Genomic DNA, 230686 nt, shown 5'->3' with positions numbered 1-230686 from the left:
GATGGGAGGTCACAAAACGGATACGCATATTCGGAGCTTCCAGCGCTACCCGCTCCAGTAACATCGGGAATGTTACAGTTTCACCATCTTTTTCAAAAGCATATGAGTTGACATTCTGCCCCAGCAAGGTGGCTTCTTTAAAACCTTTATCGCGCATATCCCGGATCTCATTCAGGATACTTTCCACATCCCGGCTACGTTCCCGGCCACGGGTATAGGGCACGATGCAATAGGTACAGAAATTATTACATCCGCGCATGATCGACACAAAACCGGAGATATGCACGCCACCCAGCTTCAGCGGCATTACATCTTTGTAGGTCTCCTGTGTGGAAAGTTCCACATTGATCGCCTTTTCTCCATGTTCGACAGCCCCGACCAGATTCGGCAAATCCATATAAGAATCCGGCCCGACCACGAGGTCTGCATGATGCACATTGATCAACTCTTCTTTCACCCGTTCGGCCATACATCCCAGTACGCCGACGATCAGCGATTTCTTTTTGCGTTTCAACGACTGGAAATACTGTAGTCGCCCATAAACCTTCTGTTCCGCATTATCACGCACAGAACAGGTATTTACGAAGACAGCATCAGCATCTTCAATCTTGTCAGTCAGGGTGTATCCGTCCATTTTCATAATGGAGGCGACCACCTCACTGTCCGCTACATTCATCTGGCACCCGTAGGTCTCGATGAACAACTTTTTTTCCTCATTTGCGGCTGTAGATTTTAAGTCTACGCCATTTTCCTGATTCGTCATTTCGTTCTCGTTAATAAAATTTAAAATCTTGTATTCTATAAAAATAAACCTCCAAAGGTTTGCACAGTTCAATTCCGAGCACTATATTTGCATACGAAAAACGTAAATTTTTTCATAGTTAAGGTTTTGGTTAAATCGAATAAGGGTGGCTGTGAAGTTACCCTTATTTACTTTTATACCCTTTATAATTCTTACCTCTTTCACTATTCAATAATTCTTCGTACATTTGGAGTGCAAAAATAATCAAAGTTATGGATAACGTAGGCGATTGGATCTATATTGTTTTTCTGATAATTGCAGCAATAAGCGGTTTATTCAGTTCAAAAAACAAAAAAAAGCGCCCGACACAAGTCCTCGGACAGCCCGGACACGATACATACCCGGAGGAAAATACCTCTTCGGGAAAAGGTTTTTGGGAGATTCTGGAAGAAGCTACTACCCCTCAAAAGCCGGAAGCACCCACTGCACCGATCCATAAAAAGAAAAAAAAGACACCTGCCTCAAAACCATTTTTATCCACCGAGCAGGAAATCCAAAAGTCAAAAGTCAGTTCATCCCAACCTATGAACTTCCCTGCCGAAGAGGAACACTCCATGCTGGAAGATATAGAGTTCAATAACGCCGAAGAGTTAAGAAAAGCTGTTATTTATTCAGAAATACTCAACCGCAAGTACTGATCTACATTCTTTTTTAATACCTTTGCAGCCGTTTAGCTGACTAACAAGTATTTATCTAATATAAAAACAGTATAATATCATGGCTTTAAAATTCATTACAGCTGAAGAAGCTGCTTCGTTCGTACATCACAACGATAACGTAGGATTCAGTGGTTTTACCCCTGCCGGATGTCCGAAAGTTGTTCCGGGAGCCATTGCTAAAAAAGCGATGGAGGAACATGAAAAAGGCAATCCTTTCCAGATCGGTATGTTTACCGGTGCTTCTACCGGAGACAAGCTGGACGGTGAACTGGCTCGTGCCAATGCAATCAAATTCCGTACTCCATACCAGTCAAATAAGGATCTGCGCGCTTTACTGAATTCTCACGGGGCACAATATTTCGATATGCACCTGTCTGAACTTGCACAAGACCTGCGTTACGGTTTCCTGGGAAAAATCGACGTTGCCATCGTTGAAGCTGCTGATGTAACCGAAGACGGTGAAATCGTTCCGACGAGCGGTGTCGGTATCCTTCCGACTATCTGCCGGATGGCTGACCGCATCATCATTGAATTGAACAGCCGCCACCCGAAAGAAATACGCGGTATGCATGATATTTATGAACCGGCTGATCCTCCTTACCGTCGTGAAATTCCTGTTTATACTCCTTCCGACCGTATCGGTACTCCTTATGTGAAGGTTGATCCGGCTAAGATCGTCGGTATCGTTAAGACAGAAGAGCCAAACGAAGGTGGTAAATTCTCTCCGCTGGACGATGTCACAATGGCAATCGGTAAAAATGTTGCCGACTTCCTGGTAAGTGAAATCGAAGCCGGCCGTCTGCCGAAAGAATTCGTTCCGTTACAGAGTGGTGTAGGTAATGTTGCCAACGCTGTTTTGGGCTGTATGGGAGCCAACAAGAATATTCCTGCGTTCAATGTATATACTGAAGTTATCCAGGATGCGGTAATCAGTCTGATGAAAGAAGGCCGCGTTAAATTTGCCAGCGGTTGCTCATTATCTGTAAGTAATGAAGTAATTCGCGAAATCTATGCAAATCTTGATTTCTTCAAGGACAAGATCCTTCTTCGTCCGCAGGAAATTTCCAACAATCCGGAAGTAGCCCGCCGCTTAGGCCTGATCGCTATCAACACAGCATTGGAAGCTGACATCTTCGGAAATATCAACTCTACTCATGTATCAGGTACAAGAATGATGAACGGTATTGGTGGTTCGGGCGACTTTACCCGTTCAGCGATGTTGTCTATCTTCACTACTCCTTCTACAGCGAAAGAGGGAAAGATCAGCGCTTTCGTTCCGATGGTATCTCACCTGGATCACAGCGAACACTCAGTGAAGATCATCATCACCGAATACGGTGTAGCCGACCTGCGCGGTAAATCTCCGATCGAACGTGCCAACTGTATCATCGACAATTGCGTTCACCCGGATTACAAACCTCTGTTAAGAGAATATCTGGCAATGGGCGTAAAGGGCCATACCCCGCAAAACCTGAAATGTTGCTTCGCATTCCACGAAGAACTGGCTGCTAGCGGCGATATGCACAATGTAGACTGGAGCAAGTATAATAAGTAATTGCGACTTTTTATATCATATGAAGTCCCGAAGTGTTTTGGCACTTCGGGACTTTTTTGTTCAAATCGATGAGAGACTCAAATCTCGTTTTAAACGAGTTTTTAAGGATTGTAACTGCAATATATTACATACGTCTCAGCCACAAAGAGAAGAAACGGTCATAAACCATATAAAAAGCCCCTTCTTTGGTTACAAAATCCTTTTCCAACAAACCTTTTAAAGCAGATTGAACCGAACTGCTCGATGGTAAACTGTATTTATGGATAAATTTCCCGGAAGTTAATGCGGTCGCTTTTCCCTCCTTACAGATTGCAATCAGTAATTCTTTTTGCTTTTCCGGTAACTGATAGAGCAATTCCGAATAGGTAAACGAATAAGAATCCAGGATAAAATGTATGGCTTGCTCAATCATCTCTTTATTACAAACCTCACCGGGGGGAGTTACAGCAAAAAGGATATTCAATATTTTCTGAAGATACCAGGTAATTCCTTCAAAACGATCATACAAAGAAGCTACAACCTCCTCATCTATATCCTTTTGAGCCATTCTGAAATGATGCCGGGCAAATTCGATATATTTTTGCCTATCAATAGCTGCCAAATGAAGAATCGACACACTCTGATAAAAAGGACGGGCCGGGCTGATAAACATCTCTCCCATCAGATGACGCTGAGAACCGGCAAACACAAAGCGGGCATTAGGACAATGCTGAATATAGGTACGGAGCAATGCTTCCGTATTTTTTTCCGGATATTGAGCGACTTGCTGAAACTCATCAATTGCAACAATACAAGGTTTGTCTGATAAGGAAAGATAATGAAATATCTCATCCAGCGTCGTCTCCGGTGATTTGACATCTCCCAACTCTATATTCCATTGAGGCATACCAGACATATCAAAGGTGAATCCAGCCTTCAACGATGTCAGACTATTAATGAACAATTCCCACGTCTTCCGTCCCTTAGGTTTTAAAGCAGTAAGAATAGCTTTTCCCAATTGAAAAACAAACTCGCGGAGTGTCTTCGTTGCATAGATGTCAATAAGAAAAGTATAATAATGATCTTTCACCTCTGCCAATTGAAAACAATGCTGAATCAATCCGGTCTTTCCCATACGGCGGGTAGAAATGATAGCCACATTATTCTCGTTCAACAGCCAGCGAAGCAACTCTTCCGTTTCCTTTTCACGGTCACAGAAATATTCGGGAGCAATATAGCCGCTTGTTACAAATGGATTATTTATCAGAAGCATACAATTATCTTTTTACGCAAAGATAATTATTATCTTATAATAATCATACTTACGTAATCAGTAATTCTTTTTACTCCATCTGAGAGAAAATAAAATTCCTTCCGAAAGAAAACCGAATTTCTCTCGGAAGGAATCTTTTATATCAGTAAGACAAACGAGTCTTTATCCGGTATTTATCAGGGTTGTTTTCCGATATAAGCCAGGATACCGCCGTCTACATATAATACATGTCCGTTTACGAAATCGGAAGCATCGGAAGCCAGGAACACAGCCGGTCCCATCAGATCCTCCGGAGTTCCCCAACGGGCTGCCGGAGTCTTCGCGATAATGAAAGAATCGAACGGATGACGTGAGCCGTCCGGCTGAGTTTCACGAAGCGGGGCCGTTTGCGGAGTTGCGATATAACCCGGACCGATACCGTTACACTGGATGTTATATTGACCGTATTCGGATGCGATATTACGTGTCAGCATCTTCAAACCGCCTTTTGCAGCCGCATAAGCAGAAACTGTTTCACGTCCCAGTTCGCTCATCATCGAACAGATGTTGATGATTTTTCCGTGACCTTTCTTTATCATAGAAGGGATAACGGCTTTAGAAACGATAAACGGAGCGTTCAGGTCCACATCGATTACCTGACGGAATTCGGCAGCACTCATTTCGTGCATCGGAATACGTTTGATGATACCGGCATTGTTTACCAGGATGTCGATAACGCCTACTTCTTTTTCGATCTGGGCAACCATTGCATTTACCTGCTCTTCGCTAGTCACGTCGCAAACATACCCTTTTGCTTCGATTCCTTCCGCCTTGTAAGCAGCTATACCTTTATCCACCAGTTCCTGTTTGATATCGTTGAAAACGATCTTTGCACCAGCCTGAGCAAAAGCAGTAGCCAACGCAAAACCAATTCCGTAAGAAGCACCTGTTACAAGGGCTACTTTACCTTCTAATGAAAAATTTACCATAATAAATAATGTGTTAATGTGCCAATATGCCAATGTGCCAATAAACGCACAAGCAGTTAACACTGATTTTTTTATTTATAGCAACGGGGAATTGGCACATTGGCACATTTTCCCCATTGGCATATTATTTTAAGTCCGTAATTTTAGAGAAATCCTGATCGCCATAGTCCAGATTTTCGCCGCCCATACCCCAGATAAAAGTATAGTTGTGCGTAGCTGCTGCACTGTGGATAGACCATTCGGGAGACAAAACAGCCTGGTCGCCCTTCATCCAGATATGGCGGGTTTCATCCACCTCACCCATAAAATGGCAAATGGCCTGGTCTTCCGGAATATCGAAATAGAAATATGCTTCCATACGACGGCTGTGAACATGAGCCGGCATCGTATTCCACACGCTACCCGGTTTCAGTTCGGTCATACCCATCTGCAACTGGCAGGTAGGCAATACCTGATTCACGATCATCTTATTGATGTTACGGTCGTTCGACATTTCCAGTGAACCCATAGCTGCAACAACGGCATCCGCTTTCGTCACTTTCTTATCCGGATAATTACGATGAGCCGTAGTCGAGTTGAAATAGAACTTAGCCGGATTCTTTGCATCCTTGCTTTCAAAAGTCACTTCACGATCTCCCGAACCCAGGTAAAGAGCTTCCTTAAAATCGAGCTCGAAAGTGGCATCGCCGGCTTTTACAATACCGGGACCACCCACGTTGAAAATACCCATTTCACGGCGTGTCAGGAAATAAGGAGCTTTCAACGGATCAATCGCTTCCAGTTGCAACACTTCGCCGGCAGGCATGGCGCCGCCAACAATCATACGGTCGTACATGGAATAAACCATGTTCACTTCATTCGGCGCGAAAACAGTTTCGATCAGGAAATCCCGACGAATACGTTTCGTATCATATTGCCTGGCATCTTCCGGATGCGCAGCATAACGCAATTCATAATTTGTTTTCATATTCTTATCTGTATTTAATTCTCAATTTTCAATTCTTCATTTTCAATTACTTAAGCGCATGATCTGCCTTTACATCGCTTTCGCCCTTCCAGGCACGCAAATTCGTCCATTCGGTGTAAGGGGCCGACCAATATTCGTCGGTAGCCGGCAATCCTAAAGACAGCAAACCTACGGCACACAGATAAACACTCCCTGTGTTAATATAAGACTCTGACATATCGATTTGTTCACCGGTGAAACCAACACGCAGCCAACCGTTTGCATCAAAGTTCTTCGGCGATTTCATCTGGTTACGGATAACAGCCGTCATAGCACAGCGTACCTGGGCCGGTTTCACCCTTTCCGGAAGCACGTGCATCAAACTGGCTTGTGCCAATGCATGAAACGCGCCAAAACGATACACGATAGAACGGCCTACTACCGGGAAGGTTCCTTCCGGCGAGATAAAACGTTCCAACTGTTCGGCATAACGGGTTAAACGCGGCAATTGCACATCGAGAAAATCCGCCCCTTCCAGGTTATGCTTTTTCATCGTCAGCAAAACATCTGTCAGCATCGGATGGATAACAAAACTGTTATAATAATCCATGTGGAAAGCAGGACCGTCACCATACAGCGCATCTCCTTTATACCATTCGTCACGGAACTTCTTGACACCATACGTCAGGCGGTCCATATCGCATTCGCCGGTAAATTCCAGCAAAGCGGCCTCGACCATAGAAGCAAACAACAGCCAGTTGTTTTCCCAAGGCTTGATGGCACGACTACGTTTAAATTCCGTAATCATCCACTCCTTAGCCTGCGGGTCCAGGTTATCCCACAGCTGGGTTCTGGCACGCAACAATCCCTGAGCCAGGAAAGCGGCATCCACCAACGGCTGATACGGTTTTCCAAAGACCAGATAATCGGGAGAATCCGGGTTTACGGCATTCTTCAGGCCTTTCACTGTCAGTTTGATATATTTATCACGCAGTTGTCCTTCGGGCGTATTGTCCGGTCCCAGTTCCAACCAGGGGGCAATACCGCATACCAGACGGCCTACCGCTTCCAGATGCGAGAAGTCACTTCTGTCTTTCGATAAAGACTCGTAAGGCATATTCTTTTTCAACGTATTGTTGCTCAGGTTTGTCAATACCGGGTCAGCGATACGTGTCAATGTTTCTACCCAGAAGGCACGGTCCTGGGTACCGTTTTGCTGCGCTTTTCCTGCGAAAGAGATGCAGAGGCAGCAAACCAAAATAGCGGTTGTTTTCAGAAGATTTGTCATAATAGCATTATTTTTCAGTCAGTTTCTTTAAACGCATCAATGCTTCCACATAATAATAGTCAGCATAACTCAACGGAACATCCACTTCGCTGTTTCCGGGGAAATGGCCGGTGGAATGCATCAAAGCAAAATTACAGTTCGTTCCTTTCGCAGCCAGATATTCGGGGGTTGTCAGAGAACGAACCTGCTGTTCTGCAAAATCGAGGTAGCTTTTTGCATCTTCGCTCTTATCCAGTTGGCTCAGTTCAATCAGTGCAGAAGCCATAATAGCCGCGGCAGATGCATCTCTCGGCACATTCGGGATACCCGGAGCATCAAAATCCCAATACGGAACCTTGTCTGCCGGCATATTCGAATTGTTCATGATAAATGCCGCAATATGTTTAGCCTGATTCAGATATTCAGGTTTGCCGGTTTCGCGATACATCATGGTGAAGCCATACAACGCCCAGGCCTGTCCACGGGCCCATGCTGATTCGTCGGCAGCTCCCTGGTGGGTTTGTTTCTTATGAGGAACACCGGTTATCGTATCGTATGAAATCACATGATAACAGCTATAATCGTCACGGAAATGATTATTCATTGTTTTGTCGGCATGAGAAACAGCCATTTTATAAAAACGGTCGTCGCCGGATGCTTTGGAAGCCCAACTGAAAAACTCCAGATTCATCATATTATCAATAATAACCGGGAACTGCCAGATTTTTTTATTGAAGTCCCAGGAACGGATAGCTCCCACCCGCTCGTCAAAACGGGTCGCCAGCGAATTGGCACCGGTCAGCATCACCTCTTTATATTCCGGTTTGCCAGTCAGGCGATAACCGTTTCCATAACTGCAATATAGCATGAAACCGACATCGTGGCTGTAAGTGATATTCTTCACTTCTTCCACACGGTCTGTAAACATTTCGGCATATTTCTTTAATTCCGGAGTCGGATTGTTTTCGTACAGATACCATAATTCGCCGGGGAAGAAACCGCTGCACCACCAACTATAGTCGCTTGTTTCCAGTTTTCCGTCCTTTCCGATTGCTTTGGGAAGACGGCCTTCCTGGCCTTCCAGGTCTTTAGCCATCAAAAGGGCCTGTTCGGTCGATGCTTTCAAACCACGGTCAATCACATCAGCAAGGGGTTCTTGTTTGGGTTGCGAATCACACGAAGACAATAGCACTGTGAACGCAAACACACCATACGAAAGAAATTTGTTCATGATAAAAATAGGTTATTAAGTTTTTAAGTTTGTGGCAAATATACATGTTTATATTCTAAAAAACGACAACATCCATCGAAAAAGCATCTACTTACCGAACTGTTCCCTCTCTACTTACTAACCGGATGCCTTCTTTACTTACTAAGTAAGCCTTCGTCTACTCGATAAGTAGAGTACCCCACTGCTTAGTAAGTAGCCGAATGTCTACTTATTAAGCAGGTCTTGTAATACTTTCGAAACATCAATGTAATATTTACTTCAAAGCGTCTTAACCCATTTTTAATACATGTTACCTTACTTTGCACTCAGAACAAAGAGGTTAATGACGTGAGAAAGTTTTTTGAAAAAATTGTAGAAGGAGGATTATTAATCAGCGGAGGTGTAACCAGTTTCACGATTCTGCTGATTGTCTTTTTTCTTTTTAAAGAAGCATCCGGCCTTTTCAACAGCCCGGTAGTCGAAGAGGGATACGTGCTTGTCGTAAATAAGAGCAACGATGTGAGTCATCTGTCACCGGAAACAATCATGGATATTTTCGATGCCAAAATAACCAACTGGAAAGAGGTTAACGGCAAGGATGAAGAAATCCTGGTCTTTCGTTTTTCCGACCTGACGCAATATTACAGTGAAGAAGAGTTGGGAGATGAATTTCAGTACGTTCCCGACAAAATCAGCGAACTCGTCAGCAAAGAGCCGGGAATCATCGCATTCTTTCCTCAGCAATATCTGGCGAAAGACTTCAGGGGAACCGTTCTTCCCGAAGAGAAAATATCGCTTTCCGACTTCTTCGCCGGCACCAAATGGTATCCGACCTCTGCACCTGCTCCAATCTTCGGATTGATCCCCCTGTTGCTCGGAACATTGCTGGTCAGTATCGGCGCCATTGTTCTTTCGCTCCCTTTCGGTATTGCCGTTGCCATCTACCTGGCAGAAATTGCAAATAAACGGACCCGGGAGATACTGAAGCCGGTTATTGAGTTACTGGCAGGGATTCCTTCGGTCGTATACGGTTTCTTCGGATTGGTTGTAATCGTTCCGCTCATACAGAAGGGGCTGAACCTTCCGGTTGGAGAAACAGCCTTTGCCGGCAGTGTCGTTCTAGCCATCATGGCGTTGCCGACCATTATCACGGTTGCCGAAGATGCCATGCGCACCACGCCGCGTGCCATGAAAGAAGCGAGTCTGGCCTTGGGAGCAACCCAATGGCAAACAATCTATAAGGTAATCATCCCCTATTCCATATCCGGTATCACATCGGCAATCGTCCTGGGCATCGGGCGGGCAATCGGAGAAACAATGGCTGTTCTGATGGTAACAGGAAACGCGGCCGTTATCCCGACCTCCTTCTTTGAACCCGTACGGACCATTCCGGCAACCATCGCGGCAGAACTGGGAGAAGCACCCGCCGGAGGAGCTCATTACCAGGCATTGTTCCTGTTAGGGGCAGTATTATTTATCATTACACTACTGTTAAGCATTACGGTAGAATACATTTCATCCAAAAGAAAAATGTGATTAAGCTATGACACCTGTTCAAAAGTTAGGCAATGTTGACACAAAGAAACGGACTTCACAGAAAGTTGCGTTCGGTATATTCACACTTCTCAGTTATCTGGTTGTTGTCATTCTTTTCCTTATTCTCGGTTTTATCATTATCCAGGGAGGAAAAGTAATCAGTTGGGATTTCCTGACGGAAGCACCGACCGACGGGATGACTGCCGGAGGTATTTTCCCGGCGATTGTCGGAACACTTTATCTGGTATTGGGCAGCAGCCTGATTAGTTTCCCTATCGGAATCATGAGCGGTATCTATATGAATGAATATGCGACAAACGGAAAAGTCATCCGTTTTATCCGGATTATGACCAATAACCTGAGCGGTGTACCGTCGGTTGTATTCGGACTATTCGGAATGTCCCTGTTCGTCGTTACCCTGGGTTGGGGAGACTCCATCATCGCCGGTTCGTTTACCCTGGCACTGATGTCTTTACCACTGATTATCCGTACAACGGAAGAAGCCCTCAAAAGCATCGACGATTCTTTCCGACACGGCAGTCTGGCACTGGGAGCAACCAAGTTACAGACCATTCGCAGGGTTGTATTACCGATGGCTTTTCCAAATATCATTACCGGATTAATCCTGTCTATCGGACGTGTATCCGGCGAGACGGCTCCTATCCTGTTTACCGTTGCCGCTTACTTCCTGCCCCAACTGCCGGGAAGCATCTTCGACCAGTGTATGGCCCTGCCCTATCATCTGTATGTCATTTCCACCAGCGGAACAGACATCGAAGCCTCACGTGGCATGGCCTACGGAACGGCTCTGGTACTGATTGCAATCGTATTAATCGTAAACTTACTGGCTAATGCGCTGAGAGGCTATTTCGCCAGGAAAGTAAAAATGAACTAAATAATAGGCCAATAGGGAAATGTGCCAATATGCCAATAAAAGAAAAGCTTACATTTCGCCCCCTATTGATACATTTTTCATCGGCATATTGGCACGTTTGTATATTTCCCTATTGGCACATTGGCATATTAGCATATTGACAAATTATTTATATTATGATAAAGATTGATGCTCAGAATGTAGATTTCTATTACGGCGATTTTCATGCCTTAAAGAATATATCTATGCAAATTGAAGCAAACACGTCGGTCGCCTTTATCGGACCGTCCGGTTGTGGTAAATCCACCTTCCTGCGCTTATTCAACCGGATGAACGACCTGATACCCGACACGCACATGGACGGAAAAATCCTGATTGACGGAAGAGATATTTACGGAAAAGGAGAAAAGGTCGACCTGCTCCGGAAAAATGTAGGCATGGTATTCCAGAAACCGAATCCTTTCCCGAAAACAATCTTTGAAAACGTTGCCTACGGGCTCCGGGTAAACGGGATAAAGGACAATGCTTATATCGAAGAGACTGTCGTCAAAACCCTCAAACAGGTTGTTCTTTGGGATGAAGTAAAGGATAAACTGAAAGAATCGGCTTTCGCCCTGTCCGGCGGCCAGCAACAACGTCTGTGTATCGCCCGTGCATTGGCCATATCGCCTTCCATTCTTTTAATGGACGAACCGACTTCGGCATTGGACCCGATCTCTACCGGTAAGATAGAAGACCTGATACATGAACTAAAAAGCGAATATACTATCGTAATCGTTACCCACAATATGCAACAGGCTGCCCGTGTCAGCGACAAGACCGGGTACTTTTATCTGGGGGAACTGATAGAGTTCGATAATACGCGTAAGATATTTACCAATCCGGAGAAGGAATCGACTCAGAATTATATTACGGGACGGTTCGGGTAATTGAAAATTAAGAATTAAAAATTGAACGATTATATATGAAAGTCATAGATCAGGAGATTGCCTCCTTAAAAAATAGCATCAGCGAGATGTGGGCATTGGTCCACCAACAGTTATATAATGCCGGCGAAGCCATGCTAACCGGAGACAAGGAACTGGCCTACAAAGTAATCAGCCGCGAACGCCGGGTAAATGCGTTCGAGTTGAAAATAGACAGCGACTGCGAAGATATCATTGCTTTATATGCTCCCGTTGCCGTCGACCTGCGCTTCGTTCTTGCCATGTACAAAATCAACACGAACCTGGAACGCTTGGGAGACTTTGCCGAAAGCATCGCCCGCTTTGCCGGAAACCTGCCGGAAAGTGTTCCCGTCGACCCACAACTGATAAAGGATACCCGGGTGGAAGAAATGTTGCAGGAGTTACTAAGTATGCTTATGCTCAGCCAGGAAGCATTCGAAAAGGAAAGTTCTGAAATTGCATCACGTATCTTCCTGAAAGATAACCTGATCGACGAGATCAACCATAACTCGACCAGGATCATTGCCGATTACATAGAAAAGCATCCGGGAAGTGCCCTGGTCGGCCTTTACATGGCCGGAGTCATCCGCAAAATGGAACGCTTCGGCGACCACTGTACCAACATCGCCGAAGAACTGATATTCTATCTGGATGCCAAGGTAATGAAGCATATCGGAAAGACAGAAAATTAAATACAGAAAAACAGACAAGTATTGCATATCACTACTGTCTTCTTTTCATATCACAGTTGGATTCCGTTTGTTTCACATATGGATTTCTTTTGTATCACAGCTGTGATATGAATAGAAGATCAAGGGAAAATCACTCTACCCCGGAACAAAGTCATTGTATGTCCCAGGCAGCCGGCTAGACCCCAAGGGTAATTTTACTTTCCGGCCTTGTTCTTTTGAATAAATGCAGTAGGAATCATTCCGAACTCATTCTTGAAGATACGGGTGAAGTATGACTGGCTCTCGATAATCCCGATCAGGCGACTGATAAAAGACAAATGAGCAAAAACTCTCTTATTGCCATATTACCCGTTTATATATATCTTTGCACCCCAAATCAACAAACAGAAAAAATTCATGAAACGACTGACTGTATTTTGCCTGTCGGCCTTGCTGACGGGAACTACTTTTACCGCTACTTCGCAGAAGACGTTAATTCCTAACAATACGGAAGTATTCAAACTGTCGCTCGAAACTCATGGTTCTTATAACGAAGCGCTTTCCGGGGAAACCGAACGCGACCGTTTTCTGTTGAATGATTTCAAGGTGGAAGCGACCGGCACCGTCCTCCCCTGGCTTTCCTATGCCTACCGCCAGGTGCTCTGTTACCGGAATGAATGGGTGCGTGCCAACGGATTCGGTTCTTATATCGAGAATGCGTGGGTGAACTTCCAACTCTCCGAAAAATTCTCCGTCACTGCCGGAAAGCAGGATGCTGCCTGGGGTGGTTTCGAATACGACGAATATCCTTACCGGATTTACGATTACAGTGATATGAATGACTGGATGGAATGCTATTTTACAGGAGTCGCCGTCAGCTATGAACCTACCGGAACACAGGAGATCTGTGTACAAGTGACGAACGGCAACGATAACCGCAGCAAATCTCCTTCTTTCTATAACCTGGGATGGAACAGCAGCTATCTGGATGAGATGTTATCTCTTCGTTATTCCGTTACAGCCGGACAACAGGCCAAAGGGAACTGGATGTGGATGGTATGGGGCGGACAGCAGGTGGAAGCCGGAAAATTCCTGGGATATTTCGATGTGATGTACACCCGGGGCAAGATGGACCCGATGGGATTGCTGGCCGAGCAGTTCGAACCCGAAGACGAAGAGAACGAGGCTTCAATAGGAAATACGAGTTATCTATCGCTGGTCGCCCGTTTGAATTATCAGATCCATCCGAAGTGGAACCTGTTTGTAAAAGGGATGTACGAAACTGCATCCGTATACAAGGCTAACGGCCCTTACGAGTCGGGTAAATACCGTACCGCCTGGGGATATCAGGGAGGGGTCGAGTTCTACCCGATGGGAGACGACAACCTGCATCTTTTCATGACAGGTACCGGACGGGCTTACAACCTGACAGAAAAAGCAAAGGCGTTCGATGTCTTTGCAGAGAACACCGGACGCCTTTCCGTAGGGTTTGTTTATAAGATTCCTTTATTTTAAAACTGTAGCAACAACGAATCTCCTGCCTCCATCTCTACTGTCAACATACCGTCGATAACCGGTAAGGAGGCTGGTTTCTGATTCATTTTAATACTCATATTAGAAGATTCGGCAGGCAGTTTGATGCGGAATGTTCCCGGAACAACGGCTTTAAGTCCGGCTTCCGTCATTTTTCCTTCTGCCCATTTAGCTGATACTTCGCCACCACCCTGAACTTTGAGTCCTTTGAAACTACCGGTCTTCCAGGCTGTAGGCAGGGCCGGGAGCAACTCGATATTTCCGGTCTGGCTCTGTACAAGCATTTCGGCAATACCGGCACAACCTCCATAATTGCCATCGATCTGGAACGGCGGATGCGCACAGAACAGATTCGGATAAGAACCGCCTCCATTCACCATATTCGTCATTTTTTCCACACAGGGACGCAGCAGGTCGACCAACAGTTTATAAGCATGGTCGCCATCATGCAAACGTGCCCAGAAATTGATCTTCCAGGCCATCGACCAACCGGTACTCTTATCACCGCGTGCTTCGAGTGTCTTACGGGCAGCTTCCGCCAGTTCGGGGGTATGCTCCATAGAGATTTCATTTCCCGGATAAAGTCCATACAGGTGGGAAACATGACGATGATGCGGTTCGACTTCTTCATAGGGTTCAAGCCATTCCAGGATACGGCCATCCTTACCGATCGTGGTTGGCATCAGACGGGAACGCTTATCCGCCAGTTCCTGACAAAAAGCAGAATCAATTCCGAGGATATTGGCTGCCGCAATCGTATTGGTAAACAGCTCACGGACAATCTGATTATCCATAGTCGAACCGGCACAGATATGTACGACTTTGCCGTTCAGCATACGGTAAGCATTTTCTGGAGAAGTGGTAGGAGCCGTTACCAAATAATTATTTCGCGGGTCACGAACCAACATATCCGTAAAAAATAAAGCAGCACCTTTCATCACCGGATAGACCTCTTTCAGATATTCTTTATCCAGTGTATATTGATAGTGGGTAAACAGATGTTCGCATAACCAGGCGGCAGACGTATTGGTCGCTCCCCAGGAAGGATGTTCGCCCGGAGCAGTAAATTCCCATACATTACCCAGGATATGTGTCACCCAGCCACGTGCATTATAAAAGACTTTGGCTGTACGTTCTCCACTTTCTACCTGCTGTTTCGTCCACTCGATCATCGGGAGATGCAATTCGGAAAGGTTCGTTACTTCTGCGGGCCAGTGATTCATCTGGAAATTGATATTCAAATGATAGTCGCCGTTCCAGGGAGTATTGATCGTATTACACCATAATCCCTGAAGATTAGGAGGCAATGAACCGGTACGGGTTGACGAGATCAGCAGATAACGCCCGAACTGGAAATAAAGGGCCCCCAGCGACGGATCGTTCTGATCCTCCTGGAAAGCATGCAAACGTTCATTGATCGACATCTCATCCCTTGCGGAACGACCCAGGTCCAGATCGACCCGGTCGAACAGGGAACGATAGGCATTGATATGCTCCTTTCTCAAAGTGGAATAATCTTTTCTTTCAGACTCGGCCAGCAAAGAGAACAGTTGGTCTTCAAATCCTTCGTTCTTATAATTAGTCGCCATGCTCACCAGCAGGATGGCTTCGGAGGCATTCTGAACGGTCAATGAACTGTCCCCGGGGATCAGAGAACCGCCTTTAGGCAGGAGAACCCGTACACGGGCGCCATATTTAACACCTTTCATTTCCAGCGTATCCACACCGTCCGGCAATTGTCCTTTCATCAGCAAGTCTTTTCCGTCAACCGATAAAGCATAATGTTCGGGACGGTTCATCCCCACCGTAAAGTTAAGCGCCTTATCGGCATCTGCCATCAAATGAACCACACCCAGATCACCGGAGAAAGAGGTAAACGACTCACGGCTGTAATTCACTTTTCCCTTGCGGAAAGAAGTAGAGGCTATCGCATCGTTCAGATTCAACTCACGACGGTAAGCGGCTACGGAATCGGAACTGTCTACATATACATAATCCAGCACCAGATTTCCCAGCAACTGGTAACTACCATAGGGAACATTGGCACCCTGTCCTTGACCGCTACCAGCCCCTTTACAAACAAAGGTGCGATACATCAGGTCCTGTGCTTCGTCGTTTTTCCCTTCAAAAAGCAGACGGCGTATATTTGCCAACGACCAGACGGCCTGCGGGTTATCCGTATCCTGTTTGCTTCCGGACCACATGGAAATTTCATTCAACAGGATGTTTTCCTTATTGATTCCACCGTCAGGCATCATTCCCAGCCGGCCATTTCCCAATGGCAGAGTTTCCTCCCAGATGCGGGCAGGTTCATCAAAGTGATAAGCGATCTTATTGGCTGTTTTTACTTCTGCCATATCACAGGAAGCCAGCAATACCAATAAAGCAACAATAGAAGGACGAATTATTTTCCGTCCTATTTCCTTTAATCGAATCGAGTTCATAGTATTATTAATAAAATTATAATTCAAGCGGTATCAGAAACTTTGCATGTCACACAGCCTCTTATAATAGCCTTTCAAATCCAGCAGTTCTTCATGACGGCCACGTTCAACGATCTCGCCTTCATGCATCACACAGATCTCGTCTGCATTACGGATCGTGGAAAGACGGTGGGCAATAACGATCGTAGTACGGTTACGCATCAGGTTTTCCAATGCTTCCTGCACCAGGCGTTCCGACTCCGTATCCAATGCGGAGGTTGCCTCGTCGAGGATCAGGATCGGCGGGTTTTTCAGGATAGCGCGGGCGATACTGATACGCTGACGCTGTCCGCCGGAAAGTTTGCCGCCCCGGTCACCGATATTGGTATTATAACCGTCTTCGCTCGCCATGATAAACTCATGCGCATTTGCGATACGCGCGGCTTCCTTCACCTGTTCCAATGTCGCTCCTTCCACTCCGAAAGAGATATTATTGAAGAAGGTATCATTGAAAAGGATCGCTTCCTGATTCACATTCCCCATCAGGCCGCGCAAATCGTAGAGGGAGGCATCGCGGATATCCGTTCCGTCAATAGTTATGCTCCCCTTATCCACATCATAAAAACGGGGCAGCAGATCCACCAGCGTACTTTTACCGGAACCGGACTGGCCAACCAATGCGACGGTCTTTCCCTTAGGGATTACCAGGTCTACACCTTTCAACACCCAGTCATGCTGGTATTTAAACCAAATATTGTTATATCGTATTTCCTTATTCAATTCTATCTTCTTAGGATCAGCCGGATCATTGATATTACTTTCAGCTTTCAAGATCTTATCGATACGATCCATAGAAGCCAGCCCTTTCTGGATGGCATAAACAGACTTACTTAAATCTTTCGCCGGATTAATAATACTGTAAAAGATAACCAGGTAATAAATAAATGTGGAGGCATCGATCGTGCTATGGTTACTCAGGATAAGCGTACCTCCATACCAAAGAACGATGGCGATAGTAGCCGTTCCCAGAAACTCACTCATCGGATGCGCCATCTGCTGGCGGCGATAGATACGGATGGTGGTCCGACGGAACCGGTCATTACTGCTCTCGAAACGAGCCTGTATTTTCTTCTCGGCATTGAATGCTTTGATAATGCGCAAGCCGCCTAAAGTCTCTTCGATCTGGCTCATCAAGCCGCCCCATTGCTGCTGGCCTTCCAGCGATTTACGTTTCAGTTTCTTCCCTACCTGTCCCATCACATAGCCCGCCAAAGGCAACAGTACAAGGACGAAAACAGTCAGCTGCCAACTGATAACGATCATACCGATCAGATAGATAATGATCAGGATCGGATTCTTGAACAACATATCCAGGGAACTCATGATGGAGGTCTCCACTTCATTCACATCGCCGGAGACACGGGCAATGATGTCCCCCTTGCGCTCTTCCGAGAAAAATCCCAGGGGCAGTTCGGTTATTTTCCTGTTGATCTGGTTACGGATATCACGTACAACCCCTGTACGGATAGGGATCATCGTGAAAAAAGCCATGTACATTGTGCCCACTTTCAGAAATGTAGAGATAATAAGGAAAGCACCTAAAACGATCAGTGTAAATGAGCCTCCCTCTTTTTCAATCAGGTCGCTGACAAACCAGAAGAAATTGTTCTTTATCAGTTCGGGAGTACCTTTCCAGCTTTCCCAGGTCCAGGGATCAAACACCCAGGCTTTATAAAAATAAACATCATCATTCAGTTTGAACAATATATTCAATATCGGAATAATCAGGGCAAAAGAGAACAGATTCAGTATGGCGGATAAAATATTGAACACAATGTTCGACACCATATATTTCTTATAAGGAGGCACAAAACGCCGTAATATGCGTATGAAATCTTTCATGTTTATTTAGTTCGATTGGATTTGGCGCGCAAGTTACTCATAAAAAACAGGCGGTGCAACGTTTCGACTTATGTTTGCATCAATTAGATATGGATGTAAATACAATTAAAACCATATGAATATGAACAGAACAAACCATTTCTTCCTGACCTTTACAAATAAAATATTGGCAGGATTATTAAGCCTGTTAGGCTTTTCACTGGCAGCATGCGACAAAATAGGTGCAGACGAATACGGATGTCCCTATGCCGATTATGAAATCAAAGGGAAAGTAGTCGATGAGAACGGGAAAGCCATCAACGGCATACAAGTTATTATTCCCGACCCTTTTGGTAATGAAGAATATACGCATCGGGATACGCTGATCACGAATAGTGCCGGAGAGTTCGTCGCACGACCGGTTGTCACCACTTTTGGCACGGATATCACTTTCAAAATCACAACAAAAGATATCGATGGCACCGATAACGGAGGAGCATTTGAAGAAACAATCACGGAAGTAGCTTTCAAAAAAGAAGACCTGACAGGAGGAAACGGCGAATGGAATTATGGTAATGCACAAAAGAACGTAACTATCAAAATGAAGCAGGCTGTGGAAAACAAAGAATAAGTAAAAACAAATATCCAGACTTATACAACCGCCGATGCAGTATTTTTCGTACTTTTGTATTTAATCATATGTAATCTATCAGTTAATAACGAAACAACGCAAGTTATATGAAAAGGTTCTATCCTCATTTTTTGAACAGTATGAACTGGGTATTAGCCGGTTTACTCACCTTACTAGGTTTCTCTTGTTCCGATTCGGATGATGATGGGGGAGGTCAGGTAGAAGATACGGCTGCCCACATGCTAATTACGAGATCAAAGGGAAAGTGGTAAACAGACAGAACAACCCGATCCCCAATATACAAATCGCCATCAGCGATTCGGTTCCCGACCGTCAAATGCCCAGCGATACCATCTACACCGACGCAAAGGGAGAATTCCTTTGGGAAACCGGAGAATTCCCCGGGGCAACATTCAAACTTATCACGACAGATATTGACAAAGATAAAAACGGCGGTCAGTTTGCAGCCGATACCTCTTTTGTTTCCTTTAAAAACGCCGTCTATGAAAATGGCAGCGGTTGGTACGAGGGAAAAGCCAAACAAGAGGTTACAATCACTATGAACGAACAGATTAACACGGAAGAATAATGGATAAACGCCCCGGATTTCGTAAACGCATCGCCCTGGAACTCTTCCGCAGTATCCGAAGAAACAGGGCCAAGCTACACGAACTACGCACACTCTTTTGGGAATGTACGCTTCGTTGCAATGCATCCTGCCGTCATTGCGGCAGCGACTGCCATGTATCGGCTGGCATGAAGGATATGCCGGTGGAAGATTTTCTGAAAGTTATAGACGATATTACTCCCCATGTCAATCCTAATAAAGTATTGGTAATTTTTACCGGAGGAGAGGCTTTGGTGCGCAAAGACATCGAAACCTGCGGAATGGAACTTTACCGCCGGGGATATCCCTGGGGAATCGTTTCCAACGGATTGCTGATGACACGCGAACGGCTGGACGCGCTGCTGGCCTCCGGCATGCATTCGGCAACCATCAGTCTCGACGGCTTCGAAGAAGCACACAACTGGTTGCGCCGTCATCCGAAAAGTTTCGAGAATGCAGTCAACGCCATCTGCATGCTGGCGGAAGAGAAAGAGATTGTCTGGGATGTGGTGACTTGCGTAAACCAGAAGAATTTCAAAGACCTGAAACTCTTCAAGGAATTCCTGACGGAAATGGGAGTAAAACGGTGGCGTCTGTTCACCATCTTCCCCGTCGGACGGGCCGCCGAAGAAGCCGACCTGCAACTGACCAACGAACAGTTCACCTGGATGCTCAACTTCATCCGCTACTGCCGGCAGGAAGGAAAGATACACACCAGCTACGGTTGCGAAGGGTTCCTCGGAAACTACGAAGCCGAAGTGCGCGATTCCATTTTCCAGTGTAATGCCGGAATCAGTACGGCTTCGGTGCTGGCAGACGGTTCCATTTCCGGTTGTCCGAGCATTCGTGCCAATTTCCATCAGGGGAATATCTACAAAGATAAATTCATCGACATCTGGAACAACGAATTCAAACCGTACCGCAACCGTGAATGGACACGCAAAGGGCAATGTGCCGACTGTAAAATGTTCCGCTATTGCGAAGGCAACGGCATGCATCTGTACGACGATAACGGCAATCTGTTGTTCTGTCATTATAATCGGATAAAGTAATTGCGTACAATATCCCATCTTTTTCCTATCTTTATCCCCCGAATAAACTTCTAAAAGAATTTATACATGAAAAACTCTCTTATTCTCTGTGCCCTGCTAACGCTAGGCCCGGTTTGTTACGCACAGCAATCGAACATCACCGATTACACCGAACTGACCGACACCAAGCCACACGATAGTGAGGCTGTATGGAATAAAATAACAACGCCTACCCAACTCAGCTGGGCGAGCACGGACGTTCGTTATCCGAAACTCAGTATCCCAACCGTTACAAAAACCTCCCGCTGGCAGACGAAAGCCTGGAAAGGAGAACGCGTAAACGCCCAGGCCGTACTGTGGACAACCAACGACCTATCGGACGCAACCATTACCGTCAGCGAATTGAAAAACGGTTCATCCGTTATCCCGGCATCCAACGTCACCACCAATTTCGTGCGTTACGTAATGACCGACGAATTGAACAAAGAACGTACAGGCGGTTGCGGTGTACGTGAAAATAAGGCGGAATGGGATTCTTCCGTTGTTGCCGACGTGTTGGATATCGTAAAGATGCGCGACGTCGCCGCTCGTACGACACAACCTATCTGGATGAATGTATGGGTACCGTCCGACGCACGTCCCGGAAAATATAAAGGAACACTGACCGTTTCAGGCGAAAACTTCCAACCGATGAAGTTACAGGTGGAGATAGACGTACTGAACCGTACCTTGCCGGAACCGAAAGACTGGAAATTCCATCTGGATTTGTGGCAGAACCCGTATTCCGTGGCCCGTTACTACGACGTGCCTCTCTGGAGCAAAGAGCATTTCGATGCCATGCGCCCGATCATGAAGATGCTGGCCAACGCCGGACAGCGTGCCATCACCACCAGCATCATGCACAAACCCTGGGCGGGACAGACCGAAGATCATTTCGACAGCATGGTTTTCCGCATGAAGAAACTCGACGGCAGTTGGGAATATGACTACACTGTTTTCGACAAATGGGTAGATTTCATGATGAACGATATTGGCATCAACGACCTGATCAGCTGCTACACCATGATCCCGTGGGCATTGAGTTTCGACTATTACGACCAGGCCACCAACCGCATCCAGTTCATCGAAGCCAAACCGGGCGATGCAGCTTATGCCGACTACTGGGGCAGTTTCCTGAAAGATTTCTCCCGCCACCTGCGTGAAAAAGGTTGGTTCGAAAAGACTGCTATCTCTATGGACGAACGTCCGTTGGAAGCCATGCAAGAGGCTATCAAGGTAATCAAGCAGGCTGACCCGGAATTTAAGATCACGCTGGCCGGTAACTATCATAAAGAGATACAAGGCGACCTGTATTACCTGAGTATTCCGTACGGCCACAAATTTCCGGAAGATGTGAAAGCCGAACGCGACCGCAAAGGCCAGATCAGCACGGTTTATACCTGTTGTTCGGAAGCATTCCCGAACACCTTCACCTTCTCCAACCCGGCAGAAGCCCCCTGGACGATCCTCCACGCCGTTGCCGGAGGTTACGACGGTTACCTGCGTTGGGCAGTCAACAGCTGGACAAAAGATCCGTTGCGCGACTCCCGTTTCCGCACCTGGGCAGCCGGCGATACATACAGTATCTATCCGGGTCCCCGCAGCAGTATCCGTTTCGAACGTCTGGTAGAAGGCCTCCAGGACGCTGAAAAAATCCGCATCCTCCGCGAAGAACTGAAGGGCAGCAAACTGGATAAGCTGAATAAGACTGTCGCCATGTTTACTCCGGAAGGACTGGCCGAGACACAGAAGTCGGCTACGGAGATGGTGAATGAATTGAATAAAGTGCTGAATTCGTTCTGATAAAGTCTAAAATATAGTAACCCCAAAAGGTCTGTCAAAAGTGTTGGTAATTTTTGACAGACCTTTTTTATTTTTCTAAATTATATTGTTACACTCCTATCAAACTTTTTAAAGCTTGTATAAAAGCAACAGCTTGCGGATAAAGTTCCTTTACCTTTTCCTCCGTCATCATAATAAAATCGTCATAACGCAACTCCTTCTCTCATTACATTTTCAGAAAAAGGTGTCGTCAGCTTTTCCCATATCTTTTTACTGAATACACGGGGACTGATGATCACTCCCGTCTCGAACTCTATGTCATAAAGCGGATAAGCGATCTCCTGTTCCTCTTTCAGGGAAATATCATCTTTGTCAAGCAAGATAAGCAGATCGATATCGCTGTCAGGACGGGCATCGCCACGGGCTTCGCTCCCGTACAGAATCGTCTGTGCGCCGGGAGCAACACGACGGATAACTTCCCGTATACGGTTTACTATTTCAGGACGTCTCATAAGATACTCCTTTCTTCTTTAATTTCTATTTTCACAAAGGTAGCTATAAATCTCAAAATCACAAGAAAGAGAACTTTTTCTTCAGAATATATGAAACCCAACCTGCAACAGGTGAAAGTGAACGATCATCCGTTTTATCAATCTCCTCCTCCCCGTTTCATTCTCTTTTTCATTTCCACTCCCACATCGAAAAGGCTTTTAGGCTGTTCCTCTTTCTTCATTTTATCCACATAGTCGCTCATCCTATTCTGAAAGTCAATAATATCATCCCAGTTATCCATCAGTTTATTCATGAGATCTCTATCCTCTTTGTTCAAATCAGTTTTCGATAAAAATTTCGACAGATATTTTTTTGCTTTGGAGGGATCGGCATACATCTTCTTATATAAGACCTGCCACAGCTTTGCATCCTTTTGGGCCTCCCCAAATTTTCGATAATCTTTCAAGTAAGATTCTTCCTCATACACCTGTGATTTATACCGGCTCAGATTCTCCTGGTCAAGAAAAGTAATGTAAACCACCATTTTGTCAATAAATTTCACCACCGACAGTCCCTGCGCCGAGATAAGGATCGTTTTCTCCTTCAGTTCTTCCTCCGTCCAGTTCGTAGGGCGATAGTAAACCTCTGTGCGGTCTCCATTCTTAAGCATATAATAAAGTGCAGGATGCATGCCTAGCAGATTAATCCGGTTACAATCGAGGTAACGCTCTTTGTATCGTTGCAGGAAATGGCTGGAAATCCTTTGAAGATAGAAATCGGGCAGAATAGTCATAAAAAGAAAATCGACATGCTCGCCGCGGTGGAGCGGAAGATAGACGAAATAATTAACAAAAATATCCCCGTCCATTTTCGGGCAATATCCGTCATTTATAAAACAGACGTTCCATATATTTCTTGCCTTGGTACGGATCGTTTTCGTTTCCATCAGCGAATGGATCGCTCTGCGCTGCCCGGAATGGAGTTTCAGGTTATGGGTGAACTGTTCGAGTGCGATCCTTACTCTCATTCGTATCTCCAGAAAGTCCTGGTAAGCAGCAGCCCGCAGTTCTTCGTCGGTCATGGAAGGTGTGATCATGGTGATATAAGTTTAATATTAATGGGGGTAAATGTACAAATATAAATTGAGAGAAAAATGAACGGAAACCCTCATATCCTGAATATCTTTTGAAACAATTTTCTAAAGACAAAAAAGGCTCCGACAAGTGAAAGTAACCTTCCGGAAATCCGGGAAGCATTTTTAAGCGGTGCAAAACGGTTTCCGGAAACCCGGAAATGAACTTTCACCATTCAAAAGGCATTTCCGGAAACCCGGAAAGTCACTTTCAACAGTCGAAAATCGTTTCCGGAAATCCGGAAGGCATTTTTTAACGTTTAAACGAGGTTTCCGGACTTCCGGGAACTTTTTTTTAATATAATCACAGAAAACCTCTTTTTACCGGAATTATTTGTCTACATTGCCGAATGTTTAATTCACTATAAATCTTATATATCATGGGCAGTTACACAAAAATTAAGCACATAACGCTTTATGATCTCAACAACGCCGAATACCTGGCCTTCCTCAACTCCGTGCTGAACCTCGTGCCCACTCCGACCGGCGGCGGCGACCGTCCCGAAATCGAGTCGCTCGATGCCGACGTGCGGACAAACGGCTCGCCCGATATCGGACTGTCAGCACAGTTTGTGCAAAAAATGGAAAACGACGTCATGCTCCTGGCCGACACGGTCGACGAAAGCCGCATCGCACAGGAAACGGAACAAGCCGCCATTCACGAAGCCAACCGCGACAACCTGGTCATCTACATCACTACCCGCATTTCGCGCGCCGGCACCCTGCCACTCGAAGCCGAACGTGATGCCGGAAAGTTTCTCTATAAGGTTATCAAACCGTACATCGGCATCGCCCGCCTGCCGGTAGCACAGGAAACAGCCAAAATACAAGGCCTGCTGATCGACCTACGGAAGGCGGAGAACGTGACCTACGTCACCACCCTCGGATTGGAAGCCTACCTGGCCGAACTCGAAAAGGAAAACAACGCTTACAGCGCACTCACCTCGGCGAGGACACAAAGCCGCGCCGCCAATAAAAAGGACAACAGTGCAACAATACGTCAGCGTCTCGACAGCCAGTACGACGACTTGGTGATGCTGGCACAGTCGTTCAGCGTAGCCCAGCCGTCGGCCACAGCAACGACATTTGTCAGCAACCTGAACCAGCTGATCTCAGAAACCGTCACCGCTTTCAACCAACGAAAGAAAGGCTCCGGCCCGGCAGGTGAAGGCGGAGGCGGAAGTAGCGACCGCCCGGAAATCGAATAGGTTGATCGGAGAAAAACGAAAAAGGGAGGTGATTACTTCCCTTTTTTCATTTGATCCCGAGATACCGCTCTTTGTAACATGTCAGGAAATGGGCCGAAACTGTTCGAAAGCGATCTTCACTTTCATGCGTATCTCCAAAAGTCGCGGTAGGCAACGGCCTGGAGCCTTTACAAAATGTAAAATTGCCGTTCCTGCGTATTCTTACATTTGGTCATGATAGCGATATGCTTCGACCAACTAATTTCTCCAACTAATGGTTGGAGAATTGCATCTGACTGATATTCTTTATAAAACCTTGCCATATCCCAAAGATTGGAAGTCCCGAAACCTTTAACTCTCGGAAACTCCTTCTGGATATCCTTGGAAAGATTCTCAACTACCGATCTCCCCCACCCCAACAGGTTTTGTTGTTCATAAATACGCTTACCTAATTCCCAATAAAGAGCAATCATCTCCTTATTGACAGCTTTCATTGCCTCATATTGGGCTGAACGGATACGGGATTTAATCTCACTGAGGAAACGGGAATATTCCTGTGTTTCTGAAACGTTTGTGTTGTTATTCATAGTTACTGTTTTTTGTTGTTGGCAAAGGTAGACATAAAAAAAGAGATGCTGTAACGGTATCTCTTTTTTTTATCTTATTTCTCGCGAATAAATACATTAATCGGTGTCCCTGTGAAATCCCAGTTCTCCCGGATCTTATTTTCCAGGAAGCGTTTGTAAGGATCTTTGATCCACTGCGGCAGGTTGGCAAAGAAAACGAAGGAAGGAACAGAGCCTGCGGGCAGCTGGGTGATGTATTTGATCTTGATATACTTTCCTTTCCATGCAGGAGGCGGATAGTTCTCGATGATCGGCAACATGATCTCGTTCAGCTTGGCTGTCGGGATGCGTTTCTTACGGTTGTCGTATACTTCTTTGGCTGTTTCGAGCACTTTCAGGATACGCTGCTTGGTCAATGCCGAAATGAACAGGATAGGGAAATCTGTAAACGGCGCCAGACGTTCGCGGATCGCATTCGTATAGCTGTCGATCACCTTCTGGCCTTTATCTTCTACCAAATCCCATTTGTTCACACAAACGACCAGCCCCTTCTTATTCTTCTGCACCAAAGAGAAAATATTCAAATCCTGGCTTTCGATACCGCGGGTAGCATCTACCATCAGTACACAGACATCGGAATTCTCAATTGCACGAATCGAACGGATCACCGAATAATATTCCAGGTCTTCGTTCACCTTTCCCTTCTTACGGATACCGGCTGTATCCACCAGATAGAAATTCAGGCCGAATTTATTGTATTTGGTATAGATAGAATCGCGGGTAGTTCCGGCAATATCCGTTACGATATGACGGTCTTCACCGATAAACGCATTGATCAAAGACGATTTTCCGGCATTCGGACGACCGATAACGGCAATACGGGGCAACTCTTCTTCCAATTCTTCATTTTTTTCTTCCGGAAGGATCTCGATGATCTTATCCAGCAAGTCGCCGGAATTGGAACCGTTGATAGCCGACACACAGAAAGGATCGCCCAAACCGAACGAATAGAATTCGGCAGCCTCGGCATGCATCTCAAAGTTATCCGCTTTGTTTGCCACCACGATAACCGGCTTTTTATTACGGCGCAGTATCTTGGCCACTTCGATGTCCAGGTCCGTGATACCATTCAATACATCCACCACAAACAAGATCACGTCTGCTTCATCCAAAGCGACCTGTACCTGCTTATTTATCTCTTCTTCGAAAACATCATCCGAATTAATTACCCATCCGCCGGTGTCGACCAGCGAAAACTCTTTACCGGTCCAGTCCACTTTACCGTACTGACGGTCGCGGGTAGTCCCTGCTTCCTCGTTCACGATGGCCTGACGCGATTGGGTCAGACGGTTGAACAGGGTGGACTTTCCTACGTTGGGCCTACCAACAATTGCTACAATATTTCCCATAAATTTCTTTTCTGTGCGCTGTTTTTAATCCAGCTGATAACCAAAATTCTTCAACAGGTTATCCCGGTTACGCCAGTCTTTTTCAACCTTGACGAACATTTCCAGGAATACCTTCTTCTCAAAGAAGCGTTCAATATCCTTACGGGCCATAGCACCGACTTTCTTCAGTGCCTGTCCCTTATGCCCGATGATAATCCCTTTCTGGGAATCCCGTTCCACAATAATGAGCGCCTTGATGTGAATCATTTCTTCTTCTTCCTTAAACAGCTCAACAACGACTTCCACCGCATACGGTATCTCCTTCTGATAATACAGGAGTATCTTCTCGCGAATAATCTCCGTAACGAAGAAGCGGGCCGGCTTATCGGTAAGCGCGTCTTTTTCAAAATAAGGGGGAGACTCGGGCATCAAATCCTCCACCCTATGCTTCACATAATCAATATTAAAGTTCGAAAGTGCGGAAATCGGAATGATCTCAGCCTTCGGAAGAACCTCTTTCCAATGGGCTACCATCTTTTCCAGTTCGGCCTGGTTGCTCGTATCGATCTTGTTGATCAGCAGCAGGACCGGACATTCCACCGATTGGACCCGTTGGAGGAATTCTTCATTTTTATCGATTGTCTCAACGACATCGGTCACATAGAGTAACACGTCGGCATCACCTAATGCCGACTCCGAAAAATTCAGCATAGACTCCTGCAACTTGTAATTCGGATGCAGGACTCCCGGCGTGTCTGAATACACGATCTGCATATCGTCGGTATTCACAATCCCCATGATACGATGACGGGTAGTCTGCGCTTTCGACGTGATGATGGAGATACGTTCCCCCACCAGACGGTTCATCAGCGTGGACTTCCCCACATTAGGATTACCGACAATATTAACAAAGCCGGACTTATGCTTGTTTTCCATTATAACCCCATTTAAGATAAATTGCACCCCAGGTAAAGCCTGCACCGAATGCTGCCAGAATCAGGTTATCCCCTTTCTTCAGCTTGTCTTCCCACTCCCAAAGGCAGATAGGAATAGTACCGGCACTGGTATTACCATATTTCTGGATATTGATCATTACCTTCTCCATATCCACACCCAAACGTTTAGCCGTCGCATCGATAATACGCAGATTGGCCTGGTGAGGCACGATCCATGTAATATCGTCGTGGGTCAGTTTATTTCGTTCCGCTATTTCGGCAGCCACATCGGCCATATACGAAACAGCATACTTAAAGACATATTTGCCATCCTGCAAAACAAAATGTTCCCGTTTATCCACAGTCTCATGACTGGAAGGATAAGCCGAACCACCAGACTTCATAATCAGATGAGAATAGCCTACACCGTCAGTACGTAGAATCGTGTCGAGAACGCCGACTTCTTCCGTAGTCGGTTCCAGTAAAACCGCACCGCAGGCATCCCCGAACAGAGGACAGGTAGAACGATCCTGATAATCGGTAATCGAGGTCATCTTATCACCGGCAACAACAATCACTTTCTTATAGCGTCCCGAACGAATATAATTCGCACCTGTTTCCAACCCATATAAGAATCCGGCACAAGCTCCCTGCAAATCGAAAGTCATTGCATTCTTACAGCCGGTATGATAGGCGATGATTGAAGACATGGTTGGAAAGTGATGGTCTGCCGTTGTTGTAGCTGACAGAATCACTTCGATCTCTTCCGGATTTACTTGTGTTTTTTCGAGTAACTGCTTCACAGCACGTATACCCATGTAAGAGGTACCAACCCCTTCACCTTTCAAAATTCTGCGTTCTTTGATGCCAACACGTGTCATGATCCATTCGTCAGTCGTATCGACCAATTTGGAGATGTCCTCATTTGTCAACACGTCTTCCGGAACGTATCCGCCTACACCTGTTATAACCGCATTTAATTTATCCATACTTAAAAAAATAAAGAGACTCTATATCCCAATTAAAAAATTAGCCCTAAAAATATTTTTAGGGCTATTTCTTTCGTTTATCAGACTCAATATGATCGTGACAAACTTACACAGCTGCTTCTTTTACGATAGCTAATTTACCTCTGTAGTAGCCGCATTCGCCGCATACAGTGTGATAAATATGCCATGCGCCGCAGTTCGGGCAAATAGCCATTGTTGGAGCGACAGCCTTGTCATGAGTTCTTCTCTTGGCTGTTCTTGTCTTACCTTGTCTTCTTTTAGGATGTGCCATGTTTTAATTTATTTAATTGTTATCATTCTCTATTAAACCTTTCAGGGCATCCCAGCGAGGATCAGAATTACCGCTTACGTCATCATCCATGGATATATCTTCCACTTCGTCTTCTTCGTAATCATCATCTCCGTCATCTGTACTTTTAGCAGTGTGCTTCTTCAGCTTCGTCGACATCGCTTTATTACATTTTCCCGGAGCATGTACATGCTTCATCGGTACTGCCAATGCAATAAACTCATAAAGGAACCATGCCAAATTAATCGCACCTTCCTCTTCTGGTATTACTACCACCTCGTCGCTCTCTTCGGCATATTCTTTACCGAATTTCACTACCAAGCGATTATGTGTATCAACCGGAATCTCCATATCGTCCAGACATCTGTCGCACGGAACGATCGCTACACCTTCAATCTGAAAGTTCATTTCAAAAGCCACTGACGTACGCTTCACTGTCAGGTGAACCTTGACTTTGCCCTTCTGGACTTCGTCTCCGTCAATGTCCACAAAAAACTTGTTCTCCAGTAAATACTCGAATTCGTGCACTCCTGGAGCGAGATTTTTCAAATCTACGTTATATAATTTAAATTTTCCCAAAGCCTTTTAGTGTAAAAACCTTGCAAAGGTACGAAAAAACTAAACACAAATGCAATACCTATGCAGTTATTTTTTATTATTGAATTATTTAGCCTCTATATTTACGAAGCTCTATACGAAATGTCGTGCCTTTTCCGACCTCCGAGTTCTTTACGAATATCTTGCCGCCATGGTAGGACTCTATGATACGTTTGACCAGAGATAGCCCGAGTCCCCATCCGCGCTTCTTAGTCGTATAGCCGGGATTGAAGACAGTCTTATATTTTGATTTGGGAATCCCCTTTCCTGAATCCGTAATATCTATCCGCACAGTCTTGTCACGTTCTTCCACCTGGAACGTTATTTCACCCTGGCCTTCCATAGCATCCACAGCATTTTTTGTCAGGTTTTCAATAACCCAGGCAAACAGTGAATCATTCATTAAAACCAATACGGGATTATCCGGAAGATGAGTATATATCTTCACCTTGGCAGAAATGCGTGTTTCCATATAATTTAAGGCCGTACGAATCGAATTGCTGATATTTACCGGTGTCGGATCGGGATTTGATCCAATCTTCGAGAAACGTTCTGCAATCATCTCCAAACGCTTCACATCTTTTTCCATTTCACCCAGGAGGGACGGATCGATTTCTTTTGTACGAAGATATTCCACCCAGGCGATTAAGGAAGAGATAGGAGTTCCTAGCTGATGGGCTGTCTCCTTCGATAATCCGACCCATACTTTATTCTGTTCTGCCTTCTTCGTACTGGCAAGAGCCAGGAAGGCGATCAGAATAAATATGAAAACGACTGTCAACTGGGCATAAGGATAGATAAGCAGCCTTTTCAGGATAATAGAATCGTCGTAGTATAAATACTGAAAGGTTCCATCCTGCATATCGATCAGTATAGGAGGGTTCTTGCTTTTTAATTCCCGTACTTTATTTTTCAGAAACAGGTCTGAGTCCTTTTCCGGAAGGTCGATATTCTTCTCTGCAATTACACTATCCTTCTCATTACACCATAAAACAGGTATCGTGGTGTTACTCTCCAGAATCTTCAGAATAAGAGCCATATTTGAACCATTGGTTTCGGTAGCAATCATACGTTGCGCTTCCGCCCAGATCTCGACCTTCTGGCGTTCTTCCTGCGCTAAACTCTTTACAAGCTTATCAGAGACAAACACAGAAACGATCGCAATCAATGTGGCTATTAAAATGAAAAGATATTTCAGCCGTTGCCGGGAATCATATATACTGCTCATAATCTAAAATTCATACTCAATGTATATTAGAACGGAAAAGAAGATACATTATTATAAGAGAGATGTTAAATCAGGAAGAATAAAAACGAAAAGAAGCTATAAACGCAAAAAGGAGTCCACTCTATCGAATGAACTCCTTTTATCTAAAACGGCGGCTATCTACTCTCCCACTTTTACGCAGTACCATCGACGTGGTTGGGCTTAACTTCTCTGTTCGGAATGGGAAGAGGTGGATCCCCAACGCTATAACCACCTTAATACCTTTTAAGATGTTTGACCTGGACAACGCTACTCTTTCAGTAACCTTCGCTTTGTCAGTATCTCTACTAACCCTGCTGATATATCAATCCTTCCTTCCGGAAATAGAAAGTCTCGGGCTATTAGTACTACTCGGCTTCGACATTACTGCCCTTACACCTGTAGCCTATCAACGTCGTAGTCTACAACGACCCTCAGGGAGATCTTATCTTGAGGCTGGCTTCGTACTTAGATGCTTTCAGCACTTATCCAATCCAGACTTAGATACCCGGCGGTGCACCTGGCGGTACAACCGGTAAACCAGAGGTCTGTCCAACACGGTCCTCTCGTACTAGTGTCAGAGCCACTCAAATCTCCTACGCCCACGATAGATAGAGACCGAACTGTCTCACGACGTTCTGAACCCAGCTCGCGTGCCACTTTAATGGGCGAACAGCCCAACCCTTGGGACCTTCTCCAGCCCCAGGATGTGACGAGCCGACATCGAGGTGCCAAACCGCTCCGTCGATATGAGCTCTTGGGAGCGATCAGCCTGTTATCCCCGGAGTACCTTTTATCCTTTGAGCGATGGCCCTTCCATGCGGAACCACCGGATCACTATGCTCTAGTTTCCTACCTGATCGAGTTGTCTCTCTCCCAGTCAAGCACCCTTATGCCATTACACTCTACGACCGGTTACCAATCGGTCTGAGGGTACCTTTAGAAGCCTCCGTTACTCTTTTGGAGGCGACCACCCCAGTCAAACTACCCACCATACAGTGTCCTTGCTTTAGCAAGTTAGAACTCAAACAACCAAAGGGCCGTATTTCAACGGCGACTCCACCGACACTGGCGTGCCTGCTTCGCAGTCTCCGGCCTATCCTACACATTAGTTGCCCAAATTCAATGTAAAGCTATAGTAAAGGTTCACGGGGTCTTTTCGTCCCATCGCGGGTAATCGGCATCTTCACCGATACTACAATTTCACCGAGCTCACGGTTGAGACAGTGTCCAGATCATTACACCATTCGTGCAGGTCGGAACTTACCCGACAAGGAATTTCGCTACCTTAGGACCGTTATAGTTACGGCCGCCGTTTACTGGGGCTTCAATTCAAACCTTCTCTTGCGATGAGCTCTCCTCTTAACCTTCCAGCACCGGGCAGGTGTCAGGCTGTATACTTCATATTTCTATTTCGCACAGCCATGTGTTTTTGTTAAACAGTTGCCTGGACCTATTCTCTGCGCCCCGCCATCGCTGACAGGGACCCTTTATCCCGAAGTTACAGGGTCAATTTGCCTAGTTCCTTAACCGTGAATCACTCGAGCGCCTCAGTATTCTCAACCCAACTACGTGTGTCCGTTTACGGTACGGGTACTCTATAGATATGCTTAGCGGATTTTCTAGGGAACCTGTTTACATCCATATTGCCTTGTACAAGTACTCGGCATACTCTCAGGTTCGACTCTCACGGCGGATTTGCCTACCGCGATCAACGTCTACACCCTTTAACCAACTATTCCGTCAGTTGGCAGGACTGTCACTTCTCCGTCTCCACATCGCTCTATAAAGTAGTATGGGAATATTAAACCATTCTTCCATCGGAATCGCCGTTCGGCTTATCCTTAGGTCCCGACTTACCCTGATCCGATTAACGTTGATCAGGAAACCTTAGTCTTTCGGCGAGGAAGTTTCTCACTTCCTTTATCGTTACTTATACCTACATTTGCTTTTCCAGCTACTCCAGCAAGGGTTATCCCTCACCTTCAACGCCACTGGAATGCTCCCCTACCATCCATTACTGGATCCATAGCTTCGGTAAACAGTTTATGCCCGAGTATTATCCACGCCAAACTCCTCGACTAGTGAGCTGTTACGCACTCTTTAAATGAATGGCTGCTTCCAAGCCAACATCCTAGCTGTCTCTGCAGTCTGACTTCGTTAGTTCAACTTAACTGTTATTTGGGGACCTTAGCTGATGGTCTGGATTCTTCTCCTCTCGGACGCGGACCTTAGCACCCGCGCCCTCACTCCAGGGCAATATATAGTACGCATTCGGAGTTTATCTGGACTTGATAGGCGGTGAAGCCCTCGCATCCAATCAGTCGCTCTACCTCATACTATACTAACCCTAGGCTGCACCTAAATGCATTTCGGGGAGTACGAGCTATCTCCAAGTTTGATTAGCCTTTCACCCCTACCCACAGTTCATCCGAAAGCTTTTCAACGCTTACCGGTTCGGTCCTCCAGTTAGTGTTACCTAACCTTCAACCTGACCATGGGTAGATCACTTGGTTTCGCGTCTACTCCCTCCGACTAATTCGCCCTGTTCAGACTCGCTTTCGCTTCGGCTCCGTATCTGAAATACTTAACCTTGCCGGAGAAAGTAACTCGTAGGTTCATTATGCAAAAGGCACGCCGTCACAACTTACGTTGCTCCGACCGCTTGTAGGCAGACGGGTTCAGGGTCTATTTCACTCCTCTGTTCGAGGTTCTTTTCACCTTTCCCTCACGGTACTGGTTCGCTATCGGTCTCTCGGGAGTATTTAGCCTTACGGGATGGGCCCCGCTAATTCACACAGAATTTCTCGTGCTCCGCGCTACTCAGGATACCACTAGGCTTCGTTAGAAAGTCGTGTACGGGATTTTCACCCTCTACGATCACTTTTTCCAAAGTGTTCCACTTTCCTAAGTTCTTGCCACAACGTGGTCCTACAACCCCGGTATTGCCTAAACAATACCGGTTTGGGCTCTTCCGCGTTCGCTCGCCACTACTTGCGGAATCATTCTTATTTTCTCCTCCTATGGGTACTTAGATGTTTCAGTTCCCCACGTTCGCCTCCCATTACGGGATGACAGGCCTTCAACCTGCCGGGTTGCCCCATTCGGAAATCTGAGGATCAAAGATTATTTGCATCTCCCCCCAGCTTATCGCAGCTTATCACGTCCTTCGTCGCCTCCGAGAGCCAAGGCATCCACCGTCTGCCCTTGCTTACTTTCTTATTTCCGGTTACCACAGGGGTAAATTGGATTGATATATCTTCAGCTTGCTCTTGTTACTTTATTTTACGTTGTCCATCATGTCAAAGATCTTGTCGTTACTCTACGTTTCCTATGTCTCGGTAACTTTTTGTGGAGAATAACGGATTCGAACCGTTGACCCTCTGCGTGCAAGGCAGATGCTCTAGCCAGCTGAGCTAATCCCCCAAAATTCTCTCTCAGAGATTCTGTAGTCCCAGGCAGAGTTGAACTGCCGACCTCTACATTATCAGTGTAGCGCTCTAACCAACTGAGCTATAGGACTGTCAACTTTGCCTTGGTTTCCCTCAGCATCATTTTTCTCTCTTGCCGACACTTTATTGCCGGTAGATCTATATTTTATACATATTCAACCGTAGTACAAGTTAACTAATACCTTTTGTCAACTTGATAACGAACTCTTCGCTCCAGAAAGGAGGTGTTCCAGCCGCACCTTCCGGTACGGCTACCTTGTTACGACTTAGCCCCAGTCATCGGTTTTACCCTAGGCCGATCCTTGCGGTTACGGACTTTAGGTACCCCCAACTCCCATGGCTTGACGGGCGGTGTGTACAAGGCCCGGGAACGTATTCACCGCGCCATGGCTGATGCGCGATTACTAGCGAATCCAGCTTCACGAAGTCGGGTTGCAGACTTCGATCCGAACTGAGATGGGGTTTGGAGATTAGCATCCGCTCACACGGTAGCTGCCCTTTGTCCCCACCATTGTAACACGTGTGTCGCCCCGGATGTAAGGGCCGTGCTGATTTGACGTCATCCCCACCTTCCTCACAGCTTACGCTGGCAGTCTCACTAGAGTCCTCAGCATGACCTGTTAGTAACTAGTGATAAGGGTTGCGCTCGTTATGGCACTTAAGCCGACACCTCACGGCACGAGCTGACGACAACCATGCAGCACCTCGCAAACGGCTATTGCTAGAAGAAGTGTTTCCACTCCGGTCCGAATGCGTTCAAACCCGGGTAAGGTTCCTCGCGTATCATCGAATTAAACCACATGTTCCTCCGCTTGTGCGGGCCCCCGTCAATTCCTTTGAGTTTCACCGTTGCCGGCGTACTCCCCAGGTGGATTACTTAACGCTTTCGCTGTGCCGCTTACTGTGTATCGCAAACAGCTAGTAATCATCGTTTACTGCGTGGACTACCAGGGTATCTAATCCTGTTTGATCCCCACGCTTTCGTGCTTCAGTGTCAGTTATAGTTTAGTAAGCTGCCTTCGCAATCGGAGTTCTGCGTGATATCTATGCATTTCACCGCTACACCACGCATTCCGCCTACCTCAAATATACTCAAGTCAACCAGTTTCAACGGCAATTTTATGGTTGAGCCACAAACTTTCACCGCTGACTTAATTAACCACCTACGCACCCTTTAAACCCAATAAATCCGGATAACGCTCGCATCCTCCGTATTACCGCGGCTGCTGGCACGGAGTTAGCCGATGCTTATTCATATGGTACATACAAAAAGGAACACGTTCCTCACTTTATTCCCATATAAAAGAAGTTTACAAACCATAGATCCTTCATCCTTCACGCGACTTGGCTGGTTCAGGCTCTCGCCCATTGACCAATATTCCTCACTGCTGCCTCCCGTAGGAGTCTGGTCCGTGTCTCAGTACCAGTGTGGGGGACCTTCCTCTCAGAACCCCTATCCATCGTGGACTTGGTGAGCCGTTACCTCACCAACTATCTAATGGAACGCATGCCCATCTATCAGCGATAATTCTTTAACAAATATTTCCATGTGGAACCCCTGTTTTATGCGGTATTAGTCCGACTTTCGCCGGGTTATTCCCCTCTGATAGGTAGGTTGCATACGCGTTACTCACCCGTGCGCCGGTCGCCACCAATGTATTGCTACATCGTGCTGCCCCTCGACTTGCATGTGTTAAGCCTGTCGCTAGCGTTCATCCTGAGCCAGGATCAAACTCTTCGTTGTTTAAATTGTTATATCTCTATGCTCAGAATTCGTATTTATTTCAAGTTTTTGACGGTATTAATTTTTAATACTTGTACTACTTGTTGATATGTAAATCTTTCAAAGAACTTTCGCTTTCTTTTCGATTGCGGCTGCAAAGGTAAGGACTTTTTTTTAACTACCAAATTTTTTTAGAAGAAAATTTGAAAAGTTTTTTTTCAAGTCGCTGTGGCGGTTGGAATTTTGCTTAGAACCTCTAACCTCATCCCCATTCCTCAGGTTACCTCTTTCATCATGTTGGTGCGCCGTTCTCTCTCGAATGCGGGTGCAAAAGTAGTAGATTACTACATACGTTCCAAACTTTTTACCGATTATTTTTCATTTATTTTTTCACGGCAGACACTGTAATATAATGTACGCACAAAGAAGACTGAAAAAATATTCCTCACTTACCGGTACTACCCGCATCTTTCGATTCGACCATACGGTTACTTTAGGTTTTTGTCTACTTATTTCAGGACACGACTTCCCTTTCTTTTATTCGTTCAATATATATCGAATGAATAATACACTATTATCAAATGAATAAAGCATATATGTCTTCTTTGCGTTTGATATATATCAAACGAATCACTTATACTGTAACCGGGCTGAGTTATATACAAGTCTTAATGATTTTGAATCAGAAGTTTTTTATCTTAGCCAGCATAACCACAGGATTATCCTCTTCCCCTAAATGAGCTGCTATTTCTTTTAACTGACCTTTCAATTTACCTTTCCCTTCAATAAGTGACAAAGCATCCAAAGATACGGCGAAAGCAACCTCTTCGTTTAAAGCACATACCGACAAATCCTCCTCACGATTATCAAAGTCTGCATTATGAACTATAGAATGATAAATCTTTTTTTCCTGCCTGTCATATATTAAATCAACAGTTGGCATTTTGTCATTCTTTTCGAAATCGCATTCCTTTTTCACCGTTTGCATAAAATAATAACGATCCGTGAAGACTCCCGGAAAAAGAAAGACTTCCGGCGTCATTGTCTGTACAGAAGGAGTCCTGACCATAAACGGACGAAGATCTCCGTTCGGCCGATGGGCATAGATAGTATCGGCTGAAGGTTCACTCAAAATCCAATCGCCCTGATAAGAAGATATAAAACTATTACCGGGAACACTTGCGTAAATCCCATCCGCTGCACGCTTTACGATTACCGGAGAGATTCTCTTCCCGTATGGAAGCTCAATATCCGTCCAGCTTCCATCTTGTGTAGACAAAAGAAAGAACGTAGACGAAGAAGACTCGTTCTCATGCGAATAAACATTCTGAGAAAGAAAATGATTTTCATCATAATCGTACAAGTTCGTGACAAGTGCACCCTGTTTATAAGGGATTGTCCTTTTATAATTTCCATCCAAATCATATACCTGGATTTTACTTGAAGGACCGTCATTCACAAACATCTCATCCTCTTCTTTATTCAAATGAACATTAAAAGGCAATATATACTCTTCCGGACCTTGACCTCTACGATTAATCTTCTTCAATCCTTTGCCAGTCGACCGGTCAAATATCAAAATTTCTCCCTGACGAACATTCGTCAATACCAAGATATCTTTACCGACATCCGTGATCTTGCCTTTGACAACAAATTCATCCGTCGTCTCCAACGGAATATATTCCACATCCATAAAATCCTGCAAAACCAGTTCTTTCTTTGGATAATTTGCCGTAACATCTACTGTGACAAGACTGTCTGATTTATCAACTCCGCATCCCATTAATATGAATAGAATAGCTCCCAACATAAGATTTCTACTTTTCATGTTTTCAGTTATATTAGTTATTAAACATAGACTATTTTATTTGGATTCGTAAAAGTAGAAACCACCCCAAAGACCACCAAGGATTTGATGTCACAAAAATGTCACATTTTTAAGCATCTAATAAACAACATCATAGAGGGGATAAAAGCGTCAAAAGGTTTTGATGAACTTATCGAAATCCTGTGCGGATCCCTTCTCTTGAGTCAATTTTTCATACAAACGCTTACGTTTATTGGATATCGCCTGACTATTCACTGACAATAAAACAGCAATACGCCCTACCGGAATCTCCAATTTTACCAAATAACACACATTCAAATCCAACTCAGATATACGGGGATACAACATTCTTATCTTACCTGTAAAATCTTTATACAATATATGATCTATCATTTTAATGACCTCCGCCCATTGTACTTCATCCAGTTTTTTCCATTCTGCGTACACTCCCCGATATAATTCGGATATAAAAAACGGATGCGATGAATTTATCTTCTCCTGAACAGACGTTGTAAACCGGGAAGATTGTTCGGATAATTGGGCCACAACCGCTTCATACTGTTGTTCCAACTGCGCCATAACTGCATTTCGCTCTTCTAAATATTGCTGACTGTTCAAGTATTGCTGTTCCTTACGACGCAAAGACTGGTTAAGCTGCTCCTCCTTCTTTTTCCTTTCTTTCCACAGATAAAAAATGATACAGACGACGAACAGCAGACAGCCAACGCCCCCCAAAGAGAGTTTATACAACTTGCCTGTCTTACGATCCGACTCTTGCCGATAATATTCCTTTTTCTTTTCAATCTCACGATAGTCATACAGTCGTTGCAACCTGGCAAGGGTCTCCATTTTGGTCAGGTTATCAATCGAATCACGAAATACGTTATATTGCTCCTGATAAAAAGCATAAGTCGGCCAATTATGCCGGGACTTTTCGAATTGCGCCAAATATAGATAGAGATCTTTTAAGGTATACGGATCTGTACTTTGACGACAGAAAGACAGATAATGATATGCCGAATCTTTCTTTCCCATTCTTAAATAAAGACTCCCCAACGCCAGGCTGACTAAACAGGAATCTTCAACAGTCTCTGCCCGATCATAAGCCATATGAGCGCAAGACACCCCTTTTTCATAATCTCCCATCCGTGCATACGCACCAGTCAATTCATTAAACATACAAAATTTATGTACATCCGAAGTATACTTCAATGCTTTTGTATAATTAACGACCGCACTATCCAAACGATGCTCATTCAGATGAATCCGAGCCATATCCCTGAACACCAGTGATAAACGAACCATATCCCGGTTTTTCTCAAAATAGCTGACAGCTTTTTGCTGGAAATGCGAAGCCTGGCTATACAATTCCTGATAAGTATACAATGTACCTAAATTAGCGCATATACGTCCTAAGAACACGTATCTTTCCAATTCAATTCCTAATTTATAAGCTCTCAAATAGTAATCCTGTGCCTGAATTACATCGTTTAAATCTTGAAGAACAATTCCATAATAATAATATGCCTGCATCTTACGCTCGGGCAAATCATTCTTCTCATAATAACTCACTGCAATCTGTATCAAGGAATCTGAAGTATGTTTTATCTGCTTTCTATCTAGCACCGATGTATACAGCAGACACCAAAGAGCTTGTTGCTGCTCTGATAATTTTTCCACCTGTTGAATACTATCCAACAATATCAACGTCTTGTCCGGTTCTTTCTCAATAGATTTTTCCGCCACTCTCAACAAGGCAGTCACTTCACCTTTTTTGCTACCAAAAAACACAAAGCCGAGCAGAACCAATAGAAGGGAAAAATGTAGTATCCACTTATCCATAGGTATGATTTAAGGCATGCAAGATAAAACTTTATTTTCAGAAAGACAGTTACCCTCTTCGTGTATTTTTGCAGAATCTTTTAAATAACTTTTTTATCTTTGCAATTTATCATTATCATTAATTTAAACTTAATCTAAAATGGAATCAGTAGTGAAAAGAGTAACAGCCACAAGTTTATTGGCCTCTTGTGCAGTATCATTGGCCTTGTTTACCTCTTGTGCAGGTGTTGAGCAAAACACGCTTACTCCCGAAGAAGTCGCTGACGGATGGCAACTTCTTTTCGACGGAAAAACACTCAACGGGTGGAAAGACTATAACGGAACCACCCTGACACAACCCTGGCACGTAGTAGACGGATGTATCCAGGCAAAAGGTGACGGCAGCGATGCCAGCGGTTATATCGTTACCGACAAACAGTATGAAAATTTCGAATTGTCATGGGACTGGAAACTGTCTAAAGGCGGCAACAGCGGTATGCTTTATCATGTTGTTGAACGTCCGCAATTTGCCGTACCTTATGTAACAGGTCCTGAATATCAGTTGATCGACGAGCCTAACTTCCCGGAACCTCTGGAAGAATGGCAGAAACTAGGTGTCGATTATGCCATGCATTTGCCTGACAAATCCAAAATGAAGGTTAATCCACAAGGCGAATGGAACAATTCCAAGATTGTATTCGACAATGGCCATGTAGAACATTGGTTAAATGGACAAAAGATTGTGGAATTCGAAGCTTGGACAGACGATTGGTATGAAAAGAAAAACAGCGGAAAATGGGCAAACGCTCCTGAATACGGTTTAGCTAAAAAAGGTGTCCTCTGTTTACAGGATCATGGTTATCCAGCTTCTTTCCGTAACATAAAGATCAAAGAACTTCCCCGTAAGTCCAAAGAAGTCAACCTCTTCAACGGTGTTGACCTGAAAGGCTGGGAAGCATATGGTACAGAATTATGGTATGTAAAAGACGGTTTACTGATTTGCGAAAGCGGTCCGGACAAAAAATATGGTTATCTGGCAACACGTGATTACTATGATGATTTCGACCTGACAGTAGAATTCAAACAGGAAGCCGACGGTAACTCTGGCGTATTTATCCGTTCTTTCATTGAAGAAGACGTAAAAGTAAACGGATGGCAGGTTGAAGTTGCTCCTAAAGGACACGATACCGGCGGTATCTACGAATCATACGGACGCGGATGGTTGATCCAGATCCCGGATGAAAAAGAAACAATCCTGAAAGAAGGCGACTGGAACACCATGCGTATCAAAGTGCAGGGTGATAATGTACAGACCTGGTTGAATGGCGAAGAAATGGTTAACATCAATGATGAAAAAATCGGTGCCGGTCAGGGCCGCATCGCTTTACAGATCCACGACGGTGGTGGCATCAAAGTATTATGGCGTAACCTGAAACTGAAAACGTTATAATCAACTAATTACAAATAAAAAAATCCCCGGCGGAATGCTCTGCCGGGGATTTTTTATTTCTATCATCTGCGTCCATGTCCTTTTTTACGAGGAGCCTTTTTTTGTTTTTCCTGATACAGTTTGTATTGTTCGTCCGTCAGAATCTTTTTAATTTGAGCCTCTTTTTCAGTATACATGGCTGTCATTTTTTCCCGCATCTTTTCGCGGTCATCTTTTACAGCCTCACGTTCCTTATTCATTTGTTCCCGGAAATCAGCCTCAACCTTACGAAACTCCGCAGCTTGCTTATCATCGAGTTTCAATTCCTCGATCATTTTTTCACTACGTTGAGAGGGATCTCCCTTCTTTCCCTGACGATTACCACTTTGTGCAAAAACTGTTGCCGAACTAATCAGGATAACCAAAAACAATCCTATTACCTTCTTCATAAACTAATACTTATTACTAAATTAATATTTTCCTGTTTGTGAAGCGCTTCGATATAATAGACTTAGTTACATGGAAATAGTTTAATCGTTCTGCAAAAAAAATATTTTTTATTCAGTCGGTCCTATCACTATTCCTTCAGCAGCCCATTTATTTTTAAAGTAATCAAGAGATTTCAGGAAACGATTGTAATCTTTTTTATCCGAACCGCTCCATCCTGTTTCTGCATAAGCAGCAATACGCGGATAAGTCAACCGGTTCATGCTTTCAACCGTAGGAATAAATTCACCCCACATCTGACAACCGAGTCCTAATACTCTGCTTTGTTCTTCAGGAGACAACCCTTCAGGAACCGGATTAAAAGCATAAGCCTTGGATAAAGGTATCGATTCATAATTGTAATCCACATAAGTATACTCATGGTAAGAATTTACCACATCATATCCTTTATCGATCGTTTTCTTGATAAGAGCCGGATCACCCTTCCAAAAATGAACGATCGTACCTTTTGCCAACTGCTGTTCTGTTTCTTTTGTATCCTCTTCCGACTGATATTCATGTAGTTTGTCACCGGTAATCTCGTTCCAACCCATCATTCGTTTTCCTTTTGCGGCCAGCATATTGGAGATTTCATTTGTGAAATAGATCTGAAGTTCAGCCGGAGTCTTCAACCCTTTCTTTGCCATATAACTACGTATTGCCGGAGATGCTTTCCACTGATCGTATTTCACTTCATCCCCTCCGATATGGAATACCGGGCTTGGGAATAACGCTATTACTTCATTGGTTACATCATCCAGAAATTGCAACACTTTAGGATCGGAAACATTCAGCACTTCATAATGTACTCCGAATTTTCCGGGAACCTTGATCTGTTTTCCGCTTGTACCCAACCAGGGATAAGAAGCGATAGCCGCACTGGCATGTCCCGGCATACTTACTTCCGGAACAATGGTAATATGGCGTTTAGAGGCATAATCAACAATTTCTTTTATATCTTCCTGTGTATAAAATCCTCCATGCCGTTTCCCGTCATACACGTCACTACCAAAATGGTTGATTTCCGAAGAATCGCGGAAAGCGCCGGTTTCAGTCAGTTTCGGATATTTTTTAATTTCAATCCTCCAACCCTGGTCATTGGTAAGATGCCAATGGAACGTGTTCATTTTCAATTGGGACATTTCATCCAAAAGTTTCAGGACAACATCTTTTCCTTTAAAGTAACGTCCTTCATCCAGCATAAAGGCACGCCAGGAAAAAGCCGGATAGTCAGAAACAGAAGCTCTCTGTATCATATATTTTCCATCTTTCTCCTTGATGATCTGCCGCAACGTCTGCACACCATTCAAAATACCGGCAGGAGTTCCGGCTTTTATCTCCACTTTTCCGGAAGATACTTCCAGTTGATATCCTTCCGGCTTATCCGGTAAAACTGCCGGATCAAGTATCAGGTTAATATCACCTTTACCTGTATCCTTTACAGTAGCACTAAGTGAAAAATCAGAAGAAAGAGCCTTTTGCAACAACCCTGCCTCATTATTCAAATCCCCGGAATAAGAAATAACCGGATGATTCCCCATTTTGAAAAACCCAGGTGTATAGGTAATTTCCTGAGGCTGCGGGATGATTGCATACTCTTCGACCGGTGGAGCCTGGCAGGCACAAAGGAAGAGAAAACACAAAAAAGTCAGAATGTTTGTTTTCATGTACTTTAGATTTATTAGATATAAGATATTGTAAAAAAACACTCTACAAAGTAATAAGATAAAAACAGAATACACAAACTTAAACTAAAAAAACAACAAAAATGAAATTAACCGGACTCAAGAATTGTATCCCGAGTCCGGTTTCCAATAAAAATAAATTCTAACCTAGATAATTATAGATCCCCCTTTTCTCAACTCGTTCCTAACTTCGTTACTTGAAACATCCCTAATTCTTTTTTGCTGTTGTAGTGCCAGATATGAAGTAACACCGGCAGCCTCACCAACCTGATTCATATTTACCATAACCCTTATGCCGGAATAAGCAATAATCGCAGCATCCAGCATTCTTCCGGCAACCATCAGATTATCATGTTTTTCTGGTATGATCGAACGAAGCGGTATTTGATAGAAAGTTGGATCTACATCCATTTCTTTTCTCCACCGCCCTTTCTGATCGGCAAAACCCGGCCTTACATATACCTCAGAACCATCAAGATATCTAAAAGTCAAACCGGGTTTATCCTGATGATGAATATCTAAACGATAGCTTCCATTCGCTATCGCATCATCAAAATGTTTTCCATACATTGCGTCTTCATCACTAATCTGATAAAGACATTTTATATGCCTTGTTTCCCGTATTCCAATGTATGACGGCAAAGCAACCAGACCGGGGAGATTTTCCTTCTTCCCATATTTCCTCAACATATCCATAATTGCACGAATTTGTCTTCTGCCTTCTATTTCCGCTCTCGTTAAATCATCTGCAACAGCGCAGTCCGCTTTATAAACCCGTGTTCCTGCAAGCATATAAACATTCGTCTCAGGCAGCGTTGCTCCCCAAACAAATCCATCCGGAATATTAAATTCTGCTCCATGCTTTTTTAATAGTTCGTCGAATTCTCCGGAATTCCAACCTTCAAAATGTGCACAAGTCGTGGGAGGTTGCAGTAATTCAAAAGCATAAGATTTTAGACCTAAACGATAACAAAGGTCTCCATCCCCCGTAGCATCTATAAAGTATTTTGCTTTTATGATGCCTCTGCCTGATTTATTATCTACAATTACACCCATCAGTTTACCATCTTCCCCCAAATATGGCTCAGAAAACAATGTATGTAAATAAGGATGAATACCTGCTTCCAATACAAGTTCGTCCAATTCTATTTTAAGTTCCTGAGAATTAAAAGTGTATGCCGAACTTGGATTAGAACTGACATTTACTGCATCACGAACTGCCAGCCTGTCTATCACTTCTTTTGTCAGGCCCGCTATTATTTGCTGCTTTCCTTCCGTATCATACAAAGAATGCCAAATATTCACCAAAGAACTTGTTGCGACTCCTCCAAATGCATTTTGTTTTTCTACAACAGCAACGGAAGCGCCCAAACGAGCAGCACGTACCCCGGCAAACACACCGGTACAACTTCCACCTAATATACATATATCAACCTCATCAATTATCGGTAAATTAACAGATGACGCTTTTGTATTCGTTCCATACTCCACGCAAGAAGAGATAGATCCCAGCATCCCGAGACCGACACTTCCTACACAAATATTATTTAGAAATCTTCTTCTGGAATGTAGTTTCATATCAACATATTATTTATTATTTTTCTATTCATATCCATAAGCTATTACCGGACATTTTCATATTCGTCAGAGTCAATAACCGCTGTTCTGAGTCAGATTTTTATTTACATCCCGCTCTGCTTGAGGAATTGGCCATAAATAATCGACATTTTCTCTAAAAAAAGTTTCCTCACAAAAATAATAGCCATCTGCATTGACTGGAACTTTCGTATATCCCGGAGCTTTCTCTTTAGAACAAATCTTCATGCCATGAAAACGCCCTTTAAGTAATATATGAGCTGTACGCCACCGAAACAAATCAAACAATCTTAAACCTTCCCAAGCCAATTCCACACGCCTTTCACGTCTCAGAATAGTAGTCAACTTATCCGGATTTGTTTCCGTAACAGGAGGCATCTTTATTTCTTCGCGACCTCTGACACGGTTTATTGTCTCATCCAGTAAATTCTGCGTTATAGGAGTTCCGGACTCTATATTCGCTTCCAGATAGCTCAACAAGACCTCTGCATAACGAATCATTGGAAAATCGCATCCATATACATTCAGATTTCCATTGTAATCTTCATCGCAGAATTTACGAACCATATAACCACTCCATTGACGTCTTGTCAATTGATCCTGATAAACTGTCGGAGACGAATCCGGATGGGCGATATATAATATATTCTTAAAGACGGATATATTATCTACAAATATTGTTTTCAGCAATCTCGGATCACGATTTTCATAAGGTTTCTCCGGATCGAACAATGGAGATTCTTTAACAGGCAGACCATCTATACATTCAAAATCTTCCACTAATTCATTATATGGACTGTAATGATGATATCCTCCCCAGGTAAATCCAAGGCAACTCAACAAAATGGAATTTCCATATATATCGGGCATTCTTTTACTTACCAACAAGAATTCTTTGCTGTTCTCACCTTTTTCAATAAAAAGATCACTAAAACGTGCATCTATATTATAGACACCCAGATCCATAATCTGTTTATAAACATTTTTCGCATCTTCCCATCTTTTTTCTGCCAAAAAGACTCTTCCCAAAATAGCTAAAGCCGCCCCTTTCGTTATTCTACCATAATCTTTATCCGGGCGCGTTACCGGTAAATTAGGAATTGCCGCCTGCAACTCCTCTATTACAAATTTGATCACATTTTCACGGCTATCACGAAACACACTATTAGCTTCATCCACCGTCAATACTTTAGTAACCAAAGGAACATCACTCCATAAAAACGCCAGCCAGAAATAATCGTAAGCTCTTATTGTTTTGACTTCAGCTTTCATTTCTTCCAGCTTACTTACATCCATTTCAACATTATCAATATTTTCAAGAAAATTGTTACACTTCGTTATTTTGATATAAGTTGTTGTCCACAAATCCATTACTGGCTGATAAGAGGCAGCTAAGTCACCATTATTAAAATCAGTTACGCCATTGTCCTTTTCGAAACCATTATCAGTGGTAGCCTCAAACAATCTTAAATAAGCATCCTGATTCCATAAATCAAACGATTGTTTTGCATTGGTTCCTGTCAGTTTATTTTGTTGATATACTCCTGTTAAGGCCAATAAGGCATCTCCCTCTGTTTGCCAAAAAGTACTATTAGACAAACTATCCAGCGGATATTTATTTAATAAACTATCACACCCTGTTAGTACAACAATAGAAATGCTTAAAAAAGCTCCTACAAATATATATTTACTTACACAACTCTTTTTCATATTGCTTCAAATTAGAATGTTACACTAATACCTGCCATAAAATCCCTAACAGCCGGATACATAGAAGTTCTTTCCGGATCCCATCCTTCCAAAAAATTATGGAAAGTGGCCAGATTTTTTACACTTGCATAAACTCTCAGATTTGACATACCTAAAGATTGAATCATTGCAGAAGGGAATGTATATCCGATTTGTATATCATTAATCCTAAAGAAAGACGCATTAATAACTCTGTATGTAGATTTATAAAATTGTTGTTCTCCTCCTCCAACAACCAATAACCTAGGATAAGTCGCATCATGATTATCTTCAGTCCATCGTCCTTTTATCATCCATTCCTGCGGATTTGAGCCTCGGTAAAAAGCATTTCCCTGATAACTTTCTTCTCCTCCGACAAAACGGTCCATTCCTCCTACTCCATTCATATTAAGTAAGAAATCGACATTTTTATACTGAGCATTGATATTAAAACCGAAATTAAACTTTGGAAACTGGGTTCCTATTATCTGCCGGTCATAATCAGCATTAACAATACCATCCGGTACACCGTCAGGACCGCTTATATCGACTAACTTTAAGTCCCCGGGTTTAGCAGTTCTGGGTTGTTTGGCATAACTATCAATCTCTTCCTGGCTATTGAAAAAACCATCAACAACATAGCCATAAATCGAATTTAAAGAATGACCGACAAAAAGTCCTCCGGCAATATCCTTTTCCACATTAGCCAGTTTATCCACACGATTTTTTACATAAGACACATTTGCTGCAACTCCATAAGAAAAATCTCCTATAACATTTCTATGCTGAACTGAAAAATCGATACCTTTATTGATTACAGTTCCTGCGTTCTGCACAGACGGAGTCATTCCTAATACTTTTGAAGCTGTTACATTATATAAAATATCAGACGTTTCTTTTACATAGTAATCTGCAGTAAATGTCAATTTATTACTAAACAAGCCGATATCGAGTCCGACATTCATTACCTCTGTGGACTCCCAAGTGATATCCGTACTTGGAACATCTACAGCAGCAGCCCCGGGCCATAATTCTTCCGAGACACCAAACGGAGCATTAATACCCAAAGCAATTACTTGTTGATAAGGATAATCCCCAATATTCTGGTTACCTAATTTACCCCAGGAAGCTCTCAGTTTCAAATTGTTTATAACCGGTACATTGAAGAAATTTTCCTGTGATATAATCCACCCGCCGGAAACTGACGGGAAAAAGCCCCATCTGTTCTTTTTGGGGAACCTTGAAGATGCATCATACCTGGCACTTACTTCCAAAAGGTATCTATCCAGAAATGAATAATTCAATCTTCCAAAAAAAGAGGCCAAAGCCCACTCTGATGCAGAACCGGCATTTTGCTGGTTAGAAGCCGAACCGGCATTCAGTTCATACAAAGTATTACTGGGGAAATTATCACGAAAGGCTTCAACCCAATCGTTTTTATTACTTTCCTGAGAATATCCTAAAAGAGCATGGAATAAATGAGAATTTACAGACCAGTCATAATCCAGATATGCCTGCAACGTTAAAAGAGTATTCCGAGCTTTACGTATCCGGAGATCGGAAGGTGATGCAGTCAGATATTGATCTATTACCAACGTCGGCCTGAATCTTTTGTAGTCAGAAGCTGAATAATCATATCCTGCTACTCCTGTCAGTTTTAAATCCTTCAATATATTCCATTCAAAATTGGCACTGGCAATAACGTCCACATCATCATTCTTAATGAAAGACTCGCTGTCCATCCAACCTTCAATTGTAAATCCCGTCTGATTACCATAATAACCATCCGAACGTTTGCCGGCTATTGTATTCGGAACTTTTATTGCATAGCTTATTAAACCTTCTACTCCTTCAGGAGCACTGCTGTCAACAGCTGTTGACTGATTACTATCCCCTTTTTGTCCGGAAAATTTCACATTTACTTTAAAATTATCTCTTAGCTTGCTGCTTGCATTAAACATTACATTATAACGTTGATAGTTTGTTTCCGCAACAATACCTTTTTGATTAAGATAACTCAGAGAAAACATATAAGAATTCTTTTCTGTACCTCCTGTCAAACCTAAATAATGATTGGTCTGAAAACCACTTCCGGAATTTATCAGGTCATCATAATGCCTTTTATTAGGATAATTATCCGGATCTTCCCCTGATTTAAATTTAGCAATTTCATCTGCCGTATATTGCGGACTTCCTCCTCCATTTATCAATGCTTCATTATACATTTCTGCATAGACCCAGGAGTCCACTATTTTAGGAGTCTCTGACGGACGGGAAAAACCAAAGTTACCCTGATAAGTAATTCGTGCTTTTCCTTCTTTTCCCTTTTTCGTTTCAATCAATATGACACCATTTGCAGCCCTGGTTCCGTATATAGAAGCTGATGCTGCATCTTTTAAAACAGAAATACTCTCTATATCATTCGCATTCACATTATCCAACGAAGAAGACAATCCGTCAACCAATACTAATGGAGAGTTTCCCGCACTACTGAAAGTTCCCAATCCACGAATCGTTACAGAAGACTGATCTGCCCCTGGTTGTCCGGAACCTTGTGTAACATTGATACCGCTAACCATTCCCGATAACAATTGAGAGGTTTGTGTCACTTTCAATTTCCCAATATCTTTCGTGCTTAATGCCGATACAGATCCTGTCAAATTGACTTTTTTCTGCGTACCGAATCCCACAACTACAACTTCATCCAAACTAGTCGAATCTTCCTGTAAATCAACATCGATCACTTCTTTATTACTTACTGTAATTTCTTGTGACATATAGCCGATATAAGAAACAGACAATATATCAGACGATGAAACCTCCAGAGAGAACCTGCCATCTATATCAGTAATCGTTCCGTTTGTTGAGCCTTTCACTAAGACATTCACTCCGATAACAGGTTCACCTGTACTTTTATCTTTAACTACCCCTGTTATCCTTCGCCTATCCTGTAAAATTCCAGATGCTTCATTTGCCGAAAGAATAATATCCTTATCTACGACCTTATAAGCAACATTTGAATTTTTAAATATTTGATCCAGGATTGTAAAAACAGATTTATCTTTTACGTTTACCGATACTGTTCTATGGATATCGATAATCTTGCTGTTATAAAAGAAATGAAAATCAGTTCGCGTTTCAATCTCTTCCAATACATCAAAAACCGTCCGATTAGTCATGTTCATCGAAAGTATAGCCTTTTGTGCATATGAATTCGATGCCCAAGCTAATCCGATTGACAAAAAAAGCAATAGACTGGTTAACTTCATGATTCTTGTGATTTTAGATTGTAATATAAAGGCACTAATATTCCCTTTATATTGGAAATAATAAATCTTTACCATACTTTTGCAGTGATTTAAGATTAAAAAAATGTTTGATTTGTCTCCAAAGACCTTTCGAATTTTCATACGGGAATATGTTACCAGCATATTTCCGTATGTTTTCAATAAGGCTTACAATAATCCTGTATTACTTCATAGGCATATATTTTAAGTTAAACATTCAGATTTAACACTATCTCATTTTCTTCAGAGTGACAGTCTCATTTTGAATCCCCGAACTATCATCCGATGTCATTTGCTTAATTGCATAATCTATTTGCGAAGAAATTTTCAAGTAGTCCAAGATTTGCGACAATTGTTTATTTTCAAATGTTCCGGTAAAACGATAAGTATTGATCACAGAATCCTTTACATCAAACCTTACATTATAAAAATAAGACAACTTCTTCAAAACCTGTGGTATCGGCATGTCTTTAAACATTAAACGCCCCTCTTTCCAGGCCGTATCGTACTCCGTATTTACAGTAGCTATAGAAACAGAACCGGAAGAAATATCATAGACAGCCCTTTCCGAAGGCTTAAGTTTAATATTAGACACTATATCATCATTTTTTACAGCTTCTATATGTACAGCCCCACTAACCAATGTCGTTTGTACTATACTTTCATTGTTATAAGACTGCAAGTTAAATTCCGTCCCCAACACTTTAACACGCATCCGGTCATTAGCCACACTAACTATAAACGGTTGTTCCGGATTATGCGTAACTTTAAAATAAGCCTCACCTGTAAGCGTTACCCGCCTTTCCTTTTTATCATAATGCAACGGATATGAAAGTACACTTCCTGAATTCAAATAAGCGACGGTCCCATCCGGCAGGTTAAAATGCGTACGCATACCCGCATTAGCCTGAACTGTTACTATCTGTGCCTCATCCCCTGTTTCTTTTTGCATCCAATAAGATATTGCAGTGGATAAGATCAAGACACCCAAAAAGCAGGCTACTGCCAGATAAGTGCGATTTATCCAGTTTTTTCTCTGTAAACGTTTAATACGCCTTTCCACTTTACAAAAAGCCTCCAGTGAATTACGGGATGCTATTCTCTTTTTCGTGCGAAAGGCATGATCTATTGTAGCCAACTGCAATAAAACGTTCTCCCTGGCTTCATCATCCCTTAACCAACCGTCAACCCTGATTCTTTCCTCTTCCGAAGCGGTTTCCGATATATATCTCAAAAGGACAGCTTCATCCGGTTCATTACTGATAATATGTCTATTTTCTTTTTCCATTCTATATATACGACAAAACTACAGGTACACTACCCTAAACTCATATTCTACTTTTTTCAAAAAAAGTAATTAGTAAATCGTATAAAATATTTTGTATGTATAAAGAAACAATTTACATTTGCTTATAGATTCGAGATACCACAACAGACAAACAATACAACTCCATGAATGATGATCAGATTCTGAATTTGTTACAAAATAACGATAAGAACGCTTACAAACAGCTCTTTCTAAAATACTATTCCCCACTATGTGAATATGCCTCCCAGTATATTTCCGACGAAGATTCTGAAGAGTTAGTGCAGGATCTGATGCTGTTCATTTGGGAAACAAGGAAAAGCCTTATAATAGGAACCTCCCTGAAATCCTATCTTTTCATCTCAACCAAACACCGTTGCCTGAATGCTATTAATAAACAACTATATCACGAACGAATACACAACCATATATATGACAAACTTAAAGATCAGTTTGAAGATCCTGATTACTATTTTATAAACGAACTGACTGAACACATTAACAAAGCTATTAAAGAACTTCCCGATACCTACCGCGACACCTTCGCTTTAAGCCGTTTCGGGGAACTCACGAATACTCAGATAGCTACTAAACTCGGCGTATCCGTCAAAACCGTTGAATACAGAATCAGCCAAGCGTTGAAAATACTTCGTGTCAGACTAAAGGATTATCTGCCACTGCTTTCTTTTTTATTCGGATTCCCTTCCTGAAAAAAGAGAAAAGAGATTTGACAAAAGAAGTCAAAACACAACCATATTGCGTCAATATGTTACACTAATAGATTTTATCATAACACGTGAATTCTTCAAATCTTATCTTCTACAAGATTTGTTTTTACAATAATTAACAACAATCATTCTTACCATCCAGCTCTCAGTTCATTTTAAAGAAATTTCCATCTCGTTTAAAACGAGATTTTTTTCATTTTAAACGAAATGAAGATTTATTATAGGCAAAAAACAATGCAAATAGATGTTAATTAACAATCTCAAAAGGACTTTTCAAGCCCCGAATTGTATGTTTACGAACAGTTTTTTTCTCCAGAACGATTCAAAAACAGTGCGCAGTTAAAATATCGTTATATCAGACAATCATCATTTATTTCAGAAAAAGGATTCATATATCCTTTTTAAATCCCTATTATGGCAGAATTACTCCACCATCAAGAACATTATAACATTTTCAAACCTTTCGAGGTTTGTATAAAAAGCAGCATCTCCTCCATCAGTCTTATACAGTTCCTTCTCCAGCCACTTGATATAGCATTTTGATATTCCGGCAGTTCGGGATTTTCATCTGTCAATTAGCTGACAAATGTTTTCGTTAATAAATCAAAATCATCACATATATTTTTAAACTTAATAACCTTCGTCGTGTCTATCTTCTCGTACCCGGAAACCAGTCCGGGAAAATGTTTGTTAGATACAGATAATACATTAGTTATGAAATTGGGAAGGTACTTATTATGGTTATTTTTTATCCTCTTTTCTTTGCCGGCATTTGCGCAGCAGGGTGGAGTTGACATCACCGGAACGGTGGTAGAAGATGGAAGCAATGAGCCAATCGAACAGGCGACAGTACGCTTGTTGAATGTAAAAGACAGCACGATGGTTGGCGGTGTAGCCAGTTCGCGTAATGGTAATTTTACACTGAAAGGTATTAAAGCCGGCAGTTATTTATTGCATGTCAGCTTTGTGGGATTCGATCCTTTATACCAACCCATTCGTATCACCGGAAAAACAAATCCTGTCAAATTAGGTAAATTAGCATTAAGCGACGGAGCTATCCAGCTGGGTGAAGCCGTCGTGATCGGCAAGGCTCCGGAAGTGGTCGTTCGCAACGACACGGTTGAATATAACGCCGACTCTTACAAGACAACTGAAGGGGCCGTCCTGGAAGACCTGCTGAAAAAGATGCCCGGCGTGGAAGTTGACAGCGAAGGAAAGATTACCGTCAATGGAAAAGAAGTCAAGAAAGTATTGATAGATGGAAAAGAATTCTTCTCCGACGACCCGAAAGTAGCTTCCAAAAACCTGCCTTCTAAAATGGTGGAAAAAGTACAGGTGCTGGACCGCCTGAGCGATATGGCACGGATGACCGGATTCGATGACGGGGATGAAGAAACCGTGATCAACCTGACTGTCAAGCCGGGAATGAAGCAGGGATGGTTCGGTAATGCCTTTGCTGGCTATGGAAGTGAGGATCGGTATGAAGGTAATTTCATGGTGAACCGGTTTATCAACAACGACCAGTTCACACTTATGGGAGGTATCAATAACACGAACAATATGGGATTCTCCGATATTGCCTCCAACATGTTCTCCGGTATGGGAGGACGACGGGGTGGACGGTCGGGAGGAGCCGGCAACGGTATCACCACCTCCGGAAACGTAGGTCTGAACTTCAGCAAAGAGTTCAGCCAAAAACTGACATTGGGAGGAAACGTTCGTTATTCACATTCCGATAACGATGCGAACAGTAAAACAAAGCGAACAAATATCCTGCCGAATGACAGTTCGAGCATCTATAATGAAATAAACAATAACAATACGAAAAGCGATAACGTCGGTGCCGATTTTCGTATGGAATGGAAGCCAGACTCGGCAACCCAGATCATTTTCCAGCCAAGTTTCAGTTATAGCAACAGCCACAACCGGGAGTTCGGTTCGTTCAACACACTGACCAACCGTGGTGATACGGTCAACCTTGGAGAATCTGATTATATTTCCGATGGTGAAGGATACAATGTTAATGCGCGATTGGAGTTCAGCCGTAAGCTGAATGACGAAGGGCGTGTCTTCAGTGGTTCTTTAACCGGAGGACTCAGCGATTCCTACAACAAAGGACTGAATTATTCGAACACAGAATATTTCATGGGAAATAACCAGGATGAACTGATCGACCAGCAATTCAGATATGACAACAAAGGGTTTAACTACCGCGTTTATTTATCATGGGTCGAGCCGATCGGGCATAACAACTTCATCCAGGCAACCTACAGTATCAGTCAGAATAAACAGGAATCCTTGAAAAATTCTTACATAAGAGGAGAAGACAGCGAAGATTATAATGTACTGGACACTGCATACAGCAAAAGTTACCGCAATAACTTCATCAACCAACAGGCAAGCCTGGCCTTTAAGGCTGTCCGGGAAAAATATGATTATACCATCGGTATGAACCTGGAGCCTTCGCACAGTGTAAGTGAGAATTTTGTAGGCGATACGACCCTTTCAAAGCTGACACGCAACGTTGTCAACCTGTCGCCGATGGTCCGATTCAACTATCGGTTCGATAAGCGAACCAATCTCCGAATCAACTACCGCGGTCGTACCAGCCAGCCATCAATGACCCAACTGCAACCTGTAGCCGACATTTCCGACCCGCTGAACACAATCACTGGTAATCCGGATTTGAAACCGACTTATTCAAATAACTTCTCTGCCCGTTACCAGAAATTTGTTCCGGAAAAGCAGACAGCTCTCATGTTGATGTTGAATGCCAACTATGTTGTCAACGACATTGTTACCAAGTCAATTTATGTTGGGGAATCGGGAAAGAAAATGACGACTTATGATAATGTCAACGGAAACTATAACGGTAATTTCCGCGTCATGTTTAACACGCCGCTGAAGAACAGAAAGTTCTCCGTTAACTCGATGACAATGGCTTCATTCGCCAATTCTAACGGTTTCATTAACGAAAAGAAAAACACGAACAAGAATTATTCGGCCATGGAACGTGCCGGAATCGATTTTCGTTCGGATTATATCGACCTGGGGATAAACGGGAACTTCCGTTATAATGGAACAAAGAACTCTTTGCAAAACCAGAACGACCAGAATATTTACAATTATGGCGTGGGAGGAACTACTACCATTTATCTTCCACTCGATTTCAAGATTGAAAGCGACATAACCTGGTCTGCCAATTCCGGTTACGCAGCCGGATACCAACAGAAGGAAGTTTTATGGAATGCATCGGCATCCAAATCTTTCCTGAAAGGAAAACAGGCGACACTACGTTTCAAAATTTATGACATTCTGCAACAACGCAGTAACATATCTCAAACAGCCAACTCCAGTTATACCCAGTATTCGGAATACAATACGTTGAGTAGTTACTTCATGGTTCACTTCATTTACCGGTTCAGCATCTTTAAAGGGGGAGCATCTGCAAGCGATATGCGCGGACCGGGTGGCAGAGGCCATGGCGGACCGGGCGGCCCTCCTCCACGGTTCTAAACAAGGGCTGAATAAAAGAGATAACGGCGGTAAAAGTCTTCATAAACTTTTATCGCCGCTACCGTTTCTCCTATACATTATTATATATAGCTACACTTTCAGGCTATACGGTTCGCGTATCGGATTTCCTCTCCGTCTGTTGGCTTCGTCGTCAAAGAAAAATTCTTCTTTTTCCGGATTCCACACCAGTTTGCGGTCAAACTCGTAACAAAGATTTACGATATGGCAAAGCGAAGCCGTACGATGTCCGATCTCAACGGTACTAAGCGGCTGTTTGCGAGTCTTCATTGCTGTGAGGAAATCATTGTAATGATCGTCGCTCTTATACAATTTGATCTTGTCATCACCGATCACTTCATCCTGTAATTTGGCTGGTATCGTATCCAGGAAACTACGGCTGATATCGATCACACCGTCCGAACCGATAAAGCGGACTGCATTTCCATCCGCCTTACGGAAAGGCTCATGTGTCATTACAGTACCGTTGGCATAACGCATGCTAAGCGGTTTCAGTTCTCCTTCCTCAGGAGGAGTAAACTCAATCGGACCGGAATCGTCCATGCCCAAAGCCCATTGGGCTATGTCAAACATGTGGGCACCCCAGTCACAGATCATACCACCACCGTATTCCCGGTAATTACGCCAGTTCGGGAACATATTCCGTTCCATAGGCGGAGCCAGTTCCTCATTATATACATTCATGGGAGCCGGCCCGATCCACATTTCCCAATCCAGCGTCTTGGGAACCGGTTGCGCCGGAAGATCATATTTAACAGGAGGAAGTCCAATGGAAACTTTTACTTCTTTTATCTCACCGATATACCCATTACGGACCAGTTCACAGGCATGGCGGAAGTTTCGCCATGAACGTTGCATGTTGCCGACCTGCAATACCCGGTTATATTTCTTAACGGCATCGGCCATGGCACGTCCTTCCTCGATACTGTGCGACATGGGTTTCTCCACATATACATCTTTTCCGGCACGGCAGGCTTCAATAGTCTGTACCGCATGCCAGTGATCCGGTGTGGCAATAATCACACCGTCGATATCGCTCCGGTTCAACAATTCATGATAGTCGGCATACAATTTAAAACCTTTATAGGCCTGTCCTTTTGCCTTTTCGGTTTCTTTTTCGACAATTGCCTGCATAGCATTCAACTGGCGGGATTCACAGTCGGATGCTGCGATCAGATTCGCACGGCGGGCAAACTCGGGAGCTAACGTCCAGCGTCCCTGTGCCCCGCAACCGATAATCCCGAGATTTATCTGATCGCTGGGAGCGACAAAATTCGTTCCACCTAAAATGTGACGGGGTAAAATAGTGAAGCCGGCAAGAGCCAGTGCCCCACTCCTGATGAAGTTTCTTCTTTTCATTATGTCTGCTTTATGGTATTAGAGAAATTGAGATATTTCCACAAATCTATAAATAATACCTTAAAATACAAACACTTGAACAGTATTATATACTAAAAATCTTCCGTTTAAAAGTGAGACAGGAAGGCTTTTATCAATGAAGGATTAAGTAAAGCCGGGAACAGAAAACCATATACCGCCCCGTAAAAATGGGCATTGTGGTTGATATTGTCTCCCGCACGTTTAGCCATATATTGACAATAAGCCAGGTAAACTACTCCAAAGATAATTCCCGGTACAGGAATGATCGCAAACAGTAATATTTTACTCCAGGGGTCGAACAATATATAGGAAAACAGAATCGCCGATACGGCTCCCGATGCTCCAATGGAGACATAATAAGGATCATTATGATGTTTCACCAAGTCATAAATGGAAGCAAAGATCATCCCTCCGAAATAAAGTCCCAGAAATCCCCAGGTTCCGAAACCCAAGTAACCAAAAACCTTTTCTATATAGGTTCCGAACGACCAGAACGTAAACATATTGACTAACAGGTGCGTCATATCCGCATGAACGAAGCCATGCGTTATCAATCGGTACCATTCATTATTCTTTACCGTGCGGTAAGGGATTAACGCCAGCTTACGGAACAATTCCGCATTATTGAAACAGAGATAAGACACTAAAACGGTTATACCTATAATAATATATGTAATCATCTTCTTTTATTTGATATATCCGGCAAATGTAGTAAAGATTTGTTATTTACAAATTACCTTACTACCTTTATCAACCTGTAACAAAGTATAAAAAGAATGCTGGCAGCCATACACATACAATGGGTCGTTGGGGTAATATTCATTATATTATACTCCGTCACCATCCTGGGACTGGTTCTGGTTATTATAGCGGAAAACAGAAATCCGTTAAAAACCATTCCCTGGGTCATCGTATTATTGCTGGCTCCGGGTATCGGCCTGTTGTTCTATTTCTTCTTCGGACAGGACAACCGAAAACAGCGTATCATCTCCCGAAGAACCTACAAACGTATTATGAAGCGACCGCAGGAAGGCAAACTTCCGCAGGACGCCTGTACTGTCCCCGGTCCGTACCAACCGTTAGTCACATTGCTGAGTAACAACAATCAGTCTTCCCTGCTCTATGGCAGCGAGATTAAAATATATACGAACGGAGCTGACAAATTCAAGGATTTACTGGACGATATACAAAAGGCAAAACATCATATCCACTTTCAATATTATATCTTTTGTGACGATGAAGTCGGGACACGGTTCAAAGACGCCCTGATTGCAAAGGCAAAAGAAGGGGTCCAGGTGCGGGTTTTATACGATGACGTAGGCTGCTGGAACGTAAAAAACAGTTTCTTCGACGAAATGCAGGAAGCCGGAATTGAGGTATATGCCTTCCTGAAAGTAGCATTCCCGGTCTTCACCAGCAAAGTGAACTACCGGAATCACCGGAAGATTGTCGTTATAGACGGGCAGATCGGCTATATGGGCGGTATGAATATTGCCGATCGCTATGAGAAAGGTACGGAATGGGGTATCTGGCGCGATACTCATTTCAGGATAATAGGAAAAGGAGTACACGGCCTCCAGTCCGCTTTCATGATCGACTGGTATGTCATCAGTAAGAAATTACTGAACGACAAAATATATTATCCGCTGACTCCGATATACCATGACGACAATATCATGCAGATAGCAACCAGTGGTCCGGTCGGGCAATGGCGCACACTGTTGCAGGCCTATATCTTTGCCATCGCTAATGCCAAAAAGTACATTTATATACAAACCCCTTATTTCCTTCCGACCGAAGGATTGAACCAGGCACTGCTGATCGCAGCATTGGGAGGTATCGATGTACGCCTTATGTTACCCAAACGCTCGGATACCCGCAGCGCCAATATGGCGACGCACTCTTTTATCGATGAGATGGTGAAGGCTGGTGTGAAAGTATATTTCTATGAGCCGGGATTCCTCCATTCCAAACTGATGATAATCGACGATGCGCTTGCCTGCATCGGATCGGCCAATATGGACTTCCGGAGCTTCGAACACAATTTCGAGATAAATGCATTCGTCTATCAACCGTCTTTCGCCATACAGATGAAGCGGGTGTTCATGCACGATATGCACAGCTGCGAACGGCTGATTCCTTCACGCTGGCTAAAACGGCCAATCAAACAGCGCCTCGCCGAATCGTTCATGCGCCTGTTCTCGCCGCTCCTTTAAGCCTTTTCTTCTTTTATGAAAATACTGAAATTCACCGAACCGTATACACGTTGCTGGTCAAAATACGGCAGGTGGGAGAAATCATTCGTTTTCGGATGCTCCATCACGAAGATACCGCCGTCACGCAATAAGTCACGCTCAAAAACCAAGGCAGGGACCTCCGGCAGTTCCTTCAGCGCATAAGGAGGATCGGCAAAGATAAAATCAAAGCCCTGTTTCGGCGCCGAATGAAGATAACGGAACACATCGCCACGGATCAGATGAAGCGAATCTGTCTTTAACTCTTTCGCTACCTTTGCAATGAAAGAGGCATGTGCATTGTTCTTCTCGACAGCCGTCACACTTTTGCATTCTCTCGACAGCAATTCGAAAGAGATACTCCCCGTTCCGGCAAACAGGTCCAGCGCATCGGCCCCTTCCAGGTCGGTCAGGTTGTTGATCACATTAAAGAGATTCTCTTTCGCAAAGTCAGTAGTCGGCCGTGCACTGAAAGATGACGGTACGTCAAAACGCCTCCGGCCATATATTCCGCTTATAATTCGCATACAGATAAAGCTATTAAATCCAACGGGGCCTGAACAACCTCGGCCCCCAACAAATAAGCATCCGACGGTATCTCGGCCGGACTGATATATTGTATATAATTACGTAACGTAGTTGTTATGCTGTTACGCAGGGAGACACCTCCATAGATATGAAGCTGGTCCCTCTCCTGATCCATGCCGACCTGTTTCCATACATATAATATATAGTACAGGATATCATCCGGCTTATCATACTCAAACGTATTGACAAAAAGTAGTTTCCCCTGTGCAAAACAAACCACGTCCATCATCTTCCGATGCAGCACTACATACAATTGCCGGGGGATCAACATACGGCTCTGCTGTTTCCATAAAGCCAGCTGGGGAGTCATATGATGGATAAACGACGGATTGATCAGCGAGCGGGAACAAAACTCATACACCTCTTCATCCATGCCGAACACGACCTCCGCCGCCTCACGTGTCAGCAAATTATGCAGACATTTATTCTCCGGGGCAGAAAACGTAAACGACAGCAGATCCGTTTTCTGCTTGTCCGTAAAGACTTCTTCCGGCACCACCGTATACTGCGGCGTGACACAAACCAGGTTCGTCCGCCTATACGAATAAGTCATAAACTCGTGCTCAAAGAAAAACTCTTTCAGGGAAGAGACATAAGGCTTCGTCCGGTCGAACTCCACGTTTCTGTAAAAGAAAGTCTCGCTCTCCGAAGGGCTGTATCCTGAAAAAGAAAGTCCATCCGACCTAAGCCGGATGGACATTATGTATTTTCCAGAATTATCAGCAGTCAACGTATCAGGAATACTGATAGTCATAAGCAATTGATTATTCCCAGTTACCTGCGTTGTTATTAATTTCAGTCAGTGAACCAACACGTAAACCCGGATATTTTTCCAGCTTTTCAGCCTTGTCTTTCAGGTTTACAACCAACTGTTTGTCCAGGTCACCCAGATAATCGTCATACTTAACGCCTGCTTCAAATACTTTTACAGTATAACCGGAACCGGAAGTCAGTGTAGCTGTATCCATAGAGAACTTAACGCTTGTTCCCGGAACATTGGCCAGATCGTCAGCATTGTAGCTGGCACCGAACAAGGTATCTTTTGCCAGGACCCAGATAGTATCACGTCGGATCAAACCTTTCTTCACAGCTTCTTTCTCTGTCATACCTTTTTCCAGCTGCTCGTCAGTCAAAACACCTTCCTTGATCAAGAACGGAAGCTTATCTTCCTTCAGGAACTTAACCAAGTCATTGAAACTACCAGCATGAGTCTTATACACATTCTTGTACTCGATCTGAGCTTTACGAATATCGATCAGACGAGCTTTAATAAGACTTTCACGCGCATCTTTTTCTTCATTGAATTCGATCGGCGTCATGATGCTTCTGTAGCAAATGTAAACTAGCAGGAGAACTGCAGCAGCTAATAAAATCTTTAATGTAACTTTCATGGTTTGTATTGTTTTTTTGAATTTATTTCGTTCGGCAAATTTAAAAAAGAATATTTAATACACTACCTTTATCACCAAAATTATTGCAATCAAAATGATAAATAGTTATTTAAGCCGCCAAATTACGCAAAATTTCCCACATAATCCGACAGAAGACCAGTTTTCTGCATTAAAAACGCTCACGGATTTTCTGCTTTCGGTGGAATCGGACACACTCCTGTTGCTGAAAGGATACGCAGGAACCGGAAAAACGTCGTTGGTCGGTGCCCTGGTTAAGACTCTGAACGAACTGCAACAAAAAACATTTCTGTTGGCTCCAACCGGCAGGGCTGCTAAGGTTTTTTCGAACTATTCGGGGCAAAAGGCTTATACGATCCATAAAAAGATTTACCGCCAGAAAGCGTTCTCCAACGAGCCGACCGGGTTCATGCCTGCTGATAATTTACATAAAGATACGTTATTTATTGTTGATGAAGCATCCATGATTTCCAATGACGGAATCGACTCGATTTCTTTCGGGACGGGACGGCTGCTCGACGACCTGATACAATACGTCTATTCGGGGGAGAACTGCCGCCTGATCCTGATGGGTGACGTGGCCCAGTTGCCGCCTGTCATGCAGACCGAAAGCCCGGCACTCAACCCGGAAATACTCAGAGGATACAACCTGCAAGTACAGGAAATCACTCTGACACAGGTCGTCAGGCAAAGCGGCAATTCGGGCATTCTGCTCAATGCAACCCGTTTGCGGGATGCGCTGCGGAATAACACCGTAGAAATCTATCCTAAACTTCAGTTGAAAGGTTTCGCCGACTTCAGAAAGGTCAACGGGGATGAACTGATCGAGGAAATATCATCGGCCTACAGCCATGACGGGATCGAAGAAACAATGATCATCACACGCTCCAACAAACGAGCCACCATCTACAATAACGGCATCCGCAACCGGATACTGTACCGGGAAGAGGAATTATCGGCCGGCGACCGCTTAATGGTTGCCAAAAACAATTATTACTGGACCAGCGACTGCAAGGAAATGGACTTCATCGCCAACGGCGAAATCGTACAGATACTCCGTGTCAGACGGACAACCGAGCTTTACGGCTTCCGTTTTGCCGATGTGACCGTCCGCTTTCAGGATTACGACCTGGAACTGGATATAAAGATACTGCTCGACACCCTACAGACCGATACCCCTGCCCTGCCGAAAGAGCTAAACGACAAGCTGTTCTTCACCATTCTGGAAGATTATGACGATGTCCCCACCAAGGCCGGAAAGATGAAGAAAATGAAAGCCGATCCGCATTACAATGTAGTACAGGTAAAATATGCCTATGCCATCACCTGCCATAAGGCACAGGGCGGACAATGGATGAATGTCTTCCTCGACATCGGATATATGACGGAAGAAATGCTGGGAGAAGATTTCTACCGGTGGCTGTATACCGCTTTCACCCGTGCCACCCATCGGCTGTATCTGGTTAATTTACCGGATGAATTTGTTGAGTGACAGCACACTTTTTCACATATTAAGTACGTTACATAAATAGAAATAGTTATTTTTGCTGCAATATAAGACAGAGAGGTCGCAAATAGTGCCTTTTGGGACACAACGCCTCTTGCAAATTAAAATAAAGGAATGGCAAATAAAGAAAAAATAGATTATCTGTTACTTGATATCAAGGAACTGGAGACGTTGATAGCCGGTATGCGCGACGCAGAAGTATATCCGGTATCCTTCTTTAGCCAGACATTCAATCTGACACATAAAATACTGAATGACCTTCATTCGCTGGAGACTGCACAGATTGAAATGTTACGTAAACAAATGGAAGCCCATCAGGCATTGATACAGTCACTTCCGAACCCGGTTGCCACCGCGGCACCCGCTCCCGAAGAATACAAACCGGAAGTAAAAGAAGAGCCGGTCGCAGAACCCGTGATCGTCCCGGAGCCAAAGATGGAACCTGTGCAGGAAGTTATCATCGAAAAGACGGAAATCGTCACCGAGCAGTCCGAACCTCCCCATAAATCCGTCACATCGGAAAAGCAAAGTGTTTTCCTGAGTGACATTTTGGAGAAGAAAAACCTGTCCGACTTCCGCAAGGCATTCAGCCTGAACGACCGCTTCCGTTTCCGTCGCGAACTGTTCGGTGGCAATGAAGAGAAAATGAACAAGGCGATTACCGACCTCAACGATATCCATTCGTATGAAGAATCGGTAACCTACCTGAATAACGAACTGAAATGGAACATAGAAGATGAAGCCGTAGCCGACTTCATCAAGCTATTGGAAAAACGATTCCTCTGAAGAATTGAAAATTATGGCAAAGTTAACAGTTGTACCGACTCCCGTAGGAAACCTGGAAGACATGACCTTCCGGGCCATCCGTGTGCTGAAGGAAGCCGACCTGATCCTGGCCGAAGACACCCGCACGACCGGTATTCTGCTGAAACATTTTGAGATACAGAACAAGATGCAGTCGCACCACAAGTTCAACGAACATAAGACTGTGGAGCAGATCGCTTCCCGCATCAAAGGCGGCGAAAACATCGCACTCGTATCCGACGCCGGGACACCGGCCATCTCCGACCCGGGCTTTATGCTCGTCAGGGAATGTGTGCGGCAGGGTGTCGACGTGGAATGTCTGCCGGGAGCAACCGCATTTGTTCCGGCCCTCGTGGCCTCCGGGCTACCGAACGAAAAGTTTTGTTTCGAAGGATTCCTTCCCCAGAAGAAAGGTCGTCAGACCCGCCTGAAGGAGTTGGCCGTCGAATACAGGACGATCATTTTTTACGAATCACCTTTCCGACTGGTAAAGACGCTAACCCAACTAGCCGAATTCTTCGGAACCGACCGACAAGTATCCGTGTCGCGCGAAATATCCAAGCTGCACGAAGAGACCGTCCGCGGAACCCTGGAAGAGGTTATAGCACATTTTACCGTGAACGATCCGAGAGGTGAGATTGTTATTGTATTAGCAGGCTTAAAAGATAAAAAGGAAAAAGAGACAGAAAAAGATGTTTAACTCAAAAAACAAAAAGAACATGAAGAAGTTATTATTAGCTTGTACCTGCGCGACATTGCTGGTTTCCTGCGGACAGAACTCAGCCGAATACAAAAAGCTGAAAGCCGAAAACGATTCTCTGAAAATCGAGAATACGAAAGCGACCAGCGAAATGAATGAGATCCTTTCTACATTAAATGATGTAGAGGCAGACATACAGTCTATCCGCGATGCGGAAAACTATCTGAACCTTCAGCAGCAGACTGGCGGTGAATTCAGCAAAAGCAACCGCGAACAGATCAAGCAGAACATGCAACTGATCAGCGAAACACTGAAAAAGAACAAGGAAACGATCAGCCAGCTGGAAGACAAGCTGAAAAAGAGCGGCATCCAATCGGCTGCCCTGCGGAAGACAATCAGCCGCCTTTCTTCCGAACTGGACCAGAAGGCTACGATGATCGTCGCTTTGCAGGAAGACCTGGCAAAGAAAAATGTACGTATCCAGGAACTGGACGAAATGGTGTCTTCGTTGAACGAAGATGTGGAAAACCTGGCTACAACTGCTGCCGTCCAATCTGAAAAACTAAACGAACAGGACAAGGCGCTCAACACGGCTTACTACTGCTTCGGCACGGCTAAAGAACTGAAAGACCAGAAAATCCTTTCCGGCGGCGGTCTTTTCTCCAAATCAAAAGTATTGCAGAGCGGTTTCAACAAGGACTACTTCATCTCTGTCGACGTTCGTGAAGTAAAGGAAATCCCTTTGTTTGCTGCAAAGGCAAAACTGAAATCCAACCATCCGGAAGGTTCTTACGAATTCGTGAAAGACGAAGACGGCAACCTGACACTGAATATCACAGACCCGAAAACATTCTGGAGCCTGGGCAAATACCTGGTGATCGAAGTAGGATGATGAAATACAAAAACCTCTTTATAGATCTGGACGATACCCTTTGGGATACGTACCATAATAATAAAGAATGCCTCGAAGAGCTTTATACCGATCACCACTTTGACCGGTATTATGCCTCCTTCGAGGCTTTCTTTGCTATCTATTGGCCTCACAACGAGCTGCTTTGGAAACAATACCGTGCGGGAGAGATCGACAGGCAGACGCTTATCATCGACCGCTTCCGTTATATGCTGCGCCCGATGGGCATCGAAGATACCAAGGCGGTACTGGCCGTCAACAATGATTTCCTCAGGCGCACGACCACCAAGACACGGCTGGTTCCCGGCGCGATCGAACTGCTGGAATATCTTCGCCCTTCCTACCGCCTGTATATCCTGTCGAACGGCTTCCGCGAAGTACAGGACAAGAAACTGCGCAACTCCGGCCTGGCGCCTTATTTCAAGCGGATGATCCTGTCGGAAGATGCAGGTATCCAGAAACCGCACAAGGGCATCTTTGACTTTGCCCTGATCAATACCAACTCCCGCCGCAACGAGACGCTGATGATCGGCGACTGCTTCGAGGCCGACATATTCGGTGCCCGTCAATCGCGGATCGACCAGCTCTGGTTCAACCCGCAGGGACTGCCACCCCAGGAGTTTACCCCAACCTATACGGTCAGCAGACTGGAAGAGATAAAAACACTTTTGTAAATAGAATACCTAAAGGGGAGGAAGAGCAGATAATCTAATTGTATTATCAAAATGAACTATCATACTATCATATTATCTTTTAACGCACATGCAATCAACACATTACACCATGACAGTTAGCATTTTCAACTATCATTTAACTGTCATAAACCGTCATAACCTTGTCTTGAAACCTGATACATAACAGTCTTTTTCTGCTAAGTATATTGCTTATTTTCAACAGTATAGTTATTTATGTTGCCTGACACCCGGGTCTCGATAACCTTTACACCCGGGTCTGAGCATCGTCGACATCCGGGTGTAAAACAGGTCGAAACGGGCGTCTTAAAAACAAAAAGCAAGTATTCCCGGAAAATTAGTCTATTGTTTTTGAGAAATTATTAAGCAGGGAAGAGCAATATGAGATGCAGAATACTCTTCTTTACAGTGATTTTTCGGGAGGTAAAAGAGCGATGATTTTGTTAAATATGTATCATATGCCTGGATAAAATGAGGGTATGATAGATGATATGATAGTTGTGGCTTTCAACCATCACACACTAATAGATTAATAATAAGCACATTACATCCATTTATGACAGTATGATAGTTGATTCGCTGAAAAACCTTATTGAAAAAGGTTCAAATATAGAAATAATTGAACCTACTTTTCCCTTGATGGAAAAGTAGGCAAAAGATCAAGGCTACACCTGCTTCGCTACTTCGCATCCTCCGTTCGCTGTCGTCTGTGAACTCGCTGCGCTCAAACAGCACAGCCTCCGGGCGCTCTCTACGGATGCTTCGTTTAACGCTCATCAGCTGAGGCCTTTCATAGAACGCTTTGCGTTCTCTTGGGATTGCTGATACTACCTGTTAAATCCGAAAGTTTTTGTTTTATAAGTATCGGTGTCGACCATCCTAAGAGGAAGCATAGCTTCCTTGGAAAGGCCTAAGCGGGTGAACGTCCGCGTAGGTGAAAGACGGAACGGTTAAGAAAATCCGTTGTTTGAGCGTAGCGAGTTTCGGATTTTCGAGTGGAGTCTTTCACCGGAGCAGTGAAGCCGGTTGAGCCTTGAACTTTTGGTTACTTTTCTTTCAAGAGAAAAGTAACATTCAAAACTGATAAATTTTGAATGAATCCCAATCCCCCAATTTATGATGGAAAGCGGCAAAACCGGACACGTTCCTTATCAGAATTCCGACGTAAAATGGAACCTGATATCCGGGAAATCCTGCTGTGCCATGGTCAGCACATAGCCGGAATCGGCCAGATAGACGTCGCGCCCTTCTTTGTCGAGCGCCATATACTGGGATTTACGTTTCTTGAAATTCTCTAAAGCAACAGGATTGTCACTCTCGATCCAACAGGCTTTGTACAGGCTGATCGGTTCCCATTTACATTGTGCGCCGTATTCATGCAGCAGGCGGTACTGGATAACCTCAAACTGCAACTGCCCTACCGTACCGATAATCTTGCGGCCGTTGAACTGATTGGTGAAAAGCTGTGCCACACCTTCGTCCATCAACTGCTCGATACCTTTGTTCAATTGCTTGGCCTTCATCGGGTCGGCATTTTCAATATATTTGAACATTTCCGGAGAGAAGCTGGGCAATCCCTTGAAATGAAGCTCCTCGCCCGAAGTCAGCGTATCGCCGATCTTGAAATTCCCGGTATCCGGCAAACCGATAATATCGCCGGCAAAAGCCTCGTCCACCGTCTCCTTCTTCTGCGCCATAAAAGCAGTCGGGCTACTGAAACGCAATTGTTTGCCGAAACGGACATGTTTATAAGGAGCGTTACGTTCGAAACGACCGGAACAGATCTTTACGAAAGCGATACAACTACGATGGTTCGGGTCCATATTGGCATGTATCTTAAAGATAAAGCCGGTGAAGCTATCCTCTTCCGGTTCAACCACACGTTCCACCGCCTGAATAGGACGGGGAGACGGGGCAATCTTGATAAAGCAATCCAGCAACTCCTTCACACCGAAGTTGTTCAGGGCAGAGCCGAAAAAGACAGGGGCGATATCCCCTTTCAGATACGTATCCACATCGAACTCCGGATAAACGCCTTCGATCAACTCGATGTCTGCACGCAACTTTTCAGCCAGCGTATCGCCGATATGGTTTTCCAGCTCCGGACTGTTGATATCGTTGAACTCGATCTTTTCCGTCACATACTGTTTGCTCGGCGTATAGAGGTCGAGTTTCTGTTCATATATATTATATACCCCTTTGAAACGCTGTCCCATATCGATCGGCCAGCTCAGAGGGCGTACCTTTATCTGCAATTCTTCTTCTATCTCATCCAGAAGGTCGAAAGGATCTTTACCGTCACGGTCCATCTTGTTGACAAACACGATCACCGGTGTCTTGCGCATACGGCAGACTTCCATCAACTTACGGGTCTGGGCTTCCACACCTTTGGCAATGTCGATTACAATAATTACACTGTCTACGGCTGTTAACGTACGGAAAGTATCTTCGGCAAAGTCCTGGTGACCCGGGGTATCGAGGATATTTACTTTATGATCGTCATAGTCGAAAGCCATCACAGAGGTTGCAACGGAGATTCCACGTTGTTTTTCTATTTCCATCCAGTCGGAGGTCGCCGTCTTCTTGATCTTGTTGGACTTAACAGCTCCTGCCACATGGATCGCGCCACCGAACAACAGCAGTTTTTCCGTCAATGTGGTCTTACCGGCATCCGGGTGGCTGACAATAGCAAACGTTCTTCTTCTTTTAATCTCTTCTGAATACTGACTCATTTTTATATCGTTTATTTTATTTCAAACAGGGTTATGAACAGGGTTTTCAACATACTTATCAACATATCAACAGGGTTATCAACAACCTACAGTTTCTCCATGCAAACGCGGAGACTCTCTTCCCAATGCGGGATGACGATGCCGTATGTTTCTTTTATCTTCTTCTTATTCAATACACTATAAGGAGGACGGACCGCCTTTGTCGGGTAATCTTTCGTTTCGATCGGACGGACGCGGCATTCTATTCCGGCCACCTCAAGGATTTTCACCGTAAAATCATACCAGCTGCAAACACCTTCGTCGGAAAAATGGTAAATCCCCGGCACAAAGGCATCCCGCTCGCCAGAGTCAACCACCGTGAGAATGGCTGCTGCCAGGTCGCCTGCATAAGTCGGTGTCCCGATCTGGTCGAATACGAAACCGAGCTCATCCCGTTCTTTTCCCAGACGGAGCACCGTCTTCACGAAATTATTCCCGAACTCCGAATATAACCAGGCGGTACGGATAATCACCGCATCGGGACAAACTTCCTGTAAAATCTCTTCACCGGCCAATTTAGTCCGGCCGTAAGCCGAAACAGGCCGGGTGGCATCGGTCTCCACATAAGGACGACAGTTTGTTCCACTAAATACATAATCGGTAGAGACGTGAATCATCTTAGCTCCCGCCTCATATGCCGCTTTACCCAGTACACCGACAGCAAAAGTATTGATGCGGCGGCACAGGGCCTCGTCGTCTTCCGCCTTATCGACGGCCGTATAGGCGGCACAGTTCAATATATAGTTCACTCCGTTGTCCTTTACCACCGCCCGCACAGCAGCAGGATCGGTAATGTCCAACGTGTCGACATCCGTAAACAGGAAATTATATCCGGAATATTTGCCGGCTAACAAACGAATCGAATTACCCAGTTGCCCATTGGCACCGGTTACCAGAATTGTTTTCATGTCATTAATCTTCTAATTTCAATTCTCCGTTCATATCTTCACGATACTTTTCGGCAAGGAGGGCCAGAAAAGAACTGATCTGTTTGATCGCTTCCTGCGTTTCCGGACTGACGGTTTTTCCCTGCATACGGAGAAGCAGATAGCCATAGATTGCATTAAAACAGGTCTCCAGTTCAGGTAAGTCCTCTCCCCCGGATTTTGCGCGGAGTTGCACTATATAAGGGAGCGTTTTATAGTAGGCCGCCCCGTAAACCATTTCTTTCGTAGATTTAAGCAGCCGCAGATGCAGGTCGGTCAAGGCAATGATGACATTCTTGTTCAACTGGATATGTCCTTTTTCCTTGACACCTTCGCTACGCATCATCTCAATCAGTTCCTCATACCATCCGGCTATTTCTTCTTTCACATCGTCCGGCTGGTCGTATTGGGCGATCACCGTACGGCGGATCGAATCGATGTCAAACTGGTTGGCACGTATCAGGTCTTCCACCTGCCACATGTATAACAGATACTCGGCTATATTTTCTTTTCTTTTTTGCTTCGCTACAATCATGGTTGCAAAGATACACTATATTCGGATATCGCCCGATAGAAATCAGCATCTTTAACACCTAACTGACGGCAAGCCAGACGTGCAGCATTGAGGTTTGTCAGGAAATAACTGTCCGGGACATGTATCGGGAAATCCCCGTAACGGGTCTGGAGGAACGTCGCCCCGTCTTTCTCGATCACAGGATGTTCGCCGTAAGAGATAGCTGTAATATCCTCGCGCACTTCCTCAGCCAGCTGCTTCACAGCCGGGTCGCCTTCAAAATAGATCAGTTTGCCTTCACGTTCGATCAGGGTCGTGAAGTTCCTGAACGTATCATAATAAGCATCCGGAGTGGGATGGTCGGTATCCGGCGTCCATGACAGATTGGTCAATATCGCGATATGGGGACGGAAAAACTCCAGCTGGAAACGTTTCTCCAAAGCAGACGTAACATGTTCATCACCTTCGATCAGGGCGATGCGTGCTTCATAACTCATATGTACACGATTCGGCAACAAAGGAATCTCGCTGGTCAATGCATAGTCGAAAGCCAGCTTCTGACGTTGAAGGGCACGGATGATCATCGAGATAATTGTTTTCTTTCCGCGGCTTCCCGCAACAACTACCCGTGTCTTCTCTTTGGTCCGCTGAAATATAAATTCAGGTATAGAGAGAATTAATAACCCTAATTCCTTAGCTCTTATCAGTTCCGGATTATCCTGTTTGACAGTGGCACCCAGAACGACAAAATTATTATCCTTTGTTAATCTCTCCGGAAACCAACCGTTCCCATGGCAAGTACAACCGGCAGCGTGCAGCTTTGCTATCACATCTTCTGTTATACCATTGCCGGAAACACTCACATCATATCCCTTCTCATGAATAGCCAAAGCCAGGTCAAGCACAAGAGGTTCGGTTACGGAGATTAAATGAACTTTTCGCATCACTTTGAATTTGTCGCAAATGTACACATTTTCATCAAGCATCAACATATAAGGAATAGAAAAAACATGCTTATCTTTGACACAAAAAAAGTGAAATGGATATACAGATAATCGATACGGGCTACTTTTATGCAGACGGCGGCGCCATGTTCGGAGCGATTCCGAAAACTGCCTGGAGCCGGCGTTACCCCAGCAACGAAACCAACGGCTGCGTCCTGGCAATGAGGAGCCTGCTTGTATCAAACGTTCCTGAAAAAGTGATCCTTATCGACAACGGAGCAGGCACGAAACATCTCCGGCAACTGAGCTATTATAATTTCTTCGACCTGGTCGATCTGGGGGAAGAATTACATAAGCGCGGCATCTCACCCGGACAAGTGACGGACGTCGTCCTCACCCACCTGCATTTTGACCATTGCGGTTATTCAACCTTAAAAAATGAAGAGACGGGAGAAATCTATCCGGCCTTTCCCAACGCAACATACTGGGTCAGCCGCAAGCAATGGGATAATTTCCTACATCCGAACGCACTGGAAAAAGATTCTTACTTCATAGAAAACATGAAGGCGATAGCCGACAACGGGCAACTGCGCCTCATCGATACCGACACGGAACTTTGTCCGGACATCGACCTGCGTCTCTTCGATGGACATACGCCGGGACAGATCGTACCATATATCCATACTCCCGAACAAACTTTCGTCTTTGCCGGAGATGTGATTCCCCTGGCAGCCAGTGTTTCACCGGAGTGGATTTCGGCTTACGATACCTTCCCGGTCACTTCTTATCAGGAAAAAGTCCGCATGCTGGAAAAAGCCGCCAGGGAAGGTCAAGTCCTTATTTACTGTCATGATGCTTATACCAGATGCAGTACGGTAAAGAAAGTCAACGACTTTTTCAAGAAAGATAAAACGATAGAAATATAGTAAGTTTACCGATTACCATCCGGATTCATTTCAGAAATAAAATAAATCACTATCTTTGGAAACAATCTGTTACAGATCATAAGATATATGAAAAAGACATTATCATTTATAACTTTTAATAACGCATGAATAAACTAAGCAAACTAACGCTGTTGTGTGCAGCTTTTGCCGGAATGATGGCATGTTCCGATGGTAAAATCGCGAAAGGCGATTACGGCATCATCCCTCTTCCGCAGGAAGTTTCCATGGTCAATGGAAGCTCTTTTGTGTTAACGCCTTCTACTTCCATCATTTACCCGGAAGGGAATGACTTACTGAAACAGGCTGGCGAGTTCCTGGCTTCTTATATTAAGGAAGCAACCGGCTATGCTCCGAAAGTAGGGACCGACAAGAGTTCCAAGCCGATCCATCTGTCGGTCGATAAAAGCATCTCCAACCCCGAGGGTTACCGGCTGACCGTTACTCCGGAAGGAATCGAGATTGCTGGTGCGAGCGAAGCCGGCGTATTCTACGGCGTACAGACTTTACGCAAATCGATTCCCGCAGTGGCCGAAGGGATGAATATCGAACTCCCGGCCGTAACGATCAACGACTATCCCCGTTTCGCTTATCGCGGAATGCATCTGGATGTGTCGCGCCACTTCTTCCCGGCTGATTCTATTAAGAAATACATCGACATATTGGCATTGCACAATATGAACACGTTACATTGGCATCTGACAGACGACCAGGGATGGCGTATCGAGATCAAGAAATATCCGGAACTGACGACAATCGGTTCCCAACGCAAAGAAACAGTGATCGGACGTAACTCCGGCGAATATGACGGCAAGCCTTACGGCGGTTTCTATACTCAGGACGAAATCCGCGACGTCATTGCCTACGCCAAAGAACGTTTCGTCACAATCATCCCCGAGATCGACCTGCCCGGACACCAGCAAGCTGCGTTGGCGGCTTATCCGGACCTGGGTTGTACAGGCGGCCCGTATGAAGTATGGACACAATGGGGCATTTCCGACGATGTGATCTGTGCCGGCAACGACAAGGCAATGCAGTTCCTGGAAGATGTGTTGTCAGAGGTGATCGACCTGTTCCCGTCCGAATATATCCATATCGGAGGCGATGAATGTCCGAAAGTACGCTGGAAAACCTGTCCGAAATGCCAGGCACGCATCAAAGCGGAAGGCATCAAGGGAGACCAGAAACACAGCGCCGAAGAATATCTGCAAAGCTACGTGATCTCACGCATGGAAAAATTTGTGGAAAGCAAAGGACGCCATATCATCGGCTGGGATGAAATCCTGGAAGGCGGACTGGCTCCGAATGCGACGGTAATGAGCTGGCGTGGTGTAGACGGCGGTATCGAGGCAGCCAAACAACATCACAATGTGATCATGACACCGAACACGTACCTTTATTTCGACTATTACCAATCTACCGACACAGGAAACGAACCGCTGGCTATCGGTGGTTACCTGCCGCTGGAACGGGTTTATTCACTGGAACCGACTGCCGGTATTCCTGACGAATATAAGAAATATGTAATCGGCGTACAAGCTAACCTTTGGACAGAATATATCCCGACATTCTCACAGGTTGAATACATGGTTATGCCGCGTATGGCAGCCCTTGCCGAAGTGCAGTGGACCGACCCGAGCAAGAAAGAATACCAGAGTTTCCTACCCCGCCTGGTCCGTATGACAAAACTGTATGACCGCCTGGGTTACAACTATGCCAAGAATATCTTTGACATTCACGCAGAATTCACCACCGATACGGAGAACAGCGAAGTCGTCGTAACTCTCTCTACCCTGGGTGACGGTGATATCTACTACACACTCGACGGCAGTGAACCGACAAGCGCAAGCAATAAATATGAAGCTCCCGTAAAGATCAAGGAAAACGCAACCATAAAAGCCGTTGTCGTTCGTCCGACAGGCAACAGCCGCGTATTCTCTGAAAAAATCAATTTCAGCAAATCGACGGCAAAACCCGTTACTTTGCGTGTAGCTCCGAGTAAAGGATACGATTTCAAAGGTGGTCCTGAAATGACGGACGGCCTGACCGGTGATACAAATTACAAAACCGGCCGTTGGCTGGGCTTCCAGGGAAAAGACCTGGATGCGGCGATCGACCTGAAACAGCCGGTCGAAATCAGCAAGGTGGCTTTCAATACCAATGTGGTTAAAGGCGACTGGATCATGGGGGCTGCCGGAGTTACCGTAAAGGTATCCGAAGACGGTAAGAACTTCAGGGAAGTGGTATCCAAAACAATCCCGTCCCTGAAACAAACCGATAAGGATGGCATCTATCCGCAGGAAATTACCTTTGATCCGGTAAAAGCCCGTTACGTGGAAGTGATCATCAAAAGTGACAAACTGCCGGCATGGCATGGCGGCGCAGGTAATCCGGCCTATCTGTTCGTAGACGAAATTATTATTCAATAGGGTAAAACATCAACACAAAAGCCGTCTAAAAGACTTACCTCTTTCCGACAGTAAGTCTTTCAGACGGCTTTTTTACTTCAAATTATACAGGCTTTATGCGAAAAGCAATCATCATGCTAAGCCTTTTCCTCTGCCATTTCACACTAGTATACGGTAATAATCAAGGCAAGCAGGAATACATTCTTGTTCTGAACTCCGTTAATTACGACGAAGTCTGGACGAACGGAGTCTATCAATCTATCTACAACACCTTTAATGGCTCGCAATATGCAATCCGCACAGAAGAACTGATGGTTCCTACCATCGCGAACGCGGATGAAGCCGAAGCCAAAAGAAACTCCTTACTGGAAAAATATCCCATACGCCCCAAAGTAGTTGTCTTTATAGGCGATCCCGGATGGATAGTATACCGTTCCTTATTCGACAGTGAATGGAAAGAGGTCCCTGTCTTAATCTGCTATTCACGCAAAACCATGCCAGGTTGCATCGAAAATCTTCTTTCCCGGAATATATCGGACAAAGAACTTGTCCCTGCCAGCCAGATGTTGAAAGGCTATAATATAACAACCTTATATCAACCTTTCTATATGAAAGAGACGATTGAACTCATGCAACGTATTCAACCGGAGATAAAAAATATTGCTTTCATATCCGATAATCGCTATATCAGCCTGTGTGCACAAAAAGAAGTGGAACAAGCAATGGCTGACTATTATCCGTCACTGAAGTTAGATATTCTCACTACAACCCGGCTTTCAACCGAACAGTTGCTGGACACAATATCACGTTACAATAAAGAAACCGGAATATTGTATTACTCCTGGTTCTCTAAACAGGTTCAAGAAAATAATTACCTGAATGACAACATACAACGAATCGTTTACGGCTTTGCCCATAATCCGGTATTTACCGTTGCCGACCTACAAGCGGAAAACGGGAACTTTGCTGGAGGTCATTATATCTCGCTACCCGACTTTAGCGAGGAGGTTATTCATACTTTACAGCAAATAGTAGACGGCACTCCGGCTCGTGATATCCAGCCGCACAACGGAGGTGAACCACAAACCTACCTGAACTACCGGCATTTGAAACTACATAATACCGACAGCAATCTCTATCCTCGCAATGCGGTCTATTATCAGCGTCCTCCGAGTTTCTATGAACAGAACAAACTGGCTATTATCTGTATCATCGCACTTGCTTGTGCCATAGTCATAATCCTGGTGATGAGACTCCGGTTTTACTGGCAAGTACAACAGGAGATACGCGAACGCGAAAAAGCCGAAGAAGCCAACCGCCTCAAATCGGCCTTCCTGGCAAACATGAGCCATGAGATACGTACCCCGCTGAATGCGATCGTCGGCTTCTCCACCCTGTTAGCCAATGAAGAAAATCTGGAAGAAAGGCAAGAATTCATCAAGATCATCGAGAACAACAATGAGTTATTGCTCCAACTGATCAACGACATACTGGACCTCTCCAAAATTGAGGCAGGAACCCTGGAGTTCATCTACTCGGACGTAGACGTGAATTCTTTACTGACGGAGATAGAACAAAGCAGCCGCATCCGTAACCGGCATCCGGAAATCCAAATCTCTTTCGAAGAACGTCTGCCACAATGCATCATCCATACGGAACGAAATCGTCTGACCCAGGTCATAAACAACCTGCTGACCAACTCAATGAAGTTTACAATCCGGGGAAGTATCCGCTTCGGTTATCGACAGGAAGGCAACAGGCTGCGTTTCTATGTAAAAGACACCGGATGCGGCATCCCTGCGGATAAGATAGATTCAGTCTTCGGACGTTTCGTCAAACTGAACAACTTCCAGCAAGGGACCGGCCTCGGCCTCTCCATCTGCAAAACCATCGTAGAAAAGCTCGGCGGAGAGATAGGTGTCGAGTCGAAAGAAGGGGTAGGGACTTTATTCTGGTTCACTATTAAGGTTGAATAAAGTTCTTCTTTCATTTCTTACAATACATTTCAGGATTTCAAAAGCATAGGTCTCCCTGTCAAAAAAATAAATACCTTTGCAGGAAACATCAAATTTTATTCGCCATGAAAAGAAACCTATTGCTTCTGGCAGCTATCTGTTCCTGCTATCATCTCTTCGCTGAGGAGGTCATAGTCAAGCAATTCAGATATGCCGGCCCGTATGAAGTGAAAAAGCCGTTCCTGAAAGACAGCCTCGACGTAAACAGTAAGAAATTCACCGAAAAAGAATTATTGAAAACAGCCGTTCCGTTTAGCAATGTACGTCAAAGTACACAATTGCTGGAAGCAAATGCCGACGGAGAAAGTACACTTCCGGCCGGCAACCAGTCTTCTTATATCGGACTGGCCTCTTTCTATCTGAACAGCGACCGGTATGTAAAAGGGACTTTGCAGGTTAAAGGCCCGGAAACATACGAGGTCTATGTAAATAACGAAAAACAAACAGCCCCCGACGGAAAGGTTTCCCTGTCACTGGAACCTCATCGTTACGAAATCGTTATCAAATATTTAGCCGAAAGCGATAAAGCCGGCACCCTGAAAGTTTCGTTCGATACGGAAAAAGAGGCTGTTATCACGGCTACCACCGATCCGGAAAAAAGATATACGATCAGCGACGTGTTCGACGGAACACGTTTCCGCTCCGTCAGCCTCTCCCCCAACGGAAAATATCTGCTTACCTCCTATCAGACTACTTATCCCGGCGGACAGACCGCATATTTTCAGCAGATTACCGATAAAACCAACGGACAGGTACTGATGGAAAGCAGTACGAACAATTTCAGCTGGATGCCCCAAAGCAACCGTCTTTATTATACCCGTAAAGGATTACAGGGAAAAGAACTGGTGACCGTCGATCCGGTAACAAAAGCCGAAACAATCCTCTCCCAGAATTTGCCCGATGGCTGGTTCAGTATTGCCCCGACAGAAGATTTTCTGATCTTCACGATCTCCGAGAAAGGGCCGGAAAAAGACAAAGACATGGAAGAAATACTCGTGCCCGACGACCGTCAGCCGGGATGGCGCAACCGTTCCTTCCTACACAAATATGACCTGGCAACGGGTGTTCTCGAACGCCTCACTTACGGCCACAATTCCACTTCGCTTAACGACATTTCGAAAGATGGCCGTTATCTGCTGTTCACCAGCAGCCGGCGCGAACTGACGAAGCGTCCGTTCAGCACAAAAATCCTTTACCGGATGGATTTGCAGAACAGGCAGGTTGATACACTCCTGGAAGATCCGTTCATCAACTATGCCAGTTTTTCACCGGACGGAAAGCAACTGGCTGTTTCCGGTTCGGGAGAAGCATTTAACAAGATTGGCTTGAATATTGCTCCGGGACAAACATCCAACCTGGCTGACGGACAGTTGTTCATCTACGACCTCTCCAATAAGCAGGCGACAGCCGTAAGCAAGGATTTTAATCCGTCTATCCAATCATTTACATGGAATACCGGAGATAAACAAATCTACCTGCAAGGAGAAGACAAAGACTGTGTCCGCCTGTATACGCTCAACCCAGCAAACGGAAAGATCAGTCCGGTTCCACTGAAAGAAGATATATTATCGGATTTCACAATTGCTGAAAATACCCCCGAACTTGTTTATTTCGGCGAAAGTGCCTCCAACTCACAACGACTCTACTCCATGAATCTGAAAAAGAAAGAGAAAGAGTCTGTCTGCCTGAAAGACTTGTCCAAAGACATTCTGAAAGATATTACCCTGGGCGAAGTACACGACTGGAATTTCCAGGCGGCTGCCGGAGATACAATCTACGGACGTTACTATCTGCCGCCGCATTTCGACCCAAGCAAGAAATATCCGCTGATCGTTAATTATTACGGCGGGACAAGTCCGACGGAACGCTCACTCGAAAACCGTTATCCGTCGCATACCTATGCTGCACTGGGATATGTGGTTTATATCATACAACCCAGCGGTGCCACCGGTTTCGGACAGGAATTTTCCGCACGCCACGTCAATGCCTGGGGAAAACGTACGGGAGACGAGATCATCGAAGGAACAAAAAAGTTTTGTGAAGAACACAGTTTCGTGGATGCCAAAAAGATCGGCTGCATCGGCGCCTCTTACGGCGGCTTTATGACACAGTACCTGCAAACTAAAACCGATATCTTCGCCGCCGCCATCTCACATGCCGGTATCAGCGATATTACCAGTTATTGGGGAGAAGGTTACTGGGGATATTCTTACAGTGCACTGGCTACCGCCAACAGTTACCCCTGGAATGCACGGGATATCTATGTAGAACAAAGCCCCTTGTTCCATGCCAACAAGATCAACACGCCGATCCTGTTCCTGCACGGCTCCGTCGATACAAACGTACCTGTAGGAGAAAGTATCCAGATGTTCACTGCCCTGAAACTACTCGGCAAGCCGACAGCCTTCATACAGGTAAACGGACAAAATCATCAGATACTGGATTATAAGAAACGGGCGGAATGGAACAAAACCATCTATGCCTGGTTCGCCAAATATCTGAAAGAGCAGCCGGAATGGTGGGAAGCTCTCTATCCGCCAAAAAGTCTGTAAAAGAATTGCGTCGGGATGCGACGCAACGTTACATCGACATGCAGTGCAACGTTACATCGACAGCTGATGTAACGTTACATTGACAGCTGATGCAACGTTACATCGAACCCCGATGCAAATAACACATATTTCATCAGCACTAACGATTTCAGAATCCATACTTTTTTATCAGCTCATCACAAAAAGAGAAGGCCTGTTGCCATGCATAGGCATGTTCGGATTTTTCAATAAGCAATAAACTGAGTATTTCCCGGGATTTGCGAAGATCAGAACCGTTCAATGCTTTATGAGCCATCAGTTCCTTTTTCCCAGGAAAACTATCGGGTATAGACATTTCCAGCATCCGATAATAGACTACCACTAACACAGCACGTTGCGATTGCCCCAGTAGTTCTTTCGATTTTTGACCACACTCATCGAGTGCCTTAAAATATACGGCATTCAAATACTCAACCGATTCGGCATATTCACCCTGTAAAGCAAGGATTCTGAAAATACCCAGTCGGGCACACTGCACATTATCAGATGATACCGACAAGTCTGCTACACGTTCAAAACCTTCTTTTGCCTCTTCCTGAGAGAGAACACTTTCTATAATCGGGATTTTTATTCCTTGTATTTTCACCCATTCATAGTAAGACATGCCAACCAAACAACGATGGAAAAGCCGGTTAAGTTCCGGTCCTTCTTCCATAGCGGACGCATAGCGATCGGCCTCAACAAACTTTCTCTTCAAAATAGAATCGTGGACCATCGATTTGCAAAACTCCAGGGATAAATCCCCTGTATTGTTCTTGTTCTTCCATTCATTATACGGAGCGCTCCAACCGGAGAGAAAAGGCATTTCTTCTTCTTCAAAGTCATCCAACTCCTTGCCAATCTCATCAGTCGCAAGTACTTCAAATGATTCGGGAACAGCCAGCATTTCAAGTAACGCCCGGATTCGCTCCGGTTCCGGCGCATCCTCCTCGTCCATCCCCGCCATCTGACAGAATAAGGGGAAAAAGGCATACCAAAATCCCAGCGTATCAGCGGCATTAGCATAATTATCATCTTCTTTATCTCCCCCGGCGAGCACCTTTGAAGCCAGTGGGATGATAAGTTCGGCCAGTTCCAAAGGATCGAGTTCACGAAGTTCGGTCTTTGCCGATTCCGGAAGGATGCCAAGATCGATCAGTTTCGTCCACAGCAACGATCCTGCGGTGACACAGCAACGACCCGAACGGTGGTCGAAATAAGTTCCGTCACTCAAAAAACCACCTTCTCCGTTGAGTTTCAGGGCTGCACTACGTTCCGGCTCGGGTAATTGCTCCGGAGGCAGAAGGAAGAGATAACCGAGTTTTTCCAGTTCTTCCCGTACCCGCAGGACAGTATATCCACAATCCAGTTGATTCTGGAGCTGGTAAAGATTGAAACAAATGTTTCGGGCTAAAGGAGGGATAGGAGAAGCGGTGGCAACTGTTATCACAGAACTTTCCACCAGACTTTCAATTTCATGCATCGACATAATTGTATAGATTAGAATGAATCTTGCAAAGATAGCAATACCCGGATATAAACCGACATAGAAACGCTTCTGAATCGATTTATACCCGGGTATTATTTTTTATGCCTTCCGGAAAGTTCTGCGGCTTATAACATTCCCCGCATCCGGTCTTCGAAAGCTGTCAGGGCTGCTTTGGCCCCTTCGCCCATCGAAATAATGATCTGTTTATAAGGGACAGTCGATACGTCGCCGGCCGCATAGATACCCGGAACGCTTGTACGACAATGGCTATCGATCACGATCTCACCCTGACGATTCGTATCTACCACCTCACGGAACGGACCGCTGTTGGCTGCCAGGCCGATCTGGACAAAGATGCCATCCAGTTCGATGTTGCGGACTTCCTCTGTCTTACGGTCCTTTATACGGATACCGGTCACTTTTTCACCGTTACCCAGTACCTCCATCGTCTGGGAATGCATAAAGATCTCCACGTTCGGAAGGCTTCTTGCCTTATCCTGCAAGACCTGATCCGCTTTCAACTCATCGGCAAATTCGAGAAGCGTCACTTTTGAACAGATACCAGCCAGGTCGATAGCCGCTTCAACGCCTGAATTTCCGCCGCCTACAACAGCCACATGCTTGCCTTTATAGAACGGACCGTCGCAATGCGGACAGAAAGCGACACCGCGTCCGATATATTCGGATTCTCCGGGGACATTCAACCTACGCCAGCTAGCTCCGGTTGCTACGATAACGGCCGGGGCTATCAGTTTTTCGCCGGTAGAGGTTGTCAAGAGCTTTTCGCGTCCTTCGACTTCCACCTTCTCGATACGGCGGTGTTCAAGGATATCGATCGGATAATCTTTCATATGCGACATCAGGTCGAGAGCCAGCTGCTGCCCCGTCGTCTGCGAAACAGAAATCATATTCTCGATACCGACAGTTTCCTTCACCTGTCCGCCGATACGGTCGGCCACAACAGCCACCGCCAAACCTTTACGGGCAGTATAGATAGCTGCCGCACTTCCGGCAGGACCTCCGCCGACGATGATAACATCGTAGTTCTTTTCTACCACCGGCAGGTTCTCCTCTTTCACGCCATACTGCGCTTCGAGTTTGCCAAGCAGTTCGCCAAAGTCTCCACGCCCTACATGGATCAGTTTGCCATCGGCAAATACGGAAGGAACTCCCTGCACTTTCATGGCAGCAACCTCTTCCTGGTTGATCGCACCGTCCACCATTTCGTGAGAGATTTCCGGGTTCAGCGTAGCCATGGCATTCAAAGCCTGTACAACGTCAGGACAGTTGGTACAGGTCAAAGAAACATATGTAGTCAGTTTGACCGGGCCATTCAGGGCCTTCACACGGTTACAAATACTTTCGTCGGGAATATTTTTGCCTTTGCCGTCGCTGTTCAGGATAGCCAGCAGCAACGAAGTAAATTCGTGTCCGTTGGGAACGCCCCGGAATTTAATACCGGTTTTTTCCCCGTTTTTCAGCAGAGAGAACTCCAGGCCTTCGCCGTCTGCCACCTGTACGGTGATCTTATCGGAACAGGAAGCCACATCGTTCAGCAATTCCAATAATTCCTTCCTGCTTTCATGTTCAGGAGAAACTTGTATATCAAATATATATTCGTTCGTCAATCCGCTAAAGATACCGGACAACTGATTTCTCATTGATGAATCTAACATAGTTGAATCCTTTATTTTAATTATGAATAGAACAACTGATATTTGTTTAGATAAAAAAGGCCGACAATATGTTGCCGGCCTCCAGTTTTACTATTAGATCTTACCGACCAGATCGATGCTCGGTTTCAATGTTTCGCCACCTTTTTTCCATTTGGCGGGGCAAACTTCGCTCGGATGTTCGGCGATGAACTGAGCTGCTTCTACTTTACGAAGCAGTTCGTCGGCGTTACGGCCGATACCGTTATCGTTGATTTCTGCCAGTTTAATCTTTCCTTCCGGATTTACCAGGAATGTACCGCGGTAAGCCATACCGTCTTCTTCAATCATTACACCGAATGCACGGCTCAATACGCCTGTCGGGTCTGCCAACATCGGGTATTTGATCTTACGAATCGTTTCAGAAGCATCGTGCCATGCTTTGTGTACGAAGTGTGAATCTGTACTTACAGAATAAACTTCTACACCCATTGCCTGAAACTGGTCATATTTGTCAGCCATATCTACCAACTCGGTCGGACAAACAAATGTAAAGTCAGCCGGGTAGAAAAAGAAAATCGCCCATTTGCCTTTGATGTCGTCGCTGCTTACAGTTTTGAAACTACCGTTGTGGTATGCCTGAACTTTAAACTCGGGTGCTTGTGAATTGATAATAGGTTCCATAGAATTTTTATTTTAATCGTTATTACTATTTTGTTTTTGTTACTGGTGCAAAGATAAGTTGCCGATTCGAGGTAAGAACAAAAAATCCAATCGAAAGGTTTTATGCAGTCATAGACAAAATCTTTGAGTATCAGTAAATCAGGTTTATAATATACTTGTTTCAGTCTGAGCAACAGCGCCCATCGCACTTGAATCCCGACGTTTCAAATTCGAGCGTAGCATGCTGGATTCCCACATGCTGAAGGTCGTGTTTTATCTCCTGTTTGATACGTTCCATTTCTGAAATATCCGCAACGGAAACATGGGCGGTAAGTGCCGTTTCGGTCGTACTGATCGCCCAGATATGGAGATGATGGACGCCTTCAACGCCTTCGACCGAATGTATCGTCTTTTCCACCTTATCGATGTCCGTTCCCGCCGGCACACCGTCCAGAGAGAGACGGATACTGTCGCGCAGCAGTCCCCAGGTAGAAACAATGATAACGATCGCAATCAACAGGCCGATAATCGGGTCGATGATATACCATCCGGTATGGGCAATAACAATTCCGGAGACAACCACGCCGACCGATACCAGTGCATCGGCAGCCATATGTAAGTAAGCACCTTTCACATTCAAGTCTTTATCCTTATCCTTCATAAAAAGCCATGCCGTAAGTGCATTTATAACGACTCCGATACCTGCCACCCAAGCGATCGCATCACCCTCGACCGGACGCGGATGCAGCAGTTTTCCTATACTTTCAGCAATAATAATCCCGACGGCCACCAAGAGGATGACCGCATTCAGAAGGGATACGAGTACAGTGCTTTTCTTATATCCATAGGTATAGCTGCAAGTCGGGTGCACCTTAGCCAGCCGGAAAGCCAGCATAGCCAGTACCAGGCTGGCCACATCTCCCAGGTTATGCCCTGCGTCCGACAGAAGTCCTAATGAATTATACCAGAAGCCAGCCGTAAATTCGGCTACGACAAAAGCCAGGTTCAGGGAGATACCTATAATGAAAGCCTTGTTCAAAGAGGTTATTTCGTGGTGGTGATGATCGTGATGATGTTGTTCCATATTCATTCCTACTTTTATTTGAGTAACAATATGGGACAAAACTATGTTTTTTAGAGCAATAAAAATATACCTGATTATAGGTAAATTATCAGATGGTTATACCGTGCTTCTTAAATATTTCTTTGGCATTTGCCAGACGTTCGGCCGATAAAGGTTCTACCTCTTTCAGTTTGTAGTCGAGACCTTGTGCCTCGTATTTATAAGCGCCCATCGTGTGATAAGGCAAGAGTTCCGCCTTCTGTACAACCGTATAGTGGCTGATGTATTCGGCCAGTTTATCCAAGGCTTCGTCATTATCCGTCAGTCCGGGCACAATGACATGGCGTATCCAAACCGGGACACCGCGTTTTTCCAGTTCGTCCAGGAAACGTAACGTATTATCCAGTTTCACGGCCGTTAGACGGGGATGCAGGTCGGGATCGATGGTTTTTATATCCAATAAGACCAGGTCGGCATATTCCAGAACCGCCAGGGCTTTCGGTGTGCAGATATAGCCGGATGTATCGAGCGCCGTATGAATACCGGCTTCCCGGCAAAGACGGAAAAACTCCCTGAGAAATTCAGCTTGCAATAAGGGTTCTCCCCCGGTGACAGTCACGCCACCCTTGGCGATAAAGTTCTTATATCGTAAAACCTCAGCCAATAATTCTTCAGGCGTCATCTGATATTTGGCAAGACCTTTGCTATCCCAGGTATCCGGATTGTGGCAATACAGGCAACGGAGCGGACACCCCTGCATAAAGACAACAAAACGAATTCCGGGACCATCAACGGTCCCGAAACTCTCTAGTGAATGTATGTTTCCTTTAATTTCCAACTTTCAATTACAAAGAATGATTGATTGTTCTTGAAATCACATCCAGCTGCTGTTCGCGTGTCAGCTTCACAAAGTTTACTGCATAACCCGATACGCGGATTGTCAACTGCGGATAGTTTTCCGGATGCTCCATAGCATCGAGCAACAGCTCCTTGTCGAATACGTTCACATTCAGATGCTGTCCGCCGTCAGGAGTAAAGTAACCGTCCAGCAGGCCGACCATATTGGCGATCTGGATATCACGTTCTTTCCCTAACGTTGCAGGAGAAACAGCGAATGTATAAGAGATACCGTCGTGTGCATGCTGGAACGGCAGCTTAGCGACAGAAGCCAGTGCAGCAACAGCGCCTTTGGTATCACGTCCGTTCATCGGGTTCGCACCCGGAGCAAACGGCGTACCGCCTTCGCGACCGTCGGGAGTTGCACCTGTCTTCTTTCCATACACCACATTGGATGTGATAGTCAGGATAGACTGTGTCGGAGTGGCGTTGCGGTATGTCTGGTGCTGACGCAGATATTCCATGAACTTTTCAGTGATGTCGACAGCAATACTATCTGTACGATCGTCATTGTTACCGAAAGGAACATAATCTCCTTCACGTTCGAAACCGACAGCCAGGCCACGTTCGTCGCGGATCACTTTTACTTTCGTATCGCGGATAGCAGCCAATGAGTCGGCAACGATAGAAAGGCCGGCAATACCTGTTGCGCGGATACGTTCTACCGAACCGTCATGCAAAGCCATCTCGAATGCTTCATACGCATATTTATCGTGCATGTAATGGATGATCTTCAGTGCGTTCACATAAACTTTAGCCAGCCAGCGCATCATCTGTTCGTATTTCTCCATCACTTCATTGTAATCCAGGTATTCGCTGGTGATCGGTTCAAACCTCGGAGCCACCTGTACACCTGATCTTTCGTCGCGCCCGCCGTTGATGGCATACAGCAAACATTTAGCCAGGTTGGCACGTGCGCCGAAATACTGCATCTGCTTACCGATCTTCATCGGAGACACGCAGCAGGCAATACCATAATCATCTCCATAATCCGGACGCATCAGATCGTCGTTCTCATACTGGATAGCGGAAGTATCGATAGAAACCTTCGCACAGAAACGTTTCCAGTTTTCAGGAGCGTTGTTGAACCACAGTACCGTTAAGTTGGGTTCCGGTGCCGGGCCGAGGTTATATAATGTATGCAGATAACGGTAAGACGTCTTCGTCACCAATGAACGGCCGTCGACACCCTGTCCGCCCAAAGACTCGGTTACCCAAACAGGGTCACCGGAGAACAGGTCGTTATATTCCGGAGTACGAAGGAAACGGACGATACGCAGTTTGATAATAAACTGATCGATCAGCTCCTGAGCTTCTTCTTCCGTCAGCTTGCCTTCACGGATATCTTTTTCAATATAAATATCGAGGAAAGTAGAAGTACGTCCCAACGACATGGCAGCCCCATCCTGGTCCTTCACCGCAGCCAGATAACCCAGATAGACAAACTGAACCGCTTCGCGTGCATCCTTTGCAGGCTTGGTCACGTCGAAACCATAACCGGCACACATCTTTTCGAAAGCCTTCAGCGCCTTGATCTGTTCGGATATTTCCTCACGGCTCTGGATGATCTCTTCGGTCAGTTCCTGAATATCGAGTCTTTTCAGATAATGTTTCTTTTCAGCGATCAGGATTTCAGTACCGTAAAGTGCTACACGGCGGTAGTCACCGATAATACGTCCGCGTCCGTAAGCATCCGGCAGGCCGGTGATGATAGCGGAACGGCGTGCTGCAAGCATTTCATCTGTATAAGCGGAGAATACGCCTTCGTTATGCGTCTTTCTGTATTTCGTGAAGATTTCTTTTGTCATCGGGTCCAGTTTGTAGCCATATGCTTCCAGACTGTTTTCCACCATGCGGGTACCACATTTCGGGTAAATACCGCGTTTCAGGGGGGCATCGGTTTGCAGGCCGACAATTACTTCGTTTTCTTTGTCAATATAACCTGGTCCGTAAGTATCTATACCTTGAGGATATTTTGTTTCAGCGTCGTAAACACCCTTCTCCCTTTCAACCTTAAACATTTCGGTCAATTTATCCCAAACTTTCTTCGTCTTATCTGAGGAGTCTTTCAAGAAAGAGTCGTCCCCTTCGTAAGGTTTGTAGTTGTTCTGGATAAAATCCCTTACGTTAATCTCTCTTTTCCAAATTTCGCCTTTGAACTGCGCCCAGTTCTCGTTTTCAAACTTCATACCTTATTTTGTTTTCTTCGGTTTTAATTTCGGTGCAAAGGTACGTTATTTATATGGCATGCGAAACAATCAACAAAAACATCATGTATTCCCAACGGCCAAAATCCCTACAAATAGTTACTAAAACGGTAGATATAGTGCAGCGTATCGCCTGATATAGGTATCAAACAGGAAGGATTATAAATAATATCAAAAAAATAAAAAAGGAACCATCCTTCGCAGGAGAGTCCCTTTTTTATGCCGGAAACAACCAATAAAAAATTTCCGACACACGTTTAATCATCTTATATGCTTACATAATTAGCAAAAGGTTTTGATATAGCGATTATACTAATAGTGTTACTTTTTTCTATGTTGCAAAGATAGAGCCGTCAAGGGGAGTACACAATACCTATTATATAGTAAAAAAAGAGCTTCCTACTACCTATTCTGTGTTATAATCGGGAAAATTGATCATTGGAATAAACAATATTTGCAAAAATTGCTTTCTTTGATAAATAAAAAAGAGCCATTCTTCACAGGATGGCTCCCTTTTATATATGAAAGGGACAACCAATAAAAAAACTCCCTTCCATGGGTATTTACCTTAAATAATAGGTGTACATAAAAATCAACAAATCGGATTTTGGTCAGGACGATTTATACTAATAGTAAAACTTAATTGATACGGCAAAGGTAAAACCACGGAAAGGCACAGGCAATACCTATATATATGTAAAACGAGCTCATTTCTAACCATAAATAGGGATTACAGGGAAAATATTACCTATATAATTATTCTACCTTCAGATTTTCCCCCGCAACATATACCACAGACCTGCCCGCCCCGCGACGGCGAAGAAGCCCCTGGCTGATAAAATCGTTCAGTTCATTCATCGCCTCGTAAGGTGTCAATCCGACCAGTCCTATATATTCCTTTCGGGTAATACAAATGTTTATTTTGAGGAAAGAGACCATTTTTTTCATCCGCTCTTTCACGGTAGAATTGACAATTTTTTGTCTCCGCGTAAGGGAATGCACGCGTTGAAACTTCATCTCATGTTTGATTCTTTTTCGGAATTCACTGCTGATTCTCAGATGTACATTTTGAAAAGCGATCGATTTCGGTTTGATTTCATCCTCATCGTCATCCGTATCCTTCAGGCACTTCAATGAAGTAGAAAAAAATCCAAGATCACCTAATTCCACAATGTTTCCATCGGCAAGCAGATAACAAAGATCGTCGACAATGGCAGCAAGTGCCCCGCCAATCTGATTCTTCGGCAGATGTTCAAAGGCTGCCACATGTTCTACAAACTCTTGACTGGTGTAAGTCTTTTTCGGACAAACACGGGCATGCAGCGATTTTTTACCGTCTTCCCCTTTGGGTGAAGGTGTTTCATACAGGTCGTATTGTGTGATCATAGGTTATATTGATATTAATTGTTCAAATATAACTTGTTTCTCCCTGATAAATCGAAATACTTCTAAAAATAAATTTCGCTTCTAGAAAAAAAATCATTCGACAATCATTCTTTATTCGTTCGACAATTGTCGAATGATTATTCGATAGCTGTCAAATGCATAAAGAATGATTGTCGAACGATTTTTTATTTTAAACGAACAAATATAGAAATAAGAATTGAATAGTACGCCCTCAAATAAACCTAACAAATACCTACAACTAGGTAAGCTCAACCACTTTTTACCTACTATATGCGATTGCGCAGGCTTCCCACACAAGCTAATTTTGCCAAAAATTTTAAAAAGGCATGAAAAGATTAGTGAATTTCCTAACGTTAGCGATATGTGTTTGCTGCCCGGTTTTAGCTCAAGAAAGCGAGATGAACTCTACCGTTAAAGCAAAAGAGGTCTACGATGATTATCAAAAGTTTCGTTTCGGAGGTTATGGGGAGATGGCTGCCAGTTACTTAGATTACGATTGGAATTGGACAACAGCCAACGGAACAGCAAAAAGAAACAGAGGAGAAATATCCATACCTCGTTTTATTTTAGCGTTTGACTACAAGTTTTCCTCCAAATGGGTGTTAAGTTCCGAAATCGAATTTGAATACGGAGGCACCGGAGCTGCCCGGGAAATCGAATGGAAAGAAGAAAATGGGGAATATGAAACAGAAATTGAAAAGGGCGGTGAAGTAGCTCTCGAACAATTTCATATTTCTTATTTAATGAATAAACATTTAAATTTCCGCTTCGGTCACATGATCGTTCCTGTCGGATTAACGAATGCGCATCATGAACCTTTGAATTTCTTCGGGGTATATCGTCCCGAGGGTGAAACGACCATCCTGCCTTCCACCTGGCATGAAACAGGAGTTGCCCTGTTTGGTGACTTAGGTAATTTCGACTATGAATTACAATTGGTTTCCGGTCTTGACCCGCAGGCTTTCCGCACAGAAAACTGGGCAGGAAAAGCGACTCAGGGCGCTTTCGAAATCAGCAATTTCACAAGCCCGGCATTTGTAGCACGCGTCAACTATAATGGAGTAAAGGCATTCCAGGGACTACGCGTCGGAGCCTCTTTCTATTACGACCAAATGGCTAAAAACGGAACCAAACCCACAAGAAACAGTAAGTATAAATTCCCAGTTACGATATTTTCGGCAGATGCCCAATACAAGAGCGTGAATAACAGTTTGATTGCTCGCACCAACATCATATATGGCAATCTGGAGGACAGTGATGCATTGACCAGTATAAACAATGGTTCTTCCAATGCTTCCGGTTATCCCAAATCAACCGTAGCCAAAAATGCCATAAGCTATGGAGGTGAAGTAGGCTATAACATTGGTTCTTTCTGTGGAAAAAAAGCACCTAAGATTTATCCGTTTGTACGTTACGAATTTTACAGTCCCATGTACAAGATGGAAAAAGGAGGCAATGTCAAAGTCGCAGACAAACGTCTGGAAAAGAGCCTTATAACGGCAGGTTTAAATTATTATGCACTCCCCAATCTGGTTATAAAAGCAGACTATACCCACAAAATTGTAGGTGGAGGCGATTACAACAGCCAGAACATGGCATCTATAGGCATTGCTTATATAGGCTGGTTCATAAAAAAATAAAAAGAGAAAATATAAATTTATAATAGAATTTGAAAATGAAAAAGAGTACATTATTTCCCATCTTATTAATGGGAGTTTCATTGAGTTTCTTTTCTTGCAGTGACGACGATCCCGATAACAATGCTCAGGGATGGACTTTTGACCTCTTGCCTAATGACACAGGTACAAAACCGACAGAAGCACAAATGAGTGCGACTGTTACACAATACGTAGATCATGTTGTATTACCGACCTATAAGGATTTATTAGACAAAATGACTGCTTATACTGCTGCCGTAGACAAATTCGTAGCATCTAATAGTCAAAATGACCTCTCCGATGCATGTACCGCCTGGCGTGCTGCCCGTGTGCCTTGGGAACAATCGGAAGCTTTTCTTTTCGGTGTCGCAGATAAAGGTTTGTATGATCCAAGCTTGGATAGCTGGCCATTGGATAAAAATGGGATTGATAAAATTATAGAGTCCGGAGATTTTAGTAATGTAGATGGTGATGTTGATGACGACGAAGACGCACCTGCCGATGCTCCTCAAAACCTTCGTGGCTTCCACACAGCAGAAAGAATGTTGTTCGATAACGGCGATCCCCGTCAAATATCGAAATCACCTTTCAGTGACAATGAAAAGAAATATCTTCAAATTGTATCTAAACACATGCTGAAAGATGTTACAGCATTATATAATGGATGGGACAAAGGTTTAGGAGATATCAACGTACCAACTTCTTACGGGGAAGCGATGAAAAAACATGACGGGACTTCTGCTTATACTGGGTTAAGTTCTATTTACCAGGCTATTGAAACAATACTAAACGGAAATAACGGAATGGCTGGAATTTCTAATGAAGTGGGAACAGCTAAAATTCAAGATCCTGTTGATAAATGGAATGAGAGTAACAAAGATGCATCTGACCCGAACAACCCGGGAGTATTAGCCGTAGAATCATGGTATAGCTGGAATTCTATCGATGACTATGCAAACAATATTGTCAGCATCAAAAACTCATACTTCGGAGGCCGTGACCTGGATAAAGAGAATGCAAGTGCCAATAGTCTGCATGCGTTGGTCAAGGTTATAAACCCGACATTGGATAGCTTGATGGTTGTACAGATCGACAAAACAATTGAAGCGATAGAAGATATGCCACGTCCATTCCGTAACAATCTGGGAGCTGAAACAGAAATCAAGGCTGCGACGGATGCATGCAAGGAATTGACAAACGGATTAGGAAAAATCCGTGCCAAGCTTTCTGCTGAATAACACAAACATAATATAAGTATCGGGAAGGAACCTTATAACAAAAAGGTTCCTCCCCCATTTTGCATTTAAGCTATATATCAATAACCAATAAAATGAAACAGAGATTACTCATATATTTCTCTATTATCGGATGTTTGCTTTGCAGTTGTGAAACGGAAGATATCGAGAACTGGCTAGTCAAAAAACCGAATGGGCAGACAGCATCTCCCGAAGAACTCTCTGCCGGTATCTCTACCATTTTTTCCAGTGCGCCGGACGCCTATGACTCTCAATCCGAGTGGGTGACAGGAGAACTGGAAAAACGTTTTAACAGCGGTGACGGACTATATGACGACGCACGTGGCGTAGAAAATGTATCCGGAGGTGGCTTAGGTCCGCTATATGCCGGATATTCCTGTGGAAGCTGCCACAAAAGTACCGGTAGAACACGTCCTGCCATAGCAGATGGCGGGTCAGGAGCCGGTTTTTCTTCGATGCTGATTTACATCTCCCGCAAAAGTGGGGGTTACTACCCCGACTACGGGCGTGTCTTACACGACCAGGCCATTTATGGTACAAAGCCGGAAGGACGCCTCAAAATAACGACATCCGTACAAAAATACAAATTTCCTGATGGCGAAGAATACGAATTGATGACGCCTCACTATCAGGTCACAGAATGGTACGCCGACAGTATCCCGATGTCGGATATACGCATATCTGTCCGCCAACCCCTACGCCATGTTGGAATGGGACAAATGATGGCGCTCGATCTGGATTTACTGAAACAAATTGCAGCAAAAAGTAATTATCCGGAATATGGTATTAGCGGACGACTCAATTATGTAACGGAAAAAGGAAAAAAACAGATCGGTCTTTCCGGAAACAAGGCAAACCATCAGGATCTGACTGTTGAACTCGGTTTTTCTTCAGACCTGGGTGTAACAAACGACCGTTTCCCGCATGAAGTAGGCGAAGGACAAAGTAATATGATGGGATTTGCCATGTCGGGAGTACAGGTATCGACTGAAGATATGGAAGATGTAGACTTATATTTGCAAACTTTAGGTGTACCGGCACGTCGCAACATTAATGACGCTACTGTAAAAAAAGGAGAGCAACTATTTTATCAGGCTAAATGCCACCTTTGCCATGTAACCACCCTAAAGACACGGCCACGAGGAACCGTCTTGCTCAACAATACAGAACTTCCTCAACTCGGCAATCAAATCATTCACCCCTATTCGGACTATTTGCTTCACGATATGGGAGTGGAACTGGGTGACGATTATCCAAGCGGAATAGCAAACGGCAACGAATGGCGTACTACACCGTTATGGGGACTGGGATTACAGGAAGTGGTCAACGGTCATAGCTATTTTCTGCACGACGGACGGGCACGCAACCTGACGGAAGCCATCATGTGGCATGGCGGCGAAGGAGCCGCATCCCGCACATTATTCGCCCGTATGAGTAAAGATGACCGTGAAGCTCTTATTAAATTTCTTCAAAGTTTATAAACAAGTCAAACAAATTGAAATGAAAAAATTATATATCGCGTTGACAGCAGCATTATTATCTGCAACAATTCAGATACAAGCACAAGATACTACTAAAAAAGAAATTGACGACAAATACGTAGAAAACGATGTGGTCTCTTTGGCAGGTAAGAAAGGGTTCTCTTTTTCGACAAAAGCTGGTGATTTCCTGTTCAAACCTTATGCCCTTGTACAGGCTAGTGCAACCTATAACCGATATGACGACCAAGGACTGGAAAGCCATTATGCTAAAAATGTGGCGAACTCTGGTTTTGCCATACCTAATGCCATCCTCGGTTTTACAGGGAAGGCATTCAACAAAGTTACTTTCAACTTATCATTGAATCCGGCCAAAAGTGGTGGTGCACTATTGCAGCAGGCATGGTTCGACATTGCTATAAAAGAATCTTTCCGTATCCGCGCCGGTAAATTCAAAACACCGTTTATGCACGCTTATCTAAGCACATTGGGAGAAACGTTGTTTCCCGTATTACCTTATTCGGCCACGCGATCCATCTTACTTCCTTATGACCTCAATTATGTGATACCGAGCATGTCGACTGGTTTCGACCTGGGTGTCATGGTACACGGATTAGTCAATAATAAATGGGAATATCAGGTAGGTATATTCAATGGCACCGGCATCGATGTCAATACAGCGACAAAGACGAATTGCGATGATCACGAATGGTTACCATCCCTACTCTACTCCGGCCGTCTTGCCTTTATGCCGAAAGGAGAGATGCCGAACTCCCAAGGTTCACCGGAAAATCTGAATGATGATAAGATGTCTATCGCAGTTTCTGCCTCTTACAACGCTGAAGCCGAATTTTTGTCCGCCAGCGATACCCGTGTAGGACTGGAATTTACCTGGATCAAAAACCGCTGGTATTTTGCTGCGGAAGGTTACTTCATGAATATGCATTTTACTAAAATCATGCAAAAACCGGATAAAAATTTCTGGGGAGCTTATGCACAGGCGGGATACTTTATTACACCGAAACTGCAGGGGGCATTGAGATATGACGTATTCGACCGCAATGCTACAGATGACGGTGGTTTGTTGAATATGCCGGCAGTAGGAATGAACTATTACTTTTTCAACAATAACCTGAAATTGCAGGTCATGTACCAGTATATGGGACGTACCGGACACGCCACGCAAGGTGACCGCGACGAAGACGGTATCGGTATCGCACGCCATTCGGCAACAGCCATGTTACAGTTTACGTTCTAACAAACTTATGTATTATGAAGAATAAATATACAGGGCTCGTTTGCTCCTTTCTTCTAATGCTTTGCGGATGCGATGAAGGAACAATTTATCCGGACGAAACGATCGACTCGGGACGAACCGCTTCCGTAACAGTAACCTTCAAGGGTATCGATGCCTGGCCGAAAGAGAACTACTTATCTCTTGCTGCCTTTGGAACAGACACGCAAATACCCTTATTGACAAAACGCATCTCCAAACCGACAATCGACGGGAGAGAACGGACAGTCAAACTGAACAACCTGAGTCCTGATACAAAAAGCATAAATATTGCCATTATCAGCAATGGGAAGAAAGTGATCTATTCATACTGTAACCAGCCGGTTGAAAACAACGGAGAGAATATTGAAATTAATTTTGGAGAGTTAGAATTGGCAAGCTTCAAACGTATCCAGTCTCAGGTATTCAAGACAAACTGTCTGTCCTGCCATGGAGAGAATAGTTCCGGATTAGCAGGGAACCTCGATTTGAGGGAAAATACAGCTTATAAATCATTGGTAAACGTTAAAGCACCAGTCTCGGAAGAAGGAATGAACTATGTAACGCCCGGTGATCCTCATAATAGTTTTATACTCGAGATACTGGAAGAAAATCCTATCCATAAAGATATGTTCAACAGTACAGGTAAGCAAGAAATTCTTGCGCTTATAAAAACATGGATACAAGAAGGAGCTCCAAATAATTAATGAGGAATAACAAAACAGACAATGACATTCACAACAAAAACATACGAGCAAAACACCATATACGCTCAAATTTGTTCTTTTGAAAGCAAGGGAGGGGTAACGGAATATCATATTATGTTTTCTGTTACCTACCCTTCACTTTCTTTCGGGGAACAGTTGGATTCTTTACAAAGAGCATACGACGCAGTGACTAAAAAAGAGGCTGGTAATGCCGTAGCCGTTTTCCGTCGCTACTTTCTGAGCGATGCGGCCAACCAGGCGGATATGTTGATGGAACGGGAATGTGAAAACCCGTTCTGCGCCTTATCCATCGTGCAACAGGCACCCCTCAACGGCACAAAAATAGCCTTATGGGCTTGGCTGCAAACTGGGATGGCGACAGAAACCTGCAACTCAGGAATGTTTGAAGCATCCCACAACGGGTATCGCCACCTATGGAACGGAGGTGCACACAACAAGGCAGCGACTTCCGAATACCAGACCCGGTTGCTGCTCAACGACTATGTGATGCAACTGACCGAACAACATTGTACCCTGGCTGCCGATTGTATCCGGACCTGGTTCTTCGTACAGAATGTAGACGTCAATTATGCCGGCGTAGTAAAAGCCCGCAAGGACGTTTTCATCACGCAGAACCTGACGGAAAAGACACATTATATATCCAGCACCGGTATAGAAGGACGCCATGCCGATCCGGATGTATTGGTACAAATGGATGCCTATACCGTCGACGGCCTGCAACCGGAACAGATACAGTTCCTGTATGCTCCCACCCATCTCAATCCGACCTATGAATATGGCGTCACTTTTGAACGGGGCACCGCCGTCTCCTACGGCGACCGTAAACATATCTTCCTGTCCGGCACAGCCAGTATCGACAATAAAGGCGAGATTGTCTATCCCGGCGACATATTGAAACAGACCGGGCGGATGATGGAAAACATCAGCGCCCTACTGGAAGAGGCCGGGGCTTCCATCGGCGACATCATGCAGGCCATCGTTTACCTGCGCGACCCGGCAGACTATGAGAATGTACAGAAATATATCAGTATCCATTATCCGGAATTGCCGCACCTGATCGTACTGGCACCGGTATGCCGCCCGGGATGGCTGATTGAAACGGAATGCGTGGCTGTTATACCGGCCGACCTTCCGCAATATCCCTGTCTATAAACATAACATCCTAAAAATAACAACTATGTATAAACAAGGAAAATACACAGAGACAGATAAAATGAGCGACCTGATTTGCGAGAACTACCCGATGGTTCTCGTTATGAGCCGCTTCGGCATCGACCTGGGATTCGGAGAGAAAAATATCGGCGACGTATGCCGGCAGAACGAAGTGGACAGCTGTACCTTCCTGACCGTTGTCAATTTCCTGACGGAAGAGACTCCCGCCACGATAAACGGTATCGACAACTGCCTCTCTGTCGGTTCACTGATTACCTATCTGCACAATGCGCACGATTATTTCCTGAACTTCCGCCTCCCGCATATCCGCCGCAAACTGACGGAAGCGATTATCGGCTGCCCGGGTGATATTGCCTTCGCCATCACCAAATTCTTCGACGATTATGTTTATGAAGTACATAAGCACATGTCGTACGAAGAAAAGATTGTCTTTCCTTATGTCCGCAATCTACAGGACGGCGTGAAGGACTCCAAATACAATATCAGTATTTTCCGCAAACGGCACGACCAAATAGAGATGAAGATCGTTGAGCTCAAAAATATCCTGCTCAAATACTATCCCGGACCCGACAATTATCTGCTGAACAGCGTCCTGTTCGATATCTTTGCCACCGAACAGGATTTGGCTTCTCATAACCGGGTAGAAGATTACCTCTTCGTTCCCGCTGTACTGGCAATTGAAAAAACAATAAAATGACTGCTGCTTTATGAACCCTAACATCAAAATAGCTATTGCCGAACCGTCTGCCATTATCCGTTGCGGACTGGTTACTTTACTGAAACGACTGCCCGGACTTCGCATCCAGCTCACAGAAATAGCGACTGCCGAATGTCTCATAGAAAGCCTCCGCATGCATCGCCCGGAGGTCTTGATGATTAACCCGGCATTACCCGGTTATTCCGGCATACAACGTTTAAAGGAGGAATGCGGATGTCCCGAAATGAAATGCCTGGCCCTTACGTATATGGCGGCCGACCATACCCAGCTCCGGTCGTACAATGACCAGATTAACATCTACGACAGTCCGGATGAGTTAAAGCATAAACTGGAACGGCTAAACGCAGAAGAAGCCTGCCCGGATACAGGAGAAGAGGAACAGCAGACACTCAGTTCGCGCGAAAAGGAGATTGTTATATGTGTTGTGAAAGGAATGACTAATCGCGAAATAGCTGACCGCCTCTATCTATCTACCCATACGGTAATCACACACCGCCGCAATATAGCCCGCAAACTGCAAGTACATAGTGCCAGCGGTTTGACCGTATACGCAATTGTAAATAAACTGATTGAATTGAACGACATAAAAAAAGCCTGATATATTTTTCTCACAGCTTTTGTTTTCTTTTCACACTCCAAAATTTGGGTTCATACTGATATGCTGTATCTTTGGGAAAAGAAACAAAATATATCAGGATACCATGAATCTAATTTCCAAACAATACGATAAGACAGAGGTGCAAATCACCTCATTCGAGACTAAAAAGGGTATTACAGAATATCATCTTCTCTTCCAGCAAACGGATTGCCTGGAAGATTACCCTACCCAACTACAGAATCTTCTGCAAGCCTATACGCAATGTGTAGAAGAACTTCCCGGAAACCCGACAGCCGTATTCCGCCGCTACTTCCTGAGCGATGTCACCAACCAGACAGCATCGCTGATGGAACAGGACCGCAGTAACCCGTATTGCGCTTTGTCCATCGTACAACAGGCACCGATGAACGGTACTAAAATAGCTCTTTGGGCATGGCTTCAAACCGGAGTACAGACGCAGGTTCTTCCCAGTAACCTGTTTGAAGCACGTCATGGCAACTACCGCCAACTATTCGGGGCTAACCTGTGCAACCGTGCTGCCAATTCGGAGTATCAGACACGGCTTATCTTCCGCGATTATATCATGCAGCTGACGGCCGCCAACTGCACGTTGGCAAACAACTGTATCCGTACCTGGATATTTGTTCAGAACGTAGACGTGAATTATCCGGGAGTCGTCAAAGCCCGCAAAGATGTATTTGCTACACAGAACCTGACAGAAAACACTCATTTTATTGCCAGTACCGGCATTGAGGGACGCTATCAGGATACCAATGTTTTCGTGACAATGGACACGTATGCCGTATCGGGTATCGGACAGGAACAGATTCAATATCTCTATGCCCCCGACCACCTGAGCCGGACGTATGAATATGGCGTGACTTTTGAAAGGGGAACAGCCATTACGTATGGCGACCGCCGTCATGTATTCGTTTCGGGTACCGCCAGCATCGACCGGTATGGTGAGATCGTACATCCGGGAGATGTCATCAAGCAATCGGAACGTATGATTGAAAACATCACCGCCTTGCTGAATGAAGCCGGAGCCGATCTGAACGACATCATGCAGGCCATCGTCTATATCCGCGACACAGGTGATTTCGCCCGCATCGAACAATACATGAAAGCTAATCATCCGAATATGCCTTACCTGATTGTCCGCGCCCCGGTATGCCGTTCCGGCTGGTTGGTCGAAATCGAATGTCTGGCCGTCGTTGCCGTAGACGAACCGGAGTATCCGCCGCTATAATTGATTTATAATTGCTACATTTGCAGCAGAACCAATAAACTAAAGCGATATGACATTTATTAAGCGAAGACAAAGACTAATAGACCGTTTAGGAAACATCTATGATGAAGACCTTCTGGATAAAATTGAAGAAATAATCGATGAAAAAGAAGGGCCGGATACCAAGGGTGTATATGACGAAGACGACGTTCTCCACTTCTCTCCCGAGCTAAAGGGAAGAATCGATGCTGCTTTGGAACAGATGCAGAATGGACAAACGTATACAGAAGAGGAAATGGATAAATTCTTTGACGAATGGCTAGGAAAAGAAGAATAAAATGGACGCAAAATTCTAAATTAGAAGTTAATATTATTATAAACTTCTTCAATAAGCGCAACGGTAGCAACAGATACAGCCACTATCTAAAAGGTGAAATAAAAGACACTTTGAAGTTAGTTGCCGCCCAGCCAATGATTGGTTATTCAACAGAATATCCACATATTCGTCAGGCACTTGTTATTGATGACTACTCTATATTTTATCATCACAGCGATGAACTAATTACTGTTCTTGTCTTCTGGGATAACCGGCGCGACCCGGCACGTTTGGCTTATACCTTACGTAATCAGGACCCGCAATATCTGAACGAACCAACGGTTCCTTATGAAAAGCAAACGTCCTCAACAAACGTGAAAGATTAATAACGTTCAAAGTCATTAAGAGAAAAAGGAGTACCTTTGGAGAATTAATAACACCAAAACAAGAAAGAAACAGCCTATGTATAAAAATGGGAAATACCGGGAAACCGACAAAATGAGCGACCTTATCTGCGAGAACTATCCGATGGTTCTTGTGATGAGCCGCTTTGGTATTGCCTTGGGATTCGGAGAAAAGAATATCGGAGAAGTATGCCGCCAGAATGGAGTAGACGCCTGTACTTTCCTGACAGTCGTCAATTTCCTGACGGAAGAGATTTCCGCTCCCGTCACCAACGTAAGCAATTGCCTCTCCATTGAAGCATTAATTACCTATCTGCATAACGCACACGATTATTTCCTGAATTTCCGTCTACCGCATCTGAGAAGAAAACTTCTGGAAGCCATCGCAGAATGCCCGCAGGACGTAGCATTCGTCATCCAGCGCTTCTTCGACGAATATGCAGAGGAAGTCAATAAACACATGTCATACGAAGAAAAAGTCGTTTTCCCGTATGTCCGCGGCTTGCTGGAAGGGAAAAAAGACCCGAAATACAATATCTCAATTTTCCGCAAACGGCACGACCAGATAGAGATGAAGATTATCGAACTGAAGAATATCCTCATCAAATATTATCCGGGCCCCGGAAGCAACCTGTTGAACAGCGTGCTGTTCGACATCTTCGCGACAGAACAGGACCTTGCCTCCCACAACCATGTGGAAGACTACCTTTTCATGCCTGCTATACTTGCTTTAGAAAAAACAATAAAATGATGCCCTATGAGCACCAATCTGAAAATCGTTATTGCTGAGCCTTCCGCCATTGTCCGCCACGGACTGGAGACCATGTTGAAACGTCTCCCCGGCCTGCGTATCCAGGTATCAGAAATAGCGACTATCGAATCACTTACGGAGGACCTCCGGACACACCAGCCGGATGTCCTCATCATCAACCCTTCCATCCCGGGTTACTTCACTATCCCTCACCTGAAGGAGATGACCGGTTGCCCGGATATGAAATGCCTGGCCCTGCTCTATTCCGTAGCCGAACATGCCGTTATCCGGTATTATGACGACCAAATCAGCATATTCGACAGTGCAGACGAAATGAAGCTCAAACTGGAGCGCCTGCATGCCAAAAGCGAAGACGGCGAAGGGGATGGCGATGAACAACAGACATTGAGTACCCGCGAAAAGGAAATCGTTGTCTGTGTCGTCAAAGGAATGACCAACCGCGAAATAGCCGACCGTCTCTTCCTTTCCACCCATACAGTCATTACACACCGGAGAAATATCGCCCGCAAATTGCAGGTACATAGTGCAAGTGCATTGACAGTATATGCCATTGTCAATAAGCTGGTAGAGCTGAGCGATATTCAAAAGCCACGGGAATAATCCGGTTCATACCGTATTAACATAACAAATACAAAAACCATCGTTTTTCTTATAATTAATCATAACCTTTCACCCTTTTTATCAAACAAACCAAACAATCGCCGGAACCGCCCTGTTAAGAAGGAAGAGTATAACTAATATTGAATATCACATGAAGAAATTCTTTTTAATAGGGGCTACGTTATTATTATCCCTCTATGCAAGTGCACAGCATGTAGCATTAAAGAATAACATCGTCTATGATGCCACCGCCACTCCAAACTTAGGTCTGGAAGTGGGATTAGGGAAAAAGGTTACAATGGACCTTTCTGCGGGTTATAACCCATTCGAGTTCAACAACGACAAACAAGCCAAACACTGGCTGGCCCATGCAGGCGTACGCTTCTGGACCTGCGAGAAGTTCAACGGTACATTTATCGGTGTACACGCCTTGGGCGGACAGTATGACGTGGCCGGTTTCAAGCTGCCGTTCGACATGTTCAAGAAACTGCGCGACCATCGCTACGACGGTTATATGTATGGCGGCGGTATCAGTATCGGACATCAATGGATTCTGAGCAAACGCTGGGGTATTGAAGGCGAGATAGGTGCCGGTTATGCCCGTATGCACTACGACGAATATGCAAAAGGCAAAGACATGCCCAAACTCCGTACCGGCAACCACAACTATTGGGGTGTAACAAAAGCCTCCATCTCATTTATCTATTTTATCCACTAAAAACGAACAAACAAAATGAAGAAGTTATTCTATATAGCAACCGTTTTATTATGCTCCGCCTATGGGAGCATGCAGGCGCAGGTTGTCAGTCCCGACGGCATAGCATACAGCGACCTGCAAGTAAAAAAAGAGGGAAGCCAGGTGAGCCTGTCTACAACCGCCAACCTCAACAACATGCAACTGAAATCGCAGAACATGGTCATCATAACCCCGGTACTCCAATCGGCGGACAAGGCGCATAGCATCAAATTCGACCCGTTCGTGATTACCGGAAAGAAACGTATGAAAGCGCTCGACCGTGAGATGGGCTTCGGCGCAGAACCGTTCGAACAGACTCCGACAGTCATCTTCCGCCATAAAAAGAACGAGGCAGAATCTATCCCGATGACGCTGACCGTACCGTACGAAAGCTGGATGCGTAACGCCTCACTGGTCATGCAGGCCAATACGACCGGATGCGCTTCATGCGACGTGGCAAGCAATATCACTCCGCTGTCATCCCGTATCCTACCGCCAGTTGTCGCACCGACCTACGAGCTGAGTTATGTGACACCTCCTGCAGAACCGGTAAAACAACGTAGCGAAACGCACTCGGCCTACCTCAACTTCGAAGTGGGTAAGTCTGTCCTGCTGCATGACTTTAAAAACAATGCCGCCGAACTGAAAGAGGTTAACAAAATCGTGAGCGAGGTTCGTAACGACAAGAACCTGAAATTTACAGAATTCAACATCACTGGTTACGCTTCACCCGAAGGCGGTTACGAATACAACATGAAACTGTCTGAAAACCGTGCCAAAGCGTTTGCCGCTTATATGAAGGATAAAGAAGATATGCCTGCTTCATTGATGAAAGTCAACTGGGAAGGTGAAGACTGGATAGGCTTGCGCCAGGCAGTCAAGGCATCCAACCTGTCCAACCGCGATGAAATCCTTAAAGTATTGGAAGTGTCCGATATCAATAAACGTAAAGCGCAACTGAAAGCACTGAACGGTGGTAAGACCTATCGCATGTTGCTGGACGAATATTATCCTGCCCTGCGCCGCATTGACTACACACTGGCGTATATCGCCCGTCCGTTCGATGTGAACGAAGCCAAACAGGTTATCAAGACGAAACCGCAGTATCTGAGCCTGAACGAAATGTTCCTCGTAGCCAACACGTATCCGAAAGAAAGTGCCGAATTTAAGGAAGTATTCGATATCGCCGTACGCCTCTACCCGACCGACCCGGTGGCACAACAGAACACAGCCGCCCTCGAGATAGAACGCGGAGCCGACGATGCAGGTATCGCCCGTCTGCAAAAAATCAATACACCGGAAGCATGGAACAACCTCGGTGTAGCTTACGCCAAGAAGAAAGAGTATCAGCAGGCACTCGACTATTTCGGCAAAGCTGCCAACGCAGGCGTTAAGGCTGCCGCCCAGAACCGGGATGAACTGAGCAAATGGCTGGATGAACAATAAACATCAAAGATAACAAAGAAAGCCCCGATAGGCATCATGCTTACCGGGGCTTTTTGTATTCATATAAGTAGACAAAATTTATTCTTTTGCTTTCCACTCATTAATGAGTTCGTTGATTGTCTCTTTCACCGACATGATACGGCTGGTCTTCCAGGCATTGCTTCCGGCAAAGGCATATCCGTTTTCAAAGTTTCCTTTGAAAGCATTATACAGCGCCGTAACGATGCAGTATGGACTCTTCGAAATATCACACGTCTTGATGCAGTTGAACGGACACGCTTTCGGTTGCTTGATGCCGGCCTTCACCTTCTCGAGGAAGTTGCAATGGATGGCACGCCCCGGCATTCCGACAGGACTCTTGATTATCTCGATGTCCTTTTCTTCCGCCTTGATATAGCTTTCTTTGAAAGCATCGCTGGCGTCGCACTCGGTAGTAGTGACGAAACGGGTTCCTAATTGAACGCCCGATGCTCCAAGGTCCATCACGCGTTTGATATCTTCACCCGTATAAATGCCTCCTGCTGCAATTACCGGGATTCTCTTGTTGTATTTCTGTTCGAAAACAGATACTTCCTGCACAACCTGCGGAAGCAATTCTTCCAGTGAGAAATGTTCGTCTTCCAACTGGTTTTCCTTATAACCGAGGTGACCGCCGGCCTTAGGGCCTTCCAGTACAACGGCATCGGGAAGATAGTCGTAGTTGTTCTTCCATTTCTCGCAGATGATACGTACGGCACGGGCGCTCGATACGATGGGCACCAGCTTCGTCACGCTGTCTTTCTTGAGGAACGACGGCAGGTCGAGCGGCAGTCCGGCACCGCTGAAGATGATATCTACCTTCTCGGCGATACTCGTCTTCACCAGTTCTGCAAAATCGGAAAGAGCCACCATTACGTTTACACCGATGATACCTTTTGCCTTTTCACGGGCTTTACGGATTTCTTCGGCCAGGCCCAGATTGCCTGCTTCTGTGTAATTGGGTGATAGCTTTTTATATAAAAGTCCGAGACCGGCGGCGGAGATAACGCCAATCCCACCTTCATTTGCTACGGCTGAGGCTAAGCCGGATAGAGAAATGCCTACGCCCATCCCACCTTGGATAATTGGGAAGCGAGGTTTCAAATCTCCGATTGTTAATGTCTTCATGAAAAATATTGTTATTAAATACGCGGCAAAGGTAGCACAATAAACCAAATGATGTGCAAAAAGGACCAATAATATTGCACAGGTATAATACTTTTGTGCAATATTATCGGTCCGTGGGGAAAAACGGGAGTTATTATCTTATTTTACGGGGATATATCCTACTTTTTTAACAGTCTCCTGGCCTTCGGCAGAGAGTACATAGTCGATGAAAGGTTTTACCCTGCCTTCGGTCTTTGCTTCATAGTAGTAAAACAAAGGACGGACAATCGGATAAGTCTTATTTTTCGCATTGGCGAATGAAGGTTCAACGAAACTTTTGCCGGCATCATAAGAAACATGCAGCGCCTTGACATCTTTGTTTACATAGGCCAGGCCAACATAACCGATAGCACCTTTGGTCTGGCTGACCGACTGGATAATGGCTCCGGTTGCAGGCATACTCAGGATACCGTTCATATAGTTCTTATTTTTCAATACGCTTTCCTTGAAAAACTCGTATGTACCGGATGAAGTCTCGCGCGAATAGGCTACAATCTTCATATCGGCTCCGCCTACTTCCTTCCAGTTCTTGATTTTTCCGGTGAAGATACCTTCCAGTTGTTCGCGGGTCAGGTTATCCACCTTATTGGAAGGGTGAACCACCACAGCCAGAGCGTCGTAGGCAATAACCACTTCCTTTGCATTCTTCTTTGCTTCCTGCAAACGGACTTTCTCGTCGAATTTCATTTTACGGGAAGACATGGCGATATCGGTCGTACCTTCCATCAGGGCGGAGATGCCGACACCGGAACCGCCGCCTGTCACAGTTACTTTGGTTCCTTTATTCTTATTCATAAAGTTTTCAGCTTCCGTCTGGCTGACCGGCAAACAGGTATCACTTCCTTTAATTTTCTGTGCAAATACATTCGTTGCAAACAAACAGGCTGCCATAGCTGCCAAAAGAATTGTCTTTTTCATTACTCTTATTTGAATTAATTTCCTGATGCAAAGGAACAACACAAGTATTTCAACTACATGAAACAGATATTACATTTGTATGAATAAAAAGATCAGAATTTGTATTGCAAACGAACCGTCAACACATTATCCTTACGGTCTTTCTCATATCCTTTTACGAAGTCGCTCTTTTCATTGAAGTTGAATTCGTAGTAAGCCTGGACACGGATATGTTTGTTGAAGCGATATAAGCCGCCGATGCCTAATGTACTTTGGGCCAAATCTGTTTTAGATGTAAATGAGTTATCCGTACCTATTTCATTTCCTTTCAGCTTCGTATTCGGATCGTATACATCATATTTGAGTACGGCAGAGAATGGAGAAGTCCCGATGTCCTGTACCAGGTAGAAGAAATAACCGATAAAGGGGCGTTTGAATAACGCATTTTCGGGAAGATTCTCCGGACGTGTTCCGGTATTCGGGCTTTTGCTGCTGGAGGCAATTCCCGGCTGTGTGCCTAAAAGACCTTCGGCACGTAAAGAGGTTGTTCCCCATGAACTCAAGAAACTGAACTGGGCATCCATACCGATATATTCACGTTTCATATACGTACCGGTTTCACCTTTATCAACTTCGATAAAACGCTTGCCGTCCATCTCATAGGCAGTTGTAGTCGGGTTGTAGACGCCTCCGTTGTAATAAGAAATACCTGCCCCCCATTTACCCCAGTTGCCGATTTCCTTGTCAGCACCCAGACGGCCGATAAAGTCTTTGCGGTTATCGGTTTCGCGGTTGATACTGTTTCCGGCAAACAGACCGGCATCCAAACGGAGGAAAGCGAGAGGACTTTCTTTTTTAGTACGCAGCGTCAGCATAGCACCCAGGTCACGTTCGTCCGGGAAGAAATACTGGATAATCGTTGCACGTTCAGGCGATTCCAGGCCACTGGTAGAGTAACCTATCTCATGTCCGAATGGACGGTTGAAGACACCGGCCATCAACTGGCTGCGTTTCGTCCAGGGGTCTTTAATGCCGATATAAAGGTCACGGAAACTGACGCCTTTGTCGTTAGCCTCAATCTGTACCGCTCCGGTTCCGATACCGTCGTTATATTCAAACTTCAGTCGTCCGCGGCGGATACCGATACGGTTAAAACCTTTATCCTCATGTTCATTCTTATCGCCGACTTTCAGGGTTGCATCCTCCTGTCCGTACTGAAATTGACCCTGGATATAGGCAGAAACTTTAAATTTACTTAGTTTCTGCACTATTTTATCCAGCGTTGCTGTCTCTTCCGCAAGCGAATCGATGCGGGCATCTATTTGTTCCGTGTTCTGAGCTTCCGTGAAAAAGGGAAGCAGCGCCAACAGGACAAGCGCCATTAATTTTGTTATCTTCATTCCTAACTTTGTTGGTTGCGTAGAGAGCACAAAAATAAAACCAAGTTGTTACATAGATGTTACAACCTGGTTAAAATCCTGTTAGTCAACAGTCAGGTTCCCGTGACCGGTTCTTTTGTCGGACTCGGCACGTTTTGCCAGTTCCTTTGTTGTCAGGGTGATTACCTTGCCGACCGGTTTACCGTCGCGATAGGTCACGATACGCAACCAGGTTGCATTTTTCGGTATGCTCAACGGCTCGGTATATTTCGAAGTATGGCTATCCGGGTCTGTATTATCGAATGTATAGTAGATATCCGTACCGGCAATCTCACTGCCCAGCTCCACCTGCAAAACGCCATCCTGCAAGTACGGGCTCACAATTGCATTGTACATACTGCGGGCATAGTTTATATTTGCCTGGTCGGCACGGACAAAATGTTTTTCGACCCGCGGCCAGAATTTCTCCCAATCCGTTTTAGACGGCCCGCTCCATAATACTTCCGACAAGGCCCATCCGCGCGGCCAGGTCATGTATTCGACATGACGGAAAGTAGGAAGCGATTCAGCCCACAGATTTCCCTGTCCACCCAGCACCATTTCGGCCGGAACGCCTTCCGGTACGGGATTGAAACTGTATGAATCTTTCAGACGGCACATAGAATAGGTATCCGGTTCAACAGAAGGTTCCCCCTGCCATAAATCCAGATAGCAATGTTCCGTCGGAGTCATAATCACATGATGGCCGGCTTTAGCCGCTTTGATACCGCCTTCCATACCACGCCAACTCATTACGTTCGCATCGGGAGCCAGACCTCCTTCCAGGATTTCATCCCAGCCGACCAGTTTCTTTCCTTTCGACTTCAGCAAATCGCCCATCCGGTGGATGAAATAACTTTGCAGCTCTTCTTCATTCTTCAGGTTCTCAGCCTTCATACGGACCTGGCAACGGGGACATTTATGCCAGAAACCTTTAAAACATTCGTCACCTCCGATATGTACATATTCATCCGGGAAAAGGGCGGCGACTTCCGTCAGTACCTTATCCATGAACTCGAATGTATAATCCTTTCCGATACAAAGGGTATTTTCATCTTCTCCGTAGAACTTATTTCCGACATTCACGGCATCCGGGGCTTTCATACAGGCTAGTTCCGGATAAGCGACCAACGCTGCGACGCTATGTCCGGGCACGTCTATTTCAGGAATAACACGTACATAACGTTTTGCAGCATAGGCCAGCACTTCTTTCACATCCTCCTGGGTGTAGAAACCGCCGTAGGTAGTCTCCTCTCCCGGTTGCTGACGTTCACGCTGCCACCATTGGCCCACACGGGGAGCACGCCAGGCACCAACTTCCGTCAGCTTCGGCAAGGACTTTATTTCCAGCCGCCATCCCTGATCGTCCGTCAGGTGCCAGTGGAAGACATTCATCTTGTATTCGGCCAGTTCATCAATATACTTCAAAACTTCTTCCTTGGTAAACCAGTGGCGGCTAACATCGAGCATCAGCCCGCGCCAAGGGAACTGGGGTTTGTCAGTGATTTCAGCACAAGGAATAGTCCATTTCTTATCTTCAGGCTGCACAGTCTTGCTTTTAATCTCTGCCGGAAACATCTGTAACAGTGTTTGCACACCATAAAAGATACCCGCAGGCTTATTGGCAGTAATAAGGATATCTGAATGTTTCACTTTCAACTGATAGCCTTCATCTCCTAAAGACGCATCCTCCACCAGCTTGAATTCTATTTTCCCATGCTTTTCTACCGGAAGCTCAAAACCTGTAGCAGGTGAAATTTTCTCATTCAAATATTCGGCAATTCCCACCAATGCCTGATTCGACTGATCAAGCGTAATCGCAGCATTACGGGTAAGCGTAAAAGAATCAGAGTTTACTTTCATTTCCTGCGGAACAGGAATCAAGGCAAGCGTATCACGCTCACTTACAGACTGACGGGAACAAGAAATACTTATACAGACTATTCCCGTCATTAAAAATGCATGTAATGACTTCTTCATTCTATTTCAAACATATTTACAATTAGTGCCCGAAGATAAGAATAGTTATTCAATTACCACATCTAATTCCGCACATTCAATCGTAAGAGCAACAAATACATTCGATGTTCGATAATAACGGGCAAGCCTTTGCTTCATTAATCGTGAAACGAAGTTTTTGTGTCTCCACTGTTGGGAAACGCAAGATTCGCTTATATCCGATTGTCGAACCCGTAGCCACAACCTGCCATTCATCACCGACAAAGGCTTCCAAAGTAAACGCTTTTACACGCTGTCCCAAGCAAATATATTCCTGTACCAGGAATTGATTGATCGCGGTAGGAACTTTAAAATCAAACTCCACAGAAGCAGAAGTCACCTCGTCATCCGTAGCCCAGTAAGAATCTTTGTTTCCATCGACTAAATGAGCAGCAGCAAAATCTTTCCCCCTCACATTCGAAGCCCTGACCTCAGCTTGTTGTGCTAAGTTTTCTTTGAAGTTATTCTGTAAGATCTTTGCAACTTCCATTAGGACGGCAGAATCGGTCGGGTGAACCAACCCACGTTTGTCGATCGGAATATTCAAATTCCAGGTAGCATTACGACCGACCGAATGATAATACACATCGAGTAACTGATCGACAGTCTTCACCTGATCATCTTGCTCTTCATGATAGAACCAACCCGGACGAATAGAAACATTCACTTCTGCCGGCACCCAATACGAACCATCTTCATGTCCATTCTGCAATTGCTGATAATGAGGCCATCCCGGCCAGACTTCTTCTCTTCGAAGCGTACTCCAATTTGTCTCACCTACCCATCCGGCCTCGTTTCCACACCAACGGACATCAGGACCTGCATCACTAAAAATTACAGCATCCGGCTGTAATTTTTTTACCAATTGATTGGTACCGGGCCAGTCATAATAGGTCTTACGATCTACGCTACGTGTTTCATCCGCCCCGCCATAATAACCGGAACCGCCATTTGCACCATCAAACCAGACTTCAAAAATATCTCCGTAATTCGTCAATAGCTCATTCAGTTGATTTCTGAAATAAGTGATATAAGCTTCCGTTCCATATTCTTTATGATTTCTATCCCAGGGAGAAAGATAAATACCCAACTTCAATCCATATTCTTTACAGGCGTCAGCCAGTTCACGCACTAAATCCCCATTACCATTCCTCCACGGAGATTGTTTCACACTATAATCCGTATAAGCCGAAGGCCACAAACAAAAACCATCATGATGTTTTGCCGTCAGAATAACCCCTTTCATTCCAGCCTCCTTAAATAACCGACACCACTGCCTGCAATCCAGTTCCGACGGATTGAATAATTGGGGATCTTTATCACCATATCCCCATTCCATATCGGTAAACGTATTCATACTGAAATGAATAAAAGCATAACGCTCCAGTTCCTGCCATTTAAGTTGGGCTTCCGTCGGAACAGGTCCGCATGCCTCCGGCGCTTTCGGCCGTTCACAACCTGTTAAATTAAATAATGCGATCAAAACCAATAATAAACAATCTTTTTTCATCTTCTATTTATTTTATCAATCTGTTCATTCTACCATAAATAAAGCTCCGCTCCCTCCCTGCAAATCCACTTGAAAATAGGTCGTATCATCTTCTTTGCCTATAGCCTCCAGTGGTTCTTTTTTACCTGTCTCCGGATTAATCCAACAACAGTTTGTGGCACCGGCTTCAGCTAAGTCTATACCCAACCGGACACGCTGTGTCAAAGGAGCAGCCTCTTCCTCCAACTTCGAAGCATACCCATTGGTGACCATGAAAAACGTCTTTTCGCCTTCCTTGAAGAAGCCCGGGTCGCCCTGCTCTTCCTTCGGTATGACATCAAAAAAACCCACATACAAATCAGCACCTTCTTCCGGCTCCGACACAATCCTGCCCTCAGCCTTTTTCAAGAACGAAGTCTCCGGATTAAGAACGGAGATCATCCCCGGTTTGCCTTCCGTATACTTGGTAGTACCCGGCACATAACGGACATCGGTTGTTTTCAAACGTACCAAATAATCGCCAATATGCAGGCTCTCGCGGTTGCAACGGTTCACCCAATCCATGTGTTTGGTCGGATGCCCGGGCATTCCCTGTTCCAGCAACAGTGACCAGTCGGTCGGTGCCGTTTGTCCGCCATAACCGTCCCCTTGCAAAAAGCGGAACCAGTTCAGCCACTTCCCGCCGAACGTCCAGGTCATATAATAATACAGGCGCAATTGCGACTCGGTCAGTTTATAGGTTCCTTCGTTGACATACCCTTGCGAATATTGCCCGAACGCCATATAATCTTTCTTGTTGCCTTCCCATCCGCCTAACGCCAGATCGCGGTATTCGGCCAGATGCCCAGCCATGTCTTTGGCTCCGATATAATTATCCTTATCCCATGTATGGAAATAATACCAATCGTAGGTCAACAAATCCGGCTTGGCAAGTTTGATGTAAGTCAACAGATTTTCCCGAGTCCACTGATTGGGATATTGATTATTATGAACCAAGACATCCGGATACAAACGACGTGCCACATCATACCACTCTTTCAAAAACTTCGCCACCTCAAACGAGTAGTGTTCTTCGTCCCCGAAACAGATCGTAGTCAGGTTATCCAAATACTTCAACTGGTCTTCCGAAAGGAATCCGTTCTTCTTTTCATAATCTGTCGGCCCTTTCTTCAACTGATCGGCATGAGGCGCTTTCGCTATTGCCCACTGGCTATCAGGAAATTCCTTGAAATAAGAGGTATTAATCAAGGGCGGTCCATAGAAAGTAGGCCCGGTAAACCCCGTCAGCTTCCAATCCGGAATCGACAGGTTATAGGCAGGTTGCCCGGCCTTCCCTCCTAATTCATAATTGTCGGTTGCCACCCAGCATTGCAGTTGCAGCCCATGCCTGATGAATATGCGATTTGCCCGGAACAACTCCAGCTCCACCACTTCTATCCCGGGTTCTTCCGGATCCGGTTCTTCCGTAATCGGATCATTATTATCCGAACAAGACAGCAAACAGAACACTGCCAATAACTTCCCGGAAATCAAACTACTTAAAATTTTCTTCTTCATATAAATCCGTTATAGTGTTTTATTCAAATGTTCTTGTATAATAAAAATCCGATTGATAGGAAGAAAACGGATACCGGCTACCCAAGTCGAAACTATTCCATGAGGCGGAAATCATGAAAGCCTTCTGCTTCGTCTCCATCTTTTCAGATATCATTGGAGGATAATTTAATTATAAGTCACACTCCACGTTGCTGTCAACCGAACAGACGTACGCCTGTCGATTGAACAGAAGCGCCTCTGTCAGTCGAACAGGTGTACGTCTGTCGATCGAACAAATTATTCGATTTCCGGACGGTCGCTACCTCCAGAGTTGCCAATGCGCAAAGCATGCTCGTATTCAATCACACGCGGAGCCTTCAATAAGGTATTACTATTGGAATACTGCGTGACAATACGGAGCGTATACGTGCCTTCGGCCAATTCTGCCGGCACACGGGCAATCACCGTCTTCGGATCATTCTGTGTCAAGCGACGGGTCACAGCTGTTTCCACCTTTTCCGAACTAATAAAGAAAACACCTACTCCTTCAGCATCTCCGGCAACCCGGATCTTTTCGCCGGAGATCAAGATATCGTCGCCCGGTGTCATCGAACCGTCGGTCAAGCCAGTAACCGTATCAGTCACCAAACCGATACGCGCGGTACTGTCTTTCACGCCCAGCACTTCCAAGCCAACTACCGAAAGAGCTTTCCGCAGCTCGGCTGAAGGGCTTATACTGACTGAAACCTTATGTTTCTCGGGATTATACTTCTCAGTAGAACTATTCCATACTCCCCCCACACTCGGAGTATATTGGGCAACCCCGGTCAATACGCTGGTACCGTTTTGCAACAATTCACGGATAATGCGGTCGTGCTGGTTGATGACAGACAATAAAGTATCATACTTTATCTCAGAACCTTCCTCGATAATCTGTTTCGCGATGTCTTCGTTGCGTGATGTTTTCCCTACAGTAGATACTTCTGCTGTGTAATCGTTCTCTACGTCTTTGGTAAGCAGATTCAAGTTCAACCATACTTTCCAGAATTTTGTGAATGCACTCATGATATTATAATTTAAATTAAACGCAACCATAAAGTTACGCTGGTTATATATTCATTTGAATTTTCTTATTACCACCAAATCATTTCGCCTTTATTCAAGGTAAAACATCGCCCTACGAATTTCTTGTCTTTGTCTGCCAAATACAGCAAGGCATTTTGAGGAACTTCCGGGAAAATAATATGATTGTTAGTTGCAATTTCAGTGCCGATATATTGCCATTGGTTAGCATTCCAATAAAAAAGAGAATAAGCAGCGCCATTAACAGGCCTTTTACGTGCTTCGCCGGAATACAGGCGGTCGAAAATATCTTTCGGTAATCGATCTTTGTTGGCCACAGCTACCGATATCTCCTTTAACAACGGAAACAAATAGGTAACCGTACAAATGTCTGTCGTTTCCATAGGAGTCAATGAATGTTTAACACCTGTTGAATCAACAATAAAAGGCACATTTATCGGAACCATCTTTTTCTCCCTATAAAAAACCGGCAAATAAAGCATTTCTCTCTTCACGTCTTTAAATAAAGCCTTTCCATGCTCCTGCTCGGCACAAGCCGTAATCGTCCAGCCATCCGAATAAACAGCCAAATAGACTGGTTCATTTCTATCTGTTCCAGCCGACAATTCTACTGTCGCATCAGCCACCGATAAATATTCCGCTGTAACATCTTGTATACGCAAATCTGATAAAAAAGGAGGTAACTCTTCAGGTTCCCTGTGTCCGACTACTCGTTGTAAATAAGGATTAATAGAAAACTTCTTCCGATACACTTTGGCAGGATATCGTTTAGGGGCAACTTTGGTTGAATCCTTAAATCCATACGTTGCGAACGGAGAGTACGACTTACCCAGCCCTGTTTCCCGTCCCATGAACGGAATCATCCGCCCATCCACATATACCACATTCCACGAATGTCCACCAGTCGTATTCCCCCAACAGGGAGAAAAGTCAATTGTACAAGGATAACCCAATGCACGCAACGGATACAACACGGATTTCGCCATGTGGTAGCAATCGCCTTTCTGTAAGCTTCGTAATTGACTCCATGGCATAGTTGCATAAGATTCTTCTTTTAAAGAAAAAGTAAAGTCTTTTTTTAATAATCCATTAATTGTATCACATATATATACTAATGAACTATCTTTGAAAAATATAAATTCTGAAGAACACTTCTCTCGCCAATTCTCTATTGGCTCCTTATCTATTTGAATAGGAAGCAAATATTCACAAAATACAGAAAATGGCAGTTTCTCTTGTTCCAATAAAGACCTACAAGACGCGACAGAAGATGTTATATCATGAATCAGTAGTTCTTCTTGATTTTTCCATAAAGTCAATTGTTCTCCTGTCAAATTATCTCTTAGAAAGCTATAAGCCTGAATACAAAGAGAATCTGCCGTACGATCAAAATAACTCTCTACTGAATCCTTTGGGAACATAGTACATGAATCAAAAAGGCACAAAAAAGTGAACAAATATACACAATAGAAGTTATTCATAATCCAAGTAATTTAACAGTTCCAACATTTCTTCTTTCATTTCTGTTACTGCCGGAGAATCCACTTTGGGTTGTTTTTCCAAACAATATTCTGCCGTTTTTTTTGCATTAGAGAAATCACTTATTTCAAAATAGAGTTTAGCCAACAAATAATAGGGATATTGTCGATTTGGTACTAGGTAACCAGCTTTTTGGTAACATCTTATGGCATCTTCATATTTTTTTTGTGATTGAAAATTTGTCCCTTTACGAATATATATTGCAGGGTCAGAACAATAGTTATATGCTTTATCTAATAACTCATTACTTTGTTCATATTCCTTCAACATGGTTAAACAACCAGCATAATCAAACAAAAAACCCGGTTGATCAAATAAATAAGGATAGATACTTTCATATATTACCCTAGATTTTTCATAAGCTTTTGAATTATATAAATGATTGGCAATAAACCAATCCTTATAAGCTTTATAAGTTGGGTACCTATTAGTCAATGCAAAAGTAACAAACAGTACACAAGCACTAAAGATAAAACACCCCGCCCAAGTATGCCTAACTGATTTTTCTACCGTCTTATACTCATTACATTGTGACAATAGAAACACAAATACAATCAAAAAAGGTAATACACTAAACGGATATGAAAGAGAGGCGAAAACAAGAATTGAAATCATCCCACCTACAACAGCATACTTTTTACCCCGAACACTGTAATATAAGCCTTGCACAACAACTAATAAGAAAAGAGAAAAACCTATAATTCCCATTTCCGCTGTTATTTGTAAAAATTCATTAAACGCATAGTCTGAACGATCTGCCAAAAATTGCTCTCTCTCACTTGAGTGACCCGATGAAAAATAATCGATCTGTGTTTCACCATAATAACCGGGGAAATTACCAATTCCTATACCTAAAGGATTTGCAACAATAATCTCCAAAGTATTCTTCCATATCAAAATACGCCCATCTGCAGAATCCTTTTTGAGAATGTATATTGATGTTACTAAACATGTCAGTATAATAAAAGAAAAAAACAGTGATATAGCCAAACGCATATTTGTCTTACCAACATTTTTCCGCACTAATATACAAGACTTTGCATGATTACTTCTCAAATAAGTAATACACACAAATAAACTTCCCCCTAATACTGCCAGCCATGAAGCACGACTCATTCCTGCCGGCAAAATCACGAAAATCAGAGATAATGTTAACAACGAAATAAACCAACGGAAATAAAAGAAAACGAACCGTCTATTTCTTTTAGTTAAAACCACCGAAAAATCTTGTAATAAATAATATAAAGCGATAGGAAATACAATAGCCAAATAGCCTGAATAAGGTCCTGGATTATAAAAAGAGCCTGTTATTTTAAATGATTCATGAAAAGATAATAGTAAACCGTATAATTGCCCTAGTCCCCAAGCTGCTTCGATCAAACCTGTTATAATAAAAAACACGCCTACCCATCTTCTTATACTCCTAGATACAAAAGCTATACGAAAAAAGAAATAAAGAACACCAACTAAAGCAAATAAAATAAATTTCAAACCAATTCTATCAGACAAATAACTATTCAAAATTACATTATACAGAATAAAAACAAATACCAACAGATCTATAGTCGATATAGTAATATGTCTTTTATACTTCCAAAACGATAGCATTGCTGATATAGACACCATTGCCATAGAAATATAAAACCAAAAGTATTTCCCTGTAATAGTCGGATTTATTAAATCATGATCGACTATTAAAGCAGTATATAACACCATAAATAAAGGTATTAAGTATAATGTTTTTAGCATTATATATTTAATTAAAAACATAAGACTAATCGACTTTCAATTTATGTAAAAACAACACTGGGTTATCTCCTGAATCTAATATACCTAAATCATTTTTATCAGAATGAAAATGTTCATCAAAAGTTAGTACACCGTATGCTGGCATATAAGATATTAAAAAACTCCTATAAAAAGTCAATGGATTTGCAAAACAAAAAGGATACTCTTTTTCTTTACTATTCATCAAATATGTATTACTATTCTTTTCACACCCTAAAAACAATTTTGTCAAATAATATTTACCTCCACAATTATATGAAACAAACAAAGTACTATCCATTCGTTTTATTGAATTAAAACTTTGAATCATATTTTTTCCTAATGAATACTTTCTTTTTTCTTCAAAAGAAATTTTCTTATCTGGTAATTCTATTGTATTAAATTCGAATCTAAATACAGGATTACAACTTTCTGAAGTTAATTCATATATAGAATAATCATAAGGAAAATATACATATTTATAAAATGAAAATTCATCAGAAAAAGGACATTTATAAATAATGAAATTTTCATTTCTATCAAAAGCAGATGTTTCTGCAAATATTTTTTCATCAACAAGATCATAAAAACAGAAATTAAATTTCTTTTCATTAGAAAATGCAGAATACAATACTATTGTATCTTTATTATAAAATTCAAATCGATGATAATAATCATCTAATTTGTAAGATTTGACAAAAGAGCCAGTCATGTCATACTTATAAATAGTATGATTTACAGATGATAAAACATATACAAAATTTTCAAACCATTTGAAATCCGAAATTTCTAAATATTCTTCCGGTCCCTCACCTTGACGTTCTATTTTATTTACAAAATTTCCATTTTTATCAAATTGAAAAATAGTTGCAACTAATCGATCCAGAATAAAAAAATAATCATCGTTTACTTCTATTTTATCAATATCTGTAATCAACACACTATCCTTTGTTTCCAAAGGTACAGCTTGCCAATTCTCAAATACATCTGTAATAGGCTCAGTATTTTGCACGTCTATATAATAAGAAACACTATTTTTATCGCCACTATTACAAGCTATTAAAAATATAAAAAAGAAAAATAATAACTGATTCATATCTTCACCTTTAATAAGGTGTACAGTCTGTAACTCTGTACACCTATTAAATTAAACAATCAATTTACCCATCCCCAGATCTCTGCACATTCAATATTTTTACATGTTGATGTGCCTCCACTTTCACAAGAAACTTGATAATTTTCAAGACATAAAGAGCCATTCACTTCAATAAAACCTCCCCCCATAATAGAAATTTTTCCATTTCCATAAATCACGCAATCACTTGTAATTCGTTTATAGATAGTTCTATTATCACTCTCTGAAACATTCACAGTTCCACCTTCCGCATAAGCCAAAACATTCAAGTTTTCCAAAGCTAATCCTGACAAACTTTTATCTGAACTCAAATTCAAATGAACATTTATTGCAGCTACAACAGAAAGCATGCAAATAAACAGAATAGAAAAAAATTTTACTTTCATAACCGTTTAATTTAAAATTTAACAATCTTTTTTTGAATAAATAGCAGGAGGAGAAACCCTCCTACTATTCTAAGAATTATTTACCAACCCGAAGTCTGTTCAATATTCGGATTTGAGTTCAATTCATCTTGCGGGAGAGGCCATGCATCGTATTTCGGGAATGTACATGTACGGTTTTCCAATCTCACATAATTGTTTGTCTTTGGGTTATAAGCGCCTAAAGCCGGACCATTCATGGTTTCGTTGCCAATACCCCAACGACGAATATCCCAATAACGCTTACCCTCAAATGTAAATTCGACACGGCGTTCACGACGATACAGTTCACGCACTTTTTCCTGCGTATTGTAAACCGCCTTGTTCATATTCGGCATACCGGCACGGTTACGAATCATATTGATGTATTTTTCAACATCTGCATTCTGCCATTCACCGGTTTCAACCAAACATTCTACATAGTCGAGCAATACTTCGGCATAACGATAGTAAGGATAGATCAAAGAACCACCGGAAGGGTGGGAACGATCTTCTTCATCCAAGAATTTCTTTAAAATATATCCTGTTTTTACTGCACCAACTGTACCCACATTGTTTGCTCCACCATCTTCAAACGGCTTATATTCGAAACCAGAGATAGAAGTATTATCATTCGGCACGATAACAGTTGCATACAAACGTGGGTCACGAGGTTTGCATAACGGGTCGTGTTCAAACTTCGTGCGTTCGTCTGCAGGCAGATCTTTCAAAGCGACGCCTTCGGCTGTTTCATACTCGTCAACCAACGATTTCAACACGCCGGCAGCTCCCTGACCACTCAAACTCTGAGGAGCGTTACGGAACCAGGCTTCTGAAGCACCACTACCTTTGTAGATGATGAATTCCTTATTCTTATGACCGACATAAGTAAACATACCACTATAATGTCTTCCGACATCATCCTTACTCATATCCGGATCATAATACAATTCATATCCCATACCTCCACTTTTGGCTTCCTCATTAAGTGTAAAGAACTTTTTACAAGCCTCTTTCGCCACGTCATATCTTTTAAACTGAAGATTCGCATCAATCTTCAACATCAAAGCATATGAGCGGCACATACGAGAACGTCGACTGTCATCAAATACCCAAGGGAATACATCTTTGTCAGTGATAGCGATAACCTCATCCAAATCTTTATTGATGAAATCGAGTACCTCGTCCACGCTGTTCCTTCCCTTATAGATCTCAGTACCGTTCAACGATTTGTCTACAATTGGAATACCATCGTGATACCCATAATACATCAACAGACGCATGTGATGCCAAGCCCGCCATGTCTTAGCTTCCGCTATCATACGTTCGCGCTCTTTTTCATCAATGAAATATGCGCTATTTACATGCTCCAAAAAGCGGTTACAACGACGGATACGCTTATAGAAATCAGACCAAAAATCACTCATATAACCACCGGTTGTAGCTGTAGCAGTACCATTTCCTATTTGAGCGATCTCTCCTTTGAAGTTTCCTGCCCAATGCATATTGTCCGTCATACCTTCCATGTGCATCAAAGCCATATAAGGAGGATCGTAATAATAAGAACCACCGGGCCAGACACTACACGCACCTAAAGCACTGTTACATTCATCTTGCGTTTTCCAGAAATCCTCATCCGTGATTCCTGTCGGGTGGTCGTTTGTCAGAAAGTCTTCACAACCACAAAGTAAAAAAGAGGAGGCTAACACAGCCAACATCTTTTTATTTAATACATTATTTAATTTCATGACGTATATTCCTGTTTTAGAAGTTCAAATTAAGACCAAAAGAATACGTTTTCACCATTGGGTAAGAACTCATCTGCCCCTTTCCTTCCGGGTCGATCAAATCGTCCTCTGCAAAAGTGAACGGGTTTTGCGCATTGACATACACACGGATACTCTGGATACCCATCTTCTTCAAAGCCAACTGGTCGAATGTATAACCCAATTGGATATATTTGATACGACAATAGCTTGAATTGAAACGCCAGAAATCGGATTGGTGGTGGTTGTTGCCGTAGGAAGCATTCGGAGCCAAACGCGGATAACGTGCACCGGTATTGGTCGGTGTCCAATAATCCGTCTGGGCAGTGATTGGTGTCAAACCATCCCCTGTAATATCCAATCCATATGAGAACGGAGCTGTATAATAAGATTCCGAGCCGCTTACGCCCTGGAACAAGGTTTCAAAACTCCACTTCTTCCAATTCAACGAAATGTTGGCAAAATAGTTCAACTTCGGTTGGTCGTCACCACGGATTACACGGTCATCTGCTGTAATAGATCCATCCTTGTTGGTATCGATATAATGGATATCACCCGGCTGTTGCCCGTCATAGATAACCACTCCATCCTTCGGAATCCAATTTCCGCTGGCATCTTTCGTGAAGTCACTTTCCTGCAACAATCCATCGGAAGGATAAACATAATAGCTGTTCAAAGCATATCCTTCTGTATGGATACGGGTACCGTTGTCATACGGGCCACCAAACAAATCTTCGATTTCATTTTCATTATGGCTCAGACCGCCATGGATGTTAAATGAGAAATCTTTCGTCAATTGCTTTCCGTAATTTACATCCAACTCCCAACCACGGTTTCTCAGTTTACCGGAGTTTAGTAGAACTCTTTTGTCACTACCCAAAAACGTACCACCAATAAAAGATGTTGGCGGTGCAAGAATCAAATCGGTAGTCAACTTGTTGTAATAGTCGAACGTGATGTCCAAATCTTTAAACAAAGTCATATCGAAACCGACATCCAACATACGAACCGTTTCCCAAGTCAGATCCGGATTACCGAATACCGTTTCAGTACCGTCACCTGAACTAATCAAGTTCTGGTATTTGTACAAGCCTATGTTTTCATTACCCAACATACCATAAGATCCCCTAATCTTCATGTGGTTGACAAATGACAAATTCTTCATGAAGTTTTCCTCCGACACGTTCCAACCGGCACCGATAGAGGGGAACACACCATATTTATGCCCTTTTCCGAAACGAGAAGATCCATCGCGACGAACCGTACCTTCCAACAAATAACGGTCGTTGAATGTATAGTTGGCCTTGGCAAACAAAGAAACCATTGACCACTGGTCCCAGTCTCCACTATTGGTTAGCTCTTGGTTATAACCACCCAATACGAATAAACGATGTTTATCCTTTTCAAACGTGTATTCAGCCGTACCACCTAAATAGTAATAAGAACTACGGTCTTTAGAAGCATTGTTGATAGCACCCCATGTTTGCAAGAACACATCCGTCTCGTAATCGAAGAAGTTATAAGCACGGCGTTTTTCTGTTTTGGCCGTACTGCTGACACGATAAGAATATTGTCCACGGACGATCAACTTCGGAATGATTTCCCAACGAGGAGCGATATTGATGCTTACGTTGTCCTCCAGGGCTTTGAATTCACCACCCTGTTCAATCATAGCCGCCGGGTTACGCTGCTCCGGTCGGTTACCATAAAAGACAACATCGCGCCCCTCTTTCATCGGATAAACTGACATGACATTAGACGGCGTGCGATAAATAAACTCCAGAATCTTGCTGGCATGTTCATCACCACGGTACATCGGTTCATACCGATTCGTACGGTACGCATTGAAGTCCATGTTTACCGACAGATTATCCAACAAGTTGACCGACGTATTGGCACGAATATTCAAACGGTCTGATTTTGCTTTTTCTATCAAACCTTGGTTCTTCAACCAGTTAACATTCAAAGCAAAACGGGCTAAGTTACTACCGCCGGATATACCGACAGAGTGGTTTTGGATGAAACCGTTCTTAAACATATAATCCGCCCAGTCCGTATTCGGATACTTGATCGGATCTGTTTGGTTACGAGTAGCATCGATAGCCTCTTGTGAATAAGTCGGGTCGCCACCAATATTTTGCTGTGCAATATTGGTCATTTCCATAAAAGTAGCGCCATCTACAAATTTGGGCAAATAAGTAGCTTTTTGAACACCGACATATCCATTATAGCTAACATTTACCTTACCCGGCATACCACGTTTGGTCTTTACCACGATGACACCATTGGCTGCACGAGCACCATACATGGCGGCAGCAGCAGCGTCCTTCAAGACGGTCATACTCTCAATGGTATTCGGGTCAAGATTATTCATATCCATCGGGATACCATCCACCAACACCAACGGGTCGTTGTTTGTGTTAAGAGAAGAGATACCACGAATCTTGATCACGGCATTGTCGGCACCCGGAAGACCTGTGCTTTGCGATACATTTAAACCGGTGATACCTCCCTGTAAGGATTGGGAAATAGAAGTAATGGGCTTCGTTGTCAGATTAGCCGCTACGTTCAATGTAGATACAGCGGAAACGGAATTCAAACGTTTTTCTTCTGACATACCAGTTACGATTACTTCATCCAGTTCTTCTGAGTCGGCCACCATAGCGACAGACAAGTTACTGATTTGACGGGATACAACGTATTCGTAATCTTTAAAGCCAATGTATTTAAACACCAATATATCTCCTCTTTTGGCTTTGATACTGAAATAACCGTTTCCATCGGTAATCGTACCCAATGTTGTACCTTTAATGATTACATTCACACCAGGCAATGACATAGGCGGTTCCACGTTTTCCATGACCTGCCCCTGGATAGTCCATTCACGGTCGTCAGTAATCTCATCAACCCCTGGTTGATTACCCGAGAATGTATTCTCTACTGTAATATCGCCCCCAGCAAATCCAACAGGTGAACCGGCAGCCCATAAACTAGGTCCTCCTCCTATCAAAGCACTGCTTAACGAAACAAATAAAAGCGAACGCTTTAAAACTTTTTGATTAGATAACAGATAAAAACCTGTGTTCTTCATAATGTTATTATTAATAGTTGATTAAATTCATTTTCTGTTTGTAGCAAAGGGTCATAATTTATCCGTAGATTAACAACTGTTCTTATAACCCTGTTTGAACTGTGATAATTTTTACTATCTCCTAATAGCCCTCCTTTCTTTAATTTAGATTAACATTACTGAGGGCGAAATTACAGTTACCACAAAATTCAATAGGAACAAATCAGATTTAACAGAAGATAATATTGTACTTGAAGGGATAAAAATTGTTTTTTATAGGGATAAGATTGTACCAATCCAATCACAAACAAATGATTAACAACACATTAATAAAATACACAATAATACTATAGTCCTAGGAGAACTATGTTAATATGGGCAAATATAACGTATTTTTATTCATTTTTCTAATAATACCCTATAGTTCTATCTAAAAGACGTGATATAAACATGTTATAGATTGTATATATTATATAACATATATGTACAAATGAACTTTAGGTTATATCTGGAGTAGTTATAAAGAAAAACAAGCCTTTTCCAAGACGACTATCCATAGGAATAAACTTATTGACTAGTCTGAAAAATGAATTTTGATAACATAGTTCTCCTAGTACTAAGGCTCAAAAATTATAAAGATGATACGAATTACAAATTTGATAATATTATCAATCCTTTTCTTTGTTTTCCAGGTAAGCGGAATAAACTTTCCAGACTTTTGGTTTGAACACATAACAATAGCCGATGGATTATCCCAAAACTATATTACAGATATTAAACAGGATAAGGACAGACTCATTTGGATCGGCACTAAAAACGGACTCAATAAATACGATGGCTACAAAATGACCATATACAATCATATACAAAATGATTCGACATCAATTCCTAATAATTACATCTCCTACATATATCAGGACTCTAAAGACAATCTTTGGATCGGAACAAATACAGGCCTATGCAAATACATTTCGGAAAAAAACTGTTTCGAACAATTCAACTTCGAAACCACGGATAGCCCACATTCCAACTACAACATCTCCTCTCTTTTTGAGGACAGAAATAATACTTTATGGATCGGAACAGAAGAAGGGTGTCTGATTTCATTCGACCTAAACACAGAAGGACTCAAAATATATAGAGCTTCTCAGGGAATCAAGGCTATTGAGCAGGACAAAAGTTCTTTACTGATAAGAGGAAGAAATAAGGGTATCATACACTTCGATCCTATCGAAGAAACCTTTTATCAAACTGCAATCGACTCAACATTCAATTCTGAGACAGTCACAACCATTGCTACTGATCCAAAAGGAAATTTTTGGATAGGTACACAAAGTCACGGCTTTTATCTATACGGGAAAAACCTTAACAAACTATCCGGACAGACCATTCTGGACATTCATTTTTATAAAGATACTTTTGCCTTGTTAGGAACCGAAGAAGATGGTCTTGCTTGCTACAATATATATACGGACGAATTTCAATATATAAACAATACACACGAAAATATAAATCTCAATTCGGAAGGAATCACTTCATTATATGTAGATTCCGCACAAACAATATGGATCGGAACGATCAATGGTGGAATAAATAAATTTGATCCGAACCGCAACAGGTTTGTACACTTGTCGCTTTCACCCAAGTATAATACGCCTTCTACTATCCATTGTGTTTTTGCATTGGAGACATTGGATAATCAATCAATATTAGCCGGATTAAATACAAAAGGAGTCTATTCGCTGGATAGCAGAACTTATGAAATTGACAATACTGCTATAAACCAAATAGCCCCTCAATTGCGTGAGACTACAATCAATACCATTCTGAAAGATAGCCGGGGTTTATTGTGGCTGGGCACTTACAAAAAATCGCTAATCATATCCGGTCCCAGAAACTTAACCGAACCAATAAACAAACTAATAGAAAAGAGTTTACCCCCGTCAAGCTCAATCAAATATTTGTATGAAGATTCTCAACACAGAATATGGATAGGAACAGATAATAGCGGACTGTTCTGCTACGATCCGAAGTTACATACTCTCCCCGGGAACACGAAAGAACTAAAAAAATACATTTATCCCAATCTGATAACCTCAGTTATCGAAGACGACAATCACCAGCTCTGGGTAGCAACAAACTGTGGTCTATATTTATACGATCCGGAAGAAGATTCTTTTGCAAGAAATTTTCTCGCCAACCAAGAACAACCCTATTCACTGGCAAACACTATTATCCCGATCTGCCCAATCCAGGATACGCTTTGGCTTGGAACACGGCAAGGGCTCATCAAATATTCACCCAAAGAACAAAAACATCGAATATTTCAGGTGGAAGACGGACTGCCGAGCGAAAGTATCAAAGGCTTATTGCATGACGAACCGAATAATAAACTCTGGATATCGACCGATCGCGGACTCAGTTGCCTGAATCTGTCTTCTTACCAATTCATAAACTTCGGACTAAAAGATGGAATTGTCGGAACTGAATTCAATGATATGAGTTTCGAAAAAGGTACCGACGGAACTTTCTTCTTTGGTTGTGTAGACGGAATATACTGTTTCCGTCCGGATCAAATAAAAATGAATCCTTATGCCCCTGGGGTTATCATTACTCACTACCGGTTATATGATGATTCCCCCCAAAATAAAACAAATGGGGATATATCACGTATCCCTGTCCCTTCAAACAAAGAGATAACAATCCCATTTAAACAGTCTATTTTCAGTATAGACTTCGTTGCACTCAATTATACAAACACACCTAAAAACCAATACGCCTATAAATTAGAAAATTACGACAATAACTGGCACTATGTCGGGACACAACACATGGCAACCTATACGAATTTAAACCCCGGAACTTACCTGTTCCGGGTTAAAGCCTCCAACAACGACGGTGTCTGGAACGAAAAAGGAGCCTCTCTGAAAATAACGATACTTCCTCCCTGGTGGCGAACAACATGGGCTTATTTTATCTATACAATAATAATCGGAGGTATTATTTTTATTTCAATCAGAATTTATACTAATCGGTTGAAAATGCAAAATCAGCTTAACAGGGAACAGTTCGAACGGGCACAACTCGAAAAACTAAACCGATTAAAATCGCAGTTTTTTTCCAATATCACCCACGAATTCAGAACGCCATTAACACTTATTATCAGCCCTTTGGAAGCCATAAGTAATACTAAAGGCAGAGTTTCCCTCCGGGAGAATTATCTCACTACAATAAAAAACAATGCTTATAAACTACTGGACTTAGTGAACAGGCTTCTGGATTTTTCAAAAGTAGAGTCCGGTTGCTTCACCTTTAATCCAATTAATATAGACATTATATCTTCCATTAAACACGGTGTTGCATACTTCCTGCCTTTAGCCGGAGAGAAAAATATTACACTCATCTTTCATGCCGACAAAGATGATTTTGTCTGCTCTATCGATCCCAATATTATAGAAAAAATACTATACAATTTAATTTCAAACGCCATAAAATATACTCCTGAAAATGGGACAGTAGAAGTTTGTGTTACACTGGAAAAAGGTAATTTATTAAGCCTCTCGGTAAAAGACACAGGGAAAGGAATTCCCGTTAATAAGCAAAAGGTTATATTCGATCGCTTCTACCAGTTAGACGGAGATATACCTAATGGTACCGGCATCGGCCTGTCATTAGTGAAAAGTCTGGTAGAGTTACATCATGGAAGTATCGATATGGAAAGCGAAGTGAATAAAGGTACAATATTCACCATTCACATCCCTTATAAAGATGTAACAACAAATGAAACAATAATTATCCCGACAGGTGAGAAGAACAATCGGCCTAATAAAGAAAAAGACCGGGCATATCTAACGAAAATGCTGAACGAACAGGATATTCAGGAAACCAATTCAAGTTTCCCAACCATATTGATAGCAGAAGACAACCATGATCTCCGGGAATTTATTAAGAGTATTCTGAATAATAAGTATAACGTAATAGAAGCGGAAAATGGAGCCATAGCACTGGATATAGCGCGAAAAGACAGTCCGGATATTATTATTTCCGATATTCTGATGCCAGAAATGGATGGAAAGCAACTTTGTGTACAAATCAAACAGGACATACAAACTTGCCACATCCCTTTCATTATGATAACAGCTTTGAGTTCGGAAACCGACCAGATAGAAGGCCTGACAGTCGGTGCTGATGATTATATCACCAAACCGTTCAATCCGGAAATTTTAAAAACAAAAATCAAGAACGTATTAAAAAGTCGGGAGCTTATATCCCGCCGCTATGCAACATTGTCCGCTCTAGAACCGGAAGAATTTGTAACAGAAGATAAAGATGCAACCTTTCTACTGGAAATCATCGAATTCATAAAAGCAAATGTATCCAATCCGGATTTAAAAGTAGATGACCTATCTAAAAATGCAGGCATGAGCCGAAGTCCATTTTTCAAAAAGCTAAAAAATCTTACCGGAAAAACTCCAAACGATTTCATTCGTGACATCCGTTTAAACCAAGCAGCCAAACTTTTATTGAAAAGTGATTTAAACATCACTGAAATTGCTTATCAAACAGGATTCACTTCTCCGAAGTATTTCAGGGAATGTTTCAAAAAACAATTTGGAGAATCCCCCAGCCAATATATTGAAAACAAAAAAAGCCTCCCCGGGAAATAACCTGGGAGACTTTTTCTGATATTGATTTTAAGCTCGTAACTATTCAGCGAACCGTAACCCTTTCAGCTTATCCCATGCACCACGGGTAAAGTCCGGGATTTCGACCGGGGCGCCTCCATTCTTCACGGATGTTTCCGTCAGTTCGGTCAGGCAGGACCATTCGGCTGCATCATATACATCCTGATCCAGCGGCAAACCGTTACGCAGACAGTAAATAAGGCGATAATCCATAATAAAGTCCATACCGCCATGGCCTCCTACTTTCCGGGCTTTTTCTCCAACCTCTTTAGTTATGGGATGTTCATACAAAGCCATGATAGAATCCATTTGTACCTTATTCAGGAATTCGTGTGCTTCAGGCTCCAGAGCAATACCTTCTACGGGATATTTCTGAGCAAAACCTTTCGTTCCGCTAACGAGATGATGGCGGTCGTACGGACGCGGACTGGTTACATCATGCTGAATCAGAATAGTTTTTCCTTTCTCTGTCTGGATCAATGTAGTATTCATGTCACCTACTTTATAGGTCTGTTTGGCTTCTTTCGAATCGGCTCCGAAAGTTTCTTTGGCATATTCAGTCATCCCGACCTGTTTAGTGGACATGGATACCAGATAATTCATTTTATCCCCTCTGTGAATATTCATAATCTGACAGATCGGCCCCAATCCATGGGTCGGATACGGATTTCCGGTATGTTCCTCGTTATATTTCAAACGCCACATTCCCTGATAACCGCCCTTTTCACTCGGATAGAAATTCAATGAACGCAAGTCATGGATGTAAGCCCCCTCCCCATGGATCACCTCACCGAATACACCCTGTTGAGCCATATTCAAGGTAGCCATTTCAAAGAAGTCATAACAACAGTTTTCAAGCATCATACAGTGCTTACGAGTCTTTTCTGCCGTATTAACCAACTGCCAGCATTCATCGATCGACATGGCAGCAGGAACTTCTACAGCCACATGTTTGCCATGCTCCATCGCATAAACAGCCATAGGAGTATGTTTCAACCAGTCTGTACAAATATAAACCAGGTCGATGTCATCCCGTTCACAGATCTTTTTCCAGTCTTCCGAACCAGTATATTCATCGGCAGCGGGTAGTTTTTTATCCGTCAACGTTTTTTGCGCACTTTTCACGTAATCACTATTCAGGTCACAAAGAGCTTTCACCTCTACCCCTTCCAGGAAAGTAGAACGATAAACGGCTCCGCTTCCACGCATACCCAGACCGATATACGCAATACGTACTGTCGGGATAGGATCGCAAGACAAGTTCAAAACATCTACCTGCCCGGCAGGACGTTCTGGAGCTGGTGTCGGAATCATTTTAACCTGCGCCACCGACTGATTACAGGTAAAACCGGCTAATACAGCCAGTAAAAACAATGAATAAACAATTCTTCTCATAAGTATTTTAAATATATAAAGTGCGAATAAGTTAAGAAAAGCGGGCCATCCTTCATACCGGATGGCCCGGAACTAAGGTTAATTAATACCCTGGATTCTGATCGTCTTTCAGAAGCGGGTTCAAGTCCATTGCATTTTGAGGTATAGGCATCAGAAGGATACGGTCGTTCCATCTCTTTTCGATCAGTTTATATCCGTTCGGAGCATATGTAATTCCATTCATAGCCTTCTGCCCATAGGCCGAACCATAACGGCGGATATCATCATAACGATGTCCCTCACCGGCCAGTTCTATACGGCGTTCATTACGTACAAATTCCAAAGCAGCATCTTTTGAAGGCATGGTAGCCGGCACATTCGGCATTCCGCAACGGTCACGCAGATCATTCAATGCAGCTTGCACTTCACCATCCCAACCAGAATTGACAATACGGGCTTCAGCGAAAGTGAGTAACACTTCGGCATAACGGATGACAGGATAATCATCAGAACTGTTATAATCGTTATATGGACTCAATGCCACCATTTTACGATAGCTATATCCGCTCCATGACTCATTTCCGTCCAGTCCGGCTTTAGTCGGATCCCATCTGTAATAGAACGTGCCGCCTTTAAAGTCAGTTTCGTGCCAACCCTTGAACGGGAACTGGATAGAAGCATACAAACGGCTGTCACGGTTACGGAACTCCTGCATATAAGCAAATTTTGTAAGATCCATAGTCGGAACCTTTGCTATATAGGCAGCCTGGTCCAAACCATCCACCTCAGCATTAATCACCTCGAAATTTGTTTTACGAGTTTCCATCGGGATCAACGAACGGACTGTCTTGCCATCAATATCCCAATAGGCATCCACCAGGTCCTGCATCGGTTCGAATGAAGAGTATCCTGATCCCATCTGGCTGGGACGGATATACGTATAACGCGCCCAGTCATTGTTATTATCGTCATTCATGTATTCGCGGGTCTGGATATACTCAGGATTGGAAGGAGAAGCATTGTCATGATGCCAAAGCGCTTCATAGCTGAACAGTCCTTTTGCAAATTTGTCCTTATCGATACCCTTTGCTTCAAAATCAATGAACTGACCTAATTCTTCCGCTTCTTTTCGCTGTGCTTCATTCAAAGACGTCACACGGAACAATGAATGGTGTCCCTCTTTAATAATGGTGTTAGCCGAAGCCTCGGCCTCCGTGTAATTACCGAAATACAGTGCGGCACGTGCACGCAAAGCCAAAGCGGCAGCACGTGTGATACGCCCGGTTTCCTCTGTATAACCACCGTTGTATTTGTCCGGCAGGACAGCAGCGATAGCAGCCAGTTCATCCAGGATAAAAGCCTGCACTTTATCGACCGGGTCACGCGGAACGTTCGGGGCATCATATTCCATCACGGTTGTTACGATTGGCACTTTTCCGAATTTAGTTGTCAGATCCAGATAAGCCTGAGCACGGAAAAAACGAGATTCCGCCTTCATCCTTTCTTTCAGGGTTTCGTCCATTTCACAGTTATCCACCTTCTCCAGGAAGTTGTTCACAATACGAACCGTACTGAAACTATATCCACGGTCTTCCGCCGTACTCAGTTCACTTTGCTGGATAGATTCGTACGGACCTTCCCAGGGTTTATGGCTATGGGCATTATCCGTACACATCTCATCCCAGATATCAAAACCGTTACCTTGTGCATAACAAGCATTCAAACCGTACCATGCATCTTTCTCCGATGTCCAGAAACTTTCTGCCGATATATCGGATGGCGGAATCACGTCCAAATCACAAGCTGTAAAAGAGGCAGTTATCAAGCCAAACACTGCCCATTTCTTTATATTTAGATTTACCATTACTCTTACTTAATTTTAAATTATTGAATCGATTAAAAAGATACGTTCACGCCGAAAGCAACCGACTTGGTTCCTAACGAACCGATACCACGTCCGGAAGAGGCTTCAGGATCGAAATCTTTCATCACATGATCGGCACGCAATGTAAACAGGTTTTCACCGGTCAGGAAAAATTTCAAAGAAGACATTCCCCATTTGGAAATGAGATTAGACGGAACACGATAACCCAGAGAAATAGTCTTGATACGGAAATAGTCTGCATCAAACAATTGGTAATCTGAGAAATACTGATTATAATCGTCCAGACTGTGTCCGCCATAGATACGGGGATAAACAGCACGCGGATTCGGATTCTCCTCCGTCCAGCGTCCCAGATGGAACTTACGCGGGTTTGAGTTCAACATAAAAGCAGAAACCTGTTCAGATTCAAAACCGGCCATTGTCCCGGATACACCTTGTCCGAAAATAGAAAGTTCGAAGTCTTTATATTGCAGATTCAAATTAATACCATATGTAAAATCAGGCACATCTTTACCGATAATCGTACGGTCTTCTCCGTTAATGGCACTACCCCATTCTACATTTTCACGTTGCGGAACATACTTGATATCACCGGCTTTCGGTTTACGACCGTAGGTATAATAATGACCGGCATCAATCTCTTCCTGTGTATACAATCCATCTGTTTTCAATCCGAAGAAAGAACCGATCGACTCGCCTTCACGCAGGATATAACGTATCTTGTCACCTCCATTCTGGATAATATCATCTGATTCACCCATGTCTTTGATCTCATTATGGTTGGTTGCAATATTGGCACTTACCATATAAGAGAAATCACCGAACGATTTGCGATGCGTCAAAGCCAACTCAAAACCACTGTTACGCACCTTAGCAATGTTTTGCGAAGGGTTAGACCAGATACCCGTTTCCAACGGTACATTGTAACTCAGCAAGATATCGCTGGTATTCTTCACATAGTAATCAGCAGTTAAGCTCAGTAGTCCGTTGAAGATATCGAAGTCGACACCTATATCAGTCAGGGCAACCGTTTCCCAGCCTAATTTCTCGTTTGCCGGTTTCGATTCCAATACCCCCTTTACTGCTTCATTGTCGAAGTTATAATCCGAACCGTTATTATACAGCTGGAAATAATCGTAATTACCTACGTTATTAATATTACCCAACGTACCCCATGAAGCACGAACTTTCAGGTTATTGATCCAATCGATCTGTTGCATGAAGTCTTCCTGATTGATACGCCATCCGGCAGAGAAAGACGGGAAGATCCCCCAACGGTTATCTTTATGGAAACGGGAGGAAGCATCCGCACGCAGGTTGGCTTCAAACAGATAACGATCCAGCAGGCTATAATTCAAACGACCGAAATAAGAAAGGATCTTATATTCTCTCAGCGGCGTACCATACGAATTCTGGTCCGGTTGATCTTTGCTGATCTCTCCACCGGTCGTCATATCTTCCAGATCATCCGTTACAAAATCTTTCCATTTTGCATAAAGACGTTCATATTTATAATGTTCGTACGAGGTTCCGGCCAGTATGCCGATATTATGTACCTTATTCGACCAGTCGTAGCGGGCAGTCAACGTATACATGGTCCGGTTTTCACTCTGCCAGAACATATTCATTTCATTTGTATACACACCGGTTCCAGGGATTTCAGCACCTGTTTCAAAATTCTTTACATTATCCTGCAAAGCGGTATACCCTCTTGATTTACTTTCCCATCCTTTGAATGCACCTTGCCCGGAGATCACCAAGCCTTTAACAGGTTTAAGATCGAATCCCAGATCGATCATTGTATTATCGGTCTTACCGTCCGACCAATTATTCTTGCTCAGGGCACGCAACGGGTTACCGTTCATAAACGACTGGGTAGCTGCCTTTCCTCCGGCAATGGAACCCCATTCACCGTTCGACTGCTGCGCAACCATCGTAGAAGGTACCATCAGGAAATTACCGATCGAGGCAACTCCATGTTCCGTTTTATTGGTACTACGGATAAACTTCACGCCCGATTTCAATGTCAGCCATTTTGTTACATCGGCAGCCACATTGATATCCAGATTATAACGCTGCGAACTTTGTCCCGGCATGAACTTATCATCATACAGATACCCCAATCCGGAGAAGAAACGTACTTTATCGCTACCACCGCTAAAATTCAACGAATGCTGTGTGGTAACCACCGGATTATCGAGCACCAGATCCGCCCATTTCGTATTCGGGTAATAATCCGGTTTCGAACCGTCCCGGAACCACTTGATCTCATCTTCCGAATAAGCGGCATTTTTACCATTGCTTGCATCACGATTATAGAATGCTTCGTTCAACAAGGTTGCATAATCCCATGAATCAAGTACATCCGGCAAGTAAGTCGGCATTTTCAATCCGACATAGCCGCTGTAAGAAACATTCATCTTTTCTTTCTGACCGCGCTTGGTTGTAACCAGTACTACACCATAAGCGGCACGTGAACCGTAAATTGCAGAAGAAGAAGCATCTTTCAGGAAAGAGATTGTCTCAATACTGTTCGGATCCAGGTTCGAAAACAAGTCGGCATCAGCAATCGCACCATCGATCACATATAAAGGAGAAGAAGTACCCAGGTTACCGCGACCACGGAAATTGATTGAAGGTGTCGAACCCGGACGGGAAATAACCGTTACACCGGGAACCGTACCCTGGACAGCGGCCAACACATTTGTCTGTACACGATCTTTGATTTCTTCCGAACTGATCGCAGCTACCGAGCCGGTCAGGTTCACTTTCTTTTGTGTACCATAACCTACAACCACTACTTCATCCAGTAATTCAGAATCTTCTTCTAAAATAACATTAACCGAAGTCTGACCATCTTTCAACGCAATATTTTTTGTTGTATAGCCAATATAAGAGATAAGCACGTGCTTATCTCTTCCTGACAGTGTCAGGACAAAATTACCTTCAAAATCAGTTACAGTTCCATTTGTCGTACCGGCTTCCACCACACTGGCACCAATAACAGGCTCGCCATGCGCATCTTTCACGACTCCTTTGATCGTAACACTTTTCTGCTGCTGAGTCGTATTCACAGACGATGTACGTGCAATCCCCCCTTCAGATGATTTTGAAACCACGATCTGATTATTTACAATACGGTAAACGTATCCTGTATTCTTGAACATATGGTTCAATACTACATCCAGAGAAGCATCAGTAACATCGATTGAAATTTTCTTACCCAGATTAATCTGGTCATCATTATAAAAGAAAGTATAGCCGCTCTCTTTCTCTATTTCTGCAATCACAGACGACAGAGGTGCGTTACTTTTCTTCATGGTAATTTGATAGACTTGTGCAAAAGCCGAAATAGGAACTAGACCTATCGCACCTACCAGAAACAATTGTGTGATCTGTTTTTTGAATTGTTTACAGAACACATCTTTCAACAAAATAACTCGTTTGTTCATATTAATAATTAGATAAAATAAATATGCGTTTTTTCTTTCTCTTTATCAGCCAGTATTCCTACTGTCTCTCATTATCCGGTTTGCTTGTTTTTCATATATCCCTGATTTAAGTTTAACATAATTATTTATTGACTTTCTCATACAAGACAAAGCTGTCTCCTTTTTTACGATAGGCAACCGGAGAACTCTTGGATATGATATCCAGCAAAAGTTCCAACGATTCATCATGAATAGAAAAGGTAAAACTATATTTACCGGCCAGTTCAGCCGGACATTTTATACTTATACCATACCAGCTTTCCAGACGGGGAAGAATCATTCCCAACTTTTCATTTTTGAAATTTGGCCTTCCTTCCCGGCGCCAGGATGAATACTGATCGGCATTTACTTGCATGATTTCAGCTTTTCCGCCCATCACATAAGCCAGTTTCTCATCAGGCTTGACCAGTAAGACATCACCTTTCTCACGCTCTTTTTTTGTGCTTACCTCAACCGCCCCCTCTGCCAGAATCATTTCCGCATAAGAAAGGGAGTCAACACAGAACACTTCGAAAGCAGTCCCCAATGCCTTTATATCCATACTTTTTGTTTTCACAATGAAAGGGTGTTCCGGATCATGATGTACCTCGAAGAAAGCCTGCCCGGATAAGGAGACTTCCCTTTTTTCACCGTCAAACGACTCCGGATAAGTTAATCTTCCGCCGGCATTCAACGACACATGGCTACCATCCGGCAGATAGAACGACTCCATCGACTGCCGGCCGGCACTTACCACATAAATAGTTTTCTCTTTTGTCCCGCTTTGTCCTATCAACCAGGAGCCAACCGAAATAAGCAGGGCCAGAGAGGCCGCTACTGCATATTTCATCCAATAGTCCCGACGGGTATTATAAGGATGTATCTTCCGCATAACCCGGTCCAGTACCCGTTCTTTAGCCACAGAACTAAGAAACGAATCTCCCGGTTCATTCCACTGTTCTTTCAAATGGCGTAAAACAGGCTCCCGACCAGCCAGAAATTCTTTTTCCTTATCAGTCAGTCCGCCTGCCAGGGCCTTTTTTATAATATCTTCTTCTTTCATATCCTTCATATCTAACACTAAATACTCCAAATTCAAAGTTATCCCCCAGAAGAATATCTAACTTTTTTTATTTTAACAAAACCGACCCTCTTTCTAAGAGACTTTTGCTATTCTTCAATTCTTTTCTATCTTTGCAATAATCAATAAAGAAGCTAAATTGGATAATCAAACACTAATACTGGCATTAAAAAACGGTAGCGAGGAGGCCTTTACTTCTTTGTATCACAAGTTTTGCGATAAAGTCTACAAGTTTTGCAGACTCTATTACACAAACGATTCTACCACCGAGGAAGTAGTACAGGAAGTATTTATCAAATTATGGGATATACGCAGTTATGTAAATGAGAATGAAAATCTGGAAGGATTACTGTTCATCATCACCCGGAATATGATTTTTAGTAATTCAAAGAAAAATTTCAACGAAACTTTCTATAAAATGTCTATCCTTGCGGCTTACGACAAGGCTTATGATATAGAAGAGGAATTGCATGCAAAAGATCTGCGGATTTATATTGAACGGCTGGTAAACGAATTGCCGCCCAGGCAAAAGGAGGTCTTTTACCTGAGCCGCCATGAACAACTTAGCTATAAAGAAATTGCCGAAAGACTCGATATTACCCCAAAGACAGTGGAAAGACACATCAATGAAGCGTTGAAATATCTGAAAAAGAATATTTACTTCCTGCAATTATTCCTTTCAGCATAACGGGTTATTTCCCTATTATCTCCTTCAGCTGTACCGGTTTATCCGTAGTGATAAAATCGACATTCTTTGCAACGAACGATTCCATTATAGCCGGATCGTCCACCGTCCACACATTGATAGTCAGGCCGGCATCTTTGGCTTCCTGAATCCATTCGGGATGTTTGTCAAATACTTTATAATGATAATCCAGGCCGGAAAAACCTAATACCTTCAGGTCTGCCGGTGAAACTTCTCCACGAAGATAAGAAACCTGGGCACTCGGGGCACGGCGGATCAACTCCTTACAAATATTCATACTGAAAGAGATGTATTCCACCTGGTCTTCCATCTGGTACTTCTGCACCAGATAAAGAATAGTTGCAACCGCTTTATCTTCATTCACGACTCGTTTATGAGGTTTGATTTCGAGAATAAGCTGAGTTCCCTGATTTTTCTTTCCCTGTATCAGGTATTCTTCCAAAGTCGGTAACGTTTCTCCGTTTTTCAACTTCAGGTCTTTCAGTTGTTCATACAGGGATGTTTCTATACAAAAACCCTGAATACTGTCATCATGATTGACAATCGGAATGCCATCAGCCGTTATAGATACATCGAATTCAGAACCATACGCTCCAACCTCATGAGCCTTGTTCAAAGCCGTAACCGAGTTCTGAGCAGAACCTTCACAATCCCAATACCCACGGTGGGCAATCACTTTTGTCTGGGAATAAACGCTACTTGCACACAAAAACAAGACAAGCAGCATAGTAAACATTGATCTTTTCTTCATCTTATCGAATATTATGTATTAGAATCCGTAGCAAACAATACTGTATAACGAAGGTGTAAACTTACTGAATCTGATTGGATTCTAAAAACTTCAACCATAAAAAAAGTGCACCGAAAGAGTTATTCACTCTTAAGATGCACCTTTCAATATCATCAGATTTATCTGTTACTTCTTGTTTTCTTCAATCCACTTGCGTGCATTTACGAAACCTTCGATCCACGGAGTCACTTCGTCACCCTTACGATCGGCTGGATAATGACCGCACTGCCACGGGAACAAGGCACGTTCCAAGTGAGGCATCATAGCCAGATGGCGTCCGTCATGCGAGCAAACACCGGCAACCGACCAGGGCGAACCGTTCGGGTTGGCAGGATAACCTTCATAGTTATATTTAAGTGCGATATGATATTCCTTCTCTTCATACGGGAACCAGAATTTTCCTTCTCCGTGCGTGATCCAAATACCCAGCTTCTGACCGCTCATCGGACCGAACATGACTGAATGATTCTTCGGAATTTCCACAGAGATGAAGTTTGATTCCAGCTTGTGAGAATCGTTATGCAACATCTTATGTTTCTTTTCGTGTTCCGGATAAACCACACCCAGTTCAGCCATCAGCTGGCAACCGTTACAGATACCCAGACTCAACGTATCAGGACGTGCATAGAAGTTATCCAATGCTTTCTTAGCCTTTTCGTTGTACAAGAAACCACCGGCCCATCCTTTGGCAGAACCCAACACGTCAGAGTTGGAGAAACCACCACAGAACACGATCATATTCACATCTTCCAATGTTTCGCGTCCCGAAGCCAGGTCGGTCATGTGAACGTCTTTCACATCGAAACCGGCCAGATACAAAGCGTAAGAAGTCTCACGTTCACACTGGCAACCCTTTTCACGGATAACAGCAGCACGGATTCCGCTCTTTCCTTTACGGTCAGGAGTCAGGCCATAATCGGCGAGCTTACCGGTAAAGTTCTTGTTATATTTGAATTCCAGTGGCTGCATCTTATAGTTTTCGAAACGGTTTCCGGCACATACGCTACCGCTCTGCTTGATATCCAGTTTATAAGAAGACTCATACCATACATCACGCATATAATCGATACCGAAATGATACTGAACACCTTCTTTTTCCACCAGGATATGACGTTCATCGGTCGGTTTGGCAATAACTGCGCAACCAACGCCGGCTTCTTCCATCAACTTCTCGAAAGCCTTCTTGTCTTTCACCTGAACCAGGATACCCGGGTTTTCTGCAAACAGAATCTTAACGATATCTTTTTCAGTCAGTTTATCCAGATTTACTTCCAGACCGCCTTCTACATTAGCGAAACACATTTCAAGCAAGGTTGTGATCATACCACCGGCAGAAATATCGTGTCCGGCAAGGATCAAGCCCTTTTCGATGGCATCCTGAACTGCATTGAAAGCATCAGCGAAATATTCGCTATCCTTTACAGTCGGCACTTCATCACCCAACTTGTTCAAAGTCTGTGCAAAAGCGGAACCGCCCAGCTTCATCGTATCAAACGAGAAGTCTATATAATATATGTAAGAGTTCTTTTCGTGAGCCAATACCGGAGAAACGATCTTGCGAATATCGCTAACCTCGGCACCTGCCGAAATAATTACCGTACCCGGAGCAATCACCTTATCGTCGCCATATTTCTGTGTCATCGACAAAGAGTCCTTACCAGTCGGGATATTGATCCCCAGTTCGCAAGCAAAATCGGAAGCGGCCTGAACAGCGGTGTACAGACGGGCATCTTCCCCTTCGTTGCGGCACGGCCACATCCAGTTGGCACTCAAAGAAACACCTGTCAACTTATCTGCCAACGGAGCAAAGACGATATTCGTCAACGACTCGGCAATAGCCATAACAGAACCGGCAGCCGGATCAACCATTGCCACCTGCGGAGCATGACCGATAGAAGTAGCGATACCAGCTTTTCCACGGTAATCCAATGCTACGGCACCCAGGTCACTCAACGGCAACTGTAATTCACCCTGACACTGCTGACGGGCGATCTTACCTGTTACGGAACGGTCCACCTTATTGGTCAACCAGTCCTTACATGCCACAGCTTCCAGCTGAAGTACATTTTCCAGATAATGATGCAGTTCCGATTCTTTGTAAACGACCGGAGCATATGTTTCTTCCACCGTATGATCCTTCATGATCGTTCTGGGCGGTTTACCGAACATATATTCCAGCTTGATATCGATAGGCTTCACACCGTCAGCCTGCTCGAATACAAATTTCATATCGTTAGTCGTTTCACCAACCACATACATCGGAGAACGTTCACGGTCAGCGATACGTCTTACACGGGCCACATCTTCTTCTTTCATCAGCAAGCCCATACGTTCCTGGCTTTCATTACCTACGATTTCTTTAGCAGAAAGCGTAGGGTCACCGACAGGCAACTGGCTCATATCGATATGTCCACCTGTAGCTTCCACCAATTCCGACAGACAGTTCAGGTGACCGCCTGCACCATGGTCATGGATAGAAACAACCGGGTTATTATCCGATTCGGCAATGGCACGGATCACATTCGATACGCGTTTCTGCATTTCCGGATTAGCACGCTGCACGGCATTCAGTTCGATACCGCTGGTGTACTGCCCTGTGTTTACAGAAGAAACAGCACCACCGCCCATACCGATACGATAGTTGTCACCACCCAGCAACACCACCTTTTCGCCCGGCTGCGGATCACCCTTTAGCGCATCACGCATATTAGCGTAACCGACACCACCGGCCAACATGATTACCTTATCGTAAGCATATTTCTTATTATTTTCTTCATGCTCGAAAGTCAGCACCGAACCGCAGATCAGCGGCTGACCGAACTTATTTCCGAAATCGGAAGCTCCGTTTGAAGCCTTGATCAGAATCTGTTCCGGCGTCTGATACAACCAGGGACGCGGATCAAGCACCTTTTCCCATTCACGGGCACCTTCCGTACGTGGATAAGCAGTCATGTAAACGGCTGTACCGGCAATAGGCAAAGAAGCCTTACCTCCACCCAGACGGTCACGGATCTCACCACCTGATCCGGTTGCTGCCCCGTTGAACGGTTCAACCGTTGTCGGGAAGTTGTGTGTTTCAGCTTTCAGCGAGATAACCGATTTGATTTCTTTTACCTCATAAAAGTCAGGTTTGTCACCGCTTGCCGGAGCAAACTGTTCGATCATCGGCCCTTCGTTGAAAGCCACATTATCTTTATAAGCAGAAACCAGCTTGTTCGGGTTTTCTGCCGAAGTTTTCTTAATCAGATTGAAAAGAGAACTTTCTTTCTCTTCTCCGTCGATAACGAATGTACCGCCGAAGATTTTATGACGGCAGTGTTCCGAGTTTACCTGTGCAAAACCGTACACTTCGCTGTCGGTCAGCTTACGTTCCAGCTTCTGGCTTACTTCATTGAGGTAAGAAACCTCTTCGTCGCTCAAAGCCAATCCTTCTTTTTTGTTGTAAGCTGCAATATCCTCGATATAAACAATCGGATCCGGTTGTTTACTGATTGTGAAGATATCCTGGTTCAAGCCGTTGTAGATGCGTTGCAACATCGGGTCGTGATCAGCTTCACCGGAAGAAACTGGGAAGTATTCTTCGATACGTGAGATACCGCTCAAGCCCATGTTCTGAGTGATTTCCACAGCATTGGTACTCCACGGGGTAATCATTTCCCGGCGCGGACCAACATACCATCCATCCAATGTTTCGGATTGGAGTGGAGCGGCTTCACTAAACAACCAAACGAGCTTTTGAACATCTTCAGGAGAGAAAGCATGTGCCGCCTCAACAGCCAGCACCGTCTTTGTTGGAGATTGAAAGAATAGAATCATATCGTCGATTTATTAAGATATTCCAATAACAGACTGCAAAGATAGTAAATATGTAGCAGATAAGAATATCCATCTTTACATTTTAGATTTAAAGTCCTTCTCATTTATTAACTCTACAACCTTTTCTAACACCTCATCTCTACCTTCCTGAATTTCTTTTTCAGTTCTCCATAAACACAACCACCGGATTGTCATCCGGTGAAATCGATTTCAGGAAATTGAGATTCGGATTGGAAGATATTCCATTTTTATCTATATAATCGCAAATATCTCCAGCATTCAAAACTCCCAAACAAGTTCCATCATCACAAGTTGTAGATATTCGGACGGGCATAAATCCATTAATATCATCGATTATGCCATTCTCATATAAATAGTAAGAACTTTTTTCTGTATGTTTATTATAAATACATAGTTGATTAACTCCACTTTTATAATAATCAAAAGCTATATTTACATCGTTTTCAATAATTGACATAATACTTATAGCTTCCTTATGTCTGTAAAAACGTTCTTGATAAGGGACAGAATACGGAGTAATATTCAAAACATATTTCGCTTCTAATTGATTATTACCAACTTGATAGACAGTATCAATGAACTTTTCTTTAAAATAAAGATCACCTCTATATTTGTACATAAGTCCATCGGCTGTATCAAGTATATATTTATTTGTTTTAACAAAATGATTATTGGGATATTCCCTTTTTACACTACCGTTATTGTCAAATAAAACTATCCTTTTTGTTTCTTGCCCACTTCTATTTGCAAAAAAAGCACAAAAAGTCATTGAATCCAAAGATGCTATTATTTGAGGAGAAGCACTAGTACATAATGGCACTTTTATTTTTCCTGCATATTTACCATTTAATCCATACTTTACCCACACTCCGTTAACACCTAAAAAGTAAAGGAGTTCATTGTATGGATTATAGAAATTCTCATAAAATGAATATACAGCTTCCGGATCATCGCCTATATGTCCAATTCTCCGTATAAATTTACCGTCCCTTGCACTAAATAAGCAACAACTATTATAATCCCAGGCCAATATATAATCTTGTATCTTCTGCACATGGATATAAGAAAGTAAACAATCATCTGTCGTTTCTAAAGGAACATACCTTACTTTACGGAACAATTTACTCATTTGCGCAGTCTGTTTAGGGGTGTGTGCAGGTAAATCGATCTTGGGTATTTTTTCATTACTAAATGAACAAAGTACCACAACTGTCAACAAAAAGAGTTTCACGTATTTCATAATTAATCAAGATTTAAGAGTCAGAAACATGTAAATTCAAAGTTTCGAGCACAATTTACTGAATAATTTTATCTTAACAAGAAATAGCGTCCAAGAAATTATAATATTTTACTTCCGCAACACGCACAAAGACTACCACACAGTCTCAAACAACACATTTATAACAAATTAGTCCAGTTATATCATTATAGACTCCTCCAAAGATATAAAGTCACCTTCGTGATCTGTACTCCATTTTTTAGTTATCCATCAGCACAACCACAGAATTGTCATCCGGTGAAATTAATTTCAGGAAATCAAGACTCAGTTTAGAAGAGAATGATGCTTATTTTTGTTATCTTACCAAAGAAAAAATTACCGGTGGCAAATAACCTCCCAAGTTGTACGATGAGAAAATAGAGATGGAGCATCTCGAAGAAGATTGTTTTGATATTATCCCATTGAAAGATGGATAGGGACAAATACTCTCGGCTATCGTACATTCCCGTTCCCCTTAAACGGAATATTCGATTATGCATCTAAAAAATAAAGACAAGAATGTACGCAAAGTATATTTTTCATCTGATACGCAGATGAAAAATATAGACGTGCTGGATTATTACCAGACTCGTTTTCAAGTCGAATTTTGCTTTCGCGATGCAAAACAATTTATAGGACTGACAGACTGTCAAAGTCGAGATTTGAACAAACTACATATCCATTTAAACGCTTCATTGACCAATGTGAATCTGGCTAAAGCAAAAGCTTTAGAGAAAAATATTAATATGCACTTGCATCATTCAGACTGGAATTACTGAGAATATACTCCTGTTTATCGCTGCTTATACAAAGACATTTACAATTACAAGCACCTTTCAAAGCATTCAGTTCACGTTTCTCTAATTCAGCCTTTCTGAATTCATGTAATTTAAGTTTACCTAAAGTTTTCATTTTTTAATGGTATTAAGATTAATAAGAGACTTTTACATGTAGCAAAGTTAACATCCAATTAAAAATAGCAATTAGCCCAATTGAGTCTATTTGAGTTTTCTCTACTTTTATTATTCTAAGTCCTAAATTATGTTTTACCTTTTTTAAAAGAAGCATCAATGTTCTTTTGCCTCAGCATCCTGTTTTGGATATATTATACGGACTACGAATTCAATTGCTTATTATTATTTGTTTCTCCCTAATGAAACACTTGTTCCATTACATAGAAACAACTGTTTCATTAGGGAGAAACAAAATCGGCTTATATCCTTTTACCATTCATATTGCTCTACATATTCATCAAATACGGGAGCTTCCTGAAGACCTCTTTCAAGGAACAATTGCCGGACATACTCCTGTTGCTCGGGACTAAAAAGACGCTCCTTACGCCAAAGCCGGTAAAAATGCGTTCGTCCGAAATAGGTCAACATCTGTCGTTTGATAGCAATTGCATCATTATGTGGAATATACGCCAGTAAATGCGTCATTCCCAAGGCAAATTGCTGCAACTGGTCAGCCTTAAAGTAGGGACAATCTTCATTGGCAGGATTCGTGTGCGCAGGATTAACAAAGGTAACAGTCTTACGTTCGATCGGTATATGCTGAGCTGCCCTGCTACGAAGGCACTTATCAGCTTGTTTGCATTGTCCGTTCATACAATGAGCAAATTTATACGGCAGTAAATTGTAATCAAAGTCTTTATTCATAATATATATCGTTTTAACAAAAATACGCTTTATTATTTAAATACAAGACAATTGCATCACAAATGTGGCATTTAGCCTGAATTATAAAGCTTCCCTATGGTGGGATACAATCAGTGTTGGTTCAGTAAGAAACAAATCAGGCCGGACATCAGGCCGGTTTCTGTCAGGTGGGTACGGATATCGGATAAGGCTTTGGTTATATGCTTTTCTACCGCCTTCTCACTGATATTCAGACGAAGTGCGATTTCTTTGTTCTTTAGATTTTCTTCGCGGCTCAACAGAAAAACCCTTTTACGCTGTTCGGGAAGCGTACCGACAAAAGAGGTGATCTCCTCTTCTATCTCTTTCAGTAGCAGATTGTCATGCTGGTTATACGACAGTATCTCCCGGTCGATCAGTTCATCCAGCATATCGGCATGATCTACGCGTCGCTGAACCGACACGGAATTAAGGTAGTTAACCGATCTGTTATAGGTAGCCCGATACAAGTAGGGTTTTATCGGTTCCTCAAAATCAATTTTATCCCGGTTGATCCAAAGAGCCATAAACACATCCTGTACAATATCTTCACCCACCGACCAGTCGTTCACATACCGGTACGAGTACGTGACCAAAGAGCGAAAATAATCCTCAAAAAGCTTCTGAAATAAAACAAATTCACCCAATCTACTACCCCTTTCGTTAAACTTATTATCACTGATGGTTATCATTACTGTATCTCCGGTTCACAAAATATTTGCGTAAAAATAATCTTTTTTTTCTCATTGAGGTAGGGTTAAACGGTTTTGTTTTGTGATAAATATAGAAGAGTAACCGAATAATTACCGAAAGGGATACAAAATAAGGATGAACGACATCATATTAAAATATTTACAAAGAACAGCCGGCAAGGAGGAAAAAGAACGTCTTCTCGCCTGGTTACGGGAAAGCGATGCGAATAAAAAGACATTCATCGACTTACGGGATATCTGGCTGGCATCCGGAAAGACTCCGGTACATGCGCCGGGTTACACAGAAAACGCTTTCCGGATATTTGAAGAGAGCGTCCGCCGTAACGAACAAAACAGCCGTTCGTCTAAACGTTCTATACGCCCGTTTTTACGTATTGCCGCCTCCATTGCCATTCTCCTGATTTGTTCGATCGGAGGATATTATATAGGTAGAAACACTCCAGATATCGTTTACATAGAGAAAGAAGCCGTCATTATGAACCAGGCCATCATGGGCAAGGGAAGCAAAGGTCCCGTTACACTGCCCGACGGAAGCGTCGCTTGGCTGAATACGAACAGTAAGCTGACTTATCCGGAAAAATTTTCCGACAAATACAGAAAAGTCAAACTGGAAGGAGAAGGTTATTTCGAAGTAAAGAAGAACGAACAGGCACCGTTTTTCGTCGAGACCAATCAAATGACAGTCAATGTACTGGGCACAAGCTTCGACGTAAAGGATTACTCGGATAAAATGAACAGCGAAACCACCCTGCTCACCGGAAAGGTTGAAATACAACTACCGAATAATCCGAATAGTATCCTCTTGAAACCCAATCAACGAATCATCTTGGATAAAGAGACCGGCGTTCATGAAATAAGGCAGGTCGATGCCTCCGAATATATATTATGGATCAACGAAAAGCTGGTATGCAACAACGAAAAACTGTCCGTCATCTTACACAAGATTAAACTATGGTACGGCATGGAACTCGTCTGCCAATCGGGAACTCCTGTCGACCAGCGCCTGTCGCTGACGATCCGGAAAGAATCGCCCGACGAAATATTCAAGTTGCTGGAAATGATCGCACCTATTCGTTATTCGATCAAAGATGATGTAATCTATGTGAAACCTAAATAATACGAACCATAAAAACAGAATGCCTATGGGATAAGAAACCGGAGAGTCTAAAAACAATCCAGGCAAATGCTGGTAACATTTGCCCGGTAATGTGAAACAAACTGTTCTCAAAAACAAGAAGATGAGAGCAATAAGTTAAATTTAAAACAGTACAAATGTATGAAAAAAATTTCCACGGAAAGGAATGCTATTTCCTTTCTTAACATTAATTCATTCAGAAAAATGAAGCTAATACTATTATTTATAGGCTTTTGCTTTTTTCAGCTTTACGCAATAAACGGTTATGCACAAAATACGAAAATAAGCTTGGAATTAACCCATGTGAAACTGAGTGAAGCAATCAAAGTGATCGAAGAGAAAACACCTTTTGTCTTCTTCCTCAACAACTCAGAGATCGACATGAACAGACAGGTCAGTCTGAATCTCAAAGAGGCCAGCATCAAAGAGGTGTTAAATCAGTTGCTTGCGCCTGGCAGTTATCGGATAGAGAATTATAAGATCGTCCTGCTGGCCGATAAAATGCCGCAGGAAGGAAAAATCACCGGTAAAGTGATCGACGAAACAGGAATGCCTGTCATCGGAGCCAACGTGATCGACAAGAAAACGAACAACGGAACGATCACAGACCTGAACGGACAATTTATCCTGGACGCTCCCCAGGATGCTACCCTGACAGTATCTTTCATCGGATACATTTCGCAAGACATTCATCTGAAGGGACAAAAAGACATTACTGTCACTTTAAAAGAAGACACTCAGTTATTGGATGAAGTCGTAGTGGTCGGTTTCGGAACCCAGAAGAAAGTCAACCTGACCGGAGCTGTTGCTTCCGTCAATTTATCGGAAACATTGGGAGACCGTCCGGTCCCTAACATAGCACAGGCTTTGCAAGGGACGACACCCGGATTACAGATCGGATCGGAAACCGGTACGCCAGGTGACGCAATGAGTTATAATATCCGTGGTACGACATCTATCAATGGAGGTACGCCTCTCGTACTGGTGAACAACGTTCCGATGGATATCAATATGATCGATCCACAGGAAATCGAATCGGTCTCCATATTAAAAGATGCCGCTTCGGCAGCCATCTACGGGGCAAGAGCCGCCTTCGGTGTTATCCTGATCACCACGAAGCAGGGAAAAAAAGATTCCGCTCCGAAATTCAATTACAACAATAATATATCGTTCTCCAAGCCGCTGGAGTTACCTCAGAAAGCCAATCCGCTGGAATCGGTCCTGGCCTACAAAGAAATGGGTTGGCCCAACGACACCTATGTAGATGGCAAAAACATCACCCAGTGGGAAGGATACATACGTGACTACCAGAGTAACCCGGGAAAATACCCAAACGGATATATCTTTGACGAAAACGGCAATCTATTTCTGATGAAAGAACGGAATATGTTCGACGATATGACAGATAATTTCGGATTCATGCAGAACCACAGCATGTCGGTTTCCGGCGGTAGTGAGAAGACAGTCTATCGCATCGGCGTCGGTTATACCGGAGAAGACGGTATCCTGATTACGGATAAAGACAGCTATGACCGACTCAACCTCTCTACATTTATGGGAGTAGATGTCAATTCCTGGCTGACAACCCAACTCGACTTGAAATATGGTAATTCCAAACAGAAAAAAGTAGAGGCTGGAGGACGTAATACTGTATGGGTAGCCGCCATGAATTTGCCATCTTATCAGAATAATGAAGATTACGAGGAAAACGGGACAGTCTATCCGGCTGAGTCTCCCGCCACTTATATCCGTTACGGCGATCCCCGGAGAATCAAAAGAAATGACCTAAGAGCATTGGGACGAATCATCCTGAGCCCGCTGAAAGGTCTTAAGATAACCGGAGAATACACTTACAACCGGACAACCGAACAAAATAAATTTTATAAGAACAAATATCAGTATATAGGAATGAACTTTACCGAGGTACTGAACAGCACGGAGAACTCCAGCTATGCGGTCACTTCCAAATATACAGATTATAACGCCGTCAACTTATTCGCCAATTACGATATAACGTTCGGTAAACATGATATTTCGGTGATGGGAGGATACAACCAGGAGTCGAGCCATACCGAATCCCAATATTCTTATCGTACAGATGTAGTGGTCAGTTCACTGCCTTCGTTATCCTTATCGACAGGTACTCCGATTACGAATGACGCGTTCGAGGAATTTGCCATCCGCGGATTATTCTATCGTGTGAATTACAGCTATGCCGGCAAATACCTGCTGGAAGCCAACGGACGTTACGACGGCACTTCCCGTTTCCCCAAAAACAGCCGGTTCGGTTTCTTCCCCTCTTTCTCCGCCGGCTGGCGTATTTCGGAAGAAAATTTCATGAAAGCGACAAACGAATGGCTCTCCAACCTGAAACTCAGGGCATCCTGGGGTTCCATCGGGAACCAGGTCATATTGAAATCCGACAATACACCCGATAACTATCCTTATATCCCGGATATGAACGTTTACCTCTCCAATTGGTTGGTGGACGGGCAAAAGGTTACGACACTGGGAGCTCCGGCCATGGTCAGCAGCAGCTTTGGATGGGAAAAAGTCTATACACTAGACTTCGGTTTCGACCTGGATCTGTTCAACAACAAGCTGAATACCACATTCGACTGGTACCGCCGTGATACCAAAGGTATGCTGGCTCCGGGAATGGAATTGCCGGGAGTAGTCGGTGCCAGTGCTGCAAAACAAAATGCCGCAGACCTGAAAACATACGGTTGGGAACTGAAGATCAACTGGCATGACCGAATAGGCGATGTAGGCTACCGGGTAGGTTTCAACCTGTATGACTCGCAATCCGAAATCACCAAATACGACAATGAAGCCGGCCTGTTCGGAAAAGACCTTTACCGGAAAGGCATGAAGCTGGGTGAAATATGGGGATACGTAACCGACCGTTTCTATACGACGGACGATTTCAACGCAGACGGAACCCTGAAACCGGGTATCCCGATGTTCAAGGGAGCAGGAACCGTATATCCGGGTGATATTCTTTACAAGAACTTCGACGATGACACCGAATTTATTTTCGAAGGCGACAACACTATTCACAATCCGGGCGACCAGCGCATCATAGGCAACAATACTCCCCGTTACCAATACGGCATCACAGCCGGAGTCAGTTACAAAGGTTTCGACCTGTCTATCTTTTTACGCGGGGTAGGAAAACGCGACTACTGGCGCACCGACCAGATGGCATGGCCGAACGGAAGCTGGGGTAGTTTATTCAAGGAAACACTCGACTTCTGGACTCCGGATAATCCGGACGCCTTCTATCCGAGGGTGTATCCGCAGAATGAAACGAATACGAAATTCAACCAGAAAGTGCAAACCAAATATCTGGCAAATGCCGCTTACCTGAAAATACAGAACATTACTCTGTCTTATTCATTACCCAAGAATATCTGTCAAAAGATCTATATGGATAATATCCGGGTATTTGTCAGTGGTGAAAATCTGCATACCTGGGACCATCTGCCAGAAAGAATGGAATCGGATATGCTTTCAAAAGGAGCCTGGGAATATCCTTTCATGAAAAAATATTCACTGGGTATAAATGTTACTTTCTAAATTAAAACATACGATCATGAAGACATTCAAAATATTATTCGGACTACTCGTCATTTTCGGATTTTCCGGCTGCATGAATAACGATTTCCTGGAAAGATACCCGCTGGGCAGTCCCACTGCTGAAACCGTATTCAAATCATACGACAATTTTAAAACATATGCATGGGGTTTGTATGAAACATTCCCGGCACTCGGTTACGGAGAAACCAACACGGACAATATCTCCTATAACTCCACGCGGGGGTCAGGCGAAACCGATTGGATCAGGGGAATTGTCGTTCCCCCGTCAAAAACAGACAATACACCATGGGCACAATATTCATTCATCCGCCGGACAAACCTCATGCTCGACCATATTGAGACGTCGGACATGACCGAAACGGAAAGAAACCATTGGCGCAGTGTCGGTTATTTCTTCCGTTCTTACCGATATCTGACCTTACTTTCCGCTTACGGCGGTGTTCCCTGGATCGACCATGTACTGGCAGACGATGAAACGGATATCATTTATGGGGAAAGAGACTCCAGAGATGTCATTGCCAATCATATCCTGGAAGACCTTCAGTATGCAGAACAGAACATCAATCAGGACGGAGACGGAGCCAATACGATCAACCGCGTGGTGGTACAGACATTACTTTCCCGTTTCTGTCTGTTTGAAGGAACCTGGAGAAAATATCACGGACTACAGGATGCTGAAAAGTTCCTGCGGGAATGTAAGCGGGCTTCCGAAGAGGTATTGAAGGTATATCCGAACGTTCACAACAACTACGACGACCTGTTCAACTCATTGTCGTTAAACGGTATGACCGGAATCATCCTTTACAAAGCGTATGCCAATGATGCCAATGTTGTACATGCTACCAGCATCGGTGGAACCACGGCTCAGTCATTCTATAATGTAACCCGCGACATGGTGGACAGCTATTTATGTTCGGACGGCAAACCGCGCTGGACAAGTCAGATGTTCCTGGGTGACAAGGACATGTACGACGAATTCAGCAACAGGGACCACCGTTTATGGCTGCACGTTACTCCGCCGTATGTAGTCGACCGTTCGGAATCGACAACGGCCTGGGATAACAAATGGAAGTTTACGGACAATCCGAAAGACCGGAGTTTCATTGACAGTATCAATCTGATCGTTCCTGCCGAACGTCAGAAAACACTGCCGTTCAGACAAGGATACGATGGCGGTATCTTAGGAGAAAATCCCCACTACGATTTCTTCCTGAACGGGCAACCCTGGTACAAATCGGCATTCGGTTATAATAACTGGAAATATTTCAATACTTATCTGAGCATGGGTTCTCAACGGAATGAAGAGACCGACATGCCGATATTCAGGGTAGAAGAAGTGATGCTGAATTATGCCGAAGCAATGGTTGAACTGGGAGAATTCAGCCAGTCCGTTGCTGACATGACCATCAACAAAATACGTTCACGGGCAAATGTTCCTTCGATGATTGTATCGCAGATCAATGAAAGTTTTGATCCGAAGCGGGATTTGGGTGATTCGAGATATGCAGGCGATTATGCCGTATCTCCTCTCTTATGGGAAGTACGCAGGGAAAGACGTATCGAACTGTTTTCAGAAAATTTCCGTTTCGACGACCTCAGAAGATGGAAGAAATGTCATTATGCCATGAAGAAAAAACTCGGGCAATATGTCCGGAAATCAAACTTCCCGGCAGGTACGGCTGTGACCATCGACGGAGGCGCGGACGAAGGTTATCTGGAATTCCATCCGGAACCGGATAAATTATGGCCGGATTATTATTATCTTTACCCCATACCATTGAATCAGATGGTATTAAATCCGAATATCAAACAGAATCCGGGTTGGGAATAGTTTAATTAATCACAAACAAAGAGGATGTATCAAAAATCGAGACTTGTCCTCCATGACAAAACGAACTTTTGATGCATCTTCTTTATTTTAGCTCGTATATATCATGAAATATGTAAGTATTATTATTCTCTTGCTTTCTTCTTTTTTCCTGACGGCACAAACAGTAATCCCTGCACCGGAAACAGTCGTGCAAGGTAACGGAGAATTTCGCACAAAAAACCTACAAGCCGATATCCGCCAGACTACGAATACGGCATTACCTTCTGAAGCATACCGGCTACAGGTAACAGAAAACGGTATCGAAATAGAAGCATCCGGCGATGCGGGTTTCTTTTATGCCCGGCAGACATTAAAGCAATTGACCTCCGATCAGAACGGGACATGGATCATCCCCTGCCTGAAAATAGAAGACAGGCCTCGTGTCGGTTTCAGAAGTTTCCTGCTTGACTCCGGCCGCCAATATCAGAAAGTTTCGACCATAAAGAAATATATCGACATGGCAGCCCTGCTAAAAATGAACTATTTCCACTGGCATCTGACGGAGGGCCTCGGATGGCGCATTGAAATCAAACAATATCCGCGCCTTACCGAAGTGGGCGCTTTTGTCGGCAAAGGCCCGGAACAACAGGGTTTCTATTCACAGGAAGAGATCAAAGAGATTGTCAGATATGCCGCCGAACGTTGTATCACGGTTATCCCGGAAATCGATATGCCGGGACATGCGGAAGCCGCTCTGGTCGCTTACCCGGAACTAGGCTGCTTCGGCGACACCATACAGGTTCCCGAAAACGGCTTTACACAAAATATCTTCTGTGCCGGCAAAACACATACACTGGACTTTCTGAAGAATGTACTCGATGAAGTCTGCGAACTGTTCCCCTCCGAATATATTCATCTGGGAGGTGATGAAGCCCCCAAAGGGAACTGGGATACATGTCCCGATTGCGGGCAATGTATCAAAGAACACGGTTTGAAAGACAGCCACGATCTTCAGCTCTGGTTCTCAGCACAGATGGCCAACTATCTGAAAAACAAAGGAAGAAAAGCAATCTTTTGGGGAGATGTCGTTTATCAGGATGGTTATGCGTTACCTGATAACGTAGTGATCCACTGGTGGAACTGGCGGGGACATAAAGACACCGCATTCAAAGAAGCACTCAAAAGAAATCTTCCCGTTATCTGCGGAACCAATTATTATACCTACCTGAATTTCCCTGTCACTCCCTGGAAAGGATATGAGGCGGCGCGTACATTCGATATCAAAGATGTATATACCGCCAACCCGTCTTATAGAAAAGAAGATTCGCCTCTCTTGTTAGGAATGAGTTGTGCCCTCTGGACCGATTACGGGGTAACAGAAAATATGATCGACCGGAGGCTGTTTCCCCGCATTCTGGCTATCGCCGAACAAATGTGGAGCCGGAGCGAACCGGAGAGTTTCGAACTGTTTTACCAAAAGGTAAAAGACAAAAAAGAATGGTTTGAAAAACAAGGATATATGTTCGGACCAGGATTAAAAAGCGAAGTAACCGACGATTTCAGTTGGGACTAATTAAAGTACAAAAAGATGAAAAAAACGAATTTATTAGTAGGGCTTTTCTGTATTGCAGGTCTGTCTTCCTGCCAGAAAGAAAAGAGCAAACCTAACATTATATATATACTGATGGACGATATGGGTTATGGCGACCTGCAATGTTATGGCCAGCAAAAAATAGAAACCCCGAATATCGACCGCCTGAGAAATAACGGGATCAAACTGACCCAACATTATACAGGATCGCCCGTTTCCGCTCCGGCCCGCTGTGTACTGTTGACCGGATTACATTCCGGACACGCACAGATCAGGGCGAATGATGAAATAGCCTCACGGGGAGCGATCAACAGCCACGACTCGATGTACGTCCATCCAGAACTGGAAGGGCAATATCCGTTAAAATCCGGTACCATGACAATCGGCCGGATGATGCAGAATGCCGGATATACGACTGGTTGTTTCGGAAAATGGGGATTAGGTTATCCCGGTTCGGAAGGTGTCCCCGGCAAACAGGGTTTCGACCAGTTTTACGGATATAACTGCCAGAGGCAGGCACATACCTATTACCCTCCGTTCTTATGGAAAAACGATCAACGCGTATATCTCGATAACAAAATACGGGACCCCCATCTGACCAAACTGGATGAAGGAGCGGATCCGTACGATGAAGCCAGTTACCGGAAATTTACCCAGAATGAATATGCCAACGACCTCATCTTCGACGAAATGATTCATTTTGTCGACCAGAATAAGGAGCAACCGTTCTTCCTGCTTTGGACAACACCTCTTCCGCATGTATCCTTACAGGCCCCGGAACGCTGGGTCAACTATTATGTCGATAAATTCGGAGACGAAGAGCCCTACACCGGTAACAAAGGGTATATGCCATGCCGTTATCCGCATGCAACCTATGCAGCGATGATCAGTTATTTTGACGAACAGGTCGGAAAACTGGTCGACAAATTGAAACAGGAAGGATTGTATGAAAACACCCTGATCATTTTCACTTCGGACAACGGACCGACGTTCAACGGCGGCAGCGACTCCCCCTGGTTCAACAGCGGCGGATTATTCAAATCGGAATACGGATGGGGGAAATGTTTCGTCCACGAAGGAGGAATACGCGTACCGGCTATCGTCTCCTGGCCTGGAAAGATCAAAGCCGGAACAGAATCCGACCATATCTGTGCATTTCAGGATGTAATGCCGACACTGGCAGATATCGTTTCCATCGAATGTCCTCCAACCGACGGGATCAGTTTCCTGCCGGCACTACTCGGAGAAAAAGACAAACAGAAACAGCATGCATATCTTTACTGGGAATATCCTGACCCACAAATAGGGAACAAAGCGATCCGCATGGGGAACTGGAAAGGGATCATTACAGATATCCGCAAAGGAAATACGAGAATGGAGCTGTATGACCTGGAAAACGACATTCAGGAATTACACGATGTAGCAGACAAACACCCGGATATTGTTGAGAAATTTAATCAATTGATGTCGGAATCCAGTACACCACCGGAAAACCTGAAGTTTGCTTTCTAAACTCAAAAGATAGTAGTTTTATACTTTTTTTTCTTTTTAATGGCAAACGATCTTTATCTTTGTATCCACATAAAGAGACAATAAATCTACCTATTAATGGATTTCGCCACCGAAAAGGGATACATAGAGGCAGTCAGCAGGGGCGATGAACAGGCATTCGAGTCATTGTTCCTGCATTATTTTCCACGTATTAAAGGATTCATAAGCGGTATCTTGCAAAACGAGGAAGAAGCGGAAGATATTTCCCAGGATATATTCGTATCCATGTGGCAGAACAGGGATAGATTGAAAGAGATCGAGAATCTGAACGCCTACCTGTATCGTATTGCCAAAAATACGGTATTCCGACATATCGAACGTTCCCTGTTATTCAGGGACTACCAGGAACAACAAACCAACAATGCTTCGTTTACCTCCACAGACAATGACAGCATAGAAGAAGAGTTATATGCCAAAGAACTGGAATTTCTTATTTCTGTCGCCGTTGAAAAGATGCCGCCCCAACGAAAACAAATCTACCGGATGAGCCGTGTGGACGGATTATCCAATGATGAGATTGCAGCACGCATGTCTATCAGTAAACGGACAGTCGAAAATCACCTGACGCTGGCACTGGCAGACATCCGAAAAATAATCGGATTCTTTATTCTTACATTTTTTTAAAAAAAAGTTCATTTTTGACTGTGTGTACTTCCTGTCTCACGTATCATATATACAAAACAGGAAATATATACGCATGTCAAAAGCATCTAAAATACTATATAATCTGGTCAACCATACATTTGATCCGGCACTCCGGACCAAAGTATGGCAATGGCTGGTTCACCCTTCCAATCAGAAAGAAAAAGAAGAGGCTCTTCTTTCCATATGGAACGAATATCCGACAGGAGCAACTCCCGATACTTACCGTTCACTGAATGCAACGAAGAGAAAAATCAACCAGGATAAATCTTCACAGAAACGCTACAGTTTGATACATAAATTGGCAAGAGCCGCCGCCATTTTAATCATTCCTCTATTATCCATTGCCGGATCATATCTGTATATCCGGTACAATACATACGATCCCGAACTGATACAATGTTTCGTTCCGGAAGGAGAAAAACAGGAACTGATACTTCCGGACGGTTCGAAAGTAAATATCAATTCAGGAAGTCTTCTTATCTATCCGAAAGAGTTCAGGGGGAAAACCCGTACACTTTTCCTGACCGGAGAAGCGAATTTCACCGTCAGGAAAGATAAAGAACATCCTTTTATTGTTAGCACCAGTTACCTGAAAGTAGAGGCTCTCGGTACCAAATTCAACGTACAAGCCTATTCTGAAAGCGACAAGATCATTACTACATTGGAAAATGGAGCCGTCAGGGTGGATAAAATAGAAAAAGATGACAACTCGTTCATTTTGTCTCCCAATGAGCAATTGGAATATAACTACAAAACCGGTGTCTTTGAGAAAAAAATCATTGATGCAACCAGCTATTCCGGCTGGATAAAAGGTGAACTAAACTTTATAAATCAGCCTCTCAAAGAAATATTGGCAACCATTCAACGAAAATATGCCGTAGATTTTGTTATAAATCCACGCTTATTCACACCGGATCTATATACCATAAAGTTCCGTCAGTATGAAAGTATCAATACCGTCATGAAAATCCTGACAATGACTGTCAGCGGATTGAGTTACGAAATTGAAGACAACATAATTACTATTCAATCACAAAAAAAGAAAGGAGCTAAATAACAAAAAAAGGGACCGGAAAAAAATCACGACACCTTTTCCGGACCCCCGAAATCAACCAACAGCATTTTAAAATCTTAGGGATCTTAAATTTAGTATTCATTGATTTAATACGCAAAAGTATGAATTTAAACTATCAAAAGAGTAAGAAAGCACTCCTAAATTTTCGTAAAATATTTATCTTAACATCGTTAGCCCTATTCACCAGTACTATAAGCTGGGGGCAAAATCAACGCATTACAATTACCGGAAACAATAATACTATCTTGAAAGTATTTGAAGAGATAGAAAAACAAACCGGCCTAAGTATTGCTTATAATCAGACAAAACTAGATATCAATAGAAAAATATCACAAGATTTTAGTGATAAAATCTTGTCTTCAGTCATGACTGAAGTTTTGAAGGATACCGGTTTTTCTTATAAAATTGAAGATAAACACATTGTAATCGTTCCTGCTCGAGCAGAACAAACCACTCCGGCACAAAATAAAAACAACCCGAAAAAAATATCCGGAGTTGTTTTAGATGCCACCGGATTGCCAATCATCGGTGCCAATGTCATAGTAAAAGGTACCACTACTGGTTCGATAACCAATCTGGACGGCGCTTTCTCTCTGGAAGTTCCTGAAGGAAGTGTTTTACAAATTTCTTATATCGGGTATCTTACAAAAGAAATACCCGTAAAAGGAAATAACACGAATTTTGATATCCAATTAATGGATGACACACAAGCACTTGAAGAGGTGGTTGTCGTAGGATACGGTTCACAAAAGAAAGTAAACGTGATCGGTTCTATTGCTTCTGTTGACAGCAAAGCGCTCGAAGCACGTGCCGTACCTGATGTTTCCAACATGTTGACTGGCCAACTTTCTGGCGTTACAATCACACAAGAAAGCGGAAACCCAGGACAGGATGCCGGAACAATTCGTGTTCGTGGTGTCGGTTCTTTCGGTGCCACCCCCAGCCCGCTGGTATTAGTAGATGGTCTTCCCGGTTCATTAAGTGATTTAACACCTACCGATATAGAACAAATTTCAGTACTGAAAGATGCATCCTCTTCTGCAATTTATGGTTCACGTGCCGCCAATGGAGTTATACTGGTTACAACTAAAAAAGGTAAAGAAGGTAAAGCCCGTATCATTTATAACGGTTCTGTCGGAATGAGCCAGGCAACAGAATTACCGGAATTAGCCCGTTCTTATGAATACGCCGAGTATTATAACATGGCCATAGGAAAAGAAACATATACTCCGGAAATGATTCAGAAATATCGCGATGGTTCCGACCCGGACAATTATGCCAACGAAATGTATCTGGAAGATTTATTGGGTGGTCACGCATTGCAAACCAAACATGAATTGAGTGCCAGTGGCGGTACGGAAAAAATACAATACATGGCATCTTTAGGTTATTTACACCAGGACGGTTTACTGGACAATAACTACTACAATCGTTATAACGCCCGCGTAAACCTGAATGCCGAACTGGCTAAAAACTTAAAATTAAGTGTGCGCTTAAGTGGTATGGCTTCCGATCGTCACGAACCTTCAACACCGGGTTCAATGGATGGCGGCGGATATAAAAGTATTATTTCCAACGCTGTACGTTTCCCTGGTTTAACACCAAGTTACCTCTCGACCGGAGAAGTCGGCTTAGGCCCTAAATTAATGGGTACACCGGTATCATGGGTTGATTGCGCCTCTTTCTATCGCGAAGATTATGATAAATTCAAATCGAATGCCGAACTCTCTTATCAACCTATCAAGGGATTGACTTTAAAAGTTATCGGCGGTTACAATTATACATTGAACCATACCCGTAATTATCGTTGCGACATGGAACTTGCCGGTGGAAAAAGTACTGGCCCTTCCAGCTTGACAGACGAGATGAAACGTACTGTTTACAAGACATTCCAGGCTATTGCCGATTACAACACGACCATCGCAGGAAAACACAACCTGGCTGCATTAGTTGGTTATACATGGGAAGACGAAGGCCAGCAGACTTTATCCGGCAGTCGTAATAATTTTCCATCAGATGATGTTCCTTATCTGGGCGCCGGCGGAGCAGACGGACAAACAAACGGTGGTGGCGGTTACGAATGGGCTATCCAATCAGTATTCGGCCGTTTAACTTACAACTTCGACCAACGTTATTTGTTCGAAACGACCATGCGTTACGACGGTTCTTCTCGTTTCCCAACAGATAGTAAATACGGTTTCTTCCCGTCTGTAGCCGGGGGATGGCGTGTTTCTGAAGAACAGTTCTGGAAGGAAAACGAAAACTTGTCTTTTGTCGACAATTTGAAACTCAAAGCATCTATCGGCGTATTGGGTAACAACAATATTGGTAACTACCCGTACCAATCTGTTTACACATTGGGACAAGCACAAAATTATGTATTTGGTGGTGTATATACACAGGGAGCAGCAGTAACTACTTATGTAGACCCGACACTTAAATGGGAACGTACCCGTACAACCGACTTCGGTATCGAAACGGCTCTTTTTAACAATAAATTAACATTCAACGCCTCATACTTCTATCGTAAAACAACAGACATCTTATACAAACCGTCCGCCAGTTATTCTTCAATCTTCGGTCTGAGTGTTTCTCAGGTAAATACCGGTGAGGTAGAAAACAAAGGTTGGGAATTTGAAATAGGACATCAAAACAGACTTGGAGATTTTAGTTATCATATCAATGGTAATTTCTCCATTATCAACAACAAAGTATTGACACTCGGTATGGGGAACGTTACTCAGAACAACGGTATGGTCGGTAACGGTAGTGATTTGTTTATCGACTATCCAATGCAAATGTTTTACGGCTATAAGACAGACGGCGTATTCCTGACTGACGACGAAGTAAGCGAATGGTATGACCAAAGCACAATAGCCAAAGGCTCCAAAGCCGGAGATATCCGCTATGTAGATACGGATGGTGATGGAAAAGTAACCACCGACGATAAAGTTTATTTGGGCTCACGCATTCCTAAATATACATTCGGTTTAAGCCTGGGTGCAGAATACAAAGGTTTCGATTTCAGTATGCTTCTCCAAGGTGTTGCCAAAGTAAAAGGTATGTTATCTGTTTATGCAGGTCATGCATTCTATCAGGAAGGTAACATCCAGAAATGGCAGATGGAAGGATGTTGGAACGTTCAACAAGACAATCGCTATCCGGCATATCCACGCCTGGAAGTAATGTCGAACGCCGGTAGTAACAATACGCTGACTTCCGATTTTTGGGTAATAGATGCTTCATATCTGAAAGTACGTAATATCCAATTAGGTTATACTTTGCCGAACAGACTTTGCCAGAAGTTCGGTTCAAGCGGCCTAAGATTTTACGTATCTTTAGACAACCCTCTAACCTTCAAAGGTTATCGCAAAGGTTGGGATCCTGAAAATACCAGCAACAACGCTCAGTACTATCCTACCATGTCTACTTATACTCTTGGTCTAACATTAAAATTCTAGAATCTTATGAAAAGATTAAAATATATCGCCTATACAGCTTTATGCGCATCGTTATTCTTATCTTCATGCGACCTGGAACGTTATCCGCTAACAGATTTATCGGAAGAAAATTTTTGGGATGCTGAAAAGAACGGTTCATTGGCTTTAACTAGCTTATACAGGGGCAATATCACCAACGGGTTGGAATATTCCGTATCCGACTTCTGGTCGTATCATGGTCTCCTGTTCACAGAACATCTTACAGACAACGGATTTGACCGTCGCGGAGAAAACAATCCATTTTTCAAAATCTCCAGCGGGCAGCTACAGAATGACAACAGCTTCATTTCCGGATACTGGAGTTCGGCTTACAAACGTATCGGTATGTGCAACCGTTTCCTTGCCGGAATTGAAAGTGCAACCGAGTCAGAATCAAAAACACGTATGATTGCCGAAGCTCGTTTTCTGCGTGCCACACAGTATCATTACCTGGCTAGTTATTTCAAAGATGTTCCTTTAGTTACAACCGTTCTCACCGGTGAAGAATCAAACAACGTCACGAAAGAGACGCAAGCTAATATTTTAAACTGGTGTGCCACAGAATTTAAAGAAGCGGCCAATGATCTGCCTCGTTTCAGTGAAATAAAATCATCAGAAACCGGACGTGCATGCAAACAGGCTTCACTGGCATTCTTGGGAAGAACCTATATGTTAATGAAAGAATGGGCTAAAGGAGCTGAAACATATAAAGAGATTATCGACCTGGGAGATAATGACCTTCACAGTAAATACTCAGAATTGTTCTATCCCGGAACCGGCGTAGGCAATAAAGAGAATATCTATTATATTGCTTATCTGGAGAACTATTTCGGTTGTGGTTTGCCACAACACGGATTGTCAGCCAAAGACGGAGGTTGGAGTTTATCGAATCCTACCGCCGGTTTGTTCGAATCATATGCTTTCACCGACGGAACACCTTTCAGTTATGATGATCCACGTTTCAATCCGGATAATTTAGGTGAAAATCGTGACCCGCGTTTGGATTACACCATTTACTATAACGGTTCTACATTCATGGGAAGCGAATACCGTATGCATCCAGACTACGATGCATCAAAGAAAGAGCGTGTAGACTATTCCTCGGAAGCGTCCAAAACCGGATTTATGTGGCGTAAATATTACGATGAAAATCCGATCAATGATTTACAAAGTTATAGTGCTGTTACCCCGATCATCCGTTATGCAGAAGTACTGTTAAGTTATCTGGAATGTATGATTGAAAGCGGACAATCTATCAATCAAAACGTACTGGATGCAACAATCAACAAAGTACGCGGACGATCCGACGTCAAAATGCCTGGGACAACAGAAACCAATCCGGATAAATTGCGTAAAATCGTCCGCAATGAACGTCGCATCGAGTTGGCTTACGAAGGTATCCGTTTTTGGGATATTATGCGCTGGAATATTGCACACGAAGTATTGGTTGGTGAGATATGGGGTGCACCTTATCCTGGCTCTACAACCTATGCGGCTTCTACTAAATTCGTAGATCCGACAGGCCACTACCGTTGGTATGCAGGCCGTCGTGACTTCCGTAGTCCACAGGATTACACATGGCCTATACCATTATCCGAACAAAACATCAATCCGAACTTAAGATAAATAGGTTAATTAGGAAGGGAGGGATATCGGTTATTTATATTCCGGTATCCCTTTTTCTTTTTAAAGTAGACAATATCCGTTAAAAATACAGCGTACAGCAAGGCGGATATAGAAAAAATGCAGACCTTTAGTTCCTAAACAAAAATATCATAAACTTATATATACTTTAAATATTATGAAATCAAACGTATTGATCGGTCTCGGACTGGGAGCTTTCTTATTCTCCCCTTCCACCTCTCATGCCCAAAAGGCGAAAGAGGCAAAGACCCCGAATGTCATTTTTATCTATGCCGACGACCTCGGTTATGGTGACCTGGAATGCTATGGAGCAACCCGCGTACAAACGCCAAATGTAAACAAACTGGCAGACAGTGGTATCCGCTTTACCAACACACATGCAACAGCGGCCACCAGTACCCCATCCCGTTATTCCCTGCTTACCGGAGAATATGCCTGGCGCAGACCCGGTACAGACATCGCTGCCGGTAATGCCGGAATGATTATCCGCCCGGAACGCTATACCATTGCCGATATGTTCAAAAATGCAGGCTATACAACAGCTGCCCTGGGTAAATGGCATCTGGGACTGGGCGACAAGACTGCCGAACAGGACTGGAACGCTCCTCTGCCTGCCGCATTAGGTGATTTAGGATTCGACTATTCCTATATCATGGCAGCGACAGCCGACCGTGTTCCCTGTGTATTCATCGAAAACGGAAAAGTGGCCAACTACGACCCGTCCGCTCCTATCGAAGTAAGTTATCAGAAACCTTTCGAAGGCGAACCTTTAGGAAAAGATCATCCGGAACTTCTATATAACCTGAAACACAGCCACGGCCATGATATGGCTATCGTAAACGGTATCGGACGTATCGGTTATATGAAAGGCGGCGGCAAGGCTTTATGGAAAGATGAAAACCTGGCAGATTCCATCACGACACATGCCCTCGATTTCATCAAAGCAAACAAAGATAAACCCTTCTTCATGTATTTCGCGACAAACGACGTACATGTTCCCCGCTTCCCGCACGACCGCTTCAGAGGCAAGAACCCGATGGGATTGAGAGGCGACGCTATCGTGCAGTTTGACTGGAGTGTCGGACAAATCCTCGACGAACTCGACAGGCTGGGACTGAGAGAAAACACCTTGATCATCCTTTCCAGCGACAACGGTCCTGTTGTGGATGACGGTTATGCAGATCAGGCAGAAGAACTGCTGGGCGATCATAAGCCGGGCGGTCCGTTACGCGGCGGTAAATACAGTGCATTTGAAGCCGGAACCCGTATCCCTGCTATTGCAAGCTGGCCGAAAGAAATAAAAAAAGGCCAAGTCTCTGACGCATTAATGTCGCAGGTTGACTGGTTCGCTTCACTGGCAGCACTGACAGGTTCCGTCCTTCCCAAGGGAGCAGCCCCCGACAGTTACAATTATCTGGGCACTTTGCTGGGAACAGACAATGCCGACCGTCCCTGGGTGATCGAACAGGCATCCGACCATACGTTGTCTGTCCGCACAAAAGACTGGAAATACATTGAAACCAGCAACGGACCGAAAATAGTTCCCTGGGGACCGAAGATCGAGACCGGTTATTCCAAAACTCCTCAACTGTACGATATGACACAGGTAGGCGAACAGGAAAACCTCGCCGAAAAACGTCCGGAAGTCGTTTATCAGTTACAGGAAATTCTGAAAGGTGTACGTAACAATACAGTCAAACCTAAATAATCAGATTTTATCTGTTTAGACTATAAATCAATGGTCCGAAGCGAAAGTTCCGGGCCATTTTTATGTTTTTACCTTTTTTTATCAGGGAATAGGCATTATCTTTGTGGCAATTTGGCAGAAAATAAAAGGATAATGCTGGGACTTATTAGTAAAGGAATTGTGATAGGCGTACTTGTATCAGCCCCTATGGGCCCGATAGGTATGTTGTGTATACAAAGAACATTGAACAAAGGACGTTGGCACGGTTTCGTTACCGGCCTGGGAGCAGCCTTATCGGATGTCATCTATGCGGCACTGACCTGCCTGGGAATGGGAGTTGTCGTCAACTTCGTGGAAGCCAACCAGGCACCGCTCCAACTAATGGGCAGTATCGTTCTCGGTCTTTTCGGTTACTACATATATCAATCCAATCCTGTAAAAAACTTAAAAAAGCAACGTGAAAAAAAGTTATCGTTCACACAGGATTTTATTACAGCTTTTCTTCTTACCTTTAGCAACGTATTAATCGTGCTGCTATATATAGGACTGTTTGCGCGTTTTGGATTTGTGTTGCCGGATCATTCCGTCTGGATGTTGGTGGGAGGAATAATATGCATAGGAATAGGTGCCGTCCTTTGGTGGTTCGGCATCACATATATAGTTGCGAAATTAAAAAAGTGGTTTAATGTACGGGGAATATGGTTATTGAATCGGATTGTAGGGACAGTCATCATTATATTGGCTATTGTAGGGGTATTATCGGTACTCCTCACCTCATATTTCCATTTGCCGTTGCTCCAAATCTATAATTAACATGAAGAAGCTTAAAGTACCTTATTTAGTAACGCTGGATGTGCTGGATTTATCATCAGTCGGTTTTCTGTTGGAAAACAAAGCCCAGCGAGAGTATATCGATGTCATCAATTGGGAAGAATACCCTTATAAACCAATTGTCGCTTTCGATATTGCGCGAACGGATGAAAATCTTTATATCCGTTATTTCGTAAAAGGGAATTCATTAAAGGCTGTTCACAGCTCAGACGGTTCCCCGGTTTATACAGATAGTTGTGTCGAGTTTTTCATGAAAACGGTCGATGATCACAACTACATGAATTTCGAGTTCAATTGTATCGGAACCTGTGATGCTGCCCGCCGCCAGTCGCGTGATATCAAAAGATCGCTAAACACCGATGAATACACTTCTATCCGTCGGTATTCATCCATAGAGAACAAACCTTTTTCAGAAAAGACAGGTGTATTCTCCTGGGAGTTGGTCGTATCTATCCCCTTCAGGCTCATGGGACTCGATCCGGAAAACCTGCCGGAAAAAATCCTGGGCAATTTCTACAAATGTGCGGACGATACAGAATATCCCCACTTTGTCAGCTGGAACCCGATAGACCTCCCAAGCCCTGACTTCCACCGTCCGGAGTTTTTCGGAGAGATTTATTTATAAAATATCAACTATTCCCGGAGAGTATATCCCGGGAATAGTTCAATTACCTAATCCTCCTGATATGCCTTTTACCACTCTATTGATTGACGATGAACCGGCTGCACATTACGCATTGAAAGAGTTGCTCAAAAATCATGCTGATACAATTCAAATTGCGGGAGAAGCCTTTTCCGGCAAAGAAGCTATTTCGTTATGTGAGAAACTAAAACCGGAACTTCTCTTTCTGGATATCAGAATGCCGGATATGAATGGCTTCGAGGTGCTGGAACAGCTATCTTCTCAACCCTACGTTATCTTTTCCACCGCTTATGATCAATATGCTATTCAGGCTTTTAATGAAAATTCGATCGACTATCTGTTAAAGCCTATAGAAGAAAAACGTTTCGAACAATGTATTCATAAACTAAAGCGATTAAACCTGAAATCGCCAGCTATCAATTATACAGAATTAAATCAGCTGTTCGCCCAACTTCAAAAAAGCCAAAAGAAAGCAAGCGCCATTCCTATTCATGTTCAATCTAAAATCATATTGGTCCGCTGTTCCGATATTACATTTTGTAAATCGGCAGACGGTTACGTTTCTTTGTTTACAGACGAAGGTAAAGAGTATATCCGACCTCAACCTGAGTCAATTGGAAGAACGTCTTCCGAGCTCGTTCCTACGTGTCCAAAAGTCATATATCGTTAATAAAGAGAAGATAGAAGAGATACATAAATATTTCAATAATCGGCTCATTCTGGTTATGAGTGATAGACCCCATACCCATATAACCACCGGAACCAGCTATATAACAGTGATCCGGGAAGAGCTCGATTTATAGTTACAGTCCGATAATACAGGTTTGCCTTTCATTTTTTCAGGTTCAAAGAATTTCACTTTCAGAACATCTTCTAACCTGCTAGATTTGCCTTACTATTAATTAAATGAATGAAACAATGAAAAGACTTTATTACATTTTATTCTGTCTTCTGTTTTTCTGCCAACTAAGAGGACAACAGGCAACTCTCATCATCATTCCGGAAAAGGAAAACAAAGAAATCAGCTATCAATTTTCAGATAGCGAACATCTTCCTTTTTATACATTATTTCAAACGAAACAGGCAGAACCTGATGGGGTCTTCCATATCAGTTTACCCGTACAACAACCAGTAGTCCTCAATCTTCTGACAGAAGATCGTTTATCTTTTCGTGTCTATCTGACAAAAGACAGCCACGATACAATCCGGATCCGAAATAACCAACCCTTCTTTTCCGGGACCAATACCATTTATAATCAATGCTTGCAAGAAATACAAAAAACAGAAGAGTATTGCCACAGCATTTCCTATTCCAAGCATCATGAACTTCACGCGGTCGATTCACTGAAAGAATTTACACAGATTGTCAATAACAAACAGGCCGAATTAATAACTTTCCTTAAAGGTCAAAACGTATCTTCCGATTTTATTCATAATCAGAGTCATATTATAAATTGCATGTTTACACATTTGTTTTATAAAAAGATATTGAACCTCTACAACAATCGAAAAATAACCGACGAATGGCTTAAAGAAATAAAAAAACAACTTTCGTTTGACTTCCAAGAAGAGGCAAACCTTTGCTATTCGGAATATGAACGAATGCTATATATGAACACAACCATTAATTACTTCATTATTGAAAAACATTCCCCACAGGATATAGACAGGGACAAGATCAATACATTTCTTTTGAATGAATATAAAAAGAAGAGAACAGGGAAATACCTGGAATATGCCTGGGCCTGTTTAATCTATAATGACATTTTTCAACGTGATTTCAGTGAAGACATACCTTCCCTTTACGATCGGTTCTGTTCCGAGTTTCCACAAAGCGAGTTCATCGGCATATTATCTCCTGAAATAGAGAAAATCAGACAATTTCATCATATACCGGAAACTTCCAACAATATAACCATTCTTCCCACAGATACCATACTAAAAAATCTGGAAGAAGCCGTACATCCTTTCATAGGAAAAATCATCTATATCGATTTATGGGGAACTTGGTGCGGCCCTTGCCAGAAAATGTTTGCATATAGTAAGGCATTAAAAAATGCAACTAAAGAAATGGACATTATCTATTTATATATTTCACTGGACCGTCCGGAAAATCGGGATAAATGGAAGAAAATGGTTTATTATTACAAACTGGAGGGATACCACTTACAGGCAGGAATCACATTGGCCAAGTCTCTCTATGCATCACTGGGAAATAAAGGGATGTTAGCCATTCCACAATTTATAATCATCGGGAAAGATGGAAAAATAGCGATAGAAAAAGCTGCCGCCCCCGATAATCTGGAAAAAGTCGTTGAACAATTAAAACAAGTAAGCAATGAATAACGGACATACAATGAATTATTATATAGAAGGAGTAATATTTATAATAACAATCGCTATTATCACGTATCCCTTTCTATCTTTCATTCTCAAAAAAGTCATCTCTAACAAATGGCTTAACAGACTCAGTTTTATACTGATTTCATTAGGTGGCCAGGTGATATACCTGGAAAAATACAATGACCCTATTAGCATAAAACTAGTCATTTCACTCTTTTTCTCTTACATTCTTTTTCATCTTATTGCAGACCAACTATACCGGCTCAATAAAGAATGGAGGATAATTCTTGAAACTTTACTTACCGGAGGTTTACTCATGGGTACATTAACCATTGTAGCCTTGGCCGGAAATTATCAAATCACTAAAATCATTACAGAAAGATTTCCTGACGGAAGTTATAGCTTTATTCCCGGTCATTTTGATGAGATGCTGGAAACAACAGTGATCTTTTCCATTATATTAATTGCTTCCAGGTACTTCTATACTTACCTACTGGAAAAAGCAGAAGAAAAGAAACAACGTAAGATAAAAGAAACTATCCTGGAAAAAGAGCTGATCCATGCTCAACTGGAAGCTCTTCATGCTAAAATTAATCCTCATTTCTTATACAATTCTCTCAATACGATTGCCGGACTCGCCCTCGTCGATGGAGAAAAAACCAGACAAATGGCATTGGCCCTCTCTCGTTTTTTCAGATACAGCATTAATAAGGAGCAAACAAATTTAATCTGTGTTTCAGAAGAGATCGAAATGATAAACACGTATCTGGATATAGAGAAAATACGTTTCGGGAACCAACTAGATTATAAAATAGAATGCGATACAGAATGTGAAAAAGAACTTATTCCCAGAATGTTACTTCAGCCACTTGTAGAAAACAGCATTAAGCATGGTTGGAATGTAGATTTGAATTCTATTCTTATACGGATTGTCATTAGAAAAGATAACAACCGGCTCATTATCTCAGTAAAAGATTCCGGAGCCCCTTTCAAGCCAGGCTTCATTCCCGGATATGGATTACAAAGCATCTATGATAAATTAGAACTTCTTTTCCCGAACAAGCATGATCTGTCAATCATTTCCCATCCGGAAAAAGAAGTCCGCATTATGATCAAGGTAACATCTCCGTCAAAATCTTAGTCACCTCTTCTGCCGAAGGATGGATTGCCAAAATCTTTCCATCCTTATCTACCAGATAGGTGCAGCCGCCACTGTTGCCGGCACCGTACATTTCCCAGATATTTCCTTTATCGTTCAGTTCGACTAAGTTCAACCAGGGGTATTTGTCCTGTTCGATTGCCTTTTTCATGGCATCCGTGTTATTATTTTCACGGGCAATACCAACTACGGTGAATCCTTTGTCTTTAAATGCTTCATAAATAGGGATCATGCTGGAGGATAAACGCCGGCACGGTCCGCACCAGGAAGCCCATAAGTCGATTAAAGCTACTTTCCCTTTTATCTGATCCGAAAGTTTTACCATATTCCCTTCAAGGTCCGGGGCAGAAAAGTCAATGTAAGAACCTCCAACCTTTACATTCAAACTCGCAATGATACGCTCCATATCCGTGATATAAGGATGGGAAGAGAATTTTTCTTTATACTTGTTTTCAAATATCTCCTGATAGACGGAAACATCTTCCTCACCCGGACTATAGCGGGCCATCATAATAGCGCGGTCAAGCATCTGTTTCAAAATACATAAGCCGTTCAATGTCGGTTCTTTTTGCATATAATCGAGTTTCCATTGCCGAATGCCCTCAAAATATTCTTTATACTTCTTATTCAGCGCAATGCCTTCTTCCGAGAACTCTTTTCCGGCTTTGTTCAAACGGTCATATTCCGGATAAAGCGTTCTCCGTTCTTCGTCCGTTTTCGCAGCAGATATACGTTTCTTTAAATCATACATTTCTTTTGAATAATAGCGTTCCTCCTGGCCCAGGGCATCCCGGTCCTTTTCCAATTGGTTCACAGGATACAATTTCTCCATTTCCTCCTGCATACGGATTTCTTCTTTATTCAAAGCGGATTCCGTTTGTAAGATACTATGCGGACGGTGTTCCATCGGATAGAGAGTGAAATGTAAAGTCCCTTTCTCGGAGATAAAATAGGTCGGACGCCAGGCACCGTTCAAGTGCTCTTCCCAGAAAACCAGTTCGTAGGTCTCGTTTTCATTCGCAGTCAACGTATAACTGAATTTACCATCCCTGACAGGGATAGAAATAAACGGGGTAGTACGCATATCTTTTCCGGCACGTATCAATGTCAGGCGGGAACTTTCAGGGCGGTTTATTACTTCTCCTTCCAGTACACATTCAAAAGTACCGGGTTGAGCAGGCTGCTTTTTCAAATGTATGCCTTCGATATGGAAATCACCTTTTTCCGATCCTTCGATAAAACTGATGGCTTCTTCATTCTCATCTACCGGCTCAAAGAATAACGTAGCCGGAGAATTGCCGGATTCAGGCATATAAATCTCCTTATCCAGTTCAAAATCGGACGATTTCAGTAATTTGTATTTCTTTCCCGAAGTAACACCTTCCAGATAGGCACCCGAAGAAAGGCGAACCCAATAATTCGGACGGTTGTACATTTCTGCATAGAGAATCGTTGCCGTATCTGTCAGCTCCACCCGATAAACTTCCATAATTGTTGTATTTTTATTATCAATAACCGGATAATCGATAACACGGCTTTGCTTTGTACAAGCGACACTGAGGCAAATCATCAGAAAAAGTAATAGTTTCATTTTCATAATCAGTCAAATCAAAGGATTAATAATTTATCAAAAGTAAGTAATATGCCACAATAAACAAAAAAATAAGGATGGAAGTATACCCCCACCCTTATCTAACACACAACTCCCCAGATTATTTATTTTTATCTTTCGATAACTTCAATTCAATAACAAAAGCGACAATCAGTCCGATCCCACCAAATAACAGGACAGATGCACCATATACCGTACTGATCAATTCGCGCCGTCCCCAATTATCAATATCAAAATCTGTAAGCGACACAGAGATAATAAATCCGACCAGCAACCCCAATCCGATTCCTGCCAGCAAACACCCGGTTTTCAATGAACTAAAAGAGAAATTAGTAGCCAGACGTGGTAAACCGATCTTCACATCGAAAGCGGAAGGCTCCAGTTTATCCCCAATCTTCTCAATAATAGCCAAACGTTCTTTTTTACGTACAAACAATTCAAACAAGCCGTAAATACCGGCACAAACTATTCCGACAATCAGCGGAACCATTATAAAATCCATCATAGCAGTAAATATTAAATGTTATTATTAATTCGTTTATAAGTTTGACGCAGCTTCTTAGAAAAGGTTACAGGTTTCATTATATCTTCCATAAAAAATCGCTTGAAAATGGAGAAATCACATTTTTATGTAATACGTATATAATCATCAAATAGGCTACGACAGTATGTTTGATGACATGATAAATAAAATAAGAGATGGATTATCATAGGTTGAAATATTATTAATATGTATATTTGCATTCGAAAAGGCTTTTGAATTGAAGTCTTGTGTTGCGTGTGATATTTGTGCGTCTAAATGAAAATCGGCTAAATTTTCTTAAGAACGAATGCACAAAGAAAGCCCTCGCAACCCTTTACCGAATATACCTGTTATCTATGCTGCTGTTGTAGTATGGATATACTATTGTATACAGATAAAGGGGGGCGTGCGGCTGACTTTTATTCGTTGTTGGGTCTTAGCCGAACCTTCATTTAGATAAAAGTTCAGTCCGCCGCCCTTTCTTTTTTTATGAAAGGACCACTCTACTCTTATAACGCCATCCAGCACCCGCATATTTTAAGGACAAATATGTTTTATTTATAACCCTACTAGTATGGCTGCACGTATTACTATTGAACAAGCCGCCCAGCTGACCGGTTTCCCGGCAGAAGAGATTCGAAAATGGGCCGATTCCAGAAAGATAAACTCTTATTCGTTTAAAGGCGGTGAACCCTTAGTCGATGTCGGAAACTTGAATCGCTTCATTTCCTGTATCGAACATCTGGGAATACAAAAACTCTATCTGCAATTGATCATCCAGGACAAAGAGGAAGAGGCCAACGAAATCATCGCCCGCTACGACGATTATCTTTTCAGCCTGCGCACTGCCACCACGATCTCTCCCCTGCTTAAAGTAATAATTGCCGAACTATCCTCTTTTATTGAAGACAAAAAAGCACGTTATATATTCGACGAAATAACGGGAGGCGCAAAGATACAGGACGTTGCCGAGCGTTGCGGAATGACGTACGACGGTATGTGTCAGCGGTATAAAACCATCGTATCCCACCTGGAATCAGATACCCGCTTTATGCTTGAATATCAGAAGACAATAACCAACCAGGCACTGGAGATAGAACGCCTGGAACTAGAAAACAGAAATTTGGAGTATGAACTGAACCGGTTGTATAAAAAGGGCCTTAAAGCGGGTTTGCAGTTTACTATCTCCAAATCATTAATCCATGTCCCTTTGGATGCAGCCCGGCGCCTTAATAAACCACTTACAGACCTGACCCTCTCTCCCTATATCCGTAAAGTGCTCGAAGAACTACATATAGAAACAATGGAAGATCTGTTGCGCTATATGGAAACAACCGGCCTCGATTCCCTGCTGGACATTCATGGATTTGGGATAATGGGTCTGGAGCAACTCAAATTCCAGTTGGAGAAACACCGGATACTGGATAAGAACGGCTATTCAGACCTCTACCAATATCTCGTAAGCGATCCGGATATGGACCGGTTCGACTCGGATGCTTATGAACACAGCCATTAAAAAGATGAAAAGCGTTTTTCATAACTATCATAAATATAAAAGAACTATCATACTATCATATTTTTATATAATATACCTATAATCAATATGTTATCCTATGATAGTTCCTGTTTTCAACTATCATTTACCTATCACGCAACTATCATAGTTTTATCCTGAACCCCAATATATGCTTCTTATTTTACTGAAGTATATGACTTATTTTCAGGGAAGTAGTTACTTATGTTGTTCGAGACCCGGGTGTCGACAATGTTGAGACCCGGGTCTGGGCATAGTCAACATCCGGGTGTAAAACAGGCTGAGAAGGGCATCTTGAGAACAAAAAGTATGTATTCCTGTGAAATTAGTCTATATATTTTGGCAAAACATATAGAAGGGAAAGCGATATATAAGTGCAATTATATCCTATTTATAAAGCCTTTTTTAGGTCCTAAACAAGGTCTGTTTAGTTAAAATATAGTCCAAATGATGGTTTTATGACAGTATTATGATAGTTGAAAACGGCAACTATCATAGAGTAATATTCTGATTATTTGCACATTACACAAAAATATGATAGTATGACAGTACATTTGATGAAACATTCAAACCAGACAGAACCCTGATACAACAAATCAGCAAAGCACTCCGATGATTCGGGACTTTGCTGATTCAATATCATGTGAATAGATTACAATCCGTTTATCTCTTCAACAGACAGGCCGGTGCACTGAGCAATTGTCTCAATATTAACTCCCTGATTTTTAAAATTGGCAGCAATTTGACGTTGTCCTTCGGCTATCCCTTCAGCTTTTCCTTCAGCTATCCCTTCAAGCTTGCCTTTTTTCAGTCCTTTCACCTCTGCTTCCTCTACCGCATATTCCAGCGTATTGCGCCAGTCACGGTAAATCTTCAGGTTCTCATCGTAAACTGCCCGTTCGTGAGGAGTCATTGCATTCAGGTTTGCTACGTCGAGCAGGCGTTTGAAAGCATCGTTTTTCTCCTTAAACGGAGACATATCAAATAAATTCATATTCTTCAATATATAAACCATATTTTCAAGAGGCGTTTTGCATTCCTCTTCTCTTAGATTGAACAGATCGAACGACAGATAAATCTGTTTCAGTTTGACCTCGCCTAAAGTTTTACCTGTCGCCTCATTGGCCAGCACCACATCGGTGCGCCAACTCTGAAATTCAGGCAGACTAAAGTTCAACAGGTAGATGCCATATACCGGAAGCAAGCTATACTTCCAGTCAGCTCCGCTCTCTCCCTGACGGGAGATCATTCGACAAATGTAATAAAATCCGCGGTTAAAGAAATAATGTTGGGGACAATTCTGCATTTCAAGCACAAATTTACTCCCGTCCGCATCTTCACAAAGGAGATCGAAAATCACCGTGCGTTGCTCTATTACTTCGGGTTGGATTTCTTTATCGAGATAGGTCAGGTCTTTCACCTGGCGTTCGCCCTCGAGCGTGGCGTTGATAAAGTCGATTGCTACTTGCTTTTCACCGAATACGGTTTTAAAAGCCTTGTCGAGCATGATGTTCACATACTTTTCCATAAGTCAATAGTTTTAGTTGTTTATCACCTGAAACAGGTAACGGGACAAATGTAAGCAATATTTTATTTAATCCAACTGGAGAAAAAGATTATTTGAGTCATATGTAGAAAATAATGAGCTATCTACAGTGTCTTTTAAACAAGGCTCGCCTTGTGCCGTAGGCTTTCTTTTGCCGTCAGTTTCAACTGACGGTTTTAAATACAGGAGGCAAAGCCTCTTCCTTTGTGGGATTTATCCCCTTTCATAATACTTGGAAAAGGGGTTGAAACCCACAGAGGAATCCGGTAAAACCGGAAAGATTATCTATCCGTCAGTTGAAACTGACGGCAAAAGAGAGCCTGCGGCATGGGGCAAAGCCCCATTAATGAGGCACAAATAGTTCAATTCTGACAAATACTGAAACAAAAATCAACAAACAAATATATGGAATTCTCTATTCGTATCACAGCCGTGATACAAAAGAAACTCAATTGTGAAACAAACGGAATCCATCTGTGAAACAAAAGGAATGCAACTGTGATATGCATTACTTTGTATCCCAATATAAACCCTCCTTTCTTTGTAATACTTTATACTGAACGTATCTTTTTCACATTTTTCAGTTGTAAGTTGTAACCAAATTGCCGAACTTGCGTCCATAAGGTAGGATGGAGTTGTATAGCGACGCATATTACATAGAAAGGATACAAGCGGGAGATACAGGATGCTTTGCCTGTCTGCTCGATAGATACAGTCGTCCGGTTCATTCGTTAATCCTTAGAATGGTACATAGCAAGGAAGATGCGGAAGAACTGGCACAAGATGTATTTATGAAGGTCTTTCGTAAGTTGTCGTCTTTCAAGGGCGATTGTAGTTTCTCCACCTGGATTTACCGGATTGCCTATAACACGGCTATTTCGGAATTGCGCAGGAAAAGACAAGAGTTTGTCGCCATTGAGGAATCGCAGATCAGCAATGTGTCGGAAGAAGAGGTCAGCGAGATGTTGGGACGTACATCGGCGACCGAACAACTCGATAAGCTGGAAGCAGCCCTCGAACTGCTTCCGCCGGATGAGAGGGCGCTGATCCTGCTCTTTTACATGAAAGAGAAAACGGTGGAGGAACTGACCGTGATAACCGGTCTCGGAACATCGAACATCAAAGTGAAATTACACCGTATACGGAAAAAGTTATTTGTATTAATTAAAGGAATGGAGGAAAATTAAATATGGACAGCAACCAAAAACAACCTGATATACTGGAAAACTTGTTCAGGCAAATGCCGGAAGAAGAGTTGCCTGTATCCTTCCGTCTGAATGTGATGCAGCAGATTGCTAAAGAAACCGTCAAGGTTAAAAAACGGAACGAGTGGTTCGGGCTGGCTGCTGTCATTGCAGCTTCGCTGGGAATGCTGGGAATGGCTGTCGCTTTCCTCTTCTACATGGATTTCCCGCAAATAATCTGGCCCAACAAAATAGAATGGCCCCAAATAGATCTTCCTATCTTCAGCTTTTATTTTTATATCGGAATACTAACGTTGATCCTCCTGTTCCTTGATTATAAACTGAGGAAGGTATTTCACAAGGATGAGTAAAGATGAAGCGGGCGCCATTCTCATAGGTGGGGTCAATGGAGAGAGCCCCGCCTAAACGGTCCGCGATCAGTGTACAGATAGATAGTCCCAGGCCCGCCCCCGACTTATAATCATCCAGCTTTTCAAAACGGCGGAACACAGCCGCCTGCTTTTCTTTCGGGATGCCGCAACCGGTATCGGTCACAGCGATATGCACCTGTTTGCCATCTTCATCGACTTTGTAGGACAGGTTGATCTCTCCCTCCTGTGTAAACTTGCCCGAGTTTGTAAGCAAATTAGTCAGGATTTGTTGCAGGCGCAATTTATCGGTATGAAGCGTAACCGGGATACTATCCGGGGTAAAGGTCAGTTCCACTCCCTCCGGGATCCTGTGGCAAACACTATCCAGAGCGCTCTGGCAACATTCGGTCAATGAGTAATCGGCGAATTTGAAGTTCAGGTCGCCAGTCTCCATACGGGACAGGTCGAGCACGTCGTTGACCAGGTTCAACAGTTGCTCGGTGTTATTATGGATAACAACAGCATACTCTTCACGCTCCTCCTGATCAGTCGAGTCGTCGACCAACAGATCGGAAAAACCGACAATTGCATTCAAGGGCGTACGTATCTCATGGCTCATATTGGCAATAAAGGTACTTTTCATACGGCTGGCTTCCTCTGCTTTCACCTTTTCAGATTTCAGACTGTTTTCAGACTCCAACAGTGAATGTTTCTCCAACAGCAGTTCGTTCTTCAGCCGGCGGGCACGCTGATAATAGCAAAACAACACATATGAGAGGTATAACAGGACGAGAAAAACGGCGGATAAGAAAATAATCAGATGTTGTTTCTCTGCCATACGTTCATTATTTAATTGCATCTCATGTTCCTGCGCTTCTTTATTCCTCAGTTCATGCAAGGCACGGAGCTGGTTAACCTGGCGAAAGAAAGTTTCCTTATTTTGCTGTAAACTTATGTCATTCAATTCGTCGTACAAAACCAGAGCTTCAGCCAACCGCCCCTGCTCTTCCAGTATGTCCGCTTTAAACTGCAGATCGCCAGGAATACGTTCCGTTTTAAATATTTCATCCATCAGTTGCAGAGCCCGGGTAGTATTCCCCGTTTTCCTGTAATAATGAGCCAGAGTTGCCAGATAAGTATTTTCGGCATAATCGCCTTCAACCACGATATTTCCGGCATATTTCCCGGCTTTCGCCAGCATCCGCCTTGCTTCTGCCAGCATATTCTCACGGATATACAAGTCTGCAAATAAAGAATAAAGTAACCAATATTCCCTCTTGACATTGACAAAGGTTTCCATCCGGCTCGTCATTGCAGCCATGGAGTCGACAGCTGCTTCATAACGTTCAAATATGCCTATGGCCCGTTCAAAAGGAATCTCCCTGGAAGCACATTCTGCCTGGTACGCTGTCATTCGCATACGGGTTTCCGTTCTCTTTGCTTCAGTGCAATCCATATTCTCCAGCATCTCGAGACCTTCCTGAAAAACATCCACCGCATCATTACAACGATTCATTCGCCTGTAGATCAACCCCAGACTCTCGGTACACCTGACCAGACCATAGAGATGTTTAATGTCACTTGCCAGACGATACTCGTTTAAAGCTTCATTCAAAGCCTGTTCATATTCGCCGCTCCAAAGCAGGTCCTGGCAGGAATAACTTTTCACATCGAACAGGGCGTTAGGATATTCGTTCCGGCTTTTACTGATCGAATCGACCTTCCTTCCCCAATACAAGATACTATCCCGTTGCCCGTATTCATTATAATAATGGCGCGACAGATTGAGCAGGGCGAAATAAACGGCGGGGATCGAATCGATCCGGCAAGCCTCTTCGTAACACCGTTCAAGCCATCCGATCTCGGCAGGTGTCTGGTTAGTCAGATCCGCCAGGCTGGTCAACAACGGTATCGTTACATGAGGGTCGACCGATGCGGCCACAAGCGACTTCAGGCTATCGATCTTATGCGATATCAGCAGAGAATCAGGTTGTGCCGGCAAAGAATAGTGTGAGATTACACACAGCAGGAATGTAACCAGGAAGCATTTGTTCATATATATATTCCGGACTCTCATACTTTTAATCGGATTAATCTTTACTATTTTCTAAACCGCAAGGATGGACAAAAACAAAACAAGCCCCTTTCGACATCTCCGGATAAGAAGTATCCAGGTATAACGAACCGCCAAAACGTCCGGCGATATTCCGGCAAATGGTCAGCCCCAATCCCGTGCCTTCCTTAAAGTCATCCAGTTTTTCAAAACGTTCGAATATCTTATCAGCCATTTCCAGCGGAATGCCGCAGCCGGTATCAGCCACGATAAAACGGACTGTGTTATTCTCCCGGTCTGTTTCAAATATCAGATTTACTTCTCCCTCAAGGGTAAATTTCAGTGCATTCGAAAGCAAATGTCCTAACAATTGCAGTAAACGGAACCTGTCGGTGTTCAAAAGAAAAGAGTCCACTGCAGAAACACAATTCAACTTTACGCCCGGCATAGCTTTATCTTCCAGAGACGCTGCGATCTCACGGCAAAGCGCAACAGCATCCCATTCTTTGATCGTAAAATTATAATTACCGGATTCAAGCCGGGACAGGTCGAGTACATCGTTTATCAGGCTCATCAATAACTCTGAACTACGCTTGATCGTTGCAGCAAAAGTGATCTTCTCCTCTTCCGGGAAAGAATTGTCGACCAGCAACTCGGAAAAACCGACAATAGCATTTAAAGGAGTGCGCACTTCATGGCTGATATTCGAGATAAAAACAGATTTCAACTGGTTTGCTTCTACTGCCTTCTCTTTGATTACCCGCAGTTGCTTTTCCGATTCAACCAATGAATCTTTCTCATTCAATAATTCATTTTTTAAACGCCGGGTACGACGGTACAACCGGTATAGCAGGGAGACCAGCATCAACAACAGTCCGATCGTTGCCAGAATATGGATCAGCAGGCGCTGCCTGGAGGCGATCTGTGCATCCTGATGTTCCAATTCACGGGTTCGTTTCTCGCCATCGTTCAAATCGTTCAGGACACGAAGTTGGGCCATCTGACGGTCGAAGGCATTATTGTTAACAGCCGTATTCATTTCCAGTATCTTTTTATATACTTGGATCGCTTCTTTCAATTGTCCGCTACGGCGCAGAACCTGCATTTTCAGCGTCATCATATCCAGATTGCCGCCCAAAGCCAGCGCATTATCGATCGCAGACAGTGCCAGGCGGTTATCTCCGGTCTTTATATAATAGAGAGCTTCGGATTGATAAAAGGTGAATTTTACAAAGACGCCCAATGAGTCACTCATATAAGCCGCAGCTTTTTTCAAATAGTCATGTGCTTTCCTCATTTTTCCGTTCCGGGTATAAAGTTCGGAAAATTCGGAGTTCAGCAGGCAACGATGATAACGGACCTGAAAGAAATAGCCTTTTGTTTCATAATCCTGCTCCATCATATCGAGCAGTTTCCCATAACGCATTAACAGCTTTTCCGATTCATCAAACAGATCGAGGCGAAGCGTCGAAATCACCATATCCGAAAGATATTGCAACTCCAACACGGGCCAATCCGGATTCTTATCCAACCAGACCAAGCCTTTACGAAAAATATCTACGGCATTACTATCTTGTCCGACAACCTGATAGATCAAGGCCAGATTATAGTTGCCTCTTGCCTGTCCGTATTCCTGATGTTCCCTATTCGCCAGATTAACCTGCCGGATAGCTTCGTTCATCGCTTGCTCATAATCTTCGCCCCACAAATAATTCTGGCAGACCAGGCTTCCGGCCGTGAACAAAGCATCGGGACATTCCTTACGCCGACGGGAAATCGTATCGATCATAGAGTACCAATACAAAATGCTGTCACGCATATCCAGATTGTAATAATAACGGCCCAACTCGGCCATGGTGTTATAAACGAGCGGAAAGGAATCGAGCTGCATCGCTATATCCATAATTTCCTTGCCTAAAGAGACTTCTACTTTTTGCTGCCGGTTGATCGTAACCAACTCTTTCAAAACAGTAAGTTTCTCTTCTGGTGTCTTTGCTTTTTGCAGAACATTACGCAGACTATCTGTTCGTATCCTCCCTATCTCATTTTGGGAAAAGGCTGAAACAGAGCAAAGTAAAAGAACTACAATACATACAAATTTTATACCCCTTTTAAACAGACTTTTCGTCTTCATGCATATTTTACTTACAGCGATTGGCAAACTTACGAATAAATATTTATACCGGACGGAATTATTTAATATATTTTTCCATAAGTCATTATGAATTTCAATTCTTCCCGCTATTCGATACTTTCTGCTGCAAAAATTCCCTGTTTCAACAAGGATGAGTGAAGATAAATCTGGCCCCCTGGGTATAGCCCGAATCCAGTCGGATTGTACCTCCCCAAAGCTCCGGCAATAGCCTGACAGATTGAAAGTCCGATCCCGGTTCCTTGCTTATATTCGTCTATTTTCTCAAAATGTTTGAATATTAATGCTACCTTATCGGCAGGTATTCCGCAGCCGGTATCTGTAACGATCAGGTCGACGGCATTTGCCCCCTGATCAGAATGAAAGGACAGATTTATCTCTCCCTTCTCCGTGAACTTGGCGGCATTGATCAAAAGATTTACCAATAATTGTTGCAAGCGCAAGGGGTCGGTGTTTAATAGCAGGGAAGGATCATCCGGTGTAAATGTCAAAGAAACACCCTCCACAACCCGGTGGCGGATCGTATCTATCGAATTCCGGCAACAGTCGGCAAGGTTGACCGGGCGGATGGAAAAATTCAGGTTTCCGGCTTCTATCTGCGAAAGACACAGGACATCGTTGACCAGGTTCAGCAGCAATTCGGTATTATTACTGATAATGGAAGAGAATTCTTCTTTTTCTTCCTGTGTACAAGAGGAATCGGATAGCAGGCTGGCAAAACCGACAATTGCATTCAAGGGAGTACGTACCTCATGGCTGATATTGGCGATAAAGGTTGTTTTTGCCTGGTTTGCCTCTTCAGCCTTGTCTTTGGCGACACGGAGGTTCTTCTCTGATTCAATCAACGCTTCCCTTTCTTTCAGCAAGACATCTTTCAACCGGCGGGTACGGCGGAATGAAAAATAAAGGATGTATAATATCAGCAACAGGATAACGGAAACCGACATGGACAAGACGAGCTGGTGTTCTTTTATATCCACATTCATCCGGCTGATTTCCAACTCTTTTTCTTGCATTTCCTTGTCATTCAGATCATACAGTGTACGGAGCTGGTTGATCTGACGGGTAAAAGCCTCGTTGTTGATCTTGGAAGTCTCCGATATTACGTCTTTGTAAGCCTGGATAGCATTCTTGAAATCTCCTGCTTCGGATAAAATATCGGCTTTTAATTGCAGGCAATCGGGAGTCTTCCAGCTTTCCAGCAGTTCGTCGATATATTTATGCGCTGCCGTATAGTTGCCAACCTCCTTATTATAGCGGGCTTGTATATAAAGGTAAGCAAATACGGCAAAATCATTACTTATGGTTTCCTTTCCTACGAACCTTTCTGCGTTGTCCAGCGACTTGCGCGCATTTGCAAAATCTTTTCTTTTCAGGTAGTATTCCGCATAAAAAGAATGCATAATCCAACGATAACGATCTACAGGATAGACCGTACCGGTATTTTTATTTACTTTTTCCTGTTCGTCCAGCAGTTTCTTATATTTAACCAACAAAACCTCGGCACTATCCAGCTTATTAATACGCAAGAGTGATTCCAGTTGATAGGAAACCAGACGGATACTGAACGTTAACTTCTTACCCACTTCTTCCTGTTTATCCAATGCCGCCTGGAAAACCACGACAGCATCGCTGTCACGGCGGATCGCCTGATAAATATGCCCCAGATTCTCACCACAACGAATCTGACCGTATATATGATTCCTGCTACACGCCAGGTTATAGAGACGGATAGCCTCATTCATTGCCAGTTCATAATTTTCCATCCACAGATGGTCCAGGCAAACATAGCTGTAAGCCTCAAACAAACCATCCGAAAGCTCCTGCCGGCTTTTGCCGATAGAATCTATATATTTGGCCCAGTAAACAACACTGTCCGATTTATTGTCATCATAATAATAACGGGAAAGGTTTGCTGCGGCTGCATATACGGCCTGCACAGAATCCACTTGAATACCGAGATTCAGTAATCGATGCAGATAACCTGCCTCTTCCGGTTTTTGCCTGTAAAGGTCGGATAGTTCTTTTAATGTTTTTATAGCGACATCCGGCGACGGATTCTCAGACAAGATGGCTTTCAGGCTATCCAGGCGTATTGTGCGGTTTGTTGCAGTAGCCTTTATACATATAAATATACAAAGAATACAATATAGACAGAGAGAGCCCTGTTTTAGATGCTGGCGGAAACTACCTTTATACATAATGTAGAAGAATAAGGTGCAAAGATAATATTATTTTGACGAAACATATTAATATTCAACACATCTTATATAACACAAAAACAAAAAGGCAATCCAACGGACAAAAACAGATACAAGTGATCCCTACCCTGAAAAAGCAAGAGATATAAAGCATAATTTCCAGAGCAAAACTATTGTATATCAGAAAAAAGCATTACCTTTGCCCCGATTTTTGAGAGATGACAACATAATGTCTAACTTACTAATTAAAACAAACTTAAGTATTAACAATTAGAGAATGGAAAATTTAAAGAACATTCAGCCGGTTGAAGATTTCAACTGGGACTCCTATGAAAAGGGAGAAACTTACGGTGACGTAAGCAAGGACGACCTTGTAAAAACGTATGACGAAACCCTGAACACTGTAAAGGATAAGGAAGTCGTTATGGGAACCGTTACTGCAATGAACAAACGTGAAGTTGTAGTGAACATCGGTTTCAAATCAGACGGTGTTGTATCAATGGCGGAATTCCGTTACAATCCGGATCTGAAAATTGGTGACGAAGTAGAAGTTTACATCGAAAACCAGGAAGACAAAAAAGGACAGTTGATCCTTTCTCACAAGAAAGCTCGCGCTACACGTTCTTGGGATCGTGTTAACGAAGCTCTTGAAAAAGACGAAATTATCAAAGGTTACATCAAATGTCGTACGAAGGGCGGTATGATCGTTGACGTATTCGGTATCGAAGCATTCTTACCGGGTTCTCAGATCGACGTTAAACCGATCCGCGATTACGATGTATTTGTAGGTAAGACAATGGAATTCAAGATCGTTAAGATCAACCAGGAATTCAAGAACGTTGTTGTATCTCACAAGGCTCTTATCGAAGCAGAGCTTGAAGCACAGAAGAAAGATATTATCTCTAAACTGGAAAAAGGACAGGTTCTGGAAGGAACTGTTAAAAACATCACTTCTTACGGTGTATTCATCGACTTGGGTGGCGTAGACGGTTTGATCCATATCACAGACCTTTCCTGGGGCCGTGTTTCTCATCCGGAAGAAATCGTTCAGCTTGATCAGAAAATCAATGTTGTTATCCTTGACTTCGATGACGAAAAGAAACGTATCGCTCTCGGCTTGAAACAGCTGACTCCGCATCCTTGGGATGCTTTGGATCCGGACTTGAAAGTAGGTGACAAAGTGAAAGGTAAAGTGGTTGTTATGGCTGACTACGGCGCATTCATCGAAATCGCTGCCGGCGTAGAAGGTTTGATCCACGTATCAGAAATGAGCTGGACTCAGCACCTGCGCAGTGCTCAGGACTTCATGAAGGTTGGTGACGAAATCGAAGCAGTTATCCTGACTTTGGATCGTGACGAACGTAAGATGTCTCTGGGTATCAAACAGCTGAAAGCTGACCCATGGGAAGATATCGAATCTCGCTTCCCGGTTGGTTCACGCCACACAGCTAAAGTTCGTAACTTCACTAACTTCGGTGTATTCGTAGAAATCGAAGAAGGCGTTGACGGCTTAATCCACATCTCTGACCTTTCTTGGACTAAGAAGATCAAACACCCGAGCGAATTCACTCAGATCGGTGCAGAAATCGAAGTTCAGGTACTGGAAATCGACAAGGAAAACCGTCGTTTGAGCTTAGGCCACAAACAACTGGAAGAAAATCCCTGGGATGTATTTGAAACTATCTTCACAGTAGGTTCAATCCACGAAGGTACAATCATCGAAGTACTTGACAAGGGCGCTGTCGTATCCTTGCCTTATGGTGTAGAAGGTTTCGCAACTCCGAAACACCTGGTAAAAGAAGACGGTTCTCAGGCTGCTGTAGACGAAAAACTACAGTTCAAGGTAATCGAATTCAACAAAGAAGCAAAACGTATCATCCTTTCTCACAGCCGCATCTTCGAAGATGAACAGAAGGGCGCTAAGAAAGATGCTCCTGCTGGTGACAAAAAACCGTCAGCAAGACGCAACAACAAGAACGAAGAATCTTCTGCAATGGTAACTGGTCCGGTTGAAAAGACTACACTGGGTGACATTGAAGAACTGGCTGCTTTGAAAGAAAAACTTTCAGGTAAATAATCAGTATCACTGATAATCGATATAAAGGAGTTGTTTTTTCGAAAACAACTCCTTTTTCTTTATTTCCTCCCCCTATTCACTCACTCAATAATGAAAGGCTATATATTTGTTGACTTTCATCTATTTTTACTCCTGATAAGTTTGCGTATTTTAAATTAATTACAGAACTTTGTTGAAGTTACTTGAATATTATGATCATGGACGAAAACATAACAAACAAAGGCATCACTATCCTCATCGCAGAAGATGAAGAAAGTAATTTCTTATTATTAAAAACAATTCTGAAAAAGCATTGTAACATACTTCATGCTAAAACGGGAGTAGAGTTATTGGAGATCTATAAGGAGCAACATGCAGATCTGATCCTTCTGGATATTAAAATGCCGGAAATGAACGGGATTGATGCATTAAAGGAAATCCGGAAATTTGATCAGGACATACCTATCATCATGCAATCGGCTTATGCCTTTGAGAATGACATGGAAGCTGCCCGCCAAGCCGGAAGCAACGGGTTTGTAACGAAACCTATCAACATCAAGGAGCTCAAAAGCGTTCTTTCCAGTTTCTTGCCGCAGTTGACATGGTAATTTCTTCGAAAATACAAAATAAAAAAGGAGATGCTTATTACAAGTATCTCCTTCTTATTTCAAATAAACGTTTACCTACTCATTAGCAGCTTCTGCTTTTTCGCATTCAGCTGCCTGTTCTTGTGCACCATAATAAGCACAATCTTCACCAATACCGATAAGCTGATTGATTGCATGTCTCTTATCCAGATCAGTGAAATAAGTTTCAACGACTTTATAAATATCGAAACCTCCCGTCGATCCGGCTGCCAGATTCAATGACTCTACCATTTTCTTAGCTGCATTGTGAATTTCTTTTTTGTCAATAAGATGCAACTCATTGCTGTGAATTAGATTCTTTCCCATGATGTTTGACTTTAAAGTTATACTCGCTTTTATTAATAACTACAGAATAAACAAGTTACTTCTACTTGCTGTTTCTTTACAGCTTTAAATATACAAACATCTTCTTATTTTCATACAATTTCATCCCTTTAATTTCATAGAATCTTCAAATTATTCAAAAGTACATGCTTTTTCAACGTTCCACCATCCCGAATAATGGTTTGGTCGGGTGTGATAAAATGATGGTGACGTTCAAGAGAAACAACAACATTTTTTATGAAGTAACAAATGAACAATTCACCATAAACAATGGTTCTTACAAATCATCAGGGCATTGTCTGTAAAAAAAATGTCAATAAGCGTTCCATATTTCTTCATTGTCACACCATATTTCCACTGTCTGAATATCATAAAGAACGATGTTTTAATTTTATACACAAAATAATTATAGGGTGATGTCTTTAAAGGAAAACAAATTACATGTAGGAAATAATGACACCATTGATTCTATAAAAAATGATTTAATTTTCTATGAGAATGTCAAACAAATTCCTATAACTCCGTATCCGTCATATATACAATACGGACTGGTTATGCTTTGCTCTGAAGGTAGTGCAAAGATTAAAGTTCACACACATGAACATTTGTTGATGGACAATGAACTTGTCATTCTATTACCGGGACAACTGGTTTCTATATACGAGACAAGTCAGGATTTTAAGATAAATGCATTTTCTGTTTCACAATCATTGTTTAATGATGTGTTGAGCGGTATTCATAGATTTTCGCCACATTTTTTTATCTATATGCGAACTCACTTCCATTACAAATTAATGGAAAGCGAAAGCATTAACTTTGAAAATTACTATAATCTGGTTTGTTCGAAAGCTAAATCTGCATCCAACCTATACCCCCGGGAATCTGTGATTCATGTATTACGCATTCTCTATCTGGACCTGTACAATACATACAAGATCAGTTCCCTTCCTTATATTCCAACAATGGATGTGCATAAAAAAGAACTTGCAGACAAATTCTTTTATCTGATTATGCAACATTACAAAGAGAACAGGGAGGTTGCATTCTATGCTAAAGAACTATGTATTACTCCTAAATATCTGACAACGATAATAAAAGCTGTCAGCGGAAAATCAGCGAAAGACTGGATACTGGAATATATCATACTGGAAATAAAAGCGCTACTGAGAGATTCTTCTCTTAACATCCAGGAGATTGTTGTAAAAACAAATTTCGCCAATCAGTCCTCTCTTGGGCGGTTCTTCCGTAAACACACTGGCATGTCTCCTTCCGAATACAGGAAAAGCATGATGGAAACATATTATTAATATTAAACTACATATCTAATAACTAATAAAATAAAGTCATGAACAGAAGTCAATTAATCAATGAATTAGCGACAAAAACAAATCTCAATAAACGGGATATAACAACCATTCTCGATGCTTTTACTGAAATGGTTGCAGAAAAAACAAAGGCAGGCGACCGTGTTTTCATTCCCGGTTTCGGTTCATTCAAACCACGTCTGCAAACAAGCCGTCCGGCAAGAAACCCCAGAAACGGGGATGTGATTCAACTCACACCGCGAACGATTGTACATTTCAAATGTGCTTCTCTCTTGATAGAGAAGATGAACGAAAAATAAATGAAAAAAAGGGCTTATTTCAAAATAAGTCCTTTTTTTATTACGATTTGTCATACTTATCGATTAAAAAGTATCTTTGCAGCCACAGAGTAGCATGAAAAGGAAATTATGACTGAACAAGAGATCAGAAGATATTTACGACAAATGAAGGAAGAGGACTCCCAAACTGCCTTGCAGAAATTCTATAATCTATGCTTTGATCGTTTTTTCCGTATTGCTTATTACTATCTGAAACAGGAAGAATGGGCGCAGGAAGTCGTACTCGACGTATTCATGAAAATCTGGGAAAAGCGGGAGTCATTACAAACGATAGTCAATCTGGAAGATTACTTCTTTATCACAGTAAAAAATGCTGCACTGAATTATCTGGCAAAAGAAGAACGGCAAAAACAGATTACCGAGATAATAGCCGATAAGATAGCCGACCAGGAAAATTCACCGGAAGAAATCCTTATCAACGAAGAACTTTTTTCCCACTATGTCAAAGCACTGGACCGTCTACCGGAAAAATGCCGGGAGATATTTATTCGCATACGGGAAGAAAAACAAAGCTATGCACAGGTCGCTAAAGAATTAAAAATCAGCATCAATACAGTTGACGTACAATTACAAAAGGCTGTAACCCGACTACGGGATATGTTATCACGCTACCTGAAGCCAGACAAGAACGGATCATAATCTTAACTTATTTTCACCAAATCAGCATAGTGAGTTCCAGCGTACATCTCTGTCTTTATTTATGAAAGCAATAATTAAACAGATAAAGAAAAGATGACACCTGAAAACGACAACTTTGATAAGATTCTGGAACAACTGGTCGCCTCTACGCGTTCACCGAGAGGACGCTTCTCCGCTAAAAACAGTTGGAAAATACTGGAAAGGCGTATCTCTCCTGCCAGTGGAAAAATAAAATTTCTCCGTATCGCAGGAAGCGTTGCAGCCTCCATACTCATCTGCCTGGCCAGTTGGTATACATATGATTATATCCAATCGGGCACCATACAGACTATTTCTACCCTGGCTGAAATACGGGACATAACACTACCCGACCAGTCTGTTGTCACCCTGAACCGTTACTCAACACTTAGCTTTCCTTCCCGTTTCAGGGGAGCCAAAAGAGAAGTCCGGTTAACCGGAGAAGCCTATTTCGATGTAGAAAAAGATACCAGGCACCCATTCATTGTAAAAGCAGAGTCCGTAAACGTACAGGTACTGGGAACCCAATTCAATGTGGAAGCCTATCCCGAAGACCCCGAAATAAAAACAACCCTGATCGAAGGTTCCGTTGCCGTCAGCATACCGGAAGAAAACCGGCGAATCGTCCTTTCTCCCAATGAAAGTGCTATCTATAACCGGTTACAGAAAAGTTTACAACATGAAATAAATCCAAAAAGCAGCAACGATATTGTCTGGCGAAACGGCCATTTCCTATTCGATTATCTGCCATTGCAGGAAATAACCCGGCAACTTTCACATGCATTCAATGTAAAAATAGAAATTACCGATCCCGAACTCCGGAGTTACCATATACGGGCCAACTTCACCAATGGCGAAAGCCTGGAAGAAATGCTCGAATTATTAAAAGGAGCCGGCAATTTTAATTACACAATAACAAACAATACTATCATTATCAGCACTAAGCTTTAGTAAATTATGAACTATTCTATACATTACCCGCTTTTCCGCATCAGCCTCATATGTCTCTTGTGGGTTATTTTCGGGAGAACTCCTCTTGATGCCCAAAATAAAGACACATTATTAAATTTCAGTATCCAGAATGCTGCTTTAGACAAATTCGCAAAGCAGTTGGAGGATTCTACTGGCTTCTCTTTCATCTACGGAGAAAAGATACAGCTAAAAAAGCCTGTAACCCTGGATATGACTCAATCTCCTATCACGGATATTCTACACAGGGCTTTCGAAAACGAAGCAATCGCTTTTAAGATCTCTGGAAAATATATCTTATTAGATAAACGGGAAACACCCGTTAACCGCAAATATACAATCAGCGGCTATGTTACAGACGGGATATCATCGGAAACACTGATCGGTACGAATATCTTTGAACAAAACAGAAGGATAGGAACTTCGACCAACCCTTTCGGATTTTATAGTATTACGCTTCCCGAAGGAGATGCAGCACTTTCATTCTCCTACCTTGGTTATGCCACTCAAATATGCCGGTTCCGGTTGGAAAAGGACACCTTGCTGAATATCCGGCTACTGACCGACAATCAGTTAGAGGAAGTTGTCGTCCTGTCAAATAAAAGAGAAACCGGAATCCATGCCACTGCGATGAGTGCCCTTGATGTCCCGATGAAACAAATCCGCAACACACCTGTTGTTTTGGGAGAAGCTGATTTACTGAAGACAATCCAGCTGTTACCCGGCGTACAGGCGGGTATGGAAGGATTCAGTGGTTTGCATGTACGTGGCGGCGGACCGGACCAGAACCTGATCCTGCTGGATGGTATTCCGATCTACAATGCAGATCACCTGCTGGGCGTATTCTCGATCTTCACCTCGGAGGCCATGAAAAAAGTGACTCTCTTCAAAGGCTCCTTTCCTGCCCGTTATGGCGGACGATTATCGTCTATCATCGATATCCGCACCAATGACGGCGATATGCAAAATTATCATGGAACGATCAGTGTCGGCCTGCTAACCAGTAAGCTGCATTTTGAAGGACCGATCATAAAAAACAAAACTTCTTTCTGTCTGACAGGACGCCGCACCTATCTGGACCTGGTGGCAAGACCTTTTCTGCCGGAAGATAAAAAATACAACTATTACTTCTATGATATCAATGCTAAAGTAAACCATAAGTTTTCCGACAGAAGCCGACTCTTCCTCAGCTTTTATAAAGGAAAAGACCATTATGATTACAAACGGGATAAGGAATACGACGGTTATGACGATGGTCCGCGCCTGTATTTCTATAACAGCAAAATCAATATCAACTGGGGGAATACTATCGCAGCCGGACGCTGGAATTATGTGTTCAACAATAAGTTGTTCAGTAACACGACTGTAGCATACAACCATTATCAGATGTCAATGGCTGACAGTTATAAAAAGGAAGCCACCGGAACCGAGAAAAAGACCAATACCGATCCCATGCATAACGAAACCTATACATATAATTCCGATTATAGGTCAGGGATACACGATGTTAGTATCCAGACAGATTTCGACTATACGCCTGCCCCGAACCATCATATCAAATTCGGCGGCTCTTATCTGAATCATACGTTCCGCCCGGAGGTCACAACCTCAAATGTGAGAGAAGCAGAAAACGGATCAGTAGCACAAGATACCATCTATAAAGATTCTTCTAACAGTAATCTGCATGGCCATGAATGCGCTTTGTATGCAGAAGATGACTTCAACATAGGTACCCGGTTAAGTATTAATGCAGGTATACATCTTTCCTTGTTTTACACCCAGGGGAAAGGTTATTTCTCAGCACAACCCCGCCTGTCCGCCCGCTACCGCCTGAACAAAGACTATGCAATAAAAGGTTCATTTACTCAAATGGAACAGTACGTACATTTATTATCGTCGTCAGCCATCTCACTACCAACTGATTTATGGGTGCCTGTTACTCAAAATATCCGCCCGATGCGGTCATTTCAATATGCTGTCGGGGGATACTATACAGGGATAAAAGGATGGGAATTTTCGTTGGAAGGATATTATAAAGATATGCATAATGTTCTGGAATATCAGGATGGCGCCTCTTTCTTCGGAACCTCAGGAGGATGGCAGGAAAAAGTGGAAATGGGTCGCGGACGTTCTTTCGGACTGGAAATACTTGCACAAAAAACGCTGGGAAAAACAACCGGCTGGCTGGCCTATACAATTGCCAAAAGTGACCGCCAGTTCAAAGACGGCAGCATTAACTACGGAGAACGTTTCCCCTATAAATATGACCGTCGCCACAATATAAATTTTTGTGTGAACCATCAGTTTAGTGAACGGTTCGATATTGGACTCACCTGGATATTTAACACCGGAGGGGCAGCAACATTAGCCGAACAGCGTACCGGGACAATAAACGGAAACTTGCTCGATTATATCGAACACCGCAACAATTACCGATTACCCGTCAGTCATCGATTGAACCTGGGAGTTAACTTCCATAAAAAAGTACGCCGGGGTACACACACTTGGAATATATCTGTCTACAATGCCTATAATGCCATGACTCCCAATTTGATCTATCTGGAAGAAGAATACATCGGACAAGAACATATTGGAGAAGGAGGTGCGCCTGAAACAACCTGGAAAAGGAAAACAAGGTTGATCAAACAGACTTTATTACCCTGTATACCTTCCGTCACTTATACATTTAAATTCTAAAACAGAAAATGACATGAAAAAGAATTTATCCTATCTATTATTCATACTCTATACATCTCTTTTCTCAGCTTGTGAGAACGAGATACCCTTCCAAAGTAAAATTCAAGAGCCCCAACTACTCATGAATGCCTTTCTGGAAGCCGAAAAAGAAGAGAATCAAGTTTACTTGCATATCATTGATGGCGAGACAACAACATTAGTGAGCGATGGAGCCGTCACGATCTATGTCAACGGAGAGAAGAAAGAAGTTGCTGAAGCCGAATTGATCTCCACCAGTTATAATGACTCTACAAAATACTGCCGCGTGAAAACCCAGTTTCTCCCCGGTGATCTGGTACGCCTGGAAGCAGCTGCGGAAAACGGGCAATATCACGCCTGGGCAGAAGTAAAAATACCCCAACCGATCGAAAAAATTATACAGGTAGATACCCTTCTGACTAAAATTAAAATAGGATATTATATGGATAACTGCATCCGGTACAGAATCACATTCAACGACCGATCCGGAGAAAAGAACTATTATCAACTGCGTATCCAGGAAAACACTTACCGGACATATCCGGAAGAGGGAACAACATACGGACCGGCAATCATCTATCCAGATATTATCAGTCAGGAAGATATCGTGTTGACCGATGGTCATCTCAGTACTGCCGATGATGAAGAATTCGGCATCCTTGATATAACCGTCCAAAATGTGAACAATGTATTCACCGACAGTCGTTTCGAAAACGGATCATACACGCTTAATGTATATACACGCTACTATGATCACAAAAATATGGACGAAAAGCTGTTTGTAGAGACAGATGCCGTCATCCGGCTACTCTGTATCACCCAGACAGACTATCGGTATATGCGTGCCATGAACTGCCTTGAGTCGGGAAACTATAACGAAACCTTTATGGAACCGGTCATTATACCTCAAAACGTTGTCGGCGGATTAGGGTTTGTCGGTGCTAGCTCCGAAAAACAAATGACGATTCGTATCCTGACCCGCCCGCCGTTGTGGTAAAAAACGGTCACTGGAAATTCATTTCCCAAATCCAACAATAGCAAAATAGTTAAAGGATACTAATTGACAACATATTATATAGGGTATCCTTTAACTCATACGGTTATTAATTCAAAAAGATATAGTAATTTTAATCCATTAATAATAATCGTATGAAAAGGTTTTATTTATTTTTATCAATATTGTTTCTGACTATATTTATGAGTAGTTGCTCAAATGATCCTTCGAATCCTTCTCCTGAAGAGGGATATTCTAAACTCATTATAAAAGCAGAAACAAAATCGGCAAACGAACCCACTGAGGAAATCATTTTTACAGGAGATGATATCCTATGGTTCAACGGAACAACAAAAGAAATCCGGTTTAAAGACAATTACTATCAACAAAACTCCATTTCACTTTATGCCAATATTAAATTTTATCTGGATGACAAGTATTTGTTTTCTACCTTGACCCGGGTTTCAGATGTCAACTCCCAAATTTTCAACTCACCGGTATTCTATTACAGTATAATTGAAAATAAATTTTTTATAAACGACGGATATCCTGATATTGCAGTTTTAGGTTCATTGACTGAAATACAAAAAATACGTGATGAGAATATGCAGGCCATAGCAAATGAATGGGATAAATTTATCGGGTATATGAAAAAAGTGAATAAGTACAAAGAGTAGATCAACGACAAACTGTTCGCTAAATGTTGAGTAAAAAGGAGTTTAAACTCTTATTTGATACATATTTTGATGCTGTCCGGAGTTTCATATTTTATCGTTGCGGCGATACTGATATGGCATCTGATATAGCGCAAGAGATATTTATGAAAATATGGGAGAAAAAAGAACAGTTACATAATAATAACCTGAAAGCCCTTTTATATAAAATGGCGAATGAAATGGTGATAAGTTCTTATCGGAAAGAAACAAGCCGGAATCATTTCGAGCAGGATATGATACGCAATGACGCATCAGGCTTGTCTCCCGAAGAGGAGATACTTTTCAAGGAACTTGCCACATCCTATGCCAGAGCTCTGGAACAGATGCCCGAAAAACAACGCATCGTTTTCCTGATGAGCCGGAACGATGAATTAAAATATCACGAAATTGCAGGACTCCTTGATATAAGTATTAAAACAGTTGAGAAACGAATGAATTCCGCATTGCAATTTCTAAAGAAAGTATTATTAACGGAAACTAAAAATGAAACCGGACAATATTAAAATAATCCCCCAATGGAGCAAAAGCAAGGAAGATATCTGGAATGAAGCTTTTGCCAGCCTTGAAGATACCCCATCTTCAAAAAAAAACCGGCATATCCCATTTTGGAAATATGCAGCCGTGCTCCTTGTTGCCATTATCCTGACCGGGTCTGTAATCTCTCAATCTTATACCGTGACCGAAATTGCGAAACGGGGATCGCATCTTGCTGTCACCCTTCCTGACGGCTCAAAAGTAAATCTCAATGCCGATAGCCGGCTTACCTATAAACCTTACCAATGGATTATATCGAGAAATGTTGAACTTGAAGGAGAAGCCTTTTTCGAAGTAAAACAGGGAAAACGTTTTTCTGTAAAATCAAATCAGAATAAAGTGAATGTATTAGGAACAAGTTTCAATATATTTTCACGGCCAGGGAACTATCGTGTAACCTGTCTGACCGGCAAAGTAAAAGTGACAACCCATAATGAAACGACCACCCTCGCTCCGGATATGCAACTGACCTATCATAACGGTAAACTGACCATTAAAGAAAATATCAATGCCGGTCAATCAATCGGATGGATAGAAGACAAATTTGTTTTTGAAGGAGTCCCACTGGTTGAAGTGATCAATGAAATAGAACGTCAGTATGATATTAGGGTCAAAGCAGACATTCCTCCGGGACATGTCTATACTGGTAATTTTAGCAGGGCCACAAAACCTGATATGATACTCGAAATTATAGGAAAACCTTTTGAAATCAAATTCAGCATAGAATAAGTGAAAAGGTCAATAGTCATCATTTTCATACAGTTGATAAGTACAATCGCTGCATTTTCACAGGAAATGCAGCTTACTGTTTCCAACAAACCTTTAAACACTGTTTTAGGAATGCTTGGCATGGAAATATCGTTTGATGACAAAGCGTTATCCGCTTATAATATATCCGTCTCGAAAACATTTAAAAATCCGGAAGACGCCCTTTATTATCTGCTAAACAATAAACCGTTCAAAGTCGAAAAAATAAATCATGTATATATCATCATTCCGTTAGACAGGCAAGTACCGGAAAGCAATACGGAAACAAAGCCATCCGAACCTCACAGACAATTTGTTTTCACCGGAACTGTACCCGGCAAGAAAACCGAAGATACACTAATTTTCATACTCCCCGAAACAATTATCACAGCAGATGAAGTTCGCCATAAAGTAGACTGCAACAGTTACTCCATCACTCCTGATATGCGCAAAGGAATAAACAATACGGAAGAACTATTGCATAAAATACCCGGGATCTATTTCGACAAAGCAACTAATACCCTCAAAGTAAGCGACAGTAAGAATATATTACTGTTAGTAGACGGAATACAACAATCGCAGGATCATATAAAATATATGTCACCCGACAGAATACATACCGTTGAAGTGATCAATGGAGCGTCCGGCCGTTTCATATCCGACGATTATACAGCCATTATCAATATTACCCTGAAAAAGGATTACCGGGGATATGACATCTATGCCTCTAATTTTTCAGCCGTCGGCCTTTCGGGTATAAACAACAGCAAACGGCTGATATTGAATCAACCTGTAATCAGAATGAGTTATACCTATGACAAAATCAATTTCTATGCAACCTATTCTCATAACAAGGAAAACCAAGACTTACCTGTATCCAAAAATTTAATATACAGAGGTGTGGAACTTATTTCAGAAATGCCGGAAAACACACCCAATGACCTGTATGAGCATAAGAATAATACCATAACGGCTGGAGTCAGTTACCAAATCACACCGACGCAAACGGTTGGCATCCAAGGTGATTATGTATCCGGCAAAACAGAAACAAACCAGATATACACCATGGAACGTACGGATATAAGTAACAATGACCGACGCACGATCAAAAATTCAACAGAAACTGCCACATCTGATTACACATTTGTCGGCACACTGTATTATCAGGGACAGTTTAGCGAACGTTTCCGGTTATATAGCGATTTTTCATACAATTATTATTACAATGATATAAAAAACCAATACGACCAGAACGATGCATCGAACTATATAATCCAGGATACATACAACGAGTATAAAAACCATACATTATTTAATGTCGAAGGAAAATATTCGTTATCGTCCCAGATATCGATGAACTTAGGATATTCCAATGCCTGGAGAATGTATGGATCGGAAAGTAGTCACGGCAGAGGCTTTTTGGACTACCGGGAATATCGGAATAAAGTATTTGCCTACATGAAATTTAGTCCTTCAACGAAAATACAGACTAAATTCGGGGCTGCCATCGAGCATATAAGCTCATATGACAGAGATATAAAAAGTAATTATACCCGGTTTCTGCCTTACATACAGGCCAACATCAGCATCAATAAAAACATAAACATAAATGCCAGTTATTCAACTAATCAGCATTATCCTTTATTATACCAGCTCAGCCCTATGAGCCTGGTAATCGATACGTTCCTGACACAAATAGGAAACCCAGAACTGAAATCTGCCATCCGGCATACTGTTTCCGCCCGCATTTCATTAGGTAACCGGATAACAATTACCCCTGCACTCAATTATGTTCATGATGAAATCAGTGAGTTATATATCGAAAAAGGACATAAGTTATACAGGTCTTTCTGTAATATAAACACAAGAGAATATAGTTTGCAAATCACTTATGATCAGCCTTTCGGCAATTATATCCGATTCAAAAACAATGTGGCATATTACCTCGGAGAAGCATTGAACGCCGAAATCAGAACAAGACCGGACGGATGGCTTGCCAACTCAAAAATAAGTTATTACCACCCTGCCAAATCGTTTGGTATTCAGGTCGGATATTACCGGAATATGAAAAAGCAAATCCTCAGCCAGGGATATCAAATGACCGATAAAGACAACTGGCTGATATCCGCAAACAAGCTATTCTGGAATAAACGGATATCTGTTGCGCTCTCCTACATTCCGCCCATTTCAGCAGGTATCAGACATAACCAGCAGAGAATGTTGGAAACATCGCTTTACCAGGAAAATACTTCGCGCCACCTGAAATCATACAACAACATGTTCCTGGTAAAAATCAGTTTGCGTTTCGACCAGGGTTACAGTAAACCCCTGGAACGAAACGCTGTCATTAAAAATGAAAGGGAAAAGAAAACGATAGAATTCTAATCAAACCTCCGTCAAAATCCAAACCTGGAAGTATCGACCGATTTATGTTCTTTAGCTTTATAGCCACCGAACTTATAAACGAACGAAACTGAAATGTTCCGGCTATCACGTCTCTGATTCATTATCAGGTGCTGGCCTTTATAATTTATTTTGGTATCCGGATTGAATGAATCGAACAGATCATTCGCTTTCAATTTCAATTCAGCTTTCTTTCCGGCAAAAGTCCATTTCAAACCGGCGTCTATCTTCCAGATGGGAGAAATATCATATATACCCTGTATAAAAGACGAAACATACATACTATTCAGTTCCAGACGAATATCCGGTTCCGAAAAGAGCTTGAAGGTATTGTTCATCATTGCGATTCCCCGGAATTTTGTCCGGTTAAAGCGAATAGCATGAAACGAATCGCAAACATCTTTGAGGATAGATCCGTCCAACGTAATCTGAGAATTCCAGAAACTGCCGACAGAGAAAGGAATTGTTGCCGTTGCGCCATAATTCTCTTCATAATCATAATTAATTGTCTGGTAAATCAATGCTAGTTTATCCGGGCTTTGGTAAGCCAATTGATTAAACAAATCTTTTATGTAGCTATAATACACATTAAACATATACTTATTCTTCAAAACATATGTCAGTTCTGCCGTATAATCGGTAGACGGCCGTAACGCCGGATTCCCCAAAAGCATTGCATACCCATTCATATAACTAACAGATTCCTGAATAGTCCAATACTCCGGATACGTCTTATCGGAAGAAAATCCCAACTGGAAGATATGGCTGTCGGAAAGGGCATAGCTTAACTGCATCGCAGGATAAACGGCCCACTTTTTATAATTCATTAATTTATAATACTCTCCGGCAACAGACAGAGATAAGGAAAGTTTGTCGTTGAAAGACTTTTCAACACCACCATAGAAATTATACGTTTCTTCTTTCAGATCTGTACAGGTATTCAGCCCCGACATATCGGAACCATCCTGCGGACGATAGATTTGCGAGCTTTTATCTTTGGCAAATGTAAAGTCGATGCCATAATTCAACTCCCAATCAGAAGGTAAAGTATGGGTCTGTCCGGCATATACATTCCAACGGTTGATTGTCTGGCTGGCATCAGCCAGAAACAATTGTTCGGAACTTTCTGTCTTATTTATATAATCCTGAGTGGACGGATAATTATAATAGGTATAATCGAGACCGACATTCAAACCCAGGGAAGAAGTATAATCCACATTTACATTATGCATTTGTTCATCACCCATTTTACTATTAGAGGATTCGGAAAAATTGCCTGAAGACTTTTCCACGGCCTTCCTGTTTGGAGTGATTGCAGAAGTATAAGCCATATTCAGATGATCATTTTCCGATAACTGATAATCTAATGCGGCGCGCATATTATGGGTCAGTCCGCAACGTTCTCCCTTATTATATTGTTCTATATCATATATTATATCTCCGATCTTATGATGAGATATAATATCATTATCAATAATCCTTTTCTGATAATCGGCAGAATAAAGAATATCAGCCGATAGTTTCTTTCCCACAAAGGAAAGATTCACATGTCCGCTTCCATTGGCATAACGGGCCTGCATGTACTCCGTTCCCACCTCACCGCGCACAAACGGTTCTTCCGATTTCGTGTTTTTCAGGACCAGGTTAATCACTGCTCCCCTAACACGATATTTTGCCGGTGCATTATACATCACTTCTGCTTTCGCCACATTAGATACAGGCATGTTTTTCAATAAATTGACTAACTGGTCATTCGTCATGGAAGAAGGTTTTCCATTCAATATGACCGTTACATTACCGGTACCGGCCAGGCTGATACTTTCATTCTGTTCCATAACTCCCGGCAGATGCAAGATGGATTCATACGCATTGCTGACTGTCGATTTTTCGGCCAATACTGACACATCATAAACCAACGCTCCGTTTTCAACCTTTACCTGCGGACGTTCACCTTTTATCACGACCTCGTTCAGTGCATAATCCTGTTCCTGCATCATTATGATTCCGGCATCCTCCCCTGAATATTCTTTTATTTGGGTCTGGTATAATAAATGCTGAAAAATTAAACGATACTTATCCGGGTGCTGTTTCAGCATAAAGTTACCGTCTATATCTGTTATGACAGCATCCACAAATGTAGAATCGATGGTCTGCATTACTACAGTTACTGATTCGACTGGTGCCTGTGAGGCATCAACTACTTTTCCTTTAACATCTTGCGCACCTGCCATCATTCTGATAAGCAATATACCGGCTGCTAATAAAAAACATTTACGTATCATATTCTCTCTATTTTAAATTCTTTACCTTTGATGCAGCAAAAGTAAAACAAGGCATTCCCGGACCGGGTTAATGCCGGGTTAATGTTAGGTTAACGGGAAAAAAGGGATGACGAAACATGAATAATAGACCGATTAAAATACTCACTCTGTGCGGATTACTGGCTATATTGGCTTTACAGGGTATCTGGCTGTTCACGACCTACTCGACCGTCAGGAATGAAACAATCAAGAAAAGTAATGAATTATTTAAGACCGCCGTCACGACTGAATTGCATATAAGAATGGATAACTATACGGATGAAGACGGTAATGATATATCGATCGAGAAAAATTTTCACATGGATCTAAGTGACAATATTGACTACAGTGATTATGCAGTCAATAAAGTTTATCTGTTTATACAGGAAACAATGGATACTCTTCTTCATGTGCCTGTGGCACTGGATAAACTGGATTCTATCTACCAGGTCCAGTTGGAACAAGCCAATATTCACACACAGACAACCTGCAACCTGGTCGACTCCACAGGTTCTGTTCTAAACAGTTCTGTTCCTGATTTTCAATTTCCGCATGATTATCAGGCATTACAAACAGATATAACATTCATCAAATCAGATAATAGTCAGGGACTTCAGGCTGTTTTAATCAATCCTTACTGGGCTGTTTTCCGTCAGATGGGACTGTTGCTGGTTGCAACAGGTCTTATCATGGTCTTTGTTGTCTACTGCATTCTTTACCAGATAAAAATTATCAGCAAACAAAATAAGATAGCCCGGATGAGAGAAGATTTCTCTTATGCCATGATACATGATATGAAAACCCCGCTCAGTTCCATCATCATGTGTGCCAACTTCCTGCATAGCGGACGACTGGACGATAAACCGGAGATAAAAGAGAAATACTTCACCATCATAGAAAACGAATCAGACCATCTGTTAATGTTGACCAATAAAGTGTTAACTCTTTCCAAACTGGAAAATCATAAACTGGAAATGGCCAAATCCACCATTGAACTGCAACCAATGATGGCCGACTTAAAAGAGAAGTTCACCACAAAGGCGACCAAACCGGTACATATCACAATTAATCTCCAGGCAGACACGGCATACGCCGATGATGAATTTATAAAAGAAGCCATCAGCAACCTGCTGGATAACTCCATCAAATATTCCGGAGAATCTGTCAATATAGATATCAGTTCACTGGTAACAGATAAATATACGCTTATCAAAGTACGGGATAACGGTATCGGAATCTCCGAAAAGGATATGAAAACGATTTTCGACAAGTTCGAACGCGCCTCTGCATCTTTGCGTACAAAATCGGGCGGAACAACCGGGTTCGGCCTGGGACTGAATTATGTATATCAGGTGATGGAAGCCCATGAAGGAAAAGTGATAGTAAACAGCCTGGAAGGTGAATTCAGTGAATTTACCTTATATATTCCACGAAAAACAACAGCATCATGATAAAGTTACTTTTAGTAGAAGACGACCCGACTTTATCCTATATCATACAAAGCGGATTACAGGATATCATCGGAGGATACGAAGTCATAACCGCCGGCAACGGCATGGAAGGTTTGCAAGCCTGGCAACAGCATCATCCGGATATTATCATTTCGGATATCGACATGCCTGTCATGAATGGTTTCCAGATGGTGGAACGCATCCGTGAAACAGACGGCGATACTCCAATCGTATTCGCTTCCGCCCTGACTTCCCCTAAAGATGTGAGGGAAGGCTACAAAATAGGTGTAAACAACTACATCAAAAAACCTTTTGTTCCCGATGAACTGGATGCCCATATTCATGGATTACTAAAAATGAAGGAGGGTACAAAGACACGGAATGAAAGCGGATTTTACAAAATCGGCCGTTATACGCTGGATGCAGAACATGCTTCCCTCCGCAATGATGAGACAAACGAGAAGAAAATACTGACTGTACGGGAAGCACAAATCCTACAACTTCTGGCAGAAAACAAAAACGAAACAATAAAACGGGAAGCAATCCTCAGCCGTTTCTGGAATACGGAAGACGATTATTTTGCATCACGCACATTAGATGTTTTTATAGCAAAACTTAGAAAACTCCTGGAAGATGACCCGCTTGTATTGATAAAAACGATAAGAGGGGTCGGATTGATGTTGGTGGATAAGTAAAGCAGAAAGATAAAAAGGGAGTCAAGCATAAAACTTAACTCCCTTTCCGCTCAGCAAATGTCGGGGTGAGAAGATTCGAACTTCCGACCACACGCCCCCCAGACGCGTACTCTAACCGGGCTGAGCTACACCCCGTTTTCTTTACGGCTGCAAAGGTAATATTTTTCCTTTATACACCAAAACTTTCGCGGTAAAAATCTAACGACTCCAGGATTTTTTCCTTTGTCACTGCCTGATTTATCTGAACCTCACCGATTTTAGACAAAAGGGTAAAGTTGATTATACCACCTTCATTCTTCTTATCATGGGTCATCAGTTCATATAAAGTTTCGTAATCTTTGCAATCGAAGATGAAAGCCGGATAATATTCTTTGATATACTGGATAACCTGGCTCAGATTGCTCGAAGGGAAACCGCATAGCTTGTGGGACAGATATAACTCGCTCACGATACCGGCAGCCACCGCATGACCGTGCAATAGAGGACGGTTCTTTTTGAAAGAAAGACTTTCGTAAGCATGTCCAATCGTATGGCCGAAGTTCAAAGCCTTGCGGATACCGTGTTCTTTCGGGTCCTCTGCCACGATACGTTCCTTAACGGCAACCGATTGCGCCACCATCTTATTCAGGAATGCATAATCCATCTTCTGGTCGAGGTCGAATAACATAACTGTCGCATAGGTATCCATCGAACTGATCAGCGCATGTTTAATCATTTCCGCATAGCCGGATAACAGGTTATCCCTATCCAGCGTACGAAGAAATTCACAATCGATAAACACGCATTCCGGCGGATAGAAAGAACCTATTTCGTTCTTTAATCCGTTGAAATTAATACCGGTCTTACCCCCCACGGCAGCATCGACCGAGGCCATCAGTGTTGTAGGGATATTGACCGTCTTCAACCCGCGCTTGAAAGTAGCACCGGCAAAACCGCCCATATCCGTCACCATGCCACCACCCAGGTTCACCAACAGCGAGTTACGGGAAGCCCCTTCATTGGAAAGGCGCATCCAGATATTCGACAAAGCCTCCAAACCTTTATGCGTATCACCGGCATCGACAGTTATTACCGGAGCCTCTTTGATTGCCGGCACATCCTGTATCAGCGGATAACACTTTTCCTGTGTATTTGTATCGGTAAGAATAAACAGTTTATCGTAATTCAGTGCTGCAAGGAATGCCTGTAAATCAGCTTTCAAATCCTTACTGATCACCACTTTTTGTTCGACCATATATTTTATTATTTTGCTTCTTAGGTTACAAAGGTATTATTTGTTATTCGATTATCAAAGATCAGCGCATATCAAAACAGCAAAAAAGCCGGCTATCCCACATGAGTTAGCCGGCATTGATCTTTTCACTTAGAGAAAATCCTACCAGGTAGGTCCGTCATGCCAATCGGCTTTTGCCCAGAATAAGACATCCGAATAATTGTCATATGCACCCACTTCATCCTGGAAGTGAATATTATAACTACGTTCTTTAGCAATATAGCGTAAACGGTTACAAGGATAAGGAGTAACGGCTGTTACATCGTGATCTTTTTCGTAATACATCCGTGGATAACCCGTACGACGCAAGTCACACCATTGTTCACCGCAATAAAGATAACTGAATGCGACCCATTTTTGCTCCAGGACTGCTTCCAGATTACCATCGGCATAAGGAGTTCCGTCAATATGGGTTAACCATCTTGCTTCAGCAAACTGATCGATCCAGGCATCATCATAAACAGATTGATCCGGATTAATCACATAACGTTGTTGTTTACCATTCAAATAGTCACTGTCACCATTATCCGTTTCCGTTACAGAACGACCATTCTGGTATTTGAACATAAACTTAATAGACTGCCTGATGCCTTCTTTGAAAGCGGCTTTTGCATCTCCGGTCACCCAGCCACGCTGGTAAACTTCAGCTTTTATAAACTGAATTTCAAAAGAAGAAATGATCTGATGATCCCAGTTTTTATTACCCCAGAAGAATCCGTTTCTACGTACACGAGAATAGTAACCTCTGTTCAAACGAGTAAAGAACATATCATTGAATGTATCATAATTTGTATTGGCAGAAGCCCCCCTGAATACAGTCGGAAGAGCGATACCAGTCTTTAAAGGATCACCTACTACCACTTCACTTTCTTTATCAGTCGGTTGTTCACCATTAGCGGTTGCCATACAGTACATCAATGGCAAACGGGGGTCATCCTGCCCTTCTACCCATACACCACCGTCACCGGCTTTTTGCATACGGTTGATCATCTCAGCACTTCCGGTTTGCAGGTTATGCCAGTCAAAACCTGATCCGCCTTCAATATCCAACGGACCGGAAGATTGACGTGCAATCTTGATATTCTGTTCAATATCCTCTACAATCGGATAATCACCTTCCAAAATCTCTTTCAAAATAGCCTGCCCTTTTGAAGCCAGAGGACCTTGTGTAGACACCCGCAAAGCTGCACGCAAACGGAGAGAGTTTACATAACGACGCCATAACGTCATATCACCCTTGTTGATAAAATCTTGTCCGCCAAAAGCAGAGGGCTTTTCTATTGCTGCAAATTTCTTGTCGATTTCACCCAGCCTGTCCAGGATCATTTCAAATAATTGCTGGCCATCTTCATAATGAGGATTGGCATAAGAGACATCGCCATTAAGAGCTACCAGACCAATTTCACTGAAAGGAATATCGTTGTATTCACTCAAAATGAAAATCATCATCCCGTACAGATGAGTTTCAGCAGCCAACAAATACCCTTCATTTTTTGGCTTCTCTTCCTCAGGCAGTGCATCATATACCTCCTGCATCTTCTTAAAATCGGTCACCATCGACGGATAGTTGTTATAAGGTTGTCCATAATCTTCATATTCATCATGATAATAAACACTTCCGCTCAAGGTAAATCCTAAAGAGTTGGATAATTTCCCCATCAACTGAGGATCATAACCGAAATAACGTCCATAAGTAGAACAAGCCCAATCGTTGGCCCTAAGCATACATCCGGACATCATTTTATCCAATGTCACCTCTGAAACCTTTGACGGATCTTTATATTTGCTGTCAAAATCATCTTCGCTACAACCATTAAATGTAACCATCGCTGCCAGCAAAGCCGAATATAGAAATATTTTTTTCATATTTTCCACGTATTAATTGTATTGTGATTAAAAAGTTGCGCGCAGAGAAACACCCACCGAACGTGTCGGAGAGGCAGAACCACCAATACTCAACTGGCTCTTCCAGTCTGTACCATTACTCGTTTCAGGATCGAAGTTAGGTATAGATTTATGGAAGTAGAATAAGTTACGACCGAATACCGACAAAGTCAGGTTCTTTATCGCAGCATGTTTGATCAAATCTTTCGAGAAGTTGTAAGACAAAGCAACTTCACGGAGTTTCCACCAATTATTCTTGAAGAATTGATACGTACCATTTGGTACTCCCGGAGCTGTTCCCCAAGCATTCTTCGACTGAATATAATCTTCATAAGCGATTACTTTGTCATTTTCTTTCCATCCTCCGTTTCCGTCAGAAACAACTCCATCCAGGATAATACCGGTCTGAGCAGCAAGACCATTGTTATAAGTATAAGGTAAGAATCCTTCCCCTTCACGATGCTCTGTTTCAGGATTAACACCAGTCGCCATGGTATAGCGATAGCAGTCGTTGGCGATATAGCCGCCAAAACGGAAGTCAGTCATAACATCCAATACAAAGCGCTTGTAAGCCACAGTAATACCCAAACCACCGACAACTTTAGGCATAGCATTACCGACAAACTCATAGTCTTGTGACATCACATAATTACCATCCGCATTAACAATGTTGCGACCTTTATACGGGCCATCTTCCACTGTTTGATTAATAGCAGCAAGGAAATCACCCATCGGACGTCCTACATAAGAGTAGTTCTTACCGACTTTGCTGGCAAAATCACCTGTTTCAATAAAATTAATACCTTCCACTAAAGATTCGATCTTATTCTTGTTGAAACCTAAGTTGGTTTTCAATTCCAGGCTGAAATCTTTCGTTTCTATCGGTGTACCATAAGCTGAAATTTCAATTCCCTTATTACTCATGACACCTGAGTTCACCCACATAGTTTCACTACCGCTGGACGGAGCCAAAGCTGTTTTCAACAACATATCAGTAATTTTCTTATTATAGTAAGATACTTCGAAGCCTGCACGGTTATTAAAAAATTTATTTTCGATACCGATTTCAAACTCTTTTGTCTTCTCAGGCTTCAGGTTTTCGTTACCCAAATTATTCGGGACCTGATTGTAGCTCCAGCCCGGACCACTACCAAATGTATACGCCATATTAGCAGCATATGCCTCCGGGGCATTACCTACAATACCATAAGATGCGCGAAATTTACCATAACTATACCAGAAAGGCATGTTGTCTCTGAAAGCATCGGTATATAAAAAACTCAAACTTCCGGAAGGATAGAAATAACTGCGGCTATTCTTGGGCAGTGTAGAAGACTTTTCCTGACGCCCTGTCAAATCCAGGAATAAAAAATCATTATAAGAAAGGCCGATTGTTTCCAACCAGGCAGTCTTCAGTAACTCCATATTGCGTTCGTTGTCATTACCAATATTGATCGTCTTATAGGAGTTACCGATCATAAATGTATTTTCAATCATCAAACCACCGTTTGTTCCAACCTGCAAACTGTTCATCTTTTCAGAACGAGCCTGCCAACCTACAGCGGCTGTCAAATTGAATTTGTCATTCAACCGTTTATCAAACATCAACATGATGTCACCATAAGTCACCTGATAAAACTTTGACAAAGTAGAATAGCTACCGCTGGATTCACTTGTACTAGCTGCGGAAGGGAATGTCGTATTACTTTTATCTGTCATTTTCGAAGAAGTGTAGTCGGTGGAAAGACGTCCTTTAGCTGTCAGGAACGGAAAGATTTTCCAGGTCGGAGCCACACTGGCTATCAAACGCTGTTCCAGTTCATCGCTCTCATGTTCATTGGTATCCCACAAAATATCACGCACACCTTTTGTAAAACTACCGTCCGAACCATATTTGAAAGCCTCATCAGGAGTCGGACCGGAACCTTTATCATCATTTTTATACCCCAGGCTTGTCTTATACATTTGTTTCATTAAAGGGATATCCAGGAATGCACCGAACATGTTATCGAAACCTCCATACATACCGATAGAAGCCTGCGCACGGTTTACTACATGTTGGGAAATATAGTTGGCTGTATAATCCAAAGACAGTTTGTCATTGAACTTCAAATTACCCACCAAACTAAAATTGTGTTTGCTATACGAACCGGTCAAAGCAGTAGGAGTTTCCAACAGTGTTGTATAAGAGAAACGGTTGGAGGAATTTTCACTACCTTGATTGATAGCGATATTGTAAGTCTGGTCAGTACCGGTACGGAACAATTGTTTCCACGGATTCGAAGAAATCGGAGAATATGCGCGGGTGGATCCGTCGATATACAATACTTCCCTGCCATCATAAGCAGGCCCCCATTGATAAGAGTTATAAGCAGGATACAATTTGCCGGTTGCTGCATCTTTTCTGAAACCACCGTTTGCTATCATATCTGCCGTCCAGTCGGCATTACCTGTACCAGGACCATATGTGGTCTGTATTTCAGGAACATAAGCAACTATATTAGCCTGAAATGTAGCGTTAACGTCTACAGTAACGCCAGCACCTTTGGCTTTCTTACTTGTGATAATGATAGCACCGTTAGCAGCTTCCGAACCGTAAAGAGCAGTAGCGGCAGCACCTTTCAGGATGGTTAGCTGGTCGATATCTTCGGGGTTAATGTCAGTCAAACCATTGGAACGCACACTCCCCATCTGTGTACTTCCCAATCCGATATTAGAGAAATCAGAACTATTACTGCTACCTGTACCGGAATTACCATTACGGATAGGTACACCATTTAAGATAACCAGCGGCTGTGTATTTCCATTGATGGAAGACAAACCACGGACAGTAATGGAAACACCACCGGCTGCACCACCTTGCGTGTTTTGAATTCGTACACCGGAAGCTTTACCATATAAAGCTGTAGCAAAATTTGGAGTACCCGCTTTGATCAAATCGTCTGATTTAATCGTGGTTACTGAGTAACCCAATTTTTTACTTTCTTTAGCAATACCCAAAGCGGTCACAACCACTTCACCTAAAGCCTGGGAATCTTCAACCAGCGTGACATCTAATGTAGCTTGTCCTGTATAAGGAATTTCCTGAGCTACATACCCCAAATAGGTTATTCGGATAATAGCTCCCTTTTTTAAACCTGATAATGTAAAGCGACCATCAGAATCGGTCACTACACCGTTATGGGTTCCTTTAACTTCAACTGCTGCTCCGATAACGGGGCCCAGTTCATCCATGACTGTACCTGTAATCCGTCCGCTTTGCTGCGCTACGGCTTCGATACCACTTTTGGGAGCCAGTTCTGCCATCATACTTCCCGGGAACGACAGAGCGAAAGCAGCCAAAACCAATTGTAATCGGTAATAGGTCTTCATTTAATACTAGTTACGTTAACAAAATTAATAATAAATAAAATAAACTCGCACTGAAATAAAAAACACTCGCTCAAAATCTCCTTTTACTACATCTGAATGATGCAAATATAATTATTTTTTCGTATTTATTAAATACACACCTATTGTTTTTATCACGTTTTAAATTATTAATACACCAGTAAGAGATATCAAAAGCACATATCAAACAGATAAATTAAACCAATATTTACACAAAAAGGACACTTCTTTTAACAAAGTGCCCTCTCTATAAAAACTCGTGTGTCTATCTGATTTTGGTTTTATATTTACTAACGTTATTAATAGCTACCTTTTATAATAGTAGCGCTCAGCGACTCATCTCCATCCACGATTTTATCGTCACCATTGAAAGAACGAAGTTTCCAGAAATAATAGCAATCAGCGCCGCTACCCACAATACAGAAGACACCAATAAAAAAGCAGACATCATTTCCTGTACAAAGACCATGTATAAAAGGAAGTAAACCAATCAGAACAAACGGAGTCAGCAACGCTATCCGGTAATATTTCAAAAGCAGCGGTTTCTTCACCAGAAATCCTAATGACTTCCAGTCCGTGTTCCAATGGAGCGCCCGGCGATCTTTTCCGGTAAACCAATACAGCAAACCATATTGAAGCAAGGTATATACTAAACAACAAAGAGCCATAATAATTGCACCTTTTACAGATAAAGCCTGTAGCCTGGCAATGTTTCCCAGTTCATATCCGGCGCCATAACTCGAGCCATCTCCCCAAATATAATTGAACAATACAACTGCGCCTACGACAAAAAAAAACAGATAGAGCAATATCGTTATATTTACCCGGGCCGCACTCACTTTCACCTCTACGCCTTCCGAATGAGCGTATCCTTCCAAATTCATTTCTTTTGTTTCCATATCGTTTGTTTTTATTTGATTTCTACATTGCAAAGATACAGAGGAACAAAGAAACGGAATGTTATCCCAACGTTATCTTTACGTTAAGATGGAAAGCGAAGGGTGCCGGAAAAATGAAATTACCTATCTTTGCCAATGAAATCAAAGTATTATGACGAAATCATTCTACATTATATCATCGGCTGTCACCTCCTTAATCGTCCTTTTCCTTATCGGGCAATGGATCGGGCGAAGTTATTCACTGACAAAAGAACAACTGGCACGACAGCTACACGAATCTTTCTGCCACGCTACCGAACAATATGAGACAGACAAAACAAAATTCCTTCCCGCCCTCTTCCGGGAAGAACTCGACAAACGCCATCTCGACAAACTGGCGTTTCGCATAGATACGGTATCCCTGGACAGCCCTGCTGCGGTACAACGGGAGAATATCCGCTATTTCACAGATTACAACCGCCTGTTCAACGAACGGCACACTTTTGTTTTCCCGGTCAGTGAGACACAAGGCGTACAGGCATACATTAAAAATCCGCGGGCAGGTTCTATCGGCAAACTGCTCTACTTTTTCTTCGGAACGACTATTGCGCTGGGGATCCTGCTGATCTGTATCCGGAAGCAAATCAAAATTATCAAACAACAGGACGAGATCGCACGAATACGGGAAGACTTCTCCTATGCGATGATCCACGATATGAAAACACCTCTCAGCTCGATCCTGATGGGTGCCCGTATCCTCCGAAGCGGAAAGCTGGACGGAAAACCGGAGAAGAAAGAGAAATACTTCGACATCCTGGAAGAAGAAGCACAACATCTGCTGGCCCTGACCAACAAAGTGCTGACCATCTCCAAGCTGGAACACGGACAATTACTGCTTGAAAAAAGCCTGATCCCTATCCGCCCGATGTTGGAGGAACTGACACAGTTATTCACTGCCAAGACGAATAAAACCGTCACTTTCCTGTTAAACATAGAAGCGGAAGACATATTTGCGGATGAAGAATATCTGAAGGAGGCGGTCAGCAACCTGATAGACAATGCGATCAAATACTCCGGGGAGGCGATCGAAATACAGATCACTTCCTGCCGGTATAACCAATTCACACAAATCAAGGTAAAAGACAACGGGATCGGTATTTCTCTTGCTGCACAAAACCATATATTCGACAAGTTCGAACGGGCTTCGATCAACCGGAGCAATGCTGCCGATGGTGTTACAGGTTTCGGCCTGGGACTGAATTATGTCATGAACGTCACCCGCTCGCACGGCGGCTATGTCAGCGTCGAAAGCCAGGAAGGAAAATACAGTGAATTTACCATCTCATTACCAGTATCCACCACAGAAGAAACAACAGTATGATCAAATTATTATTAGTAGAAGACGATGCCAACCTGAGTTATATCATTCAGGGAGGATTGGAAGATATGATAGGCGGTTATGAGGTGATCATCGCCTGCAACGGGAAAGAAGGCCTGGAGAAATACCGGCAGGTAAAACCGGACATTATCGTTGCCGACATCGAAATGCCGGTCATGGATGGCTACGAAATGGTACGCCGTATCCGGGAGACAGACAGAGAGCTCCCGATCCTTTTCTCATCCGCCCGTGTTTCACCGAAAGACGTGGTAAAAGGGTATGAACTGGGAGTGGACAATTATGTCAAAAAGCCTTTCCTGCCGGAAGAACTGGATGCACATGTCCGCGCGTTGCTCCGCATGAAGCAAGGGAATACGGAAAAAGTTAAAAACCAGACATGGACAATAGGCGGATATACATTGGATCCGGCACAGGCGACCTTGCACCATATCTCCGGAAGCAGCCACTTGCTGACACCCCGTGAGAACGGGATACTGGAACTATTATTTCGTAAACCGGGAGAAATTATCCGCCGTGAAATCATTTTAGACAAATTCTGGAATACGGAAGACGATTACTTTGCTTCCCGCAGCCTGGATGTCTTCGTCACGAAGCTCCGCAAACTATTGTCACAAGACGAAAAAGTCAGTATCAAAACGATAAGGGGGACTGGTCTGATGATCACGATATCCTGACCTACCAGGCAAGAAGTCAGGACATTAGTAATAAATATTCCTGACTTTGAGTAATTTCTCATATATTTCCACTAAGTTTAACCCTGATTTTAATCATATATATCCCATATATCTTTATTATGTCATACTATTAAATTTAAACGAACCATGAAGAAAGTTTTCCTATTCCTGAGTCTCTGCCTGTTGGTCGTGTCATTCACCAACGATGCCGCCGCGCAGCAACAGAAACCACGTATCGGCGTTGCCGGTATACAAATCGAGAACAGCGTATTTATGCCCAACAGGCAACCGATAGTCGGAAGGCCGCTCACGTTGCCGGATTATTTGAGTCCGGATTCCGCCATGGGGCAGGCCGCAACATGGCTTCCCTCCCTGATGGGCCGTGGCGGTGGCCGCGGACCGGTTACGAAAGAATCATACGACGCCTTTGTCAACGAAGCACTTGAAATAATAAAGGCGAACATGCCTTACGATGCTTTCTGGTTTTACAATCACGGGGCATGCAGCGTGGATGGAGTAGCCGATCCGGAGGGTGAGTTTATGGAAAAAGTCCGCAGCGTTATCGGCAACGACGTCCTTGTTACGACCACTATGGACCTTCACGGCAATGCCTCCTGGCTCGTAGCCCTTAACTCCGACCTGATTACAACTTACCGCAAAGCTCCTCACGATGATTCACGTGAATCGCATCGTCGTGGCGTAGTCAATCTGCTGGATCGACTAACCTCCGGTAAAGGACGTCCAGCTTATAAAGCATGGGTAGCCGTTCCGGTATTAGTTTCCGGAGAATGGTCGAGTACGCGTGCCGAACCAGCCAAATCACTTTATGCCATGGTTCCCGAAGTTGAAGCAATGCCGGGCGTAATAGATGCAGGTATCTGGATCGGTTATGTGTGGGGAGACGACCGGCGCAACCAGGGAGTTGTGATGGTTTACGGTGACGACAAAGCACAGGTAGAAGCAGGCGCAAAGAAACTGGCGCAAAAATTCTGGGATGTCCGCCGCCAGTTCACATTGGAAGCTCCGGGGCATCCGCTCGAAAAATGTCTCGATCTGGCCCTGGCCAGCGACAAGAAGCCTTTCTTTATCAGCGATATGGGCGACAACCCCGGTGGTGGCGGTTCAGGCGAAGTTACATGGACATTAGCACGGGTATTGAAGCGTCCGGAACTTCAATCTCCAAACGGCAAAAGCCTGCTTTACTGTTCTATTCCGGGAAGCGAGATGGTTGAAGCCGCACGCAAGGCTGGTGTAGGCGGCCATGCAGAAGGACAGGTAGGAGCTATGACAGACAATGCTTATGAACCTCCTGTCTGGTTATCCGGCACGGTAATGTATGTTAGTCCCGCTCAGGATCAGAACCAGACCTCCGAATCTCCATACAGAAGACGCAGCGATATCGCTATCATCAAAACAGGAAGTATTTATGTCGTCGTGGGAACTTCTTCCCCCACACCCAACCTGGAAGGTACCGGGATAGATCCCCGTGAAATGGATATTGTAATGGTGAAACAGGGTTACCTGGTAAACCAATGGTATAATATGAAAGCAGACTGGGTGATGGCTCTGACCCGCGGTGGAGTGGATCAGGATTTCAAAAGCATTCCGTATAAGAACATCGTCCGGCCTATGTTCCCATTAGACCCAGATATGCCGGACCCGGAACTGAATGTTATATTTGTTCCCTCGGCAAAACATTTGTACGGAAGATAAACACCTACATAGTTAGTAAGACATAAAAACCGTTCACCTGTCACCTTTTAGTCAATAAACAACTGGAATAAAATACATTAAACGGCAATTATCAGGGTGAATGGTTTGCCAAAAAGGTGAATGGTTACCTGCAACCGTTCACCTTTGCCTACTAACACTTCTCCAATAATAAACTACTCAAAAATCAATAACCTATTAAGACAAAAGAAACAATCAACTGCCTTATTCACCCAGGTCGGTAAGTTTTTCGATAATGGTCAGTAAGCTTAACGACCTACGTCGACAAGCTTAACGACAGCCATCTTTATATTTATAGGTAATATGTTTCAGACTAATAGAAAAGAGATTGATAGTTAGTTTCCAATAGGTTTACTGTTAATATCCGGTATACAAGAAAAAATCAGCAAAGTACTCCGATGATTCGGGACTTTGCTGATTCAATATCGTGTGAATAGATTACAATTCGTTTATGTCTTCAACAGACAGGCCGGTGCACTGGGCAATTATCTCAATATTAACTCCCTGATTTTTTAAGTTGGCAGCAATTTGACGTTGTCCTTCGGCTTTTCCTTCAAGTTTGCCTTTTTTCATGCCTTTCACCTCTGCTTCCTCTACCGCATATTCCAGCGTATTGCGCCAGTCACGGTAAATCTTCAGGTTCTCATCGTAAACTGCCCGTTCGTGAGGAGTCATTGCATTCAGGTTTGCTACATCGAGCAGGCGTTTGAAAGCATCATTTTTCTCCTTAAACGGAGACATATCAAATAAATTCATATTCTTCAATATATAAACCATATTCTCAAGAGGCGTTTTGCATTCCTCTTCTCTTAGATTGAACAGATCGAACGACAGATAAATCTGTTTCAGTTTGACCTCGCCAAAAGTTTTCCCTGTCGCCTCATTGGCCAGCACCACATCGGTGCGCCAACTCTGAAATTCAGGCAGACTAAAGTTCAACAGGTAGATGCCATATACCGGAAGCAAGCTATACTTCCAGTCAGCTCCGCTCTCTCCCTGACGAGAGACTAGTCGACAAATATAATAAAATCCACGGTTAAAGAAATAATGTTGGGGACAATTCTGCATTTCAAGTACAAATTTGCTCCCGTCCGCATCTTCGCAAAGGAGATCGAAGATCACCGTGCGCTGTTCTATTACTTCCGGTTGGATTTCTTTATCGAGATAGGTCAGGTCTTTTACCCAGCGTTCACCCTCGAGCGTGGCGTTGATAAAGTCGATTGCTACCTGCTTTTCACCGAATACGGTCTTAAAAGCCTTGTCGAGCATGATGTTCACATACTTTTCCATAAGTCAATAGTTTTAGTTGTTTTATTACCCGATAGCAGGTAACGGGACAAATGTAGGCAATATTTTATTTATTCCAACAGTGGAGAATACCTTTTTTTGATTCACAGTCAGAAATAAGTAAACCCTCCTCTTTCCCTTCAAAGAAAAGGCGATTCAATTCTTAGCAGAAAAGGTGAATGGTTGTTAGCAGCCATTCACCTTTTCCACAAACCTTTCACCCCCGCTATTCACCGTCAAACAACCAGAAAACAGACAGTTGTCCTACACGCAGCAGATGGTGAACGGTTTTTATCTAAAATCTATCAGTATCATTCTACATTATATCCTGACACAACCACTTTCGGTGCATTGCCTCTGGTGTCTTCGTCTTCCCAACGGAAGCTGATTTCTTTCTTTTCACCCGGAAGCAGAGCGAAGTAGTTGTCGGAATAGAACATCGGAAGGAACTGCTCGCCATCCTTGTCGCCTACTACATTTACACGAATCATCAAAGCCGGTGTTGAAGTAGTATTCTCGATAACGACTGTGCCGTTCCAGTTTCCATCAGTTCCCTTGTTGGTCGTGACATCGGACTTCAATGCTACTTTCGGGAGATTACGCAGATCCTGGTAGTTGTTTTCTTCCAGGCTTCTGTGATAGAAGTTCTCGGAAATAACCTTTCCGTTTTCAGCCAAGACCATCTTGATAAAGTGAACCTTCGACAGGTTATCCGGGAATTCCAGCTGAATACATTTGTTGGTCGTATCTTCATTGCTGTCAATAGCAACTTCTTTCTCCCAGGCTACAGAAGCATCCATATTCAGCACCTGTGCCTTAGCTGTCAAGCCCTTACGGTTGCCACCACTGTAGTTTACGACTTCTACTTCATCGGTTACCGGATTCCATTGGATATGCAACGGTTCGGAAGCCTTCTTGATAGCGAAGTAAGCGGCTGTCGGTTCGAAGTAATAATCATAGGTCTGCCATACCATAGAAGGCCAGCAGGAATGACTCATCCACATCAGTAAACCTTTACGGTTCTGGCTGCGGGATTCAAACAAGCTGCGGTGACCGTCATAGTTCACCCACTGCGCCAGTTCGGCAAACTCTTTGGCGCTACGGGGTTCGCCGTATCCTTTCGCAATAATCTCGTTGAAAGAAGTAGCACCCTGTGCACCTTCGCGGGTATAGTCGTGCATACCCCACTGGTTATCCTGCGGCCAGATACCTTCCGGAGAGAAGGTACGGAGCATACTTTCGTAGGTCAGCACGTTCGGCATACCGCGTTCGCTATGGAACTTGTCGTTACCGGTCTTCAATGTGAAGTATTCCTTTGCAGGAAGCATACGGTACGGACCGTGACCGCTTACTACATCATCAGCCGAACTGGATATATAATGTATATCCGAATGATCCTCTTTGATGATCCGGCGCAACGCCTTGTCGATCTGTTCGGGAGGGAAACCTTCGTTACGACCGCAATAGATACCGATGGAAGCATGGTTACGGATGCGCTTCACATAATCTTCCGCATTGGCAATAAACATTTCGGGATAGTAAGGATCAGGACCGTCAGCCGGATTCGCCAGCCAGAAGTCTTGCCAAACCACGATACCGTGGCGGTCGCAGGCTTCATACAGTTCTTCATCACCAATCATACCCACCCAGTTACGCATGATTGTAAAGTTCATATCGGCATGGTAAGCCACAGCGATATCATATTCACGTGCACGGTAATTCAGGTTGGATTCACTGAATCCCCAGTTACCGCCCCGGCCAACAAAACGACGGCCGTTGATAAAGAGACTCAAAATCTGATTATCCTCATTGAAGGTCATCTGGCGGATACCGACTTTAAAGTCTTTGGCATCCGATACCTTATCATCTATCTTAAATGTGAAGCTGGCATCATACAAGTTAGGTTCTCCATAGCCTTTAGGCCACCAGAGACGCGGATTCTGAACATTCAACTGAGCGAAATCCTTTGCATCGAAGACAACCGCTTTCTCTTCGCCCGCTGCCAGTTCCACCGGCTGTTGGAATGTGATATCACCGATCTTGCCTTCCAGCATACCTTTTACCGCATTTGCATCATGGTTCTTCACGATCACTTCCGCCGTCAGTTTAGCAGAAGTCGTATCAGGCAACGGCAGAACCGATTTAACAAGCGGGTCAGCTACCGTCACTTTTCCGGTCGTTGTCAGGAAGACATCATTCCAGATACCGATATTACGGCCACGCATTGTCGGGATCCAGTCCCAGCCGATCGTTGCATGGAATGTCGGGTTATCAGCCCCCAGGATACCGCCGTTGAAGTCCGTGCTCTGTGCATTCTTCTCTTTGATAGCACCGATATGCTGGTTCTTGATGATCTCCACGGCTACCACATTCTTACCCGGAACGATCAGGTCCGTTACATCGAACTTGCCACGCATAAAGGCACCTTCGATGCGGCCTGCCTGTTTTCCGTTTACATATACATTCGCCTTCCAGTTGATACCGTCGAAATTCAGGAACACACGATCCTGTTTAAAGTCTGCCGGTACCTCAAACTCGTCACGATACCAGAAATCGGAATTGAAGAACGACTCGGATATCTGCAACTGGTTATCTGCATAGTTAGGATCGGCAATGGCACCGATATTCTTGTAACTGCTCAAGACAGTTCCCGGCACCGTGGCAACAACCCAGTTTTCAGGCTGGAAGCCGGGAGTCGAAATTTCTTCTCCCGTGGCCGTTATTTCCGAAGCACGCTGAAGTTTCCAGTTGCCGCCGGACAAATAGATTTCGCCTTTCGATGCGGCAGGTGCAGCCACAGGCTGCGGAACCAGGCCGCCTTTACCCATCACTTCCAGTTCGCTCAGGATATAACGGCTGTCGTTGGCCGGCTGTTGCATCAGGATACGCACATAACGCGCATTCTTCTTACCGTTCAGCGAGATTTCATCGACCAGTTCCTCCCCACCGGGAAGTTCAGCGACATCCGTCCACTGTTCAGCATTATCGGAAACCTGTACTTTACCTTTTACGGCTTTGTTTATCCAGCGTAAAACGACTTTGTCGAATTCAGACTGGCTACCCAGGTCTACATACAACCATTCTTCTCCCGTAGTGGCACTCATCCAGGCACTATTGAAGAATTGGGAAGGTTTCATTTCCACCATTCCGTCCTTATTATAGAAATCGGCTGCCGTAAACACCCAGCTATGGGCACCCGCCATCTTCAATAGAACACGGTAATTGGAGTAATTCGCCTCTTTATCGAATGTTATGGTTTCATTCAGTTTACGGACCGGCATGGAAATCTGTTCGGTCTGCTTGTTCGGGTCGGTTACCGGTATACGATAACGTACAGCGTCACCCGGCAATCCTTTACCGCTCAGTTTGCCGACCTCGGTCCAGTTCTGTCCGTCATTGGAACCCTGGCAGATAATTTCATAACCGTCTTTTGCCAACTGGTCGTCATAAATAAGAGTACCTGTCAGCACCAGCTTGTCGGCTTGTTTGCTGTAATTCTTTAGTGCGAACTGGAAATAAGTATCCGCCCCTTCAAATGTATTCCGGGAATACGGACCTTCGTCGATCATCCATTCGCGTTCACGCCGGGGAGCTTCGCCCGCCGGAGTCGATAGTATTAAATACTGAGGTTGCTGGTCGGTTATAATACCATCTGTCACTAACTGCGCCGTCAGGTTATAGTCATGACTCGAGGAGTTGAAAGCCGAACGCAGAAGGGCTATATTGCGATAATTTGACTTATCCGGAGCCAAATCAGGAGAGAAATCCTCCTTCGGGTTACCGGGATATTGCCCTATACCACGCGTATAGTAGTCCGAACGTTCGAACGATTCGGTTGTCGCCCCTGCACCACTACAACCCCAAAGCAACAATGAAGTCGCTGCTGCTCCACAGAGCGTAAGGATACGGGAGACTTTTTGCTGTTTACACATTTTCATACAATGACAATCTATTTAATTTGTATTTTTTGCACAGGCAAATATACATCAAAAAACAGTGATTTCTATGCAAATAGAGGAAGGTTACGAATAAAAAGGTGTAATGGCAATAACCGAACCACCCCATCCCCATACCCGACAGCTATGATCAGGATGAGAATGGGGGGGGGGGAGAGAATTCTATTCTTTACAAATCACCTTTATGCCTGGCATATCTGTCAGATTGATGATATAAATACCTGCAGCCAGGCCATCGATACAGTTTTCACCGGAAGACAGCTGCAGTCGGCGGATTGTTTTGCCTGCAAGGTTCGTCAGGCGGCAGGAGAGCGGAGCGGGCAGATCGATATAAATCATCCGGCCGACAGAACGGATGCGAATATCAGCGTTAATCTGCGCGTTTGCTACCGGATCATCTTTTACGATACCCTCTATTTCTACGGCCTTGTCCTCCCGTATGTACTTAATGATGTATTTGCCGTCGGAAATACGTGGAGTGATAATATCGCCGTTCGCCTTGACAACCGGCTGTGAATGCAGGCGGTAACCTTCCTCCAAGGCCAGGGAGAATCCGAAGTTGTCCCAGCTTTCCACCGTATAATCGCCTGCCGGAGGATCGGTTTGCACCCCTTCGACAGCAGGAAGCGTAACGGTATAAAAGACCGGTACAGGCGGGTCTACTTTGGCAGTCAGCGTAAAGTCGACCGTCGCGACGCGTCCGGCACAGTCCGTCAGCAAGGCGGTATGCTTTCCAGCGGAACCGGTATTACTACAAGAACTTGTTCCGGCACTGACAGCAACTTCGCGGCCATCGATAAAAAGCCGGTCGATGCCACTCCCCTTTTCCCCGTCGGCAAAATGGAGCGTATAATCTAAATCATTGACGGTAGCGGAGATGGAAGGATCCGTGAGGTCGAGTTTGATAACGATTGTTTTATCTTCCGTATTGCCGGTTCCGTCTTGCTTCAGGGAATAAGTCAGTTCGTTGCTGCCCTCGGTCGCCCAGACGAACGAAGCGGCATAGTCAGGATTACCTTTTAAAGCAATGGTATAACCCGCAGGAGCAGTCAGGGTAACAGGCCTGGTGTACCAGCCGTCGACGGTAGGGGCATCAGAAGAAAGAGCCGCAACGTTTGCCCTCGGCGATCCGGTCGATGTCCGGAGAGTAAAAACAGTACCGTTTGCACGTGCATCGTCAAACGACATTTGGGAAACAACCGGCTGACCATTCTCGAACTTTATCCAGCCGCCCTGCATCGGGCCTATCCCTTCTCCATCATACTGCTTCGCTTCGATCAGGAAGTTTTCAGGATTACTTCCTGTGAAACGGAAAGAGAAGGCGGCATTCTTATGATCGTTATTGTCGAGGCGGATCTGCGTGCCTGTCAGAGCCCTGAAATCGACCGGATCGGCAAGCTTTGCCTCCTCCGCCGTCAGGATATATAAGGTATCGTCTTTATGAATGGCTTCGACGAAGGACAGTTCCCCACCCGAATTATAATCGTCCGACATCAGGTAACGTCCTCTCACATAGCCGCCTTCATGCCGGATCGCATAAGGGCATGTATATTCATCGAGTGCATTGCCTGCCAGGTCGTAGCCATGAGAATGATTCTTTGTGCAAGCAACCGCATTGAGTTCCGGTATAAACCGGACGTCGACAGCCAGCAGGTATTGCGGTTTGATCGCACCTGTGCCCCGGTTCACATAAGCCGTATCCACATAGATCGTACTTTTCCCGCCGGGGAATTCGATACTGCTGCCCGAAGGAACGGTTGCCGGGAAGAAATTCACCGTATCAGGATTGTTGTCGGCAGCAACGCCCTCTTTTTCCAGCCGGAGTTTTCTGTACAGGTGATATTCGCTCACTTCCACAGAGAAAGCGGCAGTCGGCGATCCGGTCAAAGACTGGCTCTTCAAATGCCGGTCGGTATCGTCGATGCCGACCTTCACCGTATCGCCTGCCTGCGTACCCGGCCGGATAAACGCATAGAACGGGACGGTTGCATTGCCGATACTCTTTCCACTGATAGCTTTCAACAAAAACGGGGCCGGTGTGCCCGATGCAGAAACAGCAAAATGATTATCGGTATCCAAGACCACGTCTGTTGCCTTTTGTCCGGAAATCATTTTCGGATGATTGAGTTTCAGGCTATATTGCATACGGCGTAACGGTTCCAGACCGGAAACTTTCAGCGAGGTATACCCGTATTCTTCCGCCTGACTGCCGACTTGCTGCAACAAGAAATCCGAACCGGCACCGACATACAACACAGGATCGTCGCCTACGTCATTCACACCGATATACTCTTCAGCAGGAGCATCTTTCAAATAACGGAATTTATAACGGTAAAATGCCATCTCGTCGTCAGTAAGATATTTGTATCCCAGATAGCGCTCTGCTTTAACGTCTGCCGAAGCACGAAGGAAACCATCCAGGCCGACACTTTTGGATACTCCCTTTTGATCTTCCAACTCAACCGGAGTTGTTTTATCCAAAAGAACATTATAGAATACTTTTGTTGCGTTACCGAATTCACGGTTCGTAATTTTCACCCCCGAACTATCGGAAACAGTCGCATTCTTTTCAATCACCCACTGGAAAGAAGGCATCGCCCAAACATCTGCCTCCTTATCCAACGCCACCCACTGAACGGTGGTATCGCCATCAAGCGGCACCGACAAATAGTGCCCGTCCGTACTTCGAATAACATACAGGTCACTTGGAAGAGTTGTTCTCGTGGAAGCGAACGGAGAATAATAATCTGTATCAAAAACGATATACGGAGAGCCTGTACCTACCGTTAAAATATTGGAATCCGTTAAGTCCTTAACATCTATATGCAAATTTTCCAGAGACTGATACCTGGTTGTAAGTGTAGATCCCGCCCATGACTTACCGGCTTCCTTCTCCAATATCGCCGAGGCAGCAATAATAAAAATGCTATCTGAAAAGGGGGAATATTGAAATTGAAAGGCATAGTTATCCGTTACCAGACCATTTGCAAGTGCTGGTGAAACCTGCATACCTATATATGTTTCCGTTGAAGCCGTATCCGTAATCTGCAGAAAATTACCTTCTGCCGTATCATGGTAAGCCGTATCCACACGCAGGTATTTGCCGGTCGAAGTATTGATGAGGGTTACACAATTACTATACCGCGTATCGCGAGTATCTTCCAGCGTATCGCTGACAGCCGTCAGTTCATTTGCAAATACATTCGAATCAACCTCTTTGTCAAACTTCAATTTGAAGGATTTACCATTCGGATTCAATCCCATCATGGTGTTCAGGTCTGCAGCTTTCAATGGTATGGGATCAGGCTTTTTCAAGCTGAATTGGTAAGAATTGTCAGATTGAGCAACATTCTCTACCTCATCGGCTCCCAGCTTAACGCCTGTAATAGCATTGCCCACAACTTTCAAAGCAATAACAGAATCGGGTTTATAATGAGTAAACAAAGGTTTCCCCTTTTCAACGCCATCCGTATAGGTACTGGAAAAGGTCCAGCCGTTTAAACCGCCTTCGACGGATAATTGCCGAGAAGAAATATTATGGCCCACCTCAGCCATTGCGCCCTCCAACGAAATATTCAGCATAAGGCCGGAGGCTTTGTTCGTAAAGTCGAATTTGGGCGATCCTGCCGGGTCTTCACTTATTTGGATATACCAAAGTGTATTAGTAGCAGGAGGTAAGAACGATGAAATTACTCCCAATTCATTTTGAGAATTCATCCGCACAACATTCCCTGTCGAATATGATACAATTTGATAGAGCCTTTCATTTTCGCCGACTTTCAGTTTGATCGTATTGTCGGTGCTTGCCATGGCAGTAAAACAGGCGAATAGGAAACCTGCCAGGAGATACATAATTTTTCTGTTCATCTTGTAAAGAATTAATGCATTTATTTGAATCATAGGAACTGTCGCCCCATTCCTTTTAACATTTATTCATTGGGGGTATGGGAACAACGTTATTGAGGCCTGTGTCAACAATACGGTTGAGCAGGATGGGAACAACGCTGTTGAGGCAGGTGGGAACAACACGGTTGAGGGGTATGGGAATAACGCTGTTCCCATGCCCCTGTTAATAGCTTACTCGATCTCGGGACGATCGCCGCCTCCGCCGCCCGGCTGGTTGCCGACCGTCAGCAAGATCGGGAACTGGTATGTGCGCGGTTCTTTCACAAGCGAATAGCCTGCGCCAGCCTGCGTCGTGACGCTGAGCAGGTATTGCCCGTCGGGCAGGGCAGGCACCTGGATGATGATTTGCGATGTTGTGTTAGTCACGACCAGGGCCACCTTGACCGGTGTCTTATCGGCCCCGTCGGGCGTAAAATAGATGCCTACCGACGGATTATCGCCCTTAATCAACAGATTCGATCCGGTGATAATGGCCGGCGAATTCGGCGTGATCTGCTGGTTGACAAGCTTGGAGGCAGAGTCGGTAAAATCGTTCACCACCGGACCGGTTGTAGCCACGCGGAAGTTGGCCGTCAATTGTTTCAATAATTTCAGCAAGCCACGCCCGGGAGTAAACGTGACACCGAACTTATGCTTCGTAGCGTCGAAGGCAGGCTTTTCGCCTTCCAGCGGCCCGCTGAAGTTGAGCAGCCACTGGCCTACGCCGTCCACCACACTTTTGCCCTCTGCAATAGCCGCCACTTTGATCTCGTCGGACATGCCGAGGATGGTCACGATCGTTTCGGGACGGTATTCGGTACGTGCTTTCACGATGCGGTCGGCAATATCGGTGTTGTGGATGGTGCCGGTGATGGACACTTTGCCTGTGTAGTCGTTAGACTTTTCTGTCAGTACGTTATCGTACAGGTCGACAGTTAGAAATGTTTTTTCTGCCATGGTATGACGTATTTGTAGTTAATAATGAAGTTGCAACGAGCAGGTCCCAAACGACGGAAAACAGAGGTAGAAACGGGGTAATGATAACGGCTGGTTTCGCAGCTTTCAGGGTTCGGATTTGTGTATTTGCCCGACTGTCCGGCCTAAAGATAACAGAAGTCCCGACAGACGATAACACCTGCGCAAACAAGCTGTCTTCCAGCAGGTTTACCGGGATAAATTTTACTAATACTAGTGATATCGGTTGTTTGTTATCCATATGTATTATAAAATGAATAGTTCAGCATAGACTATGGTAATAAAGACAACCATTAGATATCAAAAGAAGTATACTGCTAAAACACTGGCACTTACGAGTAAAGTTGTTTCTCTGAAAGGATATAAAATTCCCTTTTTCATGCTGTAATAGTATAAACAGAGGCTGATAATTTTGGAATAATTTGATACTTTAATTGCTTCACCCAATGAAATAATTGCTGTAAGGTTTTGCTTTCTACGATATTTACATACCTTTGTAAACGTTATTACCATAGTCTATGCTGGACTCATGCTTTTTAATGGAGGTGTATCTAAGTCTTCCTGACTAGATTCAAGATCGCAGACTACGTTGAAAAACAAAAGGGAAGTACCAGCATTACCTGATACTCCCCCTTCTTACAGAGATATCTAATATATTTTCTTACTTCAAATCAGCCGCTTCAAGAATCTGTTCTACGGCCTGGGCTAAACCGTCGGAGTTCTTACCGCCGGCAGTTGCAAAGTGGGCCTGTCCGCCACCGCCACCCTGAATCAGTTTGGCTGCATCTTTTACCAGTTTTCCTGCATTCAGTCCTTCGGCAACAAGCGGTTCACTCAGCATCACCATCAAAGCACATTTTGCACCATCCTTGATGCCAGCCACGAAGAACACTTTCTCATCGCTATTGCTTTCACCCTTGATCTGGAAGGCCAGGTCTTTGATGGCATCCACATTCGCCTCACCGCGGAAGACAATCACCTTCACTCCGTGGCGTTCAACAGCCTTGGCGATCAGTTCTTTCTTCAACATAGCGACCTTTTCCTTTACATAGTCGCTAACCTGTTTCTTCAGTTCCGCATTTTCTTCGATAGACTTACGGATCGTCTGCGCCAGGTTCGGTACATTATTAAATAAAGCTCTCAGTTCGCGCATGGAATCCTGCAACATGAAGGTATAGTTTTCCGCCCCTTCGGCCGTCACGGCTTCGATACGGCGTACACCGGCTGCGATAGAACTTTCGGCAATCACACGCAGCGAACCGATCATACCGGTTGCCGGGATATGCGTACCACCGCACAGCTCAATAGAAGAACCGTATTTAACGACACGTACTTCCTCGCCATACTTCTCACCGAACAATGCCATAGCACCCAAAGCCTGGGCCTGGGCTATCGGCATATTGCGATGCTCTTCCAACGGATAGTTGGCACGAATCTTTTCGCTTACCAGCTTTTCTACCTGGCGGATTTCTTCGTCGGTCACTTTCTGGAAATGAGAGAAGTCGAAACGAAGCGCTTCGGGAGAAACATACGAACCTTTCTGTTCGACATGTGTGCCCAATACTTCGCGCAATGCCTCATGCAGCAAGTGAGTTGCCGAGTGGTTACATTCGCACTGGATACGTTTCTTCTCGTTGATCTTCGCCGTGAAAGTAACGGTTACATCTTTCGGCAAACGCGTAACGAAATGTACCGGCAGGTTGTTTTCACGCTTCGTATCTACAACATCCAGCTTTTCATCGTCGGCAATCAGCCATCCGGTATCACCTACCTGTCCACCCATCTCTGCATAGAACGGAGTCTGGTCGAGAACGATCTGGAACAACTCTTTATTCTTCTGCTTGATTTTACGGTAACGCAGGATTTCGGCTTCACATTCAAACAGGTCGTAACCAACGAATTTAGATTCGCCTTCTTTCAGGACCACCCAGTCACCGGTTTCGATAGCAGCCGCATTACGGGCACGTTCTTTCTGTTTCTGCATTTCCGCATTGAACTCGTCGATATTCACTTCCATGCCGTTTTCACGCAGGATCAGTTCAGTCAGGTCCAACGGGAAACCGTATGTATCATATAATGTAAAGGCATCCACACCGCTGATAACGGTTTTTCCGGCAGCCTTTGTTTCTTCAATCTTCTTATCCAGCAGACGAATACCTGTTTCCAACGTGCGCAGGAACGATTCTTCTTCTTCCTTGATTACCTTTTCGATCAGCGTCTTCTGGGCTACCAGTTCGGGATAGGCATCGCCCATCGTCTCGATCAGGACAGGCAACAAGCTATACATAAAAGCTTCGCGGCGTCCGAGGAACGTATAACCGTAACGAACGGCACGGCGAAGGATACGGCGGATTACGTAACCGGCTTTGGCATTCGACGGCAACTGTCCGTCTGTGATAGAGAACGCGATTGTACGGATATGGTCGGCAATAACGCGCATAGCCACATCCTGTTGTCTGTTGTCACCGTATTTTGTTCCGGTCTTTTCGGCAATCACCTGGATGATCGGCTGGAATACATCGGTATCGTAGTTGGAAGTCTTACCCTGCAATGACATACACAGGCGTTCGAATCCCATACCCGTATCGATCACCTTCGCAGGCAGCGGTTCCAACGAACCGTCGGCTTTGCGGTTGAACTGCATAAACACCAGGTTCCAGATCTCGATTACCTGCGGATGGTCTTTGTTTACCATCTCTGCACCGCTAGAAACGGCACGTTCTTCGTCAGAGCGAAGGTCTATATGAATTTCCGAACAGGGACCGCAAGGACCGGTATCACCCATTTCCCAGAAGTTATCATGTTTGTTACCATTGATAATATGATCTTTCGGCAGGAACTGTTCCCAGTAACCGGCAGCTTCGTCGTCGCGCGACAAACCTTCGGCAGGGCTTCCTTCGAATACGGTTGCATACAAACGTTTCGGGTCCAGCTTCAGGACATCCACCAGATATTCCCATGCCCATCCGATGGCCTCTTTCTTGAAATAATCACCGAACGACCAGTTTCCCAACATTTCGAACATCGTGTGGTGATAGGTATCGTGTCCTACCTCTTCCAGGTCGTTATGTTTACCGCTTACACGAAGACATTTCTGCGAGTCCGCGACACGTGAATATTTAATGGGTACATTTCCCAGGATTATATCCTTAAACTGGTTCATGCCCGCATTGGTGAACATCAATGTCGGGTCCCCCTTCACGACCATAGGAGCAGACGGTACAATCTGGTGCTGCTTGGAAGCGAAGAACTCTTTAAACGATTCACGAATTTCTTTTGCTGTCAACATAATCTATTATATAGTTCTCGTTAATATTCTGAAAAACAATTTGCAAAAGTACTGCAAATTATTATTTTTGCACGTATCCAAGCAATAAAATATTCAATGAAACTGTTTAAAACAAGAAAAACATATTACTTATATAACCCGAATACGCTCAGTTACGACCGTGTTTACCCCTCCGCCAGAGACCGTTTCTTCATTGTGCTCCGTCATTTGAGCATCGGTGCGGCAATCGGTATCGGTGTATTCTTTATTATGATGTACACGATCGATTCGCCGGTAGAGTCTTTGATGAAAAAGGAAAACAAGCTGTTGCAGACTCAGTATGAAGTACTTTCATTACGTCTCACCAATGCGCTGGAAGTGTTGGATGATATACAGCAAAGGGATGAGAACCTGTACCGCGCCATTTTCCAGGCCGAATCCATTCCCGAATCGGTACGTAAATCAGGTTTCGGGGGAACCAACCGCTACGAACATCTGCTGAACCTGTCCAATCCGGAACTGGTTGTCTCTACCACCCAGAAAATGGACATGCTCAGCAAACAACTTTATATACAATCCAACTCGTTGGAAGAGTTGATCAAACTGGGTAAGAACCAGGAAGAACGCAGCCGCTGCATCCCTGCCATCCAGCCAATCTCCAACAAGGACCTACGTCGCACGGCATCCGGCTACGGTGTACGTATCGACCCGATCTACCGAACTCCGCGTTTCCACTCCGGCATGGACTTCTCCGCCAAAGTAGGCACGGAAATCTATGCAACCGGCGATGGAGTCGTCACTTTTGCCGCCTGGAAACAGGGTTACGGGAACTGTCTGATGATCGATCACGGCTATGGATTCCAGACATTATACGGTCATATGAGCAAATACAGAAAACGCGTCGGACAGAAAGTGACACGCGGCGAAGTGATTGGCGAAGTAGGTAACACCGGTAAATCGACCGGCCCGCACCTGCATTATGAAGTGATAGTTCGTGGTAAACATGATAATCCGTCCAGATATTACTATATGGACCTGACACCGGAAGAATACGACCGTATGATTCAGATTGCAGAAAACCATGGCCAGGTAATGGATTAAACATCTTTAAGACAATGGCATTAAATAAAGATAAAAATCTGAAGTTATATTTCTCCATCAGCGAGGTAGCGCAGATGTTCGACGTGAACGAATCGACACTGCGTTTCTGGGAGAAAGAATTCGATATTATCCGTCCGCGCAAGACGCCTAAAGGAACCCGTTTCTATAAGCAGGAAGACATCGACGCCGTCCGCCTGATCTTCCATCTGGTAAAAGAGCGGGGAATGACCCTGGCTGGTGCCCGGCAAAAACTAAAGGATAACAGGGAGACAACCATCCGGCAGGAAGAGATCGTTAATAAGCTGAAGCAGATTAAGGAAGAACTGCTCTCTATGAAAGCAGCCTTCGATGCGCTCGACCCTTCCGAATTGCCTCAGGAAGAGAAAATCTAAGTCAAACAATTAGCAGGTTACGCCGGAAAAGCGTACCTTCGCCGACAATTTAATAGAACAATAAACATGGAAATTACGGGAAAAATTATCGCCGTACTGCCTGCGCAGAGCGGAACCAGCAAAGCTGGAAACGAGTGGAAAAAACAGGAATACGTATTAGAGACACACGACCAATACCCTAAGAAAGTCTGCTTCCAGATCTTCGGTGCCGACCGCATCGAACAAGCAGCTATTCAACCCGGAGAAGAATTGACAGTATCATTCGATATAGACAGCCGCGAGTATCAGGGACGTTGGTTCACCAACATCAGTGCCTGGAAGGTAGACCGTCCGATGGCGGGCGCTCCCCAGTCAGCACCGGGAGCCATGACACCGGAAAACTTTGCACCGGCATCTGCCCCGACAGCATCTGCCGCTCCCGACTTCGGCCCGGCTAACCCGATCGACGATCTGCCATTCTAATGGATATCGTTGCCCTGATCGGCGGACTACTCCTCATCCTGGTCGGCGCAAATGCACTGACCGATGGGGCTGCTTCGGTAGCCAAACGTTTTAACATCTCCTCCCTTGTTATCGGATTAACGATCGTAGCCTTCGGTACATCCGCCCCCGAACTGACCGTCAGCATTGTATCGGCACTGAAAGGAAGTGCGGATATGGCCATCGGGAATGTTGTCGGAAGTAATATTTTCAATACCCTTATGATTGTAGGTTGCACGGCAGCCATTGTTCCCATCGGGATGAATAAAGGGACGCTCAGCAAAGAGATTCCGTTATGTATCCTGGCATCTATCGTTTTATTTATCTGCGGAAACGACGTGTTGATAAACGGAGCGGCTGAAAATACAATCAGCAGCAGCGACGGGATGCTACTGCTCTGTTTCTTTGCGATCTTTCTGGGTTACACATTCGCCATTGCACATAACGGGAACGGAGAGGAAGAGACGAAAATCAAGTTGATGCCCGTATGGAAATCCGGGGTATTCATTGCCGGTGGCCTTGCCGGTTTGATTTACGGAGGGCAGTTCTTCGTAGACGGAGCATCAGGGATTGCGCGTGGCTTGGGTGTCAGTGAGTCTATTATCGGCCTGACGCTGGTTGCCGGAGGAACTTCCCTGCCCGAACTCGCCACCTCGGTCGTTGCCGCCTTGAAGAAAAATCCGGAGATGGCGATCGGGAATGTGATCGGTTCGAACCTGTTCAATATATTCTTTGTATTGGGTTGCAGTGCGACCATCAATCCGCTGAACATGAAAGGTATTACCAATGCAGACCTCGGGGTTCTGATCGGTTCATGCGTATTGCTTTACCTGTTCGGGCTGTTTATCAGAAAGCGCACCATAACACGCCTTGAAGGGATTGTTATGGTCCTATGCTATATTGCCTATATGATCTATCTGATCAAAGGATAAGTTACTTTACTCCCTGACCAACTGCATAAGTGTCTCATGCATCGCTCCGTTGGTGGCAAGCACTTCATCTCCCGACTGCCAGTTGTCGCCACCGCTGAAGTCGGTCACTTTACCGCCGGCCTGCATCAGGATCAGGGCGCCTGCCGCTATATCCCAGGGACCGATCCAGGCTTCGATACGCGCTTCGAAACGTCCGGCGGCGATATAGCAGACTTCGGCAGCCGCCGCTCCCATCAGGCGCGTTCCTCCGGCGAAACCGTATAACCGGTCGACCAGGCGGAGGGCCACCGGGCGGTAAGCATCGGAGTTATAAGGAAATCCCAGGTCGATAAAGGCTTTATCCAGGTCGGATACGTCCGATACGTGTATCTCCCTGCCATCCAGATAGGCTTTACTGCCTTTCCAGGCGTAGAAGCATTCGTCGCGACAGACTTCGTAAACGACACCGATCAGCAATTCTTCTTTATTACGCAGGGCGATACTGACGCAGTAAGGGGCGACATCGTGAATATAGTTGGAAGTCCCGTCCAGCGGATCCACCAGCCAGCAATAGTTTTCGTCGGTCAGGCTGCCGCTGCCTTCTTCGGCGATGAAGCCTGCTTCGGGAAGCAAGGCGGAGAGTTGGGCGATCAGCCATTTTTCCGATTCCTTGTCGACATACGATACGTAATTGTGAGCACTTTTCTCTTCTACACGTGTACGGTCGAACTTACGCCGTTCTTCTTTCAGGAAAGTCCCGGCTTCGCGGGCTATCTGTTGTACCTGGGTACAAAGTTCTTCTAAATTAAGCATATCCTCTTTTTATCTTTTTGTTGTGACAAACATACGCATTTTGGAACTAAATAATACGGGTAGTACTGAATATTAACGAAAAAGATATACTTTTGACACAAGACATAAAACAGTTACGATCTATGAATATCCGGAAACCATGGAAACAGACTCCAAGCTACAAGGGAGAAGAGAAAGCCGAGAGTTATAATTTTTTCGATATCTCTTCCTTCTTCCGTTTCGATACGCACCGGAATGCTTTGGGCGTATTGTCCGACCAGACCTGTTCCGATCTGGGTTTCGAGGATCTTTTTATGTTTTCCGACCGCACCGCCTCACGCGTCGGGCAGCAGTATCTGTACAACCTGATGCGGATCATCCCGGACAAAGCGGGCGAGATAGAACGGCATGAAGCACTTATAAACGAGCTGTCGTCGCATCCGGATTTGCAGGAAGAACTCGTCAAAGACCTGCAAATCCTGAATACCCATGAAGCATATAGTATTGCGTCACTGATGGGTATAGGATTTCCGGCTGTTCCTGTATGGAGGAAAATCTTTTTTCGCGTTTGTGGTTTCCTGCCGAGCTTGCTCCTTCTATTGTTGTATTTCTATCAAGCGGGAGCATGGCTGCTTTTGTTGATTGCAGCGATACTTGTGAACGGCGTTATTCATTACGGGAACAAGCCGAACAACCTGAATTTTCTGATATCCATCCCCCAACTGATACGTTTGCTGAATATTTCGGGCAAACTATCGAAGAACCCGCTTTTCACAGAACTCGGCAAAGAGGTTCCGGAGGCGCTGTCTTCATTGGAAACACTGAGAAAGGCGAGCGGCCACCTGCGGATGGAATCGAAGATGGACAGCGACCTGGCTGTCATCCTTTGGGCGATCATGGAATGCGTCAAGATCTTCTTTCTGGCGGAACCGATCGCCTATCATAAAGTGATCACCCTGCTGAAAGATAAGAACCGGCAGATAGAGACGGTGTTTCGTTTTGTCGGGTTGGCAGACACCCTGTCGTCGGTCGCTTTTCTGCGGAAGAGCCTGCCTTATTACTGTCTGCCGGAAAAGCCGGAAGGCGAAGTACGGATAGAGGCGGAGGAGATGTTTCATCCCCTGCTCGAGAACTGTGTTGCCAATACGATCCGGATCGAAAGCCGCTCCATCCTGTTTACCGGTTCGAATATGTCGGGAAAGACTACTTTCATCCGTACCCTGGGCGTCAATATGCTGGCGGCACAGACGCTTCATACGGCTTTTGCCCGGCGGATGCAGATGAAAACGCCTGTCATGATCCATGCCGCCCTGATGCTTTCCGACAGCCTTTCCGACGGCAAAAGTTTCTATCTGAAAGAAGTGGAGTCGATCCGCGATATGCTATCATGCAGCTGTAGCGAACATATCAACCTTTTCCTGCTGGACGAAATATTTAAGGGAACCAACACCACCGAGCGGATAGCGGCAGCCAAAACGGTCCTGTCATACCTGAACACCTCGAACAACATCGTAATTGTCTCCACCCACGATGCGGAATTAGGAACATTCCTGAAAAGTGAATACGACCTGTATCATTTCTGTGAAACGATAGCCAACGGCATTCTCTCGTTCGATTATAAATTAAAGGCAGGCAACCTCTACCAGCGGAACGCCATCCGCATTCTGGAAATAAATGATTATCCGGCTACATTGATAGAAGATGCTTATTCCGTTATCCGGCAGATAGAAGGCCGATAATTCTCGCAAAGCATCTTTCCATCGCTCACGCGCTTCATCCAAATTCTGCGGTTCTTCTTTCGGCTCCTCGCACGCGTGTTGTTGCTGTTGTTGTAAGTTTACTTTACTTTCATTTACTATAATATTATCTAATATAATATGTGCACTTTTTGTCATATTTTCGGTAGTTTCTGTAACAATAACCGGGGTTTCTGCAACATTAATGCAATCGAACTCTTCGCGAACGGGATTTTTGCATCGCTTTTGTGCTTGAATATACCGTTCTTGAATACTTTTGGATGTTAATACGCAATAAACATTGTATATATCCCTGTTAAACAGATTTATTTTCAAACTAAAGTCGATTATGTCCCGCACAACTTCCTCTGTTTCACCTAAACGGTCGGAAAGATCGTACACATAATCGTCTGATATATGAAGAAAATACCCTTCTTTCTTATATATGTCGCACAGGATGGTGAAATAAGCCAGAAAGCCGAGCGACTTGTAGCGGCTTTTCAGTTTACGTACTTGTATATTTTCAAATATATCGGTATCGACCGGAAAATAATCCAGTCCTTTTTTGATAGGTCTAGCCATGATTGTTATAAACTTTTTCAATTATGATTTTGTATCGCACGGATAACCAGCCGTAACGTTTTCAGCACCAGCAGTTCTCCCGGCAGCACACGTATCACGCAGATAGCCTTCGGGGCGGATATGGCAGCCACCGTTGAAGGCGCCGCCCTCCACCTCAACAGCTACGCGGTGGGAAGGGATGGCGAAGTCGAACCGCCAGTCCCGCCCGGGATGGAAACGGTATTCCGCCACCACCTCCTCGCCCGTATGCTTCAGATCAACACGCTAAGCGGCGAAAAATAGGCCATCGCCAAAATACTTATTGTAAATTTCCCCATTCCGGCAAAAGCTGTTGTTTTTTATAGGAAAACGCCCTTCCGGGAGAAAAAATAATTTCTTTCGGAAGAAAATCAAATTTCATCCGGGAGAAATTGAAAACGGACTCGGATGGGGTGAAACAGGGAAGGGAAGATAATGTAAAATTCGAGACTGGCTTTCAGATTTATCTGAATATTTTCCACAGAAAAACAGATACGGGACAAATAATAATCTTAACTTTGCCGCAAACAAAATCGTATCGCTATGAAAAATAATGGAGAAATCACGGTTTGCCTTCTCTAAATTGAATCTGGATATAAAGGATATTATACAAAAGATCATTTAACGCAACGTGCAGAACGTACTGCAAAAGAAGGAAGACGAAGGGAGCGACAGACTGAAACCTCCCGTTTCGATCCCGTCTCTATCCGTATCAGCCATTTCGAAATTGGCATATTATCACATTACCCCGTTTTTATTACGAAATTTTATTTCTATATTTGTTAAAGAATTTTCAAACAAAACAGGGTATTTAGCCGTTATGATAATAAAAAAGAAAACGCTGATAAAAAGATGAGGATTTGGATAAAACGGATAGGGATTGTGTTGTTGATACCGGTGGTATTGATACTACTTGTCTCTGTGCTTTTATATATACC

At 43.5% G+C, this 230686-nt stretch carries 170 protein-coding genes, 3 tRNA genes, 3 rRNA genes and 1 pseudogene (2 of these 177 cut by a window edge); 86 read left to right on the top strand and 91 right to left on the bottom strand.

Features of this window, described 5'->3' with window-relative positions:
* Window positions 1–763, bottom strand: the 5' portion of a protein-coding gene (gene miaB, locus K6V26_RS26930; protein WP_046146288.1) for a tRNA (N6-isopentenyl adenosine(37)-C2)-methylthiotransferase MiaB. Its footprint begins 608 nt before the window's first position; only the first 763 of its 1371 coding nucleotides appear in the window; its start codon is at window positions 761–763; its stop codon lies off the left edge, out of view.
* A 251-nt stretch (window positions 764–1014) separates the two neighbouring features.
* On the opposite strand from miaB, the gene K6V26_RS26925 reads away from it, so the two are divergent.
* Window positions 1015–1440 (top strand): hypothetical protein, encoded by a 426-nt coding sequence (locus K6V26_RS26925; RefSeq protein WP_224264330.1) that lies wholly within the window; start codon window positions 1015–1017, stop codon window positions 1438–1440.
* A gap of 79 nt (window positions 1441–1519) precedes the next feature.
* Complete coding sequence (locus tag K6V26_RS26920) at window positions 1520–3016, top strand: acetyl-CoA hydrolase/transferase family protein (protein WP_129698351.1); 1497 nt, start codon at window positions 1520–1522, stop codon at window positions 3014–3016.
* Between the two features lie 124 nt (window positions 3017–3140).
* Here the strand turns inward: K6V26_RS26920 and K6V26_RS26915 are convergent, their stop codons facing one another.
* From K6V26_RS26915 to K6V26_RS26895, 5 genes are all read right to left on the bottom strand, one after another.
* Window positions 3141–4268 (bottom strand): AAA family ATPase, encoded by a 1128-nt coding sequence (locus tag K6V26_RS26915; protein ID WP_048315776.1) that lies wholly within the window; start codon window positions 4266–4268, stop codon window positions 3141–3143.
* Window positions 4269–4444: 176 nt separating this feature from the next.
* Complete coding sequence (locus K6V26_RS26910; protein ID WP_195438294.1) at window positions 4445–5236, bottom strand: gluconate 5-dehydrogenase; 792 nt, start codon at window positions 5234–5236, stop codon at window positions 4445–4447.
* 124 nt (window positions 5237–5360) lie between these two features.
* Entirely contained in the window at window positions 5361–6203 is an 843-nt protein-coding gene (kduI, locus tag K6V26_RS26905) for a 5-dehydro-4-deoxy-D-glucuronate isomerase (RefSeq protein ID WP_046146285.1), read from the bottom strand.
* A 46-nt stretch (window positions 6204–6249) separates the two neighbouring features.
* A complete protein-coding gene (locus K6V26_RS26900) occupies window positions 6250–7470 on the bottom strand; it encodes a DUF2264 domain-containing protein (RefSeq protein WP_010800597.1) in 1221 nt (406 codons plus the stop codon).
* A 7-nt stretch (window positions 7471–7477) separates the two neighbouring features.
* Window positions 7478–8680, bottom strand: a complete 1203-nt coding sequence (locus tag K6V26_RS26895) for a glycoside hydrolase family 88 protein (RefSeq protein ID WP_224264329.1) — start codon at window positions 8678–8680, stop codon at window positions 7478–7480.
* Window positions 8681–9007: 327 nt separating this feature from the next.
* Here K6V26_RS26895 and pstC point away from each other — a divergent pair, with 327 nt between their 5' ends.
* The 5 genes from pstC (at window position 9008) to K6V26_RS26870 (ending at window position 14202) form a co-directional block, all read left to right on the top strand.
* Window positions 9008–10195 (top strand): phosphate ABC transporter permease subunit PstC, encoded by a 1188-nt coding sequence (pstC, locus tag K6V26_RS26890; protein WP_224264328.1) that lies wholly within the window; start codon window positions 9008–9010, stop codon window positions 10193–10195.
* A gap of 7 nt (window positions 10196–10202) precedes the next feature.
* The gene (gene pstA, locus K6V26_RS26885) at window positions 10203–11090 is read left to right on the top strand and encodes a phosphate ABC transporter permease PstA (RefSeq protein WP_224264327.1); all 888 of its coding nucleotides are present in this window, start codon (window positions 10203–10205) and stop codon (window positions 11088–11090) included.
* Window positions 11091–11245: 155 nt separating this feature from the next.
* Window positions 11246–11998, top strand: a complete 753-nt coding sequence (gene pstB, locus K6V26_RS26880; protein ID WP_128134463.1) for a phosphate ABC transporter ATP-binding protein PstB — start codon at window positions 11246–11248, stop codon at window positions 11996–11998.
* 35 nt (window positions 11999–12033) lie between these two features.
* Complete coding sequence (gene phoU, locus K6V26_RS26875) at window positions 12034–12708, top strand: phosphate signaling complex protein PhoU (protein WP_224264326.1); 675 nt, start codon at window positions 12034–12036, stop codon at window positions 12706–12708.
* 396 nt (window positions 12709–13104) lie between these two features.
* On the top strand, window positions 13105–14202 hold the full coding sequence (locus K6V26_RS26870; protein WP_046146282.1) for a porin: 1098 nt from the start codon (window positions 13105–13107) through the stop codon (window positions 14200–14202).
* Here K6V26_RS26870 and K6V26_RS26865 read toward each other — a convergent pair.
* On the bottom strand, window positions 14199–16577 hold the full coding sequence (locus K6V26_RS26865) for a glycoside hydrolase family 95 protein (protein ID WP_394373162.1): 2379 nt from the start codon (window positions 16575–16577) through the stop codon (window positions 14199–14201). The genes K6V26_RS26870 and K6V26_RS26865 overlap by 4 nt on opposite strands.
* A 120-nt stretch (window positions 16578–16697) precedes the next feature.
* Complete coding sequence (locus K6V26_RS26860; protein WP_224264324.1) at window positions 16698–18545, bottom strand: ABC transporter ATP-binding protein; 1848 nt, start codon at window positions 18543–18545, stop codon at window positions 16698–16700.
* 121 nt (window positions 18546–18666) lie between these two features.
* Between K6V26_RS26860 and K6V26_RS26855 the strand changes: the two genes are divergently transcribed.
* The 5 genes from K6V26_RS26855 to K6V26_RS26835 all read left to right on the top strand — a co-directional run bounded on the left by K6V26_RS26855 (window position 18667) and on the right by K6V26_RS26835 (window position 22635).
* Window positions 18667–19155 (top strand): radical SAM-associated putative lipoprotein, encoded by a 489-nt coding sequence (locus tag K6V26_RS26855; RefSeq protein ID WP_010800615.1) that lies wholly within the window; start codon window positions 18667–18669, stop codon window positions 19153–19155.
* Between the two features lie 107 nt (window positions 19156–19262).
* Entirely contained in the window at window positions 19263–19427 is a 165-nt protein-coding gene (locus K6V26_RS26850; RefSeq protein ID WP_224264323.1) for a hypothetical protein, read from the top strand.
* Window positions 19421–19744, top strand: coding sequence for a radical SAM-associated putative lipoprotein (locus K6V26_RS26845; RefSeq protein WP_262905154.1), 324 nt, complete (start codon window positions 19421–19423; stop codon window positions 19742–19744). Before K6V26_RS26850 ends, K6V26_RS26845 begins: the two co-directional genes overlap by 7 nt.
* On the top strand, window positions 19744–20814 hold the full coding sequence (locus K6V26_RS26840) for a TIGR04133 family radical SAM/SPASM protein (protein WP_046146278.1): 1071 nt from the start codon (window positions 19744–19746) through the stop codon (window positions 20812–20814). Before K6V26_RS26845 ends, K6V26_RS26840 begins: the two co-directional genes overlap by 1 nt.
* Before the next feature lie 66 nt (window positions 20815–20880).
* On the top strand, window positions 20881–22635 hold the full coding sequence (locus K6V26_RS26835) for a DUF4091 domain-containing protein (RefSeq protein WP_122328834.1): 1755 nt from the start codon (window positions 20881–20883) through the stop codon (window positions 22633–22635).
* 182 nt (window positions 22636–22817) lie between these two features.
* On the opposite strand, the gene K6V26_RS26830 is transcribed toward K6V26_RS26835, so the two are convergent.
* Window positions 22818–23126: a nucleotidyltransferase domain-containing protein gene (locus tag K6V26_RS26830; RefSeq protein WP_224264322.1), complete on the bottom strand. Its 309-nt coding sequence runs from the start codon at window positions 23124–23126 to the stop codon at window positions 22818–22820.
* A 137-nt stretch (window positions 23127–23263) separates the two neighbouring features.
* Window positions 23264–24202, bottom strand: coding sequence for a hypothetical protein (locus tag K6V26_RS26825; protein ID WP_224264321.1), 939 nt, complete (start codon window positions 24200–24202; stop codon window positions 23264–23266).
* A 416-nt stretch (window positions 24203–24618) separates the two neighbouring features.
* Between K6V26_RS26825 and K6V26_RS26820 the strand changes: the two genes are divergently transcribed.
* On the top strand, window positions 24619–25446 hold the full coding sequence (locus K6V26_RS26820; RefSeq protein ID WP_224264320.1) for a DUF6261 family protein: 828 nt from the start codon (window positions 24619–24621) through the stop codon (window positions 25444–25446).
* 170 nt (window positions 25447–25616) lie between these two features.
* Here the strand turns inward: K6V26_RS26820 and K6V26_RS26815 are convergent.
* From K6V26_RS26815 to K6V26_RS26750, 14 genes and pseudogenes are all read right to left on the bottom strand, one after another.
* Window positions 25617–26012 (bottom strand): annotated as a pseudogene (locus K6V26_RS26815) (DUF1016 N-terminal domain-containing protein); the annotation flags it as partial.
* Between the two features lie 74 nt (window positions 26013–26086).
* Window positions 26087–27400, bottom strand: coding sequence for a ribosome biogenesis GTPase Der (gene der / locus K6V26_RS26810; RefSeq protein WP_009859678.1), 1314 nt, complete (start codon window positions 27398–27400; stop codon window positions 26087–26089).
* Between the two features lie 24 nt (window positions 27401–27424).
* Window positions 27425–28315 (bottom strand): GTPase Era, encoded by an 891-nt coding sequence (gene era / locus K6V26_RS26805; RefSeq protein WP_009859679.1) that lies wholly within the window; start codon window positions 28313–28315, stop codon window positions 27425–27427.
* Window positions 28299–29303, bottom strand: coding sequence for a beta-ketoacyl-ACP synthase III (locus tag K6V26_RS26800; RefSeq protein ID WP_010800622.1), 1005 nt, complete (start codon window positions 29301–29303; stop codon window positions 28299–28301). The genes era and K6V26_RS26800 overlap by 17 nt, the downstream gene beginning before the upstream one ends.
* A gap of 106 nt (window positions 29304–29409) precedes the next feature.
* On the bottom strand, window positions 29410–29595 hold the full coding sequence (rpmF, locus tag K6V26_RS26795; protein ID WP_009859681.1) for a 50S ribosomal protein L32: 186 nt from the start codon (window positions 29593–29595) through the stop codon (window positions 29410–29412).
* Between the two features lie 12 nt (window positions 29596–29607).
* A complete protein-coding gene (locus K6V26_RS26790) occupies window positions 29608–30192 on the bottom strand; it encodes a YceD family protein (protein ID WP_009859682.1) in 585 nt (194 codons plus the stop codon).
* A gap of 88 nt (window positions 30193–30280) precedes the next feature.
* On the bottom strand, window positions 30281–31438 hold the full coding sequence (locus tag K6V26_RS26785; RefSeq protein ID WP_010800623.1) for a sensor histidine kinase: 1158 nt from the start codon (window positions 31436–31438) through the stop codon (window positions 30281–30283).
* Window positions 31439–31584: 146 nt separating this feature from the next.
* Window positions 31585–31695, bottom strand: a 5S ribosomal RNA gene (gene rrf / locus K6V26_RS26780).
* Between the two features lie 104 nt (window positions 31696–31799).
* Window positions 31800–34677, bottom strand: a 23S ribosomal RNA gene (locus K6V26_RS26775).
* 131 nt (window positions 34678–34808) lie between these two features.
* Window positions 34809–34882 (bottom strand) — tRNA-Ala (locus K6V26_RS26770).
* A gap of 23 nt (window positions 34883–34905) precedes the next feature.
* Window positions 34906–34979, bottom strand: a tRNA-Ile gene (locus tag K6V26_RS26765).
* Window positions 34980–35125: 146 nt separating this feature from the next.
* A 16S ribosomal RNA gene (locus K6V26_RS26760) occupies window positions 35126–36652 on the bottom strand.
* Together the 16S, 23S and 5S rRNA genes with 2 tRNA genes alongside form the textbook arrangement of a ribosomal RNA operon.
* 661 nt (window positions 36653–37313) lie before the next feature.
* Complete coding sequence (locus K6V26_RS26755) at window positions 37314–38459, bottom strand: 6-bladed beta-propeller (protein ID WP_224264318.1); 1146 nt, start codon at window positions 38457–38459, stop codon at window positions 37314–37316.
* A gap of 150 nt (window positions 38460–38609) precedes the next feature.
* Window positions 38610–40301, bottom strand: a complete 1692-nt coding sequence (locus K6V26_RS26750) for a tetratricopeptide repeat protein (RefSeq protein ID WP_224264317.1) — start codon at window positions 40299–40301, stop codon at window positions 38610–38612.
* Window positions 40302–40440: 139 nt separating this feature from the next.
* Here K6V26_RS26750 and K6V26_RS26745 point away from each other — a divergent pair, with 139 nt between their 5' ends.
* Window positions 40441–41730 (top strand): 3-keto-disaccharide hydrolase, encoded by a 1290-nt coding sequence (locus tag K6V26_RS26745; protein WP_224264316.1) that lies wholly within the window; start codon window positions 40441–40443, stop codon window positions 41728–41730.
* A gap of 62 nt (window positions 41731–41792) precedes the next feature.
* Here K6V26_RS26745 and K6V26_RS26740 read toward each other — a convergent pair whose 3' ends face one another.
* The 6 genes from K6V26_RS26740 to K6V26_RS26715 all read right to left on the bottom strand — a co-directional run bounded on the left by K6V26_RS26740 (window position 41793) and on the right by K6V26_RS26715 (window position 51779).
* Complete coding sequence (locus K6V26_RS26740) at window positions 41793–42158, bottom strand: periplasmic heavy metal sensor (protein ID WP_009859688.1); 366 nt, start codon at window positions 42156–42158, stop codon at window positions 41793–41795.
* 108 nt (window positions 42159–42266) lie between these two features.
* The gene (locus K6V26_RS26735) at window positions 42267–43862 is read right to left on the bottom strand and encodes a beta-N-acetylhexosaminidase (protein WP_224264315.1); all 1596 of its coding nucleotides are present in this window, start codon (window positions 43860–43862) and stop codon (window positions 42267–42269) included.
* A 165-nt stretch (window positions 43863–44027) separates the two neighbouring features.
* On the bottom strand, window positions 44028–45458 hold the full coding sequence (locus K6V26_RS26730) for an FAD-dependent oxidoreductase (protein WP_010800629.1): 1431 nt from the start codon (window positions 45456–45458) through the stop codon (window positions 44028–44030).
* 72 nt (window positions 45459–45530) lie between these two features.
* Complete coding sequence (locus K6V26_RS26725) at window positions 45531–47186, bottom strand: RagB/SusD family nutrient uptake outer membrane protein (RefSeq protein WP_224264314.1); 1656 nt, start codon at window positions 47184–47186, stop codon at window positions 45531–45533.
* 11 nt (window positions 47187–47197) lie between these two features.
* The gene (locus K6V26_RS26720) at window positions 47198–50389 is read right to left on the bottom strand and encodes a TonB-dependent receptor (RefSeq protein ID WP_224264313.1); all 3192 of its coding nucleotides are present in this window, start codon (window positions 50387–50389) and stop codon (window positions 47198–47200) included.
* A 331-nt stretch (window positions 50390–50720) separates the two neighbouring features.
* The gene (locus K6V26_RS26715; protein ID WP_224264312.1) at window positions 50721–51779 is read right to left on the bottom strand and encodes a FecR family protein; all 1059 of its coding nucleotides are present in this window, start codon (window positions 51777–51779) and stop codon (window positions 50721–50723) included.
* A gap of 164 nt (window positions 51780–51943) precedes the next feature.
* Here K6V26_RS26715 and K6V26_RS26710 point away from each other — a divergent pair, with 164 nt between their 5' ends.
* Entirely contained in the window at window positions 51944–52507 is a 564-nt protein-coding gene (locus K6V26_RS26710; protein ID WP_224264311.1) for an RNA polymerase sigma-70 factor, read from the top strand.
* A gap of 732 nt (window positions 52508–53239) precedes the next feature.
* Entirely contained in the window at window positions 53240–56041 is a 2802-nt protein-coding gene (locus K6V26_RS26705; RefSeq protein ID WP_224264310.1) for a TonB-dependent receptor, read from the top strand.
* 90 nt (window positions 56042–56131) lie between these two features.
* Here the strand turns inward: K6V26_RS26705 and K6V26_RS26700 are convergent, their stop codons facing one another.
* A complete protein-coding gene (locus tag K6V26_RS26700) occupies window positions 56132–57418 on the bottom strand; it encodes a Gfo/Idh/MocA family protein (RefSeq protein ID WP_224264309.1) in 1287 nt (428 codons plus the stop codon).
* Window positions 57419–57525: 107 nt separating this feature from the next.
* A complete protein-coding gene (locus K6V26_RS26695) occupies window positions 57526–58119 on the bottom strand; it encodes a rhomboid family intramembrane serine protease (protein WP_010800635.1) in 594 nt (197 codons plus the stop codon).
* Window positions 58120–58215: 96 nt separating this feature from the next.
* Between K6V26_RS26695 and cls the strand changes: the two genes are divergently transcribed.
* Window positions 58216–59655, top strand: a complete 1440-nt coding sequence (gene cls / locus K6V26_RS26690) for a cardiolipin synthase (RefSeq protein WP_224264308.1) — start codon at window positions 58216–58218, stop codon at window positions 59653–59655.
* On the opposite strand, the gene rsmD is transcribed toward cls, so the two are convergent.
* The 3 genes from rsmD to K6V26_RS26675 are packed head-to-tail and all read right to left on the bottom strand — an operon-like array spanning window position 59652 to window position 61652.
* Window positions 59652–60200, bottom strand: a complete 549-nt coding sequence (gene rsmD / locus K6V26_RS26685) for a 16S rRNA (guanine(966)-N(2))-methyltransferase RsmD (RefSeq protein ID WP_009859705.1) — start codon at window positions 60198–60200, stop codon at window positions 59652–59654. The two genes, cls and rsmD, sit on opposite strands and share 4 nt — an antisense overlap.
* Window positions 60188–61015: a DUF3822 family protein gene (locus tag K6V26_RS26680; protein WP_009859706.1), complete on the bottom strand. Its 828-nt coding sequence runs from the start codon at window positions 61013–61015 to the stop codon at window positions 60188–60190. Before K6V26_RS26680 ends, rsmD begins: the two co-directional genes overlap by 13 nt.
* A gap of 10 nt (window positions 61016–61025) precedes the next feature.
* The gene (locus K6V26_RS26675; protein WP_009859707.1) at window positions 61026–61652 is read right to left on the bottom strand and encodes a hypothetical protein; all 627 of its coding nucleotides are present in this window, start codon (window positions 61650–61652) and stop codon (window positions 61026–61028) included.
* 94 nt (window positions 61653–61746) lie between these two features.
* Between K6V26_RS26675 and K6V26_RS26670 the strand changes: the two genes are divergently transcribed.
* The 5 genes from K6V26_RS26670 to K6V26_RS26650 all read left to right on the top strand — a co-directional run bounded on the left by K6V26_RS26670 (window position 61747) and on the right by K6V26_RS26650 (window position 66265).
* Window positions 61747–63162 (top strand): ATP-dependent DNA helicase, encoded by a 1416-nt coding sequence (locus K6V26_RS26670; protein WP_224264307.1) that lies wholly within the window; start codon window positions 61747–61749, stop codon window positions 63160–63162.
* 129 nt (window positions 63163–63291) lie between these two features.
* Window positions 63292–63963 (top strand): hypothetical protein, encoded by a 672-nt coding sequence (locus K6V26_RS26665; protein WP_224264306.1) that lies wholly within the window; start codon window positions 63292–63294, stop codon window positions 63961–63963.
* 13 nt (window positions 63964–63976) lie between these two features.
* The gene (gene rsmI, locus K6V26_RS26660) at window positions 63977–64681 is read left to right on the top strand and encodes a 16S rRNA (cytidine(1402)-2'-O)-methyltransferase (protein WP_009859710.1); all 705 of its coding nucleotides are present in this window, start codon (window positions 63977–63979) and stop codon (window positions 64679–64681) included.
* A gap of 19 nt (window positions 64682–64700) precedes the next feature.
* Window positions 64701–65573 carry a Cbp1 family collagen-binding glycoprotein adhesin gene (locus tag K6V26_RS26655; protein ID WP_009859711.1) on the top strand — a complete coding sequence of 291 codons (873 nt, stop codon included), beginning with the start codon at window positions 64701–64703 and terminating at the stop codon, window positions 65571–65573.
* Entirely contained in the window at window positions 65573–66265 is a 693-nt protein-coding gene (locus K6V26_RS26650; protein ID WP_198287247.1) for a YjjG family noncanonical pyrimidine nucleotidase, read from the top strand. Before K6V26_RS26655 ends, K6V26_RS26650 begins: the two co-directional genes overlap by 1 nt.
* 621 nt (window positions 66266–66886) lie before the next feature.
* Here the strand turns inward: K6V26_RS26650 and K6V26_RS26645 are convergent.
* From K6V26_RS26645 to K6V26_RS26625, 5 genes are all read right to left on the bottom strand, one after another.
* A complete protein-coding gene (locus tag K6V26_RS26645; protein WP_224264305.1) occupies window positions 66887–67060 on the bottom strand; it encodes a hypothetical protein in 174 nt (57 codons plus the stop codon).
* A 374-nt stretch (window positions 67061–67434) separates the two neighbouring features.
* On the bottom strand, window positions 67435–69015 hold the full coding sequence (locus K6V26_RS26640) for a peptide chain release factor 3 (RefSeq protein WP_010800643.1): 1581 nt from the start codon (window positions 69013–69015) through the stop codon (window positions 67435–67437).
* An 86-nt stretch (window positions 69016–69101) separates the two neighbouring features.
* Window positions 69102–69962: a dTDP-4-dehydrorhamnose reductase gene (gene rfbD / locus K6V26_RS26635; RefSeq protein WP_224264304.1), complete on the bottom strand. Its 861-nt coding sequence runs from the start codon at window positions 69960–69962 to the stop codon at window positions 69102–69104.
* A 4-nt stretch (window positions 69963–69966) separates the two neighbouring features.
* Window positions 69967–70515, bottom strand: coding sequence for a DUF4924 family protein (locus K6V26_RS26630; protein ID WP_010800645.1), 549 nt, complete (start codon window positions 70513–70515; stop codon window positions 69967–69969).
* Window positions 70512–71438: a Mur ligase family protein gene (locus K6V26_RS26625; RefSeq protein WP_046146539.1), complete on the bottom strand. Its 927-nt coding sequence runs from the start codon at window positions 71436–71438 to the stop codon at window positions 70512–70514. The genes K6V26_RS26630 and K6V26_RS26625 overlap by 4 nt, the downstream gene beginning before the upstream one ends.
* Window positions 71439–71533: 95 nt before the next feature.
* On the opposite strand from K6V26_RS26625, the gene K6V26_RS26620 reads away from it, so the two are divergent.
* From K6V26_RS26620 to K6V26_RS26605, 4 genes are all read left to right on the top strand, one after another.
* Window positions 71534–72364: an MBL fold metallo-hydrolase gene (locus tag K6V26_RS26620; protein ID WP_122328822.1), complete on the top strand. Its 831-nt coding sequence runs from the start codon at window positions 71534–71536 to the stop codon at window positions 72362–72364.
* A 125-nt stretch (window positions 72365–72489) separates the two neighbouring features.
* On the top strand, window positions 72490–74811 hold the full coding sequence (locus K6V26_RS26615) for a glycoside hydrolase family 20 protein (RefSeq protein ID WP_224264302.1): 2322 nt from the start codon (window positions 72490–72492) through the stop codon (window positions 74809–74811).
* Window positions 74812–74906: 95 nt separating this feature from the next.
* Window positions 74907–76766, top strand: coding sequence for a sensor histidine kinase (locus K6V26_RS26610; RefSeq protein WP_195586832.1), 1860 nt, complete (start codon window positions 74907–74909; stop codon window positions 76764–76766).
* 104 nt (window positions 76767–76870) lie between these two features.
* A complete protein-coding gene (locus K6V26_RS26605; RefSeq protein WP_224264301.1) occupies window positions 76871–79357 on the top strand; it encodes an alpha/beta hydrolase family protein in 2487 nt (828 codons plus the stop codon).
* Between the two features lie 148 nt (window positions 79358–79505).
* On the opposite strand, the gene K6V26_RS26600 is transcribed toward K6V26_RS26605, so the two are convergent.
* From K6V26_RS26600 to K6V26_RS26570, 7 genes are all read right to left on the bottom strand, one after another.
* Window positions 79506–80864 carry a hypothetical protein gene (locus tag K6V26_RS26600; RefSeq protein WP_224264300.1) on the bottom strand — a complete coding sequence of 453 codons (1359 nt, stop codon included), beginning with the start codon at window positions 80862–80864 and terminating at the stop codon, window positions 79506–79508.
* A gap of 125 nt (window positions 80865–80989) precedes the next feature.
* On the bottom strand, window positions 80990–82540 hold the full coding sequence (ahpF, locus tag K6V26_RS26595; protein WP_122328818.1) for an alkyl hydroperoxide reductase subunit F: 1551 nt from the start codon (window positions 82538–82540) through the stop codon (window positions 80990–80992).
* Window positions 82541–82633: 93 nt separating this feature from the next.
* Complete coding sequence (gene ahpC / locus K6V26_RS26590) at window positions 82634–83200, bottom strand: alkyl hydroperoxide reductase subunit C (RefSeq protein WP_009859723.1); 567 nt, start codon at window positions 83198–83200, stop codon at window positions 82634–82636.
* A gap of 160 nt (window positions 83201–83360) precedes the next feature.
* The gene (locus tag K6V26_RS26585) at window positions 83361–84263 is read right to left on the bottom strand and encodes a cation diffusion facilitator family transporter (protein ID WP_186960217.1); all 903 of its coding nucleotides are present in this window, start codon (window positions 84261–84263) and stop codon (window positions 83361–83363) included.
* 88 nt (window positions 84264–84351) lie between these two features.
* Complete coding sequence (gene pflA, locus K6V26_RS26580; protein ID WP_224265884.1) at window positions 84352–85074, bottom strand: pyruvate formate-lyase-activating protein; 723 nt, start codon at window positions 85072–85074, stop codon at window positions 84352–84354.
* A gap of 13 nt (window positions 85075–85087) precedes the next feature.
* Window positions 85088–87328: a formate C-acetyltransferase gene (gene pflB, locus K6V26_RS26575; RefSeq protein WP_009859726.1), complete on the bottom strand. Its 2241-nt coding sequence runs from the start codon at window positions 87326–87328 to the stop codon at window positions 85088–85090.
* Window positions 87329–88102: 774 nt separating this feature from the next.
* Window positions 88103–88732 (bottom strand): HU family DNA-binding protein, encoded by a 630-nt coding sequence (locus K6V26_RS26570; protein ID WP_046146253.1) that lies wholly within the window; start codon window positions 88730–88732, stop codon window positions 88103–88105.
* A 347-nt stretch (window positions 88733–89079) separates the two neighbouring features.
* On the opposite strand from K6V26_RS26570, the gene K6V26_RS26565 reads away from it, so the two are divergent.
* The 15 genes from K6V26_RS26565 to K6V26_RS26495 all read left to right on the top strand — a co-directional run bounded on the left by K6V26_RS26565 (window position 89080) and on the right by K6V26_RS26495 (window position 103137).
* On the top strand, window positions 89080–90393 hold the full coding sequence (locus K6V26_RS26565) for a hypothetical protein (RefSeq protein ID WP_224264299.1): 1314 nt from the start codon (window positions 89080–89082) through the stop codon (window positions 90391–90393).
* A 35-nt stretch (window positions 90394–90428) separates the two neighbouring features.
* Complete coding sequence (locus tag K6V26_RS26560; protein WP_129698911.1) at window positions 90429–91649, top strand: imelysin family protein; 1221 nt, start codon at window positions 90429–90431, stop codon at window positions 91647–91649.
* 92 nt (window positions 91650–91741) lie between these two features.
* Window positions 91742–93148: a di-heme oxidoredictase family protein gene (locus tag K6V26_RS26555; RefSeq protein WP_009859730.1), complete on the top strand. Its 1407-nt coding sequence runs from the start codon at window positions 91742–91744 to the stop codon at window positions 93146–93148.
* 19 nt (window positions 93149–93167) lie between these two features.
* A complete protein-coding gene (locus tag K6V26_RS26550) occupies window positions 93168–94403 on the top strand; it encodes a porin (protein ID WP_129698909.1) in 1236 nt (411 codons plus the stop codon).
* A gap of 14 nt (window positions 94404–94417) precedes the next feature.
* On the top strand, window positions 94418–95125 hold the full coding sequence (locus tag K6V26_RS26545; RefSeq protein ID WP_224264298.1) for a hypothetical protein: 708 nt from the start codon (window positions 94418–94420) through the stop codon (window positions 95123–95125).
* Window positions 95126–95146: 21 nt separating this feature from the next.
* Window positions 95147–96298 (top strand): Rid family hydrolase, encoded by a 1152-nt coding sequence (locus K6V26_RS26540; protein ID WP_224264297.1) that lies wholly within the window; start codon window positions 95147–95149, stop codon window positions 96296–96298.
* 25 nt (window positions 96299–96323) lie between these two features.
* Complete coding sequence (locus K6V26_RS26535) at window positions 96324–97016, top strand: hemerythrin domain-containing protein (RefSeq protein ID WP_195438349.1); 693 nt, start codon at window positions 96324–96326, stop codon at window positions 97014–97016.
* 10 nt (window positions 97017–97026) lie between these two features.
* The gene (locus K6V26_RS26530; RefSeq protein WP_224264296.1) at window positions 97027–97635 is read left to right on the top strand and encodes a response regulator transcription factor; all 609 of its coding nucleotides are present in this window, start codon (window positions 97027–97029) and stop codon (window positions 97633–97635) included.
* Between the two features lie 103 nt (window positions 97636–97738).
* Window positions 97739–98884: a Rid family hydrolase gene (locus tag K6V26_RS26525; protein ID WP_122328813.1), complete on the top strand. Its 1146-nt coding sequence runs from the start codon at window positions 97739–97741 to the stop codon at window positions 98882–98884.
* Window positions 98885–98933: 49 nt separating this feature from the next.
* Window positions 98934–99200 carry a hypothetical protein gene (locus K6V26_RS26520; protein ID WP_009859737.1) on the top strand — a complete coding sequence of 89 codons (267 nt, stop codon included), beginning with the start codon at window positions 98934–98936 and terminating at the stop codon, window positions 99198–99200.
* A complete protein-coding gene (locus K6V26_RS26515) occupies window positions 99179–99565 on the top strand; it encodes a type II toxin-antitoxin system RelE/ParE family toxin (protein ID WP_010800665.1) in 387 nt (128 codons plus the stop codon). The genes K6V26_RS26520 and K6V26_RS26515 overlap by 22 nt, the downstream gene beginning before the upstream one ends.
* A gap of 76 nt (window positions 99566–99641) precedes the next feature.
* Window positions 99642–100334, top strand: a complete 693-nt coding sequence (locus K6V26_RS26510) for a hemerythrin domain-containing protein (protein ID WP_186960230.1) — start codon at window positions 99642–99644, stop codon at window positions 100332–100334.
* A gap of 6 nt (window positions 100335–100340) precedes the next feature.
* Window positions 100341–100955, top strand: coding sequence for a response regulator transcription factor (locus K6V26_RS26505; protein WP_195586292.1), 615 nt, complete (start codon window positions 100341–100343; stop codon window positions 100953–100955).
* 151 nt (window positions 100956–101106) lie between these two features.
* Window positions 101107–101673, top strand: coding sequence for a DUF3575 domain-containing protein (locus K6V26_RS26500; RefSeq protein ID WP_009859741.1), 567 nt, complete (start codon window positions 101107–101109; stop codon window positions 101671–101673).
* 15 nt (window positions 101674–101688) lie between these two features.
* Window positions 101689–103137, top strand: a complete 1449-nt coding sequence (locus K6V26_RS26495; RefSeq protein ID WP_195586291.1) for a DUF3868 domain-containing protein — start codon at window positions 101689–101691, stop codon at window positions 103135–103137.
* Window positions 103138–103215: 78 nt separating this feature from the next.
* Here the strand turns inward: K6V26_RS26495 and K6V26_RS26490 are convergent, their stop codons facing one another.
* The 14 genes from K6V26_RS26490 to K6V26_RS26430 all read right to left on the bottom strand — a co-directional run bounded on the left by K6V26_RS26490 (window position 103216) and on the right by K6V26_RS26430 (window position 122442).
* Window positions 103216–104283 carry an NAD(P)H-dependent flavin oxidoreductase gene (locus K6V26_RS26490; protein WP_009859743.1) on the bottom strand — a complete coding sequence of 356 codons (1068 nt, stop codon included), beginning with the start codon at window positions 104281–104283 and terminating at the stop codon, window positions 103216–103218.
* Window positions 104284–104421: 138 nt separating this feature from the next.
* On the bottom strand, window positions 104422–105240 hold the full coding sequence (locus tag K6V26_RS26485; protein WP_009859744.1) for a phosphate ABC transporter substrate-binding protein: 819 nt from the start codon (window positions 105238–105240) through the stop codon (window positions 104422–104424).
* Between the two features lie 92 nt (window positions 105241–105332).
* Window positions 105333–106619, bottom strand: coding sequence for a hypothetical protein (locus K6V26_RS26480; protein ID WP_009859745.1), 1287 nt, complete (start codon window positions 106617–106619; stop codon window positions 105333–105335).
* A gap of 81 nt (window positions 106620–106700) precedes the next feature.
* On the bottom strand, window positions 106701–108617 hold the full coding sequence (locus K6V26_RS26475; protein ID WP_224264295.1) for a beta-N-acetylhexosaminidase: 1917 nt from the start codon (window positions 108615–108617) through the stop codon (window positions 106701–106703).
* Between the two features lie 76 nt (window positions 108618–108693).
* On the bottom strand, window positions 108694–110145 hold the full coding sequence (locus K6V26_RS26470; protein ID WP_224264294.1) for an alpha-L-fucosidase: 1452 nt from the start codon (window positions 110143–110145) through the stop codon (window positions 108694–108696).
* A 24-nt stretch (window positions 110146–110169) separates the two neighbouring features.
* Window positions 110170–111681, bottom strand: a complete 1512-nt coding sequence (locus K6V26_RS26465; protein ID WP_195586289.1) for a hypothetical protein — start codon at window positions 111679–111681, stop codon at window positions 110170–110172.
* Window positions 111682–111700: 19 nt separating this feature from the next.
* Entirely contained in the window at window positions 111701–111835 is a 135-nt protein-coding gene (locus tag K6V26_RS28615; protein WP_262895527.1) for a hypothetical protein, read from the bottom strand.
* A 122-nt stretch (window positions 111836–111957) separates the two neighbouring features.
* Complete coding sequence (locus K6V26_RS26460) at window positions 111958–112755, bottom strand: DNA-binding domain-containing protein (protein ID WP_317197511.1); 798 nt, start codon at window positions 112753–112755, stop codon at window positions 111958–111960.
* Window positions 112756–112793: 38 nt separating this feature from the next.
* Complete coding sequence (locus K6V26_RS26455; protein ID WP_224264292.1) at window positions 112794–114224, bottom strand: transglutaminase-like domain-containing protein; 1431 nt, start codon at window positions 114222–114224, stop codon at window positions 112794–112796.
* A complete protein-coding gene (locus tag K6V26_RS26450; RefSeq protein WP_224264291.1) occupies window positions 114217–116031 on the bottom strand; it encodes an O-antigen ligase family protein in 1815 nt (604 codons plus the stop codon). Before K6V26_RS26450 ends, K6V26_RS26455 begins: the two co-directional genes overlap by 8 nt.
* Before the next feature lie 25 nt (window positions 116032–116056).
* Window positions 116057–117145, bottom strand: a complete 1089-nt coding sequence (locus K6V26_RS26445) for a 6-bladed beta-propeller (protein WP_224264290.1) — start codon at window positions 117143–117145, stop codon at window positions 116057–116059.
* 59 nt (window positions 117146–117204) lie between these two features.
* Complete coding sequence (locus K6V26_RS26440) at window positions 117205–117570, bottom strand: NVEALA domain-containing protein (RefSeq protein ID WP_224264289.1); 366 nt, start codon at window positions 117568–117570, stop codon at window positions 117205–117207.
* An 80-nt stretch (window positions 117571–117650) separates the two neighbouring features.
* Entirely contained in the window at window positions 117651–119333 is a 1683-nt protein-coding gene (locus K6V26_RS26435) for a RagB/SusD family nutrient uptake outer membrane protein (RefSeq protein ID WP_009859758.1), read from the bottom strand.
* Window positions 119334–119349: 16 nt separating this feature from the next.
* A complete protein-coding gene (locus K6V26_RS26430; RefSeq protein ID WP_224264288.1) occupies window positions 119350–122442 on the bottom strand; it encodes a SusC/RagA family TonB-linked outer membrane protein in 3093 nt (1030 codons plus the stop codon).
* A gap of 617 nt (window positions 122443–123059) precedes the next feature.
* On the opposite strand from K6V26_RS26430, the gene K6V26_RS26425 reads away from it, so the two are divergent.
* Window positions 123060–127088: a hybrid sensor histidine kinase/response regulator transcription factor gene (locus K6V26_RS26425; RefSeq protein WP_224264287.1), complete on the top strand. Its 4029-nt coding sequence runs from the start codon at window positions 123060–123062 to the stop codon at window positions 127086–127088.
* Window positions 127089–127127: 39 nt separating this feature from the next.
* Here K6V26_RS26425 and K6V26_RS26420 read toward each other — a convergent pair whose 3' ends face one another.
* The 4 genes from K6V26_RS26420 to K6V26_RS26405 form a co-directional block, all read right to left on the bottom strand.
* On the bottom strand, window positions 127128–128501 hold the full coding sequence (locus tag K6V26_RS26420; protein ID WP_224264286.1) for a Gfo/Idh/MocA family protein: 1374 nt from the start codon (window positions 128499–128501) through the stop codon (window positions 127128–127130).
* 82 nt (window positions 128502–128583) lie between these two features.
* Window positions 128584–130344 carry a RagB/SusD family nutrient uptake outer membrane protein gene (locus tag K6V26_RS26415; protein WP_224264285.1) on the bottom strand — a complete coding sequence of 587 codons (1761 nt, stop codon included), beginning with the start codon at window positions 130342–130344 and terminating at the stop codon, window positions 128584–128586.
* Window positions 130345–130376: 32 nt separating this feature from the next.
* Entirely contained in the window at window positions 130377–133817 is a 3441-nt protein-coding gene (locus tag K6V26_RS26410) for a TonB-dependent receptor (RefSeq protein WP_224264284.1), read from the bottom strand.
* Between the two features lie 121 nt (window positions 133818–133938).
* Entirely contained in the window at window positions 133939–134898 is a 960-nt protein-coding gene (locus tag K6V26_RS26405; RefSeq protein ID WP_224264283.1) for a FecR family protein, read from the bottom strand.
* 157 nt (window positions 134899–135055) lie between these two features.
* Here K6V26_RS26405 and K6V26_RS26400 point away from each other — a divergent pair, with 157 nt between their 5' ends.
* Window positions 135056–135604, top strand: a complete 549-nt coding sequence (locus K6V26_RS26400) for an RNA polymerase sigma-70 factor (RefSeq protein ID WP_224264282.1) — start codon at window positions 135056–135058, stop codon at window positions 135602–135604.
* A 4-nt stretch (window positions 135605–135608) separates the two neighbouring features.
* On the opposite strand, the gene K6V26_RS26395 is transcribed toward K6V26_RS26400, so the two are convergent.
* The 3 genes from K6V26_RS26395 to K6V26_RS26385 all read right to left on the bottom strand — a co-directional run bounded on the left by K6V26_RS26395 (window position 135609) and on the right by K6V26_RS26385 (window position 141489).
* Window positions 135609–136373, bottom strand: a complete 765-nt coding sequence (locus K6V26_RS26395) for a glycerophosphodiester phosphodiesterase family protein (RefSeq protein WP_224264281.1) — start codon at window positions 136371–136373, stop codon at window positions 135609–135611.
* Window positions 136374–136538: 165 nt separating this feature from the next.
* Complete coding sequence (gene purL / locus K6V26_RS26390) at window positions 136539–140228, bottom strand: phosphoribosylformylglycinamidine synthase (RefSeq protein WP_224264280.1); 3690 nt, start codon at window positions 140226–140228, stop codon at window positions 136539–136541.
* Between the two features lie 160 nt (window positions 140229–140388).
* Entirely contained in the window at window positions 140389–141489 is a 1101-nt protein-coding gene (locus K6V26_RS26385; RefSeq protein ID WP_224264279.1) for a 6-bladed beta-propeller, read from the bottom strand.
* A gap of 512 nt (window positions 141490–142001) precedes the next feature.
* On the opposite strand from K6V26_RS26385, the gene K6V26_RS26380 reads away from it, so the two are divergent.
* The gene (locus tag K6V26_RS26380) at window positions 142002–142286 is read left to right on the top strand and encodes a transposase (RefSeq protein ID WP_053078011.1); all 285 of its coding nucleotides are present in this window, start codon (window positions 142002–142004) and stop codon (window positions 142284–142286) included.
* On the opposite strand, the gene K6V26_RS26375 is transcribed toward K6V26_RS26380, so the two are convergent.
* From K6V26_RS26375 to K6V26_RS26365, 3 genes are all read right to left on the bottom strand, one after another.
* The gene (locus K6V26_RS26375) at window positions 142249–142419 is read right to left on the bottom strand and encodes a TIGR04149 family rSAM-modified RiPP (protein ID WP_082150344.1); all 171 of its coding nucleotides are present in this window, start codon (window positions 142417–142419) and stop codon (window positions 142249–142251) included. The genes K6V26_RS26380 and K6V26_RS26375 overlap by 38 nt on opposite strands.
* A gap of 311 nt (window positions 142420–142730) precedes the next feature.
* Window positions 142731–143165, bottom strand: coding sequence for a DUF6078 family protein (locus K6V26_RS26370; protein ID WP_009859770.1), 435 nt, complete (start codon window positions 143163–143165; stop codon window positions 142731–142733).
* A gap of 110 nt (window positions 143166–143275) precedes the next feature.
* Entirely contained in the window at window positions 143276–143779 is a 504-nt protein-coding gene (locus K6V26_RS26365) for an RNA polymerase sigma-70 factor (RefSeq protein ID WP_262905152.1), read from the bottom strand.
* A 232-nt stretch (window positions 143780–144011) separates the two neighbouring features.
* On the opposite strand from K6V26_RS26365, the gene K6V26_RS26360 reads away from it, so the two are divergent.
* The 16 genes from K6V26_RS26360 to K6V26_RS26285 all read left to right on the top strand — a co-directional run bounded on the left by K6V26_RS26360 (window position 144012) and on the right by K6V26_RS26285 (window position 167071).
* The gene (locus K6V26_RS26360) at window positions 144012–145013 is read left to right on the top strand and encodes a FecR family protein (protein ID WP_224264277.1); all 1002 of its coding nucleotides are present in this window, start codon (window positions 144012–144014) and stop codon (window positions 145011–145013) included.
* 159 nt (window positions 145014–145172) lie between these two features.
* The gene (locus K6V26_RS26355) at window positions 145173–148610 is read left to right on the top strand and encodes a TonB-dependent receptor (RefSeq protein ID WP_224264276.1); all 3438 of its coding nucleotides are present in this window, start codon (window positions 145173–145175) and stop codon (window positions 148608–148610) included.
* Between the two features lie 16 nt (window positions 148611–148626).
* Entirely contained in the window at window positions 148627–150462 is a 1836-nt protein-coding gene (locus K6V26_RS26350) for a RagB/SusD family nutrient uptake outer membrane protein (RefSeq protein ID WP_224264275.1), read from the top strand.
* 103 nt (window positions 150463–150565) lie between these two features.
* On the top strand, window positions 150566–152014 hold the full coding sequence (locus tag K6V26_RS26345; protein WP_224264274.1) for a beta-N-acetylhexosaminidase: 1449 nt from the start codon (window positions 150566–150568) through the stop codon (window positions 152012–152014).
* Between the two features lie 15 nt (window positions 152015–152029).
* Complete coding sequence (locus tag K6V26_RS26340; protein ID WP_129699106.1) at window positions 152030–153544, top strand: arylsulfatase; 1515 nt, start codon at window positions 152030–152032, stop codon at window positions 153542–153544.
* A gap of 96 nt (window positions 153545–153640) precedes the next feature.
* Entirely contained in the window at window positions 153641–154207 is a 567-nt protein-coding gene (locus K6V26_RS26335; protein ID WP_129699105.1) for an RNA polymerase sigma-70 factor, read from the top strand.
* Window positions 154208–154280: 73 nt separating this feature from the next.
* Entirely contained in the window at window positions 154281–155285 is a 1005-nt protein-coding gene (locus K6V26_RS26330; protein ID WP_224264273.1) for a FecR family protein, read from the top strand.
* Window positions 155286–155404: 119 nt separating this feature from the next.
* The gene (locus K6V26_RS26325) at window positions 155405–158764 is read left to right on the top strand and encodes a TonB-dependent receptor (RefSeq protein WP_224264272.1); all 3360 of its coding nucleotides are present in this window, start codon (window positions 155405–155407) and stop codon (window positions 158762–158764) included.
* Between the two features lie 6 nt (window positions 158765–158770).
* The gene (locus tag K6V26_RS26320; RefSeq protein ID WP_010800703.1) at window positions 158771–160408 is read left to right on the top strand and encodes a RagB/SusD family nutrient uptake outer membrane protein; all 1638 of its coding nucleotides are present in this window, start codon (window positions 158771–158773) and stop codon (window positions 160406–160408) included.
* Window positions 160409–160583: 175 nt separating this feature from the next.
* Window positions 160584–162134, top strand: a complete 1551-nt coding sequence (locus K6V26_RS26315; protein WP_009859782.1) for a sulfatase family protein — start codon at window positions 160584–160586, stop codon at window positions 162132–162134.
* 132 nt (window positions 162135–162266) lie between these two features.
* Window positions 162267–162926, top strand: coding sequence for a LysE family translocator (locus K6V26_RS26310; protein WP_009859783.1), 660 nt, complete (start codon window positions 162267–162269; stop codon window positions 162924–162926).
* 1 nt (window position 162927) lies between these two features.
* Window positions 162928–163569 carry a carbohydrate-binding family 9-like protein gene (locus K6V26_RS26305; protein ID WP_010800704.1) on the top strand — a complete coding sequence of 214 codons (642 nt, stop codon included), beginning with the start codon at window positions 162928–162930 and terminating at the stop codon, window positions 163567–163569.
* A 61-nt stretch (window positions 163570–163630) separates the two neighbouring features.
* Window positions 163631–164257, top strand: coding sequence for a LytR/AlgR family response regulator transcription factor (locus tag K6V26_RS26300; protein WP_224264271.1), 627 nt, complete (start codon window positions 163631–163633; stop codon window positions 164255–164257).
* Window positions 164178–164390: a LytTR family DNA-binding domain-containing protein gene (locus tag K6V26_RS28755; RefSeq protein WP_224265883.1), complete on the top strand. Its 213-nt coding sequence runs from the start codon at window positions 164178–164180 to the stop codon at window positions 164388–164390. The genes K6V26_RS26300 and K6V26_RS28755 overlap by 80 nt, the downstream gene beginning before the upstream one ends.
* 115 nt (window positions 164391–164505) lie before the next feature.
* The gene (locus K6V26_RS26290) at window positions 164506–165933 is read left to right on the top strand and encodes a TlpA family protein disulfide reductase (protein WP_224264270.1); all 1428 of its coding nucleotides are present in this window, start codon (window positions 164506–164508) and stop codon (window positions 165931–165933) included.
* A gap of 10 nt (window positions 165934–165943) precedes the next feature.
* Window positions 165944–167071 (top strand): sensor histidine kinase, encoded by a 1128-nt coding sequence (locus K6V26_RS26285; protein WP_224264269.1) that lies wholly within the window; start codon window positions 165944–165946, stop codon window positions 167069–167071.
* Here the strand turns inward: K6V26_RS26285 and K6V26_RS26280 are convergent.
* Together K6V26_RS26280 and K6V26_RS26275 are read right to left on the bottom strand one after the other, a co-directional pair.
* Window positions 167043–168686 (bottom strand): peroxiredoxin family protein, encoded by a 1644-nt coding sequence (locus K6V26_RS26280; RefSeq protein ID WP_224264268.1) that lies wholly within the window; start codon window positions 168684–168686, stop codon window positions 167043–167045. The two genes, K6V26_RS26285 and K6V26_RS26280, sit on opposite strands and share 29 nt — an antisense overlap.
* 115 nt (window positions 168687–168801) lie before the next feature.
* Window positions 168802–169206 (bottom strand): DUF6249 domain-containing protein, encoded by a 405-nt coding sequence (locus K6V26_RS26275; RefSeq protein ID WP_046146218.1) that lies wholly within the window; start codon window positions 169204–169206, stop codon window positions 168802–168804.
* A gap of 592 nt (window positions 169207–169798) precedes the next feature.
* Here K6V26_RS26275 and K6V26_RS26270 point away from each other — a divergent pair.
* Window positions 169799–170740, top strand: coding sequence for a hypothetical protein (locus tag K6V26_RS26270; RefSeq protein ID WP_007656874.1), 942 nt, complete (start codon window positions 169799–169801; stop codon window positions 170738–170740).
* 670 nt (window positions 170741–171410) lie between these two features.
* Here the strand turns inward: K6V26_RS26270 and K6V26_RS26265 are convergent.
* Window positions 171411–172286 carry an Rpn family recombination-promoting nuclease/putative transposase gene (locus K6V26_RS26265; RefSeq protein ID WP_224264267.1) on the bottom strand — a complete coding sequence of 292 codons (876 nt, stop codon included), beginning with the start codon at window positions 172284–172286 and terminating at the stop codon, window positions 171411–171413.
* 647 nt (window positions 172287–172933) lie between these two features.
* On the opposite strand from K6V26_RS26265, the gene K6V26_RS26260 reads away from it, so the two are divergent.
* Together K6V26_RS26260 and K6V26_RS26255 are read left to right on the top strand one after the other, a co-directional pair.
* Window positions 172934–173491 (top strand): RNA polymerase sigma factor, encoded by a 558-nt coding sequence (locus tag K6V26_RS26260; protein WP_046146215.1) that lies wholly within the window; start codon window positions 172934–172936, stop codon window positions 173489–173491.
* A gap of 2 nt (window positions 173492–173493) precedes the next feature.
* Window positions 173494–173859, top strand: a complete 366-nt coding sequence (locus K6V26_RS26255) for a hypothetical protein (RefSeq protein WP_224264266.1) — start codon at window positions 173494–173496, stop codon at window positions 173857–173859.
* On the opposite strand, the gene K6V26_RS26250 is transcribed toward K6V26_RS26255, so the two are convergent.
* The 3 genes from K6V26_RS26250 to K6V26_RS26240 all read right to left on the bottom strand — a co-directional run bounded on the left by K6V26_RS26250 (window position 173771) and on the right by K6V26_RS26240 (window position 180265).
* A complete protein-coding gene (locus K6V26_RS26250; protein WP_224264265.1) occupies window positions 173771–175915 on the bottom strand; it encodes a tetratricopeptide repeat-containing sensor histidine kinase in 2145 nt (714 codons plus the stop codon). The genes K6V26_RS26255 and K6V26_RS26250 overlap by 89 nt on opposite strands.
* 34 nt (window positions 175916–175949) lie before the next feature.
* Window positions 175950–178046: a tetratricopeptide repeat-containing sensor histidine kinase gene (locus tag K6V26_RS26245; protein WP_224264264.1), complete on the bottom strand. Its 2097-nt coding sequence runs from the start codon at window positions 178044–178046 to the stop codon at window positions 175950–175952.
* A gap of 107 nt (window positions 178047–178153) precedes the next feature.
* Window positions 178154–180265, bottom strand: a complete 2112-nt coding sequence (locus K6V26_RS26240) for a tetratricopeptide repeat-containing sensor histidine kinase (protein WP_224264263.1) — start codon at window positions 180263–180265, stop codon at window positions 178154–178156.
* 277 nt (window positions 180266–180542) lie between these two features.
* Between K6V26_RS26240 and rpsA the strand changes: the two genes are divergently transcribed.
* Both rpsA and K6V26_RS26230 read left to right on the top strand, forming a co-directional pair.
* Window positions 180543–182342 (top strand): 30S ribosomal protein S1, encoded by a 1800-nt coding sequence (gene rpsA, locus K6V26_RS26235; protein WP_009859790.1) that lies wholly within the window; start codon window positions 180543–180545, stop codon window positions 182340–182342.
* 191 nt (window positions 182343–182533) lie between these two features.
* Window positions 182534–182929 (top strand): response regulator, encoded by a 396-nt coding sequence (locus tag K6V26_RS26230; RefSeq protein ID WP_009859791.1) that lies wholly within the window; start codon window positions 182534–182536, stop codon window positions 182927–182929.
* 75 nt (window positions 182930–183004) lie between these two features.
* On the opposite strand, the gene K6V26_RS26225 is transcribed toward K6V26_RS26230, so the two are convergent.
* Entirely contained in the window at window positions 183005–183274 is a 270-nt protein-coding gene (locus K6V26_RS26225) for a hypothetical protein (protein ID WP_009859792.1), read from the bottom strand.
* Window positions 183275–183708: 434 nt separating this feature from the next.
* Here K6V26_RS26225 and K6V26_RS26220 point away from each other — a divergent pair, with 434 nt between their 5' ends.
* From K6V26_RS26220 to K6V26_RS26175, 10 genes are all read left to right on the top strand, one after another.
* Window positions 183709–184599: a helix-turn-helix domain-containing protein gene (locus tag K6V26_RS26220; RefSeq protein ID WP_046146213.1), complete on the top strand. Its 891-nt coding sequence runs from the start codon at window positions 183709–183711 to the stop codon at window positions 184597–184599.
* Between the two features lie 38 nt (window positions 184600–184637).
* Window positions 184638–184916 (top strand): HU family DNA-binding protein, encoded by a 279-nt coding sequence (locus K6V26_RS26215; protein WP_009859795.1) that lies wholly within the window; start codon window positions 184638–184640, stop codon window positions 184914–184916.
* A 108-nt stretch (window positions 184917–185024) separates the two neighbouring features.
* Window positions 185025–185594, top strand: coding sequence for an RNA polymerase sigma-70 factor (locus K6V26_RS26210; RefSeq protein WP_224264261.1), 570 nt, complete (start codon window positions 185025–185027; stop codon window positions 185592–185594).
* Window positions 185595–185687: 93 nt separating this feature from the next.
* The gene (locus K6V26_RS26205; RefSeq protein ID WP_010800710.1) at window positions 185688–186563 is read left to right on the top strand and encodes a FecR family protein; all 876 of its coding nucleotides are present in this window, start codon (window positions 185688–185690) and stop codon (window positions 186561–186563) included.
* 6 nt (window positions 186564–186569) lie between these two features.
* Window positions 186570–189278, top strand: a complete 2709-nt coding sequence (locus K6V26_RS26200; RefSeq protein ID WP_224264260.1) for a TonB-dependent receptor — start codon at window positions 186570–186572, stop codon at window positions 189276–189278.
* A gap of 13 nt (window positions 189279–189291) precedes the next feature.
* Complete coding sequence (locus tag K6V26_RS26195; protein WP_224264259.1) at window positions 189292–190293, top strand: DUF4249 domain-containing protein; 1002 nt, start codon at window positions 189292–189294, stop codon at window positions 190291–190293.
* A 152-nt stretch (window positions 190294–190445) separates the two neighbouring features.
* Complete coding sequence (locus tag K6V26_RS26190; RefSeq protein ID WP_009859800.1) at window positions 190446–190967, top strand: hypothetical protein; 522 nt, start codon at window positions 190446–190448, stop codon at window positions 190965–190967.
* Between the two features lie 23 nt (window positions 190968–190990).
* Window positions 190991–191509 carry an RNA polymerase sigma factor gene (locus K6V26_RS26185; RefSeq protein ID WP_010800712.1) on the top strand — a complete coding sequence of 173 codons (519 nt, stop codon included), beginning with the start codon at window positions 190991–190993 and terminating at the stop codon, window positions 191507–191509.
* On the top strand, window positions 191490–192269 hold the full coding sequence (locus tag K6V26_RS26180) for a FecR family protein (RefSeq protein ID WP_224264258.1): 780 nt from the start codon (window positions 191490–191492) through the stop codon (window positions 192267–192269). The genes K6V26_RS26185 and K6V26_RS26180 overlap by 20 nt, the downstream gene beginning before the upstream one ends.
* Entirely contained in the window at window positions 192270–194672 is a 2403-nt protein-coding gene (locus K6V26_RS26175; protein ID WP_224264257.1) for a TonB-dependent receptor plug domain-containing protein, read from the top strand.
* Between the two features lie 11 nt (window positions 194673–194683).
* Here the strand turns inward: K6V26_RS26175 and K6V26_RS26170 are convergent, their stop codons facing one another.
* Window positions 194684–196972: an outer membrane beta-barrel family protein gene (locus K6V26_RS26170; protein ID WP_224264256.1), complete on the bottom strand. Its 2289-nt coding sequence runs from the start codon at window positions 196970–196972 to the stop codon at window positions 194684–194686.
* Window positions 196973–197088: 116 nt separating this feature from the next.
* Between K6V26_RS26170 and K6V26_RS26165 the strand changes: the two genes are divergently transcribed.
* Together K6V26_RS26165 and K6V26_RS26160 are read left to right on the top strand one after the other, a co-directional pair.
* The gene (locus K6V26_RS26165) at window positions 197089–198441 is read left to right on the top strand and encodes a sensor histidine kinase (RefSeq protein ID WP_224264255.1); all 1353 of its coding nucleotides are present in this window, start codon (window positions 197089–197091) and stop codon (window positions 198439–198441) included.
* Window positions 198438–199136 carry a response regulator transcription factor gene (locus K6V26_RS26160; protein ID WP_009859806.1) on the top strand — a complete coding sequence of 233 codons (699 nt, stop codon included), beginning with the start codon at window positions 198438–198440 and terminating at the stop codon, window positions 199134–199136. The genes K6V26_RS26165 and K6V26_RS26160 overlap by 4 nt, the downstream gene beginning before the upstream one ends.
* 60 nt (window positions 199137–199196) lie before the next feature.
* Here the strand turns inward: K6V26_RS26160 and K6V26_RS26155 are convergent.
* The 5 genes from K6V26_RS26155 to K6V26_RS26135 all read right to left on the bottom strand — a co-directional run bounded on the left by K6V26_RS26155 (window position 199197) and on the right by K6V26_RS26135 (window position 206582).
* Window positions 199197–199271: transfer RNA gene (locus K6V26_RS26155), tRNA-Pro, on the bottom strand.
* A gap of 34 nt (window positions 199272–199305) precedes the next feature.
* The gene (gene aroB, locus K6V26_RS26150; protein WP_224264254.1) at window positions 199306–200370 is read right to left on the bottom strand and encodes a 3-dehydroquinate synthase; all 1065 of its coding nucleotides are present in this window, start codon (window positions 200368–200370) and stop codon (window positions 199306–199308) included.
* Between the two features lie 141 nt (window positions 200371–200511).
* Entirely contained in the window at window positions 200512–202275 is a 1764-nt protein-coding gene (locus tag K6V26_RS26145) for a SusD/RagB family nutrient-binding outer membrane lipoprotein (protein WP_122328775.1), read from the bottom strand.
* A gap of 27 nt (window positions 202276–202302) precedes the next feature.
* The gene (locus tag K6V26_RS26140; RefSeq protein ID WP_224264253.1) at window positions 202303–205665 is read right to left on the bottom strand and encodes a SusC/RagA family TonB-linked outer membrane protein; all 3363 of its coding nucleotides are present in this window, start codon (window positions 205663–205665) and stop codon (window positions 202303–202305) included.
* A gap of 317 nt (window positions 205666–205982) precedes the next feature.
* A complete protein-coding gene (locus K6V26_RS26135; protein ID WP_224264252.1) occupies window positions 205983–206582 on the bottom strand; it encodes a DUF3267 domain-containing protein in 600 nt (199 codons plus the stop codon).
* A gap of 151 nt (window positions 206583–206733) precedes the next feature.
* Here K6V26_RS26135 and K6V26_RS26130 point away from each other — a divergent pair, with 151 nt between their 5' ends.
* The 3 genes from K6V26_RS26130 (at window position 206734) to K6V26_RS26120 (ending at window position 210347) form a co-directional block, all read left to right on the top strand.
* The gene (locus K6V26_RS26130) at window positions 206734–207942 is read left to right on the top strand and encodes a sensor histidine kinase (protein ID WP_010800719.1); all 1209 of its coding nucleotides are present in this window, start codon (window positions 206734–206736) and stop codon (window positions 207940–207942) included.
* Window positions 207939–208634: a response regulator transcription factor gene (locus tag K6V26_RS26125; RefSeq protein WP_224264251.1), complete on the top strand. Its 696-nt coding sequence runs from the start codon at window positions 207939–207941 to the stop codon at window positions 208632–208634. The genes K6V26_RS26130 and K6V26_RS26125 overlap by 4 nt, the downstream gene beginning before the upstream one ends.
* Before the next feature lie 147 nt (window positions 208635–208781).
* The gene (locus tag K6V26_RS26120; RefSeq protein WP_224264250.1) at window positions 208782–210347 is read left to right on the top strand and encodes a M81 family metallopeptidase; all 1566 of its coding nucleotides are present in this window, start codon (window positions 208782–208784) and stop codon (window positions 210345–210347) included.
* 456 nt (window positions 210348–210803) lie between these two features.
* Here the strand turns inward: K6V26_RS26120 and K6V26_RS26115 are convergent, their stop codons facing one another.
* The 5 genes from K6V26_RS26115 to alaS form a co-directional block, all read right to left on the bottom strand.
* Complete coding sequence (locus K6V26_RS26115) at window positions 210804–211655, bottom strand: Rpn family recombination-promoting nuclease/putative transposase (RefSeq protein WP_224264249.1); 852 nt, start codon at window positions 211653–211655, stop codon at window positions 210804–210806.
* Between the two features lie 308 nt (window positions 211656–211963).
* Window positions 211964–215590, bottom strand: a complete 3627-nt coding sequence (locus K6V26_RS26110) for a glycosyl hydrolase 2 galactose-binding domain-containing protein (RefSeq protein ID WP_224264248.1) — start codon at window positions 215588–215590, stop codon at window positions 211964–211966.
* 180 nt (window positions 215591–215770) lie between these two features.
* The gene (locus K6V26_RS26105; RefSeq protein ID WP_224264247.1) at window positions 215771–219475 is read right to left on the bottom strand and encodes a hypothetical protein; all 3705 of its coding nucleotides are present in this window, start codon (window positions 219473–219475) and stop codon (window positions 215771–215773) included.
* A 210-nt stretch (window positions 219476–219685) separates the two neighbouring features.
* Window positions 219686–220450: a DNA-binding domain-containing protein gene (locus K6V26_RS26100; protein WP_224264246.1), complete on the bottom strand. Its 765-nt coding sequence runs from the start codon at window positions 220448–220450 to the stop codon at window positions 219686–219688.
* Window positions 220451–221129: 679 nt separating this feature from the next.
* Window positions 221130–223757, bottom strand: a complete 2628-nt coding sequence (gene alaS / locus K6V26_RS26095) for an alanine--tRNA ligase (RefSeq protein WP_010800727.1) — start codon at window positions 223755–223757, stop codon at window positions 221130–221132.
* 96 nt (window positions 223758–223853) lie between these two features.
* Between alaS and K6V26_RS26090 the strand changes: the two genes are divergently transcribed.
* The 4 genes from K6V26_RS26090 (at window position 223854) to K6V26_RS26075 (ending at window position 226641) form a co-directional block, all read left to right on the top strand.
* Entirely contained in the window at window positions 223854–224837 is a 984-nt protein-coding gene (locus tag K6V26_RS26090) for a M23 family metallopeptidase (protein ID WP_010800728.1), read from the top strand.
* A 14-nt stretch (window positions 224838–224851) separates the two neighbouring features.
* Window positions 224852–225229 carry a MerR family transcriptional regulator gene (locus K6V26_RS26085; protein ID WP_009859819.1) on the top strand — a complete coding sequence of 126 codons (378 nt, stop codon included), beginning with the start codon at window positions 224852–224854 and terminating at the stop codon, window positions 225227–225229.
* Between the two features lie 66 nt (window positions 225230–225295).
* Window positions 225296–225691: a DUF3127 domain-containing protein gene (locus K6V26_RS26080; protein WP_009859820.1), complete on the top strand. Its 396-nt coding sequence runs from the start codon at window positions 225296–225298 to the stop codon at window positions 225689–225691.
* Entirely contained in the window at window positions 225691–226641 is a 951-nt protein-coding gene (locus K6V26_RS26075; protein WP_224264245.1) for a calcium/sodium antiporter, read from the top strand. Before K6V26_RS26080 ends, K6V26_RS26075 begins: the two co-directional genes overlap by 1 nt.
* A gap of 6 nt (window positions 226642–226647) precedes the next feature.
* Here the strand turns inward: K6V26_RS26075 and K6V26_RS26070 are convergent, their stop codons facing one another.
* Window positions 226648–227433 carry an inositol monophosphatase family protein gene (locus K6V26_RS26070; RefSeq protein WP_010800730.1) on the bottom strand — a complete coding sequence of 262 codons (786 nt, stop codon included), beginning with the start codon at window positions 227431–227433 and terminating at the stop codon, window positions 226648–226650.
* A 122-nt stretch (window positions 227434–227555) separates the two neighbouring features.
* On the opposite strand from K6V26_RS26070, the gene K6V26_RS26065 reads away from it, so the two are divergent.
* On the top strand, window positions 227556–229151 hold the full coding sequence (locus K6V26_RS26065) for a MutS-related protein (RefSeq protein WP_224264244.1): 1596 nt from the start codon (window positions 227556–227558) through the stop codon (window positions 229149–229151).
* Here K6V26_RS26065 and K6V26_RS26060 read toward each other — a convergent pair.
* On the bottom strand, window positions 229035–229730 hold the full coding sequence (locus K6V26_RS26060) for a DUF4373 domain-containing protein (RefSeq protein WP_224264243.1): 696 nt from the start codon (window positions 229728–229730) through the stop codon (window positions 229035–229037). The genes K6V26_RS26065 and K6V26_RS26060 overlap by 117 nt on opposite strands.
* A gap of 870 nt (window positions 229731–230600) precedes the next feature.
* On the opposite strand from K6V26_RS26060, the gene K6V26_RS26055 reads away from it, so the two are divergent.
* On the top strand, window positions 230601–230686 hold the 5' portion of the coding sequence (locus tag K6V26_RS26055) for a translocation/assembly module TamB domain-containing protein (RefSeq protein WP_009859826.1). It continues 4519 nt past the right edge of the window; 86 of the gene's 4605 nt are visible here — the first part of the coding sequence; its start codon is at window positions 230601–230603; its stop codon lies beyond the right edge, outside the window.

Origin of the sequence: Parabacteroides goldsteinii (assembly GCF_020091425.1) — a bacterium.
Lineage (GTDB): Bacteria > Bacteroidota > Bacteroidia > Bacteroidales > Tannerellaceae > Parabacteroides > Parabacteroides goldsteinii.
Note: the sequence above shows the minus strand (reverse complement) of the source record. Positions and strands in the feature narration are given on the sequence as shown.

Bases quoted from the DNA above. Each gene is read 5' to 3' on its own strand.
- K6V26_RS26925 (WP_224264330.1), top strand. From the start codon at position 1,015: ATGGATAACGTAGGCGATTGGATCTATATTGTTTTTCTGATAATTGCA.
- K6V26_RS26920 (WP_129698351.1), top strand. From the start codon at position 1,520: ATGGCTTTAAAATTCATTACAGCTGAAGAAGCTGCTTCGTTCGTACAT.
- K6V26_RS26915 (WP_048315776.1), bottom strand. From the start codon at position 4,268: ATGCTTCTGATAAATAATCCATTTGTAACAAGCGGCTATATTGCTCCC.
- K6V26_RS26910 (WP_195438294.1), bottom strand. From the start codon at position 5,236: ATGGTAAATTTTTCATTAGAAGGTAAAGTAGCCCTTGTAACAGGTGCT.
- kduI (WP_046146285.1), bottom strand. From the start codon at position 6,203: ATGAAAACAAATTATGAATTGCGTTATGCTGCGCATCCGGAAGATGCC.
- K6V26_RS26900 (WP_010800597.1), bottom strand. From the start codon at position 7,470: ATGACAAATCTTCTGAAAACAACCGCTATTTTGGTTTGCTGCCTCTGC.
- K6V26_RS26895 (WP_224264329.1), bottom strand. From the start codon at position 8,680: ATGAACAAATTTCTTTCGTATGGTGTGTTTGCGTTCACAGTGCTATTG.
- pstA (WP_224264327.1), top strand. From the start codon at position 10,203: ATGACACCTGTTCAAAAGTTAGGCAATGTTGACACAAAGAAACGGACT.
- pstB (WP_128134463.1), top strand. From the start codon at position 11,246: ATGATAAAGATTGATGCTCAGAATGTAGATTTCTATTACGGCGATTTT.
- phoU (WP_224264326.1), top strand. From the start codon at position 12,034: ATGAAAGTCATAGATCAGGAGATTGCCTCCTTAAAAAATAGCATCAGC.
- K6V26_RS26870 (WP_046146282.1), top strand. From the start codon at position 13,105: ATGAAACGACTGACTGTATTTTGCCTGTCGGCCTTGCTGACGGGAACT.
- K6V26_RS26865 (WP_394373162.1), bottom strand. From the start codon at position 16,577: ATGGCAGAAGTAAAAACAGCCAATAAGATCGCTTATCACTTTGATGAA.
- K6V26_RS26860 (WP_224264324.1), bottom strand. From the start codon at position 18,545: ATGAAAGATTTCATACGCATATTACGGCGTTTTGTGCCTCCTTATAAG.
- K6V26_RS26855 (WP_010800615.1), top strand. From the start codon at position 18,667: ATGAACAGAACAAACCATTTCTTCCTGACCTTTACAAATAAAATATTG.
- K6V26_RS26850 (WP_224264323.1), top strand. From the start codon at position 19,263: ATGAAAAGGTTCTATCCTCATTTTTTGAACAGTATGAACTGGGTATTA.
- K6V26_RS26840 (WP_046146278.1), top strand. From the start codon at position 19,744: ATGGATAAACGCCCCGGATTTCGTAAACGCATCGCCCTGGAACTCTTC.
- K6V26_RS26835 (WP_122328834.1), top strand. From the start codon at position 20,881: ATGAAAAACTCTCTTATTCTCTGTGCCCTGCTAACGCTAGGCCCGGTT.
- K6V26_RS26830 (WP_224264322.1), bottom strand. From the start codon at position 23,126: ATGAGACGTCCTGAAATAGTAAACCGTATACGGGAAGTTATCCGTCGT.
- K6V26_RS26825 (WP_224264321.1), bottom strand. From the start codon at position 24,202: ATGATCACACCTTCCATGACCGACGAAGAACTGCGGGCTGCTGCTTAC.
- K6V26_RS26820 (WP_224264320.1), top strand. From the start codon at position 24,619: ATGGGCAGTTACACAAAAATTAAGCACATAACGCTTTATGATCTCAAC.
- der (WP_009859678.1), bottom strand. From the start codon at position 27,400: ATGGGAAATATTGTAGCAATTGTTGGTAGGCCCAACGTAGGAAAGTCC.
- era (WP_009859679.1), bottom strand. From the start codon at position 28,315: ATGGAAAACAAGCATAAGTCCGGCTTTGTTAATATTGTCGGTAATCCT.
- K6V26_RS26800 (WP_010800622.1), bottom strand. From the start codon at position 29,303: ATGGATAAATTAAATGCGGTTATAACAGGTGTAGGCGGATACGTTCCG.
- rpmF (WP_009859681.1), bottom strand. From the start codon at position 29,595: ATGGCACATCCTAAAAGAAGACAAGGTAAGACAAGAACAGCCAAGAGA.
- K6V26_RS26785 (WP_010800623.1), bottom strand. From the start codon at position 31,438: ATGAGCAGTATATATGATTCCCGGCAACGGCTGAAATATCTTTTCATT.
- K6V26_RS26755 (WP_224264318.1), bottom strand. From the start codon at position 38,459: ATGAAAAGTAGAAATCTTATGTTGGGAGCTATTCTATTCATATTAATG.
- K6V26_RS26750 (WP_224264317.1), bottom strand. From the start codon at position 40,301: ATGGATAAGTGGATACTACATTTTTCCCTTCTATTGGTTCTGCTCGGC.
- K6V26_RS26745 (WP_224264316.1), top strand. From the start codon at position 40,441: ATGGAATCAGTAGTGAAAAGAGTAACAGCCACAAGTTTATTGGCCTCT.
- K6V26_RS26740 (WP_009859688.1), bottom strand. From the start codon at position 42,158: ATGAAGAAGGTAATAGGATTGTTTTTGGTTATCCTGATTAGTTCGGCA.
- K6V26_RS26735 (WP_224264315.1), bottom strand. From the start codon at position 43,862: ATGAAAACAAACATTCTGACTTTTTTGTGTTTTCTCTTCCTTTGTGCC.
- K6V26_RS26730 (WP_010800629.1), bottom strand. From the start codon at position 45,458: ATGAAACTACATTCCAGAAGAAGATTTCTAAATAATATTTGTGTAGGA.
- K6V26_RS26725 (WP_224264314.1), bottom strand. From the start codon at position 47,186: ATGAAAAAGAGTTGTGTAAGTAAATATATATTTGTAGGAGCTTTTTTA.
- K6V26_RS26720 (WP_224264313.1), bottom strand. From the start codon at position 50,389: ATGAACATGACTAATCGGACGGTTTTTGATGTATTGGAAGAGATTGAA.
- K6V26_RS26715 (WP_224264312.1), bottom strand. From the start codon at position 51,779: ATGGAAAAAGAAAATAGACATATTATCAGTAATGAACCGGATGAAGCT.
- K6V26_RS26710 (WP_224264311.1), top strand. From the start codon at position 51,944: ATGAATGATGATCAGATTCTGAATTTGTTACAAAATAACGATAAGAAC.
- K6V26_RS26705 (WP_224264310.1), top strand. From the start codon at position 53,240: ATGAAATTGGGAAGGTACTTATTATGGTTATTTTTTATCCTCTTTTCT.
- K6V26_RS26700 (WP_224264309.1), bottom strand. From the start codon at position 57,418: ATGAAAAGAAGAAACTTCATCAGGAGTGGGGCACTGGCTCTTGCCGGC.
- K6V26_RS26695 (WP_010800635.1), bottom strand. From the start codon at position 58,119: ATGATTACATATATTATTATAGGTATAACCGTTTTAGTGTCTTATCTC.
- cls (WP_224264308.1), top strand. From the start codon at position 58,216: ATGCTGGCAGCCATACACATACAATGGGTCGTTGGGGTAATATTCATT.
- rsmD (WP_009859705.1), bottom strand. From the start codon at position 60,200: ATGCGAATTATAAGCGGAATATATGGCCGGAGGCGTTTTGACGTACCG.
- K6V26_RS26680 (WP_009859706.1), bottom strand. From the start codon at position 61,015: ATGACTATCAGTATTCCTGATACGTTGACTGCTGATAATTCTGGAAAA.
- K6V26_RS26675 (WP_009859707.1), bottom strand. From the start codon at position 61,652: ATGAAAGTTACATTAAAGATTTTATTAGCTGCTGCAGTTCTCCTGCTA.
- K6V26_RS26670 (WP_224264307.1), top strand. From the start codon at position 61,747: ATGATAAATAGTTATTTAAGCCGCCAAATTACGCAAAATTTCCCACAT.
- K6V26_RS26665 (WP_224264306.1), top strand. From the start codon at position 63,292: ATGGCAAATAAAGAAAAAATAGATTATCTGTTACTTGATATCAAGGAA.
- rsmI (WP_009859710.1), top strand. From the start codon at position 63,977: ATGGCAAAGTTAACAGTTGTACCGACTCCCGTAGGAAACCTGGAAGAC.
- K6V26_RS26655 (WP_009859711.1), top strand. From the start codon at position 64,701: ATGAAGAAGTTATTATTAGCTTGTACCTGCGCGACATTGCTGGTTTCC.
- K6V26_RS26650 (WP_198287247.1), top strand. From the start codon at position 65,573: ATGAAATACAAAAACCTCTTTATAGATCTGGACGATACCCTTTGGGAT.
- K6V26_RS26645 (WP_224264305.1), bottom strand. From the start codon at position 67,060: ATGAGCGTTAAACGAAGCATCCGTAGAGAGCGCCCGGAGGCTGTGCTG.
- K6V26_RS26640 (WP_010800643.1), bottom strand. From the start codon at position 69,015: ATGAGTCAGTATTCAGAAGAGATTAAAAGAAGAAGAACGTTTGCTATT.
- rfbD (WP_224264304.1), bottom strand. From the start codon at position 69,962: ATGAAAACAATTCTGGTAACCGGTGCCAATGGGCAACTGGGTAATTCG.
- K6V26_RS26630 (WP_010800645.1), bottom strand. From the start codon at position 70,515: ATGATTGTAGCGAAGCAAAAAAGAAAAGAAAATATAGCCGAGTATCTG.
- K6V26_RS26625 (WP_046146539.1), bottom strand. From the start codon at position 71,438: ATGCGAAAAGTTCATTTAATCTCCGTAACCGAACCTCTTGTGCTTGAC.
- K6V26_RS26620 (WP_122328822.1), top strand. From the start codon at position 71,534: ATGGATATACAGATAATCGATACGGGCTACTTTTATGCAGACGGCGGC.
- K6V26_RS26615 (WP_224264302.1), top strand. From the start codon at position 72,490: ATGAATAAACTAAGCAAACTAACGCTGTTGTGTGCAGCTTTTGCCGGA.
- K6V26_RS26610 (WP_195586832.1), top strand. From the start codon at position 74,907: ATGCGAAAAGCAATCATCATGCTAAGCCTTTTCCTCTGCCATTTCACA.
- K6V26_RS26605 (WP_224264301.1), top strand. From the start codon at position 76,871: ATGAAAAGAAACCTATTGCTTCTGGCAGCTATCTGTTCCTGCTATCAT.
- K6V26_RS26600 (WP_224264300.1), bottom strand. From the start codon at position 80,864: ATGTCGATGCATGAAATTGAAAGTCTGGTGGAAAGTTCTGTGATAACA.
- ahpF (WP_122328818.1), bottom strand. From the start codon at position 82,540: ATGTTAGATTCATCAATGAGAAATCAGTTGTCCGGTATCTTTAGCGGA.
- ahpC (WP_009859723.1), bottom strand. From the start codon at position 83,200: ATGGAACCTATTATCAATTCACAAGCACCCGAGTTTAAAGTTCAGGCA.
- K6V26_RS26585 (WP_186960217.1), bottom strand. From the start codon at position 84,263: ATGGAACAACATCATCACGATCATCACCACCACGAAATAACCTCTTTG.
- pflB (WP_009859726.1), bottom strand. From the start codon at position 87,328: ATGAAGTTTGAAAACGAGAACTGGGCGCAGTTCAAAGGCGAAATTTGG.
- K6V26_RS26570 (WP_046146253.1), bottom strand. From the start codon at position 88,732: ATGATCACACAATACGACCTGTATGAAACACCTTCACCCAAAGGGGAA.
- K6V26_RS26565 (WP_224264299.1), top strand. From the start codon at position 89,080: ATGAAAAGATTAGTGAATTTCCTAACGTTAGCGATATGTGTTTGCTGC.
- K6V26_RS26560 (WP_129698911.1), top strand. From the start codon at position 90,429: ATGAAAAAGAGTACATTATTTCCCATCTTATTAATGGGAGTTTCATTG.
- K6V26_RS26555 (WP_009859730.1), top strand. From the start codon at position 91,742: ATGAAACAGAGATTACTCATATATTTCTCTATTATCGGATGTTTGCTT.
- K6V26_RS26550 (WP_129698909.1), top strand. From the start codon at position 93,168: ATGAAAAAATTATATATCGCGTTGACAGCAGCATTATTATCTGCAACA.
- K6V26_RS26545 (WP_224264298.1), top strand. From the start codon at position 94,418: ATGAAGAATAAATATACAGGGCTCGTTTGCTCCTTTCTTCTAATGCTT.
- K6V26_RS26540 (WP_224264297.1), top strand. From the start codon at position 95,147: ATGACATTCACAACAAAAACATACGAGCAAAACACCATATACGCTCAA.
- K6V26_RS26535 (WP_195438349.1), top strand. From the start codon at position 96,324: ATGTATAAACAAGGAAAATACACAGAGACAGATAAAATGAGCGACCTG.
- K6V26_RS26530 (WP_224264296.1), top strand. From the start codon at position 97,027: ATGAACCCTAACATCAAAATAGCTATTGCCGAACCGTCTGCCATTATC.
- K6V26_RS26525 (WP_122328813.1), top strand. From the start codon at position 97,739: ATGAATCTAATTTCCAAACAATACGATAAGACAGAGGTGCAAATCACC.
- K6V26_RS26520 (WP_009859737.1), top strand. From the start codon at position 98,934: ATGACATTTATTAAGCGAAGACAAAGACTAATAGACCGTTTAGGAAAC.
- K6V26_RS26515 (WP_010800665.1), top strand. From the start codon at position 99,179: ATGGCTAGGAAAAGAAGAATAAAATGGACGCAAAATTCTAAATTAGAA.
- K6V26_RS26510 (WP_186960230.1), top strand. From the start codon at position 99,642: ATGTATAAAAATGGGAAATACCGGGAAACCGACAAAATGAGCGACCTT.
- K6V26_RS26505 (WP_195586292.1), top strand. From the start codon at position 100,341: ATGAGCACCAATCTGAAAATCGTTATTGCTGAGCCTTCCGCCATTGTC.
- K6V26_RS26500 (WP_009859741.1), top strand. From the start codon at position 101,107: ATGAAGAAATTCTTTTTAATAGGGGCTACGTTATTATTATCCCTCTAT.
- K6V26_RS26495 (WP_195586291.1), top strand. From the start codon at position 101,689: ATGAAGAAGTTATTCTATATAGCAACCGTTTTATTATGCTCCGCCTAT.
- K6V26_RS26490 (WP_009859743.1), bottom strand. From the start codon at position 104,283: ATGAAGACATTAACAATCGGAGATTTGAAACCTCGCTTCCCAATTATC.
- K6V26_RS26485 (WP_009859744.1), bottom strand. From the start codon at position 105,240: ATGAAAAAGACAATTCTTTTGGCAGCTATGGCAGCCTGTTTGTTTGCA.
- K6V26_RS26480 (WP_009859745.1), bottom strand. From the start codon at position 106,619: ATGAAGATAACAAAATTAATGGCGCTTGTCCTGTTGGCGCTGCTTCCC.
- K6V26_RS26475 (WP_224264295.1), bottom strand. From the start codon at position 108,617: ATGAAGAAGTCATTACATGCATTTTTAATGACGGGAATAGTCTGTATA.
- K6V26_RS26470 (WP_224264294.1), bottom strand. From the start codon at position 110,145: ATGAAAAAAGATTGTTTATTATTGGTTTTGATCGCATTATTTAATTTA.
- K6V26_RS26465 (WP_195586289.1), bottom strand. From the start codon at position 111,681: ATGAAGAAGAAAATTTTAAGTAGTTTGATTTCCGGGAAGTTATTGGCA.
- K6V26_RS28615 (WP_262895527.1), bottom strand. From the start codon at position 111,835: ATGATATCTGAAAAGATGGAGACGAAGCAGAAGGCTTTCATGATTTCC.
- K6V26_RS26460 (WP_317197511.1), bottom strand. From the start codon at position 112,755: ATGGTTGCGTTTAATTTAAATTATAATATCATGAGTGCATTCACAAAA.
- K6V26_RS26455 (WP_224264292.1), bottom strand. From the start codon at position 114,224: ATGAATAACTTCTATTGTGTATATTTGTTCACTTTTTTGTGCCTTTTT.
- K6V26_RS26450 (WP_224264291.1), bottom strand. From the start codon at position 116,031: ATGCTAAAAACATTATACTTAATACCTTTATTTATGGTGTTATATACT.
- K6V26_RS26445 (WP_224264290.1), bottom strand. From the start codon at position 117,145: ATGAATCAGTTATTATTTTTCTTTTTTATATTTTTAATAGCTTGTAAT.
- K6V26_RS26440 (WP_224264289.1), bottom strand. From the start codon at position 117,570: ATGAAAGTAAAATTTTTTTCTATTCTGTTTATTTGCATGCTTTCTGTT.
- K6V26_RS26435 (WP_009859758.1), bottom strand. From the start codon at position 119,333: ATGAAATTAAATAATGTATTAAATAAAAAGATGTTGGCTGTGTTAGCC.
- K6V26_RS26430 (WP_224264288.1), bottom strand. From the start codon at position 122,442: ATGAAGAACACAGGTTTTTATCTGTTATCTAATCAAAAAGTTTTAAAG.
- K6V26_RS26425 (WP_224264287.1), top strand. From the start codon at position 123,060: ATGATACGAATTACAAATTTGATAATATTATCAATCCTTTTCTTTGTT.
- K6V26_RS26420 (WP_224264286.1), bottom strand. From the start codon at position 128,501: ATGAGAAGAATTGTTTATTCATTGTTTTTACTGGCTGTATTAGCCGGT.
- K6V26_RS26415 (WP_224264285.1), bottom strand. From the start codon at position 130,344: ATGGTAAATCTAAATATAAAGAAATGGGCAGTGTTTGGCTTGATAACT.
- K6V26_RS26410 (WP_224264284.1), bottom strand. From the start codon at position 133,817: ATGAACAAACGAGTTATTTTGTTGAAAGATGTGTTCTGTAAACAATTC.
- K6V26_RS26405 (WP_224264283.1), bottom strand. From the start codon at position 134,898: ATGAAAGAAGAAGATATTATAAAAAAGGCCCTGGCAGGCGGACTGACT.
- K6V26_RS26395 (WP_224264281.1), bottom strand. From the start codon at position 136,373: ATGAAGAAAAGATCAATGTTTACTATGCTGCTTGTCTTGTTTTTGTGT.
- purL (WP_224264280.1), bottom strand. From the start codon at position 140,228: ATGATTCTATTCTTTCAATCTCCAACAAAGACGGTGCTGGCTGTTGAG.
- K6V26_RS26385 (WP_224264279.1), bottom strand. From the start codon at position 141,489: ATGAAATACGTGAAACTCTTTTTGTTGACAGTTGTGGTACTTTGTTCA.
- K6V26_RS26380 (WP_053078011.1), top strand. From the start codon at position 142,002: ATGCATCTAAAAAATAAAGACAAGAATGTACGCAAAGTATATTTTTCA.
- K6V26_RS26375 (WP_082150344.1), bottom strand. From the start codon at position 142,419: ATGAAAACTTTAGGTAAACTTAAATTACATGAATTCAGAAAGGCTGAA.
- K6V26_RS26370 (WP_009859770.1), bottom strand. From the start codon at position 143,165: ATGAATAAAGACTTTGATTACAATTTACTGCCGTATAAATTTGCTCAT.
- K6V26_RS26360 (WP_224264277.1), top strand. From the start codon at position 144,012: ATGAACGACATCATATTAAAATATTTACAAAGAACAGCCGGCAAGGAG.
- K6V26_RS26355 (WP_224264276.1), top strand. From the start codon at position 145,173: ATGAAAAAAATTTCCACGGAAAGGAATGCTATTTCCTTTCTTAACATT.
- K6V26_RS26350 (WP_224264275.1), top strand. From the start codon at position 148,627: ATGAAGACATTCAAAATATTATTCGGACTACTCGTCATTTTCGGATTT.
- K6V26_RS26345 (WP_224264274.1), top strand. From the start codon at position 150,566: ATGAAATATGTAAGTATTATTATTCTCTTGCTTTCTTCTTTTTTCCTG.
- K6V26_RS26340 (WP_129699106.1), top strand. From the start codon at position 152,030: ATGAAAAAAACGAATTTATTAGTAGGGCTTTTCTGTATTGCAGGTCTG.
- K6V26_RS26335 (WP_129699105.1), top strand. From the start codon at position 153,641: ATGGATTTCGCCACCGAAAAGGGATACATAGAGGCAGTCAGCAGGGGC.
- K6V26_RS26330 (WP_224264273.1), top strand. From the start codon at position 154,281: ATGTCAAAAGCATCTAAAATACTATATAATCTGGTCAACCATACATTT.
- K6V26_RS26325 (WP_224264272.1), top strand. From the start codon at position 155,405: ATGAATTTAAACTATCAAAAGAGTAAGAAAGCACTCCTAAATTTTCGT.
- K6V26_RS26320 (WP_010800703.1), top strand. From the start codon at position 158,771: ATGAAAAGATTAAAATATATCGCCTATACAGCTTTATGCGCATCGTTA.
- K6V26_RS26315 (WP_009859782.1), top strand. From the start codon at position 160,584: ATGAAATCAAACGTATTGATCGGTCTCGGACTGGGAGCTTTCTTATTC.
- K6V26_RS26310 (WP_009859783.1), top strand. From the start codon at position 162,267: ATGCTGGGACTTATTAGTAAAGGAATTGTGATAGGCGTACTTGTATCA.
- K6V26_RS26305 (WP_010800704.1), top strand. From the start codon at position 162,928: ATGAAGAAGCTTAAAGTACCTTATTTAGTAACGCTGGATGTGCTGGAT.
- K6V26_RS26300 (WP_224264271.1), top strand. From the start codon at position 163,631: ATGCCTTTTACCACTCTATTGATTGACGATGAACCGGCTGCACATTAC.
- K6V26_RS26290 (WP_224264270.1), top strand. From the start codon at position 164,506: ATGAAAAGACTTTATTACATTTTATTCTGTCTTCTGTTTTTCTGCCAA.
- K6V26_RS26285 (WP_224264269.1), top strand. From the start codon at position 165,944: ATGAATTATTATATAGAAGGAGTAATATTTATAATAACAATCGCTATT.
- K6V26_RS26280 (WP_224264268.1), bottom strand. From the start codon at position 168,686: ATGAAAATGAAACTATTACTTTTTCTGATGATTTGCCTCAGTGTCGCT.
- K6V26_RS26275 (WP_046146218.1), bottom strand. From the start codon at position 169,206: ATGATGGATTTTATAATGGTTCCGCTGATTGTCGGAATAGTTTGTGCC.
- K6V26_RS26270 (WP_007656874.1), top strand. From the start codon at position 169,799: ATGGCTGCACGTATTACTATTGAACAAGCCGCCCAGCTGACCGGTTTC.
- K6V26_RS26265 (WP_224264267.1), bottom strand. From the start codon at position 172,286: ATGGAAAAGTATGTGAACATCATGCTCGACAAGGCTTTTAAAACCGTA.
- K6V26_RS26260 (WP_046146215.1), top strand. From the start codon at position 172,934: ATGGAGTTGTATAGCGACGCATATTACATAGAAAGGATACAAGCGGGA.
- K6V26_RS26255 (WP_224264266.1), top strand. From the start codon at position 173,494: ATGGACAGCAACCAAAAACAACCTGATATACTGGAAAACTTGTTCAGG.
- K6V26_RS26250 (WP_224264265.1), bottom strand. From the start codon at position 175,915: ATGAACAAATGCTTCCTGGTTACATTCCTGCTGTGTGTAATCTCACAC.
- K6V26_RS26245 (WP_224264264.1), bottom strand. From the start codon at position 178,046: ATGAAGACGAAAAGTCTGTTTAAAAGGGGTATAAAATTTGTATGTATT.
- K6V26_RS26240 (WP_224264263.1), bottom strand. From the start codon at position 180,265: ATGTATAAAGGTAGTTTCCGCCAGCATCTAAAACAGGGCTCTCTCTGT.
- rpsA (WP_009859790.1), top strand. From the start codon at position 180,543: ATGGAAAATTTAAAGAACATTCAGCCGGTTGAAGATTTCAACTGGGAC.
- K6V26_RS26230 (WP_009859791.1), top strand. From the start codon at position 182,534: ATGATCATGGACGAAAACATAACAAACAAAGGCATCACTATCCTCATC.
- K6V26_RS26225 (WP_009859792.1), bottom strand. From the start codon at position 183,274: ATGGGAAAGAATCTAATTCACAGCAATGAGTTGCATCTTATTGACAAA.
- K6V26_RS26220 (WP_046146213.1), top strand. From the start codon at position 183,709: ATGTCTTTAAAGGAAAACAAATTACATGTAGGAAATAATGACACCATT.
- K6V26_RS26215 (WP_009859795.1), top strand. From the start codon at position 184,638: ATGAACAGAAGTCAATTAATCAATGAATTAGCGACAAAAACAAATCTC.
- K6V26_RS26210 (WP_224264261.1), top strand. From the start codon at position 185,025: ATGACTGAACAAGAGATCAGAAGATATTTACGACAAATGAAGGAAGAG.
- K6V26_RS26205 (WP_010800710.1), top strand. From the start codon at position 185,688: ATGACACCTGAAAACGACAACTTTGATAAGATTCTGGAACAACTGGTC.
- K6V26_RS26200 (WP_224264260.1), top strand. From the start codon at position 186,570: ATGAACTATTCTATACATTACCCGCTTTTCCGCATCAGCCTCATATGT.
- K6V26_RS26195 (WP_224264259.1), top strand. From the start codon at position 189,292: ATGAAAAAGAATTTATCCTATCTATTATTCATACTCTATACATCTCTT.
- K6V26_RS26190 (WP_009859800.1), top strand. From the start codon at position 190,446: ATGAAAAGGTTTTATTTATTTTTATCAATATTGTTTCTGACTATATTT.
- K6V26_RS26185 (WP_010800712.1), top strand. From the start codon at position 190,991: ATGTTGAGTAAAAAGGAGTTTAAACTCTTATTTGATACATATTTTGAT.
- K6V26_RS26180 (WP_224264258.1), top strand. From the start codon at position 191,490: ATGAAACCGGACAATATTAAAATAATCCCCCAATGGAGCAAAAGCAAG.
- K6V26_RS26170 (WP_224264256.1), bottom strand. From the start codon at position 196,972: ATGATACGTAAATGTTTTTTATTAGCAGCCGGTATATTGCTTATCAGA.
- K6V26_RS26165 (WP_224264255.1), top strand. From the start codon at position 197,089: ATGAATAATAGACCGATTAAAATACTCACTCTGTGCGGATTACTGGCT.
- K6V26_RS26160 (WP_009859806.1), top strand. From the start codon at position 198,438: ATGATAAAGTTACTTTTAGTAGAAGACGACCCGACTTTATCCTATATC.
- aroB (WP_224264254.1), bottom strand. From the start codon at position 200,370: ATGGTCGAACAAAAAGTGGTGATCAGTAAGGATTTGAAAGCTGATTTA.
- K6V26_RS26145 (WP_122328775.1), bottom strand. From the start codon at position 202,275: ATGAAAAAAATATTTCTATATTCGGCTTTGCTGGCAGCGATGGTTACA.
- K6V26_RS26140 (WP_224264253.1), bottom strand. From the start codon at position 205,665: ATGAAGACCTATTACCGATTACAATTGGTTTTGGCTGCTTTCGCTCTG.
- K6V26_RS26135 (WP_224264252.1), bottom strand. From the start codon at position 206,582: ATGGAAACAAAAGAAATGAATTTGGAAGGATACGCTCATTCGGAAGGC.
- K6V26_RS26130 (WP_010800719.1), top strand. From the start codon at position 206,734: ATGACGAAATCATTCTACATTATATCATCGGCTGTCACCTCCTTAATC.
- K6V26_RS26125 (WP_224264251.1), top strand. From the start codon at position 207,939: ATGATCAAATTATTATTAGTAGAAGACGATGCCAACCTGAGTTATATC.
- K6V26_RS26120 (WP_224264250.1), top strand. From the start codon at position 208,782: ATGAAGAAAGTTTTCCTATTCCTGAGTCTCTGCCTGTTGGTCGTGTCA.
- K6V26_RS26115 (WP_224264249.1), bottom strand. From the start codon at position 211,655: ATGGAAAAGTATGTGAACATCATGCTCGACAAGGCTTTTAAGACCGTA.
- K6V26_RS26110 (WP_224264248.1), bottom strand. From the start codon at position 215,590: ATGAAAATGTGTAAACAGCAAAAAGTCTCCCGTATCCTTACGCTCTGT.
- K6V26_RS26105 (WP_224264247.1), bottom strand. From the start codon at position 219,475: ATGAACAGAAAAATTATGTATCTCCTGGCAGGTTTCCTATTCGCCTGT.
- K6V26_RS26100 (WP_224264246.1), bottom strand. From the start codon at position 220,450: ATGGCAGAAAAAACATTTCTAACTGTCGACCTGTACGATAACGTACTG.
- alaS (WP_010800727.1), bottom strand. From the start codon at position 223,757: ATGTTGACAGCAAAAGAAATTCGTGAATCGTTTAAAGAGTTCTTCGCT.
- K6V26_RS26090 (WP_010800728.1), top strand. From the start codon at position 223,854: ATGAAACTGTTTAAAACAAGAAAAACATATTACTTATATAACCCGAAT.
- K6V26_RS26085 (WP_009859819.1), top strand. From the start codon at position 224,852: ATGGCATTAAATAAAGATAAAAATCTGAAGTTATATTTCTCCATCAGC.
- K6V26_RS26080 (WP_009859820.1), top strand. From the start codon at position 225,296: ATGGAAATTACGGGAAAAATTATCGCCGTACTGCCTGCGCAGAGCGGA.
- K6V26_RS26075 (WP_224264245.1), top strand. From the start codon at position 225,691: ATGGATATCGTTGCCCTGATCGGCGGACTACTCCTCATCCTGGTCGGC.
- K6V26_RS26070 (WP_010800730.1), bottom strand. From the start codon at position 227,433: ATGCTTAATTTAGAAGAACTTTGTACCCAGGTACAACAGATAGCCCGC.
- K6V26_RS26065 (WP_224264244.1), top strand. From the start codon at position 227,556: ATGAATATCCGGAAACCATGGAAACAGACTCCAAGCTACAAGGGAGAA.
- K6V26_RS26060 (WP_224264243.1), bottom strand. From the start codon at position 229,730: ATGGCTAGACCTATCAAAAAAGGACTGGATTATTTTCCGGTCGATACC.